Origin of the sequence: Algoriphagus confluentis, from assembly GCF_036245625.1 — a bacterium.
GTDB classification, from domain to species: domain Bacteria; phylum Bacteroidota; class Bacteroidia; order Cytophagales; family Cyclobacteriaceae; genus Algoriphagus; species Algoriphagus confluentis.
The window spans coordinates 1-230686 of record NZ_BTPD01000006.1; the positions used below are offsets into that span (position 1 = coordinate 1).

General features: G+C 44.6%; 191 protein-coding genes, 1 tRNA gene, 1 rRNA gene, 1 other RNA gene and 1 riboswitch (1 of these 195 cut by a window edge). Of the genes, 100 read left to right on the top strand and 94 right to left on the bottom strand.

Annotated features, from left to right (window positions below; all coding sequences use genetic code 11):
* The first annotated feature begins 185 nt into the window (after positions 1-185).
* The 11 genes from rrf (at position 186) to AAA943_RS09945 (ending at position 11566) form a co-directional block, all read left to right on the top strand.
* Positions 186-297: ribosomal RNA gene (gene rrf, locus AAA943_RS09895) — 5S ribosomal RNA — on the top strand.
* A 763-nt stretch (positions 298-1060) separates the two neighbouring features.
* Positions 1061-2179 carry a BF3164 family lipoprotein gene (locus AAA943_RS09900; protein ID WP_338224076.1) on the top strand — a complete coding sequence of 373 codons (1119 nt, stop codon included), beginning with the start codon at positions 1061-1063 and terminating at the stop codon, positions 2177-2179.
* Positions 2180-2391: 212 nt separating this feature from the next.
* Positions 2392-3021: a hypothetical protein gene (locus AAA943_RS09905; protein WP_338224077.1), complete on the top strand. Its 630-nt coding sequence runs from the start codon at positions 2392-2394 to the stop codon at positions 3019-3021.
* A gap of 72 nt (positions 3022-3093) precedes the next feature.
* Entirely contained in the window at positions 3094-5523 is a 2430-nt protein-coding gene (locus AAA943_RS09910) for a heavy metal translocating P-type ATPase (RefSeq protein WP_338224078.1), read from the top strand.
* A 1-nt stretch (position 5524) separates the two neighbouring features.
* The gene (gene ccoS / locus AAA943_RS09915; RefSeq protein WP_338224079.1) at positions 5525-5713 is read left to right on the top strand and encodes a cbb3-type cytochrome oxidase assembly protein CcoS; all 189 of its coding nucleotides are present in this window, start codon (positions 5525-5527) and stop codon (positions 5711-5713) included.
* The gene (gene ccoN / locus AAA943_RS09920; protein ID WP_338221629.1) at positions 5706-7838 is read left to right on the top strand and encodes a cytochrome-c oxidase, cbb3-type subunit I; all 2133 of its coding nucleotides are present in this window, start codon (positions 5706-5708) and stop codon (positions 7836-7838) included. The genes ccoS and ccoN overlap by 8 nt, the downstream gene beginning before the upstream one ends.
* An 11-nt stretch (positions 7839-7849) precedes the next feature.
* A complete protein-coding gene (locus AAA943_RS09925) occupies positions 7850-8032 on the top strand; it encodes a cbb3-type cytochrome c oxidase subunit 3 (RefSeq protein ID WP_338224080.1) in 183 nt (60 codons plus the stop codon).
* The gene (locus AAA943_RS09930) at positions 8029-8955 is read left to right on the top strand and encodes a cbb3-type cytochrome c oxidase N-terminal domain-containing protein (protein WP_338224081.1); all 927 of its coding nucleotides are present in this window, start codon (positions 8029-8031) and stop codon (positions 8953-8955) included. Before AAA943_RS09925 ends, AAA943_RS09930 begins: the two co-directional genes overlap by 4 nt.
* 48 nt (positions 8956-9003) lie before the next feature.
* Complete coding sequence (gene ccoG, locus AAA943_RS09935; RefSeq protein WP_338224082.1) at positions 9004-10434, top strand: cytochrome c oxidase accessory protein CcoG; 1431 nt, start codon at positions 9004-9006, stop codon at positions 10432-10434.
* 2 nt (positions 10435-10436) lie between these two features.
* The gene (locus AAA943_RS09940) at positions 10437-10862 is read left to right on the top strand and encodes a FixH family protein (RefSeq protein ID WP_338224083.1); all 426 of its coding nucleotides are present in this window, start codon (positions 10437-10439) and stop codon (positions 10860-10862) included.
* The gene (locus tag AAA943_RS09945) at positions 10862-11566 is read left to right on the top strand and encodes a sulfite exporter TauE/SafE family protein (RefSeq protein WP_338224084.1); all 705 of its coding nucleotides are present in this window, start codon (positions 10862-10864) and stop codon (positions 11564-11566) included. The genes AAA943_RS09940 and AAA943_RS09945 overlap by 1 nt, the downstream gene beginning before the upstream one ends.
* Position 11567: 1 nt before the next feature.
* Here the strand turns inward: AAA943_RS09945 and hemN are convergent, their stop codons facing one another.
* The 4 genes from hemN to AAA943_RS09965 all read right to left on the bottom strand — a co-directional run bounded on the left by hemN (position 11568) and on the right by AAA943_RS09965 (position 15803).
* Positions 11568-12926: an oxygen-independent coproporphyrinogen III oxidase gene (gene hemN, locus AAA943_RS09950; RefSeq protein WP_338224085.1), complete on the bottom strand. Its 1359-nt coding sequence runs from the start codon at positions 12924-12926 to the stop codon at positions 11568-11570.
* Between the two features lie 85 nt (positions 12927-13011).
* Complete coding sequence (locus AAA943_RS09955; protein ID WP_338224086.1) at positions 13012-14055, bottom strand: vWA domain-containing protein; 1044 nt, start codon at positions 14053-14055, stop codon at positions 13012-13014.
* Positions 14036-14932: a hypothetical protein gene (locus tag AAA943_RS09960; protein WP_338224088.1), complete on the bottom strand. Its 897-nt coding sequence runs from the start codon at positions 14930-14932 to the stop codon at positions 14036-14038. Before AAA943_RS09960 ends, AAA943_RS09955 begins: the two co-directional genes overlap by 20 nt.
* On the bottom strand, positions 14925-15803 hold the full coding sequence (locus AAA943_RS09965) for a DUF58 domain-containing protein (RefSeq protein ID WP_338224089.1): 879 nt from the start codon (positions 15801-15803) through the stop codon (positions 14925-14927). The genes AAA943_RS09960 and AAA943_RS09965 overlap by 8 nt, the downstream gene beginning before the upstream one ends.
* Before the next feature lie 106 nt (positions 15804-15909).
* On the opposite strand from AAA943_RS09965, the gene AAA943_RS09970 reads away from it, so the two are divergent.
* Both AAA943_RS09970 and AAA943_RS09975 read left to right on the top strand, forming a co-directional pair.
* Positions 15910-16263 carry a DUF4296 domain-containing protein gene (locus AAA943_RS09970; protein ID WP_338224090.1) on the top strand — a complete coding sequence of 118 codons (354 nt, stop codon included), beginning with the start codon at positions 15910-15912 and terminating at the stop codon, positions 16261-16263.
* On the top strand, positions 16263-18650 hold the full coding sequence (locus AAA943_RS09975; protein WP_338224092.1) for an endonuclease MutS2: 2388 nt from the start codon (positions 16263-16265) through the stop codon (positions 18648-18650). Before AAA943_RS09970 ends, AAA943_RS09975 begins: the two co-directional genes overlap by 1 nt.
* A gap of 46 nt (positions 18651-18696) precedes the next feature.
* Here the strand turns inward: AAA943_RS09975 and AAA943_RS09980 are convergent, their stop codons facing one another.
* From AAA943_RS09980 to AAA943_RS10005, 6 genes are read right to left on the bottom strand one after another with little or no spacing between them, the layout of a single operon-like run.
* Positions 18697-19182: a hypothetical protein gene (locus AAA943_RS09980; protein ID WP_338224093.1), complete on the bottom strand. Its 486-nt coding sequence runs from the start codon at positions 19180-19182 to the stop codon at positions 18697-18699.
* A gap of 59 nt (positions 19183-19241) precedes the next feature.
* Positions 19242-19862, bottom strand: a complete 621-nt coding sequence (locus AAA943_RS09985) for an ABC transporter ATP-binding protein (RefSeq protein ID WP_338224094.1) — start codon at positions 19860-19862, stop codon at positions 19242-19244.
* A 1-nt stretch (position 19863) separates the two neighbouring features.
* Positions 19864-20643, bottom strand: coding sequence for an acyl-ACP--UDP-N-acetylglucosamine O-acyltransferase (lpxA, locus tag AAA943_RS09990; RefSeq protein ID WP_338224095.1), 780 nt, complete (start codon positions 20641-20643; stop codon positions 19864-19866).
* Entirely contained in the window at positions 20640-22034 is a 1395-nt protein-coding gene (locus AAA943_RS09995; RefSeq protein ID WP_338224096.1) for a bifunctional UDP-3-O-[3-hydroxymyristoyl] N-acetylglucosamine deacetylase/3-hydroxyacyl-ACP dehydratase, read from the bottom strand. Before AAA943_RS09995 ends, lpxA begins: the two co-directional genes overlap by 4 nt.
* A gap of 34 nt (positions 22035-22068) precedes the next feature.
* The gene (gene lpxD, locus AAA943_RS10000) at positions 22069-23091 is read right to left on the bottom strand and encodes a UDP-3-O-(3-hydroxymyristoyl)glucosamine N-acyltransferase (RefSeq protein WP_338224097.1); all 1023 of its coding nucleotides are present in this window, start codon (positions 23089-23091) and stop codon (positions 22069-22071) included.
* 21 nt (positions 23092-23112) lie between these two features.
* A complete protein-coding gene (locus tag AAA943_RS10005; RefSeq protein ID WP_338224098.1) occupies positions 23113-24342 on the bottom strand; it encodes an HD domain-containing protein in 1230 nt (409 codons plus the stop codon).
* 60 nt (positions 24343-24402) lie between these two features.
* On the opposite strand from AAA943_RS10005, the gene porX reads away from it, so the two are divergent.
* Genes porX through AAA943_RS10020 form a run of 3 tightly spaced genes read left to right on the top strand, consistent with a single transcriptional unit; the run spans position 24403 to position 27601 of the window.
* Positions 24403-25965, top strand: a complete 1563-nt coding sequence (gene porX / locus AAA943_RS10010; protein ID WP_338224099.1) for a T9SS response regulator signal transducer PorX — start codon at positions 24403-24405, stop codon at positions 25963-25965.
* A 3-nt stretch (positions 25966-25968) separates the two neighbouring features.
* On the top strand, positions 25969-26400 hold the full coding sequence (gene tsaE / locus AAA943_RS10015) for a tRNA (adenosine(37)-N6)-threonylcarbamoyltransferase complex ATPase subunit type 1 TsaE (RefSeq protein ID WP_338224100.1): 432 nt from the start codon (positions 25969-25971) through the stop codon (positions 26398-26400).
* Positions 26401-26419: 19 nt separating this feature from the next.
* A complete protein-coding gene (locus tag AAA943_RS10020) occupies positions 26420-27601 on the top strand; it encodes an alanine dehydrogenase (protein ID WP_338224365.1) in 1182 nt (393 codons plus the stop codon).
* Position 27602: 1 nt separating this feature from the next.
* Here the strand turns inward: AAA943_RS10020 and AAA943_RS10025 are convergent, their stop codons facing one another.
* On the bottom strand, positions 27603-28076 hold the full coding sequence (locus AAA943_RS10025) for a response regulator (RefSeq protein WP_338224101.1): 474 nt from the start codon (positions 28074-28076) through the stop codon (positions 27603-27605).
* Between the two features lie 177 nt (positions 28077-28253).
* On the opposite strand from AAA943_RS10025, the gene AAA943_RS10030 reads away from it, so the two are divergent.
* The 5 genes from AAA943_RS10030 to AAA943_RS10050 all read left to right on the top strand — a co-directional run bounded on the left by AAA943_RS10030 (position 28254) and on the right by AAA943_RS10050 (position 35044).
* Entirely contained in the window at positions 28254-30530 is a 2277-nt protein-coding gene (locus tag AAA943_RS10030; protein ID WP_338224102.1) for an Rv1355c family protein, read from the top strand.
* Between the two features lie 2 nt (positions 30531-30532).
* Positions 30533-31243: a hypothetical protein gene (locus AAA943_RS10035; protein WP_338224103.1), complete on the top strand. Its 711-nt coding sequence runs from the start codon at positions 30533-30535 to the stop codon at positions 31241-31243.
* Positions 31236-33347 (top strand): sensor histidine kinase, encoded by a 2112-nt coding sequence (locus tag AAA943_RS10040; protein ID WP_338224104.1) that lies wholly within the window; start codon positions 31236-31238, stop codon positions 33345-33347. The genes AAA943_RS10035 and AAA943_RS10040 overlap by 8 nt, the downstream gene beginning before the upstream one ends.
* Positions 33340-34431 carry a hybrid sensor histidine kinase/response regulator gene (locus tag AAA943_RS10045; protein ID WP_338224105.1) on the top strand — a complete coding sequence of 364 codons (1092 nt, stop codon included), beginning with the start codon at positions 33340-33342 and terminating at the stop codon, positions 34429-34431. The genes AAA943_RS10040 and AAA943_RS10045 overlap by 8 nt, the downstream gene beginning before the upstream one ends.
* A 73-nt stretch (positions 34432-34504) precedes the next feature.
* Complete coding sequence (locus tag AAA943_RS10050; protein ID WP_338224106.1) at positions 34505-35044, top strand: inorganic diphosphatase; 540 nt, start codon at positions 34505-34507, stop codon at positions 35042-35044.
* Between the two features lie 16 nt (positions 35045-35060).
* On the opposite strand, the gene AAA943_RS10055 is transcribed toward AAA943_RS10050, so the two are convergent.
* On the bottom strand, positions 35061-35519 hold the full coding sequence (locus AAA943_RS10055) for a hypothetical protein (protein ID WP_338224107.1): 459 nt from the start codon (positions 35517-35519) through the stop codon (positions 35061-35063).
* Complete coding sequence (locus AAA943_RS10060; protein ID WP_338224108.1) at positions 35506-36111, bottom strand: acyl carrier protein phosphodiesterase; 606 nt, start codon at positions 36109-36111, stop codon at positions 35506-35508. Before AAA943_RS10060 ends, AAA943_RS10055 begins: the two co-directional genes overlap by 14 nt.
* Positions 36112-36174: 63 nt before the next feature.
* Here AAA943_RS10060 and AAA943_RS10065 point away from each other — a divergent pair, with 63 nt between their 5' ends.
* The 4 genes from AAA943_RS10065 (at position 36175) to AAA943_RS10080 (ending at position 42823) form a co-directional block, all read left to right on the top strand.
* Positions 36175-38100 (top strand): AAA domain-containing protein, encoded by a 1926-nt coding sequence (locus tag AAA943_RS10065; protein ID WP_338224109.1) that lies wholly within the window; start codon positions 36175-36177, stop codon positions 38098-38100.
* A 219-nt stretch (positions 38101-38319) separates the two neighbouring features.
* On the top strand, positions 38320-40854 hold the full coding sequence (locus AAA943_RS10070) for a DUF7133 domain-containing protein (protein WP_338224110.1): 2535 nt from the start codon (positions 38320-38322) through the stop codon (positions 40852-40854).
* Positions 40855-40863: 9 nt separating this feature from the next.
* The gene (locus AAA943_RS10075) at positions 40864-41955 is read left to right on the top strand and encodes a sugar phosphate isomerase/epimerase family protein (RefSeq protein WP_338224111.1); all 1092 of its coding nucleotides are present in this window, start codon (positions 40864-40866) and stop codon (positions 41953-41955) included.
* Positions 41956-42028: 73 nt separating this feature from the next.
* Complete coding sequence (locus tag AAA943_RS10080) at positions 42029-42823, top strand: SDR family NAD(P)-dependent oxidoreductase (RefSeq protein ID WP_338224112.1); 795 nt, start codon at positions 42029-42031, stop codon at positions 42821-42823.
* An 11-nt stretch (positions 42824-42834) separates the two neighbouring features.
* Here the strand turns inward: AAA943_RS10080 and AAA943_RS10085 are convergent, their stop codons facing one another.
* From AAA943_RS10085 to AAA943_RS10105, 5 genes are all read right to left on the bottom strand, one after another.
* Positions 42835-44166 (bottom strand): GntP family permease, encoded by a 1332-nt coding sequence (locus AAA943_RS10085; protein WP_338224113.1) that lies wholly within the window; start codon positions 44164-44166, stop codon positions 42835-42837.
* A 160-nt stretch (positions 44167-44326) separates the two neighbouring features.
* On the bottom strand, positions 44327-45493 hold the full coding sequence (locus tag AAA943_RS10090) for a trans-sulfuration enzyme family protein (RefSeq protein ID WP_338224115.1): 1167 nt from the start codon (positions 45491-45493) through the stop codon (positions 44327-44329).
* A 93-nt stretch (positions 45494-45586) separates the two neighbouring features.
* Positions 45587-45691, bottom strand: a riboswitch (SAM riboswitch).
* A gap of 61 nt (positions 45692-45752) precedes the next feature.
* On the bottom strand, positions 45753-46313 hold the full coding sequence (gene pth / locus AAA943_RS10095) for an aminoacyl-tRNA hydrolase (RefSeq protein WP_338224117.1): 561 nt from the start codon (positions 46311-46313) through the stop codon (positions 45753-45755).
* A gap of 81 nt (positions 46314-46394) precedes the next feature.
* Positions 46395-46967 carry a 50S ribosomal protein L25/general stress protein Ctc gene (locus AAA943_RS10100; RefSeq protein ID WP_338224119.1) on the bottom strand — a complete coding sequence of 191 codons (573 nt, stop codon included), beginning with the start codon at positions 46965-46967 and terminating at the stop codon, positions 46395-46397.
* Between the two features lie 26 nt (positions 46968-46993).
* Positions 46994-47920, bottom strand: a complete 927-nt coding sequence (locus tag AAA943_RS10105) for a ribose-phosphate pyrophosphokinase (protein WP_338224120.1) — start codon at positions 47918-47920, stop codon at positions 46994-46996.
* A gap of 345 nt (positions 47921-48265) precedes the next feature.
* Between AAA943_RS10105 and AAA943_RS10110 the strand changes: the two genes are divergently transcribed.
* The gene (locus tag AAA943_RS10110; RefSeq protein WP_338224121.1) at positions 48266-50983 is read left to right on the top strand and encodes a M14 family metallopeptidase; all 2718 of its coding nucleotides are present in this window, start codon (positions 48266-48268) and stop codon (positions 50981-50983) included.
* A gap of 51 nt (positions 50984-51034) precedes the next feature.
* Here AAA943_RS10110 and AAA943_RS10115 read toward each other — a convergent pair whose 3' ends face one another.
* The gene (locus AAA943_RS10115) at positions 51035-51901 is read right to left on the bottom strand and encodes a dienelactone hydrolase family protein (RefSeq protein WP_338224122.1); all 867 of its coding nucleotides are present in this window, start codon (positions 51899-51901) and stop codon (positions 51035-51037) included.
* Between the two features lie 75 nt (positions 51902-51976).
* Between AAA943_RS10115 and AAA943_RS10120 the strand changes: the two genes are divergently transcribed.
* A complete protein-coding gene (locus AAA943_RS10120) occupies positions 51977-52708 on the top strand; it encodes an EcsC family protein (protein ID WP_338224123.1) in 732 nt (243 codons plus the stop codon).
* 70 nt (positions 52709-52778) lie between these two features.
* Here the strand turns inward: AAA943_RS10120 and AAA943_RS10125 are convergent.
* Positions 52779-52851: transfer RNA gene (locus tag AAA943_RS10125), tRNA-Gln, on the bottom strand.
* A gap of 298 nt (positions 52852-53149) precedes the next feature.
* On the opposite strand from AAA943_RS10125, the gene AAA943_RS10130 reads away from it, so the two are divergent.
* Positions 53150-53392 carry a hypothetical protein gene (locus AAA943_RS10130; RefSeq protein WP_338224124.1) on the top strand — a complete coding sequence of 81 codons (243 nt, stop codon included), beginning with the start codon at positions 53150-53152 and terminating at the stop codon, positions 53390-53392.
* A 60-nt stretch (positions 53393-53452) separates the two neighbouring features.
* Here the strand turns inward: AAA943_RS10130 and rplI are convergent, their stop codons facing one another.
* From rplI to AAA943_RS10150, 4 genes are all read right to left on the bottom strand, one after another.
* Positions 53453-53896, bottom strand: coding sequence for a 50S ribosomal protein L9 (gene rplI, locus AAA943_RS10135; protein ID WP_338224125.1), 444 nt, complete (start codon positions 53894-53896; stop codon positions 53453-53455).
* 39 nt (positions 53897-53935) lie between these two features.
* Positions 53936-54187 (bottom strand): 30S ribosomal protein S18, encoded by a 252-nt coding sequence (gene rpsR / locus AAA943_RS10140; RefSeq protein ID WP_338221586.1) that lies wholly within the window; start codon positions 54185-54187, stop codon positions 53936-53938.
* Entirely contained in the window at positions 54187-54555 is a 369-nt protein-coding gene (gene rpsF / locus AAA943_RS10145; RefSeq protein WP_338224126.1) for a 30S ribosomal protein S6, read from the bottom strand. The genes rpsR and rpsF overlap by 1 nt, the downstream gene beginning before the upstream one ends.
* Before the next feature lie 151 nt (positions 54556-54706).
* Positions 54707-55636, bottom strand: coding sequence for a hypothetical protein (locus AAA943_RS10150; protein WP_338224127.1), 930 nt, complete (start codon positions 55634-55636; stop codon positions 54707-54709).
* A 27-nt stretch (positions 55637-55663) separates the two neighbouring features.
* Here AAA943_RS10150 and AAA943_RS10155 point away from each other — a divergent pair, with 27 nt between their 5' ends.
* Positions 55664-56254, top strand: coding sequence for a methyltransferase domain-containing protein (locus AAA943_RS10155; protein ID WP_338224128.1), 591 nt, complete (start codon positions 55664-55666; stop codon positions 56252-56254).
* Here the strand turns inward: AAA943_RS10155 and AAA943_RS10160 are convergent.
* Together AAA943_RS10160 and apaG are read right to left on the bottom strand one after the other, a co-directional pair.
* Positions 56243-57046 carry a class I SAM-dependent methyltransferase gene (locus AAA943_RS10160; protein WP_338224129.1) on the bottom strand — a complete coding sequence of 268 codons (804 nt, stop codon included), beginning with the start codon at positions 57044-57046 and terminating at the stop codon, positions 56243-56245. The two genes, AAA943_RS10155 and AAA943_RS10160, sit on opposite strands and share 12 nt — an antisense overlap.
* On the bottom strand, positions 57024-57410 hold the full coding sequence (apaG, locus tag AAA943_RS10165; RefSeq protein WP_338224130.1) for a Co2+/Mg2+ efflux protein ApaG: 387 nt from the start codon (positions 57408-57410) through the stop codon (positions 57024-57026). Before apaG ends, AAA943_RS10160 begins: the two co-directional genes overlap by 23 nt.
* Before the next feature lie 65 nt (positions 57411-57475).
* On the opposite strand from apaG, the gene ung reads away from it, so the two are divergent.
* Positions 57476-58138 carry a uracil-DNA glycosylase gene (gene ung, locus AAA943_RS10170; protein WP_338224131.1) on the top strand — a complete coding sequence of 221 codons (663 nt, stop codon included), beginning with the start codon at positions 57476-57478 and terminating at the stop codon, positions 58136-58138.
* 16 nt (positions 58139-58154) lie between these two features.
* Here ung and lepB read toward each other — a convergent pair whose 3' ends face one another.
* The 7 genes from lepB to AAA943_RS10205 form a co-directional block, all read right to left on the bottom strand.
* On the bottom strand, positions 58155-59231 hold the full coding sequence (gene lepB, locus AAA943_RS10175; protein WP_338224132.1) for a signal peptidase I: 1077 nt from the start codon (positions 59229-59231) through the stop codon (positions 58155-58157).
* Between the two features lie 12 nt (positions 59232-59243).
* Entirely contained in the window at positions 59244-59966 is a 723-nt protein-coding gene (gene dapB / locus AAA943_RS10180; protein WP_338224133.1) for a 4-hydroxy-tetrahydrodipicolinate reductase, read from the bottom strand.
* The gene (locus AAA943_RS10185; RefSeq protein WP_338224134.1) at positions 59966-60532 is read right to left on the bottom strand and encodes a DUF5683 domain-containing protein; all 567 of its coding nucleotides are present in this window, start codon (positions 60530-60532) and stop codon (positions 59966-59968) included. The genes dapB and AAA943_RS10185 overlap by 1 nt, the downstream gene beginning before the upstream one ends.
* A 56-nt stretch (positions 60533-60588) precedes the next feature.
* Complete coding sequence (locus tag AAA943_RS10190) at positions 60589-61500, bottom strand: ParB/RepB/Spo0J family partition protein (RefSeq protein WP_338224135.1); 912 nt, start codon at positions 61498-61500, stop codon at positions 60589-60591.
* A 2-nt stretch (positions 61501-61502) separates the two neighbouring features.
* Positions 61503-62285, bottom strand: a complete 783-nt coding sequence (locus AAA943_RS10195; protein WP_338224136.1) for a ParA family protein — start codon at positions 62283-62285, stop codon at positions 61503-61505.
* 202 nt (positions 62286-62487) lie between these two features.
* Complete coding sequence (gene yidC, locus AAA943_RS10200) at positions 62488-64281, bottom strand: membrane protein insertase YidC (RefSeq protein WP_338224137.1); 1794 nt, start codon at positions 64279-64281, stop codon at positions 62488-62490.
* Between the two features lie 38 nt (positions 64282-64319).
* Complete coding sequence (locus AAA943_RS10205; RefSeq protein ID WP_338224138.1) at positions 64320-65936, bottom strand: CTP synthase; 1617 nt, start codon at positions 65934-65936, stop codon at positions 64320-64322.
* Between the two features lie 473 nt (positions 65937-66409).
* Between AAA943_RS10205 and AAA943_RS10210 the strand changes: the two genes are divergently transcribed.
* From AAA943_RS10210 to AAA943_RS10230, 5 genes are all read left to right on the top strand, one after another.
* The gene (locus tag AAA943_RS10210) at positions 66410-66814 is read left to right on the top strand and encodes a hypothetical protein (protein WP_338224139.1); all 405 of its coding nucleotides are present in this window, start codon (positions 66410-66412) and stop codon (positions 66812-66814) included.
* A gap of 397 nt (positions 66815-67211) precedes the next feature.
* Entirely contained in the window at positions 67212-67748 is a 537-nt protein-coding gene (locus AAA943_RS10215; protein ID WP_338224140.1) for a hypothetical protein, read from the top strand.
* Positions 67745-69166, top strand: a complete 1422-nt coding sequence (locus AAA943_RS10220; RefSeq protein ID WP_338224141.1) for a CCA tRNA nucleotidyltransferase — start codon at positions 67745-67747, stop codon at positions 69164-69166. The genes AAA943_RS10215 and AAA943_RS10220 overlap by 4 nt, the downstream gene beginning before the upstream one ends.
* A gap of 28 nt (positions 69167-69194) precedes the next feature.
* On the top strand, positions 69195-69899 hold the full coding sequence (locus tag AAA943_RS10225) for a tetratricopeptide repeat protein (protein ID WP_338224142.1): 705 nt from the start codon (positions 69195-69197) through the stop codon (positions 69897-69899).
* Positions 69900-70079: 180 nt separating this feature from the next.
* Positions 70080-71480 (top strand): purple acid phosphatase family protein, encoded by a 1401-nt coding sequence (locus AAA943_RS10230; protein WP_338224143.1) that lies wholly within the window; start codon positions 70080-70082, stop codon positions 71478-71480.
* Here the strand turns inward: AAA943_RS10230 and AAA943_RS10235 are convergent.
* The 11 genes from AAA943_RS10235 to AAA943_RS10285 form a co-directional block, all read right to left on the bottom strand.
* The gene (locus tag AAA943_RS10235) at positions 71468-71692 is read right to left on the bottom strand and encodes a hypothetical protein (protein WP_338224144.1); all 225 of its coding nucleotides are present in this window, start codon (positions 71690-71692) and stop codon (positions 71468-71470) included. The two genes, AAA943_RS10230 and AAA943_RS10235, sit on opposite strands and share 13 nt — an antisense overlap.
* Before the next feature lie 113 nt (positions 71693-71805).
* A complete protein-coding gene (locus AAA943_RS10240; RefSeq protein WP_338224145.1) occupies positions 71806-73029 on the bottom strand; it encodes a S8 family serine peptidase in 1224 nt (407 codons plus the stop codon).
* Between the two features lie 135 nt (positions 73030-73164).
* The gene (locus tag AAA943_RS10245) at positions 73165-74607 is read right to left on the bottom strand and encodes a S41 family peptidase (RefSeq protein WP_338224146.1); all 1443 of its coding nucleotides are present in this window, start codon (positions 74605-74607) and stop codon (positions 73165-73167) included.
* A 74-nt stretch (positions 74608-74681) separates the two neighbouring features.
* The gene (locus AAA943_RS10250; protein ID WP_338224147.1) at positions 74682-75392 is read right to left on the bottom strand and encodes a cell division ATP-binding protein FtsE; all 711 of its coding nucleotides are present in this window, start codon (positions 75390-75392) and stop codon (positions 74682-74684) included.
* 1 nt (position 75393) lies between these two features.
* Entirely contained in the window at positions 75394-75597 is a 204-nt protein-coding gene (locus AAA943_RS10255; RefSeq protein WP_338224148.1) for a fructose-6-phosphate aldolase, read from the bottom strand.
* Between the two features lie 42 nt (positions 75598-75639).
* Complete coding sequence (gene fsa / locus AAA943_RS10260; RefSeq protein WP_338224149.1) at positions 75640-76299, bottom strand: fructose-6-phosphate aldolase; 660 nt, start codon at positions 76297-76299, stop codon at positions 75640-75642.
* A gap of 124 nt (positions 76300-76423) precedes the next feature.
* Positions 76424-76510, bottom strand: an RNA gene (gene ffs / locus AAA943_RS10265) — signal recognition particle sRNA small type.
* A 182-nt stretch (positions 76511-76692) separates the two neighbouring features.
* Positions 76693-79326, bottom strand: a complete 2634-nt coding sequence (locus AAA943_RS10270) for a valine--tRNA ligase (protein WP_338224150.1) — start codon at positions 79324-79326, stop codon at positions 76693-76695.
* Positions 79327-79529: 203 nt separating this feature from the next.
* Positions 79530-80909, bottom strand: a complete 1380-nt coding sequence (locus AAA943_RS10275) for a RagB/SusD family nutrient uptake outer membrane protein (RefSeq protein WP_338224151.1) — start codon at positions 80907-80909, stop codon at positions 79530-79532.
* A 12-nt stretch (positions 80910-80921) separates the two neighbouring features.
* Complete coding sequence (locus AAA943_RS10280; RefSeq protein WP_338224152.1) at positions 80922-83900, bottom strand: SusC/RagA family TonB-linked outer membrane protein; 2979 nt, start codon at positions 83898-83900, stop codon at positions 80922-80924.
* A gap of 442 nt (positions 83901-84342) precedes the next feature.
* Positions 84343-86229 carry a CocE/NonD family hydrolase gene (locus AAA943_RS10285; RefSeq protein WP_338224153.1) on the bottom strand — a complete coding sequence of 629 codons (1887 nt, stop codon included), beginning with the start codon at positions 86227-86229 and terminating at the stop codon, positions 84343-84345.
* Between the two features lie 170 nt (positions 86230-86399).
* Here AAA943_RS10285 and fahA point away from each other — a divergent pair, with 170 nt between their 5' ends.
* Positions 86400-87668: a fumarylacetoacetase gene (gene fahA / locus AAA943_RS10290; RefSeq protein WP_338224154.1), complete on the top strand. Its 1269-nt coding sequence runs from the start codon at positions 86400-86402 to the stop codon at positions 87666-87668.
* A gap of 245 nt (positions 87669-87913) precedes the next feature.
* The gene (locus tag AAA943_RS10295; protein ID WP_338224155.1) at positions 87914-89425 is read left to right on the top strand and encodes a hypothetical protein; all 1512 of its coding nucleotides are present in this window, start codon (positions 87914-87916) and stop codon (positions 89423-89425) included.
* A gap of 56 nt (positions 89426-89481) precedes the next feature.
* Here the strand turns inward: AAA943_RS10295 and AAA943_RS10300 are convergent, their stop codons facing one another.
* The 3 genes from AAA943_RS10300 to AAA943_RS10310 are packed head-to-tail and all read right to left on the bottom strand — an operon-like array spanning position 89482 to position 93143.
* The gene (locus AAA943_RS10300) at positions 89482-90006 is read right to left on the bottom strand and encodes an FKBP-type peptidyl-prolyl cis-trans isomerase (RefSeq protein ID WP_338224156.1); all 525 of its coding nucleotides are present in this window, start codon (positions 90004-90006) and stop codon (positions 89482-89484) included.
* Between the two features lie 7 nt (positions 90007-90013).
* Entirely contained in the window at positions 90014-90742 is a 729-nt protein-coding gene (locus AAA943_RS10305) for a class I SAM-dependent methyltransferase (protein WP_338224157.1), read from the bottom strand.
* Positions 90729-93143 (bottom strand): YfhO family protein, encoded by a 2415-nt coding sequence (locus tag AAA943_RS10310; protein ID WP_338224158.1) that lies wholly within the window; start codon positions 93141-93143, stop codon positions 90729-90731. Before AAA943_RS10310 ends, AAA943_RS10305 begins: the two co-directional genes overlap by 14 nt.
* A gap of 343 nt (positions 93144-93486) precedes the next feature.
* Between AAA943_RS10310 and ffh the strand changes: the two genes are divergently transcribed.
* Positions 93487-94824 (top strand): signal recognition particle protein, encoded by a 1338-nt coding sequence (gene ffh / locus AAA943_RS10315; protein WP_338224159.1) that lies wholly within the window; start codon positions 93487-93489, stop codon positions 94822-94824.
* A 154-nt stretch (positions 94825-94978) separates the two neighbouring features.
* Entirely contained in the window at positions 94979-96166 is a 1188-nt protein-coding gene (locus tag AAA943_RS10320; RefSeq protein ID WP_338224160.1) for an ATP-binding protein, read from the top strand.
* A 181-nt stretch (positions 96167-96347) separates the two neighbouring features.
* On the opposite strand, the gene AAA943_RS10325 is transcribed toward AAA943_RS10320, so the two are convergent.
* The 7 genes from AAA943_RS10325 to AAA943_RS10355 form a co-directional block, all read right to left on the bottom strand.
* Entirely contained in the window at positions 96348-96824 is a 477-nt protein-coding gene (locus AAA943_RS10325; RefSeq protein ID WP_338224161.1) for a nucleoside deaminase, read from the bottom strand.
* A gap of 86 nt (positions 96825-96910) precedes the next feature.
* The gene (locus AAA943_RS10330; protein WP_338224162.1) at positions 96911-97585 is read right to left on the bottom strand and encodes an ABC transporter ATP-binding protein; all 675 of its coding nucleotides are present in this window, start codon (positions 97583-97585) and stop codon (positions 96911-96913) included.
* A 10-nt stretch (positions 97586-97595) separates the two neighbouring features.
* Complete coding sequence (locus AAA943_RS10335) at positions 97596-98852, bottom strand: ABC transporter permease (protein ID WP_338224163.1); 1257 nt, start codon at positions 98850-98852, stop codon at positions 97596-97598.
* Positions 98849-99955, bottom strand: coding sequence for an efflux RND transporter periplasmic adaptor subunit (locus AAA943_RS10340; RefSeq protein WP_338224164.1), 1107 nt, complete (start codon positions 99953-99955; stop codon positions 98849-98851). Before AAA943_RS10340 ends, AAA943_RS10335 begins: the two co-directional genes overlap by 4 nt.
* Before the next feature lie 76 nt (positions 99956-100031).
* Positions 100032-101267 (bottom strand): serine hydrolase domain-containing protein, encoded by a 1236-nt coding sequence (locus tag AAA943_RS10345; RefSeq protein WP_338224165.1) that lies wholly within the window; start codon positions 101265-101267, stop codon positions 100032-100034.
* Positions 101268-101290: 23 nt separating this feature from the next.
* On the bottom strand, positions 101291-101527 hold the full coding sequence (locus tag AAA943_RS10350; RefSeq protein WP_338224166.1) for a DUF2442 domain-containing protein: 237 nt from the start codon (positions 101525-101527) through the stop codon (positions 101291-101293).
* Entirely contained in the window at positions 101505-101747 is a 243-nt protein-coding gene (locus tag AAA943_RS10355) for a DUF4160 domain-containing protein (protein ID WP_338224167.1), read from the bottom strand. The genes AAA943_RS10350 and AAA943_RS10355 overlap by 23 nt, the downstream gene beginning before the upstream one ends.
* Before the next feature lie 25 nt (positions 101748-101772).
* Between AAA943_RS10355 and AAA943_RS10360 the strand changes: the two genes are divergently transcribed.
* Complete coding sequence (locus AAA943_RS10360) at positions 101773-102609, top strand: alpha/beta hydrolase (RefSeq protein ID WP_338224168.1); 837 nt, start codon at positions 101773-101775, stop codon at positions 102607-102609.
* 46 nt (positions 102610-102655) lie between these two features.
* Here AAA943_RS10360 and AAA943_RS10365 read toward each other — a convergent pair whose 3' ends face one another.
* Together AAA943_RS10365 and AAA943_RS10370 are read right to left on the bottom strand one after the other, a co-directional pair.
* Positions 102656-103144: a VOC family protein gene (locus AAA943_RS10365; RefSeq protein WP_338224169.1), complete on the bottom strand. Its 489-nt coding sequence runs from the start codon at positions 103142-103144 to the stop codon at positions 102656-102658.
* Positions 103145-103155: 11 nt separating this feature from the next.
* Positions 103156-105315: an alpha-glucuronidase family glycosyl hydrolase gene (locus AAA943_RS10370; RefSeq protein ID WP_338224170.1), complete on the bottom strand. Its 2160-nt coding sequence runs from the start codon at positions 105313-105315 to the stop codon at positions 103156-103158.
* Positions 105316-105426: 111 nt separating this feature from the next.
* Here AAA943_RS10370 and AAA943_RS10375 point away from each other — a divergent pair, with 111 nt between their 5' ends.
* Positions 105427-108699, top strand: coding sequence for a UvrD-helicase domain-containing protein (locus AAA943_RS10375; protein WP_338224171.1), 3273 nt, complete (start codon positions 105427-105429; stop codon positions 108697-108699).
* A complete protein-coding gene (locus tag AAA943_RS10380; protein ID WP_338224172.1) occupies positions 108696-111533 on the top strand; it encodes a PD-(D/E)XK nuclease family protein in 2838 nt (945 codons plus the stop codon). Before AAA943_RS10375 ends, AAA943_RS10380 begins: the two co-directional genes overlap by 4 nt.
* 49 nt (positions 111534-111582) lie before the next feature.
* On the opposite strand, the gene AAA943_RS10385 is transcribed toward AAA943_RS10380, so the two are convergent.
* Together AAA943_RS10385 and AAA943_RS10390 are read right to left on the bottom strand one after the other, a co-directional pair.
* Positions 111583-112038, bottom strand: a complete 456-nt coding sequence (locus AAA943_RS10385; RefSeq protein WP_338224173.1) for a YciI family protein — start codon at positions 112036-112038, stop codon at positions 111583-111585.
* An 11-nt stretch (positions 112039-112049) separates the two neighbouring features.
* Positions 112050-113423 (bottom strand): TIGR00341 family protein, encoded by a 1374-nt coding sequence (locus AAA943_RS10390; protein ID WP_338224174.1) that lies wholly within the window; start codon positions 113421-113423, stop codon positions 112050-112052.
* Between the two features lie 386 nt (positions 113424-113809).
* On the opposite strand from AAA943_RS10390, the gene AAA943_RS10395 reads away from it, so the two are divergent.
* Genes AAA943_RS10395 through AAA943_RS10410 form a run of 4 tightly spaced genes read left to right on the top strand, consistent with a single transcriptional unit; the run spans position 113810 to position 116780 of the window.
* Complete coding sequence (locus AAA943_RS10395) at positions 113810-114178, top strand: response regulator (RefSeq protein ID WP_338224175.1); 369 nt, start codon at positions 113810-113812, stop codon at positions 114176-114178.
* Positions 114179-114236: 58 nt separating this feature from the next.
* The gene (locus tag AAA943_RS10400; RefSeq protein ID WP_338224176.1) at positions 114237-115034 is read left to right on the top strand and encodes an MlaE family ABC transporter permease; all 798 of its coding nucleotides are present in this window, start codon (positions 114237-114239) and stop codon (positions 115032-115034) included.
* A gap of 4 nt (positions 115035-115038) precedes the next feature.
* Positions 115039-115797: an ABC transporter ATP-binding protein gene (locus AAA943_RS10405; protein ID WP_338224177.1), complete on the top strand. Its 759-nt coding sequence runs from the start codon at positions 115039-115041 to the stop codon at positions 115795-115797.
* Positions 115794-116780: an MlaD family protein gene (locus AAA943_RS10410; protein ID WP_338224178.1), complete on the top strand. Its 987-nt coding sequence runs from the start codon at positions 115794-115796 to the stop codon at positions 116778-116780. Before AAA943_RS10405 ends, AAA943_RS10410 begins: the two co-directional genes overlap by 4 nt.
* Positions 116781-116799: 19 nt before the next feature.
* On the opposite strand, the gene AAA943_RS10415 is transcribed toward AAA943_RS10410, so the two are convergent.
* The 5 genes from AAA943_RS10415 to AAA943_RS10435 all read right to left on the bottom strand — a co-directional run bounded on the left by AAA943_RS10415 (position 116800) and on the right by AAA943_RS10435 (position 120038).
* Positions 116800-117849: an endonuclease/exonuclease/phosphatase family protein gene (locus AAA943_RS10415; RefSeq protein WP_338224179.1), complete on the bottom strand. Its 1050-nt coding sequence runs from the start codon at positions 117847-117849 to the stop codon at positions 116800-116802.
* Between the two features lie 37 nt (positions 117850-117886).
* Complete coding sequence (locus AAA943_RS10420) at positions 117887-118141, bottom strand: hypothetical protein (RefSeq protein WP_338224180.1); 255 nt, start codon at positions 118139-118141, stop codon at positions 117887-117889.
* 112 nt (positions 118142-118253) lie between these two features.
* Positions 118254-118553 carry a hypothetical protein gene (locus AAA943_RS10425; protein WP_338224181.1) on the bottom strand — a complete coding sequence of 100 codons (300 nt, stop codon included), beginning with the start codon at positions 118551-118553 and terminating at the stop codon, positions 118254-118256.
* Between the two features lie 112 nt (positions 118554-118665).
* Positions 118666-119148: a hypothetical protein gene (locus tag AAA943_RS10430; protein WP_338224182.1), complete on the bottom strand. Its 483-nt coding sequence runs from the start codon at positions 119146-119148 to the stop codon at positions 118666-118668.
* 113 nt (positions 119149-119261) lie between these two features.
* Positions 119262-120038: a hypothetical protein gene (locus AAA943_RS10435; RefSeq protein WP_338224183.1), complete on the bottom strand. Its 777-nt coding sequence runs from the start codon at positions 120036-120038 to the stop codon at positions 119262-119264.
* A gap of 136 nt (positions 120039-120174) precedes the next feature.
* Here AAA943_RS10435 and pgi point away from each other — a divergent pair, with 136 nt between their 5' ends.
* Positions 120175-121824, top strand: coding sequence for a glucose-6-phosphate isomerase (pgi, locus tag AAA943_RS10440; protein WP_338224184.1), 1650 nt, complete (start codon positions 120175-120177; stop codon positions 121822-121824).
* Here the strand turns inward: pgi and AAA943_RS10445 are convergent.
* Entirely contained in the window at positions 121821-123350 is a 1530-nt protein-coding gene (locus AAA943_RS10445; RefSeq protein ID WP_338224185.1) for a hypothetical protein, read from the bottom strand. The genes pgi and AAA943_RS10445 overlap by 4 nt on opposite strands.
* Before the next feature lie 131 nt (positions 123351-123481).
* On the opposite strand from AAA943_RS10445, the gene AAA943_RS10450 reads away from it, so the two are divergent.
* Entirely contained in the window at positions 123482-123895 is a 414-nt protein-coding gene (locus AAA943_RS10450; protein ID WP_338224186.1) for a LytR/AlgR family response regulator transcription factor, read from the top strand.
* Between the two features lie 58 nt (positions 123896-123953).
* Here the strand turns inward: AAA943_RS10450 and AAA943_RS10455 are convergent, their stop codons facing one another.
* Positions 123954-125165 (bottom strand): S-adenosylmethionine:tRNA ribosyltransferase-isomerase, encoded by a 1212-nt coding sequence (locus AAA943_RS10455; protein WP_338224187.1) that lies wholly within the window; start codon positions 125163-125165, stop codon positions 123954-123956.
* Positions 125166-125227: 62 nt separating this feature from the next.
* Here AAA943_RS10455 and menC point away from each other — a divergent pair, with 62 nt between their 5' ends.
* The gene (menC, locus tag AAA943_RS10460; RefSeq protein WP_338224188.1) at positions 125228-126307 is read left to right on the top strand and encodes an o-succinylbenzoate synthase; all 1080 of its coding nucleotides are present in this window, start codon (positions 125228-125230) and stop codon (positions 126305-126307) included.
* Here menC and AAA943_RS10465 read toward each other — a convergent pair.
* Positions 126304-127467 (bottom strand): lactonase family protein, encoded by a 1164-nt coding sequence (locus AAA943_RS10465; protein WP_338224189.1) that lies wholly within the window; start codon positions 127465-127467, stop codon positions 126304-126306. The genes menC and AAA943_RS10465 overlap by 4 nt on opposite strands.
* 171 nt (positions 127468-127638) lie before the next feature.
* On the opposite strand from AAA943_RS10465, the gene AAA943_RS10470 reads away from it, so the two are divergent.
* Positions 127639-130173 carry a phosphoenolpyruvate carboxylase gene (locus AAA943_RS10470; RefSeq protein WP_338224366.1) on the top strand — a complete coding sequence of 845 codons (2535 nt, stop codon included), beginning with the start codon at positions 127639-127641 and terminating at the stop codon, positions 130171-130173.
* A gap of 54 nt (positions 130174-130227) precedes the next feature.
* Here AAA943_RS10470 and AAA943_RS10475 read toward each other — a convergent pair whose 3' ends face one another.
* The 8 genes from AAA943_RS10475 to AAA943_RS10510 all read right to left on the bottom strand — a co-directional run bounded on the left by AAA943_RS10475 (position 130228) and on the right by AAA943_RS10510 (position 138580).
* A complete protein-coding gene (locus tag AAA943_RS10475) occupies positions 130228-130746 on the bottom strand; it encodes a hypothetical protein (protein ID WP_338224190.1) in 519 nt (172 codons plus the stop codon).
* A gap of 138 nt (positions 130747-130884) precedes the next feature.
* On the bottom strand, positions 130885-131358 hold the full coding sequence (locus tag AAA943_RS10480; RefSeq protein WP_338224191.1) for a hypothetical protein: 474 nt from the start codon (positions 131356-131358) through the stop codon (positions 130885-130887).
* 277 nt (positions 131359-131635) lie between these two features.
* Positions 131636-132862: a BamA/TamA family outer membrane protein gene (locus tag AAA943_RS10485; RefSeq protein WP_338224192.1), complete on the bottom strand. Its 1227-nt coding sequence runs from the start codon at positions 132860-132862 to the stop codon at positions 131636-131638.
* A gap of 141 nt (positions 132863-133003) precedes the next feature.
* Complete coding sequence (locus AAA943_RS10490; protein WP_338224193.1) at positions 133004-133657, bottom strand: outer membrane beta-barrel protein; 654 nt, start codon at positions 133655-133657, stop codon at positions 133004-133006.
* Positions 133658-133871: 214 nt separating this feature from the next.
* The gene (locus tag AAA943_RS10495) at positions 133872-135122 is read right to left on the bottom strand and encodes a helix-turn-helix domain-containing protein (RefSeq protein ID WP_338224194.1); all 1251 of its coding nucleotides are present in this window, start codon (positions 135120-135122) and stop codon (positions 133872-133874) included.
* 277 nt (positions 135123-135399) lie between these two features.
* Positions 135400-135942 (bottom strand): hypothetical protein, encoded by a 543-nt coding sequence (locus AAA943_RS10500; RefSeq protein WP_338224195.1) that lies wholly within the window; start codon positions 135940-135942, stop codon positions 135400-135402.
* A gap of 1 nt (position 135943) precedes the next feature.
* The gene (locus AAA943_RS10505; protein WP_338224197.1) at positions 135944-136951 is read right to left on the bottom strand and encodes an HAD family hydrolase; all 1008 of its coding nucleotides are present in this window, start codon (positions 136949-136951) and stop codon (positions 135944-135946) included.
* Positions 136952-137020: 69 nt separating this feature from the next.
* Positions 137021-138580, bottom strand: a complete 1560-nt coding sequence (locus AAA943_RS10510) for an arylsulfatase (RefSeq protein WP_338224198.1) — start codon at positions 138578-138580, stop codon at positions 137021-137023.
* 710 nt (positions 138581-139290) lie between these two features.
* Between AAA943_RS10510 and AAA943_RS10515 the strand changes: the two genes are divergently transcribed.
* The 3 genes from AAA943_RS10515 (at position 139291) to AAA943_RS10525 (ending at position 142724) form a co-directional block, all read left to right on the top strand.
* On the top strand, positions 139291-140691 hold the full coding sequence (locus AAA943_RS10515; RefSeq protein ID WP_338224199.1) for a sugar porter family MFS transporter: 1401 nt from the start codon (positions 139291-139293) through the stop codon (positions 140689-140691).
* A gap of 293 nt (positions 140692-140984) precedes the next feature.
* Positions 140985-141713, top strand: coding sequence for a DUF2092 domain-containing protein (locus AAA943_RS10520; protein ID WP_338224200.1), 729 nt, complete (start codon positions 140985-140987; stop codon positions 141711-141713).
* A 3-nt stretch (positions 141714-141716) separates the two neighbouring features.
* Positions 141717-142724 carry a DUF6515 family protein gene (locus AAA943_RS10525; protein WP_338224202.1) on the top strand — a complete coding sequence of 336 codons (1008 nt, stop codon included), beginning with the start codon at positions 141717-141719 and terminating at the stop codon, positions 142722-142724.
* Positions 142725-143408: 684 nt separating this feature from the next.
* On the opposite strand, the gene AAA943_RS10530 is transcribed toward AAA943_RS10525, so the two are convergent.
* From AAA943_RS10530 to tamL, 4 genes are read right to left on the bottom strand one after another with little or no spacing between them, the layout of a single operon-like run.
* Positions 143409-144590: a BamA/TamA family outer membrane protein gene (locus AAA943_RS10530; RefSeq protein WP_338224203.1), complete on the bottom strand. Its 1182-nt coding sequence runs from the start codon at positions 144588-144590 to the stop codon at positions 143409-143411.
* 4 nt (positions 144591-144594) lie between these two features.
* Positions 144595-145170 (bottom strand): phosphatase PAP2 family protein, encoded by a 576-nt coding sequence (locus tag AAA943_RS10535; RefSeq protein WP_338224204.1) that lies wholly within the window; start codon positions 145168-145170, stop codon positions 144595-144597.
* Positions 145167-146075, bottom strand: a complete 909-nt coding sequence (gene hemF, locus AAA943_RS10540; protein ID WP_338224205.1) for an oxygen-dependent coproporphyrinogen oxidase — start codon at positions 146073-146075, stop codon at positions 145167-145169. The genes AAA943_RS10535 and hemF overlap by 4 nt, the downstream gene beginning before the upstream one ends.
* Before the next feature lie 5 nt (positions 146076-146080).
* Complete coding sequence (gene tamL / locus AAA943_RS10545) at positions 146081-148498, bottom strand: translocation and assembly module lipoprotein TamL (protein WP_338224206.1); 2418 nt, start codon at positions 148496-148498, stop codon at positions 146081-146083.
* 20 nt (positions 148499-148518) lie between these two features.
* Between tamL and AAA943_RS10550 the strand changes: the two genes are divergently transcribed.
* Both AAA943_RS10550 and AAA943_RS10555 read left to right on the top strand, forming a co-directional pair.
* Entirely contained in the window at positions 148519-149268 is a 750-nt protein-coding gene (locus tag AAA943_RS10550; protein ID WP_338224207.1) for a TrmH family RNA methyltransferase, read from the top strand.
* Positions 149265-150257 (top strand): bile acid:sodium symporter family protein, encoded by a 993-nt coding sequence (locus AAA943_RS10555; protein WP_338224208.1) that lies wholly within the window; start codon positions 149265-149267, stop codon positions 150255-150257. Before AAA943_RS10550 ends, AAA943_RS10555 begins: the two co-directional genes overlap by 4 nt.
* A 120-nt stretch (positions 150258-150377) precedes the next feature.
* On the opposite strand, the gene AAA943_RS10560 is transcribed toward AAA943_RS10555, so the two are convergent.
* The 11 genes from AAA943_RS10560 to AAA943_RS10610 all read right to left on the bottom strand — a co-directional run bounded on the left by AAA943_RS10560 (position 150378) and on the right by AAA943_RS10610 (position 159404).
* Entirely contained in the window at positions 150378-150641 is a 264-nt protein-coding gene (locus tag AAA943_RS10560; RefSeq protein WP_338224209.1) for an acyl-CoA-binding protein, read from the bottom strand.
* Between the two features lie 101 nt (positions 150642-150742).
* Positions 150743-152029 (bottom strand): citrate synthase, encoded by a 1287-nt coding sequence (locus tag AAA943_RS10565; protein ID WP_338224210.1) that lies wholly within the window; start codon positions 152027-152029, stop codon positions 150743-150745.
* Positions 152030-152277: 248 nt separating this feature from the next.
* On the bottom strand, positions 152278-152700 hold the full coding sequence (locus tag AAA943_RS10570; RefSeq protein ID WP_338224211.1) for a BrxA/BrxB family bacilliredoxin: 423 nt from the start codon (positions 152698-152700) through the stop codon (positions 152278-152280).
* Positions 152701-152725: 25 nt separating this feature from the next.
* Positions 152726-153067 carry an iron-sulfur cluster assembly protein gene (locus AAA943_RS10575; protein WP_338224212.1) on the bottom strand — a complete coding sequence of 114 codons (342 nt, stop codon included), beginning with the start codon at positions 153065-153067 and terminating at the stop codon, positions 152726-152728.
* Between the two features lies 1 nt (position 153068).
* Positions 153069-153497 (bottom strand): SufE family protein, encoded by a 429-nt coding sequence (locus AAA943_RS10580; RefSeq protein ID WP_338224213.1) that lies wholly within the window; start codon positions 153495-153497, stop codon positions 153069-153071.
* Entirely contained in the window at positions 153494-154717 is a 1224-nt protein-coding gene (locus tag AAA943_RS10585) for a SufS family cysteine desulfurase (RefSeq protein WP_338224214.1), read from the bottom strand. Before AAA943_RS10585 ends, AAA943_RS10580 begins: the two co-directional genes overlap by 4 nt.
* A gap of 4 nt (positions 154718-154721) precedes the next feature.
* Positions 154722-155990 carry a Fe-S cluster assembly protein SufD gene (sufD, locus tag AAA943_RS10590; RefSeq protein WP_338224215.1) on the bottom strand — a complete coding sequence of 423 codons (1269 nt, stop codon included), beginning with the start codon at positions 155988-155990 and terminating at the stop codon, positions 154722-154724.
* Positions 155991-156007: 17 nt separating this feature from the next.
* A complete protein-coding gene (gene sufC / locus AAA943_RS10595; RefSeq protein WP_338224216.1) occupies positions 156008-156772 on the bottom strand; it encodes a Fe-S cluster assembly ATPase SufC in 765 nt (254 codons plus the stop codon).
* 227 nt (positions 156773-156999) lie between these two features.
* Positions 157000-157209, bottom strand: coding sequence for a four helix bundle protein (locus AAA943_RS10600; RefSeq protein ID WP_338224217.1), 210 nt, complete (start codon positions 157207-157209; stop codon positions 157000-157002).
* Between the two features lie 35 nt (positions 157210-157244).
* Positions 157245-158690, bottom strand: coding sequence for a Fe-S cluster assembly protein SufB (sufB, locus tag AAA943_RS10605; protein WP_338224218.1), 1446 nt, complete (start codon positions 158688-158690; stop codon positions 157245-157247).
* 240 nt (positions 158691-158930) lie between these two features.
* Entirely contained in the window at positions 158931-159404 is a 474-nt protein-coding gene (locus tag AAA943_RS10610) for an Lrp/AsnC ligand binding domain-containing protein (protein ID WP_338224219.1), read from the bottom strand.
* Between the two features lie 372 nt (positions 159405-159776).
* Here AAA943_RS10610 and AAA943_RS10615 point away from each other — a divergent pair, with 372 nt between their 5' ends.
* The 3 genes from AAA943_RS10615 to AAA943_RS10625 all read left to right on the top strand — a co-directional run bounded on the left by AAA943_RS10615 (position 159777) and on the right by AAA943_RS10625 (position 165195).
* Positions 159777-160304: a hypothetical protein gene (locus AAA943_RS10615; protein WP_338224220.1), complete on the top strand. Its 528-nt coding sequence runs from the start codon at positions 159777-159779 to the stop codon at positions 160302-160304.
* A gap of 148 nt (positions 160305-160452) precedes the next feature.
* Positions 160453-162375, top strand: coding sequence for a M14 family metallopeptidase (locus AAA943_RS10620; protein WP_338224221.1), 1923 nt, complete (start codon positions 160453-160455; stop codon positions 162373-162375).
* A 9-nt stretch (positions 162376-162384) separates the two neighbouring features.
* The gene (locus tag AAA943_RS10625; protein ID WP_338224222.1) at positions 162385-165195 is read left to right on the top strand and encodes a S9 family peptidase; all 2811 of its coding nucleotides are present in this window, start codon (positions 162385-162387) and stop codon (positions 165193-165195) included.
* Positions 165196-165232: 37 nt separating this feature from the next.
* Here the strand turns inward: AAA943_RS10625 and AAA943_RS10630 are convergent, their stop codons facing one another.
* Both AAA943_RS10630 and AAA943_RS10635 read right to left on the bottom strand, forming a co-directional pair.
* Positions 165233-165616 (bottom strand): nuclear transport factor 2 family protein, encoded by a 384-nt coding sequence (locus tag AAA943_RS10630; RefSeq protein WP_338224223.1) that lies wholly within the window; start codon positions 165614-165616, stop codon positions 165233-165235.
* Between the two features lie 88 nt (positions 165617-165704).
* Positions 165705-166499 (bottom strand): thymidylate synthase, encoded by a 795-nt coding sequence (locus tag AAA943_RS10635; protein WP_338224224.1) that lies wholly within the window; start codon positions 166497-166499, stop codon positions 165705-165707.
* A gap of 284 nt (positions 166500-166783) precedes the next feature.
* Between AAA943_RS10635 and AAA943_RS10640 the strand changes: the two genes are divergently transcribed.
* On the top strand, positions 166784-169072 hold the full coding sequence (locus tag AAA943_RS10640) for an efflux RND transporter permease subunit (protein ID WP_338224225.1): 2289 nt from the start codon (positions 166784-166786) through the stop codon (positions 169070-169072).
* Here the strand turns inward: AAA943_RS10640 and AAA943_RS10645 are convergent.
* Positions 169037-170080 carry an endonuclease/exonuclease/phosphatase family protein gene (locus AAA943_RS10645; RefSeq protein ID WP_338224226.1) on the bottom strand — a complete coding sequence of 348 codons (1044 nt, stop codon included), beginning with the start codon at positions 170078-170080 and terminating at the stop codon, positions 169037-169039. The two genes, AAA943_RS10640 and AAA943_RS10645, sit on opposite strands and share 36 nt — an antisense overlap.
* Positions 170081-170341: 261 nt before the next feature.
* Here AAA943_RS10645 and AAA943_RS10650 point away from each other — a divergent pair, with 261 nt between their 5' ends.
* The 37 genes from AAA943_RS10650 to AAA943_RS10830 all read left to right on the top strand — a co-directional run bounded on the left by AAA943_RS10650 (position 170342) and on the right by AAA943_RS10830 (position 224247).
* Complete coding sequence (locus tag AAA943_RS10650; protein WP_338224227.1) at positions 170342-170908, top strand: DUF2911 domain-containing protein; 567 nt, start codon at positions 170342-170344, stop codon at positions 170906-170908.
* Between the two features lie 281 nt (positions 170909-171189).
* A complete protein-coding gene (locus tag AAA943_RS10655; RefSeq protein ID WP_338224228.1) occupies positions 171190-173604 on the top strand; it encodes a penicillin acylase family protein in 2415 nt (804 codons plus the stop codon).
* A gap of 6 nt (positions 173605-173610) precedes the next feature.
* Positions 173611-173982 (top strand): hypothetical protein, encoded by a 372-nt coding sequence (locus AAA943_RS10660; RefSeq protein ID WP_338224229.1) that lies wholly within the window; start codon positions 173611-173613, stop codon positions 173980-173982.
* Between the two features lie 265 nt (positions 173983-174247).
* Complete coding sequence (locus tag AAA943_RS10665; protein ID WP_338224230.1) at positions 174248-174799, top strand: DeoR family transcriptional regulator; 552 nt, start codon at positions 174248-174250, stop codon at positions 174797-174799.
* A gap of 306 nt (positions 174800-175105) precedes the next feature.
* The gene (locus tag AAA943_RS10670) at positions 175106-177718 is read left to right on the top strand and encodes a polysaccharide biosynthesis/export family protein (RefSeq protein WP_338224231.1); all 2613 of its coding nucleotides are present in this window, start codon (positions 175106-175108) and stop codon (positions 177716-177718) included.
* A 3-nt stretch (positions 177719-177721) separates the two neighbouring features.
* Positions 177722-179041 (top strand): UDP-glucose dehydrogenase family protein, encoded by a 1320-nt coding sequence (locus tag AAA943_RS10675; protein ID WP_338224232.1) that lies wholly within the window; start codon positions 177722-177724, stop codon positions 179039-179041.
* A 30-nt stretch (positions 179042-179071) separates the two neighbouring features.
* Positions 179072-179689, top strand: coding sequence for a DapH/DapD/GlmU-related protein (locus tag AAA943_RS10680; RefSeq protein WP_338224233.1), 618 nt, complete (start codon positions 179072-179074; stop codon positions 179687-179689).
* Positions 179690-179732: 43 nt separating this feature from the next.
* On the top strand, positions 179733-180806 hold the full coding sequence (locus AAA943_RS10685) for a GNVR domain-containing protein (RefSeq protein WP_338224234.1): 1074 nt from the start codon (positions 179733-179735) through the stop codon (positions 180804-180806).
* Complete coding sequence (locus AAA943_RS10690; protein WP_338224235.1) at positions 180806-181930, top strand: DegT/DnrJ/EryC1/StrS family aminotransferase; 1125 nt, start codon at positions 180806-180808, stop codon at positions 181928-181930. The genes AAA943_RS10685 and AAA943_RS10690 overlap by 1 nt, the downstream gene beginning before the upstream one ends.
* 55 nt (positions 181931-181985) lie before the next feature.
* Entirely contained in the window at positions 181986-182561 is a 576-nt protein-coding gene (locus tag AAA943_RS10695; protein WP_338224236.1) for an acyltransferase, read from the top strand.
* Between the two features lie 163 nt (positions 182562-182724).
* Positions 182725-183687, top strand: coding sequence for a Gfo/Idh/MocA family oxidoreductase (locus tag AAA943_RS10700; protein ID WP_338224237.1), 963 nt, complete (start codon positions 182725-182727; stop codon positions 183685-183687).
* A gap of 2 nt (positions 183688-183689) precedes the next feature.
* A complete protein-coding gene (locus AAA943_RS10705) occupies positions 183690-184478 on the top strand; it encodes an acyltransferase (protein WP_338224238.1) in 789 nt (262 codons plus the stop codon).
* Positions 184478-185632 (top strand): dTDP-4-amino-4,6-dideoxygalactose transaminase, encoded by a 1155-nt coding sequence (rffA, locus tag AAA943_RS10710; protein ID WP_338224239.1) that lies wholly within the window; start codon positions 184478-184480, stop codon positions 185630-185632. The genes AAA943_RS10705 and rffA overlap by 1 nt, the downstream gene beginning before the upstream one ends.
* A complete protein-coding gene (locus AAA943_RS10715) occupies positions 185619-186764 on the top strand; it encodes a TDP-N-acetylfucosamine:lipid II N-acetylfucosaminyltransferase family protein (RefSeq protein WP_338224240.1) in 1146 nt (381 codons plus the stop codon). The genes rffA and AAA943_RS10715 overlap by 14 nt, the downstream gene beginning before the upstream one ends.
* Complete coding sequence (locus tag AAA943_RS10720) at positions 186764-188227, top strand: lipopolysaccharide biosynthesis protein (RefSeq protein ID WP_338224241.1); 1464 nt, start codon at positions 186764-186766, stop codon at positions 188225-188227. Before AAA943_RS10715 ends, AAA943_RS10720 begins: the two co-directional genes overlap by 1 nt.
* 37 nt (positions 188228-188264) lie before the next feature.
* The gene (locus AAA943_RS10725) at positions 188265-189332 is read left to right on the top strand and encodes a glycosyltransferase (RefSeq protein WP_338224242.1); all 1068 of its coding nucleotides are present in this window, start codon (positions 188265-188267) and stop codon (positions 189330-189332) included.
* Between the two features lie 9 nt (positions 189333-189341).
* A complete protein-coding gene (locus AAA943_RS10730; RefSeq protein ID WP_338224243.1) occupies positions 189342-190580 on the top strand; it encodes a glycosyltransferase in 1239 nt (412 codons plus the stop codon).
* A gap of 4 nt (positions 190581-190584) precedes the next feature.
* Positions 190585-191868, top strand: a complete 1284-nt coding sequence (locus AAA943_RS10735) for a glycosyltransferase (protein ID WP_338224244.1) — start codon at positions 190585-190587, stop codon at positions 191866-191868.
* Complete coding sequence (locus tag AAA943_RS10740) at positions 191861-193024, top strand: hypothetical protein (RefSeq protein ID WP_338224245.1); 1164 nt, start codon at positions 191861-191863, stop codon at positions 193022-193024. Before AAA943_RS10735 ends, AAA943_RS10740 begins: the two co-directional genes overlap by 8 nt.
* Entirely contained in the window at positions 192987-194060 is a 1074-nt protein-coding gene (locus tag AAA943_RS10745) for a glycosyltransferase family 4 protein (protein WP_338224246.1), read from the top strand. The genes AAA943_RS10740 and AAA943_RS10745 overlap by 38 nt, the downstream gene beginning before the upstream one ends.
* 182 nt (positions 194061-194242) lie before the next feature.
* The gene (locus AAA943_RS10750; protein ID WP_338224247.1) at positions 194243-195832 is read left to right on the top strand and encodes a DUF4091 domain-containing protein; all 1590 of its coding nucleotides are present in this window, start codon (positions 194243-194245) and stop codon (positions 195830-195832) included.
* Positions 195825-196916, top strand: a complete 1092-nt coding sequence (locus AAA943_RS10755) for a DUF1972 domain-containing protein (protein WP_338224248.1) — start codon at positions 195825-195827, stop codon at positions 196914-196916. The genes AAA943_RS10750 and AAA943_RS10755 overlap by 8 nt, the downstream gene beginning before the upstream one ends.
* A 54-nt stretch (positions 196917-196970) precedes the next feature.
* A complete protein-coding gene (locus AAA943_RS10760; RefSeq protein WP_338224249.1) occupies positions 196971-198758 on the top strand; it encodes a capsule assembly Wzi family protein in 1788 nt (595 codons plus the stop codon).
* Between the two features lie 458 nt (positions 198759-199216).
* Complete coding sequence (locus AAA943_RS10765) at positions 199217-207790, top strand: PKD domain-containing protein (RefSeq protein ID WP_338224250.1); 8574 nt, start codon at positions 199217-199219, stop codon at positions 207788-207790.
* Between the two features lie 34 nt (positions 207791-207824).
* Positions 207825-208661, top strand: a complete 837-nt coding sequence (locus tag AAA943_RS10770; protein ID WP_338224251.1) for a polysaccharide biosynthesis/export family protein — start codon at positions 207825-207827, stop codon at positions 208659-208661.
* A 4-nt stretch (positions 208662-208665) separates the two neighbouring features.
* The gene (locus tag AAA943_RS10775) at positions 208666-211101 is read left to right on the top strand and encodes a GumC family protein (protein ID WP_338224252.1); all 2436 of its coding nucleotides are present in this window, start codon (positions 208666-208668) and stop codon (positions 211099-211101) included.
* Positions 211102-211137: 36 nt separating this feature from the next.
* A complete protein-coding gene (locus AAA943_RS10780; RefSeq protein ID WP_338224253.1) occupies positions 211138-212370 on the top strand; it encodes a glycosyltransferase in 1233 nt (410 codons plus the stop codon).
* On the top strand, positions 212357-213508 hold the full coding sequence (locus AAA943_RS10785; RefSeq protein WP_338224254.1) for a glycosyltransferase family 4 protein: 1152 nt from the start codon (positions 212357-212359) through the stop codon (positions 213506-213508). The genes AAA943_RS10780 and AAA943_RS10785 overlap by 14 nt, the downstream gene beginning before the upstream one ends.
* Positions 213509-213817: 309 nt before the next feature.
* The gene (locus tag AAA943_RS10790; protein WP_338224255.1) at positions 213818-214939 is read left to right on the top strand and encodes an O-antigen ligase family protein; all 1122 of its coding nucleotides are present in this window, start codon (positions 213818-213820) and stop codon (positions 214937-214939) included.
* Positions 214940-214941: 2 nt separating this feature from the next.
* On the top strand, positions 214942-215877 hold the full coding sequence (locus tag AAA943_RS10795; protein ID WP_338224256.1) for a glycosyltransferase family 2 protein: 936 nt from the start codon (positions 214942-214944) through the stop codon (positions 215875-215877).
* Positions 215878-217014 carry a glycosyltransferase family 4 protein gene (locus AAA943_RS10800; protein WP_338224257.1) on the top strand — a complete coding sequence of 379 codons (1137 nt, stop codon included), beginning with the start codon at positions 215878-215880 and terminating at the stop codon, positions 217012-217014. It abuts the gene before it with no gap.
* Between the two features lie 18 nt (positions 217015-217032).
* Positions 217033-218229 carry a glycosyltransferase family 4 protein gene (locus tag AAA943_RS10805; protein ID WP_338224258.1) on the top strand — a complete coding sequence of 399 codons (1197 nt, stop codon included), beginning with the start codon at positions 217033-217035 and terminating at the stop codon, positions 218227-218229.
* A 216-nt stretch (positions 218230-218445) separates the two neighbouring features.
* Entirely contained in the window at positions 218446-219540 is a 1095-nt protein-coding gene (locus AAA943_RS10810) for a glycosyltransferase family 4 protein (RefSeq protein ID WP_338224259.1), read from the top strand.
* 19 nt (positions 219541-219559) lie between these two features.
* Entirely contained in the window at positions 219560-220282 is a 723-nt protein-coding gene (locus AAA943_RS10815) for a WecB/TagA/CpsF family glycosyltransferase (RefSeq protein WP_338224260.1), read from the top strand.
* A 215-nt stretch (positions 220283-220497) separates the two neighbouring features.
* Positions 220498-221859 carry an oligosaccharide flippase family protein gene (locus AAA943_RS10820; RefSeq protein ID WP_338224261.1) on the top strand — a complete coding sequence of 454 codons (1362 nt, stop codon included), beginning with the start codon at positions 220498-220500 and terminating at the stop codon, positions 221857-221859.
* Positions 221856-223040 (top strand): glycosyltransferase family 4 protein, encoded by a 1185-nt coding sequence (locus AAA943_RS10825; protein ID WP_338224262.1) that lies wholly within the window; start codon positions 221856-221858, stop codon positions 223038-223040. Before AAA943_RS10820 ends, AAA943_RS10825 begins: the two co-directional genes overlap by 4 nt.
* The gene (locus AAA943_RS10830; protein ID WP_338224263.1) at positions 223030-224247 is read left to right on the top strand and encodes a glycosyltransferase family protein; all 1218 of its coding nucleotides are present in this window, start codon (positions 223030-223032) and stop codon (positions 224245-224247) included. Before AAA943_RS10825 ends, AAA943_RS10830 begins: the two co-directional genes overlap by 11 nt.
* 73 nt (positions 224248-224320) lie before the next feature.
* Here AAA943_RS10830 and AAA943_RS10835 read toward each other — a convergent pair whose 3' ends face one another.
* A complete protein-coding gene (locus tag AAA943_RS10835) occupies positions 224321-225949 on the bottom strand; it encodes a glucosamine inositolphosphorylceramide transferase family protein (protein WP_338224264.1) in 1629 nt (542 codons plus the stop codon).
* Positions 225950-225988: 39 nt separating this feature from the next.
* A complete protein-coding gene (locus tag AAA943_RS10840; RefSeq protein WP_338224265.1) occupies positions 225989-227140 on the bottom strand; it encodes an MraY family glycosyltransferase in 1152 nt (383 codons plus the stop codon).
* 1004 nt (positions 227141-228144) lie between these two features.
* On the opposite strand from AAA943_RS10840, the gene AAA943_RS10845 reads away from it, so the two are divergent.
* The 4 genes in view from AAA943_RS10845 to AAA943_RS10860 are tightly spaced (at most 23 nt apart) and all read left to right on the top strand, a layout consistent with a single transcriptional unit that may run on beyond the window.
* On the top strand, positions 228145-228615 hold the full coding sequence (locus AAA943_RS10845) for a nucleoid-structuring protein H-NS (protein ID WP_338224266.1): 471 nt from the start codon (positions 228145-228147) through the stop codon (positions 228613-228615).
* Between the two features lie 23 nt (positions 228616-228638).
* Complete coding sequence (locus AAA943_RS10850; protein WP_338224267.1) at positions 228639-229214, top strand: hypothetical protein; 576 nt, start codon at positions 228639-228641, stop codon at positions 229212-229214.
* Positions 229211-230050, top strand: coding sequence for a hypothetical protein (locus tag AAA943_RS10855; protein WP_338224268.1), 840 nt, complete (start codon positions 229211-229213; stop codon positions 230048-230050). Before AAA943_RS10850 ends, AAA943_RS10855 begins: the two co-directional genes overlap by 4 nt.
* Positions 230037-230686: the start of a leucine-rich repeat domain-containing protein gene (locus AAA943_RS10860; RefSeq protein ID WP_338224269.1), read on the top strand. The gene runs 1798 nt beyond the window's last position; the window shows 650 of its 2448 coding nt (coding positions 1-650); it begins with the start codon at positions 230037-230039; the stop codon falls past the right edge of the window. Before AAA943_RS10855 ends, AAA943_RS10860 begins: the two co-directional genes overlap by 14 nt.

Genomic DNA, 230686 nt, shown 5'->3' on the forward strand with positions numbered 1-230686 from the left:
TGATAGGCTGCAGGTGTAAAGTCAGCAATGGCATAGCTGAGCAGTACTAATTGCCCGAAAGCTTACCTACGGTTTGTTACAGTTTCTACGAAATATGTTAAAAGAGTCGGAAGTCGGAAGACCGAAGACCGAAGAACACAAGATATTAGATGCAGACTGATCACCGATCACTGCATACTTACAGATTAGGCGGCCTAGCGCAGGGGTCCCACCTCTTCCCATCCCGAACAGAGAAGTTAAGCCCTGCAGCGCCGATGGTACTGGGGTTACACCCGGGAGAGTAGGTCGCCGCCACATTATTCGAACCTCAGTCTAAAGGCTGGGGTTTTTGTGTTTTTAGACCTTCAGTAGAAGCAGGAGATAAGAAGTAAGAGAGTGGGATAATGAGGTTAGGAATCTGTTTTTTCATCTGCGCCTTTCATAGATTTATTTGAAACAATGCGGGATCTCCACCGCTTCCTGTCCCAATCCGCTGAGGCGGATAAGCCCTGAAGTGCAGATGCCTACCTGCCGTCGCGGGGTACTAGGATTACAACCGGGCGAGTAGGTGGCCGCCACATTATTCAAACCTCAGTCCTGCGACTGGGTTTTTTGTATTTTTGATTTGAGTTTTTAATCTCAAAATTTTTTTCGAAATAAACCATTTGATAAATCATAAAACCTTTCAAAAAAAAAACCATTCCTATAGTTTATCTATTTTCTACTAAATCATGAATTTATATTTAGATATGTTTCACTTAAAAAATTTTTTTTCATGAAAAAACAAGTTAAAATTCTGGGTATTGCCTTTGGATTGTTCGCTTTTTCCTTGGGCTTTTTTGTTTCCACCACGGCTAAGGCTCAGGCATCCGTTGGAGGAGGAGATGAGGATTAGATTTGCTGTTACAGAACTTGGGGAATAGGATGCACCGACAAAAGTGGAGTCTTTTGGCCAGATGATGCTTATATACCTGGTAAACAAAATTCTTGTTCTTAAGTGGCAATGAGGTCGACTTTAAATCAAAGGTTGGCCTCTTATTTATAAAAATGTTTCATCCTTATAAAAGAAGTTTAATCAACTATGCTACTGACTCAAGACCGTTTTAAATTTCACTTCCTGTTTTTTGCCTTACTTTTGTCGACTCAGTTTTCTTGCCATTCTAAAAAAGAAAATGGTTTTCAGGATTTTCAAAGTACGCCATCCTATTCTTTGGCCAGCATCAAAAAAAATTATGAGGGAATTTTTAAGCCTTGGGATATCAGTTCCATAGATGATCATTTGGTGATCGCTGAAAACAGAAGGAATTCTCCTGAGTTTCCTTTAATTCATGTGCTTGAAAAGGGAACGCTCAACTACCTGTTCTCAAAGGGAAAATCGGGCTTTGGTCCCTTGGAAATCGTCTCTGCATCCAGTGTAGAACCAGGGTTTTTATCCAATACGTTTCAGGTCTACTGCCCAATGAATAAAAAATTTGTCACCTTTTCATTGTCAGATACTTCTAAATTGGGAATATCAGAATATAAGCAACCGGATGAGCTTTTTGGGATGTATATGATGTTTCATGCTTCTGATAGTACGATTTTGGGGATTATGGCTGATGATCCCCATCGATTGGTTGAATATTCTTCAGTAGATGGAAAGCGAATTGATGGTTATGGAACATGGGAAAGAATTCCTAATGCGGACCACTTGATTGATTATGAAGATCCGGATATCAATTACCACATGGGTGAGATCAATAAGGGAAGGCTGCGGGCAAACCGGGATTTGGGACTTTTTGTAAAAGCCATGGGATTTCGTGACCGAATTGAAATATTTCATTACCCATCCAAAACCTTTATAATTGTTGATGGGCCCAGAAGTGAGTTACATCCCTTTAAAATTGAAAGATCCCAAGGAAGAAGTGCAGTTATATTTGAATTAGAATATCCTTTTGGATATGCCGATGCTGAAATTAGCGAAAACTTTATTTTTGCTCTTTTCTCTAACCTAACTACATCCCAAATGATGAATTCAGATGATATTGCAAAGACCATTTATGTTTTTAGCCATAAAGGTGATTTGGTGGGTAAATTGGATTTGGACCGTTCTGTGAGAAGCATAGCAGTAGATGAAGGATTTAGGCAACTCTATGGCATAACCACTGACGGGGACCCAGGTATAGCGGTCTTCGATTTGCCTAAGGAGCTCTGGGATTGACTATTACAGATTTTTTTTTGGAGTTTTTGCCTTTAGCGCCTGGCTAGATTTTTGGGGATTTCCTTTGCTTTCTTAGATTGGAATGAGACTTAAGGCATTTAAAAAAGATATGGCCTAAATATGGAGAGAAACTGATTTTTATCATATCTCTTACCCCTTATCGTCAGGTTCCCTGTCCCTTAGTCCCATTAGCTTTGAACCAATAAATGGTTATGGAGCTAAGGTCACAAATATTCACTTCCAAATTCGAAATGCCCGAGGAGTTCATCCACGAGGTGTTTTGCCGTCAGCTTCCTGCTGCTTTTTCACCCTTGGCGACCGTACAGGCACCCTGTATCGAAGGGGAAAACCTGAGTTTATTGACCCTCAATCTTTACAAAACCCTCGATTGGCTTCATTCCCATCCTATTCCTAAGCCTTTGGAAAAAGAGGTATGTAGTATTCCTATCCTACTTTTTGTGCCCAAATTTTCCACCGAGCGCTTATTGTTTCATTACGATGGCACTCCCAATTCCGCAGAATTGATCCGGAAGTTTATTTTCCTGTTCAAGGATTTGATATCGGAAAGCAAAGCTACTATCATCTCTCCGAGCTTTATCCCCAAATCCAAAATCAAAGAGGAGCAGGAAATCATTCAGCTGGTGAGTAGCCATACCCAAGAAACCAGCTTCATCAAATTCAATTTTTCCCGGATCGGAGACTTCTGGTCCTATGCGGTGAAGCATAACTGCACGCTCTTGGTGACGACAAAAAATTATCAGGCAGATCTCGCCAAAGTTCTTTTCCACTTCTATAAGGGAAAGATCTGGAGCGACAAGCTTTCCTTTTACCTCTCGCTGTAAGTCATAGAATAAGGTGATGAATGTCATGTTTTTCTCGGTTTTCCCCTACTAATTTTATTTCAAACAGCTACCATGAGTAAGTCCAATCCATCCGCACTTTTGACCCAATGCTATCACTGTGGTGAGGACTGCCAAGAGGGTGTGGTTCCCTTCGAAGACAAAAACTTCTGCTGCAAGGGATGCAAGTTGGTTTATGAAGTACTTTCCCAAAATGACCTTTGTGAATATTACGCACTGGAATCGACTCCCGGAAAAACTCAAAAAAACCAATCCCGCTTAAAAAACCGATTTGATTATCTGGACGACCCCGAAGTGGTCAATCAGCTCATTGATTTCAGAAATGAGCAGGAAAGCCACATCACCTTTCACATTCCACTTATCCACTGTGCTTCTTGTATCTGGCTATTGGAAAATTTGTTTCAGATCAATTCTGCCATCGTTTCCAGTCGGGTAGACTTTTTGAAAAAGAAGGTTCAGGTCAAGTTTCTCCATCAGAAAATCAGCCTAAAGGAAGTGGTGACGCTGCTTTCTACTTTAGGCTACGAACCCAGAATTCACCTTTCAGACTTGGGTCAAAAGCCCAAAAATTCGGTTGATCGAAAGACCTTGACCAAGTTGGGAGTAGCAGGTTTTGCCTTCGGCAATATGATGCTATTCAGCATGCCTGAATACTTTTCGGAGGCAAAACTGTTGGGCGAAGGATTCAAGGGGTTGTTTGATTACCTCAATGTGCTTCTTTCCCTGCCTGTGGTATTTTATGCCGCAAGCGACTACTACGTTTCCGCCTGGAATGCCGTTAAGCAGCGTAAAATCAACATGGACGTTCCTATCGTTTTGGGGATTTTTGCCTTTTTTCTCTATTCTTTATGGGAAATTTTCCTTCAGGGAAATGCCGGATACATGGACAGTCTCGGGGGGCTGATTTTCTTTTTGCTTTTGGGAAAAGTCTATCAGCAAAAGACCTTCTCCAGCTTGGAGTTTGACCGGGATTACAAGGCTTATTTCCCTATTGCGGTGACCAGACAACGTCAGAATCGGGAAGAAGTGATTCCTCTGAGCAAGCTTGAAGTGGGTGATGTGATCCTTGTCCGGGATGAAGAACTGATTCCAGCGGATGCACTTTTGCTCAGCGGACAAGCCAGCATTGATTACAGCTTTGTGACCGGAGAGGAAATTCCCGTTCCGAAGCAGAAGGGAGAATTGATCTATGCTGGCGGTCGTCAAAAGGGGGATGCTATTCTTTTAACTGTGCAAAAATCACCTTCCCAAAGCTATCTGACCGATCTCTGGAACAATGAGACCTTCGAAAAGCCCAATAAGAAATTATTGGAACCCTTGGCCAACCGGATCAGCGGGGTATTTACTTGGACGGTTTTGACGATTGCCGTACTGGCGTTTTTTTATTGGTTTGGCAAAGACCTTTCCATCGCTGTCAAGGCATTTACCACAGTATTGATTGTCGCCTGTCCTTGCGCGCTCTCGATGTCTACCCCGTTTACCTTGGGCAATACACTTCGGATTTTTGGAAAGAGTAAGTTTTATCTCAAAAATGCTTCCGTCATTGAGCGATTGGCCTTGGTGGATACAGTGGTTTTTGATAAAACAGGGACGCTCACTGATCCGGCCCATGCGCAGATTACCTACGCAGGAGAGCCTCTTTCTGAGGAATCCAAATCTATTCTAAAGGCATTGGTCGAGCGGTCCACTCACCCGCTCAGCAACCGAATCAACCATTGGCTGGGTTCTATTTCATCCGCATCTCTCCAAAATATCAGAGAAATCAAAGGAAAAGGGCTAATAGGAGAATACCAATCCCAAGAATTCAAACTGGGATCTGGAGAGCTGGTGCAAATGGAAAATCAGGATACTCCCGAAGTGGGAAATCTGGTTTATTTTGCCGTAGAAGGGGTTTTGATTGGCTATTTCCACATCCAATCCGGACTTCGATCCAGTGCGCCGGAGGTGGTTAGGGATCTTTCTGGGAATTATGGACTTCATATTTTGTCCGGAGATCATTCTCATGAGCAAGCTTCTCTTCAGAAGCGTTTGGAGAAGGATGTGAATTTTAATTTCAATCAGAGTCCAAAGGATAAGCTGAACTACGTTCATCAGCTCAATACCGAAGGAAAAACCACCTTAATGGTAGGTGACGGACTCAATGATGCCGGCGCTCTTCAGGAAAGCCAGGTGGGAATCGCTGTGACAGATCAGGTCAGCCATTTTTCCCCGGCAAGCGATGCCATCTTGGACGCTTCCTCATTTTCTCGAATTCCAAACTTCCTATCCTTCGCCCAATCCAGCAGAACCATCATCAAACTGAGCTTTGGACTCAGTTTTCTCTACAATATCATCAGTCTCAGCTTGGCTGTGCAAGGGCTTCTCAGTCCTGTTTTGTGCGCCATTTTGATGCCGGCTAGCAGTATTTCAGTCGTCCTTTTCACCACCCTTGCCACTAATCTGATGGGAATGAAAAAGGGCCTTATCCATCTAAACAAGTCTTGATATGGAAGTAATCTTTGTCTTAATCGGAGTCAGCCTTGTACTAGCTGTAACCTTTTTGATTCTCTTTTTCAAAGCGATGAAAGACGGGCAGTTTGATGATGGATATACTCCTTCCGTGCGGATTTTATTCGAAAACCAACCCAAAAAATCAATAAAAAGTCAACCAAAAAAAACCAAGTCCTATGAATGATGCTACTTTGGAAAGGTTCCACTATGACAATAAAATTGTCAAGTACTTTGGAGCCGCTACGATTATCTGGGGTGTCGTAGGGATGCTGGTGGGGGTGATCGCCGCTACCCAGCTTTTCTGGCCCGAAGCCAATTTGGGCAATCCCTACACCACCTTTGGCCGGATTAGACCTTTGCATACCAACGCGGTGATTTTTGCCTTTGTGGGCAATGCCATCTTTGCAGGGATCTATTATTCGATGCCTCGTCTACTCAAGACCCCGATGTGGAATAAGGCTCTCGGCTGGTTCCATTTTTGGGGTTGGCAGCTGATTATTTTGTCAGCGGCAATTACTCTTCCCTTGGGTCTGACGACGTCCAAGGAATATGCAGAGCTGGAATGGCCGATCGATATTGCCATCGCTCTGGTTTGGGTGGCTTTCGGAGCCAATATGATCGGTACCCTGATCAAGCGGAGAGAGCGACACATGTATGTGGCGATTTGGTTCTATTTGGCATCATTCGTTACTGTAGCGGTGCTTCATATTTTCAATTCCTTGGAGCTGCCGGTTACGTTCTGGAAGAGTTATTCTGCTTACGCGGGAGTTCAGGATGCTTTGGTTCAGTGGTGGTACGGACATAATGCGGTAGCATTTTTCCTTACTACTCCTTTCTTGGGTTTGATGTATTATTTCCTTCCCAAAGCAGCCAATCGCCCGGTGTACTCCTACAAGCTTTCTATTGTCCACTTTTGGTCTTTGATTTTCATCTACATGTGGGCAGGTCCTCACCACCTGCTTTACACCGCCCTTCCTGAATGGGCGCAAGTACTGGGTACGATCTTCTCGGTCATGCTGATTGCTCCTTCTTGGGGCGGTATGGTCAACGGATTGTTGACTTTGAGAGGTGCATGGGATAAAGTAAGACAAGATCCTGTTTTGAAATTTATGGTGGTAGCGGTGACTGCTTACGGTATGTCCACTTTCGAAGGACCTATGCTTTCCCTCAAAAATGTCAATGCCATTGCCCACTATACTGACTGGATCGTAGCACACGTACACATCGGAGGTTTGGGATGGAACGGCTTTTTGACCTTCGGGGTCCTTTATTGGATGTGGCCTAGACTGTTCAAGACAAATATTTATTCCACCAAGCTTGCCAATACCCATTTCTGGATCGGGACTTTGGGGATCATTTTCTATGCGCTACCGATGTATGTAGCGGCCTTGACTCAATTCTTGATGTTGAAGGAATTCAATGACGCTGGACGTTTGGCTTATCCTAACTTCCTGGAGACTGTCATTCAGATTGTTCCTATGTACATGTTGAGAGCTTTGGGAGGTTTACTCTATCTAGCTGGAGCCATCATCATGATCTACAATATGTGGATGACTGCCAAGCAGGGAACCTTCCAGGAGACTGAAGAAGATCAGGCACCGGCTTTGGCAAAAGCTTATAATCCTGCTGGTGAATTCTGGCACAGAGCATGGGAAAGAAAGCCTGTTTTCTTCACCATTTTGGCCACCATTGCCATTGCCATCGGTGGGGTTGTAGAGATCATCCCGACTATTCTGGTCAAATCCAATGTGCCTACCATCAGTTCTGTCAAGCCTTACACTCCTTTGGAGTTGGAAGGAAGAGACTTGTACATAGCCAATGGTTGCGTGGGCTGTCACTCTCAGATGATTCGTCCTTTCCGTTCTGAAACCGAACGCTACGGTGAGTATTCCAAAGCCGGTGAATTCGTATACGACCGACCATTCCTTTGGGGGTCCAAGCGAACCGGACCGGATTTGCACCGGGTAGGGAAAAAGTATCCAGACAGCTGGCACTACCACCATATGGTAGATCCTAGATCCATGTCTCCTGGTTCTTTGATGCCTCCATATCCTTGGATGACCACCAACGAGCTCGACAATTCTGATTTGCCAGCCAAAATCAGAACGCTTCAGCAACTGGGAGTGCCCTATCCCGAGGGATTTGACGAGCAGGCCATAGCCGAGTATGATAAGCAGGCAGCGCAAATCGTAGCCAACCTGAAAGAAGCAGGTGTGGAAGTAGCATCCAATACCGAAATAGTGGCCTTGATTGCTTATCTGCAGCGATTGGGGACAGATATCAAGCAGCCTACTGCTTCCAACCCTTAATTCGTCGAGCCATGTATAAAGAAGTTTTAAGATCCATAGAGAACATTGAGATTTTCCCGATTATCTCCTTGCTCATATTCGTTCTGTTTTTCCTCGGAGTATTCGTATGGGTACTCCGAGTACCCAAAAGCTATGTAGACCACATGAGTTCTCTTCCTATGGACGAGGATGATGCTAAACCCCACCAATCATGAAAAAGCTAATTGCAATATTTTCATTTTTGAGCCTTTTCGCCTCGCCGGTATGGGCTCAGTCCGCTGAGGAATCCAATTGGTACACTCAGCTACAGGCCATGGATTCGAGTCAGATTACCATCCTGGCCATCTTGGGTGTAGTTCTGTTTGTAATTGTGCTATTGCTCATACTCATGATTTATCTAATGAATTTCATGAGTGCTATTCTGAAGAAAGAAAATCCTGAATTGGCCAACGAACCTTCATGGTGGGAGTCCTTCAAGGAGAGATTTGTCACAGGCAAAATGGATGACGTCGGAGGAAAGGCCGAAAAAGCCAAAATGATGCAGGATCACTCCTATGACGGAATCACCGAGCTGGACAACTTCATGCCTCCTTGGCTTCAGTGGGTGTTTGTAGGAACTATGGTTTTTGCTGTCATCTACTTTGTGAACTACACCGTACTGGGAAATGGTCCTACAGGTGTGGAAGAATACGAAGAGGAATTGAGATTGGAGGCTATAGCAGCCGAATACAGAAAGGCCAATATGCTTGCCAGTATTGATGAATCTTCCGTGGTTTTTGACCAATCAGCTGGAGCGCTCAATGCAGGAAAGACCATCTTTCAGAATAACTGCGCGGCATGTCACGCTGCTGATGGAGGCGGTGGAGTCGGTCCTAACCTGACTGATGAGTATTGGCTCCATGGAGGTTCTATTCAAGAGGTCTTTAAAGTCGTGAAATACGGTGTGGTAGAAAAGGGGATGATCCCTTGGCAGGATCAGTTGAGCCCTGAGGAGATGCAGCAGGTTTCTTCCTTCATTTTGACATTGGTAGGTACGACACCGGCTAATCCAAAAGAACCGCAGGGGGAACTTTTCAGTCCAGCAGCACCAGAACCCACTGTGACTGATAGCACCACGGTAGTTGCTTCGATAGAATAAATTTATTGCTGCCGGGAAATTTCCCCCCGGCAGCAAATTTTCCGAGTTATGGCAAAGAAGAATCAAAACCCACATTTGGATCCGGAGAAATTCCGGGATGCACTGGCTACCGTGCGGGAGGATGGAAAGAGAAACTGGGTCTATCCAAAAAAAGTCTCCGGACTTTTCTATAAATACAGAAGCTATCTTTCTTGGCTTCTTTTGGCTATTCTCTTTGCCGGACCATTTATCCAAGTGGATGGCAGACCCTATATGCTGTTCAATATTTTTGAAAGAAAGTTTATCATTTTTGGAGCGGCGTTTTGGCCTCAGGATACCCATTTGCTGATCTTTTTGTTGCTGATCTTCTTTTTATTTATCATTCTCTTCACTGTGGTTTTTGGGAGAGTGTGGTGCGGATGGGCCTGTCCTCAAACCCTCTTCATGGAGATGGTTTTCCGAAAAATCGAATATGCCATCGAAGGGGATGCCAATCAACAGAGAACTCTTAATCAAGGGCCCTGGAATTCGGAGAAAATCTGGAAGAAAGGGCTCAAGATTTCCATTTTTGCCCTTATCTCCCTTCTGATTGGTCATTTGGTGATGGCTTATTTGATTGGGATTGATCAGGTCAAAGAAATTGTAACTCAGCCTCCTTCAGCTCATTTGGCGGGGTTTATCGGGCTGATTGCTTTTTCTGGGATTTTCATGTTTATCTTTTCCTGGTTTAGAGAGCAGGCCTGTTTGGTTGTTTGCCCATATGGTCGATTGCAGGGCGTTCTTTTGGATGACAATTCCATCAATGTGATGTATGACTATGTCCGTGGAGAGCCTCGTTCACCCATTAGGAAAAATGAAGTCGAAGCTGCCCCAAAAGGCGACTGCATCGACTGCGGACTATGTGTACAAGTCTGTCCAACAGGGATAGATATCCGAAATGGCACTCAGATGGAATGTGTCAATTGCACCGCTTGTATTGATGCCTGTGATGAGGTCATGGTCAAGGTGGAACGGCCGAAAGGCCTAATCCGCTATGCTTCAGAAAACAGTATCAAGCAGGGTTTTCAGAAGTTGATCACCGGTCGAGTCAAAGGATATGTAGTGGTATTGGTGATTTTGATAGCAGCTTTTGTCGCTTTGATCGCTACTCGAGCAGATTTGGAGGGGACAATAACCCGTTTTCCGGGGATGACCTATCAGGCAAGAGAAGGCGGAATGGTGTCCAACCTTTACAATATCACTTTGATCAACAAGACTTTTGAACCCCAAAGCGTGACTATTGAGTCTTTGGCAGAAGGAATGAAAGTGGAAATCGTCGGAGATATGAATTGGGTCCTAGAGCCTCAGAGTAAGTTTGAAGGCCGGTTTTTCCTCGTCAGAGAGCAAGCTGAGGTGAAAGTCCCTCAGGAAAAAGTACTTCTGCGCTTAGCGGCAGAAGGAGAAGAGTTTGAAGAAATAGAAACGAATTTCATGGCTCCAGTCGGAGCACAAAACAATTAACTATGGATTGGGGAAAAGGAATTTTGCTGACCATTTTCGCTTTTGTGGCTTTCATCATGGTCTTGGTCGTCATCTCTGTCAAGCAGGACGACATTCACTTGGTCACTGAGAATTACTACGAAAAGGAAATCAAGTATCAGGAGCAAATCGAAAGAGAAAAATCTGCATCTACACTGGAGAGAGAAGTTTTGGTTTATGACGGAGCTTCGCAAAGCATGGTCTTGGACCTCCCGGTTGGTGCTAAAGGAAACTTACAGCTTTTCCGTCCATCTGATGCCCGTCTAGATCAAGAATTGATACTGGAAATCACTGAAGCCGGAAAAACCTTGGTTCCTCTGAAAAATCTCAAACCCGGATATTGGCGCGTGCAGCTGACCTGGTCTGAAGGGGGAGTGGATTATTATCAGGAAAAGAAAATCCACATCTGATGCTCTGGACAGCCTTTTTACTTGGGTTTTTGGGATCATTCCACTGTGTGGGAATGTGCGGCCCCATTGCCTTGGCAGTAGGAGGCAGGTCCGGAAATCGGTTTCTTTTCAACAAGGTCATTTACAATTTGGGCAGAAGTTTGACCTATGCCATGTTGGGGCTAGTGGTAGGAGGCTTGGGTTTTTCACTTTCTCTTGCCGGAATTCAGCAGGGAGTGTCTGTTGCCATGGGATTGATGGTGGCCTTACTGTCGATCAGTTATAAAAAAGCCGATCAGTTATTGGCAATTCCCGCACTTTCCGGAGCAGTATCTTGGATCAAATCCAAACTGAATCACTACCTCAAGTCCGGAAGCAAAATGGCTTTCTTTTCCACAGGTTTAGTCAATGGACTGCTCCCCTGCGGGATGGTATATATGGCCTTGGTGGTCGCCATGGGAATGCAAAGTCCATGGCTGGGAGCGTGCTACATGCTGTTTTTTGGTTTAGGGACGATTCCCATGCTTTTGGGACTGATGGTTTCAGGAAGTTTCTTGCCGGCGATTCGCCGACAGCAAATCCAAAAAGCCATTCCCTACCTCGGATTGATTATCGGTATTTTGATGGTTTTCAGAGGTTTGGGATTGGGAATTCCTGGGTTGAGTCCAGAATTGGCCGTTTTTGATTACGGAAATCAACAAGTGGAAATCACCGTATGTCACTGAGTTAAATGGCCCGGCTGAATACTTTTTTAGCCACTTTAGCCTCAATCATTCTCAGGTCGAAAAGAGAACAGATATTTCTCACTAGGGCCATTCCGTCTTCGGAAACTTGAAGGTGAAAGTCGTTCAGTTGGATCAATCCTTCTTTTTGAAATTCAAGAAGCCCCTCAAGGCTACTTTGAGGTAATTTTTCCCAAATCGAAAATGGAATTTCAGCTTCTCCATGGCAGATAATATCCAAAATCAGATGTCGGACTTCCCGGTCTTCCTGGGATAGCGCATGCCCTTTCACCGGTGAAAAAGTGGTTGAAAGTGTGTTTTCCTGATAGATCGCGTGGTTTTTTTCATTTTGCGCAAAGCCGATCCCGATATCACTGATGCTGCTGGCCCCCAATCCGATGAGCATCGGGGAAGTCAAAGTCGTGTAGCCCATGAAGTTTCGGTGCAATTTACCAAGGGCTTTGGCTTTGCATAATGGATCGTCCGGCAGTGCAAAATGATCCATACCCACTTCTTGGAAGCCCATTTCGAGCAGCTTTTCCTTTCCAAATTCATATAAAGCTCTTTTTTCTTCTTCTTGAGGAAGGTGGTTTTCGAAACTTTTTTGGGCTGGAAATACGGACGGTAAATGGGCATAGCTATAAAAAGCAATGCGGTCAGGCTTTAATTCCAGGACTTTTTCAAAAGTAGACTGAAGGGTGTCCAAAGTCTGATAAGGCAGCCCATAGATCAAGTCAAAATTGACCGATTGATAGCCCAATTCACGGGCCGTATCCGTAGCCTCCTTTACCTTGTCGAAGGGCTGCAATCGATGAATGGCCTTCTGTACTGCAGGGTCAAAATCCTGAATCCCATAGCTCACCCGGTCAAAGCCCAATTTTGCCAAAACGTCAAGATGTTCTCGGGTCGTATTGTTGGGATGTCCTTCGAAACTGAATTCATGATTTGGATTGACTTGTGCCGTATTGAGAATCTCTGAGATCAGGTATATCAGATTTTCAGGAGAAAAGAAGGTAGGAGTCCCCCCGCCCAGATGAATTGCAGAGATTTTCGGTGCCTCTCCGAAAAGGGCCAGATAGCTTTTCCACTCCCTCAGAACTGCTTCGATATAAGTGTCTTCTACCTGATGATTTTTAGTGATCCGCTTCGTGCAGCCGCAGTAGGTACAGAGGCTTTCGCAAAAAGGCAAATGGATGTAAAGACAAATTCCTTCCTCTTTTCCAAAAATTTCATAAGCTTCCACGACCAGATTTTCCCAGGATTTGGAGTCTAGGTTATTTTCCCAAAAGGGAACTGTGGGATAGGAGGTATATCTGGGTACCGGTCGGTTGTACTTTTGGATCAGTTCGGGTGAAAGGGCCATGGCAATTCGTTTGCCCAAAAATCCTTAGGATGCTCAAGGAATTCCGTGACAAGATTTATCCCAATCCATGACTTTTGTCATCCAATCAATCCAAAAGGAAATTGTTGAGAAAAGAGCTTTTCAGGCTCAGCCAAGCCAGGAAGGATACAATGGCCCAAAAGAGGTAGATTCTGTAATAGTCGGTGGTTTCCTTGTACCGGTTTTCCAAGATTTCAGCCTTTTCCAGGGTATCGATCCGCTCAAAAATCTGCTTGAGTGAATTGTCATCCGAGGCACGGTAAAACTCCCCACCTCCGATGCGGGCAATTTCCCGAAGGGTAGTCTCGTCCAGGTAGCTTTCCACCATTTGTGGTCGTCCAAAAAAGTCCGTGCCATAGGGGACCATTCCATCTTTGCCTACGGCTATGGTGTAGATTTTTATGTCGAAAGCAGTGGCCAGTTGGGCAGCAAATAGCGGGTCTACGTTTCCTGCATTGCTTTCCCCATCAGAAAGTAAGATCATCACTTTGGAAGGAATTTCGCTTTCCTTCAGTCGGTTGGTCCCTGCTGCTAAAGCAGATCCGATGGCGGTACCTTTGGCCTCAATCATATCAAAGCTGATCTCGCTGATCAGGTCCGTGAGCAACTCGTAATCATTGGTGAGCGGGGAAAGAGAGTAGGCTTCTCCGGCGAAAATCACCATGCCGATTCGGTCTCCAAACCGCCCATTGATGAAATCAATTGCGGTATTTTTAGCGGCTTCCAGGCGATTGGGAGAAAAGTCCTGCAAGTCCATGGATTCGGAAATATCCATGACCAAAAGGATATCAATCCCTTCGGTAAACTGCTCCACGCGCTCATTGCTCCGCTGCGGTCTTGCCAGCGCAATCACTATAAGGGAAATGGCCAGGAGAAAAAATATCGTTGGGATTAGCCTTAGGTAGGTCCAAGGATTGCTTTTGGCGATTCTCTTGGGCATAGAAAGCTCCAAAACAGGGTTTTTGAGCGCTTTGACGAATTTTCGGATCAAGATCAGCACAGGTATAATCCACAGGAGGTTCAGCAGAATGGGTTTTTCCCATTCGTAGCTTTGGAAGGTCTCCGGGAGAAACCAGGACCAGCTAAAAAACTCAAGCAGAAGCTCTCTCATGATTGATTCGGGTTAGCTTTTCCTGAAAGGTCTTACGGGCCAAATCCAACAGGTAGTCAGTGGCTAATTGAGAACCGGAAGTGTCGCCTGCATAGATGATTTTGTCCAACGCTCTGAGGACTTTGAGTATTTCCACATCCTGAAGGGCTTCAGCGATTTCTTTGGACGTCCATTCCTGATAGGGCTGTCCGGTGAGGTGTTCCATATACCCTTTCCAAAGACCGGTAAGTTCATCGGCAGTTTCGATGGTAGGTTTGGATTTGAGCAGTTCGGTTTGTTTTGACCATTTTTTCTGGAACCGTTTCCATCTTGCCTTCTCTGAGCGGACTTGGATAAAGTCCTTGATTCTTTTGAAAAACAGAAGGAAAAATGCTCCCAGAAGCAAAATCACTGCCCCGGCAACCAAGCCAATCATCAGCCAGTTAAAAGACTTCTCTAATGGTTGATAAACGTTATTTTCCTTAAACGCCAATTCTTCCGGAATGGAATCCAGCATGAGTTTAAGCTTCAGTTCCGCTTCGTTCGAATAGTAGGTCAAACTATCGTATCTATTGACTTCATATACAGGAAGGGATAGGTAGACGCTGGGGTCCAAAGAGAAATTGGAAACATAGTACACGGCACTATCCAAAGTCGTCCCCTCGTTGGTAGCAGAGAGATAGGTTTTCTTTTCCAGGAGCACCAAAGGGGAAAAATCATAGGTCGAATCCGGAAAGAAAACCTGACTACTTTCGGGATATTTGGCTTTCAGAACAAACCCTACCCGCTCTCCCAAACGGGCAGAATCCTGCGTGAAATATCCTTCCACCTCCACCTGTTGACTCCAGGCGAGGGGCAAAAACCCCAGAAAGCAAATAAAGGCTAAAATTCTACCCACGTTTCATCCGTTTGTTTCGGTACTTGAACAGATCGATCAGTGGAGCCACGATATCCTGTGTGGTGTCAATGGCGAGGTAGTTGATCTGATTTTTTTTGCAGAGATCTTTGAGATGATCCCTTTCTGTAATAAAGGTGTCGGCTATTTTCTTGGAAAAGCTTCCAAACACGGTGTTGACCCAAGTGGTTTTACCCGATTCCTTGTCGTAGATAGGGACTATTCCCAAAGAAGGCAAAGCCGATTCCCTCGGGTCAGTGAGCTGAATAGCGACCAAATCGTGCCTTTCTGCCAGAGATCGAAAGGACCGGTCGTAGTTTTCATCTATAAAATCAGAAATGACGATGATGATGCTTCTCTTTTTGATCAGATTAAGAGCAAAGGTAAATAACCCATTTAGATCCGTTTTTTGACTTTTATTGGCATGGTCAAAAATTCCCCGGATCACTTTTACTCCCTGTTTGCTTCCTTTATTGGGCAGGATGAGTTGTTCTTTCTGATCTGAGTAGGAAATCAATCCCACCTGACTTCCCTCGTACACTGCTGCCAGTGTCAAGACCCCGGCAATCAATTTGCCCTGATCAATTTTTTTATTGCCCAGCTGTCCGATATCCTGACTGCCGGAGATATCCAAAAGAAAGTAGACGGACTGCTCTTTGTCTTCCCGAAAGGTTTTGACAAATGTCCCGTGACCTTTGGCAGATACTTTCCATTCGATAGTCCGCACATCATCCCCGTATTGGTAGGGTCGAAGATCATCAAATTCCAGCCCGGAACCTTTAAATAGGGATTGATATTCTCCCTGAAGGTGATTGTTGGCCACCTTCCTGATCATGATTTCGTACTTTCTGAGTTTGCTGAAAAGCTGATTCATTCAGGGGAAATTGAGAGGCCTAAGTTAAAGCCTTGTGCCGAATTATAAAATCGGACTTCCGGCAATGGTCTCGGGATAATCCGTTAAAATACCCTAATTTTGAAGGGTGAATCGAATTCTTATCCTTTTACTCGCTTTGGTTCTGGTCTTTTCCTGTACAGGAAAGAAAAATCCTCCCGCCGGAATACTTTCTGAAGATCAAATGGTCATGGTGCTTACGGATATCCAATTGACCGAGGGAAAAGTCAGTGCGCTACCCGTCTCCTATGATTCCTCTCAGGTACTTTACTCTTTGTTGGAAAAAGAAATTTTTTTGAAACATTCGGTTTCGGATTCGCTTTTCACTCAAAGTATGTTGTATTATCTCGAAGATGCAAAGGCCATGGAGAAGATCTATGCCCGTGTCATTGATTCTCTGACTGTCCTGGAAACCATCCCGGGAAAAGAGCAAAACTTCTGATGCTATACCCTTCCAATCTCGAACAAAAAATCAATTTCGTAAAAATCAAGGAACAGCTGAAGGAGGAGTGTACCTCGCCTTTAGGTCAGGAGTATGTAGACAAAATCGCCTATTCTTCTGATTTTAAATTGGTCAATAAGCTTCTGGATCAGACAGAGGAGTTTCTTTCCATTTTGATCTCAGGGGAGGTTTTTCCTTCATCCAATTTTACCAATCTCACCCCATATCTGGAAAAGGCGAAGCTGGAGGGAGCATTTCTGGAGCAGGACGAATTTTACGAAGTCAAACTAGCCCTTCAGACCCTAAAGAGCTGTATTGTTTTTTTTCAAAAAAACGGAGAGCTATATCCGGCTCTGAGTCAGCTTTTGGGTTTGGTGCTGGAATTGGATTTGGGACTTTTGAGGGCGATTGATCAGATCATCGATGAAAAAGGCAAGGTCCGAAACAATGCCAGCAAAGAACTGCAGCTAATCCGAAATCAGTTGATCTATGAGGAATCCCGCCTTCGAAAAGTAATGGAGCGGATCTTCAAAGATGCCAGAGCCAAAGGCCTGACGCCAGAAGATGCGGCTATGACCATCCGGGGAGGCAGAATGGTGATTCCTGTGGCTGCTGAAAACAAAAGAAAGCTGAGGGGATTTATCCATGACGAGTCTGCCACCGGTCAAACGGTCTTCATGGAGCCAGAAGAAGCCTTGGATATCAACAATGAAATCCGGGATCTGGAGTATATGGAGAAGCGGGAGATTATCCGGATTTTGACTCAGCTGACCGACCGCCTTCGCCCTTCTATCCCTGCTCTTAGAAAGGCAACCAATTACCTGGGTTTGATTGATTTCATCCGGGCCAAGGCCCGTTTTGCCCAGAAATCGGAAAGTACAAAACCCGTTTTGGTCAAGGAGCGGGTTCTTGAATGGACTAAAGCGAGGCATCCCCTGTTGGAAAAGGCGCTAAAAAGCCAGGGGAAATCCATCGTTCCCCTCGATGTGCAGCTGTCTGGTCAGCATCGATTGCTGGTCATCTCCGGACCCAATGCGGGAGGAAAGTCTGTCACGTTGAAGACCGTTGCACTTTTGCAATACATGCTTCAGTGTGGCTTGTTGATTCCGGTTCATCCTGATTCCAAAAGTTCCCTGTTTGATCATCTATTTATTGATATCGGAGACGAGCAGAATCTGGAAAACGACCTGAGTACCTACTCCTCTCACCTGATGAGCATGAAGTACTTCACCCAATTTGCAAACAAGCGGACCATTCTTTTTATTGATGAATTCGGTACTGGGACTGAGCCACAATTTGGCGGGGCAATAGCCGAGTCGATTCTATTGGAATTGAATCGATTGGGGGCCTTTGGGGTGGTCACTACCCACTACGGAAATCTGAAGCGGCTGGCAGAAAAGAACCAAGGCTTGGTCAATGGAGCCATGCGGTATGACGTAGATCGCCTCGAACCCATGTACCAGCTGGAAATCGGCAAGCCCGGGTCTTCCTTTGCCTTGGAAATCGCCTCCAAGATCGGATTGTCTAAAGATATCCTAAACTACGCCAAGTCCCATATCGGGGAGGAGCGAGTCCGATACGATCGGCTCTTGACCCAGTTGGAAAATGAGAAAAATCAATACTCTTCCCTGGTGGAAGAGGTGAAGAAAAAGGATAAACTCCTTCAAACCCGACTCAAAGAGTACAATCAGCTCAAAGAGACGGTGGAGCTTACCAAGAAAAGACTCATTCAGGAAGCCAAAAAAGAAGCAAAATCGCTACTTGATCAGACCAATAAAAAAATTGAGGCTGTGATCCGGGAAATCAAAGAAGGCAAGGCTGAAAAGGAAATTACCAAACAGGTCAGAAAGGACTTGGAAGAGTTCAAGCAGGAAGTGCAGCCTGAAAAGACAATCTTACCGGAGCCGGAAGTGCAGGTGATCGGAGGCAAGATTGCTGTTGGAGACTGGGTGAGGGTCAAGGACAATGGTGCTATCGCAGAGGTGATTGGGATTAAAAACAAGGATGTGGAGCTGTCTATTGGAGATTTGAAGTCAAATGTGAAGTTGTCCCGACTGGAAAAAATCTCAAAAACAGAAGTAAAAAAGGAGTTTAAAGCAGCAGAGCGGAGGGGAAATTACAATACCAACGTAAAGATGATGGAGTTTTCCTCCAACTTGGACCTTCGGGGTAGAAGAGGGGAGGAGGTGCTATCCTTGATTCAAACTTTTATCGATGAAGGGTTTATGCTGGGAGTCAAAGATTTACGGATTGTTCATGGAAAAGGAGATGGGATTCTTCGGGATATCACGAGAAATCTGCTCCGAACCATGCCTCAGGTAGGCAAACTTGAGGATGAACATGCCGACCGGGGCGGAGCAGGCGTTACCTTGGTTACACTCAAATAAAAAAGAGGCTGGGATTTTCAAATTCCAGCCTCTTTTTTTCAAGGATTTACTTTTTCAGGAGTGTGAAAGAATAATTACCTGCGATAGCAAAAACACCATTTAGGCGGGCGCCGGGTGCAGGGATCGTCAGCTGAAGACGAAGTGTATTTCCTTCCTGGGTAAATGAAATCTCCCTTCCAGCGGCTGGTTTAGATCCAGTGAGGGTAAATTTATCAAAGTTTGTCCCCGCAAAAGCCCAGTTGCCAGTTTGATCAAACAGCTCGTTGCTGTTTCTTGAGGTGTAGGTTTTTGAAGAACCGGAATTGAGAATCAGTTCAAAACCGCTATAGAGATCCGTGACATCCCGACTGTCTCGAGTGACCGAGCCTCCACCGGAAACTACCCAAGACTGTGTTCCGGACCCGGTTAAGGCCTCAGTGGCTAATTCTTCGGCTGATTTAGGCGGCTCTGGAGTGGGATCGTCGCCACCACAGGAGGGTAAAGCTAGAATCAAAAGAGCAACAAGGAGGAAATAAGGTAGATTGACTTTCATAAAAACAAACTAAGGAATGTAAAATTAGAGATATCGGCTAAAGATCAAAATATCAACGACTACTTATAATCTTCTAGTGCAATTTTGTGGGTTGAAAACTCATACTCTCTGGGATCATTGGAGCAGACTAGGAGCGTTCTGTTCATTTGATACCGGGAAATCAAATCTTGATACCATTGGACTCCTTTTTGATCCAAATTTGAGGTGGGTTCGTCCAGCAACACCAGAGGAACATCCGAAAAAACAGCAAGCCCTAACTTCAGCCTTTGTTTCATTCCAGAAGAAAATTGAGCCACCTTTTTTTTGCGATGGGCTGTCAGAAACAAAATTTCCAGTAGGTCATTCTCAGAAATCCCTGCAAGGAGCTTTTTAAACTTAAAATGAAAACGGATCAATTCACTCAGGGTAAATTCCTCGGGCACTTCCAAGTAGGGTGCAGAAAGAGAAAGATAGTTGTATTTTTCCCCATCATCTATTTCTTTCCCGTCCAATATGAATTGAATCCTACCTGAAGTAATCGGGATGACACCAGCCATACATTTGAGCAAAGTGGATTTACCCGATCCGTTGCCACCCGTTATGGCCAAAGCAGAGCCGGGGTAAAGAATTAAGTTGAGGTTTTTGAAAATCCATTCGTATTGAAAGCGTTTCGAGACTTCCTGTAGCTGGATTTCAAGCATATCAATTGATGTATCCCTTCATTACTCCTCTTTCCGAAGATCGGATAAAATTGAGGATTTCGTCCCTTTCCTTGGTTGCAGGCAGATTGATTTCGATTTCTTCCAAAGCCCGGCTATTATTCATGCTGTTCAAAAACAGGTAGCGATAGACCTCCTGAATGTGAGCAATGGTTTCGCTGGAAAAACCTCTTCTTCTTAGGCCAAGAGAGTTTACACCTGCATAAGAAAGGGGTTCCCTTGCTGCCTTGGTAAAAGGAGGGACGTCTTTTCGCACCAGAGACCCACCGGAGATCATGGCATGCATGCCGATTTTCACAAATTGATGAACAGCACTGGACCCTCCTACAATTGCCCAGTCGTCAATGGAAACGTGACCTGCGATCTGGACGGAGTTGGCTATGATTACATTGCTTCCGATGACACAGTCATGTGCCACATGGACATAAGCCATCAGCAGGCAGTTGCTGCCCACCACCGTGGTCTGTTTGTCGACCGTTCCTCTGGAAATCGTCACACATTCCCGAATGGTAGTGTTGTCTCCGATCACTACGGTGGACTCTTCTCCTTGGAATTTCAGGTCTTGGGGAATGCCGGCAATCACTGCTCCGGGAAATATTTTACAGTTTTTGCCGATTCGGGCACCAGGAAAAATGGTCACATTGGATCCTATCCAGGAATTGTCTCCGATTACCACATCTTCATGAATCATAGTAAAGGGGTCCACATGAACGTTTTGGCCCAATTTTGCGCTGCCTGATACCGAAGAAAGGGGACTAATCATGATTCTTTGCGGGTTATACTAGCAGTCATCACGGCCTCACAAACCAGAGTATTGCCTACATAGGCCTCTCCTCTCATCTTTGCAATCCCTCTTCTGATCGGGGCTAGCAGTTCACATTTAAAAACTAAAGTATCTCCAGGAAGGACCATTTTTCGAAACTTACAGTTCTCGATTCCTAAAAAATAGGTCCAATAATTCTCGGGATCATCTACGGTACTAAGCACCAGAATCCCCCCTGTCTGGGCCATTGCCTCCACTTGAAGTACGCCTGGCATCACCGGGTTTCCCGGAAAATGTCCCATGAAGAAAGGTTCATTCATGGTGACGTTTTTCACACCGGCTACGACTGTCTCATCGAGATAGATGATTTTATCCAATAGCTGAAAAGGATAGCGATGGGGAAGAATATTGGATATCTGATTGATATCCATTACCGGAGGAAGCTTTGGATCATAATAGGGGATATGTGAAGCTCCGGCTTTTTCCATAGCCCGTTTGAGTTTTTTGGCAAAGGCCACATTGGCAGCATGACCCGGTCTGGCTGCCAAGATCTGAGCCTTCAAAGGTCGCCCGACCAAGGCCAAATCACCGACAACATCGAGAAGTTTATGCCTGGCAGGTTCATTTTTGTATCTGAGATCTACATTGTTCAAGATCCCTTCTTTTTTGACCTCGACAGTTTGCTTGTTAAACATCTTGGCCAGGTGGGCTAATTCGTCTTTTTCCACCACACGATCTACCACCACAATTGCATTGTTGAGATCTCCTCCTTTGATCAGGTTGGAGTTGTAAAGCATTTCCAGCTCGTGTAAAAAGCAAAAGGTCCGGCAGGAGGCAATTTCCGGTTTGAACTGACTGATGTCAGTGATGGAGGCATGTTGACTTCCCAAGACTGGAGAGTTGTAATCTACCATTACCGTAACCCGGTAGTTGTCTGTAGGCAAGGCCACCATTTCCACTTCCCGGGAGCTGTCCTTGTATTGGATACTCTCCTGTACTTCAAAAAATCTCCTAAGGGCATTTTGCTCCTCCAAGCCGGCGTCTTCCAACACTTCGATAAACTGGATAGAGGAACCGTCCATAATCGGAGGCTCAGGGCCATCCAGCTGAATCAAAACATTGTCGATTTCCAACCCCACCAGCGCAGCCAATACATGCTCAACGGTGTAGATTCTGGCTCCGTTTTGCTCAAGTGTGGTCCCTCGGGATACATCCACTACCAAATCGCAGTCTGCATCCACTGTTGGTCTTCCTTCCAGGTCAACCCGCTGAAATTTGATTCCGTGATTGGGGGGGGCAGGTAAAAATGCCATGTTGGATACTACACCGGTGTGTAGACCTACTCCGGAAAGTTCCACCTGTTTTTTTATGGTATGCTGTTTTACTTTCATTTTAATGCCCTTTGAGAAGGTTTGGGCTGCAAAATTAGCCCTTTTTTTCGAGTTCTTTAATTCGCTTCTCCAAGGCATCCAGATTTTTGAAGATAGAATAGGATTTGAGGAAGTTTTTTAGGTCAAATCCCATATAGCCAAAGAGGGTCTGTCCCGGTTCCCGGACTGATTTGCTAACCCCTGTATTTGCACCTACGGTGGTGTTGTCTGCGATTTTTATATGGCCTACGATGCCGGCTTTGCCTGCGATCACGCAGTTTTTGCCAATTTCGGTAGAGCCGGAGATCCCTGCCTGAGCGGCGATTACGGTATTTTCGCCGACGATAACATTATGGGCGATCTGAACCTGATTGTCTATTTTTGCTCCTTTTTTGATCAGTGTAGAACCCATCGTCGCCCGGTCCACGGTCGTATTGGCTCCAATGCTCACCTCGTCTTCCAAAATCACATTGCCTATCTGAGGAATTGCCTTGTACGTGCCATCTACCTGAGGAGCAAATCCAAAACCATCTGCACCGATGACGGCTCCCGGGTGAATTTCGCAATTGGCACCGATCACTGTATCTGAGCAGATTCTTACCCCGGGATGGATGACCGTGTTGTTTCCGATTTTGACCCGATCTCCGATATACACTTGGGAGTGTATTTTCACCTGAACTCCTATTTGACAGCTTCTTCCGATGTAAGAAAAAGCCCCACGAAATCCATTTTCGCCAAAAGACGAGCTTTCATGCATGAAGGAGGGTTCTTCCACACCGACCAAAGCCATTTTTGAAAATTGGGCATAAGCCTCCAAAAGTGTTGTAAAACCGGAATAAGCATCTTTTACACGAATTAGCGTGGTTGTGAAGGATTTGCTGGCTTTAAAGTCTTCGGAAACTATCACCGCCGTAGCCTTGGTGTCATAGAGATGGGGCTCGTATTTAGCATTGGAGAGAAAACTGATTCCACCCGGAGAGCCTTCCTGGATTTTGTCCAGTCGGTTCACTTTCTGATTTTCATCTCCTTCTACTTTTCCACCTAAAAGAGCGGCTAATTGGCCTAAAGTAAATTCCATATTCGGGTCAAGAACTTATTGTCAGGATAAAATTAAATTTTTCGCTTTACATATATAATATTTCTCCACGATCTTACTCATTACTTTGATATTTGGTAGATCGGCTGCAGTGGCTACATCGACCACTTTTCCTTTCTTAGTCAAGATATTTATTTTGTCCGAAGCCAAGTAGCCGTAGTTGCTTACCTTGCCATGGGAGAAGAAAAATTCCAAATCCTCAGTAGAAATCGACAGCTTTTGCCGTGTTTTTTCTTTCTGTTCGTTGATTTCTTCTGGGCTGAATGGGTCATTGACCAAATTGATCTTAAATAGATTTCTGGTCAGAAACATGCGGGATATATTTTTCAAGACGTAATCCGAATGGGATTTCCACAGTTTGACTGCACCCCAAATATCAAAATCATCCAACTGAAGAAACTTTTCCAAAATTTGCGGATTTGACTGGAAATCTCTCAGATGTAAAGGGTTTTTTAAGAAAAAATCAAATTCTTCTGTTACCTGAAAAAAATTTCCTTGGCGAGCAAGCATTTTCGCCCGGGTGATCAGATTGATCAGCATCTTTTCTGCACTGACGGTAGTTTTGTGCAGATAGACTTGCCAATACATCAGTCTGCGTGCACTCAGGAAGTTTTCTATAGAATATATCCCTTTTTCCTCAATCACCAATTGGTCCTTGTGCACAGCCATCATTTTGATGATTCGATCTGCTCCTATCGTACCCTCTGAGACCCCGGTAAAAAAACAATCCCGCTGCAAGTAGTCCAGTCTGTCAATATCCAGCTGACTGGATACCAATTGATTGAGGAATTTTCTGGGATATCTGTTTTTGAAAATGGAGATAGCCAAGTCCAACTGCCCGCCAAATTCCCGATTAAGGGCTTCGATGGTAAGAATGGAGAGCTCTTCGTGTGGTATTCCTTCCAGCAGACTAAACTCCAAAGCATGGGAAAAAGGTCCGTGCCCCACGTCGTGAAGCAAAATAGCAAGGAGTGCTGCTTCGTATTCTAAATCTGAAATTTCTGTCCCCTTCAGCCGAAGATTATCTAACGTGATGCTCATCAGGTGCATAGCTCCCAAAGCGTGATGAAAACGCGTGTGGAGGGCACCGGGGTAAACAAAGTCTGTCAAACCCAACTGCCTGATTCGGCGTAATCTCTGAAAGTAAGGATGGTCAATGATCGCAAAAATCAATTCACTGGGAATGGTGATAAATCCATAAACAGGATCATTGAGTATTTTCTGGCTTTTCAAACAGGGTTCATTTGTTTGGATCAAAAGTAATTATAATTTTAAAATTAAAGGGAAGACCCAATGGCTCAAAAGTTCCGGATTCTATGGGCAGATGATGAAATCGATCTGCTCAAACCTCATATTCTTTTTTTGGAGCAAAAAGGCTACGAGATAACTACAGTCAATTCAGGCGTGGATGCGATAGATGAAGTCGAATCAGAGAATTTCGATGTGATCTTTCTGGACGAAATGATGCCTGGTATGACTGGATTGGAAACGCTTCAACAAATCAAACAGATCAAACCCCAGATCCCTGTGGTGATGATCACCAAAAGTGAGGAAGAGCACATCATGGATGATGCGATCGGAGGAAAGATTGCCGACTATCTCATCAAACCGCTCAATCCAAGTCAAATCTGGCTTTCAGTTAAAAAAATTCTTCAAAACAAGCAGTTGATTGATACCAAGACCACCCAGAGTTATCAGCAGGATTTCATGCAGATCAGTATGGCTTTGGGAGATGCACGTGATCCTCAAGACTGGGAAGATATTTATAAAAAGCTCACTTTCTGGGAACTGGAGATCGACGAGACCCAAAATAAGAGCATGCTGGAAGTGCTGGAGACTCAAAAGTCTGAAGCCAATTCTTCTTTTGCCAGATTTGTAAAAGAGAATTACCTGGATTGGATGGAGGAGAAGAATCAGGAAAAACCTCTTCTTTCCAACCGCGTGATGAAAGAAAAGGTCTTCCCGAAGATCCAGCAGGGGAAACCCCTGTTTTTTATAGTGATTGACAATCTCCGATTGGATCAGTGGGAGGAGATCGAATCCTTGATCTCTCAATATTTTGTCTCAGAGGAGAAAGATACCTATTTCAGCATTCTACCTACCACCACAGCCTTTGCGCGAAACGCACTTTTCAGCGGGATGATGCCATTGGATATGGCAAGATTTTACCCGAATCTTTGGGAAGATGAAGATTCTGAAGAAGGGAAAAACAACTTTGAAGAGGATTGGCTAAAAATCAATCTGGAAAAAAACAGACTGAAAATCAAATTTAGTTATCACAAGATCTTGCAGACCCAGCAGGGAAAGGCTGTTTTGGATCAATTTCACACCTTGTTACAAAATGATCTGAATGTTTTGGTTTACAACTTTGTGGATATGGTATCCCATGCCCGTACCGACATGAAAATGATCCGTGAACTTGCCCCCGATGAATCCGCCTACCGGTCACTAACCCGAAGTTGGTTTGAGCATTCCTCTTTATTTGAACTATTCAAAAAAATCCATCAGGCTGGTTTGGAAGTGATGGTCACCACTGATCACGGAACAAAAAAAGTAAACAAACCCTACCGGATCATCGGAGACAAAAACGTAACGACCAATCTCCGGTACAAACAGGGGAAAAATCTCAACTATGAACCGGGCAAAGTCTTTGAAGTCAAGCGTCCCGAAGATGCCAAGCTACCCCGGCTGAACGTATCCACGTCTTATGTCTTTGCAGTGGAGGATTACTTCTTTGCTTATCCCAACAACTACAATTATTACGTCAATTACTACAAGGATACCTTCCAACATGGAGGGATTTCCCTGGAAGAAATGATCGTGCCTTTCGTACATTTGAAGGCAAAAGAAGGATAAAAATTGACCACCCTAGAATACAGCCTTTCGGAAATTGATCATGCTGCTCAGGAGCTAATCCGGTATGCCGGAGATAAAAGAATCTGGATATTTCAAGGACAGATGGGGGCCGGCAAAACGACCCTTATCCGCGCCCTGTCTAGGGCACTGCACGTGGAGGATGAAGTAAGCAGCCCGACTTTTGGAATTGTCAATGAATACCAATCATCCACTGCCGGGAAAATCTACCATTTTGATTTTTACCGCTTGGATGATCCCGATGAAGCATTGGATATTGGAATAGAAGAGTATTTTTATAGCGGAAATTATTGCTGGATAGAGTGGGCCGAAAAAATCACTCCCTACCTTCCAGAAGAATTCATGCTGATTAAAATAGAAATTTTAGCTGAGGACAGAAGAAAGATCCAAATTCAAAAAAACCAAGATGCCTACTGAACTTTCTCCTTTGACTTCCATGGGACTGATGACCAAAGAATCGCCACTTGCTACCAAAAAGGGAAGCCAACCGCTGGTAGTAGGCTTGCCCAAGGAAATTTCCAATCAGGAGAGAAGGATCGTGCTCACTCCGGAAGCAGTGGGGTTGCTGAGCAATAGCGGGATTCAGGTCGTGGTAGAATCCGGGTCCGGGCTTCAGGCCAAATTCAAAGACCAAGACTATTCGGATGCCGGAGCAAAAATAAGCTATTCCAGAAGCGAGGTCTTGGCTGCAGATGTCCTATTGAAAATAGCTCCCCCAACATTGGAAGAAATCAAGGAGATGTCTCCGGGAGCTTGCCTTATTTCTGCGCTGCAATTGGAAAACCAAACAGCAGAATTTATTCATGCCCTTAATGAAAAGAAAATCACCGCGGTGGCTTTTGAATACCTCGAAGATAAAGTAGGGGGGATGCCTGTGGTCCGGGCGATGTCCGAGATTGCAGGAAGCACAGTGATGTTGATTGCCTCGGAGTATCTTTCGAGTGTCAATGAAGGCAAAGGATTGATTTTGGGAGGAGTCACTGGGGTACCTCCTACTCAGGTGGTGATCATCGGGGCCGGCACTGTGGCAGAGTATGCTGCCCGAACCGCACTCGGTTTGGGGGCAAATATCAAGGTCTTTGATAATCACATTTACAAACTCCGAAGGATAAAGCAGGTCATAGGGCAGCAAATTTATACTTCTACCATTGATAATTTTACCTTAAGTCAGGCCTTGGCGGAAGCTGATGTGGTCATTGGGGCACTAAGAGCTGAAAAGGGGAAAAATAAAATTGTGGTCACCGAAGAAATGGTTGCCAATATGATGCATGGAAGTATCATTATCGATGTGGGGATTGATCAAGGGGGCTGTTTCGAAACTTCCAGAATGACCTCTCACGACGAACCGGTTTATCGGATTCATGACGTGATTCATTATTGTGTTCCCAATATTGCCTCCCGGGTGGCAAGGACTGCATCCTATTCACTGAGTAATATTTTCACGCCAATCGTCCTCCAAATGGCAGATTTAGGGGGGGCTGAAGAAATGATTTTTAATTATAAATGGTTTTTGAGAGGAGTCTACACCTATAGAGGTAGCTTGACCCATGCCGTATTGGCGAGAAAATTTGGACTCAATCACAAAGAACTGCAATTGCTCCTTGCTGCGAGGTATTGAATCAGGAAAGCAGATTTTGCCTCAACAGGAACTCCAACTGTTCATTTGCCTTCAAGAGCGCTGCAGTAAGCCGCTCGTTTTCTCTTCTTAGGGAGTACACTTCAAAGGCATTTTTGATGACTGTTCTTAGGTATTCTTCTTCCCAAGGCTTGGTGAGGTAATGATAAACCTGCCCCTTATTGATTGCGTCAATGACTGCCTGGATGTCGGTATATCCTGTCAAAAGTAGGCGGATAGGTTTTGGATGGACTGGAATAATACTTTCCAAAAACTCTACTCCGGTCTTTTCGGGCATTCTTTGGTCGGTGATGATGATGTCAATATCCTCCTCCTTGAGAATTTTTTCCCCTTCCTCTGCGGAAATCGCTAAAAAGACCTTGTAGTCTCTTCGAAAAGTGGCTTTAAACGCTTGAAGATTGTTCTCTTCATCATCCACATAAAGAACTTTGATCTTTTCTTCTGTCTGACTTTCCATCGAGTTTTCGGCTAAAATTGACTTGCCAATACCAAATAATTCCTTTTTCTTTTAAAAACAAAATCTCTTTTTGTTTGTCAACATGGAATTAGATGAATTCGAACCAAAATTTATGATTAAGTTATTTGTCTTTTTGATGATTAACTTATCTTTACTCAGCTTATCACCCCTAAGTAAATGATATCCATTGAAGAAATTGATCTCAAAGATCGGTTTGCTCCGGAAATTTTCTCACCTCTTGATCCTGAGGCTTGGGAAAAAATTGTGGAGTTGAAAACTAATCCGGCTGTCCTGGTCATAAATGAAATAGACGGTCAAATAGCGGACTTGATCAAAGCTGACCATCCGGAATTGACCTTTTCAAAAGCTGAGCTTATATCCCGAGTTGACAGTTATGTAGCTCCGGACGAGAAGGATTTTTTTGGCAACTGGGTTTATTATCCTTGGAAAAATACCTTGGTTCATATTTTATCGGCAAAGGATTTTATTCGAATTCGAACCATCAGAAACAATTTCAAAATCACCCCTCAGGAACAAAATGAATTGGCCCGTAAAAAAGTCGGAATTGTCGGCCTTTCTGTGGGGCAGAGCGTGGCTTTGGCCATTGCCCTTGAGCGAGGTTGTGGAGAGATGAGATTGGCGGACTTTGATACCCTGGAGTTGAGTAATCTCAACCGGCTCAAAGCAGGAGTAACCAGTTTGGGGCTGGAAAAAGTAATTATTGCGGCCAGAGAAATCAGCGAGATAGATCCCTATCTAAGGCTGAAAGTGTTTAGAGATGGGATCAATGAGGCCAATGTAGATGAATTCCTTACCGGAGACGGCAAATTGGATCTTTTGATCGATGAATGCGATAGTTTGGACATCAAAGTTTTGCTGAGGGAAAAAGCGAAGAACTTCAAAATGCCGGTGATCATGGAGACCTCTGACCGCGGCATGCTGGATATTGAGCGATTTGATCAGGATCCCCTTAGGCCTATTTTTCATGGGATGTTGGAAGGAATCCGAGGAGAGGACCTGAAAGGCCTTTCCAATAAAGAGCGGGTATCCATTGTTTTGAAAATTACCGGTTTGGATACCCTATCTCTGCGCATGAAAGCCTCCCTTTTGGAAATCGGTCAAACGATCACCAGTTGGCCCCAATTGGCCTCCGGAGTTTTTCTGGGTGGAGCTTCTGTAGCCCATGTTGGAAGGAGGCTTCTGCTAGGCGATGAGGTGAGGTCCGGGAGATTTTATGTGGATTTTGATCAGATATTACAGATTGACCCCGAGGAGGTAATTCCAGCAGAACCTGCCTACCGCCCGATATCTGAGTTTCAGCAAGAGATCATCCAAAAGATTCCCAATCAAATTCTTCAGTCTGCCTACTTGCCTACCCGGGAAGAATTGAACGAAATAATTGCTCAGGCCAATCAAGCGCCATCGGGAGGAAATGTGCAACCGTGGATATGGATATATGACAAAAAAGGGCTCCTTCATCTTTTCCACGATAAGGAGAGGAGTCATTCCATGTTGGATTACAAGGGTACGGGCTCTTTGATTGCCTTTGGGGCGGCACTTGAAAATGTCCGTTTAGTTTCTGCCAAGCTGGGAATAGAGGTTGAAATTCTTTCCCACGTAGCTGATTTTGAGGAAAATTGTATCGCAACAGTCCGGTTTCTTTCAAAGCTTAAGAATTCTTTGAAGGTTCCGTATTTTGACTTGGCAGAGGGGATTGGTTTGAGATGTACCAACAGGAAGAACAGTAAAAGGATACTTTTGGACCAAGAAGTCATTCAAGGCTTCCAGAATCTGGCAAAGGAAGGTGGTTTAGAACTGAAAATTGCCGAAACTGACCAGGATTTGGAAAAACTGGCTGGTATAGTAGGAGGCATGGATCGGATGCGACTGTTTCATGAAGAGGGATTGATGGATTTCATCAAGGAAGTAAGGTGGACGGAGGAAGATGCCAAGCGGACCCGGGATGGAATTGATCTTGCTACTTTAGAGCTTTCAGGGACAGAAAAGGCTGCTATGGGCCTGCTAAGAGACGCAAGAACGGTAAAGTTTTTCCGAAAGTTTTTGATGGGATACGGTCTCACCAAAATATCCAAAGACACCATGACATCGGCATCAGTGGTTATGGCTTTGCAGGGCAAGGATTTTTCTGCCCAAGCCTACTTGAATGCAGGGACAGTCTTGCAGAGGATTTGGATAAAAGCCAATATGCTGGGAATCAGTTTCCAACCGGTGACTGCAATGTTGTTTATTTTTCATCGCGTTTTACGGGATTCACAACACGGATTTTCAAAGAAGGAAGAGGCGGAGATAATCAAATTAAAAAGTGAATTTGATCAACTATTCAATAATGATTCAGATGTTTGTCCCTTGTTTATGTTTAGGTTAAATCAAGCAGGTGAGCCCAGTATTCGGGCGTATCGGCGATCGGTTGATGAAACCCTCATTCGGCTTTAAAAATGTTCAAATTCAAGGCTTTCAGAGCTATTGATGACCCTGAGCGGTGCCATAATTTTGTCAAAGGTCATGCCGATGTGCTTAGGCAATACGGGGTCACCAAGGTGACATCTTCCAATAATGATTGGATCAAAAATCCATTTGTCTATGTCATTACCGTAGAGCTTCAGGATACAGGAGAGATTGTCAGTGGGCTGAGGATTCACATCGCGCATCCAGACTACCCACTTCCCATGGAAATGGCCGTATCCCAAGTTGACCATAAAGTCTTCGGACTGGTAAGGGAATATGGAGTCCATGGCACGGGAGAGGTTTCCGGACTTTGGAATTCCAAATCCATTTCAGGCTATGGAGTCGGGGCAGTTTTGCTCATCAGAGCAGGAATTGCCATTGCCGAGCAGCTCAAGCTGGGATCTTTATTGGCTTTGGTGGCTGAGTATACCTTGATGCCTTCTCTGAAAAAAGGCTTTGAAATAGAGGAGGGAATCGGTAATTCAGGTACTTTTTTTTACCCTAAGTTGGATTTGGTCGCCACATCCATCGTAATGAAGGACCCCATCAATTTACCTTTGGCAGATCCTGAGGAAAGGGATTTCATCCATTTGCTTCGGAAAAACCTAAAGATTACGCGTACCGAGACGGGACCGAAGGGGGATTTCCTGGTAGAATATGATTTAGTAATTGAAAATACAGATTGGAGAAAAGATGTATAAGTTTTATATCCTTGTAATCGGACTTTTGTGGGCAGGAAGTCCCGCCCACTCTCAGGACACCTCCATTGTAAAACTGGACTGTTTCAAGTATCAATTGGCAGACAAAGAACAGACCGTGGAGGATGTTCTTTCCCAGTTGTCGTCTTTTGAAGCTAACAATTGCAATAAGTTTAATTTCGGAATCAACAGTAAAATCCTCTGGGTAGAACTTGGAACAGAATCTCTAAAAAAATACGATAATCCACTACTGGTATTCAACTCCTCTTCTGTAGACAACGTCAAGCTGTACGCAGTAAAAAACAATCAAGTAACAGGAGAACTGATCAACGGAAGGCTAGTTGCCGAAAAAGACCAATACGTCGACTCTCACAAACTCGCGTTTGAGTTGGGAGAAAATGAGAAAAATGCGGATTTTTATTTGATCCGCCTGGAAAATTCAGACAAGAAAATCTTTATTTCTTTCTTGATCGAAGACCAGGAATTTGATTCCTTACTCCTCTTTGAATACATCTTTTTTGCAGTCCTGACCGGAGTATTTGTGGGGTTGTTTTTTTACAATTTCTTCCTCTATCTATCGGTACGGGATGAGATCTACCTGGTCTATGTGGTCCACACGGTCTTGGTATGGTTTGCACAGGCATCCATTTTGGGTTTTACCCAATTTTTGATCTGGCCCGAGTGGGATTGGATGAACTCCCGATCCATAGTCATTTTTTCTTCCCTGGTCAGTATTGTCGGCATTTGGTTTTTGAGGTTGTTTTTATCCACCAAAACCTTTGTTCCCAAGCTTGACAAGGGGTTTGTGTACATCTTCTTGGTGTATGGGTTTATTTTGATCAATGCACTAATGCTTTCCATTATGCTGAGTTATCAGGTTTTACTGGTGACCCAGTCTATTGTGGTACTTTTTGTCTTATTTGTAGCCTATTCTGTATTGAAAAGAGGCTTTAGACCGGCACGTTATTACTTGTTGGCATGGAGCGTGTTTATGGTTGGTATTTTTCTTTTTGTGCTGAGCGAAATGGGCATTATTCCGACCAATAACCTGACGATTTATATCATGCCATTTGGGTCTGCCTTGGAAGTTGTATTGCTTTCATTTGCTTTGGCAGACAAAATCAATATTCTCAAAAAAGAAAAGGAACTCGAGCAAGCCGAACGACTTCGTGTATTAAGAGAAAATGAAAACCTGATCCGTGAGCAAAATTCCATGCTGGAAGAAAAGGTCAAAATAAGGACAGTGGAACTCGAGCAGGCCCTTCGAAACCTCCAAAATACCCAAAGTCAGCTGGTCAATCAGGAAAAAATGGCTTCTCTTGGTCAATTGACCGCAGGCATTGCCCATGAAATAAACAATCCGATCAATTTTGTAAGCTCCAACATCACACCCCTCAAAAGGGATATCAAAGATATCATGGAGGTGATTGAGTTTTACAGAACGTCTGGGGTGGAGGAGTTTAAGCCTGAGACACTGAAAAACGCCAAAAAGCTGGAAGAAGAACTCGAGTTGGATTACGTGCTGGATGAAGTGGATCAATTGCTCCGGGGTATGGAAGACGGGGCAAAACGAACGGTAGAAATCGTCAAAGGTCTCAGGCTATTTTCCCGGGTAGATGAGCAGGATGTCAAAAAAGTGGACCTGCATGATGGGATCAATAGCACCCTGATTCTCCTGAATTCCTCCATTCCCGGCAAAATCAGAATTATCCGGGAATTTGGAGAGTTGCCCATGGTCGAATGTTTGGCCGGAAAAATCAATCAGGTATTCATGAATATCATCAACAACGCGGTTCATGCCCTTTCTGACCATCTTTCGACAATTGCCGACCCCAAAATCACCATTAAAACCCTCGCAAGTCCCGATACAGTGACCGTGGAGATTACAGATAATGGACCCGGTATGCCGGATCATGTAAAGCAACGGATTTTTGAACCTTTTTTTACTACAAAAGCCGTTGGAAAAGGAACAGGTTTGGGTCTTTCCATAGTTTATTCTATTATTGAAAATCACAAAGGAACCCTGGAAGTGGATACTGAGGAGGGCCAAGGCACAACTTTTAAAATTACCCTTCCTATTTACCAAAATGCCCCAAAGTATGAGTGAAAAAATACACGTTCTCTACATTGATGACGAAGACAACAACCTGAAATCGTTTCGGGCTACACTTAGGAAGGATTTTAAGATTTTTACGGCCATCGATGGAGAAGAAGGGTTGAGAATAGCCCAAGAAGAAGAAATTCACGTAGTCATTGCCGATCAGCGAATGCCGGGAATGACCGGTACGGAATTTTTTGAGCGTATGGTCAAAATCAATCCGGATCCGGTAAGGATTCTCCTGACCGGCTACTCGGACATTGCCAGTGTCATAGATGCGATCAACAAAGGCGAGGTATATCGCTTTATTGACAAGCCTTGGAATATCGAGCAAATCAAAAACTCCATAAAAAATGCCGCTGATATCTACTTCATGAGAAGGGAACTCAGGGATAAAACGATCAAACTCCAAAAGCTCCACTCAGAAATGAATCAGTTTGTCTACAGCCTTTCCCATGAGCTGAGAGGACCGCTTATGAGCATTTCAGGAGTGTCCAAATTAGCCAAAATGGAAGTCAGTGATCCTAATACCCTGGAATACTTCAATATGATCGATACGGCCACAGGCAAATTGGATGATTTCATTTACAAAATGCTTGACTTCTATCGGTCCACCAAAATCGAACACAAAATCACCGAAATTCATTTTCGTGAGGTGGTCGATCAACAGATGGATGCTTACCGGGAAAAGTTTGATCTAAGTCACTTTCATATTGATGTGCAAGTCAATCAGGAGGCCTCCTTTTTCTCTGATGATTCCAAAATCCGTGTGATCCTGAATAATCTTTTCAGTAATGCGGTCCAATTCCAAAAGCATGGGCTCGGTGAGAAACGGATTTCCCTCACCGTAGACGTATCGGTAGGAAAAGCCGTAGTGGTATTGGAGGACAACGGTATAGGTATAGAGGAGCGATTCAAAAAAGAGGTCTTCAATCTATTCTCCCGTGCTACCCAGAAAAATGTGGGCACAGGATTAGGCTTATATATGGTCAAGGAAGCAGTAGAGCAGATGGGAGGAGATATCTATCTGGATACCGAATTAAATAGGGGGACGGCAGTTACTGTTACCCTCCCCAGCATGAATATGGGCTAAAAAGCTGGGGCATTGTCCGGCTTTGCTTTATCTTTGGACTTTCAAACCCATTTTTTTTACAAAACAAAAAGCTATGATCAATCCTTGGCACGACGTCAATATTGGAAAACAAGCTCCCGAATATGTCATGGGAGTCATCGAAATCCCTAAAGGAAGTAAAGGAAAATACGAATTGGACAAAAAAACAGGGATGCTCCTCTTGGATCGCGTTCTTTTCTCTGCGGTCCACTATCCTGCAAATTACGGATTTATTCCACAGACATTCTGTGAGGATCATGACCCTCTGGACATTCTCATCATCTCTCAGATTGATATCCCCTCTATGACTTTGGTAAAAGCCAAAGTCATCGGCGTGATGCGGATGGTCGATGGAGGTGAGGCCGATGACAAAATCATCGCAGTGGCAGCAGAAGACCAATCGGTCAACTACATCAATGACATCGACGAACTCCCCCCTCATCTGATGAAAGAGGTCCATCGGTTTTTTGAAGATTACAAAAAGCTGGAAAACAAGGAGGTGAAAGTGGAAGATTTTCTTGGAAAAGAAGATGCGATGCGAATCATCAACGAAAGCATTGCACTCTACGACAAAAATTTCCGAACTGCACGATAAATCAAAGCCTGAGCAATCAGGCTTTTTTGTTTTTGATCATCTGCTTCTGAGCCTTTTTTTTCAGGTAACTGACCAAATCTGTGTATGCCTCATGCTCGTGATTGGAGACCGAAATAGATTGATGGTCCTGAAAGGCGATCGTTACCTGCTTAAATTCCCGCTTGTTGGCGAGGATGGTTTCTTCCTCCCAAGCCAGAATTTCAGATACGGGATAGGCCTTGGTACTTCCCCGGAGTGGCAGCCGGATCACAATTTGATCTTTGCCTGCAGTGATAAATCTCCACCCGGCCATCATTTTTACCAAAAGCATTAAAATCACCAGGGTAATCAAGGAACAAGCCACCAAATAAAACCATAAAGGGAATGTGCCTTTGTAGGAAAAATCCCGCAAAATTAGGACTAATCCGGCGACAAGGACCAGTAAGACCATACTCAAGGAGATGTAAGTGGATATTTTGGGTTTAATGGAGACCATGATGATGTTCTATTTCCAATAGTTTTGCTCGGGCAAAAGTCTCCAAATCCTCGAAAAAAGCGAAGAAAATCAACTCAAATTCCTTTTCTTTTTCCACCAATACAGCAGGAGCTTCATTCATTTTGGATTCAAAGCGAGTTCTCCTCGACAATCCGCTTAAAGACTGCTGTATCCCCTCCAAGGTTCCGTAACTCACCAACCAATTTTGCTTTTTCATCCAAAAAAACATCTTTCCAAAACTTTCAGGCAGCATGTCCAAATGCTTTTCAATCGAAACGTAGGTCATCTCTGCAAACCGGGGAAGGGGAATGGGGCTGTATTTATCCCAATTTTTTGCTAAAAAATAATCAAAGAAAATATCAGTAATCACCGGAGAATAGTGACGGAATTTGCGTCTAAGATAGCTTTGACCAGCTTTGACCAAAGGGTGGGAGTCGGTGAAGCTGTCTATCTCCCGATGAAGCAATATCCCATGCAGGACCTCATTTTTATAGGTTTGAATCTCTTTTCCTTTGATAAAATCTGCAACAAAATTACCGAGTAAGATTCCTTCCCGGTCAAAAGATAAGTATGCGTGTGCAAGGAAATTCATGGTAGAAGTAAAAAAGGAAAACCCTGAGACTTTTGCTTAGTTTGTACCCTAAAATACCACTTGATGCCGAATTACCTCGAAGAATTAAAGCAAGGACTCAAACTTCTCAAAATGGAGTGGGAAGAGGACCTGGCCCAATACAAGAAAAAATTTCTAAATACTTCTGTCGCTGATAAGAAAAAGGAAGGAATCACCTGGCATCCCATCCAGATAAAAAAGTCCCAAATCGGAATGGGTGAGCGATTGATTATCGAAGTAGAACGTACGGATTCCAGCTATCCTTCTGCTTTTTCGTCCGGCAAATCGGTTTCATTTTTCAGTACTCAAGACGGATTTCACAGTTCTGAATTCCGGGTGTCCGGGGTAGTCAATCAGGCCAAAAAGGATTCCTTAATGGTGACTTTGCAGGCAGATGAAGTTCCTGACTGGATGGATGCGGGAAGGCTGGGGGTGGATTTGCTTTTTGATGAGGCCAGCTATCGGGAAATGGAATCGGCCCTCAAAAAACTGATGACATCAGACCAAGCCCGTCTAGTTGCCCTTCGGGATATTGCTTTTGGTCAAAGAAGCCCAAGGTTTAAGCCATTTTCGCCCCCAGCGATCTCCGGATTGAATTTTTCTCAGGCTTTGGCGTGCCAAAAAATCGAAGCGGCGGAGGATTTTGCAATAGTCCACGGCCCTCCTGGTACAGGAAAGACGACCACGCTCATTTCAGCTATTGAGTCTGCTGTACAAGATAAACAGCGAATTCTAGTCTGTGCACCAAGCAATGCTGCAGTGGATTTGCTGGTCGAAAAACTGGTAGATCGGGGGATATCCACTCTTCGACTTGGGCATCCAGCACGGGTGGAGGAAAAAATACTAAGCCAGACTTTGGATGCCAAAATTGCCTTCCATGACAGCTATCGGGATTTGAAGAAGCTGAGAAAAGAAGGAGAGTCCTATCTCAGATTAGCCAAGCAATATAAGCGGAACTTTGGACCGGAAGAACGAGCGCAACGAAAGCTCATGTACCAGGAAGTATCCCGAATCCGAGAAGCAGCGGGTCTCTTGGAAGACTATATCCGAACGGATATTTTTCAGCAGACTCAGGTTTTTGCGAGCACCTTGGTAGGTGCCGCCTCCCATCATCTGAAAGGGATGGTTTTCGATGTGGTAGTTATCGATGAAGCAGCCCAAGCTTTGGAAGCCGCCTCTTGGATTCCGATTTTGAAGGCAAAAAAGGTCGTTTTTGCCGGGGATCATTTTCAGCTTTCTCCAACTATCAAATCCTATGAAGCCTCCAGACAAGGGCTATCCGTGACTTTATTTGAAAAATTGATCCAAAGGCAGCCGGAAACAGCCGCGCTTTTGCAGGTTCAATATCGAATGCCGGAAGACATCATGGGATTTTCCAATCGGTGGTTTTATAATGGGAAACTTCAGGCTGCAGAAAATACCCAAAGTCATGCTTTTGGACCAGAAGAATCCACCTTAGAATGGATCGATACGGCAGGAGCAGGCTATTCCGATCAGACAGAGGCAGAGAGCCTAAGTACATTCAATCCTGAAGAGGCCCATTTGGCCTGTACTTATCTTAATGATACCATAAAAAGGATCGGAATAAATCACTTCCGCGAAAACAATTGGACAATCGGATTGATTGCGCCCTACTCAGCTCAAGTAAGGAGGTTGCGCCACCTTATTTTTGAGACTTATGAATTTCCGAACCTCCGGGCATTTTCAGATTTGATTACCATCGATACGGTCGACGGTTTTCAGGGACAGGAGAGGGATTTGATGCTGATATCACTCACCAGGTCCAACGACGCAGGAGAAATCGGTTTTTTGGCAGAAGAGAGGCGAATGAATGTAGCCATTACACGGGCTAAGAGAAAACTAATCCTGATTGGCGATAGCAGCACTTTGGCCCAGCATCCCTTCTTTGACGAGTTGCTGAGATATTTTGAAGAGAAAAATGCCTATCGAAGTGTTTGGGAATTGAGGTGAGGCCTGAAAGTATGCCCCATCAACAACAGGATTGTAGTTGGGATGGAGCTGGAATATTTTCTCCCATCCTTTTGCTCCATCCGCCGTTTTTCCCTGAAAAAGTACCCTTTCCCGGTTTAATCTTGTAATTTTTGGGAAATAAAACCAAATTGGAAATCGCCTGTTTAATCAGCAGTAAGGTGAGTTTTGTCCTGCAAATCCCAAAAAAACCTGTAGAATATGCATAGAATTGCGCTGTTGATATGTGCTGTTGGATTGAGTTTTTTCTTTTCCTGCCAAAATCAGGGACCCTCCCCTGAAACTCCCGATAGTCCTCCCAGATCACCCGAGGAAGAATTAAAAACCTTCCAAATTGAACCCGGCTTTGAGGTCCAGTTGGTCGCTTCCGAGCCTATGGTGGAGGCTCCAGTGCACATTCAGTTTGATCAGGATGGGCGGCTTTGGGTGTTGGAAATGCGCGGGTACATGAATGATATGGAAGGCTCCGAAGAGAAGCTGCCCGTGGGATCTGTTGCTGTTTTGGAGGATACCGATGGGGACGGATTCATGGACAAGCGGATGGTTTATTTGGATTCTTTGGTCATGCCCAGATCCTTGGGCTTGTATAAAAATGGGGCCTTGATTGCCGAAAACAATGCCTTATGGTGGACCGAGGATACCAGCGGAGACGGAAAAGCGGATGTCAAGACCTTAGTAGATTCCACCTACTCCGCCAATGGGCTCCCCGAACACACCGATAATGGATTTGTAAGAAATGTGGACAATTGGTATTACAGTGCCAAGTCCCGATTGAGATACAGAAATATATCCGGCAAGTGGGTAAGAGATTCCACTGAGTTTAGGGGACAATGGGGAATCGCTCAGGATGACAAAGGGCGTCTGATTTACAATTACAATTGGTCTCAGCTACACGGAGATTTGGTCCCTCCCAATTACCTTTCCAGAAACAAGAATCACAAGCCCACCTCGGGGATTGATCATGGATTGACGATAGATCGCAGGGTTTTTCCGATTCGGTCTAATTTGGCGGTAAACCGGGGTTATATTCCGGGTACTTTGGATTCTGCCAATCGATTGCAGGAATTTACCTCTGCTTGTTCTCCGACTGTTTATAGAAGCCATCTTTTTCCAGAATCTTTCTTTGGAAATGTATTCGTGATGGAGAATGCCGGCAATTTGGTCAAGCGCAACGTAGTCAAGGAAAATGGGATTTTGCTGGAAGCCCATGATCCCAATCCGGGTCGGGAATTTATGGCCTCAACAGATGAGCGATTTCGTCCGGTACATGGTACGATAGGACCTGATGGTGCGCTGTATATCGTGGATATGTATCAGGGCATAGTGCAGCATACTGCCTATATGACGGATTATCTGAGGGAAAAGACGGTCGAGAGAGGCCTGGAGTCTCCCGGGCATATGGGCAGGATCTGGAGAGTGGTACCTAAAGGATACAAAGCCAAGCCTTCAAGCCAATTATCAGAGGCCTCCACTTCCGAATTGGTTGAAATGCTGGCTCATTCGGATGGCTGGTATCGGGATATGGCCCAACGGCTTTTGATAGAGCGAGCAGACTCCCAGTCACTTACGTTGTTGGAGGATCTGGTCAAAAGCAATAAGTCAGCCCTGGGTAGTTTCCATGCACTTTGGACCTTGGAGGGCTTGGACTCTTTAAAGCCAGAATTGCTTTTTCAGGTTTTAAGAGAAAGCGAACCTTGGGTCAAAAATTCTGCCTTAAGACAACTGGAAGTAGTGGCCCAAAGCGATGAAGCTGTGATGGAGCAATTGGAAAAGGAGATGGTCCGACTTTCCCAAAATGCTTCCGAAGAACTGGCTTTGCAGCTTGCCCTCAGCGCCTATGTAATTTCCCCAGAAAGCCGTATGGAGGTAATTCAGTCTGTTTTGGAAGCTTATGGAAATTTGCCGCTGATACGCGATGCTTCCATGAGTAGTCTGGGAGGAATGGAATGGACTTTCTTGCAATCCTTTTTGAAAGGAGAAAAAGACAATGCGGATCGCGATATATTCATGGAGTTGCTGGCTTCGGCTATTCTTGAAAAAGGGGATTCCAAGGAAATAGAAATGCTTTTTGCCGAAATCAATCAGCCTCAAATCGATAAGAATGGAGAGATTATTCTAAATGGCTTGGCAATCAAAGCCAGTCAGATAGAGACCCTTGGACAAATCAAGCTTTCTGGAAAACCTGCTCTCTTATCCCGAGAAGATTTGCCTTTGGATGAAATGAGAAAATCAATGCTCAATGGGGTGTTTAGCTGGCCGGGATATAAACCTTCTGAAAGACTGGCTTCTCAAACTACTCTGGATGAGGCGGGCATGAAGCTGTTTGCCGAAGGCCGTCAAAAATACTTGGCAACTTGCTCGGGTTGTCATGGCAACAACGGGCGTGGAGCTTCCCGAATGGGACCGCCCTTGGCCGGTTCTGAGTGGGTTTTGGGGGATGAAGTACGACTTAGCTTAATTATGCTTCATGGTATCGAAGGTCCGATAGAAGTAGCTGGCAAAAAATACGATGCTCCGGAGATCTTGCCGGTGATGCCTTCACATTCTACCATGGATGATCGAAGCATAGCGGCAATTCTTACGTATATTCGAAATGAATGGGGAAATCAAGCCCCAGCAGTGACTGGCAGGACCGTAGGCACTACCCGAGTTTTGAATCAGGGGAGAGTTTATCCTTGGTCAGCATCTGAACTCAATGCCCATATGGAAAAGCTGACTTCTGCATCTAAACCTTAGCTATTTTCCATGAAGAAAACTCCCAACACCTTTCATTTAACCCCTAGCCGGAGAGAATTTCTACAGAAGTCTGCAATGGCAAGTGCTTTATTGGTTTGGCCATTTCCCGCTATGCCGGTAAGTCTGAAAGGTGTATCCATGGGTGTGGTGGTTCATTCCTATGGAATGAGGTATGGAGGAAAAATCCCCAGTGAACGATATCCGGGATTTAAGGATGCTTTGGATTTGATGAGGCATTGTCATTCTTTGGGTGCAGCCGGCATTCAAACTACGGTAGGGGGATGGGCGGAAGATTTTGCCAAGAAAGTAAGAGAAGAAAGAGAAAAGTTGGGGATGTATTTGGAAGGGAGCATCAGCCTGCCTAAAGATGAAGCAGACTTGATTCGATTTGAAAAGGAAGTAGTCTTAGCCAAAGAAGCCGGTGCTCAGGTATTGAGAACGGTCTGTCTAAGCGGTAGGAGGTACGAAAACTTCAAGTCAGAAGAAGAATGGGAGGCCTTCAAAGAAAGATCTGTCCAGTCGATTCAGTTGGCTGAACCGGTGGTGAAAAAGCACCAAGTCAAATTGGCCATAGAAAATCACAAAGACTGGCAGGCTGCCGAGTTGGCTCAGCTGATTCAACAGACAGCAAGTGAGTGGGTGGGAGTTACCCTTGATTTTGGAAACAACATTTCTTTGGTTGAAGATCCCATGGAGGTGATTCGAACATTGGCACCCTTTGCTTTTTCAACTCATGTCAAGGATATGGGAGTAAAAAGCTATGAAAAAGGTTTTCTGCTCTCGGAAGTGGAGTTGGGCAAAGGAATAATTGACCTTAAGGAAGGAGTTGATCTTTGTAAAAGATACAATCCTCAAGTCACTTTCAGCTTGGAAATGATCACTCGGGATCCTTTGGAAATTCCCTGTCTGGAAGAGGGGTTTTGGATCACTTTTCCGGATGAAAAAGCCAAACAACTTGCCAAAATTCTCAGCATGGTCAGAAATCGGTCCTTTAAGGGGACTTTGCCGGGAGTCAGTGGACTTTCTGGTGAAGAAAGACTTGCACTCGAAGAGAAGCATGTGGTTTCCTGCTTGAATTATGCCGGAAAAGAGCTTTCGTGATCTCCTTTTCTCTTCAAACAACGATTGAGCAATTAAAAAAACAGAAACTTATTCATTCTATAAATCCACCATCATGGCAACTCTAGATTTCTCCCAACTTCCTGGTCTTTCGCTTTTTTCTCTTCAAGGCAAGTCAGCCATTCTTACAGGAGGCACTAAGGGCCTTGGACTGGCCATGGCAGCTGGATTGGCCTCTGCCGGTGCTGATGTGCTTCTAGTCAGTAGAAAGGCCGAGGAAGGCAAAGAGGCAGCCGCAGAGATTGCTGAAAAGTATGGAGTAAAAGCCCTGACCTTTGCCGCGGATGTCACCGACCAAAAGGCAATGGAGGCTATGGCAGCTTTTGCCATGGAATCTTTTGGAAAAATCGATGTGCTCATCAATTCAGCAGGCATCAATATCCGGGGAGCCATAGACGAGCTGAGTCAGGAGGATTTTGATCAGGTAATGAAGGTCAATGTCACCGGGACTTGGTTGGCTTGCAAGGCGGTAATTCCCCAAATGAAAAAGCAGGGAAAAGGATCCATTATCAACCTAGCCAGTACCTTGGGCTTGGTTGGCTTGGCAAATAGAACCCCCTATACGGCGAGCAAAGGTGCGGTGGTTCAGATGACACGTGGCTTAGGCTTGGAACTGGCCCCGTGGAATATTACCGTCAATGCCATTTGTCCCGGGCCATTCCTCACGGAAATGAACCTGCCTATTGCCGATACCGAGGAAGGGAAAAAGTTTGTCGTAGGCGCTACGGCTTTAGGACGCTGGGGAAGGCTTCAGGAGATCCAAGGGGCAGCGATATTTTTGGCTTCCGATGCCGCCACCTACATGGTGGGGTCCATGGTGACTGTGGACGGTGGCTGGACTGCAAGGTAAGTGTTGTTTTTCTACTTGATAAATAGGGTGAGGATATAGACGATGGTGATTGCGGTACTACCTGCGATTAGGGTTCCTAAGCTATGGGAAAGGTTGCCTTGCTTAGTGGTCATGCCAGAAAGTTGAGTGACTACCCAAAATCCGCTGTCATTGGCATGGGAAATTCCCAAAGCTCCTGCACCGATCGCTACGCAGGTGAAAACCTTCATGATTTCACTATCCAGACCTAAAGGTCCCAGAATCGGGGCTATGATGGAGGCCGTTGTAATCATGGCAACAGTGGTGGAACCTTGGGCCGTTTTGAGTCCAAAGGCAATCAGAAAAGGAAGAAAAATCCCCCAGTTGGCATCACTCATCGTGGAGGTGACCAAATCACCCACTCCGGAGTTCTGAAGCATTTTCCCGAATACAGCCCCTGCACCGGTAATCAAGATCACTGGTGCTGAGAGTAAAATAGCCTCTCCTACCCATCCGGAGGCTGAGAGTAGCTTTCTGTCAAATTTTTTGGGTAGGGTAAAGGAAAGGATGGCTCCAATCAGCAGGGCTATTACTGGTGTTCCCAGAAACAGGATGGCTTTGATCAATGTCCCTTCACCAAGAGGTTTGGAAGGATAATTGGCGATAGAAGCAAGAATAATCAAGGTAAGAGGAATCAGTACCGGTAGAAGAGAGGAAAAGAAGCTGGGGCGGTCAGATTTGGCTATGGTCTTTTCATTGGCAGCGATGACCGGTCTCAGCGGGATTTTTGAAACCCATTTTTGGACAAAGAACAAGAGTGGAATCAAAGTGATTAGAGAAACCAAACCTCCATAGAAAATGACCTGTCCCAAATCCGCTCCCAAAATCCCTGCAGTGGCAATAGGACCTGGCGTGGGCGGAACCAATGAGTGACTGGCCATAGCACCAAGGGATACCGCTACAATTGTCGCTGCATAGGAAAGGGTGCTTTTTGCGGAAAGGGATTTAGCAATGGGATTCATCATGATGATGGTACTGTCTCCAAATACCGGAATGGAAAGAATCCAACTGCTGAGCATTAGGGAAAGGTTCACGGATTTTTCACCCACCCAGCGGAGTACTTTTTCTGCAATCACCATGGCTCCTCCGGTTTTTTCCAAAAAAGTACCCAAAATAACCCCTAGCAAAATCAGCAACCCTACGCTACCCAAAACTCCTCCAAATCCTTCAGAGATCGACTTGATGATCAACTCCGGCTCCATGCCCATCATCAATCCATAAATGATGGCTCCTACAAACAGTGCCAAAAAAGGGTGAATATCAAACTTGATGATGGCAACTAGAATCAGGGTCAATGCGACCAGAATAATCAGGAGTGTGAGCATCTTGGGTTCAAAGGTTGGAGTATGGGTTTTTCCAAAGGAGGAAAAAGTGAAAGCAAAAAATTAAAGAAAAATCAGGGAAAACCAGCCCCTCCAGTGGAAAAGTTGAAAATAGAAAGCCGACTGAAAAAATATCCAGTCGGCTGATGAACTGAGTCTACTCTTATTTTGACTTTTCCAGGGCTTGTTCTACATCCTGAATGATATCATCTGAATGCTCCAAGCCAACCGAAAGGCGGATCAATCCATCTGAAATTCCCACTTTGGCGCGTTCCTCTGCAGAAAGCTTGCTGTGGGTAGTAGAAGCGGGATGGGTGATGATGCTTCGGCTGTCCCCAAGGTTGGCTGTCACCGAGATCATTTTCAGCTGGTCAATAAATCGCTGTGCTCTGGCCACTCCTCCTTTGAGGGAGAGGGTGATGATTCCGCCTCCCGCTTTCATTTGTTTGATTGCCAGGTCGTGTTGAGGATGGGAGGGGAGGAAGGGGTATTTGACTGCTTCCAAGTGGCTATTTCCTTCAAAATATTCTGCGATTCGAAGGGCGTTGGCACAATGGCGGTCCATTCTTACTGCGAGTGTCTCCATGCTTTTAGCCAAAATCCAGGCATTGAAAGGGGATATGGATGGTCCGGTATGCCGGGTGAAAAACTGGACCTCTTTCATGAGGTCCTTTTTCCCCAGAATCAAACCTCCCAATACCCTTCCCTGTCCGTCGATGTATTTGGTCGCACTGTGGGTGACGATATGTGCTCCCCATTTGGCCGGCTGCTGAAGATATGGAGTAGCAAAGCAGTTGTCCACTACCAAAATCAACCCATGGGCCTGAGCAAATTTCCCCGCCCATTCTAAGTCGATGATTTCCAAGCCTGGATTGGACGGAGTTTCGATAAAGAGCATTTTGGTGTTGGGCTGGACCAGTTTTTCCCAATTTTGGCAATCTGAAATATCTCCATAGGTGGAGGTGATTCCCCATTTGGGGAAAACCCGGGTTAATAGCTGATGGGTGGATCCGAAAAGGGAGCGTGAAGCCAAAACATGGTCACCCTGCTGCAAAAGAGAAGCAATGCTCCCGAACATGGCCGCCATACCAGAGGCTGTGGCGATTCCATCATCCGTTCCTTCTGCCGCACAGACCTTTTGGATCAGATCTGCGGAGTTGGGATTGGCATAGCGCGAATAAATATTCCCCTGAATCTCGTCGGCAAACATGGCCCGAGCCTCCTCAGCTGAGTCAAAGGTGAAGCTGGAGGTAAGAAAGATGGGCGAGGAGTGTTCCTTTTCGTTGGTTCGGCTTTGGATTCGAATAGAATCTGTTTCAAAATGGCTCATGGCTTTAGGTATGGATAAGTATGGGCTTCAGGGGTGAAAAAAGAATTTCCCTAAGCAGAACCTGAACCAGAAAGAGGGGTAGATTAATCCGCCAATTTATAGTTCCCGCTGAGGGTAGGACTTGGCACCTTTCTCCTTGGCTGAAGATGGTTGCCAGAGGGTCATCGAGCCTAGTCTCTCGCCTCTTCTTTATAAATCAGTCACCTGAAGTGATGCAAAGAAAAAGGGAGAATTGGGTATTTCCAAATCTCCCTTGCAATCAGTCGTTGAATTGGGTCATAGTTTGGGCGATGCCGACGGTGCAAAACCCTTGAATCATGGATATCGCCCGATCCATCATCTCAGGTAGCTCCTCAAACTCTCGGGGCGTAAATCTTCCCAAAACATATTCTACTTGCCTTCCTTTTGGGAAGTCGTCGCCAATCCCCATCCGTAATCGGGGATAATCCTGTCCACCCAAAAGCGCTTCAATATTTTTTAGCCCATTGTGTCCTGCTGAGCTGCCTTTTCCCCTCATGCGAAGTTTTCCAAAGGGAATGGCTACATCATCCACTAAGACCAGGATGTTTTCCTTGGGCACATTGAGTTCTTTCATCCAATAGTTGACTGCTTTGCCACTTAGGTTCATGTATGTGGTAGGCTTGATGAGATGTAGGGTTCTTCCTTTGTGTTTGATCTCGGCTTTGAAGGCCAGTCGGTCACTTTTCCACGCGGCCCCTTCCTTATCCGCCAATCTATCCAAGGTCAAGAAGCCGATGTTATGTCGGGTGAGTTCGTATTCTGGGCCGATGTTTCCCAAGCCCACAATCAAATATTTCATATTCTATCCGGTTCAAGCTTGTGAAAATAAAAAATCCTGCCCGATAAAGGGCAGGATCTTAATAAACTGTTGGTAATTGAATTACTCAGCCTTTTTTCCTCTAAGTGCTCTCGGAATACCGATGGTCACGATGGATACATTAGGAGAGGTAAGGATTTCATATCCTTCAGGATTCAATTCACCTACTTTGAAAGATTTACCCAAGTCGAGGTTGGAAATATCAGCTTCGATAAAGTCAGGAAGGTTTTGAGCCAATCCTTTTACTTTCAATTTTCTGGTTTTGAATTCCAACTTACCCCCTTTTGCAATACCTGGAGAGCTTCCTGTGATTTTGACAGGAATCTCAAACTTAATCGGCTTGTCGTTGGTGAAAGCCATGAAGTCTGCATGAAGCAATACTTCGCTTACCGGATGGAATTGAGCTTCTTTCAAAACCGCCTTCACGATAGTTCCTTCGATGTTCAATTCCACCAAGTGAACGTCCGGAGTATAGATCAAGTCCCTGAACAGGATGGCAGGGGAATGGAAATGAATTTGTTCAGGAATACCTGGACCGTAAACCACGCAGGGTACACTGCCGGTATCTCTGATCTCATTCAAAGAGGCACTGTCGAGATTTGCTCTTTTAAACCCTATAATCTCTAGTGTTTTCATATGTATTTGTATTTAAAATTGGTTTCTCAGATAAATAGCGAGCTGATTGAAGTATGTCCAGTGACGGCATGAATGGCTTTTCCAAACAGCTCGGCTACAGTGAGGACGCGGATTTTCGGAGAGGGTTGCCTTAGGGCTATGGTGTCGGTGATGACTAATTCTTCCAAAACGGAGTTTTCGATGTTTTCGAAAGCATTTCCTGACAAGACACCGTGAGTCACAATTGCCCTTACAGAAGTCGCACCTTTTTCTTTAATGATTTGGGCAGCTTTGCAGAGAGTACCTGCAGTATCAACCAAATCATCGACTAGAATCACATCTTTACCCTCTACATCCCCGATTACCTGCATGGAGGCGATCTCGTTGGCTCTTTTTCTGTGCTTATCACAGACCACCATTTCTACTTCAAAGTGCTTGGCGTAGGATCTGGCCCTTGCAACACCTCCCACATCGGGAGCTGCAAAAATCATATCCTTGAGCCTAAGCGTGCTCAAATAGGGCGCAAATATAGCTGATCCATTCAAATGATCCAATGGGATATCAAAAAATCCCTGGATTTGTCCTGCATGAAGGTCGCAGGTCATGATTCGGTCTGCACCTGCCGAGGTAATCATGTTGGCGATCAATTTAGCAGCGATGGATACCCGTGGTCGGTCTTTTCTATCCTGCCTAGCATATCCAAAATAGGGGATCACCGCACAGACCTTGTATGCACTTGCCCTTTTTGCGGCATCGATCAGAAGGCAGAGCTCCAGGATGTTGTCACTGGGAGCATTGGTACTTTGGATGATGAAGACGGTGCAGCCACGGATGGATTCATCAAAACTTGGGGACATTTCTCCGTCACTGAACTTAGAGAGAGTAAGGTCACCAAGCTTTTTTCCGTAACTCTTGGCAATTTTTTCTGCTAATTTTTCACTGCTTGATCCGGCAAATATTTTTACCTCTGACATAGGGGAATTCGGGTTGGTGGAGGAGTTCTTTGGTAGACAAAAGTAATGATTTTTGAAGGAAGGGGTAAAAGGCTAAGGAGAAAATCAAAATTTGCCGGCTTTAATTGGGTGAAAGTCCTTTTTGGGGATTAACCCGGCACGACTTTTTGTTTAGGGAGGTTTTCAATACCTAATAAAGGTTGATTCACGGATTGGGAAAAGTACAATCTTGTCAAAAAATAAAGTCAAGGACACCGATCCTGTAATTTTTCAGGATTCCTGAATAGAAAACAGCGAAGAAAGGGTTGAATTGGATATTTTAGGAGTGGATAAGCCCTTTTTATTTCCAAATTAGCCATTGCCATTATGATGAAAAAACTACTTGTAATCCTCTTACTCATCTTGGGGAGTGTTCACTCCTTTGCTCAGAACATCCCTTCTCCCAAAGACCACTTGGGATTTGACATTGGTGAGCCCTACCAATTAGCTAATTTCAGTCAGACAGAGGCTTATTTTAAAAAAGTAGCCGAAGTGAGTGACCGGGTAACCTACACTAGCATCGGGAAAACCGAGTTTGGAAAAGATCAACCCATGCTGATCATTACCTCCCCTTCCAATTTGCCCAAGCTTCAAGAATATAAGGAGATTTCCCAAAAGTTGGGAAGAGCAGAAATTTCGCTGGAGGAAGCCAAGAAATTGTCCAAAGCTGGAAAACCTATAGTCTGGATTGATGGTGGACTTCATGCCAATGAAGTAGTTGGAGCCCAGCAATTGATCGAAACCTTGTATCAATTGGCATCAAGAAACGATGAGGAAACACTTCGGATTCTCGATGAAGTAATAATTCTTCTGGTCCATGCCAATCCGGATGGAATGGAAATCATGTCCAACTGGTACATGATGAATGAAGATCCTGCCAAACGAAATAAAAACATTCCGGTCCTGTATCAAAAATATGTCGGCCATGACAACAACAGGGATTTTTACATGAACAACATGAAGGAAGCTACCAACATTTCCCTTCAACAATACGTAGAGTGGCTCCCACAGATTGTATACAATCATCATCAATCCGGCCCTGCGGGTACAGTGGTCGCGGGTCCTCCGTATAGAGACCCGTTCAATCACGTATTTGATCCTTTGATCATTACCAGTTTGGATGCTGTTGGGGCTGCGATGATTAATCGACTCCATGTGGAAGATAAACCGGGCTATACCCGATTGGACGGCTCTGTTTTCTCTACTTGGTGGAATGGAGGGCTCAGAACCACTCCCTATTACCACAACATGATTGGTATACTCACGGAAATTGTCGGGGATCCTTCTCCCTATTCCATTCCTTTGGTTCCGGATAGATTGATTCCCAATAATGGCACTCCATACCCAGTGACTCCGGGACCATGGCCATTCCGAAGATCCATTGATTATTCCGTTTCTATGAATTACGCTATTCTCAATCATGCCGTGAGGCATGGGGATGAACTTTTGTTCAACTTTTATTTGATGGGAAAAAACTCCATCGATCGAGGGAATACCGACACTTGGACTCGCTATCCCAAATTCGCTCAAGCTATTCAGGAATCCTTTGAGTCTTCGAGAAAAAAGGCAGAGGCAGAGGATGAAGACGCAGCTTACTATGGGTTCAGATCGGGTTTACCCATCCAATTTTATGACTCAGTATATCAAGATCCTTCAAAAAGAGATCCCAGAGGATACATCATCCCCTCAGATCAGCCTGATTTCTATTCAGCTACTAAGTTTGTCAATGCGCTGATCAAATCCGGTGTATTGGTGCATCAAGCTCAATCGGATTTTACGGTTCAGGGGAAGTCCTATCCCAAAGGTTCACTGATTGTAAAGACTGCTCAGGCTTTTCGCCCGCATGTTTTGGATATGTTTGAGCCGCAGGATCATCCCAATGATTTCCTTTACCCGGGAGGACCTCCGATCCGGCCTTATGACGCGGCAGGATGGACTTTGGCCTTCCAGATGGGAATCGAGTACGACCGGATTATGGAAGGATTTGAAGGACCTTTTGAAAGAATTGCCTACGGTCAGCTAGTGAGTCCCGAGTCGAGTACATTGCCTTCGGGTTCCGGATTTCTTTTGGATGCCAGAGCTAACGATTCGTTTATCGCTGTAAATGAGCTTCTTAAAGCCAAAGTCAAAGTATATAGAACTTCCTCGGCTATCAACGGACTTCCTGAAGGTTCATTTTATGTTCCTTCGGCCGGTAGAAAAGTTCTTGAGGGTTTGGTTAAATCACAGGGAATAAAAGTCAAATCGGCCCCTTCTCAACCTTCGGGAGCAAAAGAAATCAAGCCTTCAAGAATAGCTCTTTATGACTACTATGGTGGGTCTATGCCTTCTGGCTGGACAAGATGGATTTTGGAGCAATTTAATTTTGATTATTCTTTGGTCTTTCCTCAGGAAATCGATGCAGGAAACCTCAATGAAAAATATGACGTGATCCTCTTCATCGGACCTGGTATTCCGGGTTCTGGAGGCCGCTACGGATCCGGGGGGCAGCCCAATCCTCAGGATATTCCTGAAGAATATCGTTCCATGATCGGAAGACTGTCCTTGGAAAAGTCTGTCCCACAATTGAAGGATTTTCTCGAAAAAGGAGGCCAAATCCTTACGGTAGGTGCTGCAACAACTTTGGCCTATCATCTTGATTTGCCGGTATCCAATGCCTTATTGGAAGTAGATGGAGGAAAAGAAAAGAGCCTGAGCGGGGAGAAGTATTACATCCCTGGAAGTATTCTGGAAATCCAGGTGGACAATTCTAAGGCAATCACCTCTGGAATGGGAACCACTGCGAATGTGCTTTTCAACAACAGTCCGGTATTTAAACTTGCTCCAGATGCAGCCTTAAAAGGAATCAAACCTCTAGCTTGGTTTGGTACGGAGCCTCCTTTGAAAAGTGGCTGGGCATGGGGTCAGGAATACCTGAAAAACGGAGTGGCTGCCTTTGAGGCAGACTTCGGGAAAGGGAAGTTTTACGCCTTCGGACCTGAGATTACTTTTCGAGGTCAGTCATATGGAACATTCAAGATGCTGTTTAATGGACTTTACCGATAAGGAATAAATTCAATAAAAACTCCGATGGCTTACCATCGGAGTTTTTTTGTTTTATACTCCAAACTTGCCTTTCAAATAGCCTAAAGCCAGAGCGTAAGCCTCTTTAGTTGCTTCTGGATCATACTTCGGGTTGCTTGGATTGGCAAAGCCATGTACTGCGGGGAATATTTTGTAGGTAAGTTTTTTTCCTGCCTTATCCATATTTGCGGCAAATTCTTCAATGATCTCTTGGGAGATGTATTGTTCAGTTGCAAAAAGGCCCAATACATCGGAATTAAGAGTTTTAAGTTTTTCTACATCTCTTACCGGCATGCCGTAATACATTACCGACCCAATATTCTGTTCTCCATTGAGCAAGGCAGATTTCAAAGACCATGCCCCTCCAAAGCACCAGCCTACATTGGCGATTTTTGCCTTGGTGCCGGCTAGATTTCTAGCTCCCTGAACGATCAATTCCAATCTTTCCTCCCTGGCAGATTGCATATACTGGCCTGCTTCCTGGGGATTGCTGGTTACTTTTCCGTCATACATATCCAATGCGATAACATTCACCTTTCCATCCAAGTCCTCATGAAACTTCTCTGCCTGCTGCTTGATTTGATCATTGAGTCCCCACCACTCCTGATAGACAAATAACCATTGATCTGAGTTTCCGTTGGCTTTGATTAGGTATCCTTGGGCAGTGTTGCCATCTGCAGTAGGAAAATTGATCATCTCTCCCTGTCCATCAAAGTCAATCTGAATAGGTGAAGGATGAAAAGAAGCAAACCCCGGCGCATTGACAAACTGGGCCATATCATCTGAATAGGAATGGCATACCGTGATGTGCTCAAAAGGGTTGTTGTTCTCTGGAGATGGCTTTGGCTGAAAAAGCCAAGCTCCCAGAAGAAGAATAAGAGATAAGAATGATTTATACATGATATAAGGTTGGTTAGATTTACTCAAACAACATATTCAGGAACATTAGGTTTATTTCGGCTAGCTTAAATCAATATGGATAATTATCAGCATTATTTGGAAGCGGAATTGGGTCTTTGGCTCTATGAAATGAAAAAGCCTCCTGCTCTTTTTAATCGCCTTACCCACTCAGTACAGGGGAAAATCAATGAAATTATTCCGGAAAAAGTACATCGGGCCATTACTCTAGCCATAGAGAATATGGTCAAGGCTGTGATTACGGGATCTGGATGGATAGTTCCCAAATATGACGCAGCCCTCAGTATTCAGAATCGGGAGGCAAAAATCAGGGAAAGGATCAAATGGTATCGCAACTCCGCTTCAGTAGAAGGGGCTGTAACAGGGGCAGGGGGAATACTGCTTGGCTTGGCTGACTTTCCTGCATTTTTGACGATCAAAATGAAAATGATGTTTGATATCGCCTCTATCTACGGAAAGTCCACTTCAGATCTTCAGGAACGGTTTTTCATTCTTTATTTATTCCAGTTGGCTTTTTCGAGCCAGCAGCGGAGAAATGATATCATCGGTCTGATCGAAAACTGGGATTCATTTCGGATGGATTTACCCAGTAATCTGGATGACTTTGACTGGAAGACCTTTCAGTTGGATTATAGGGATTATCTGGATTTGGCCAAGTTGGCTCAGCTGATTCCGTTGATCGGGGCACCGATTGGGGCTGTGGTCAACTATCGAATGACGGAACACTTGGGCAGGTTTGCCATGAATGGCTATAGGCTAAGATACCAAGGCGAAGGGCTTGACCGATGAAAAAGAAAAATTATTGATTTGGATTGGAAAATGGCTAAAAACAAAAAACCCTGAGAAATTCAGGGTTTTGTTGATCCACTAGGGCTCGAACCTAGACTCTTCTGAACCAAAATCAGACGTGTTGCCAGTTACACCATGGATCAATTTTGAGGGAAACTCGTGTGCTTCCTTTAAAGTGTCACAAAGGTAGAATTCTGCAATTTTTTTTCCAAGCCATTTTGCCAACATTTTTTTATTTTTTGGCTAATCCACTTGCTATCAAGAGCTAATCTTTTTGGAAGAAAAGTGGGCTAAAAAGATCTCTGAATGAAGAAATATTTCTTTCGAAATCGATTGAAAATTGCTTTTTTGTTAATTTTCAGTCAGTTATATTGATATAATGAAAATAATTCTATTGTTTTGTTTCATTATTTGAAAACTAAATAACAAAAAGATAGTGCTATGAACACTGAAAAAATGGAAAAGGTAATCCCTGCGGTTATCGAAAAGCTGGAAAAAATCAAGAACACTCAATTGGCCTCTGAATTGAGCTGGTGCTGGGTGAGCTTTCAAAATGATCAGAATCCGGTAGGGGTGATCGCAAAAGCCCAGGAAGCATTGTCAGCATTCGCTGTAGCTAGAGAGAAAAACACCAAGGCAGTAGCCAAGAAAGTAGTGGAGGATTTGCAAAAGGCGCTTGCTTAATCCACTAAAGACAAAAAAAGAGGCTCTTCTGATGGAAGAGCCTTTCTTTTTTATAGTGAATTATTCGGCTACGACGACGAATTTCACTTTGGTCTTTACTTCTCTGTGCAAATCAACATCTGCTGTGAAGTCACCTGCACCTTCCACTGGAACGGTGATGGCGATTTTCTTTCGGTCGATGTCGAATCCTTGCGTAGCCAAAGCATCTGAAATCTGCAACGTGGTCACTTTACCGAAGATTTTTCCGGAGTCACCGATTTTTGCTTTGATTTCCAAGGTTACGTTTTCCAACTTGGCTGCGATATTTTCAGCTTCAGTTTTGATTTTTTCAGCCTTGTGTGCAGCCTGCTTGATGTTCTCCGCAAGAATCTTCTTGTTGGAATCGGTTGCCAATACGGCAAAGCCCTGAGGAATCAAGTAGTTTCTTCCGTAGCCAGGCTTTACGCTGACCAGGTCATTTTTATAGCCAAGACCTTTGATGTCGGTTTTTAGAATAATATCCATTTGTAATGTTCTTTTTTGATTGAGCGATACAAGACTGAATTATTTCAAACCATCCGTAACGAATGGCAACAAAGCCAAGTGTCTTGCTTTTTTGATAGCCTGAGCTACTTTTCTCTGATACTTTGCAGAGTTTCCGGTCAATCTTCTAGGAAGAATTTTGCCCTGCTCGTTTACAAATTTCAAAAGGAAGTTAGGATCCTTGTAGTCGATATACTTGATACCGTGCTTCTTGAAGCGACAGTATTTTTTTCTGTTCTCGCCTCTGTTGATGGGTTCGTTTACTAGTGTCATTAGGCTTGCTCCTCCTTAGCTTCAACTTTTTTGTTAAATTCTCCTTTTCTTCTTCTGTCAGAATACACGATAGCGTGCTTGTCCAACACCGTAGTCAGGAATCTCATTACTTTTTCATCACGTCTGAACTCCAGTTCAAACTTGCGGATTACAGTTGGATCCGCCTTGAACTCAACTAGTACATAAAAACCGGTAGTCTTCTTTTCGATAGGGTAAGCCATCTTTTTCAGACCCCAATTCTCCACATTGATCACTTCTGCCCCCTCTTCTTTTAACAAGTTCACAAACTTGTCGACGGTATCCTTCATCTGAACATCAGACAAAACGGGAGTTAAAATGAATACCGTCTCGTAATTTCTTTGGAACATTTTTTTTAATGTGTTTAGGAATTTGAATAAACAGGACGCAAAAGTAGATCAAAAGCCCCTTTAATCCAAACATTTATCCAAAACATGACGGACTGAAACAAAAAAAGACCTCATGAGAGGTCTTTTCTTTAGCCCTTATTTCTTGAATTACCTATTTCACAGAGAAAGTCTTGGAGCCTGCCAGGTAGTTGTCCACAAAGACCCTTACCTGATGATCTCCACTTAGGTAATCTGAGCCTTTCTCGTAGTAGAATACCAGTTCCTGATTGGTGTTGTCAAAAATCATATCCTGATGGAGGGTGTAGAACAACTCCTTGCCGTTGATCATGAAAGTGCCAGACCCCTTGGCTACATCAAATATGGCCTGCTCGTTGGGGTCCAAGAGCTGGATATAGACATTTCTTGGTCCTTTTTCAGCGACTTTGTTGTCAGCAAGATTAAAGCTCACTTTGATTCGCTCGATTTGCCTGTTTCTGAAGTCCTTGGTCGTTTCTACGCGTTCTTTTCCTCTGGAATTGATGGCAGAGATGGCAATATTTTCCACTTTCAGCATAGAAGCTACATCTACTTTGGCCTGAAGGTCCTGCTTTTGAATATTGAGCTGGGCTACTTCTTCTTCGATTTCGGCTTGTGTGGTTTTGAGGTCCTGATTTTCTGCAAACAACTGTTGGTTGGCTGCCCGTAGCTCCAAAATCTCCTGGTCTTTTTGTGCGATAAGTCCGTTCAGGTTATTGATTCGGCCGTTTAGGGCTGCAATCTCTGAAGAGCTTCTTTGTCTTGAGCTGTTTCGTTCAGCTATCAATTGGTCCCGGACTGCTTCCAATGCTTTGACATCTCCTCCCAGCTTTTCGATTTCCTGAATTCTGAGATTGAGCTGATAAGTGACCGAATCCAACCTTTGGTTGAGTTCGTTGTTTTCAGTTGACAAAAGAAGGATTTCCTCTGTTTTCTTGGATCTGTCTACATAGTCCGTGTAGAGTTTGATCCCACTGATAATCACTAAGAGCACCAAAACAATGATGATTACATTTTTGCTTTGGTCTTTTTTTGATTTGGAATCCTTTTGAAAATTGGTGTCCATTTTAATTTAATTTTAAGGGCTTACGATATGTTGGATTTAGACGAAAATTTTTGGACGCATCGGTATCGACAGGGAGCTACCGGATGGGACGTAGGTTCCGTCTCACCTCCTATTAATCAATATCTTTGCCAAATTGAAAATAAAAACCTCCGTATACTCGTTGCAGGTGCCGGAAATGCCTATGAAGTGGCTACAGCATGGGATTTGGGGTTTAAGAATGTTTGCCTTTTGGATTTTTCTCCGGTCCCGATCCAGAATTTTTTGATGAAACATCCTGATTTTCCCCACGGGCAAGTTTTTCAGGAAGACTTTTTTCACCATCAAAAAAGCTATGACCTGATTTTGGAGCAGACCTTTTTCTGCGCCTTAAATCCTGAATTGAGGGAAGCTTATGCAGAAAAAATGCATGAACTTCTGGTGCCGGGAGGAAAGCTCGTCGGAGTCCTGTTCACTAGAAATTTTCCTTTTCCCGGTCCTCCTTTTGGAGGAGATGAGAAAGAGTATCGCAAGCTTTTTCAAAAGAAGTTTTTGATCAAAGCGTTTGAGCCCTGCACTAATTCTATTCCCCAAAGGACAGGCTCGGAACTGTGGATCAATCTCCAAAAATCAAATGGCTAAAACCCGGTTTGTTTTTTCTCCTGAATAATCGAAAAAGAGGACCCCACATTCAAAAAAATCCAAGCTGAGTTTGACCTGAGGATGGGCTATAATTTCATCCCAAGCCGCTTCCATTTCCGGGCTCCAATGAATATCTCCAATAATGCATATACTGCTCGGGAGGAATTTAGGCAGAAGCCAATTGAAGAAAGCTGTAGTCCCGGAATAGGTGTGATTGGCGTCAATCAAGGCGAAGTCAACTTGGTCCAATTGATCGAGGAGGAGGGGCAAATTTGCTTCGATCGGCCCCAAAATGGCTTCTACATGGTGGGAAAAAGGCAAAGATTGAGCCGCTTCCAAGATTTCAGGTGCTCCTTCAAAGGTGAACAGTCTTCCTCGGGTGGCATCGGACAGATACCGGGTACTCAATCCCATACAAGTCCCCAGTTCAATTACAGTTTGGGAAGGCGTCAATCCGCAGAAATACTGATAGGTGAGACAGAATTTGGGACTGCTGGTAGAGTACTTGGTTATTTTTCTGATTTCTCGGAAAGGAGAGGAGACTCTTTTGGAGCCGGCACCCAAATCCAATACTTGAATTGGATTGGAGTTGGTTAAGAAGGTGCTTCTTAGCTGCTCTATAGAAGGGGTTCCTAGAGGGTTTTTGCTCAGGTAGTCCACTAATCCCTGATAGATTTTAAAAAGAAAAGGGGATTGCTGACTGTATTGATCCTCTTTTCTTAACCAATACCTGAGGTAGGCCAGAAAAGAAAAGATGCCGGAATCCAATTCAATTGTGAAAAATATTGGCAATCAACTGAAATTCGGGAATGGAAACTTCTATTCTTTTTCCATCAAAAAGTTTCTCCATTACATATATCCCTTTCATTTTTCCCAATCCGGACTTTAGATTGCATCCAGATACGTAAGAGTGGGTCTCACCGGGTTCAAGAATGGGCTGCTGTCCCACGACTCCCATGCCTTCTACAGTCTTTGGATTTTCGGCTGCATCAAAAATTTCCCATTTTCTGGAGATAAGCTGATAGCTATGCTGGCTTTTATTGGAGATCTCTACCCTGTAGGTGAAAACATAATGGTGCTGTTTTGGATTAGAAAATTCGGCCTGGTAGGTGATTTCTACACTTACCTGAATACCTTCTGTGACAGCTGTGACCATGGAATTACCTTATTTTTGGACAATTTCAATACAAGATTCAGATATTTAATCCACAAAAACTACTCATGGAAATAAAAATTGAAGATAGTTGGAAAATCGCATTAAGTAAAGAGTTTCATCAGGATTACTTCTCCGATTTGGTTTCTTTTGTCAAAGACGAATACAGAATGGGGCAGGTTTTTCCACCGGGAAAAGAAATCTTCAATGCCTTTTGGCATTGTCCTTTGGAGTCGGTAAAAGTGGTGATTCTTGGTCAGGATCCTTACCACGGACCTGGGCAAGCCCATGGCCTTTCCTTTTCGGTAAAGCCTGGAGTGCCATTTCCCCCCAGTCTTTTGAATATTCTGAAGGAAATCAAGCAAGACTTGGGAAGGGATCTTCCGCCTAACGGTGATTTGACAAGATGGGCCGATCAGGGGGTGTTTTTACTCAATGCCACGCTCACAGTCAGAGCGCATCAAGCCGGGTCTCATCAAAATCGGGGATGGGAAACTTTCACAGACGGGGTAATCCGAGTGATTAATGAGCAGAGGCAAAATGTCGTGTTTATGCTTTGGGGAGCTTATGCGCAGAAGAAAAGCCTATTGATTGACTCTGGAAAACACCTGGTTTTGACTGCACCTCATCCAAGCCCTCTTTCTGCTCATCGCGGATTTTTGGGATGCGGGCATTTTTCCAAAGCGAATGCCTACCTGGAGTCAAAAAAAATCCCTGTCATCCAATGGTGACAGGGATTTTTCCCATTTAATTGATGCCTTTGAAAAACCTGCTCCAGCGAATTTTTCCAAACATGGATTCGTATTTGTCCAAGGATAGCCAAAGGAACCAAGCCTTGCCAACAATATGGTCTTCCGGCACAAAGCCCCAATACCTGGAATCCAGGGAGTCGTGTCGGTTGTCTCCCATCATGAAGTAATAATTTTGCTTGAAAGTATATTGATCTACCTTTTGCCCATCGATGAAAAGTTCCCCGTTTTTGACTTCGACGGATGCATGCCCCTCGTACTTTTCAATGGTCATGAAGTACTTGGCTACATTGTCCGGGTTCATTTCGAAAGTTTCGCCTTCCCCTGGCACTAGGAGCGGACCGAAATTGTCTCTGTTCCAAGCAAAGTCTGTATTGGCAGGGAAGATTCCTTCTTCTCTTTCACCGACAGGCATGATGCGTTTGGAGACGGATACGACGACAGGAGAAGATTTCAACCGCTCCACGGTTTGATCGGTACACCAAATCAAATATCCGGCTCCATTGGAGAAGGCCATGAAACTTTCCGGATTGATACCATAGTCTTTGAAAAAATCCACCGTCAAGGGTCGATTGGTAATCAGATCATACGAATACTGCATTTCTTCTGGCAGCATGGCTTCCGAGTCATTGACAAAAAGATTGCCCTGCCGGAGTTCCAATACGTCTCCGGGAACAGCAACAGCCCGCTTGATGTAGTTGGTCTTGAGATCATTGGGGAACTGAAACTCGACCGGGTAATTAAATACGACCACGTCGTTTCTTTCCACATCGGAGAATCCAGGAAGACGGAAGTAAGGCAATTGGATAGCATCAGAATAGGAGGGAATCTCGGTACCCCAAATTTTTTGATGAGTCAAAGGGACCTGAAGGGGAGTTTTTGGGATTCGGGTTCCATAGTGCATTTTGCTCACAAAGAGGAAATCTCCCACTAGCAGGGATTTTTCCATGGAAGCAGTGGGGATCGTAAATGGCTCCAAAAGAAGCCATCGGATCAAACTGGCGGCGACCACTGCAAAAACCAGTGCGTCCAACCACTCTCTTGCAGGGGATTTTTTATTTTTAGTCTTGCTCATTTTTTGTTTAAATCAAAAGGACAGGAAATCATCCATGGAAAATACTCCTTTTTTCTCTTTGATCCATTCTGCCACCAAAACTGCGCCAAGGGCAAATCCCTTGCGGCTGTGGGCAGTATGAATCAGCTCAATGGTATCAATATCAGACGAATACTTAATGATGTGAGTACCTGGGGCAGGATCAATCCGTTTGGAAGTGATCGGTATAGTCTGTTCGGAATCGGGCGACTGTCCGGAAAGATTCCAAGAATCCTTGCTGTCTAGGTTTTCAATGATCCCTTCGGCAAGGGTGATGGCAGTTCCGGATGGGGCGTCTTTCTTTTCCGTATGGTGAATCTCCTCAATGGCAATGTTGTACTCGGTAGTTTCATTCATGAGCTTTGCCAAAAAAGCATTGACCTTGAAAAGGATATTTACTCCGATGCTGAAGTTGGAGGCATAGAAAAAGGCTCCTTCAGATTCTATGGTCATTTTTTCGACTTCTGCTCTTTGGTCTAGCCAGCCTGTTGTGCCAGAGACCACGGGGATTCCTCTTTTCAGTCCCCAGAAAATGTTTTCAAAAGCTGATTCTGGCTGGCTGAACTCAATGATCGCGTCCACGTCCTCCGGATTGATTTGATCGAGGTCCTGTCTGTTTTCCAGGTTGATTTTGCCTGTGATCCGGTGACCTCTGGATTCGGCGATTTCACCGATAATTTTGCCCAATTTCCCGTAGCCGAGAAGTAAAATATTCATTATTTAAATTTAATTTTTAGTGAAAGTCCCATTTGAGTATTGGAAGCAGCGAAGGTTTCCACTTTGGGTTCGATTTTCAGAGCAAGATCGTCGCTGATGTCAAAGCCCGAGAGATGGGCATCGACATTGGCATCGATGATGTTGAGGGCATAAATTGCTACCAAAAGGAGGATGGTAAAGTCCCTGTTTTGTCTCCAATAATCCACATTTCTTACCAGACCATCCCTATTGAGGGAGGGAAACTGACTGTTGTCCCCTTCATCAAAGGCAAAAAGTGCTTCCCGAAAGGTCTGGTATCGTTTGTTGTTGTAGCCGATGAAATAGATGTCGGTCATAAACCCTGCATAAAGCAGCGGTACCTTCCATGCCTTATTGTTGTATACTTGACCAGCACCGGGCAAAACGGCCGATAGAATTGTAGCCTTTCTTGGATCTTTGGGTAGGGAGGCATAGTTCGGCTTTTTCTCTGATTTCACCGAATCAGCAGTCTCTGCAGTAGCAGAGCGATTCGCGTTTTGTCCAAAAACTGACCCATTCAGGAAAATGCCCAAAAGCAAAAGCCCCATGAGAATCCACGGGGTTTGGGTTGAAAAAACGCTATCGGTTTTTATTAAGGCCAAGCTTAGATGATTTCGAGAATTTCTAATATCCTATTGAGGTCAGTAGCAGAGTTGAAGGGGATTTTTATTTCCCCTTTGTTTTTCTCATTTGCTTTCAAAGCCACCTTAGTCCCAAAGTGGGAGGCCAATCTTTGCTGTATTTTGTTCATTTCATACTTGCGAACAGGGTCAAGAGCCGGAGATTTCTCGGATTTAGGATGTTCGCTGCTATTGATGGCCTTGACCAAAGCCTCCACTTTCCTTACGCTAAGTTCTTCCTCTACGGCTTTTTTGAAAATGGCAAGTTGCTTATCCACGCTTTCCACATTAATCAGGGCTCTGGCATGGCCCATGCTGAGTTGCTGATCTCGAATAGCGGCCTGAATGGTGGGAGGGAGCTTGAGAAGCCGCAGGTAGTTGTTCACTGTAGTTCGGTTTTTTCCTACCCGATCACCCAGTTCTTCCTGTTTCAGGTTACACTCGGCTAGAAGTCTTTGGTAAGAATGAGCGATTTCCATGGCGTTGAGGTTTTCTCTCTGAATGTTTTCAATCAGGGCCATTTCCAGCATCTGCTGGTCATTTGCCGTGCGGACGTAGGCTGGGATTTGAGTGAGACCGGCAATTTTGGAAGCCTGAAATCTTCTTTCACCGGAAATCAACTGAAATTCGTTGGGGGCCAATTTCCGGACAGTTATCGGTTGAATGATTCCTTGTACGCGAATGGATTCAGCCAATTCTTCCAAGGCATCCTTGTCAAAATGAGTTCGTGGCTGAAATGGATTGACTTGGATTTCAGAAAGAGGGATTTCAAAAATCCCTGTTTTCACCACTTCAGGGAGGATTTCCTCCGATTTGTTTTTGGCAGGACTATCTTCCAGAAGGGCTCCAAGACCTCTTCCGAGTGCGTTTTTTCGATTTGGTTTTTGATTGGACATAATTAGTTACTCACCTTCTGGAGTCCGTTTTTCTTGGCGATTTCCCCGGCAAGGTTGAGATAAGCGATGGCGCCTTTCCCATCTGCATCAAAAGCAATCGCCGGCATCCCAAAGCTCGGGGCTTCAGAAAGGCGAACGTTTCTGGGAATTATCGTCTCGAACACCATGTTTTTGAAATGGATCTTGACCTCGTCGACTACCTGATTGGACAGTCTGAGGCGCACATCGTACATAGTCAGGAGAATTCCCTCGATCTCCAATGCCGGATTGAGTCGGGTTTGAATTATTTTGATGGTATTCAGGAGCTTACCCAGTCCTTCAAGTGCAAAATATTCACACTGAACAGGGATGATTACTGAATTGGCAGCGGTGAGGGCATTGATGGTAATCAGACCCAAGGAAGGAGAACAATCAATCACGATGAAGTCATAGCCATCCTGTATAGGCTGAATTACTTCCTTCATTTTTTCTTCCCGGTTGTCCATGTTGATCATTTCCACTTCAGCACCGACCAAGTCGATGTGAGAAGGCACAAGATCCAGGTTTTCGATTTCCGTGGAAATGATAATGTCTTTGACTTCAATTCCATCCACCATGCATTCATAAATGCTATTGGTGATTTCTTTGGGGTTATGTCCCAGTCCGGAAGTAGTATTGGCCTGAGGATCTGCGTCGATCACCAGGGTTTTGTACTCCAATATCGCCAAGCTTGCAGCGAGGTTCATTGCAGTGGTAGTTTTTCCTACCCCGCCTTTTTGGTTGGCGATGGCAATAATTTTTCCCATGGTTTATGCGGAGGGTAATTGGATTTCAATATTAAACAAAATAAGGTCTTTTCTTTGGTATCTTCTTCCTTTTTTTGGGAAGGGGCAAACGTGAAACTTTCTTAAATCGGTCAGATTCAGTACCGAGCAGAGAGTAAGTTATTCCCTGTTTTTTTCTTAAGGACAGGCCAAAAAAAGGAGTCTTTCTTAGACTCCTTTTCAATTACTTTTTCTTGTTGGCATCGGCTGCCTTCATGGCATCTTCCAGCCTTTGCTGGAATTTGGACTTTTTCTTGTTGACGTTTTTTACTTTGTTCTGTTCCACTTTTTCACGGATTTTGGCATCGTCCACAAACAACTTGATCAAGGCCTGCTGCCCAAAGGTGAACACGTTGGATACGAAATAATAAAAGCTCAATCCGGCAGGGTAGGAGTTCAGGATAAACATAAACATGACGGGCATGATGTAACCCAGGTTTTTCATAGGACCGGTTGCCGTGGTCAGCTGATTGTTGAAATGGGTATAAATAATCTGGGATACCGTCATCAGAAAGGTGAATAAGCTGACGTGAGCTCCATAAAATGGAATCGTGAATGGCAGCTTGATAAACTCATCGTAAGTGGATAAATCCTTAGCCCAGAGGAAAGATTCCTGGCGGAGTTCGATCGCATTCGGGAAAAAGAAAAACATGGCAAACAAAAAGGGCATCTGAAGCAGCAGGGGAAGACATCCTGAGATGGGACTTACCCCAAGTTGAGAAAACAGCTTCATTTGTTCCTGCTGCATTTTTGTCGGATCATCACCGTATTTCTCCTTCAATTCATCGATTTCAGGTTTGATTACCCTCATTTTGGCCATCCCGATGTAGGATTTATAGGTAAGTGGCGACAGGGCGAGTTTGATGATTAATACGATCAGGATGATTATGATACCATAATTGCTGAAGTATTTCTCCATAAATTCAAACAAGTGCACCACAATATACTTGTTGACCCAGCTGACAAAAAAGTAGCCCATGTCCACGTTTTCTTCGAAGCCATCCGTGACTTGTTTTAGGGTTTTGTATTTATCTGGGCCGAAGTAAAAGGTATAGGATGATTTGCCTTCCACAAATGGAACAGCCAAAGCCGCACGCATGGTTCGGACGATTGAGCTATCTGCAGGAGTACTTTGGCTAAGATTTACTTCTCTAAACTCGGTGTCGGCAATGATCCCTGCGGTGAAAAAACGCTGACTGAATCCGATCCATTTAACGGGTTCTGCCACGGACTCTTCCTCCAAGTCATCACTCAGTCCCAAGTTTTCGTACGACCCTGAGCTCAGGTAGTAATTGACCTGAGATTTTCTACGGGATTCTGCAAGATCTTTTTCATGGGCTTTTACTTGATCCTCCCAGGAAAAACGGAGGGAATTCCCTGTGAAGACCCCTTGGAAGTTTTCCACTTCGAAGGATTGATGCACCAGATATTCCCCAGCTTTGAGGGTGAAAACTTGGCGAATTTTACCCGATTCAGAACGGGCAGTGAAGGTCAGTCTGTGAATCGTGCCTTCTTCGGTTTCCTCTGTTTCCAACTCGGGCTGAAAATAGAAGTCAGCCAAATTGATCTCACCTACTCTGCTGTCCAGGACCAAGCGCATTTGGGAGCTTTTTTCGTCTAAGAGCAGGAGTGGATTCATTTGCCAGTCCTTGTACTCTTTCAGCTCTACTTGGTTGATTTGGGCTCCTTGAGTGGAAAAGGTAATTTTCAATTCTTCTGTTTCCAATACGACATCTTGCTCCTCACCTTGAGTAAGTGTGGCCAAGACTCCAAATTTGGAAAACCGAAGTGAATCTACTTTTGCTGAAGAAGCCGAATCTCCAGGAATTTCCGGAGCTTCTGGCAGTGCCGATGCTTCTTGAGCCGCAGTCGCTTCCTGTTGGGCAGGTGGAACTTCCGGTCCGCTCGCGAAAAATATCGAATAAATAAGAATGACCGCTGCAAATAAGATCAAGCCGGTCGCTTGGTTTCTATCCATATGTCTGATTTTGCTCCTCTTTCAAGAGAGGCCTTATTTTATTTTAATTTTTGGTCGATGGCGGCCTGAATGAATTTGACAAACAAAGGCTGAGGGTTTAGGACAGTACTTTTGTACTCCGGATGGAATTGAACGCCTACAAACCAGGGATGGTTTTTGAGTTCGACGATTTCTACCAATCCGGTTTCCGGATTTTTCCCTGTGGCAAGCATTCCTTTCGACTCAATTTGCTCCAGGTAGGCGTTGTTAAACTCGTATCTGTGACGATGGCGTTCCTGAATTTTTGTTTTTCCGTAGGCGGCAAAGGATTTACTTGATTTTTTGAGCTCGCAAGCATACGAACCCAAACGCATTGTTCCGCCTAATTGATCGATTTTCTTTTGCTCCTCCATCAACGCAATCACCGGATGTGGGGTGTTTGGGTCCATTTCCGTGGAATTTGCCCGCTCAATGTTGAGCACATTTCTGGAAAACTCAATGACTGCTACCTGCATGCCCAGACAGATTCCGAAAAAAGGAAGCTGATTTTCCCGTGCATATTTCACTGTTTCGATTTTTCCTTCAAAACCCCGCTCTCCGAATCCGGGAGCGACCACGATTCCGTTTAATTCGGAAAGCTTGGACTTGATATTGTCCCTGTTCAATTCTTCAGAAGAAATCAGTTTAAGGTTGACCGCACATTCAGCTGCTGCTCCGGCATGAGTAAATGACTCGATGATGGACTTGTAAGAATCAGGTAGGGAGACATATTTTCCGATCAGGCCGATGGTGACCTCCTGGGTGGGGTTTTTGAGCCTCCCAAGAAAATCCTTCCAGCTTTCCAGGTCGGTTTCTGATTTGGTGGACAATTTCAATTTGCTCAATACGCGTTCATCCAGCTTCTCTTTTTTCATCAAGAGGGGAACATCGTAGATGGTTTCGGCATCCATGGCTTCAATCACGCTGTTGAGCTGCACATTGCAGAAAAGAGCAAGCTTCTTCTTCACTTCCATGGGTAGATGATGCTCAGTGCGGCATACCAGAATGTCCGGCTGTATACCAGCTTCCAGCAGCTGCTTGACCGAATGCTGCGTAGGCTTGGTTTTGAGTTCCTTGGCAGCTTTGAGGTAAGGGATCAAAGTCAGGTGAATGACCAGGAAGTTTCCTGGTCCGAGATCCCATCTCGCTTGCCTCACGGCCTCAATGAACGGAAGGGATTCAATATCCCCTACACAGCCGCCGATTTCAGTGATGACGACATCAAACTCTCCGTCTTGACCCAGCTTGTAGAAGTTTCTTTTGATTTCATCGGTGATATGGGGAATGACTTGGACGGTTTTTCCCAAAAATTCACCTTTCCTTTCCCGAGTGATGACGTTGTTGTAAATTCTTCCGGTGGTGATATTGTTGCTTTGGGAAGTAGAAACATTCAAAAAGCGCTCGTAATGTCCCAAATCCAAATCAGTCTCGGCTCCATCCTCAGTGACATAACATTCCCCGTGCTCGTAGGGGTTGAGGGTTCCAGGATCGATATTGAGGTAGGGATCAAATTTTTGGATGGTGACGCTATACCCTCTGGCTTGCAGAAGCTTACCGAGTGAAGCGGCAATTATTCCTTTTCCTAAAGAGGAGGTCACCCCTCCGGTGATAAAGATGTACTTGGTGGATGAGGCCATAAGAAGCTGGGCGGGATGTATTTTGATTGGTTTCTTATGGGGTTCAAAATTAGGGAAATTTCTTGGATCAATCAGGATGACTTTCTGTTTTTTGTGATATTCCATTTCCTATATTCAATAATTAATCTCCCTTTATTTGATGTGTATTTTCAGGGAATGGGAAAGAATAGTATGCTTAATTATTTAATTTTTGGTTCCAGGCAGTTCAATTTCAATATAAATCTTATTCACTTTCGGTGTACCTACTCAGGTCCTATGTCTACTTTTTTTCCCAAGATCCGTGTGATGGGATTGAGGCTGCTTTTCATTGTTTTATCCATATAGATGCGCAGTGCTATGTGAACGGGTTTTATAATATGCGTTAGCTGCCGGATCAAGGAATGATTAATTTAATTTATTTTAAAAAATGTCTTTTTCTTGTTAGGTTTATATTAGTATATTGCATCGGTTTATTAACTATAAATTTTATCCCAATGAGAGAATTAATAAAAGAGTCTATTATAGACTTAAAAAAGACGGACGGTTTCATCTATGTTACCGCAGATGGAAAGAAAATCGATTTACATGAAGCTGCTGCCCGTGGCATCGCAGTGACTCCTGTCAATCCCAAGGACGAAGTGATTAAAAAATTGGAAGCTGCAGGTCTTCACCTCACAGATTCCAAGTTTTTGAATGATTTGAATGATCTAATTGCTGAACTAAGCGGCAAAGCAGCTTCCAAATCAAGCGGGAAAAGAAGAAGTTTTTCTGATGCTGAAAAGTCAAAAATCATTGAAGAATGGAAAAAAGTAGAGGCAGCCGGAAAGAAAACCAAGGCCGCGTTTGCCAGAGAGATTGGTGTTGGATATCAGACATTTATCAATTGGCTTAGAGGCTAATGCTCCAAAAAATATTAAAAAAGGGCAATGAAATATTGCCTTTTTTTTTATGTAATGATAAAGCCTAAAGAAATACCTTGCCTGATCTGAATCTTAGTATATCCGATTAACTTAAAGATACTCCTTCAAGGCTATCAGGCTTTTTTCTACTTAAATCCATCCTGTTTTTTCCTACTTATACTATTTAGATGTATTGATTCGTTTTTGCACATCATTATGCTCAAGTAAATGCTGTTATTTTCTGGATGACAAAATTTGATAGCAAGCTAAGCTGATTTTTTTAAAATCTTGGTGTCTCCATTTTGTCTTCTTTCCGAGAACGTATATTTCTCTTGTTAGGTGTAGCTTTTTGTATCCATTGCATTTTTTTTTTCATCAATTTGGCCAAATCCATCGCGTGATTTCCGATTTTTGGAGTGGAGGGCTGGATATTCTGATTATTTTTGTGCCAAAATATCAGGTTTTGGATCATTCAGCTATTGTTAAGTCTTTCAGAGATTCAGGAAAAGTCACCATCAAAGAAGGCAATTCTCATCTTATTCAACTGGTCAAACCCGAACTGTGGGAAGCAGAAGGGGGGAATGATGGGGTCTTTTTGCTCTTTGACCTTTTTCAGATACGATCGGTTTGTGTCCCTTTTTCTGAAGTTTCTTTGGATATTGTTGATTTCAGTTCCAAACCCACCATTTTTCATAGTCCAGTCAACCCTAGCCTGTCTGCCGGTCCCATCGATCATGGGGAAGTGAAATTTTCCCTGATCCGAGAGCCTCATTGGAACAAATTGTTGTTTCAGCTTTCTCAACCTGTAGTAGCCCGGACAGTACCTCAAGGGCAAGCTGACCATCAGGTTACGGTTTTTTTTCCTCTTCTGATGAAAGGGGTGAAAGAGATGTTTTTAGGTCCTGAAGGAGAAGTAAAAATTCGCAAAGGATGAATTTCAAAAATTACCTGGATCAATTCGAAGTTTTTGGAAAAGTAGCTGCCGCTGCACAGAAGCTAAATCTTCCCACCTATGTGGTGGGTGGATACGTGAGAGACTTGATTTTGGGAAGGGAAAGTAAGGACATTGATTTCACCTGTGTAGGAAGTGGAATCCTTTTGGCCCAGGAGGTCTCAAAAAATTTTGAGCAGCATGTGCCTCTTTCTGTCTTCAAGAATTTTGGAACAGCCATGCTCAAACTTGAAGATTGGGAGTTGGAATTTGTGGGAGCCCGAAAGGAATCTTACCGCTTGGAATCCAGGAAGCCTATCGTTGAAGACGGTACCTTGATGGAGGATTTGGAAAGGAGAGATTTTACTATCAATTCCATGGCCATTTCGCTCAACGCTCAAGATTACGGGGATTTGGTGGATCCACTGGGAGGAAAAGAAGATATCAAAAAGAAAAATATCCGAACTCCCCTGGATCCAGTCATAACCTTTTCAGATGATCCCCTAAGAATGATGAGGGCTGTTCGATTTGCTGCTCAACTCAACTTTGACATCGATCCGGAGACCTTTCAGGCCATCGTGGATGCTGCTCACCGGCTGGAAATTATTTCAGCAGAGCGGGTTATTGATGAGCTCAACAAAATCATTAAAACCCCGAAACCATCCTACGGATTTAAATTACTTTTTGCTTCAGGACTTCTTTCCCGTTTTTTTCCTGAAATGGTAGAGCTGCAAGGAGTAGACTCAGTAGACGATAAGTCTCATAAAGATAACTTTTACCATACGCTTCAGGTATTGGACAATGTTTGCCAGGTTTCGGATGATCTCTGGCTTCGCTGGGCTGCCATCCTTCATGATATTGCCAAGCCAGCGACTAAGCGGTTCAATCCCAAAGTCGGTTGGACTTTTCATGGACATGAGGACAAGGGGGCGAGAATGACTCCGGCCATTTTCAGGAGATTAAAGCTCCCCATGGATGAGCGGATGAAGTATGTTCAAAAATTGGTGCGCCTTCACCTTCGGCCCATCGCCTTGGTCAAGGATGAGGTGACAGATTCCGCTCTGCGTAGGCTCCTTTTTGATGCAGGGGATGATATTGACGACCTGATGAAACTATGTCGGGCAGATATTACCTCCAAGAACAACAAAAAGGTCAAACGCTACCTGGACAACTTTGATAAGGTTGAGGTCAAGCTCAAAGAGGTGGAGGAAAAAGATCAGGTGAGGAATTTTCAGCCTCCTGTAAGTGGGGAGGAAATCATGCAAATCTTCGGAATTCCTCCTTCCAAAGTAATCGGCGAAATCAAAGAAGAAATTAAAGAGGCTATATTGGAAGGCAAAATCGGAAATCATCCCGAGGAGGCCAGAAAACTCATGTATGAAATTGCACGTGAAAAAGGCCTATATCCCAAAATCCAATAAAATTTAAATCCAAAAGTAAATCTTTCCTATGAAAAGAATCCTGTTTGCCTTGCTGATTGTCCTTTGCAGCGGCAGCCTATTTGCTCAGACCAATGATTCCATTCCAAGACTGGATTCCAAGACCAAAAACGCTTTGAATGCAGTGGACCAAATTGCCTATCAGATGGCCCTGAGGTACAACGATCGGGCCATGGCAAAAGCTAAGCTCTATGACCTCATGTCCAGAAACCCTGAGGATATTCGTTACATGGAAGCATTGACCAGCCTATACTTTGAAGCAGGTCAGACCGCTTCTGCGGCCTTGGTGGCATTGGATATTCTGGAATTGAATGATAAAAGTATAGGAGCGTTGGAAATTGCAGCCTATTCCTTGGAGCAGTTGGGCGCGTTGGACCGGGCTCTTCCCCAATACGAAAGCCTTTACCTTCTCACCGGTGATAACTTCAGCCTCTACAAATCGGCTTTTCTTCAATACAGTCTCAAGCGCTACGAAGAAGCAATCAATTCTGTCAATATGCTGGTAAAAAACGCTAAAGCTGATGAAAAAATCGGATTTCCAATCTCAGAAACAGAAACGCAGGAAGTGGCTATCAAAGCAGCAGCCTTAAACCTCAAAGGGTTGATTTATCAGGATCAAAACTCCTTGGCAGAAGCTAAATCAGCTTTTCAAGAGGCAATTTCTTTAGATCCCAACTTTCAACAGGCTCAGGAAAATCTGAAGAAGGTCAATTAATCGAAAAACCCAACAACAAATAGGGCCCAAGAGGAAGTGATCGGCTCTTGGGCCTTTTTGTTTTATGAGAAATCCTTCCGTTTTTCCTCCAGGTTGGCTTTTGATTAAGTTTGATGGGCAGGTTGCTCACTTTGGAATTATTGGTTAGTTTGCCTGACTCATTCTTTTTGCACGCGGCACATGAATTATTTGAATCATCCATCAAAGACCTTCTTTATTTTCATTCTCAGTTGCTTTCCTCTACTGGTCCTGGCACAGGAAGGATTGACCTATCGAGCTCCCCAATTCCATTTGGATTGGTCTAAGCCTTCGCCCTATCCTGACAGAATAGTGGTCAGTTTTGGAGAAAATCCCAGCAAGGAGGCAAGTGTAACCTGGAGAACGGATAGTACCGTAGCCCAAGGATACGTGGAGATTGCTTTGGCCACAGCGGCTCCCAAGTTTTGGAAAACAGGAAAAGCGATTGAGGCAAAATTGGAGGTATTGGATGCGCTTTCGATTCCCGAGGCCAACATTTACGCACATTATCATTCTGTCTCTTTGTCCGATCTTTTGCCGGATCAAATTTATGCTTACCGGGTAGGGGATGGTCAGCGCTGGAGTGAGTGGTTTCAATTCAGAACAGCTTCAGAACAGCCCAACGATAAGTTTTCTTTTCTGTATGTCGGAGATGCACAAAACTATGTCTTGGAGCTTTGGTCAAGGCTGATCAGGGAGGGGTTCAGAACAGCCCCTGAGGCTCGTTTTTTCATCCATGCAGGAGACCTGATCAACAGTGCTCATCGGGAACAGGAATGGCACGAATGGTTTACTGCTGGAGGCTTTATCCATAGTATGATTCCTTCCATGCCGACACCGGGAAATCATGAGTACCGGGCAAAAAACCAAGATGAAGCCAACAGAAAGGAAAGAAGTCTTTCTGTACAGTGGAGGCCGCAGTTTACTTTGCCGCTCAATGGGCCAGAAGGTCTGGAAGAAACGGTCTACTACATGGATTATCAAGATCTCAGGATGGTTTTTCTGGATTCCAACAGAGACCAAGTCGCTCAGGCTATGTGGCTTGAAAAACTTTTGAAGGATAATCCCAAAAAATGGACCATTCTGACCTATCACCACCCTCTCTTCTCTGCCTCAAATGGGAGAGACAATGAGGAATTGAGAAATCTTTGGAAGCCCATTTTTGATAAATATCGGGTAGATCTTGCCCTGCAAGGCCATGACCATGCTTACGCAAGAGGGAGGGTTTCGCCAGGAGAGAATGTAATGGACGGAATGAACCTAAGGGACCAGACCGGGACAGTATATGTTGTGAGTGTGAGTGGGGGTAAGATGTATGATATCGGGGATGACTGGACCGCCAAAGGAGGCCAGCGGGATCGCATTGCCGAAAATACACAACTGTTTCAAGTCATCACTGTGGAAGGGGATCGGCTGAAGTTCGAATCCTACACGGCCATTGGAGAGTTGTACGATGCTTTTGAACTGGTCAAGGGAGAAAATGGAGTCAATCAGTTCATTGAGCTTCGGGTAAATGCCGTACCGGAAAAGACCCACTCCAATACCCTACCTTACAAGGACTGATCTGGAAACAAATAAAAGGCGAGCAGGGTAGTGGCCAAGGAAAGAATTAGGCTGAATCCCATGATTTTGAGGTAATTAGTCTGCCAGTGCTTGCCGTTTCCTCTGGATTCACTTATCAGTTTTCTCATCGGGCGGATAGACATCTGAACCAAGGCAAGGCTACCTAAAAAGTAGACTAAGAATAGTAGCGAAATAGAGGCTATTTTTTCCATAAGACAAAGTAACCCTAAGCTAAGTGATTCTAAAATAGAGGATTGAAACTTAACAGAATATTAACAAAAAGGGGAGGACCAACTAAGTCCTCCCCTGTTGTGTATTTATTGCCTTATCTGACTGCGATGGGATCAGGAGTGCCATCCGGATCATTTTTGACCGTCCCGTCTGTATTGATGTTTCCAAGCAGGAGAATGCCTGCCACATGTGGAGTAGCCATGGAAGTACCGCTGATCGTATTATAACCTCCACTTTTCCAGGTTGACTGTATACTCACCCCTGGGGCACAATAGTCTACCGGAGGATTGCCAAAGTTGGAAAATGAGGCCCATGAATCTGAACTGTTCATTGCCGATACGGTGTACACATGGGTACCATTGGCACTTCCAGGAGAGACGTTGTTGGTATTTTGGGATTCATTGCCTGCTGCTAGTGCAAACTTGATTCCATTGGAAGCTGCTGCTACCACTGCATCATTGACAGCTTGAGAAAAGGGCCCTCCCAGACTCATGTTTGCCACATCTCCCGAATTGCCGGTAGCCCCAACATAGTTGATCCCTGCGATCACCCCGGAATAAGAACCTGAGCCTGTCGCTCCCAAAACTTTGATTGGGACTACCTGAGCTCCTGCAGCAACTCCTACCACCCCAATCGAATTGTTTATGGCAGCAATGGTACCAGCCACGTGAGTCCCATGCCCATTTCCGTCATCCAGGGATCTGCTGTCTTTTCCTGAAGTGAAAGCATTAAATCCTGCGTTGGCGTTGACATTTAAATCGGGGTGGTCCAAGTCAATTCCAGAATCCAAAATGTAGGCTTTATTGCTTCCGGTATAATTAACTGCTCCTCCGATTCTGGTAATTCCCCATGGGGTGGTTTGTCCTGTACTTCCACCTCCACCACCTGGCCTTCCTTTTTGGGCGATTCCCATGATTCGGTCAGGTTCAATGTAGCTTACCGCAGGATCATTAGCCAATGCTTCCGCTTGCTCTTCGGTTAGAGCAATGGAAAAGCCTTCGATGGTATTTCCATACACCTGATCCAAGGTGGATTCTGCTATCCGATACTTGGCCAACAAGGAAACGGTGGTTTTTCTCATCGAAGATTGGACCTCCTCATATCCCATGGATTTTCTTAGGGCAAGTCCACTGGGTTTTAACACCACAATGAATTTGCCGGGAATGATATCCCCGTTTGCAAACTTGACTACAGCCAATTCACTTAAGGCATCAAAAGGGAGATTTTCGTTGGAGGTTTGACAGGAAAAAATCAACACCCCCAAGACTGAAGCAACAGCCAATGGTTTGAATAGATTAGGTAAAATTAATTTTCTCATAAGGTTTCTTTTGTTTAGTGGTTGTTTTTTGATATAACTTTTGGAATCTAATGAGAAAAAAAATTACAACCAATAAAAAAAAGCTGTCCCCATGTCTGGTGGGAACAGCTTTTTTCAAAAGAATATCCTCATTGATCAATTTTCTGAAATTCGGGATTGAATCAAATCACGAATTGGTTTTTGAATTTTAGGATCATCCTCGATCAAATTTCCATAGCGGACTTTTCTTTCCAGCGTACTTCCTACATCCAATCGATCCAATTTCTGGACTCTTGCACTTGAGGCTGCGCCGGTTATTCTTTCGATTGCAGTCCTCAAAAGTAACTCGTTGACGTCGCCCAGAGGACGAAGACGTTCGGAGGATTCAAGTGCTTCTACATTGGCATTGAAGCCATTGATGTAATCGGATTGGTCCAAACTGTTGAAACTGCGGGATACTATCGGAAGCATGCCGTAGTTATTCTCGGGATTGTCTTCGTCTTCAAAGGGAATGGAGCCTACATTTTTTCCTGTCGTAGTCTCCCCGATCAGGAATACATCCATGTAGGGTCTCAATCCATTGATAATCAGCTCAGAAGCGGAGGCGGTTCGCCTGGAGGTCAGAATATAGACGCGGTTGTTTTCTAAAATGGGGCCCAGATTTTGGGCCTTGTTTCGGAAGGTGGTCTGCACATTCTTCAGCTCATCAAATTGCATCAGAAAACTGTTGTATTTGGTCTTAGAAAAAACATCCTTGTCTGTCACTCCAGGAGCAATCAAACTCGCCAAATTTACAGCTGAGGATACGAATCCTCCTCCATTGTATCTGAAATCCACAATCAGATGATTGATACCTTCTCCTTTAAACTTGGCGAATATCTCGTCCATCTGATTATCGTACTGTGTACTTCCGGTGCCCGGTCCGGGGGCAAAGAAGTGATATACCACATACCCGATTTTTTTATCATTTAGGGTATAGATGGTATCCAGGAAATTGGGATTTTCTGCGAGCTGAACGGGTACCAAAGAGACTTCTGCCTGAGGAACAAAGGCTCCTTCAGAATCGCTGAATCGGATAAAGTTTAAGCTATGAGGTTGATCGATGGTGCCCAAAACTACCCGGAAGTTGTCCAGGGTCATCTGAGTACCATTGATCCGGGTGATAATATCTCCCCGGCGAAGCCCCACATTTGCCGCAGGACTGTTTTTCTTGATGTAGGAGATTTCTGCGATTACATTATCGTTGCTTGAACTTTCCCTATACAGGGTAAACTCGTAGCCTGCTTCCAAAGAAACCCCTCCAAGAGAATTGATCAACTCCTGATAGTCCGGATAAATTGCCGAAAAACGGTCCGTTGGCCGGTTCAAAAGGGATTCAAAATAGTCTTCAGGAGTAGAAGTGTTGGCTACAGGAGTTCTCATTTCAGCCAACCACAGGTAGACTTCGTCCATCACTGCCTTTATCCATCCGTTGATGGCTATATTTGGGTTCTCAGGTTCTTCGATCACGGGTGCTGTTTCCTCTTCATTTTTGCATGAAGAAGTCCCAAGTGCAACTAGTGCTACAAATAGCAGTTTTAGGAGAAGTTTACTTTTCATCAGAATACTAATTAATAACTCGATAACGACTTGAGATAAGGGCTTGTTTCTTTTTTATCGAAAAAGCTTGGAGATCAGAAGGAAGAACCAAGAGAAACGTCATGGAGCTGACTGTCAAGCAGTTTTCCTTTTTCGCATTTCAGGACCCGGTAGGGGAATTTTCTCAGCAATTCATGGTTATGAGTAGCCATAAGGATTGCAGTGCCTTTTTTATTGATATCCTGAAAAAGCTTGAAGATCTCATCTGCCACATCCGGGTCAAGATTTCCAGTAGGTTCGTCTGCCAACAATATCGAAGGCTCATTGAGCAATGCCCGTGCAATTACTACTCTTTGCTGCTCACCTCCCGAGAGCTGATGGGGCATTTTCAATAGGGAATCAATGAGGCCGACTTGAATCAATACCTCACTGATTCGTTCTTTGATTTTTGCTATGTCCGTCCAGCCTGTCGCTCTGAGTACAAACGAAAGATTTTCACTCACACTTCTGTCGTAGAAAAGCTGAAAATCCTGAAAGATGATCCCTATTTTCCTTCGCAGGTAGGGAATCTCCGCATTTTTGATTTTTTGCAAGTGAAAGCCTACCACTTCTCCTAGTCCTGTCCTCAGAGGCAAATCGGCATAGAGAGTCTTCAACAGAGAGCTTTTTCCACTGCCTGTTCTTCCGATCAAGAATACAAATTCGTGCTTTTCGACAGCAAAATTAACCTCATTCAGCACAGGAGATTCACCTTGAAAAATGGTGGCTCCAGTCATCTGCAATACAGGCTGTGTACTAAAATCCATATTATAATTCCAGTTTTTGAAGTTTTCCGAAAGGCAATTCCCTGATCAGCTTCTCCAGTTCTTCTTCTTTATCTTCCAATCCGAATTTTTCCATGTTTTTCATGGGTCTATCGGCACGGAAATAGGCTACCAAGACGAAATTCTCGTCTCGAATCTGAATGTAATCAGGAATTTTGGCCTTGCCTTTTACTTTGATAATATACATGATTAGACTTCGGAAAATAGATAAACGGCCAATCTCCTGGATTTATTTGGAGGCAGCTTTGGCATGGTCAGCCAAAAACTGAGCCAGTCCGGAATCGGTGAGCGGGTGCTTGAGCAGACCGGTAATCACTTTCAGGGGGCAAGTCACCACGTCAGCACCGATTTCGGCACACTTGATCAAGTGCATCGTATGGCGGATAGAAGCAGCCAAAACCTCTGTTTCAAATCCGTAATTACCGTAGATGTGAACGATCTGACTGATCAATTCCAGCCCATCGTAGGAAATATCATCCAGTCGGCCGATAAATGGGGATAGGTAGGTAGCCCCTGCTTTTGCAGCCAAAATGGCTTGACCGGATGAAAAAACCAAGGTGCAGTTAGTTCGGATGCCTTCACTGTGGAAGTACTTGATCGCTTTAATCCCGTCTTTGATCATCGGGATTTTTACTACGATTTTATCATCAATTTTGGCTAATTCTTTTCCTTCTTTGATCATTCCGTCGAAGTCGGTGGAAATGACTTCTGCACTTACCTTGTCATCAACGATATCACAGATCGCCTTGTAGTGGGCTCTGACATTAGATTCGCCGCTGATTCCTTCCTTTGCCATTAGGGAAGGGTTGGTGGTCACTCCGTCCAAAATGCCCATGTCGTAGGCTTCCCGGATTTCTGCCAGATTGGCTGTGTCAATAAAGAATTTCATGAAAATAGGTTTTAATGAGTGGAAAATTCGGGTTGAAAGAGCTTTACCCGACCTTGACAAAGTTAGAAGATAATTTAGGAATCGAAATCTTCAGGTAAGGCTATTCAGAAAAAATAGGGCAAAAAAAGAAGCGGCATCGCACCGCTACAACCGCCTACCCTTGCTTCCTTCCGGACCTGGGGGATTCAGCAGGAGCTGGTCGTGCCGCTAGGTCACAAAGGTAAGGCAAAAATGACTCAGGACAATACCTGTTTCGAAAATCATGCTTATCTGTCTTGAATTCAGGGGGAAAAAGTAAATCCGGAGCCTCTCGACTCCGGATTCTATTTCAGATTTAAATAATTATTTACGATAACCAACATCCAAGATCGGTCATCTGACATCGGTCTTTATTTATCCCAATTTCAACAGACTTTCCTCTAAGGCTTTGATTTTTGCTTCGGCGTCGGCTTGCTTTTTCTTTTCCATCTCCACGACCTGAGCAGGAGCTCCTGCCACAAAGCGCTCGTTGCTGAGCTTTTTCATGACTGAGTTTAAGAAACCCCGAGTGTATTCCAGCTCTTTCTTAAGGTTCTCCTTTTCCTCTTCCACATCGATTGAATCTCCCATGGGGATGAAGCATTCGTCTGCTTTTACCACAAAACTCATGGCATTGTCCACATTCTCGGCAAATGACAAGGAAGAAAGGTTGGCCAACTTGATCAATACTGCCTGAAATCGGGAGTAAAGTCCTTCGTTCTGGGTATTGATGGTCAAGTCGAGGGATTCTTTTGGTGACATCCCTTTGGATGCTCTGAGATTTCTAACTTGCGAAACCACCTCAAAGACTTGAACCGCCTCTTCGATGATCTTGGTGTCGTATCCTTTTTCCGCTGGCCAAGATGCCAAGATCAAGGATTCTTCCACCGTTCTTTTCTTGATCTGATGCCAAATTTCCTCAGAAAGGAAAGGCATAAAGGGATGAAGAATCTTCAGAATATTCTCGAAAAATTCAATAGTCTTCCGATGGGTTGCAGGATCGATCGGTTGCTGGAAGCCCGGCTTGATCATTTCCAGATACCAGGAGCAGAAATCATCCCAAACCAGCTTATAGGTCGTCATCAATGCATCCGAAATTCTGAATTTTTCGAAATGCTCGTTGATCTCAGTCAAGGCTTGATGGAATCTGTTTTCAAACCATTCTAAGCTGGCTGCATTGGCAGATCCATCCAGCTTTTTATCGATTTCCCAACCCTGCACCAATCGGAAAGCATTCCAAATCTTGTTGGCGAAGTTTCGTCCTTGTTCGACTAGTTTTTCGTCAAAGGGAAGATCATTTCCGGCAGGAGAGGAGAAAAGCATGCCTGTTCTTACTCCATCAGCTCCGTATTGTGCGATCAGGTCCAATGGATCTGGTGAATTACCCAGGGATTTGGACATTTTTCGGCCCAATTTATCCCGGACTATCCCCGTGAGGTAAACATTCTTGAAGGGCTTTTCTCCGGTGTATTCATAACCGGCAATGATCATCCGTGCCACCCAAAAGAATAGAATCTCCGGGGCCGTCACCAGGTCATTGGTCGGGTAGTAATATTTCAATTCCTCGTTGGGCTGGCCTGTAGAAAATACTTCGGTATCAAAAACCGAAATAGGCCAAAGCCAGGAGCTAAACCAGGTGTCCAGCACATCCTCATCTTGGCTGATGTCCGCCAAAGTCCAGTTTGCCCCGAATTTAGCATTTGCCTCAGTCAAGGCTTCCTCGGCAGTTTTGGCTACCACAAACTCTCCGTTGGGAAGATAATAGGCCGGAATCCGATGTCCCCACCAAAGTTGGCGGGAGATACACCAGTCTCTCACGTTTTCCATCCACACCCGGTACATGTTTTTGAACTTAGGCGGATGCAATTGAATCACATCTTCCATCACCGAAGTGAATGCAGGCTTGGTGATTTCATCCATTTTCAGGAACCACTGCAGGGAAAGCTTCGGTTCGATGACTGCGTCTGTTCGTTCCGAATGGCCTACATTGGACTTGTAATCCTCGATTTTTTCCAGCTGTCCCGCTTCGTCCAAAAGCTTTCCGATTTTTTTTCTGGCGATAAATCGGTCTTCCCCCACGAGGATTTGGGCTTTTTCATTCAGGGTGCCGTTGTCCTTGAGAATGTCGATGACTTCCAGCTTGTGCTTGAGTCCCAATTCGTAGTCATTGATATCATGGGCCGGAGTCACTTTCAGACATCCCGTACCGAATTCCATGTCCACGTATTCGTCCTCAATGATCGGGATGGCTCGATGGATTAATGGGATAAGGGCCTTTTTCCCTTTCAGGTGGGTAAATCTTGGATCGTTTGGATTGATACAGATCGCCACGTCAGCCATGATGGTTTCTGGTCGGGTGGTCGCAATGGTCAAAAACTGGTCTTCAGTCCCCTCTATTTTATAATGGATATAGTAAAGCTTCGAAGCGATTTCCTTCATGATGACCTCGTCATCCGAAAGGGCAGTTTGTCCCTTTGGATCCCAGTTGACCATGCGGATCCCCCGATAGATTTTTCCTTTTTGATACAAATCCACAAAAACCGAGATCACCGCATCGCTCAATCCCGGGTCCATGGTGAAGGCTGTCCGGTCCCAGTCGCAGGATGCTCCGAGTTTTTTCAGCTGCTCCAGGATGATTCCTCCATATTTTTCTTTCCATTCCCAGGCATAGGTTAGGAATTCCTCTCTGGAAATATCCTTTTTATCGATGCCTTTTTCTTTTAAAAGTTGAACCACTTTGGTTTCAGTGGCGATGGAAGCATGGTCAGTTCCTGGAACCCAGCAGGCATTTTTTCCCTGCATTCTGGCTCTTCGGATCAGGACATCTTGAATGGTATTGTTCAGCATATGGCCCATATGGAGCACGCCGGTGACGTTAGGCGGAGGAATCACGATGGTGTACGGTTCCTTGCTGTGGTCAATTTTGGAGGAGAAAAGCTTGTGCTCCATCCAGTAGGCGTACCATTTGGCCTCGGCGGCTGCCGGTTCATATTTGCTGGCAATAGACATACTCAGGATTATTTTTTCGAAGGGGCAAAAATAGCAGAAAAAGGGGAAATGGCCTTGGTTGAAATGGGAGATTCAGTTGTAGAATGGGAGGGAGAGTCATTTGGAAATTATTCTATCCACTTTGGGTTAGAGGGAATGGATTTTTTGAAAAAGCAAAAAAAAACCGACAATGCTGCCGGTCTTTTGTATTAGAAACAAATGTGTTAATCTCCTGAATATTCATCCCAGTTCAACTCAGCCTGTGGATGAGGGAATTGGGTGAAGACAGTTCCCCCATCGTAGCTAGTGGGGATTTCGGAAAGCTTACCATATCTGCGCGCATCAATCCAACGATGGCCCCAAGGCTCTGCCCAAAGTGAATATCTTCTTTGATAAAGGATCTCGTCGATCAGCGCTTCGGTGGTAGTGGCACCGGTATACTCACCAATGCCGGCGGCGTTTCTGATGATATTGATAGCTTCTACAGCCAAGGCAGGTTGGTTAAGGTTGGCGTGGGCCTCAGCTTTCAGCAGAATCAATTCTTCGTTTCGGATGAATGGAATAGATACGGTGTTGGAGGCCCATCGTGCATCCTGATGGGTACCTACCAGAGCCCCCGCGTCTGTAGTCACGGTGACAGGGGTGGTTCTTTGGAAGAACTTGTTTTGTACACGCAAATCTCCTGGAGTGGCATCATCCAACATAGAGGGATGTACTACAATAATAGTGTTGATTGCGGCATCCGGAACATAAAACAGCGGGTTGAATATGTCCGGTGCAGCTCCATAGGGATGGGATGGACCTATTTGCAAAGGGCCGCCCAAATTCATGAAGGACAATTCCAGGGCAGAAAGTACGCCTTGCCAATCTTTGCGATAGGCGTTTAGCCTTGCGGCGATAGCCCTATTCACGCTTCTTAGCCCCTGAATGGTGTTGAACCCGGTGAATCCCCGAGTCAAAATGAAGGGGAAATTACCGGTTCCGGCTGCCGCTAAGTCTGCATCTCCTTCATCCAAGATGGCTTTGATGGCATCCAAGGCTTGGGCATAAGGGACAAACGGTCCCGGATTCAAAGGGTCTCTTACATCCACTCTGATGCCGTTTTCATAGACGAAATTGGCAGGGATCATGAATTGATAGCCTTGGATGGTTTTCGCAAAACCCCTAACTGCACTTTTGGATGTTTCAGGAATAAGACTGGTGTTTTGTGCTGCCAAAATTAGGACATCAGCCTGCTTGATCGCCTGATAAGGAGTGGCCCAAGAACCGCCTCCGGTGCTGCCAAATCCAAAATAAGACCGGTCAGGCACTCGACCGTTTTGTCCTAACCAGTCCGTCTGAAAGCGTGGGTCGGAGGCATTGAGGTACCAAACTTCCCTTCCGAAAGTATTCCAAGCTTGAGAAATATTGGTTACATAACCTCGATGACGTGACTCCAGGCCAGTCACCAAAAACTGGATCTGTTGTGGAGTGGCGTTGTTGGCTACCGAGCCCACTGAGGGGTTGTTAGGATCCTGTACCTCATCGAGTTGCAATGGATTACAGCTGGCTAGAACTGCGGCGGTAATCAGTGCTGAGGCAAAGTATTTTTTTACATTTTTCATGATTATGCCGGTTTAGAAGTCAATAGTTAGGTGAAAGAATACTCTACGAGGAGTAGGGTAGGGAGCAATGTCCACGTTGTTGGCGACGGCCTGAGCTCCAAAGGTAGAGGTTTCAGGATCGTATCCCTGGTACTTTGTAAACAGGAAAGCATTGTTGACCGAAGAGCCCACTTTCAGGTTTTGTACCGTGCCGCCAAACCAGTTGTTGAGGGTGGTTCTGGGAACAGTGTAGTACAATCCAATCTCCCGGATTTTGACAAATGAGGCATCTTGTACCCATCGTCCCGCGTTGTTGAAAGGCGCAGGCGGTCTTTGGCGTCCATTGGGAATTCCATCCCCGTCGTCATCATCAAACCAGCCATTAGTAGTACCTCCACCATCGGTCAGGAAGGAAGTCAGGTTGATATTGTCCCCTCCTTTTTTCCAGTCGATCAGGAAGGAAAGTTCAAGCCCTTTGAACAAACTCAGGGTATTGTAAAAGGACATGTTGAAATCAGGCTGTGCATCTCCCCAAAATGTAAACCCTCCGGGATTGTCAGCATTGGCTGGAGTACCAACGATCGTGGTTGGAGAGTATCCTTCAGCATACAGGAAAGTTCCCAAACCAGAACCAAAGGCTCCAGCGATATAGGTAGGAATACCCAATCGAGTCATCAAAAGATCATTCTTCCAGAACATCACACGGCTAAACCAACGGAAATTGGCTGATTCGATAGGAGTACCGGAAATCGAAAGTTCAATTCCCCGGTTTTCCAGCTCTGCCTCGTTACTAGGTGTAGTGTTCACCCCGGTAGAAGGGGAAAGGTTTAGGTTTTGAATGTTGTTTTGGGTGGTTTTGATGTAATAGGTGGCTTCCAGACTCAATCGGTTGTTGAAAAACCCTGCATCCAAACCAAATTCCAATTCTTTGGCTGTTTCAGGGAGAATCAGGGTGTTACCAATTTGCGTACTCACCACAGAACCGAGCAGCCCTCCGATGTTGGTTCCTCCTAGAGGAGTGAAGGTAGCTCCAAAATTGACCGGACCGGCAGTTTCTCCATAAGCCACTCGTGGCTTGAGTTGGTTCATAAAGCCCACATTCCAGAAATCAAAATTGGCGAGATTGAAGGCCACGGAAGCTCTAGGAAAAGAATAGAACTGATTTGGGTCTCCGTTGAGTGTGGATTTGTCCCATCGAATGCCCACGGTACCGATAATTTTATCTTCCCAGTTTACTTCCTGCTGGGCAAAAATCCCGGCATCTTGAATCCTGCTGTTGAATTCGGAATTGATCTCCTGGATGGCAGCTTGCTGCAAATTGGTTTGGCCGGGCACTAGACCACGTCCTCTATTGAAGATGGCATTGTCCTCAAAGTCCAGTCTTACCAAACCTGCTGAAGTATTCATGTTTACCGAACCCAAATTCCAATTGTAAACCAAAGCAGCCTGGAAGTTGGTATTGAAACTTTCCTGATTTCCTTTGAAGATATCACCCGGATTGGCTTGTCCTCTTTGGAATTGAAGGAATTCCGGTAGATAGATTAAAGTACTGTTTTGTAAGTAATCCAAACCTCCGGAAATCTGCGCTTTCAAAAAGCTGTTATTCGTTTTCAACAAGTCCACATCTAAGGTGAAGGATTGGATAAACCGGTTGACCAAGGAGTTGTTCGAGGCATTATCGGTTACTGCAACAGGGTTTTCGGAGAAGTAGGGATTGACAGGATAGGTGCCGTCGGGATTTCTTCTCAGGTCATAATAATTGGGTACGTAGGCAATGGAATAGCCGATGGAAGCCCCCGTATTGTTTTGATTTCCCGTGAAGCCTCGATCGGTATTGGATCGAATGTAGTTGGAAGATACGCCCAATCGAATGGAGTTGGTGATTTTGTGGTCAATGTTTGCCCGGATGGAATACCGTTCAAATCCTGTATTTCTGACCGTTCCGTCCTCATTGGTAATGTTTCCTGACACAAAAAACTTGGTCTTTTCGTTGCCTCCGGACACATTCAATCGGGTATTGAGTAGGGTCGCCTGATTGTTGTAGAAGTAGTCCTCATAGTCAATAAATGTTCCACTGGCTTGGGCAGCTCTGAAACGCTCCAATTCGATTGGCCTTCTAGCTTCAGGGAAGAAGAAATTGATTTTTTCCTCACTCCAATCATCCACGCCCAAGAGTCGAAGCGGCTGGGCAAATCCGACATCCTGAGAAAGAGATACGGTGGTTCTTCCTTCCTGTCCTCTTTTGGTGGTGATGATGATTACCCCTGCATTTGCTCGGGTACCGTAGATAGCGGCAGCAGAGGGTCCTTTTAGGATTTCAATGGTTTCGATATCGGCAGGGTTGATATCAGCGAGGCGGTTGGACCCATCATCTTGATTGCTCGCTCCGGCACCGGTCACAGTGGCTCGGCCTGTCCTCTGAGAGGCATTGCTTATATAGACGCCATCCACAATGATCAGAGGCTGTGAGGCTCCTGTCAAACTGGAAATCCCTCTAAGCTGAATAGAAATACCCCCTCCAGGTGCACCACCGTTGGACCGGATGGTTGCACCGGGGACTTTCCCATACAGGGCCCCGTCGGTAGTTTGGATTGTGGTGGTTCCCAGAAGTTCTTTGGAAGAGACCGAGGTCACCGCATTGGCAAGATTACTTCTCTTGACCGAGGTGGCCAGACCGGTTACTACTACTTCCTCCAGGTTGGTTGCATCTTGCTTGAGCTTAATGTTGAGGATGCTGACACCCGGAGCTACATTGACCGTCTGGGTCAAGAAACCAATGGAAGAAAAAATCAAGGAAGTTTCTTCATTGGAAGTAATGGTTATTGAAAAACTTCCATCCAGATCCGTGATGGTTCCAGTGGTAGTTCCTTTGACGAGTATACTGGCGCCAATCAGCGGCTCCCCTGTACGCTCGTCAGTGACTGTTCCTGTCAAGGTGAATTGAGCCCAAGCCCAGCCCACCGATCCCCACAGGAACGCCATTGTGAGTAAGGTTTTGTAAAATTTGAACATAGAATTAAGAATTTGTTGGTTGTATCCGAATTTCTCAAAAATTCTTTAATACGGATGCTTTTTAGAATAAATCCAGAAAAAAAAATGATAAACGGGAATTATGTATTCCAATAAGTATGATTTAAAGATTCTTTTTGATTTTTTTAAGGAAAGGAGAATTCAGGTCTTGAGGTAGAGAGTAGGTGGATTTGGAGGCAGATCGGATCAAAATGAAAAAAAGGATAGTCCGAAATCATGTCAATGGGCATCCTCCCTTCTTTTGAAGGGAAGAAGGCTTCGATATCGTTCCGAAAAAGTGACCGACTACCAAAGACTGAAGTGTCAAAAATCTAATGGATACCGGATTTTAGAAGTGGAATTTGGCCAATCGAAGATAAGGCGGATAGTCCTAAGAAATAAAAAAGACCGACATCGCTGCCGGCCTTTTTCCGGGTAGTTTGCCTTATTTTTTAATCAGAGGCAGTACAATCCTGCTTTGGAATTTGCCCCCGTGGTGAATGGAATTGGTGGCAATTTTGCCTTCGGTTTCATCGTAATTGTTTCCTCCGGTATTCATATTTCTGTCAAATCGGGGGAAGTTGGAGGAGGTGATTTCGATCCGGATCTGATGTCCCTTTTCAAAGTAATTGGAGGTGCTCATCGGTGTCATCTTGATTTCATAGACTTTCCCGTTTTCCATCATCACTTCTTTGTCATATCCTTCGCGGTACCGTACCCGTTGGATGGTTTCATCCAGGTTATAGGCCTTTCCGTCAGGATATACATCGATCAGCTTGATGGTCACATCGGTATCCAATACGTCAGAGGATAGGTACAGGTAGCTCTCTATGAAGCCGGATACTTCCACTCCTTCGGCCAAAGGCTCCGAAGTGTAGACCAAGATGTCGTCCCTCAGCTCCATTTCACTTTGGTCAAAAGAACCTCCCTGTACGGCATTTCCGGTACAGCAGACATTTCCTCCATAGGAATTGACCGGGTTCATCGGGTCGTATTTGAAGGTGTCTTTGGTTTCTGCTCTAGGAGCTTTGGAAACTAATTTTCCATCTCCATTTCGGGTATTGGCTTTTCCTTGGGAATCCAAAAAGAAAGGGGTCATCACTGCTTCTTTGGGCGGCCATACCTCGGAAGACTGCCATTTATTGATTCCCATGGTATAGTAGGTTACTTTGGGAAGTTGGGCGATGGTGCCGGATTGGTCTTTTCCTTTGAGCCAAAGGTCAAACCAAGCCGTAATCACTTCGTCATAATTCCATCGTGCATCGCCTACGCTTCTTTCTCCAACGACCGTATTTTCTGTCGCCCGGGTGTAAGCACAGTGTAATACCGGAGCAATTACCAAATATTGATTGTCCCGGGCCATCTGACTGATTGCGTTCTGACGGGCATGGTTGTATAGGGCAATATTGGGTGATGACGAAACATCATACCAAGAGACAAACCACATGCTTGGGGTATTGAAGGGCATATCGTCATGATAAAGTCCTCCCTGATACCAGCGAGCACTGTTTGGTGTTCTGGTGATCATTTCCTCGTAAATTCCCATGGGGCCTTTGGCATTCTTGATAATATCCTGTACCGGAAGGTGAGCCAATCCTTCTTTCCAATCCACTCGTGGATATTCCGGTGCCATGTCATAGAAGCGCTGCAATCTCAATAAATCTTCCTGTCCAATTCCCGGCTGCAATCTGGGGGCCATCGGGTCATGCTGGGTGCTGTAAAGCCATGCTGTGAAAAGCATCTGTCCCGCACCACCTCGGTACCAGTTGCCTTGCTCGAAGTAATCTCCAATTCGGCCTACACCGGCACCATAGCCCTGAGGAACCATCGCACCCAATGCAGGGTGCTGAAGTGAGGCAGCTGCCATTTGCCATTCGGCTGTAGAGGAACAGCCTAAAAGACCGATTTTTCCATTGCTCCATTGCTGTGTGGACATCCATTCAAACGCATCGTAGCTATCCGTCAGGGGAGTTCCGAGAATATCCCAGTTTCCTTCGGAAAAGAATCGCCCTCTTTCGTTTTGTACCACGTAGGCATAGCCTTTTTTCACCCAAGAAAGGGCAGTCTGAAGGGTTCTTTCATTCATTTCTCCGTTTCCGAAGGTGTTGAAATTATAGGGGGTTCTGGAGAAAACGACAGGTACTTTGGCATCCCCCTTGGGTCGATAGATGTCCGTCGCGAGCCGGGTTCCATCCCGCATAGGCATCATTACTTTCTGATCGATGATAGCGATCTCATCGAGTTGGACTAAAACAGGTTTTTCCTGAGCAATTACCAGTGGACTCAGTCCCAGAAAAAACCAAAAAGAAAACAGTATCAGTTTTGATCTCATAGTTTGTTGAGTTTAGAAAACTTAAGTTAAGCACCAAATTCCAAATCGTCGCTGATTTTTGATAAATGGCTTTTTTTAGCCTGAGTCTCACGGATTATCCTCACGGAGGTGTGGTTTGATTTTTCATTTACCCAGATAAGGCTAAATTTGCAGCTCAATAATTTTTACTTATGTCCGACAGTTCGAACCATACCCTGAGTACTTGGGTAGAAATGCCGAATCACTCCGATTTCACCATTTATAATCTTCCCTTTGGAGTTTTCAAAAACAAAAAGCTCAGCCCAAGAATCGGGATAGCGATAGGGGATAAAATCGTTGACCTCAGTGTATTGGATCAGGAGGGCTTTTTTTCCACCTTTTTCCTGCCTGAGGGAATATTTCTCAAGGATTCGCTCAATGAATTGATCGCTTTGGGGAAAACACAAACGCGCAAAATCAGAGAACGGGTACAGCAGCTTTTACTTGCAGACAACGAAGAGTTGAGAGATCATTCTGCCCGAGGAAAAGTGATGGTCAACCGCAAAGAGGCAGAAATGCTATTGCCTGTAAAAATAGGTGACTACACGGACTTTTACTCCAGCATAGAGCATGCAACTAATGTTGGTAAGATGTTCCGTGATCCGGAAAATGCCCTCTTGCCCAATTGGAAGCATTTACCAGTGGGCTATCACGGCCGAGCTTCATCCATCGTGGTCTCAGGTACACCCATGTATCGTCCCAAGGGGCAATTCAAAGATCCGGATATGGACAAGCCTGGCTTTGGTCCCAGCAGAAGACTTGACTTTGAGTTGGAGATGGCTTTCATAACAGGTCGCCCCACTAAACTGGGAGATTCAATCAGTACTGGGGATGCGGAAGAATATATTTTTGGAATGGTTCTGTTCAATGACTGGTCTGCCAGAGATATTCAAGCTTGGGAATATGTGCCCTTAGGTCCTTTTTTAGGAAAAAACTTCGGTTCTTCAATTTCACCTTGGGTAGTCACCATGGAGGCTTTGGAACCCTTTCGCGTGGCAGGACCAGTACAGGAGCCAGAGGTCCTGGATTACCTCAAATGCGAGCAAAATCACAGCTTTGATATCAACTTGGAGGTATACATTCAGCCGGAAGGCAAAAAAGCTTCCAAAGTATGTCAGTCCAACTTCAGCTACATGTATTGGAATATTGCCCAGCAACTTGCCCACCATACGGTGAATGGATGCAATATCAACGTAGGGGATATGATGGCCTCTGGCACTATATCCGGCGCGACAGAAGACTCCTACGGTTCTATGCTAGAACTCAGCTGGAAAGGGACCAAGCCTGTCAAACTTGAGGACGGAGAAGAGCGCAAATTTATCGAGGACGGCGATACGGTAATCCTGAAAGGCTTTGCAGAAAAGGATGGAATACGGGTTGGTTTTGGAGAAGTCAGTGGGAAAATCCTCCCGAGCAAATAATTTACTTGAATTTTCAGATTGAAAACAGTGAAGAAACCTGTCTGAAGAGGCAGGTTTTTTTGTTTTTTGACAAAAAAGGCTAGCTTTATATCTAATTGATTTTCAGATACTTGTTAATCTAGTTTAACAAGCGTATTAGGTTCCCGAAAATAATTTGTCAACGTTCCTTTTCGGGATATTTATCAAGCAATACCCGGTTTCCGGAGTGAATACCTAATTTATTTTTAACTAAAACTCTTCAACTTATGGCTAAGCTAAGAAGCCTTTCCATCACGTCTCCTATCGTTTTTGCACTTCCTTTCAAAAGCGAATGGGCACAAGTCCCTATTGATCTCGATGCTCCTGTCAATTCAGGTGCCTGGGATGATGCCGGTACCCTCAAGTTTTCGCGGGGGGTTGTTTTGGCAAAGAATGATGCCAGATTTCTCTATTTGGCTCTGGATGTAGTCGAGGACACCGGAAATGACACCGGAACCAACGATTATTTCTGGTTGACTTTTGATGTCAACCGGGACCGGGCGATCACTTCCAATTCGGACGTGAACTATGCTCTCTACCCCGGACAACCCAATAAACTGGGTAAACAAAAATACCTAGGACCGGGAAGATGGACTGGGTTGCTTCCGGATACCTCTCTGAGTGAGGTCAGACAGGAATTTGGGTCCAGTATGAATTCACCCAATTCTCACAGGATATGGAAGTTCAAGATTGACCTGAGTGAGATCAATGTGGCTATTTCCTGGCCGTTGAGTACGCCTTATACCTACTTTGGTTTTCGGGTCAAATCCAGCAGTCCCGGTTTTACTACAGATTTTCCCGGAAATTTCTATAAGGACTTCGCCAAACTCCGGCAGTTGGTTCTTTCCCGGAAGCCGACCATTCCCTCCAAAGATTTGGGGCCTGTGGTCGGGAGTGTTGGCTTGATTCCCACTACCAAAATCAATGATTCGGGCAGGGCGACAACGGACCCCGGATATTTCGTGCCGGCGGACAATGCAGCTTTTGGAGGGACGTTGAACCTGATCGGTAACCGAGTGAAAATGCAGAATCTTTGGACTTCGGGTCAGAAAAAATATCAGGTACACATCACTCCTCCGGGAGGGTCTGCCCAAAAGCTGATATCCAATTGGTCAAATTACCGTTGGAATGGGTCTACATACATTTTGGAAACTTTTGGACCGTCCAGCCTCGGCTTCTATGAATTGGCGGATCCGTCCAAGGATTATTCCATTGACGATTTATTGATTCAGTTCCCTACCACGGCACTCCTTCCAGGCCTCTATTCAATTAGTGTGGTGTTTTATAAACGAGTGGGATTTGTTGATTTGCCTGATCCTACGGCGAGTCAGACGATCGATCTGTATATCGATAATCATCTTCCGGAAGTAAATATAGAAAGTATAAAACACGGGAGAACCGAAGTGTCAGCCTGTGCGATTGAGACCATTGGCAATCCTCCCGATGGAATCAATTTCAGGATTACGGCCTTTGATCCTCAGGGTAATTTGCGCGGAGTCAGTTTTTACGCTACCTACGGGGCAGGTCAGTCCACCTCTATATACTCCGAGGGATATGATTCTTCGAAAGGAAATTGGCAAGGTTTTTCAAACCTCCTCATTCCTGCCGGCGGAAATTGGAGACCGCCACAAAGCTGTGCGTATAGCTTTATCGTATCAGCCACCGCCCGGACGACCAATGGGTATGGCTACATAGGCAAAGTATCCAATCACCGAAACTTGACCCTATTGCTGGGCTAAAAGCAAAAAGCCATCTGAAAGTGAATTCAGGTGGCTTTTTTGATTTTTCATTTCATTCAGTCATGGGCTCCATGGTCTCCATGTACATGACCATGTTGCATTTCCTCCTCTGTGGCGGGTCTTACCTCAATGATTTTCCCATCAAAGTGAAGGTCGAACCCTACCAAAGGATGATTGAAATCCAAAATCAGCTGGTCACCCAGATTTTTCAGGATTTTAGCCTGCATGCTGTAGCCGTTTTCATCCATTAGGGGTAGAAAATTCCCTTCATCGAGCATTTCGGGAGAAAAGCCCCGCTCGCCGGAAAACTGTGACGTGGGAAGGGTAATAATCAACTCATCATCTGCATCTCCATAAGCCTCTTGAGCGCTCAATACAAAGGAAAAATCTTCCCCTTCGTTTTTTCCGGCCAAAAGCTCTTCAAATTTTTCCGGTAGACCACTTTGACCAAACAGAAAATAAAATGGGTCTTCCTTATCCCGGATTTCCACACTGAATGGCGCAGACTCGATATCGTCTTCGTCTCTGCTGACTTTTAGCTCGTAGGTCAAGCCTACCACTTTTTTCTCCTCGATTTTCATGATTGATTTATTTATTGGGTAGTCCATATTTGAGACGAATTCGGATTCGCTCCTTCAGTACAGCCCATTTGTTTTTTGGGGTTGATTTGTGCAGGGGTTTTGCTGCGCGAAAGACAAAATACTGATAGTCTTTCTCTTCAAAGAAAAGGGAATAGGTTTCCATCTTATCGAGGAAAAAACCATTTGCAGTTATGTTTTTGATCAGGTCACCTGAGTCCAAAGGCTGGTCAATGACCTGAAGCTTTTCGGGCTCGTTTTCGATCATCCATTGGAGATAGCGCGGGGCAGGGATATGGATAAAGATTACCGAATCCGAATGAGAGTGTTTTTGGATATGCTGGAATAGTCGGAAATGCTGATCAACCGGAATATGCTCCAATACATCCGGGAAAACAAAGAAATCAAAAGTCTCGCCGGGCTTATTGAAATCAGACATATCCGAGACCTCAAAACTTAGGTTTTTCTGCCTTTTCCAAAGCAGCTTGGCTTTCTCGATACTCTCGGGAGAAATATCCACAGCAAGGACTTTCCCCTTGGGGACTTGGGTGGCTAAAAGATGAGAAACCGTACCAATCCCACAGCCAACTTCCAGGATTTTGTGGTCGGATTGAAGTCCGGCTAGCTTGACTTTGTCCAAAATACTCAAATGCCGAGAGTTGATCCCGGTTTTTTCCTGCTTCTCCGCAAATTGGTCATAGAAGCTGACGACTTGATCTTTATTTTCAGGATGGGACATGACTTTTTCGGAAAGTAGAATAAAGACCGCCAAGTAATGCGATCAGGATCAAATATTGGAAGATCACAGTTGGGGTTTTGGTACTGTAGTAGCTTGAAGGCTCAAAGGTAAACACAATCTCATGGTCCCCCTCTGGTATTTCCAAACCTCTCAGTAGGTAGTTCACCCGTAGAATCTCAGCTTCCTGACCATCTATCCTGGCTTTCCAACCTTTGGGATAGTGAATCTCCGAAAATACAGCCAAGCCGCCTTGAGTCATTTCTGCGGAATAGTTCAGCTGATTGGGTAGGTGTTCAGTCAAGGTGATCCGGCCAGTTCCGGCATTGATGGAGCCGTATTCTTCAGTATTTAAGGTAGCCTGAGCTTTCGTGTCGATTTCTCCCAAAAGGTCGATTTCCTCCTGATTCGAAGTCACAGGTACTACTTCCTGAGGAATCCATGCGGACCCGTTGGCTTCGGGGTTTTCGAAAACCGAATTGGCTTCCGAGCCTGCCATCAGGTATTTGGTATTGAGCATATTGATCACTCCGATTCCTGCCCAGTCAAAGTTGCCTTCTTGGGCTTTTTGCACAAAGTCCTGAATCTCAAACTGGAGCTGATTGTCTACCAGGTCCTGATATCTTCTTAATTTGGCCCCATGATATCCGCCAAGACTTTGGAATCGGTAGCTTGTTCTGGCTCCTTGGGTAAGCCCTTCTGTCAGAGAAAGTACCCGGAAATAGTCGGAGTCGTTGGCGATTTCTTTTTCTGCTGGAGTTTCGGCAAAATACTGTCGGGAAGGATTCCCCTGAAAGGATTCGGCATTCAGGTATCTTCTGTTGATCGTCCAGACATCGATGGTGATCAGGGCAATCAGTCCTGCACCGAGGATGTGTTCGGATATTTTCCCCTTCAGATAAAAATAGATCAAACCCATGGAAAGGGCCACAAAGGCAAAGCTTTTCCAGGCTGAGGCTGAAAGCATGGCTTTTCGGTCGGCCTTCAAAGCTGTCACCAGCCAATCTGGGAAATTGGCATCTGCGGCTCCTTCAAAACGGAAAAAGGCTCCTGCTCCCACAGCCAAAATCAAGGTCAATCCAGCGACTATTCCCCCGGAAATTAGCAGAGGCTTCAATTCCCTAGTTTGGGACAATCGCTCCAAGGCAATCATTCCCAACACCGGAATGGCAAAAAGTGTCATACCCAAGGCCATGGAAACCGCCCTAAACTTGTTATATCCCGGCAAAATGTCGAAAAGAGCGTAGTTGAACCATGCCAGATTTTTGCCCCAGCTGAGCATAAGCGAAAGGATAATAATGGTACCAAAGGTGATAAGGCTCTCTTTTGGCGCAGCCCAAATCCCCAAAATGGCCAAGAAAACTAAAATCACACTTCCGTAAATCGGTCCTCCAGTAAAAGGTTGATCCCCCCAATAAGTCGGTGCTCCTTTGATGAAGCCATTGATCTGTGCCGGGTCCAATCCTTGGGCTCTTAAAGCTTTTTCTGAAGCAGAATCCTTCGAAAGAGGCGTATTGCTTCCTCCTCCATAAAAGTCCGGAACTAGCAGAGTGAGGGATTCCATGATTCCATTGGACCAGCCAAAGGCATAATCCTTATCCAAACCTGAAGAAGAACTCTCCAATGTGGCATTTCCCCGGGTAGAGTAGGGGCTGTATTCCAGGGCAGTGGCCAGCCGGGTGAGATTTCCTCCCACAGCTAGTAAAGCCCCTATAACCAAGAAGCCCAAGGCTTTGGCCAAAGAGGCAAACCCTTCTTTTTTCCAGGAAAAAATCAGGCGAACTGCTACATAAATCACAGAAATGATCAGCGTGTAGTAGGTGATCTGCAGGTGATTGAATTTCAGTTGGAGGACCAGACCCAGAGCCAATAGCGCGGCTCCAAGAAGATGCTTTCGGTCAAATGCCAAATGGATACCCGCCAAGATCAGCGGAATGAGGCAAACTGCCCAAATTTTGGCATTGTGTCCTGCTTCCAAGGAGAGCAGATTGTAGGTGTTGAATGAGAAAGCAATGGCTCCAGCAATGGAAAAGATGGGTCTTATCCGGAAGCTGAGCAATAAAATATACATGCCTACCATTCCAAAAAAAAGTCCATTGATCGGGTGGGGGAGACCGAGGGTAAGGATGGAAATCAGCAGATTGGTAATATCCCCGGGAAGCTCCATGCTAATGAAATAAGCCGGCATACCTCCAAACATAGAATTGGTCCAGAGCAATTGTTCACCAGTTTCCGCCCGGTGATCCAAAATCTCTTTAGCAGAGCCTTCCCACTGAAGGATATCGCCTTGGAAAATGATCTTGCCGTCAAAGACCATTGGAGAAAAATAGAGGACGACAATAAGGTAAAAGAAAAGTACCCCGATCAGGTGGGGAAGAATGTCTTTCTGAAATTGAAGTTTCATGCAGGCCGTGTTGTGATACGTTCGGCTTGCAAATTAGGGATTTCGTGGGAAAGAGTGAGAGGAAATGATCTCAATAGGTTCCCACAGATTTTCACAGATTAAAAACCTCAGATGAGCACAGATTTTTTACTCCTACGGGGTTCGACTTAGATAGTCCCTTTTTTAAGGTGCTCAGGTTGACCCTCCTTTGGTCTTCGGTCTCCCGTCTTCCCGCTTTATCTCTTCATTCACGGGGCATCCTACCTACAACACCCCTCCTTCGGTCTTCCTTCTTATTTACCGCATATTTTCCTTCCCAAAAGCCCAAAATCATTACTTTTGTACCAAATAGCCGAAAAGCCACATGTTTGATAATTTAAGTTTGAAGCTGGACCGGGCCTTCAAAACCCTGAAAGGAACTGGAAAAATCACCGAAATCAACGTCGCAACCACCGTCAAGGAAATCAGAAGAGCCTTGATCGATGCCGACGTCAACTATAAAGTAGCCAAAGAAGTCACCGACAAAATCAAGGATGAGGCCATGGGCCGAGATGTCTTGATCTCTGTTTCTCCAGGCCAACTCTTGGTCAAAATCACTCAAGAGGAGCTGACCAAGCTCATGGGCGGTTCCAAAGTGGATATCAAGCTCAGTGGAGACCCGGCAGTGATCCTGATTTCCGGGTTGCAGGGTTCGGGTAAGACTACATTTACCGGAAAGTTGGGAGCATTCCTGAAGAAAAATGGCCGACAGGTTCTTTTGGTAGCTTGTGATATCTACCGACCTGCGGCGATTGATCAGTTGAAGGTTTTGGGAGAGCAGATCGGTGTGGAGGTTTATTCCGAGCCTGAAAACAAAAACGCCCTACAGATCGCCAACAATGCGATTGCTCATGCGAAAAAGACAGGAAAGAAGACGGTAATCGTCGATACCGCGGGCCGCTTGGCGGTGGATGAGCAGATGATGCAGGAGATTGAGCAGCTGAAAAAAGCGCTTAATCCTTCCGAGACGCTCTTCGTCGTGGACTCCATGACCGGTCAGGATGCGGTGAATACGGCAAAGACCTTCGATGAGCGCTTGGATTTTGACGGGGTAGTTTTGACCAAGTTGGACGGTGATACCCGAGGTGGTGCCGCGATTTCCATCCGTCACGTGGTGAATAAGCCGATCAAGTTTATCTCCACTGGAGAGAAAATGGAAAATCTGGACATTTTCCATCCGGATCGTATGGCTCAGCGGATCCTAGGTATGGGTGACGTGATTTCCTTGGTAGAGCGTGCACAGCAGGCTTTTGACGAGGACGAAGCCAAGCGGATCAATGCCAAAATCCGGCAAAACAACTTCAATTTCGATGATTTCCTTTCTCAGCTGGAGCAGGTGAAGAAGATGGGAAATATCAAGGACCTGATGGGAATGATTCCCGGAATGGGCAAAGCAATGAAAGGTTTGGATATCGATGACGATTCATTCAAGCCGATTGAAGCAATTATCCGAAGCATGACTCCCAAGGAGCGCCAGCAGCCGGATATCATCAACGGAAGCCGAAGAAAGCGGATCGCGGATGGCTCGGGAAGAAATATCACTGAAGTGAATAATCTGATGAAGCAGTTTGACGACATGCGCAAGCTGATGAAGCAGATGAACAAAATGGGCGGTGCCAAGCAGGCTTTGGGCCGAATGATGCCTCCAGGTGGAAGAAGATAAAAGGCAGAAGGATAAATTCTGAAATCTGAAAACCCGGTCTGAAAGGATCGGGTTTTTTTGTATGATATTCTGATATTGTTCTTTGTAAAAAACAAAGTTAAAAATTGTTTTTTGTAAAAAACAAAATGTATTTTTGTTGTTATTAAAAAACAATATGGAAAGACTTATCACCTACTCTAATCGGAATTTAAGGGATTTGAAAACCTCTTTCCAACGGTACCTTTTTCAAAGAATTGATTGGAATCAACGATTGATCTTGATATTGGGACATCGGGGATCAGGCAAAACTACGCTCATGCTCCAGAAAATGAGCATGGAAAACGTGAGTGAGTCAATTTATCTCAGTTTGGATGATTTTTACTTTGAAGGAAATCGGCTGGTAGAATTGGTCGAAGATCTATATCAAAAGGGGTATCGAAGGTTTTTTTTGGATGAGGTTCATCGATATGCGTATTGGTCTTCTGATTTGAAGACCCTGTTTGATCAATATTCGGATGCTTATTTTGTAGTTTCTGGCTCTTCAATTTTAGGGGTTTCCAAAGGCAATGCAGACCTGTCAAGAAGAGCCGCTCAATATCAGTTGGCGGGAATGTCTCTAAGGGAGTTTATCCATTTGGAAAAGGGTTTGGAATTTTCAAAAATCAGCTTGGATGAATTGCTGCAAAACTCCCAAGAAATTAGCACATTAATCTCTGACCAGATTGATATTCTCTCTGTTTTTCAGCAGTATGTTGTTTATGGCTACTATCCGTTTTATAGGCAGAGTAAGGAGTTATATGCCGGTAGGTTGATTGAGACTACTCATGTAGTCTTAGAAATGGATATTGCCCCATTTGAAGATTTGACACATAAGTCGGTCCAAACAATGAAGAAGCTCCTTTACATCATCAGTGAATCGGTGCCATTTATCCCTAATGTAAGCAAACTGGCTGAGCGCTTAGAAGTGTCAAGGAATACGGTGCTAAAGGTCTTGGACTTACTCCATCAGGCACAAATACTGAATTTGCTGAGATCGGCTACTCATGGAGTTTCTTTTTTGCAAAAGCCTGAAAAAATATACTTGCAAAATCCAAATTTGGCCTATGCTTTAAGCCCAATAGCAGTGAATCAAGGAAATATACGAGAGTCTTTCTTTTTCAATCAACTCCAAGTAATGCATCAGGTGAGTTATCCGAAGTTTGGAGATTTTATGGTGGATCAAGGATATTATTTTGAAATAGGCGGGCCCAATAAATCTGCTCATCAGATTCTGGGAGTTCCCAACTCCTATTTAGCCCTGGATGGGATCAAAACTGGAAATGCCAATCGAATTCCTCTTTGGACTTTTGGGTTTTTGTATTGAGGGTAATCCGAAATCTGAAAACCCGGTCATAAAGGATCGGGTTCTTGGCTTCCATTTCAAAATGTTTCGATTATACCAGCCCTATTTGGGCTGATTTTAGCTTTCTGAATTCAGCTTTATGACTTTCAATAATGTCTTCTTTTCTCCACTCCCAAACCTCCTTACTCCAAATCCCCTTGCCCTAATACAGCGTCTTATCTCCCTTTTCCTTCCAGATTTCAAAGGCTTCTAAACTTTCCTCCCTTAGCAAATTTTCCATAGGGATTTTTCTTTCGGAGGGCTTGATTTCTATTTCCTTGTAGATAAACTCATCATCAAAACCTGCTTCAGACGCATCTTCTTTGGTGCAGGCGTAGAAGACTTTGGCTGGTCTCGCCCAAAAAATCGCCCCCAAACACATGGGACAGGGTTCGCAAGAAGTATAGACCTCACAGCCTTCCAATTGAAAATGATTCAGGTTTCTACAAGCATCCCGGATCGCCACTACTTCGGCATGGGCCGTGGGATCGTTGGTTTTCAGAACCATATTGGAACCCTGCCCGATGATCTTTCCTTCCTTGACAATCACGCAGCCAAAAGGCCCCCCATTTCCGGCTTCCATTCCTTCCTTGGCCAGGGTAATGGCCTTTTTCATAAAGTCTATTTGTGCTTGTTCCATTTTGATTTTTGGTTCATGGATGAAAAATTGAGGTTGAAATGTCCTTCCAATTTCCCTACGTTTTTCAAAGACCAAGGGGTTTAAAATTAGTGCCGGATTACCTTCCCATCTTCCATCTCAATAATCCGATCAGTACCTTCGGCAAATTCCGGGTCGTGGGTCACGATCAGCATGGTCTGCTTAAACTCCTGAGCCAATTCCTTGAATTTGTTGTAGACAATGTCCGAGTTTTTCTTGTCCAGATTGCCGGTGGGTTCGTCTCCCATGATGAGCAGGGGATCATTGATCAAAGCCCGGGCAATGGCTACCCGCTGTTTTTGACCTCCGGAGAGCTGATTGGCCTTTTTAAGTGCATGCTCCTGCATGTCAAAGATCTTCAGCTTTTCCATAGCCCGATGCTCCAGTTCTTCACGGGAATACTTCTCCAACTTCAACCCCGGGATCATCACATTTTCCAAGACTGAGAACTCATTGAGCAGGTAGTGAAACTGGAACACGAAGCCGATTTTTTCATTTCTGAGGTGGGCTAGGTAGTTTTTGGGTTTGCCGGAGATCAACTCCCCATCCATGAAAAGCTCTCCCCGATAATCGGTATCCATCGTCGACAAGATATAGAGCAAAGTGGACTTGCCGCAGCCGGATTTGCCCACCACGGAGATAAATTCCCCTCTTTCCACCTGGAAACTCACTTTTTTAAGCACTTGAGTTTCGGTAGGGTTGTAGAAAAACTTGTCGATATTTTTGGCTTCCAATACCTTCATTTGAGTCAGGCTATTTTCCTCGGATGATTTCCACAGGATCCACTCCTGAGGCTTTTCTGGCAGGGAAAAAGCCTGCGAAGTAGGTGGTGATCAGGCTAAAAATCCCTCCAATTAGGTAGTATTTGGGATTGTAGTCCACAGGGAAGGTCTTCACTGTCGGTAAGGCTTCCGTTTCAAAGGGAACCTGATCGATTGCCAATCCCGCCAAATAGCCGAAAATCAATCCCAAAACCCCTCCAACTACCCCAATGGACAGCGCGATCACAATAAATATCCGGTTGACATCCTGACTGTTGAATCCGATCGCTTTCAGGATCGCAATGGTGTCCAGCTTTTCGTAGATCATCATATTCAGGATATTGTAGATCCCAAAACCCGAAACCACCAACAGCGTGATACCCACCGCATAGCTGATCAGGGTTCGGATTTGAGTCCCGGTCTCAAACTGGGCATTGACAGTCTGAATATCATCCGCATCGATCTGGAAAATGCCCCCCAACTCTTTGGCCATGGCAGGAGCTTGATTGAAATCGTGCAGCTTGACTTGAATGTCCGTGATGTAGGAGGTAGGCTCCCCGAGCATCTTTTGGACCGTGGAGATAGAGGCATAGCTGTTTGTATTGTCAAAATCACCCAAGCCACTTTGGTAGTAGCCGACTACTTTCAACTGAACTCGGTTGCCCTGAGCAGTGGTGACTTGAATGACATCGCCAATATCCGCCATCATGCGATCGGCGGCACCTTTTCCGAGGATGATGGTATTGATCTGGTTCAAATCCTGATAGTTTCCCACCGTCACATAATCTTTGAAGGCAAACAGTCGAGCTTCCTGATCCACATCGATTCCATTCACCACCCCAGTCAGGTCAATGGTTCCGATATTGAAGAAAACCTGCGCGGAGATTTTTGCACTGACCCCAAGCACGCGGGGATCATTTTGGAGGGTCTGGATGATGGATTCACTGTTGTGAATTGTCAGACGGCTGGTGCTGGGTTTGATCGAGCGGATGACATTGATCGAATTCTGAAAATCCGGATTTAGATCGATGGGCTGATTGGGATTCGGTTTGATTTCGTTGTAAAAGCGGATGTGCGGAGTCCGATTCAGCACCAAACCATCAAGCAAGGTGTTCAACCCATTCATGAAACCGAGCAAGGCTACAAACATGGTGATACTGAACATCACCCCGGTCGCAGCCACTAGCGTTTGCTTCATCCGTGCGAGCATCAGTGCCTTGGCAATATCCAAAATCAGTCCCCACTTCATTGATTTGGCAGGATTAGTTCGGTGGTGTTGGTGAGGCCTTCAAGGATTTGGGCATACTGAAAATTCTTTATGCCCACTTTTACAGTCAAGGTATCTCCATCTGTGGTGATGACCTGATTCTCGCCCAAAAGGTAATTTCTGGGGATCACCAGAGTTTTGAGTCTCACTTGTGTGACCACATTCGCTTCCAGGCTGAGATTGGGAAAAAGCTTGATAGGCGCTTTGGTGAAGACGGCTTCGAGTGTGAAAGTCTTGGATTTGGAATCCATGATGGGGTAGACTTTGGTTATCTCAGCTTCAAAAGTCTCTCCTTTGTAGCTATCCATGCTTACAATAACCGGCTGTCCTACCTCCACTTTGGCGATGTCGTACTCGTCCACTTGAAGCTCAAGAATGAATTCCCCCGGACTGCCAATGATCGCAAGTGGAGATTGAGGATTGGCCATTTCTCCGACTTCTTTCAGCAATGAAAAAACCACTCCGTCAATTTTGCTTCTGAGTGTATATTCATTTTCTACCACCTGACTGATGGCGAGATTTTTTCCGGCACTTTTTGAATTGTATTCGATTTCCCTTTTCAAATCCCGATACCGCAAAAGAGAAGACTCGTAGCTGGTTTTTGAGTTTCGGTAATTGAGTTCGCGTTGTTCGAGTTCTACCGCTGTGCCGATGCCTTTGTCCCAAAGATTTTTGGTGCGAATCCAAAGAAGAGAGTCATTGTAGAGTTTGTTTTTGGCAAAGCTGATAGCCAATTCCAGATCCCGAAGGCGGGTTTGGTTGGCTTGTTGGTCTGCAAATGACTGCGCAAGTTGGGCATTTTCTTTCCTTAGCTTTTCGGCCTCATTGTAGATAAGTAGGATGGGGTCTCCTGCTTTTACCGTATCTCCTTCTTTGACAAAAATCTCCTGAATAGGCCCAGAGGCCATGGTAAATGCTTCGTACTGGTTTCTGGCTCTGACTAAGCCCGATGCATAGACGGATTCAGTGATGGATTTGTATTCAGGAAAAACGGTTTGCTGCTTTTCCTTTCCGCAGGAGAAAAGGAGAAGGGAAAAAAGTAATCCAAACCAAATGAAGGATTTAATCAGCGAGGAACTTGACATATGCTGGATCGATTGACTTGACAAACATAAAGGTTACAGGCTGTGAAAAACCTGAGAAATGTCATTTTGCCCCCTTTTATTGAACAGTCTGATAAATCATCTGGCGGAATCGATTTTCATAAAAAGAGCTAAAAGGGCTTACTTGAGTCATAAAAATCGCGACCATATCCTCCTTGGGATCAATGAAGAAATAGGTGCAATAAGCTCCACTCCAATAAAATGTGCCTTCCGAACCCAAGGCCTTCGTATTGGCCAAATCATCGATTACTGCAAAGCCAAACCCGAATCCTTTTCCGGGATCCAAGAAAAGTCCATCATCATGTGGCAAAGTCATCAATTCCACCGTTTTCGAGCTGAGGTAGCGTCTGCCTTCCCATTCTCCGCCGTTGAGCATCATCCGGGCAAAAAGCGAATAGTCATGGGCAGTGGAAAACAGGGCATTGGCCCCGGCGAAGACGTTATTTCCGGAAGTGGGAGTTTGCCTTTCAGCTACAATCAGTTTTCCTTGCTTATCATACGTGTGAAGGGTTACCATTCTTTTGTGCTGTTCTTCAGTGAGATTGTATCCGGTGTCTTTCATTCCCAAAGGTCCAAAAAGCCTTTCCTGTAAGAATTCAGCGGGATTTTTTCCGGAAATCACTTCAATAAGTCTGGCGAGGATATCCGGGCTTGCAGAATAGTACCACTGCTCTCCAGGCTGACCAATCATGGGTAGTTTGGCATAGGCCGACACCCGGGTGGCAATGTCAGGATGGCCAGCGTAATAAAGGCCTTCGATTACCTCTTTGTCAACTTTAGAAGATCCCAAGCCATGAGAGAAGCCTGCGGTATGGCTCATTAGCTGGGCCAGTGTGATCGGTGATTTCAATGGTTCCAAGCCTCCCTCAGAACCTAATTCGGGATCTTTGGCCACTTGAGCATCCTTAAACTCCGGAAGATATAAGTGCAGAGGATCATTCAGGAAAAAATGTCCTTCTTCATAGAGCATCATAAAAGCTGTGGTAATGATTGGTTTGGTCATGGACTGGATGAAAAAGATTTGATCGGACTTCATCGGGGTTTTTGTGGAGATATCACTTACCCCCAATGCCGATTCATGGACTTTTTCTCCGTTTTTGTAGACCAGAGTGATCACGCCCGGCAATTTTCCTTGATCAATTTCCTTTTGAAAGTAGGCGTCGTAGCGGGCAAGTCTTTCTGGGGAAAGGTTAGTTTGTGCAAGTCCTAAATAGCTGATAAACAGGGCTAAAAGAAGGGTTGAAAGGGTCTTTTGGATCATGTTTTTGGATATAAAAAAGACTCGAATTTTCATTTCGAGCCTTGTGGTTATTTGCTTTAAGAAATTAATTCACTGACCAATAAATCTTCATCCAGGTCTTCCCAATGGATTCCTTCTCCATTTCCAATGAATCTCCAATTTTCCAGTTGTTCCTTGGTTGCTTCCCGTAATTTCGGAAACCATTCGATCGGAATTCCAATTTCCCTGCCATCCTCCATGAAAATGGTCATTTTTCCATTGGAAAATGAAAGATCGACTGCCTGATTCGATTTAAGATTTGTTAAAGTACTCATCCCAACTTGATACAATAAGATTCAGATTATCCTCGATCAAAATACGAATTTCTCGCAATTCGGAAGCAGAAAACTTTTTTGAAACGACCAATTGAATAGGGTTTAAGAAAAATTTGGCGGTTTTTCCTGATTTTTCAATGTGAACATGCTTAGGTAAATGATCATTGCTGTAAAAGAAAAATCTAAACCCATTTTGCTTGAATATGGTCGGCATAAGCATAAATTTAAAAAAATCAATTCAACTCATGCCCCACTTCGAAACTTCCTACACCGCCCATGACGGACAAAAACTTTACCTCCAGGCCTGGATGCCTGAAGCCCCAAAAGCCGGCCTGCTTCTGGTACATGGACTGGGTGAGCATAGTGGGAGATACGCCACTTTCGCCCAAAAACTGAATGAAATCGGGGTGGCAGTGTTCACCTTTGATGGTAGAGGGCATGGCAAATCGGCGGATGGGAAGCCGAGTGCCTATTTCGATTCTTATTTGGACTATCTTCAGGATATCGAGGCCTTGTTTGGGAAGGTTAAAACTTACCTTCCCGGTCTGAAAACCTTCATTTACGGGCACAGTATGGGTGGAGGCTTGGTAGCAGCCTATGTGCTTAAGTATGGACCGGAGGCGACAGGGGTGATTCTCAGCTCCCCTGCCATCAAGGAGGCCGAAGGGACTTCTCCGATTTTGATTGCTGTCTCCGGATTGATCAACCGATTACTTCCTAAGCTCAAGGTTTTGAAATTGGATATCGCGGGAGTTTCCCGAATTCCAGAAGAGGTGGAGAAATACAAGAATGATCCGCTGATCTATCAGGAAGGTATCCCTGCCCGGACCGGATACGAAATCTATCAGATGATGCAGTTTATTCAGGAAAAAGCGGAAGACTTCAAGCTTCCTTTGCTTTTGATTCATGGAGATGCAGATCGATTGACCAATCCCAAGGGTTCCGAATTGCTGGCGCAAAAGGCAAAATCCAAAGACAAAACCTTTCTTACTTTCCCGGGCGGCTATCATGAGCTGATCAATGACCTGGATCGGGAAAAGGCCATGCAAGTGATGGTGGATTGGGTGGAAGAAAGAATTTAATCAATGAGGATTGATCCTTTTTTCAGGGTAGCTATTCCATAATTGTTTAGCGAATTTCTTTCAACAAACCTTCAAAATCTAGCCTTCGGGTATACATGGTTAATTCTCCATTCTCATCCTTTGGCCAAAGGTCTTTAGGCCTATCCCAATACAGTTCCACTCCATTTTCATCGGGATCGTCCAGGTATAGCGCTTCAGACACTCCATGGTCAGCAGCTCCTGTAAGCGGATAGTTGGCATCAAGCAGGCGTTGGAAAATCCGGGCTAAATCCTGTCTGGTAGGGTAAAGAATGGCCGTATGAAAAAGCCCTGCAGCATTTTTGGGTGCAGGTTTTCCTCCTTTGCTTTGCCATGTATTCAGTCCAATGTGATGATGATATCCTCCGGCAGAGATAAATGCAGCTTCTTTTCCGAATCTCATCACCAATTCGAAACCAAGCAGTCCGCAGTAAAAGTCCAAAGACTTTTCTAAGTCGCTCACCTTGAGATGAACATGTCCGATTCGTGTAGCCGAAGGAATGGAATATGCTTTCATGTTTGAATGATTTACCAGCGTGGTCGAATACCAGGAGCAAAAGGAAAATCCAGATTTTTGTAATACTCCAAATCCCCTTGAGGTTGCTCGATTTCCTCAGGAAAAGGCCTTTGGGCAAAAGTTTGAAAATAAAGTAAACAGGCATTTCTCCACCATTCGGCTTCCTGTACTTGAACGGCCAATAACTGGCTGACATGAGAAAAACGCTCCGGATCAATCTGCCCTTGAAGTGAATCCCATTCCGATTTCATCGACCGGGCGGTTTTCACCCCCTGATCGTAGTGGAGGCCGATTTCCTCCCAAAGTGAACGGCCTGACTTCAGTTCAAAATCCCAGGGAAGATGATGAAACCATAGCAGGTATTTTTCCGGAATTTGAGTTGGGTCAGACCAAGAATTGGCTATTTCTGGAGCATATTGATTGAGAGCCCCACTGCCTGTAGCAGTTCTATCAAATCCAATTCCTTCGGAATCTGCCCGATGGTAATAAAGCGAAGTCCAATCGGCCCTACCGCCTTCCACCCAAGGGGCGGGTCCATAGTGATGACTTCTGCCCATGATATGATGCAGGCCGAGCGGATTCATGTAGTTGACGGCGGCTTCACGGGATTCCAGCATGATTTCCTTGGTTTTGGCTAGAATATCCTTGTTTTGACCAAAGGTCATCTTGATCCATTCCTCAGCAATCTCCTCAGAGCTCAAGTTGGGGTCCCAAGCTTGCCTACCAAAGGCAAACCAATTGGCCTGCCCAAACAAATGTCCGGTCCAATTCCGGTCTGTACCAATGTTGGAAACTCCGGCCATAAGGGTGAGCTTTTGCCCTGAGTCGCTTCCATCAATGATTCCTGCCACGGTAGAAGTGGGAGAGGGACGGTAGGTTTTGCTTCGCAATACTTCCTCCCACATAGGAGCCAAATAAACCAGTTGGGTTGCTTGTCCCAAGTACTCTTGTGTAATCTGAAACTCCATCCCTAGATTGGTGTTTTTCACTGCTCCAAAAAGCGGATGGAAAGGCTCTCGTGGCATAAAATCGATCGCGCCGTTTTTGACTTGGATGATTACATTGTCCCGAAATTTTCCATCCAAAGGTTCAAACTCAAAATTAGCCTGCTTATGGCGGTCTTCGTCGATTTCATGGGAATAGACAAATGCCCTCCAGATCACTATACCTCCATGAGGAGCCAGTACGTCAGCCAGCATATTGGCTCCTTCGGCATGATTTCTTCCGTATTCATGCGGACCGGGTTGGCCTTCGGAATTTGCCTTGACCAGAAATCCTCCAAAGTCCGGAATGAAAGAATACATCTCTTCCGTCTTCTTTTTCCAGAATGCAACCACTTCCGGATCTAGCGGGTCGGCAGTTTTCAATCCACCGATTTCTATCGGAGCCGAGAATCTGGCAGTAAGAAATACTTTGATCCCATAAGGCCGGAAAAGGTCAGCCAATACCTTGGCTTTTTTCATAAAATCTGGGGTCAATATGAAGGCATTGGCATTGACATTCGTAAGGGAAACGGCATTGATCCCTAGGCTTGCATTAGCCCGGGCATAGTCGATGTATCTGGGATCGATGAAGCCAGGCAGACGATGCCAATCCCAAATAGAAAAACCGGCATAGCCACGCTCCACGGTTCGATCCAAATTGTCCCAATGGTTGAGCATCCGAAGTTTAACTTTCGGGGCATCAGTTTTCTCTGATTTGGGATCGAAAGTATCAGTTTGGATACTTTTTAGCCAGTCGAACACCCCATAAAGCACCCCTATAGGTTGGTTACCGATAATGGCATAATAGGTCTTTCCCTGGAAATCAATCGATCCCCTCCAGAATCCTTCCGGGCCTAGATTGCGGATTTGCATTTGAGTTTCCAGACCTAGTACCTGTGCTAATTCTTCCCTTGTACCCAACCAAAGCTGGGTTTGATTCAATCTTTCTTGGGTAAAAACCGGATCTCTGCCCATCATTTTTTGACTTGCCAGACGAAGTTCTTGTTGGATCACTTGCTGTGTGGGACCTTGTCCGAAAAAATAGATTCCGGAAAAAAGAGAGGTGATTTCAGCCCGCTTGGAAGAAGATTCTATGCTGGAATAATCCAGCCACAATTCATACCCGTCCTTGGGGAAAGCATTTAAAGAAAAAAGGCAAATAAGAAGTACCAGGAATAGGTTTTTCATGGGCTTAAGGTTTTTTTAAGAGCTTCAAAATGTCTAAAATTCCGTGAAATTCCAACGGAGATACTTTGACAATTATCGTCGAAGGTCTTTTCAGATTAGAAATAATGCCGCTTGCTTACCTATCTTCAAGCCTTACTTTTTATCGAAATGGAAAACAAACCTTTTGTCATTTACAAATCCTCAGCGGGCTCGGGAAAGACCTATACGCTGACTCTGGAATACCTCAAATTGGCTCTAGCCCACCCGGGAGCTTTCCGGCAGATCCTCGCCGTGACTTTTACCAACAAGGCCACAGCAGAGATGAAGGAGCGAATTTTGGAGGTGTTGGAGCGCCTGAGTCATGAGGTCAGACAGGGAGAGTATTTGGATCAGCAGTTGATGAGCCATTTGAAACTGGACGCTGACCTACTTAAACTAAGAGCGCGCAATACGCTTTTGGGTATCCTCCACGGATATGGATATTTTGCTGTCAGCACGATCGATTCATTTTTTCAGAAAGTCATCCGATCCTTTGCCCGGGAAATGGATTTGCAGGCCAAATTTGATCTGGAAATGGATACCGATGCAGTATTGGAGCGATTGGTGGACCGATTGGTGGAAAAAGTAGCTCAGGATAAAAATCTACGTGCTTGGCTGACCGGGTATGCAGAAGAGCAGATTGAGGACGGAAAATCCTGGGATATCCGCACGGGCATCAAGGGACTGGGAAAGGAGATTTTTCAGGAGCGGTTCAAGGCATTCCGATCTCTTTTTCAAGAAAGTGTGGCGAAAGAAGGATTCTTGGGAGATTTTAGAAAACATATCGAAGCCGAACGCAGAAAGTTGATCGCTGAGGCCGAAGAACTGCGGGAAAAAGCAGAGGAGATTCGAGTGCAGTTTGGTTTGGAGTGGACGGATTTCAAGGGAAGTTCCAAAAGCTTTGCCCTCCGTTTTTCAAAATTGGGTGATCCAAAATTTCCATTTCCTGAACTCACAGAAGTCATGCTGAGGGATTTGCCGGATGCCAATAATTGGTTTTCCAAAGGGGCAGGAAAAGCATCCAATATTATTTCAGCCGTGGAGGCCGGATTAGGTACGATTCTTTTTTCTTGGCCAGAAAAAGTCACCCAGTGGAATACCATTTCGGCATTAAGACGAAATCTCAATGCGTTTGGGGTGTTCCGAGATTTGATTTTGGAGCTTCGTGACCTGAAAGACGAGGAAAGCATACTTTTGATTTCCGATGTGAATGACTTTCTCAAGCAAATCACAGAGGGCAATGAAGCGCCTTTTATTTATGAAAAAATCGGCAATCAATACCGCAACTTCCTGATTGATGAGTTTCAGGACACCTCGGATTTCCAATGGTCCAGCTTCCGGCCTTTGCTCGAAAACTCCCTGGCATCCGGTCATACCAACTTGCTCGTGGGAGACGTGAAACAGTCCATCTACCGCTGGCGAGGAGGGAAGCTGGACTTGCTTTTGAATGAAGTTCAAAGGCAAATTCGGGAGGAATTCATTGTCGTGAAGAATCTGGATGTAAACTACCGAAGTCTCCCGGGAATCATTGATTTCAACAACTTGGTTTTTGAAAAACTACCCAGCTTGATGGAATCCGGAATTCAGGATGCCTTCAAGGTGGATGCCCAAAACCTCCTAACAGATGCCTTTCTGGAGGTCAACCAAAAAGTACCGGAAAGGAAGAAAGGCCTGGAATTTCAGGGAAAAATTCATCTGGAATTTACCGAAAAGAGCAATTCGAGAAGTAGCTCTGAGGAAGAAGATACTGCGGATGAGGAGGTGGACGAAACGGTTTTGGACAAACTGCCCGGCTTGGTGATGGAGCTTCAAAATCAAGGTTATCGTCCAAGTGACATTGCTTTTTTGGTGAGGAAAAATTCCCAGGGAGCCGAGGTTGCCGACCGCCTGATGAAGCATCAAAGAGAAAATCCGGACTCCGGATTCAGTTTTGATGTGCTATCGGAAGAATCGCTTTTTATCGATAAGTCCATTGCCGTAAAGTGTCTCTTGGCTTTTTTTACCTACCTCAACAATCCCTCCGATAAGGTAGCCCTCAAGACACTCTGGCACTACTACGCCCTAATTCAAAAGGTAGATTTGAGCCACTCTCTTTTTTATAAAAAAAGCCTACCGGAAACCTTCAAAGAAAAGGAAGCCCAACTCTTGGCCGAGGAAAATAGCCTGCTTCAGCTTCCCTTGGTGGAACTGATGGAAGAAGGACTTTCCTTTTTGGGATTGACAGAAAAGCAGCAGGACTTGGCCTACATTTCCGGATTTAAAGAGGCAGTGTTTGATTTTGTAAAAAAGAACCGGGCAGATCTCTCAGGCTTCTTGGATTGGTGGGAATTGAACAAGGGTAAGCGAACGGTGAAAATACCCGAAGACCACGAGGCCATGCGGATTTTGACCATTCACAAGTCCAAGGGCTTGCAATACAAAGTGGTAGTGATGCCGTATTTGGATTGGAAAATCGTGGCATCAGGTCCAATGGCACCCGTGATATGGGCTCCTTATCCGGGAGATAAGCCCATCACTGTAGTTCCGCTCACTCATCAAAGCGCACTGGGGAATTCAGATTTCAGTAGCTACTACGAGGACGAAATTCGGTTGGCCTATCTGGATTCCCTCAATATGCTCTATGTGGCCTTTACGCGTGCAGAAGAGGTAATCTGGGGCTTTTCGGACTTTACCAGATCCAAGGACGGGGTCAAACTCAATCAGACAGGAAATGTCCTTTTTTCCCTTTTCTCTTCAGAATTTCAGCTTCCTGATCCTGTTGGTCAAGGTTGGGATTCAGAAAAACTGACTTTTGATTGGGGAACTTGGGGAAGGAAGATTCCTCAGAAAGAGGAAATCAGCAAAGCCCCGCTTGGCTTGCGATGGGAAATTTCGGACTGGAAAGAGAAACTCAAGACCCGAAACTACGCCTGGGATTTTTCCGAGGATGGCCTTAATGCCCGCAATCAACGGAAATTGGGCGTTATCATCCACGAGTTGCTGGCAGAATCCCAAAGTTTGGAAGATGCACTATTGCTGCTACGGGAGTTTACTTTCGAAGGCCGTTGGGATGAGGATACCGCTGCCGAAGTAAAGGTCCAGTTGGAGACGCTTTTTTCCTTTAATCAAATTCAAGAGTGGTTTAGTCCAGCTTTCCAATCCCTTTCCGAACAGGGTATTTTGCTACCGGGAGGAGCCCAAAGACGCCCGGATCGGATATTGATCGGTAAGGAAAGGGCCTTGGTTGTCGATTTTAAAACCGGAGAAAAGCGGGAGTCCCATTTTGAGCAAGTCAAAGAATACATGGACTTGGTGTCCAAATTGAGCCAACTCCCGGTGAAAGGCTACCTCTGCTATCTCGAACCCACAGAAATTTTGGAAGTATGAATCCATTTTTGAAAGAAACCGCCCAAAAAATCCTCAATTCGGGCCGAGACCTGAAGGAAATCACCGTTGTACTTCCCAACAGACGGGCAGGATTATTTTTCACCCGATATATGGGGGAATTGATCGAAGAGCCGGTCTGGATGCCTGAAGTGATTACGATCGAGCAGCTTTTTTACCGATTGGCAGGAAATACGCCTGCAGATGAGCTGACCTTGATTTTTGAGCTTTATGAGCTTTACCGTCAGATCCAGACTGATCCTGAGGATTTTGATCGGTTTTATTTCTGGGGAGAATTGATCCTGAAGGACTTCAATGACCTGGATCAATTTCTGGCACCGGCGAAGACCGTTTACAGCAATTTAGCCGAAATCAAGGTGTTTGAATCCGATTTAAGTTACCTCACCGAGGATCAAAAACAGCTTATTGCTCAGTTTTGGAAGGCATTTGAGCGGCAAAACCAATCCGAACAAGAGCGCTTTCTCCGTTTTTGGCAGATTCTGGCACAGCTGTATGAGGGATTTCAAGCGAGGCTTCGCACCGCTGGCCTAGCCTATTCGGGACAGTTGTATCGGCAAGTGGCCGAAAACACGGAGCAGATCGCCCAGCCTGAAACGCACCATGTTTTTGTGGGCTTCAATGCCTTTACGCTCACTGAAGAAAAGTTGATCAAGCATTTTGTAAAGGAATTTGGAGCGGAGATTTTTTGGGATGTGGATTCCTATTACCTGGAGGACAGATTGCAGGAAGCGGGATTGTTTTTCAGGGATTACCAAAAGGATCCGGTGCTAGGCAAAACATTTCCTGAAGAAATCCCCGCTGAAATAAGCCGAAAAGCCGCGGTAATCCATACCCATGCCATTCCACTCAAGACCAATCAAGCCAATTTGGTCGGAAAGCTCTTGGAAAAAGTAGGGACAGAAGAAGCTTTGGAAGAGACCGTCATCATTCTTCCTGATGAGCAATTGCTCTTCCCGGTCCTTCATACGCTTCCTGAGCCGATCTCCAAGCTCAATGTGACCATGGGCTATCCGATCCGCAATGCACCGATTTATGCCTTTTTGGATGCTGTTTTGGACCTGCAGCGATTCGCCAAGTGGAAAAGCGGGAAGGTCTTCTTTTACCACAAGGCGGTAATTGACCTGCTGTCCTTTTCCTACCTGAAGTCTTCCGATGAAATTTTTGCTTCGCAAATCTCCGAAAAGATCAAGGTAGAAAATCTCCTGGACGTTCCTTTGGAGGCTTTGGTGAAGGAAGGGACACTTTTTCAGCTGGTTTTCCAAAAGGTCGAGCCCCAGGATCTATTTGACTATCTCGGTACCCTTATCCAAAACCTCGCTCAGGGACTGAAGGAGGATCTTATCCAAAGGAGCTACCTGTATCAAGCTTTCAAGCAGCTGAATCGATTGAAAGAAGTCTTCCGAACTAATCTCGACAAGGCAAACAAGATAGACTTTGTGCTGAAGCTGTTTCGGCAGATTTTCCGGGAATTGAAATTGCCTTTCGAAGGTGAACCCCTGCAGGGATTGCAGCTCATGGGGGTGCTGGAGTCTAGGAACCTGGACTTCCGCCGGGTAATCATCTGCGATGTAAATGAGGGTAGCTTTCCTCCCGGAGGAGGGATCAATTCCATGATTCCTTTTAACCTCCGCCGGGCATTTGGATTACCGGTACAAGAGCAAAACGATGCGATTTATGCCTACACCTTTTACCGGCTATTGCATCGGGCAGAGGAAGTTCACCTGATCTATACTACAGCTGCAGATCAGGGAAAAGCCCATGAAGTGAGCCGATTTGTGCAGCAGATGCAGGCTGAGCTGCACATTTCCAAACCGGAGCCGGTGATGATTCCTGTGGAGCTCACTCCGAGCCAAGAGATCCGACTGCAAAAGACTTCGGAGATTATGGATCGATTGGCGCTTTATCTGAAAAAAGAGGAGGAGGACCCCTTTGCCAAAAGCTTTTCCGCTTCGGCACTTTCCATGTATTTGGATTGTCGCTTGAGATTTTATTTCCGCTATGTGGCAGAGCTTAAAGAGAAGGAGGAGGTGGTCTCGGAGATTGATCCGATGACTTTTGGGACCCTTTTGCATAGTGCGATTGAGCTGCTGTACGCTATCGAGGAGGGAAAATCTCACCGGGACATAGATTCCCATACGATTGATCGGTTGAAGGACCAGGTTCCTGCAGCTGTGGATGGGGCGATCAGGATTTTTTACAAGAAAGAAGAAGGAGAGGAGTTTGAGCTCAGTGGGCAATTACTCATCGCCAGGGAGGTTTTTATCAAGTACGTTAAGGAAATCCTGTCCTACGATCAAAAAAACGGACCATTTCGAGTGATCGGACTGGAGAAAAAATACCTTGCCGGAATTCCTGTGGAAACAGCTCTGGGGAGAGTAGAAGTGGCGCTTCAAGGAGTGATTGACCGAATGGATATCAAAGATGGCGTGGTGCGCTTGCTCGATTACAAAACCGGCAAAGACAACAAAACAGTTGGATCGATTGCCTCACTTTTTGATCGGGAAGACAAAAAACGCAACAAAGCCGCGATGCAGACCCTGCTTTATGCCTATTTCTACCAACACAGCCATCCGGAAAACACGCTCCCTATGAAGCCGGGAATTTTCAACATCAAGGAAATCTATGACTCTAAATTCAATCCATTCCTGGTCATGAATAAGGAAGAAATCCGGGATTACAGGGATTTTGCGGAGGAGTTTGAACAAGGGTTAAGCGGATTGTTGGGGGAGATTTTCAATCCTGAGGTTCCTTTTGATCAGACGGAAGATGAGAAAAAGTGCGAATACTGTGCGTACAGGGAGATTTGTGGGAGGTGAGATCAGTAGGCAGTTTTCAGTTATTTTGCCTACTGCCTACTGCGACTGATCACTGGATACTGCTTTTCGTCACTTTAGGATAAAGTTCCGGAAGCATCATCAGGGCTGCAGAACCATACCATTCTTTCAGATCCATTTTGAGGACTCCGGCTTGGATCGCAGGGTCTGTCTCGGTAAGGGCTTTGGCTTCTTCCAAAGTCTGCACGTCAAAGATGTAAATGCCCCGCAGGTCTTCATTTCCGAAGAAAGGGCCTGCCACAATCAACTTTCCCATTTCGGCCATTCGTCCAATGTTTGCCATGTGCCCTGACTGGATTTCCGAGCGCTGTTCGGGAGTATATTCGGAAACTCGATCTCCTCGAAGAAGGAAGGCCATGACGTATTTGCGCATGCCGTAATCATCGGCTCCAAGCTTTTTGGCGAGGGCTTCATCGTAGACTTCTTGGGCATAGCTTACTCCCAAGCAAGCGACAAAAAAGCTAAGGGTAAGGATTATTGTTTTCATGGGCTGGGGGGTTAATCTAAAATCAGGGCTACTGTATCGGCTTTTGTTCGGATTTTCAGCCACTGCTTCAGCTTTTGGATTTCAGCTGAAGAAGGTCTGTTTTTGAAAGAGGCATAGGCAGCAATCAGAGTGTCGGACTTTTTGGCATCCAAATCACTGAAAATGGATCTTCCGATACTGAATTTTCTCAGTCCCGGGTGATTGATTTTTGCCTCCTCAGCCATCTCGGTACTCAGGATTCGGATTTGGGCATCCTGTGCCAGTTCCTTTTCAAGTAGGGCTATTTTTTCATCCTTGGTTTGGATCAGCATTTCATTTCGCTCGTAGAGATCCTTCAAAATATCATTTCTTAAGACCCGCATATCGGTACTACTGCCGCTTTGATTGATGACCAGTTCGGTTTCTGTGAGTCCAAAATCGAATATTTTGGTCCGTAAGATTTCGATTTCCTCATCGGAAAGTGCTTCTCCAATCAGACTTACCTCAATTTTCCTTTCTTCGCTGGAATATGCATAATCCGCATTCAGAATTTGAGTTTTGGGAAACTTCATTTCTGTCTGAATAAACTTTCTGGCTTGTTGATTCCAGAGAGATTGCTTGACGATACCATAAGCCAGGTAGATACTGGGAATAATGGTCATCAAGGTAAACAGTGTGATGTAAGTCTGAACCCGCTTTTCCCGTTTGGGGTCCAAAAAATGCTTTTTGGGATATCCCATAAATCGGACGATCAGGTAAGTGGATAAACTGATAAAAACCGAATTGATAAAGAAGAGATAAAATGCCCCGAAGAAGTACAGCAAATTGCCCGTAGCGATTCCATAGCCAGCCGTGCAGAGAGGAGGCATGAGTGCTGTGGCTATAGCTACTCCCGGGATAGCATTACTTTTCTCTTTTCTCGATCCAGCTACTATGCCTGCAAGTCCCCCAAAAAGGGCAATCAATACATCCCAGACCGTCGGCTCCGTTCTCGCCAACAGTTCGGATTGTGCGTCACTGATAGGAGTGACTAAAAAATAAAGAGTTGAAGTCAAAATGGCGATGGAAACAGCCACGGCAAGATTGCGAAAGGACCGCTTCAGCAAATCGAAGTCATTGATCCCTGCAGCCAACCCGATTCCCATGATGGGACCCATCAGGGGTGAAATCAACATGGCTCCGATAATAACCGCTGTTGAGTTGACATTCAATCCCACCGAAGCCACCAAAATGGCGAAGATGAGAATCCAGAGATTTGCACCTTTAAACTCCACGTTCTTGGAGATGTATTCGATGGTCTCCAGTTCATCCTCCTTACCTTCTTCCAGATCGAAGCGATGCGCCAGATAAAGCAATACCCGGATGACTTTGCTTCGGTGTTTTTTGGGTTTTTGGGTCTCCTCCATAACTGATAATGCCTTGGTGAAAATAGGTCTTTTTTCATTTGGGGTAGATGAAAGGAAAAAATATTTGTTAGGGATACCCATCCTGTGAATGGAGTAGGGGAGGAGAAAAAACAAGACGAAAGAGTGTATTTTTATTTAACAAATTACTTTATTAAAGGAAGGTTAAAATATTGATTTGTAGTTTTTTAAACCTAATTTCGCTATCCCTGAATTTGGAAAGACTAAAAAAATTAGATTAATCTAAATATCTATATTTTCCAAAAATGAAATTCTGAGAGATAAAGGAATTCGACTTTTTTCTAAGATCGATTTCGTTATTTTTGGGTGGTTTTATGAATCAGATCCATCCCCATTATTTTGCCAAGTCTTAATTTTTTTCCACAAAAATGAACCCGTCTGACTGCCCATTAGTCGTACTCGATGACGATAAAATCATGCACCTTTTGTTGAGAAAGAGGATCCATCTTATGGGGTTTGATTCTGAATTGAGGTTTTTTGATCAACCCTCCGAGGCCTTGAGTTTTCTGGCCACTACTCCCCAAGCTTGGGTAGTCTCAGACTTGAATTTGGGAGAAATGGATGCTTGGGAATTTCTGGATGCCTTGTCCGGTCAGGGATTCCGGGGAAAATTTTTTTTGATGACCTCTTCGATTATCAACACCGACCGGATTCGGGCCAGTGCTGATTCCAGAGTTTTCGGTTTTTTTGAAAAGCCGCTCTCCGAGGCCGATCTGATTCAAATCCTGCAGGCTTAAAGAAAATTAAACACTTCATTGTGGAAATTTCCTTATTTTCGGCAATCCGAAATTAATTATGGCCGAAGAAGCAGAAGATCGGAAGCCCTTGCTTTCGAAAAAAATAGATAAGTTTTTTACGGGATTGGCGGATGCCTGGAACTTTGTCCGACGGTTTTTCAGGGAAGTTTTTCTGCCTCCTTATGAATTCAAGGAAGTAATACATCAATGCTACCGAATCGGTGTTGAATCACTTCCGCTTATTTCCCTGACAGGGTTTATTGTCGGGATAGTATTCACCAATCAGTCCAGACCTTCCCTTTCTGAGTTTGGTGCCACTTCTTGGCTTCCTGCACTGATTTCGATAGCAGTAGTGCGGGCGATGGGGCCATTGGTTACGGCTTTGATTGCTGCCGGCAAAGTAGGCTCGAGTATCGGGGCCGAAATTGGCTCCATGAAGGTTACCGAGCAGATCGACGCGATGGAGGTGTCAGCCACCAATCCTTTCAAATTCCTGGTCGTAACCCGAGTTTTAGCTACTACTTTTATGATCCCCTTGCTGGTGATGTACACCGATTTCGTGGCTTTGATGGGGTCATTTATCAATGTCAATAAGAACGAATTGGTCAGCTTATCGACCTTTTTTGTGCAGGTTTTTGATTCTATCACCTTCTTAGACGTATTTTCCTCCGTAATCAAATCGATCGTATTTGGGTTTACTATTGGGATTGTGGGATGTTACAAGGGATACAATTCGTCCAAAGGGACGGAGGGGGTAGGTAGGGCTGCCAATTCAGCAGTGGTGATATCCATGTTTTTGATTTTTATTGAGGAGCTTTTGGCCCTTCAGATTGTCAATGCTATCCGGGGAATGTAAGGCTATGGAAAATCGGGAAATCGTCGTCAAAATAAGAAATCTGTTCAAGTCTTTCGGGGATTTGGACGTACTCAAAGGGGTGGATTTGGACTTATACAGAGAAGAAAACCTGGTGGTTCTGGGAAGGTCAGGTACGGGAAAATCCGTGTTGATCAAAATCATGGTGGGATTACTCAAGCAAGACAAAGGCAGCATGGAAGTGCTGGGCAAAGAAGTCTCCAAGTTGAGTACCAAGGACCTCAATGCTTTACGATTGAAAATCGGGTTTTCCTTCCAAAACTCTGCCCTGTATGATTCGATGACTGTCAGGGAAAACATGGAGTTTCCTTTGGTGAGAAACATCAAAAACCTGAGTAAAAAGGATATTGCCTACCGAATAGAGGAGCTGTTGGATGCGGTGGGACTGCCACAGACGATCAATCAGATGCCTTCGGAACTTTCCGGAGGTCAGAAGAAACGGATTGGGGTGGCTAGGACGCTCATCCTTAATCCTGAAATCATGCTTTACGATGAGCCCACTGCGGGACTGGATCCGATCACCTGCGTGGATATCAATAATCTGATCATGGAAGTGAGAGAGCGCTATAAGACCACCTCCATTGTCATCACGCACGACTTGGCCTGTGCCAAAATGACCGGAGACCGGATGGCTGTCCTTCTGGACGGCCAATTTAACGCAATGGGCACCTTCGAAGAAGTATTTCCTCATGCTGAGGACGAGCGAGTCAAATCATTCTACGATTATAATTTCATATACTCATGAGAGGAGAAAACAAACGATCAGTCATAGTGGGAATTTTTGTTTTCCTGGGCATTGCTATTTTGGTGGCAGGTATCTTGACCCTCGGAGGACAGCAGAAAAAGTTCGTGAAGGCCATTCATCTCAAAGCGGTCTTTGATGATGTGGGAGGTCTGCAGACAGGAAACAACATTTGGTTTTCAGGGGTGAAAATCGGAACGGTCCGAAAAATCAATTTCTATGGAGATTCCCAAGTGGAGGTAGAGATGAATGTGGAGCAGAGTGTATCTGAATTTATCCGGAAAAACTCCAAAGCTACCATCAGTTCAGACGGACTGATCGGAAACAAAATCATTGTCATCTATGGAGGAAGTACCGATTTCCCCGCAGTGGAAGAAGGGGACCGACTGGAAGCAGTGATGCCACTCGATACCGATCAAATGATGGAAACCCTACAGGTAAACAATGAAAACCTGGTAGAAATCACCGCAGACCTTAAGCTTCTGACCGGAAAACTAGCTGCGGGCGAAGGAATCGTAGGAGCGGTCCTTACCGACTCTTCCCTTGCAGTACGGTTTAAGGAGATTGTGGCCAATTTGGACAAAGCCTCCGCCAACAGCAGTAGGATGCTGGCAGAATTGAACACCTTTGCGGGGAAACTCAACAAGGAGGGCAATCTATTCAATGATTTGGCGACGGATACGGAGATCGCGGATGAATTAAGAGCTACCATCGCCAGCTTCAAAGCCAGTGCGGAGAATACCCAAGAGCTCACCAAAAAGCTGGAGGAGATTTCGGCAAAACTGGACGACCCCAACAATGCACTAGGAACAATGCTCAACGATCCTGAATTTGCCGAATCCCTCAAAAGCACTTTGGTCAATACCGATTCTGCCACCTACAATCTAAACAAAGGATTGGAAGCCTTGGAATACACTTGGCCATTCCGAAAGGGATTCAAGCGAAAAGCCAAGGAAGAAGCGAAAGCTTCAGCCAATGAAGAGTAAAGCCGGTTAAAACCAGGCTTTACTCTTTGTGCCCATTGATGATTTTGGCCCGTGCTTCTTTTTTTTCATCTCCATTGGCCCGGATGGTTTCTGTGGTTTTTTCGGGAGATAGGGTGGCTTTAATTTCTATAGGAAAGTGGTCAGACCCCATTCCCGGAAGTACTTGGAGGCTTGAAAGACCAAAATGCCTGCTCAAAAAAACATGATCCAAAGGCCATCGGAAAAAGGGAACCTTGGCATGAAATGTACTGTAAAATCCCCTTCCTCGTCTTGGATCGGCCATTTGGGATATCTTTAAAAACAGGGAAGTGGTATAGCTCCATGCTACATCATTGAGGTCTCCGATGACAAGGGAAGGGTTGGGATTGGCTTGGGATTTTTTTCCGATCATCAGGATTTCCGCATCTCTTTCTGTACTTTTTGAATTTTCTCCGGGGACCGGGGGAGTCGGATGGATGCCGTAGAGAGTGATTCTTTGACCGGAGTTCAGCTTTAGATCTACTTCCAAAGAAGGGATCTCCGGGTCCAAAAGATAGTTGATTTCTTCTCTGAGGATAGGAAGTTTGGAATAGAAGGCAAGGCCGTACGTGTTTTCTTTTGGCAACAGGATGCGGTAAGGGAAATCCTCCTCGATTCGCTTCAATCCATCCACCCATCGCTGATTCGTTTCAACCAAAAAAACCGCATCCGGATTCCTTTTTTTGATCAGTTGAATGGTTTTGGAGTAATCAGTATTGAACTGATACACGTTGCCTACTATGAGGTGAAGCCCATTATCTTTGGAAAATGGGACACGCTGAATCATTTTTTTCCCCAAAATGGTGTAGGGCCAAACCTGAACAGAAAGGTAAATTAGGGCTAGCCCAACCGATCCCAACCCAATCAACTTCATAGGGTCATCCCCATCCAAAATAATCCAGAATACCCCTAAGGCAACAAGTATGACTAACTTTTGAAGACGGGGATAGTCAAAAATACGAATCCACCAATAGTCCAGTTTCACCAAGGGAACAAAGGTGGCGAGGATAAAAAAAGCGGTAATTCCTGTTAAAATCAAAGTTCCTTCCATTCAAGCCACCAAAATTAGATTCATTCGGGGGAGTATCCTAGAGGAATTTCAGGGAATCAACCCAAACTAAACCTGACCGGGATAGACATCCATACCTCCACAGGATCGCCATGAAGATCAAAGCTTGGAAAAATGAACCTTTTTGAAATCGGCTTACTTTTGAAGCCTCCTTCACCAGTTCCTGATAGAGGCCAAATCCATTAGCCACCTCGATCTCTTTTAGTTCTCCTGTTTCAGAGATCAAAAGAGCCATTTGTACCGCATCGCTTTGCCTGCTTCTCAGGTATTCCAAGTGTGGATTGCAAAGCTCATGGAGTCTTTGGGCGTCCTAACCTGGCTTGAAATCAGCTCGCGTCTGCTGTTGTTCGAATTCCGGGCTATGACGCCAAATGGAATACGGTTGTTCACCCAAATAGATAACTTGTTCTTTTTTCACCTTCATCAAAAATGCTTTCCACATACCCGGCATCATTCAGATTTTTTGTCGTTTGGCTTTTTTGGGAATTGTCTTCGTTAAAAAATCCCCTTGTCTCTCGCTTAAAAAGCCTTTGGGGATAGATTTCCACTTTACCCTGTACCCCCAATCGATCATTCCCATCAAAAATCCAGAAAACTTGATCTCCATTTTCCAGCTTGTTGATGCCGCGTCGAAAAGCTCGATTGTCGAGGTCTTTTTGGCTGATTTCATAAAAATGCCTTGTCAAGAATGTTTCTCTTTGTTTTGGTTTTTTGGCTCCAAGCCTGCGAATAGGCGGACATACAGGAAAAAAGGAAAGGAATTAGGTATCTCATCAAGGAGGGGAAAAGTGGTTTGGATTAATAATGGAACTCCAGCACTTGCCAGAGATCGTTGAATTCTTCCGAATTGTTCCGGGTGAGCTGTTTAAGCTCGGTGATTCTTCCGCAACATTCGGTATGGTATTGGGTATAGCCTAAGAGCAGGGTATCGATTTTGCCATTAGGGTAGCTTAAGAATACAGGTCCCAGAGGAGGAAAAACCTCCGCATAGAAGGTAGTATCTCCCTCAAAATAGGGAGAATGGAGGGGGTGAAGGACGTATTCCACCCGCTCATTACCCTGACTCGAATAGAGTCGGAATTCCCTGGCCTCAAATTTGGCATTGGGGCCAAAAACCAAATCCTGTCCTGACTCTGCATCCAGGATTCTGAATTCAAAATCGTATTTGGAAACCAGGCAATCCAGATTTCTGCAGGGGCCACAAGAATTCAAAGCAACCGAGATCAATAAGCTTGCGATGAGGTTGAGAAAACGGTTCATAGAGCGGGGAAAAAGGGACATGAAAAACAGACTGATTTTCCTTTGGGTTGACGTTGGAAAGAATATTTCTGCTACTGAATGGACAAGGCTGAAGCTGGATTGAAAAGAGGGAGTTCAAGTGTGATTAGACTAGGTTATTTTCGAAAACTGACTTCGATAGGGCCGTGAGCAAACTTTCCTCCGGCATGGAAATAGAAATATCTCCATTTTTGCAATGGATTTTCCTGGGCATCTTTAGCCGGAATGTAGCCTTTCTTCCAGGAGCTCACCGCTTTGACAAAAATTTTGGCTATCTCCGGATCAGCACCCAGGGGATTCGCCCACTCCACGGACTTCACCTCTCCGCTTTCATCCACCAAGACTCCAACCACAATCAATTGCCTTTCCTCAGGCCATTTGCTTTTTTCGATTCGGGTCTTTTGGGACAAAAGAAAAGGGAAGCGGGCTTTTTCATCTTTTGGATACGGTTCAAAATCATTTTCCAAGCGCTCTCGGGGCTTGTCGTATCCCTTTCTGTAAATGGAGTATTTATGTTCTCCACGGTAGATTAACTGCGCTACCTGTTCTCCCTTGTCATAGTAGGTCGAAATGAATTTGGAGTTGAAGAGATTGACTATTTTTCTATGGGTAAGCTGGCCCTGAAGATCATATTCCTCTAGCGTTAATTCCTGGAATTCGGCTGTTTTTTTCCCTTTTCGAACGGTGCGGACCAGTTGATTTTGAAGGGTAAAAATCCTTTCGATTTGGGTAGAGTCTGAACCATAGGACAGAAATTGGTAATACTTCTGCTGCATGGAATCAGCAGGGAAAATCTCAAAAAAGTGTTTATTGAGAGGAATGGGAGCAGGGTTTTGGGAAAAACCGGCAAACGCAATACAGCTACAAATCAAAAGGGATACTACGAAGCGCACGAAGAAAAGAAATAGACTTAGGATCTGAAAAATAGCGGATCACTTCCAGAACCCCAAGGCTTAAACTAAGAAAACTTAAGAGATAATCTGAAGATATCTCTTAATTTTACCCAGACCTATTAATTCATTTTCATTCATGAATTCGATCAATCCCACTACTACCCCTGCTTGGGGAAGGCTTCTTGAGCTTAAAGAAAAGCACAAAAACCACTCGATCTATTCCCATTTTGACTATCACGGACGGTTTGACCAGTTCAGTCTGAGGTTCGAGGATCTGTTGGTTGATTTTTCAAAGAACAGGATTTCTGACGGTATACTTCTGGCCTTGATGGATTTGGCCCGGGAGTGCGGTGTCCACGAAGCGATCGAGGAGATGTTTTCGGGAGCTTCGATCAATCAGACCGAAAACCGTGCCGTACTTCATACTGCCCTTCGTAACCGTAGCAATCACCCAGTGTATGTTCATGGCAAAGATGTGATGCCGGATATCAAGGCGGTTTTGGCCCAAATGAAGAAATTTGCCGATCAGGTTTTTGAGGAAAAATGGCTGGGCTACACCGGCAAGCCGATTACCCACTTGGTCAATATAGGCATTGGTGGTTCGGATTTGGGCCCGGTGATGGTTACCGAAGCATTAAAACCCTATCAAAATCCAAGTCTATCCATCCACTTTGTATCCAATGTAGACGGAACACACCTGAGTGAGATCTTGAAGAAAGTCGATCCGGAGACCACTCTTTTCTTTATAGCATCCAAGACATTTACCACTCAGGAGACCATGACCAATGCACATTCGGCAAGAGATTGGTTTTTGGGTTATGCCAAGGATGAAGCAGCAGTAGCCAGGCATTTTGTGGCTTTGTCTACCAATGCCAAGGCAGTCGAAGCCTTTGGAATTGACCTGGCCAATATGTTTGAGTTTTGGGATTGGGTAGGAGGCAGATATTCCCTTTGGTCAGCCATTGGACTTCCCATCGCCTGCGCCATCGGGTTTGATAATTTTGAAAAACTCCTTTCGGGAGCTCATTCCATGGATGAGCACTTCCGTCATTCTGCTTTTGAGCGAAATATTCCTATGGTTTTGGCCATGATCGGTATTTGGAATACCAATTTTCAAGGAGCCAGTTCAGAAGCGATTTTACCCTACGATCAATACTTGCACCGCTTTGCGGCTTATTTCCAGCAAGGCAACATGGAGAGCAATGGGAAATATGTCAGTAGGGACGGGCAAAAGGTAAATTACACCACCGGGCCGATCATCTGGGGCGAACCGGGGACTAACGGACAGCATGCCTTTTATCAGCTGATTCATCAGGGGACGCATATGATTCCTTGTGATTTCATTGCTCCGGCTATTTCACACAATCCCCTCGGAGACCATCACCAAAAGCTACTTTCCAACTTTTTTGCACAGACTGAAGCCCTCATGAAAGGCAAATCCCTCGAGGAGGTCCAAGCTGAAATGAAAAAAGCAGGTAAATCTGAGGAAGAAATTGAGCGAATCGCCCCTCATCGGGTATTTGAAGGCAACCGGCCTACCAACTCCATTTTGGTCAAGCAAATTACTCCCTATACCTTAGGACAACTGATCGCGATGTACGAGCATAAAATTTTTGTGCAAGGTGTCGTTTGGAACATTTTCAGTTTTGATCAGTGGGGAGTAGAATTGGGCAAAGTCTTGGCCAACGGGATTTTGCCGGAATTGGATGGGGAAGAAGAAGTGACTTCTCACGACTGCTCCACCAATGGGCTGATCAATGCCTATAAACAAATGAGAAAAAGTTAATCCTCAAGCAAACCGGTCAAGTCAACTTCAAACAGTCTCGCGGGAAGGGATGCTCCACCAAGGGAGATGCTTTCCCCCGAGATTTTTAATTTTTTATTATGAAGAAAGGCAATGCCTTCCGTCTGACTGGTAGCAGCTACGCTTCCCAAATAGAAGGTGTACCGTTGACCCGAGTTTAGGATTTGGTCTGTATTCCAGCCGGAAAAGACTTCCATAAAGGATCGGGAGGAGATTCCTGCAAGTTCATAGCCGAGGAGGATGAGGTTTTTTCCGTCTGAAGTGACATCGGCACCGGTGATTTTCCCTGCGGTGGAGAAAGATTCTACTTTCATCGCGACTTGATTGGACAGCATGGGGTCGAGGGTGTAATGGGTGGTTTCATTTGTATTCACGGGTTTGGTAAACAGATGAAGCTTTCCATCCCAAAAGACCATAGCCTCGCAATCAAAAGCATGGTTAGGATCATCAAAATCGGCCTGATCGGGATAGGAAAATTCAAGGACTTCTGCATTTACTCCGTTGTTGGAGAGCAAATCCCCAATAGATATCTTCAAAATCCTGAGGTCTTTTCGGTTGCCCAGGTTATTTCCGAAATCTCCGATGAAAAAATGAGTGTCATTGGAAGCCAAATCCTCCCAATCCACATTTGATACATTTTTTACAGGAATGATTCTAAGCAAAGAACCTGATTCGGGAGAAATTTCGAATACTTCAGGAAGATTTCCCCCATCATTGATCGTGAATAGCCGATTGCCGATCGCTTCCAGGCCTGAAGTTTCACCTAAAGGGAATCCCAATTCCTGCCGGTGAAAAGGAGGAAAAACTTGGGGATAGCTGTCCTCCACCAAGGGAAACGTTCGCCGAGACAACTCAAAAATTGGGTCAACAAGGTCTGTGGGTACCTCTGGTCTGCTGGACTTGGGATAGAAAAAGGATTGATGCTGAAATGGCTGGGGGTCTACCCCAAGTCGGAAGCGCTGACCTTGAGTCAGTTGGATTTCTGCTAGAATGGTTTTCCAGGAATAGATGTAGAAAAAATCCCCTTGAGAGGCCATCACTCCATCCTGAGGAGAGATGAGCCTTGGAGGGGATTCCAAATTGGTTTTTTGAATACTCAGCAAGTGGTAATTGGTGCTTCCTTCCAGGGGAGTAACTAATTCAGGGCTCGAAGCACTTAGGTTACCGGTGAGGTCTACGGGGAGAGTGGTGGAAATTTCGGTAGTGGAAGGGTTGGATTCATAGCTGTAGGTACCAATAGGAAGTTCAAATGAAAACCCCACAGGATTGTCAGGCAGCTGAATGAGGTAAGTTTGACCGGTTTCCACAGAGGTAAAAGTTACCCTCTGATTGTACGAAAATTCATGCGTCCAGCTTTGATTGGTGTTGACTCTCCCGTTTGCTGGGGGATTTTGAAGGTGAATCTCTGATATCGTAATTTTTGCAAAACCGGGTTGGGGCTTTTCCTTTTCGCAGGAATAAAGCAGGATGACCAAGACAGGAAACAGGTATTTTTTAAAAAGTTGCATGGTGTTTTTCGATCATCTTGATTTCAAATAATTTAAAACAGACCAAGTTTGTATTTTTTGTGAAGATATAAATAACAAAATCAAAACAATATTCATCCACAGGATGTTGCACCAACAAAACAATCTGAGGTATGAAAGAGCTATTAGAGGGTATCAGAGTCAACAAAAACGGAAACGGAAAAAAGCATCATGTATCAGAAGAACCTAAACTGCTGATCAAGGATGCGATTTTTGTGCGCCATGAAGGAAGTTTGGTCAAGGTAAGGTTTGATGACATTCTCTGGCTGAAAGGTGACGGCAATTACACCACTTTGGTTACCAAAGGTGCGGTGATTTCGGTACGAAATATCCTTAAAGAATTTGAATCTGTATTGCCTTCAGATAATTTCCTTAGGATTCATAAGAGCTACATGGTCCAAATCGGAGAGATCTCTGCCATCAATAACAAGGAGGTTCAGGTGGGTAAGGATTGGATACCAGTAGGAAGAACATTCTATCAGGAATTGCTTAAAGGCATTCAGCGAATAGGAGGGCAGGGGGACTAATCGAGGGAAATTTTAATTGGAATAAACTGGTCTCGTATGTATGACGGGACTTTTTTTGCTAGTAGAGCCATAGCAAATTGCTGTCCCCATAACTGAGAAAGCGATAGTCTCTGTCCAGGGCCTCCTGATATACTTTTTTCCAGTCCTTTCCCAGGATTGTAGAGATCAAAAGAATCAAGGTGGATCCAGGTTGATGAAAATTGGTAATCAATCCGTCAATCATCTGGTAGTGATATCCGGGAAAAATGAATATCTCGGTCTGTCCCCATATCGTTTCGGAGCCATTCTTTTCCATGAGGTCCAAAATCGCCTGAAGAGCTTCTTTCTTTTTGGGCAACGCAGTCCTTTGTTGGTATGGGAATAGCTTTCCGATCTCTAGAATTTCTCCTCTCCCCTCCAGCAGTTGTACCCCATACCAAAAGAGACTTTCCAAAGTTCGGACCGAAGTAGTCCCTACAGCAATGGTTTTTCCGGTGTTTTCAAGCAGTTTTCTTATCGTTTCCCGCGCTACCTGAATCTGTTCCGAATGCATGGGATGTGCTGTCACCTCTTTCACCTTGATAGGTTGGAAGGTCCCCGCACTCACGTGCAGAGTCACTTGGGCTTCCTGGATTCCTTTTTTCCTGAGTTTTTCAAATACTTCTTCTGTAAAGTGAAGCCCTGCGGTTGGGGCGGCGACAGCTCCTTCTTTTTTGGAATAAACGGTCTGATATCGGTCTTTGTCCTCTTTTTGGGGCTTTCGATTTAAATATGGGGGAAGTGGCACTTCTCCGCTGGCTTCCACCAAATCCACAAAAGCTACCTCTGGATCATCCCAAGAGAACTCCACAGACATGGCTTCCCGATCATGCAGACGGGCATGTAGAATCACTTCCTTTTCACCTATTCGGATTCTTCCTTTCAGGACTTCCTCATTTTTCCATTTTTTGGCGTTGCCGATGAGTGTTTGCCAAGTGACTGGAAGCTTGGCCAGCATAATCTCAGCGATGACCGTGGTCGGAGCTAGGGGAGCGAGAAGAAAGATCTCGATTTTGGCTCCGGTTTCTCTTTGGAAGATCAACCGTGCTGGAATCACCTTGGTGTCGTTATAGACCAAAAGCGCATTTGCGGGCAATAATTCGGGCAATTCATAGAAATGATGATGACTGATTTGCCCTAGCTCGTACTGCAGAAGTCGGGATTGGTCTCGTTTTTCGAGGGGAAACTTGGCAATCCGATCCTCCGGGAGTGTATATTCGAAGTCTTGGAGATCAAGGGTAGGAATTTCCATTTGAAAGGATGATTTGCCTGCAAATATAGCCATCCATTTGGTCCAAAATCGGTTTTATCCCTATGGCAGATTCATTTCGGTTTCAGTTTTCCCTGATAAAAAGGGTTCTTCAGTTCAGATTTGATGCGGGTACATCCCGTGGTGTACTCAAGACCCGGGAGGTTTTTTGGATAAAAGTGACTCATCCGGACGATCAGGATAGGGTAGGCTGGGGAGAGGCGGCCCCTTTAGTCGGTTTGAGTCCGGATTATCGGGAGGATTTTGAAGAGGTTATTTCAGTTCATCTCCAAAAGTTGGCTATGGAAACTTGGGAGACGGATGCCGATTCGGTTTTGAATCAGGTTGATGCTCGAGTACCTCTTGAGTTGCCCTCCCTGCGATTTGGGCTTGAAATGGCCTTGTTGGATTGGATTCAAGGTGGGAAGAAGCGATTTTTCTCCAACCCATTTTTTGATGAGAAAAAACCAATTCCCATCAATGGACTGATTTGGATGGGAGATCGGGAGTTTATGCTGGAGCAGATTGATCAAAAGCTAAACGAGGGATTTGACTGCATCAAAATGAAAATCGGGGCCATTGATTTTGAGCAGGAATTGGCTCTTTTGAGCTATATCCGAAAGCAGTTTTCCAAGGATCAGGTTATTCTCCGGGTAGATGCCAATGGGGCATTTTCACCTATGGAGGCGATGAACAAACTCCGTCAACTCGCCGAATGGGATATTCACAGCATAGAGCAGCCTATTCGTGCCGGACAACGGGCAGAAATGAGGAAGCTTTGTCGGGAAACCCCACTTCCCATTGCCCTGGACGAAGAGCTGATCGGGACCAATGAAAAAGAATTGCTTTTGGATACCCTGCTGCCCCAGCATATCATTCTCAAACCGACACTTCTGGGCGGGTTTTTGGAAACTCAGCAATGGATCAGGTTGGCAGAAGAGCGGGGAATCGGCTGGTGGATGACCTCAGCCTTGGAAAGTAATATCGGGCTGAATGCCATTTCCCAATTAGCTTCCTCCCACGACCCCAAAATTCCCCAAGGTCTGGGTACCGGGAAGCTCTACCATAATAACCTTGCCTCGCCTTTGGAGATTGAAAAGGGGCAAATCCGCTATGGAGATAGGCTTTGGGAGAATCCTGCCTAGTTGGGTAGAGGATGTAAATAAACCGGCTTATGCACTTGTGCTTTCCAAAGGGTTTGGGTTAAAATTCCCGTATCCAAGTCCCGCTCAAAGATCACAATATCATTACTGGCTTGATGGGCAGCGAGAAGGTATTTGCCATCAGGGGTCAAATTGAAATTGCGGGGCATCATTCCTCCTGAGGAAATGTTTTGGATTCGTTCGTATTGACCGGAGGTGCTTTTGGCAAAAACCGAAAGGGTGTTGGCCTCTCCCCGGTTGGAAACATAAACATTTTTCCCATCGGGAGAAACTCGGATTTCTGCCGCTCCCACTGCCCCTGAGAAACCCTCATCCACCAAGGAAAGTCTTTGGATGGGAGTCAAAATTCCATTGACATAAGAAAAAACATCCAGGACCGCAGTCATTTCTTCAACAACCAAAACCTCCTTTCCATCAGCCGAAAAGGCCAAATGTCGGGGTCCATCTCCCGGAGTGACAGGAAATTCTCCCGATAAGCTCAATGGCTTAGCCTGCTGGGGATCAAAATTATAGATATAAATCTTGTCAGTACCCAAGTCTGCTACCAGCACCCTTTTTCCTTCGGGATCAAAAGTGGTAGAATGGACATGGGGCTTCTCTTGCCGGGCGGGATTAATGCTTTTGCCGGTATGCTGGATCAGCTGGACAAAATCCAGCTTTTTGTCCTCATTTACTTTGAAGACAGAAAGGCTGCCACCGGTATAATTACCCAAAATCACAAAATCCTCATTTGGAGACAAAGAAATATGGCAGGGGTGATCTCCTTGGGAGGCGTCTTGGTCCAGAAGCGTCAGCGAGTTATCCTCCGGATTTCTGGCAAAGGTGAGCACATTTCCTCCTTGGACGCCTGCCTCTTCTTCAAGGGAATAGACTGTCTTTCCGTCTTGAGTAGCCATGACAAAAGAGGGGTTGGCGATTCCGGCAGCAATGGTCTGAACAGTCATCAGATTTTCCCCCGGAGAAAAAATAAGGTGATTGATGCCCTGATGAATGGAATCCGTGTAGGTTCCCACCAAGAATTGGTAACTTAGGTTTAGCACGGGTTGATTTTGGGTTTCAGGTGTAGAAGGATTACAGGCCAAAGCTAGGATGGTCAAAGGGAACAGGTGCGGAGCCAACCACCGGAGAGGAATTGATTTCATGAACGGAAAGTAGTGAATTTTGCCAATTTTGTGATTTTGCGAAGAATTAAAAATGAGACATGTTGTGTGAAATAAATCAATTTTTCCCCCTTGTTTTTTATTGAAAAGTTAAAAATAATTCGATTAAGGTTGAAAAATGTTAATTTAGCCTAGTCGATTAATTGGAAAATGATGCAGCAAATTTATGATACCCAAGTAGCCAAGCGGTTTACGATTTACAACAGTTTGTTTTTAGATCTGCCCTTTGATGATATCTATGTCACAGGCACCCTTTTGCCTTTTTTGGGCAAAGCATGTGAAAAAGGGTATAGAGAAGGGAAAACTCCCGTGGAGATCATTGAGGGATTTTTTGACGAAATGATGCCAGGTGAATCAGAGAAAAGAAGGAGCGATTTTCTTTTTCAGATGATACAGTATGTGGAGCGGCAAGTGGTCCTATTTGATTCCATAGAGGATGCTGCCTACGATAAAATCAACGACATTCATGGAAAAGGCTCCATAAAGGCTTTGATTTCCAGAGTAGAGACCGATAAGAAAAAGAAAGAATTGATCGAAAAGCTCAAGACATTTTCTGTCAGGCTGACGCTTACCGCCCACCCCACTCAATTTTATCCGGGCAACGTATTGGGGATCATTACCGATTTGGAAAATGCGATTCGGACCGATGATTTGGAGAGCATCAACCTTCTTTTGCAGCAGCTGGGCAAGACCGGCTTTATCAACCGGGAAAAACCTACTCCATTTGACGAGGCGATCAGTCTGATTTGGTACTTGGAGAATGTATTTTATCAAAGTATTCCGGACATTGTCATCCGATTGCTGAAAGGATTGGGTGAACCCATCCATACTTGGGAAAATCCGGGGATTTTAAAAGTAGGGTTTTGGCCAGGGGGCGACCGGGATGGCAATCCATTCGTGACCCATGAGACTACCCTTCAGGTAGCGGATCGCCTCAAAAAGTGGCTGATGAGATGCTACTACAGAGATCTCAGAAAATTAAAAAAGCGGCTTACCTTCAAAAAGGTGGAGGAGTTGATCGCCAAGGCAGAACGGGGAATTTTCTACACCCTTTTTGAAAACAAGCAGGTCTACAACTCCAAGGAGGATCTTTTGGAAATTCTTTTAGAAGCTAGGGAGGCATTGATCACACACCACGATGGGTTGTTTCTGAATCTATTGGATGAATTTATCCTAAAAGTGAGAATTTTCGGTTTCCACTTTGCCCACATGGATTTGCGGCAGGATAGTCGAAAGCATGATGGGCTTTGGGAGGAGATTTTTTCTATTCAGGGAAAAGAATTTACCGGAACCGAGGAGGAATTGATTTCCAAAGTAATGAAGACCAGAGGGCTGCCTTCTCTCGAGGATTTTCAGGAACCCTTTCATAAGGAAATGCTTCAATCCTTAGGCACAGTTAAGGAAATCCAAGCGCTCAATGGAGAAGAAGGACTTCATCGCTACATTATTTCCAATTGTCAATCTGTGCTTCATGTTTTGGAAGTTTTTCAGCTGGCAAGATTGACTTTGGGAGCCAAATCCAGTCCCCTTCCTCTAGACATTGTCCCCTTGTTTGAGACCATAGATGATTTGGCAATGGCACCCCAGATTATGTCCAAGCTATATGAAACTCCGGAGTATGCCGAGCACCTCAAATCCCGTGGGATGAAGCAGAATATCATGCTTGGGTTCTCTGATGGGACCAAAGACGGGGGCTATTTAAAGGCGAATTGGTCCATTTTGGTGGCCAAAGAGGAACTGTCCGAAGTATCGAGAAAGTATGGGATCAAAGTGGTCTTTTTTGATGGGCGAGGCGGTCCCGTAGCCAGAGGAGGAGGGAACCTTCATAATTTCTATGCTTCCTTGGGAGAAAAAGTGGACAACTCCGAAATCCAGGTGACCATTCAAGGTCAGACCATTTCATCCAATTACGGTAAGCAGGTATCCTGTACCTACAATCTGGAGCAGCTACTCAGCGCCGGGCTGGAAAACCACCTCTATCCTGATGGAGAGAAAAATCTCAATTCAAAACAGAGAGAATTGATTCAAAGTTTGGCAGACTTGGGGTATGAATCCTACAAAAAGCTGAAAAATCATCCCAAGTTTGTTCCTTACCTGGAGCACGTGGCCCCTTTAAAGTATTTTGGCATGACCAATATCGGGAGTCGGCCTCTGAAAAGAGGAAAAGGTTCGGGATTGAGATTTGAAGATCTTCGGGCGATTCCATTTGTGGGATCCTGGGCTCAAATGAAGCAAAATATCCCCGGATTTTTTGGGGTAGGAGCAGCGATAGCACAGGCAGAAGAGGAGGGTAAACTGGAAGAAATCAAAAAGCTGTATCAGAAGAGTCTGTTCTTCAGAACGCTGTTGAGCAATTCTATGCAGTCTCTGAATAAATGTTTTTATCCGGCTACCGCCTATTTGTCCAAAAATGAGGAATACGGGGAATTTTGGAAGCTTCTTTTTGATGAATACCAAAGATCAGTGGCCAAGATCAAGGATATCTCAGGAATGAACGAACTGCTGGAAGATAATCCTGTAACCAAAAAATCCATCGAAATCCGGGAAAGAATCGTACTTCCTTTGATTACAATCCAACAGTACGCTATTCAAAGAATTTTGGAGGAGGGGAAATCCACCCATATTCTGGACAAACTCATCTTGCGTGCCATGTTTGGGATTATCAATGCGATGAGAAATGCGGCCTAATCAAAAACGGCCCTTGAATTCGAATTTCAAGGGCCGTTTTTTTGCCAGTCAAGGTTACTTTTTGACGATTACTCCATCTTTGATCATCTGGTCCGATATGACCATAGCAAATGTCCGGGCAAAAGCCTCAAGATTTGCAGGATTGGTAGTTTCGGATTGAGCTGACCATACCAGTTGCTCTGTTTCTACATCGTAAAGATTGGCTTCCAGGAAATAGTTCTTATCGGTGGTGTAGTATCCCGGATCATACATCATCGGACTGTAGTAGTTGTAATACCCCCAATACGATCTATAATATCCACCATACATCATCGGAGAATAAGCTGTGGTCCCCGGTACATATCTGGACTCTTGTGTTTGGTCCAAAAGTGCCACCGTTAGTACCGCATCATGTCCTTGAGATTGGAGGACTTGGGCAAATTTCTCTTTTTCTTCAGGGCTTGGTTTGGTTCCCGGAGGAATAATCACGGAAGAGTTTGAAGCTTTAATGCCATCTTGGGTCAGGACACTTTGGATTTGATCTTCAAAAGTCTGCCTGCTGATTACGCTTTCAGAGATACCGATGATGACCACATCTTCATAGCCACCTGATTTTTTTTCCGGACTGGACTAAGATCCGAGAATTTTGGTGCTGGGCGAGCAGGACACGAGCACGGCAAAAGCCAAAGTGGCGAGTAGTGAATTTTTTTTCATAAGAGTAAAGAATAGGGATTATTTAAATTCGTCGATAAAGGGAAGCTCCTGCTGCACCGCATTTCGGATGGTGTTATGGATGTAGGTATCCAGTTGCAAAAACTTGGTAGCATCCAAAGCCGACACTCCCTTTTTAAATTTTTTGTAGTATTTCAAGTGAAGCTTGGCGAGTTCTTGATCGTTTTTCAAGGTCCGAACGGCTAGGTTATCCGCTTCGGCTTCCCCAATATTGGAGTATTGATTCATGTAGTCATTGATGATTTTGATTCGCTCTCTGGACAAGCCTCTACGCTCGGTTTCATAGGCCTCATAAATCGGCCAAAATGCGGCGGCTTTCGCCTCGGAAAGCTGAAGCACTTCCTGGACAATCATTTTTTTGTCCATGCCAAAGGCTTCCTGGATCAGTGAAATCTCTTCGTCGACATTTTGAGCGAAGGTGCTGCCAATTCCTAAGGAGAAAAAGAGCAGCATGGAAAATAGGATTTTTTTCATGGGTATGAGTTGCTGGATTAGAAGGTAAGTTAAGTAAATATGCTCATCCTTGTGTAGTCCAATTGCCTGGTTTTTTGCCTTTCTGACCGGATACCTTGACTTCGTTGAAGTTGGGAGACGAAAAGCCGTATACGGGGTGTTTCATGTTCAATTTTTCCAAGCTGATTCTAAGTTGAGCTTTTTTCTTTTTGAGAGAAAATTACCTGAAAGGATCAGTTAATCAGGTAGGTGTGCTTTTTTTTATTTCTGAAGGCATCGTCTCAAATCAAGTTTCCTTTCAGAAGGTCTCATTGATATTCAGATAAAAACCCGAGTTGCCTTTTTGACCAAATGCATAATCGGCTGTGATTGTGGTACGTTTCTGTTTGTTGATCATCAACCGCAGTCCCAATCCATACCCGGGATTGATTTTCTCAAACAACCTTTCCTGTTCCAAGGTCGGCCCAGCGGCAGATTCCGGCTTGGCCCCGCTGAAACTCGCTGCATTGACAAAAACTGTAGCCCCGAAGGTATCCTTTTGTTTTTGCAAAGGGAATCTCCACTCCGCTTCGCCATAGACCATGTTTTCTCCTCGAAACCTACCCTGGGCATAGCCGCGTCCGCTTCTTCCAAACATATCCCAACCTATAGCGGGTAAGTTCATGTAGGGTAAGTTGCCGGATACCAGAAAATTACCCATACCCCAAACTGCAAGCAGATGTCTTTTTCGTAAGGGATTGAGGGTAAAATAATGCCTATAGTCTAAAAGTAGGGTGCTCGAGGATTGGGAAGAGCCTAGAAACTCCGGGTTGATTTTGTATTGAATCCAAGCGAAGTTTCGCTCGTAAGGAGATACAGCCATGTCCCGCTTTTCCATGACGGCGTTGAGTGAAATTCCGGAAAGGGTATAGCGGTCAAGGTCGAACCCTTTGGATAAATTATAGGCGTCGTGTGAATATAATTGAGGAAGGCCAGTAAGTTCCTGAAAGTTTTCAATTCTGGAGTGAATGTCCAAATGATAGCCTACGCCAAGATAAAATGGGGAATCATTTATTTTTTTCAGCAAAGACTCATAAAATCTAAATAAGCGAAAATCCATTTGCTGTTCTCCCCAAAACACACCCGGTTGATTGGGATTGCTTTGGAGCTCATTTGGAGTAGAACTTCCCAATCCGAAGGTGGGTTGGGAAGTAATGAAATATCTCCAATCTCCCACTAGAATAGTCTTATTGCCTGAAAGAAAAATAGTGTGCCTGGAGCTCAAAATCCACTGTTTTTTGGTTGTATACAAGAGATTTCCTACCAAGTTGGAAAGCTTCGTGTCCTTAGGGTTTCCCATGTACCACGAGGCTGAGGGCGCCAGTCCAAACATCCATCCATTGGCTGGGTTGGAAGCAATAGCAGGGAGCGGAACAAAGCTGAATTGATGGACTTTGTTGGGCGAGTAGGTAAGGGAATCAGTCTGGGCCGAAAGCCCAAAACCGGAAGTAAATAGGAGGCCCCAAAGCAAGACTGACTTCATCATTTGGAAAGGGTGGCTAGGTGGAAGATGATTTTTCTTCAATCTAAGTGTAAGGATGCACTCAAATCTGGAAAAAATCCTAAACCCAAAACTAAAACTGGCAAAAAAAAAGGAGGAAGGTGAGTACTTCCTCCATATTTGATCTTATTGAGGAAATCTAAAGACCAATCCTCCTTCAAATCCAAACTGATAAATGGTAGAGTAGGTGGATACACCGGTACCCACTCCTCCGGTACCAAAATAAAATCCTCCGCCTGCTCCTTGGACTGCAGACATTAGGGAGGCTTGTATTTTGATTCCCACTTTTTCAGCCAGCCAGAAATTTGATCCACCTCTCAATGCCCAGGCAAACTTGGTGAAGTTTTGGCTGTTTCTGTTGTCAGGGTTTTCAACATTAGAAATAACAACACCTATTCCCGCTCCGAAATAAGGTTCTACTTTGTCGTTTACCACAAAGTAATTATTCCCATTGACCATGATCCAATTGGCAGCCAGATCAAAAGTGGTTCGTTGAAGCTGTCCGCCAAGAATTCCTCCGTCTTGATAAATCATTGGGGCTTGCGTGTCCTGACGTAGGTACTGTAGTTCGATTCCCTTGCCGTTCGGCAACCTGTATTCCAATCCTGCACCCCATTGGAAGCCTCCATTGATGGTGCCTTCGTAATAGCTGCTGGAGGAAAAATAGCTGTCAACACCGTCGTCAAAAACGTAACCTGCATAGGTGTTGAGCCGGATTTCTTGAGCCATGGCTGCCATACTCAATACGGCAAAGAGTAGAGATAGAGTAAGTTTTTTCATAGTTGAGATTTGCTGGAATGAAGTTTAAAATTGGGTAGCAAGAGTATACAGAATTCTTGAAGTGAATATCGGGAAGGAAGAACCTGGAAATAGATCAGGCTAGTACTGTAAATTGACCGGGAATTTCTGAGAAGTTGAGTTTGAATAGCGCGTGCTGATTATCAGTTTGATTTATTGAAAATAAGCATTAAGAATTAATGTAGGGTGATTTTCCTCAATGATGGAAGGCATTATTTTTCTCAACCCTGTTTTTCTCCTTATTTTTTTTGTTGTGTATTTGATGAACTTCCACTGGCCCTGATTTTTCTTTTTGCAGCTCTTTCAAATACTCGGAAGGAGTCTTGTTTTTGAATTTTTTGAAGGATGTGATAAAAGAGTTTCGGTTATTGAACCCGCATTCATGAGCTAAACCTTCCAAGGTCATTAGTTTGTGTTCGCCCACTTCAATTTTCCTGCAGCATTCCTCAATTCTATGCTGATTGATAAGATCAGAAAAGCTAAGCCCCAGATTTCGGTTGATGTATTGAGTGAGCAGATAGGCCGGAACATCCATGTCTTTTGCCATGGAATTGATCGTGTAGCCGGGTTCTAGATATCTTTTGGAAATCCCCATTAATCCATCGAGTTTCTCCTGAATTTCTCTGGATTTTTCTTCACCGAGAGGAAAGGAGCTCGGAGTCTCCTTCAGCTTTTCTGAGGGTGGAGGAGAAGAGATTCCGTAAAGAATTTTTGGAAAAAAGAGAATAATCAAGGCATTTCCAAGGATAAATATGGCCCCTGTAAAATGAACCAAATCATAGGATAGCTGGGAATCTGCAAAATAAAATAAAGCAAAAAAAGGAAGGAAGAGCAAGGAGGCCCCATAGACGTATGTCCTCGCCCATAGGATCCATTCTTTACTTACCAATGACTTGTCTTCCCGGATTTTTGCCTGCTCTTTGCTCAATAAGTTGAGAGATCCTATCCAATAAATCATTATGAGTAGTGTCCTGCCTACCGTGTAGAAATTGGGTGGGAAAAACCGGCTTTGGTTGAAATACACAAAAACACTGGGGTTGTCAATTTCGGATTTGATCAGCTGAGTCTTTTCCTCTACTGAGGCAGTAAAGAGAACAGGAAAAAAATCGAGTATATAAATGGCCATGGGCAAAAAGTGGATCAAATCTCTTTTTTTAAAGCCCTCCCTTTTACTTTCTTTATAGATATATAGATAAAACAAAGGCATAAAGAGCAGAGCGGCAATGTTACCGGTGCGATACAGGGAGGGGACCAATAAGTAATAACCAGAACTAATCAAAAAGGCGAATAGAATGGCATAGGATAAAGTGGCAAAGGAAAACCCAATAAGTATGTTGGATTTTTTCTCCCCTCGGAACGAATATAAAATGAGTAATAGGCTGGTAATAAATCCAAGAAAAATAGCGCTCAGGTAGATAAGATCTTTTACGCTAAGAATAAACTTCATACAAAATCATTGCTAATCTTCACTAGGAAGGTAATAAGGAATTCTCTACTTCAATAAAAAAAGAAAAGATTTATCTTTTTTTTTCAGAAAATCCCTTACCCAAATCCTAGGAAAGAAAACAATGAACGAACAAAATATGTCGTTTTTTTACCTCATTTGAGAAATGAAAGTGAATTTATTCGGGATGAGTTTTTTTTTTTTTTATCAGTGATGGAAATCCCGTTTTCAAGAAGGTTGAACTTCTTCGTAATTGAACCGATCCAGACTGAATGAACTTTTACTCCTTTTCTTTCTTCCAGATTCGCTTGTTGAATGCGATCCCAAACGTCCAAGAGTCGTAGACTTCTTCTTTTCTTTCATAAGCCAGATTAAGAGCGATTTCAAAAGTTTCGCTCATTTCAAAGCTATATTCTGAGCCTATTTTCCAGAAATACAGATTTTCATTTTTTTCAAATTCCCATCCGGGTCCCACAAAAACAGACCAATGCCTTTTGAAATGGTAATGAATCACCGGAGCCAAGGAAAAAGGGTAGCTCCTTTCCAAAAGTGCTCCCTCTCTTTCCACTTCAAAGCTTTGGAGCTTGAGATCTGCCTGTAAGGCTACAGACCAACGGGGATGAAAAAAATAATCGACATCAAATCCCCAAGCAGGGATTACGGCTACTTTTCTTTCTCCCTCAAAGGCCTGGGGCACATGTGAATTTGCTGTTATTAAGGCTACTCGAATCTGAGGGGAGAATTCTTCCTTTTCTTGCCCCTCTTGTGCAAACGCCCAAGTCGAAATCCCAAAAAACAAAATCAATATCCAGATTTTTTTCATTTCAATTGGGATAAATGGCAGACCAGTCTTTTGCCATATCAATAATAATCCATCCTCTGGAAGGTCCTTCGATCAGTCCCCTCTTGAGATTGCCGATGGGAGAGAGGCTGTCGTAGGCATATTCTCTGACAGAATCTGTATGGTGGAGAATGATCCCCAATCTAGCGCCTTCCTGTTTTGTGGTATATTCTAGCATTTGAAAGTCCCCGTCTGAATTGCCAACTGCAAGGATTGGTTTTTTTCCGATGTGTTGATGGATTCCTACGGGTTTTCCGGCTTTGTCATCAATGAAATTAAGCTCCGGGATTTTCATCAGCTGGGGCTCCCCGTCCACTACCTCATAGCTGGCTTTGATGGAGGAGCCGACCACTTGATAAGGGGGGATTCCATAAGCCTTCTCCGCCCAAACCCTCATAAAATCAATTCCGCCGCCTGAGACAATAAAAGTCTTGTAATCATGCGCTCTCAGGTAATCCAGGAGCTCGAGCATGGGTTGATAAATCATTTCATTGTAGGCCTTGCCTGTCTGAGGATGTTTGGCTGTGGCAATCCATGAACTGACAGCATCCTCGAATTGATCCTCGGTCATGCCTGCATGGGATTTCATGACGATTTCAATAAGGCCTTTTTCACCGGCACCCAATACACCCTGAATATCCCCTTCAATGGCGGCTTTCAGCACGGGATCTTTGGCCCAATCGGGATGATTGGGAGCTTCTTTTTTCACATAATCCAAGGCATAGGCCACTTGAAAATAGAACGGCTGCTCTGCCCAAAGTGTGCCGTCGTTGTCAAAAACTGCTATTCTGTCCTCCACAGGTACAAAATCGGCACTTCCATCTGTGGTGGTTTTTTTTACAAAATCCAAAATGGAAGACCGGGTGGCTCCTTCATTCCAGGAGGGAAGTTGTAGTTCCTCCTTTACTTGTTCTTTGTTTGCTACGTTGCTCTTTTCTGAGCATGCTCCTAGGAGTAAAAAGAACACAAAAACTTGAAATCTATAAATCATAGTTCTTATTTAAACTGAAAGAGCCGAAGGATTTGACTTTTCCTTCGGCTTTTTGATTAAAGAATAAAATTAATTGCTACCTGCAGCACTCCTCAGCATCTCTTCCACTTTGGAAAGATTAAATGACCCAGCCGTTTGTGAAGGAGGGTATTCTTGCATAGTCAGGAGAAACTTTGTCGCCAAGCCCTGAATCGGAACCAAAACGAAGGCTCTATCCAAAAACCAGTCATTATAGGTGTTGGAATTATGCTGAGCTTTTTCAAATGGATCTCTTCTCAAATGGAAAAGAAGCGGAACTCTAAGCTCTGTGTAGGGTTCCCTCCACACTCCAAAGGCTTGCCCTCTGTTTTCCAGAAATACCACTTTCCAATCCAGGTAACGAGCAGCAACAACTTGTCCATCGTCACTCACATACCAAAACTCTTTTCTTGGAGATTCTTTGGTTTTTCCAGAAAGGTAATCCAGCTGATTGTACCCGTCGATGTAATTCTTGTAAGTCCTTCCATTTAAAGTGGTGCCTTTCAGCAATCTTTCTTTAACGTCCGTATCACCTGCAATTGCTGCGAAAGTAGGCAGCCAGTCCTCATGAGAAACGATTCCGTTGAGAGTGACTCCGGCAGGAAACTTACCAGGCCATCTTACAAAGGTGGGTACACGGTAGGCACCTTCCCAGTTGGAGTTTTTCTCAGATCGGAATGGAGTAGTCCCGGCATCCGGCCAGGTATTGTAGTGAGGACCATTGTCTGTAGAGTACATGACCAAGGTATTGTCGGCGATTCCAAGCTCATCCAATAGGTCCAAAAGCTCGCCGACATGCATGTCGTGCTCCACCATTCCGTCACTGTATTCATCTTGCCCTGAAATACCGATATGTTCTTCCTTCACGTGCGTTCTGAAGTGCATTCGGGTACCATTCCACCAGGTGAAAAATGGCTTTCCTTCCTTCACTTGACGACGGATAAATTCCTTGGCAGCGGCTAAGGTTTCTTCATCGATCGTTTCCATGCGCTTTTTGGTCAATGGTCCCAGGTTTTCGATGGTCTGTCCACCTTTTCCGTCCGCTTTGGTTTTCAAAATACCACGTGGCTTATAGGTCTCATAAAATGTTTTGCCATTAGCTAAAACCATATCTGAGGGATAGTCTCTGTTTTCCGGTTCCTCTTCCGCATTGAGATGGTAAAGGCTTCCCAAAAACTCGTCAAAACCATGCATGGTTGGTAAGTGCTCATCCCGGTCTCCCTGATGATTTTTTCCAAATTGGCCCGTGGCATAGCCTTGAGATTTGAGAACAGTCGCCATGGTTACATCGGTTTTTTGCCAACCTTCCTTGGCGCCAGGCAGCCCCACCTTGGTCATCCCTGAGCGAACAGGCACAGAACCACTGATAAAGGCCGCTCTTCCTGCGGTGCAGGATTGTTGGGCATAGTAGTCGGTAAAAGCGACGCCTTCTTTAGCGATACGATCGATATTCGGAGTCATGTAGCCCATCATACCACGATTGTTGTGACTGATGTTCCAAGTGCCTATGTCATCTCCCCAGATGACCAGAATGTTGGGTTTTTTCTCTTGGCCCTGAATGGATAAGACCACCAGAGAAAATAGGGTTAGTAGAAAAATCGGTTTTTTCATAGAATAATAGTTACTGAGTAATTGAATTAAATAAAATAGAAAGTTTGGTTACTAATCGCTCTTTTCGGAAATACCATTCAAGAAAGTAAAATGTGAGGAGTCTAGCTTGGAGACTAGGCTAAAGCCTGTCATGATTTCATTGATTTTGTCAAAAATTAAAGAAAATATTGTTCTTTTCCTCCATCAATGAAAAATTATTCTGCTTTTTCAAGAAATCCAATCCTATTTTGGCTTACTTATTTAGTAGGGGAAATCCGCTTGGGTTTCATTCCTTATCGGATTAAAGTTTACCTGCCTAATGGGTTCGATTCTATAGCTTGTGATGATTTATTTTATCTACATCTGGATCTGAACAGACTTTTTGTTTCTATAGACTGTGGAGGGCTGCAAGATTTGTTAGAGTTGCTTTTTCCGGATTTTTTTATTCCGTTGCTCTTTTTCATTTCTGGTGATAATTAGGGATAGCCACAGTAGTTTCCAAAGGCAAATCGGAGGGTTTGGATTGAAATAGTATCGATTTACCTGACATAACTTTCGCTTCGGTTCAATGGACTTTCCTGTCGTTGAGCAAGGCATTTTTGCCTTAAGGCATAATAATAACAGTCAGTCACTGAGGACCATTTCCTTCTGAAACCTCAAAATCAGGAGAACAGGATAGGGGATCTCCAAAAAAACTCTATTTTTTCTGAAAATCCGTCCATTTCCTGCCTATGAAATCAAGCAATCCTTATCACCCGACCTACCTTTGGTTGATCACTTTGACTGCTGCCCTTGGAGGATTTTTGTTTGGATACGATTGGGTGGTAATCGGAGGAGCCAAACCCTTTTACGAGCCCTATTTCTCCGTAACCAGCGTAGAAGATCAAGGATGGGGAACAAGCTCCGCCCTTGTGGGCTGTATGATCGGGGCAGCAGGCTGTATTTTTCTCAGTGACAGATTGGGTAGAAAGAGATTATTGATTGCAGCTGGTTTTCTTTTTTCCCTGTCTGCCGTCGGTACGGCACTGGCTGAAAGTTTCTTTGGGTTTAACCTGTATCGGATTTTGGGTGGAGTGGCTATGGGAATAGCACTCAATCTTTCTCCGCTCTATATCTCGGAAATGTCTCCTGCGGAGAAGCGTGGCCGAATGGTGACCATCAATCAGCTGTTGATCATGTTTGGGGTGCTCCTGGCGCAAGTGGTCAATTGGCAGATTTCCCTTTTGGATACTGAGTTGGTAGAGGGAGCTTCTTTCGATCAGCTAGCGGCGAGCTGGAGCGGGCGGGTTGGCTGGCGATGGATGTTTGGAGCGGAAGTGGTTCCTGCGATTTTGTTTTTCTCCTTAATGTTTTTTGTGCCGGAAAGTACAAGATGGCTGATCAAAAATGGACAGGTAGAACGAGCTAGGCAGGTTTTGACTAAACTGGGCGGGCCAGCCTATGCCGAAGTCTCCATCCGGGAAACCTTGGATATCCTTTCTGAAGGAGATGAATCTCAAATCAACTGGGGAGCTCTTTTCCGTCCGAAACTGTTGAAGCTGTTGGCTTTAGGGGTATTTCTTGCTTTTCTTCAGCAGTGGAGTGGGATCAATGTGGTCATCTACTACGCGGCAGATATTTTTCAAGCCGCAGGATTTACCTTAAAACAGATGATGCTCAATATTGTAGTCATCGGAGGAGTCATGGTGGCTTCTGTTTTTGTGACCTTGGCAACAGTGGATAGATACGGGCGGAAAAGCATATTATTGACTTGCCTTGGTGCGATGACCCTTTTATATGCTGGAATAGGATATTCCTTTTTTGCGGATTTGGGAGGAGGAATAGTCGTGGTCTTGGTCCTTGCCAATGTGATGTTTTATTCCATTTCCTTAGCTCCTTTACTGTGGGTCTTACTTTCGGAAATTTTTCCGACGAGAGTGAGAGGGGCTGCCATTTCCATTGGTGCTTTGGCCCATTGGATCGGTAATTTCACCCTGACCTACTACTTTCCCGCAATCAAGGAAAATCTCGGATGGGCGAATAACTTTTGGCTATACGGAGCAATTTGCGCTTTGGGTTTTCTGGTGCTTTGGAGGGTTTTACCAGAGACCAAAGGGAAGTCCCTGGAGGAATTGGACAGGGAGTTGTCCTAAAACAAGAATTAAAGTGAAAGGATATTCAGATTTGGATCTTGGTTTTTGTCAACATTTGGTAAATTAATACCTGCTATTTCAGATTTCTTTTCTGATAAGAAAATGATGTCCGATTTTTAACTGATAGGAATATCCGCTTTCTTTCCAGTCAAAGAATAAGATATAGGTCTAACCTGGATAGGAGGAACCTTGGGCTGTGGTCTGTCGTCCGTGGACGATTATTCGCGACATGTACACTAAGCACTCCTCTATAGGTAGGATTGCGGATATTCACGTTATTTAAATAAAAACCTATGAAGAAAACCGTTCTTTTGACCTTTGGAATTCTTTGTTCCTTAACCTTACGGGGGCAAGAAATCCAACATGACTCCACTGCTTTGCATCTACTGGACAAAGTGGCAGAGTATTTTGGGGAGATTAACTCCATTAAATTTTCCACCCGAACAGCGGAGGATGTTGGATTGGCCGACAATTTCCTTATTAAGGAATTCAAGACTTCAGAGTTTATCATGCAAGGACCAAATAAACTTGCCGGAAAAGTCCATCGACATGGTTCGGATCATTTTTACCGATACAATGGTTCTCAACTGGTCTACTATTCCATGGAAGGCAACTTTTACACGGCTGCCGATGCGCCCTCAACTACCTTGGAAATGTTGGATTGGCTGGATGAAGATTTTGGGGTGAAGCTAGTACTTGCTGATTTCTTTTACCCTGATTTTACCCAGAATCTGATGGAGTCCATGGATTACATCGCCTTTTTGGGCAATACCACCCTTGACGGAAAACAGGTTTTTCATATTGGCACGGCCAATGAATCGATGACTGTCCAGCTTTGGATCAATCAGGATCTGGAGTTGCGACCAGTCAAGGTCATATTGACCTATCTTGGAGATCCCTATGCCCGGCAGATGGAGGTAGACTTTGAATCTTGGGAGGTCAATCAAACCTATCCCGATTCGGTTTTTGAATTTTTACCACCTCCTAATTCCAAACAAATTACCTGGACCAAAAAAGACTAAGCCATGAAAATATATTCTAAAATTTTGACCTATACGCTCTTTTTAGCTGCACTGATCTTCTTCGGCAGTGCTGAAGATACCTTGGCCCAACGGTTTGCGGGTCGAGGAGGAGGAGGAGCCCGACCTGCCATGTCCCGTCCAGCATCTAAGCCTGCTGCCCGCCCTGCTTCCAGACCAGCGACCACATCGAGACCGACGACAGCCAACCGGGCTACCCCTTCCAGAGGGAATAACAAGGGTGGCGCCATCAATGGTGGGTCCAATCGGGTGACCATCTCACCAAAAGTGGATAGCAAGGTAGGATCCATCAAAAACAGCGGGAATACCGGCAGTGGAAACCGAGTCAACAATATAAACACAGGGGACCGTGGCTCCAACAATCGTGTAAACGTGGACAAAAGTCGGGGAGACGTAAATATAAACATTGATAACAGCCGAAATACCGTCATCCGAAACAACCGGAATGTGGCCTACAGACCCCCTTATCGGCCCTACGTACGGCCGCCTTATATTTGGGGTGGTTTTGGCTTTTCTTGGTATCGACCTTATTATTATCATCCGTTTACTCCGTTCTATTGGGGGCCGGTTTGGCATCCTTGGGGCTTTTTTGTAGCTACGCTCGCCGTCACTGCCATAGTGGTATCAGTGGATAATCAGGATTATCACTACGACGAGGGGGTATTTTATGTGCAGGCAGATGACGGATATGTAGTGGTGGAAGCACCCCAAGGTGCCACAGTAAAAGTGATTCCCAAAGATTCCGAAGTAGTCGAAGTGAGCCCTACTGTGAACAATTATTACTACGGTGGTACTTTTTATGAACAAAAAGATGGTACCTACACCGTAGTTCCACCTCCCGCCGGATCGGTTGTTTCAGCTCTTCCCGAAGGAGCTGAGGAAGTTAAAGTAGGAGATCAGACTTTTGTGAAGTATGGCGATACCTATTATATGCCTGTGGAAGTGGATGGAAAGAATATGTATGAGATTGTCCAGGTAGAAGAAGAAAAGTAATCGATAATCAGCAATCCTGCAGCTAAGACCTTGGACTGACTCAGTATCCTCGATAGAGGACGTTCAAAAGTCCTAATCCAGTGAACCTGATCCCCATATCTGCATTGGTTTGGTTGCAAGTAAATATCAGCTCACCGGAAACAAATTCGGGAATTCCTGTCTCCCATTTGGAAGACCTAAAGAGAGTAGCTGTTCAATTCTTGTAATCCCTCCTTTTTATTGAATGAGCTGGTTTTTGTAGAAGAGTGGGTAGTAGAGTTTTGGATCTCCAGAGACCATTCCTTGGGGGATTTCAAAACAGAAGGTGTCCAGTTTGTTGATGCCTAAGCCTTTTCTAGGTTTTGTCCGAACTTTAGGGCTGGATCGTGGAGAATTCACTTCTAGGAAGGTGATTTCCTCTCCTCCAATAACAGTGAATGAATATCTCCATTTATTCAGATAGAAAAGGTAATCGGTCAAATTACTGCGAAACTGGCCGAGGAATCATCCATCTTTCAAAGGATTTGCAGCCAGTTTAGCAATGGAAATCAGGCTATCTGCATCTTCCCGAATAATCATTAAGCTATGAAAAAGGGCTCCATTCGATTCCTGGGAGAGCAAAACAGAGAACCCGTTTGAGAGAGAAAAAGCAAAATTTGCCTTGTCAGAGCTATGGAAGAGAGACCTGTACCCCAATTCTATGGGCTATCTCCAAGCGCTTCCAAAGACGATGTAATACCCGAAACTTTCCTGAGACCAAGCCAAGTCTACTCCCATTCTCAATTTGAATAGCCGTGCAGCTAGATATCTAAATCCCACTCCGTAATTGTTGACCCAGTCAGCGTTCCCGAAGGTTTTATCTTCCGGAATCGCCTTGGCAGCTCCGACAAAACCCAACACACTCCAGCGCAGGCTCAAATCAAGACGCTGCTCTGTTTCTAATAGATAGGTAGCCGTGCCCTGATATCTTCCCAAGGGGACTCCCCGCATGTTTAGGCCAGGTTCTAAGAAAAATGGGGCGTTGCCGAATTGCTGTTGGGTTTCCAATCGGAATCCACCCACCCAATTTTCCTTGAATTGAAAATATTTAAAGAGAAAAATCCGGAGGGTTTGATAGGTAAAGTCCGATCCTGTCCAATCTGCACTAACTTTGAAATCAGCATGGAAAAACGCTCCAGAGTTAGGAGTGAAAATATTATCTCTTTTGTCAATTTCCACCAAAACGCCAGGCAGACTTTGTAGTGTGTTCAGGGATTTTTCTTGGATGAAATTTGGCAGCTCATCTCCTGTCATCAGGAATTCCGGACTCACCTCAGTATCCAATAGGGTGTATTGGACACCTACGAAAACATTGGATTTCTGAATTTCCTTCAGTAAGGTTCCGGATACTAGACCAGTTTTGAAATTGAAAGGAAACTGGGATTCTCCTACAATCGGAAGCTCCCGGTAAAGATCCAGATTAATGGATCCATAGCCTGCAAATACTCGATATTTCATCTGGTGCTTGGTTATCGCGCCTGAACGAAAACCTCCGACAAACCAGGATTTATTGGCCGTATACATACCTGCTACAGCGGTAATGTTGGGCTGGGTATAGCCCTGAGGATTGGGATATTTATTGGGTTGGATGAAAACCGGGGCCAATGCTAGCCCAATTCCTCCCAGTGCAGGCTCTGTGATCAATTGAGGAAGTGGGATAAAGCCGTTGGCATTGATTAAAAAATTGCTGAAATCAAATTGATTGTCGAGGGTATCCCTCATGGAGATTTTTTCCAGCTTTTGCTGAGAAAAAACCAGGCTGCAAGTCAAGCAGGCCAAAATTAGAAGGGTGAAAAGTCGTTTCATGGTGCCTTTGGCAAAAATCAGAATCCAAGTCAATTTACTCAAAGTCTTATTTCAGAACACGCTTTACCAATTCTCTTTTTACAAAAACAATAAAGAACCAGACTAGGAAGGCTACAATCACACCAATTCCTGCTCCTAAAATGATGTCAAAAGGGTAGTGGACACCCAAATAGATCCGGGTGTAGCTCACCAAGACAGCATAAAGAAAGAGCCACTTGAGGTACTTCATCCTGCTTCCAAGCTTGAGATTAAGAAAAGTAGCTACGGCAAACGTATTGGCAGCATGGGAGGATACGAACCCATACAAGCCTCCACAACGGCCATAATTGTGCATTTGCCCTTCCCATCTGGGATCGTGGCAAGGTCGTAACCTTTCCATGAGGGGCTTTAAAAAACCAGAAGTGAACTGGTCGGCGATCAATACACAAAGCATGATTCCGCCAAATATCCACCAACTGTTTTTGGGGTCCAATCTGTAAATTATATAAATCAAAAAAGCAAATAAGGGAACCCAGGTGAAGGTTTGGGTGAGCTGAAACATAATGGGGTCCAGCCAGTCAAAATGGTAGGAATTTAGCTGGAGAAAGAGCTTCTCATCCCATGCTTTGATTCTTTCTATCATATAGGGAAGCTTAGCCAGTCCATCCCTTTTTTTAGGTGCAATTGGGTAAACTCCTCAGCACTTCCGGCTGGAGTCTGATGCATATATTCCCAGCAGGCATGGGGTGGCATACTCATCAGAATACTTTCAGTGCGTCCATTGGTATCCAGACCGAACTTGGTACCGGAATCCCAAACCAGATTAAATTCCACATAACGTCCTCTTCGGAGGTTCTGCCAGGCTTTCTCTGGATCACCAAAGGACCGAGGGTGATTTTTTTTCATAAAAAAGCCATACACTTCAGGGAAAAGCTTTCCGATGGCCAGAGAAAAATCCAGGAGATGCTGAAATTCCCCATCTGATCGGGCACTCATCCGATCATAGAAGATTCCGCCTATTCCACGGGTTTCGTTTCGATGTTTGAGGAAGAAATAATCATCTGCCCAGGATTTGAACTTGGGGTAATAGCCCGAGTCGAAAGTATCACAAACCTTTTTTACTTCGGAATGGAAATGTTTTGCATCCTCAGGGACGATATAGTGAGGAGTAAGGTCTATGCCTCCTCCAAACCAGTGCACACCATTGTCCATTTCAAAAAAACGAATATTCATATGGATAATCGGCACGTGAGGATTGAAGGGGTGGAGGACGATGGATACCCCAGTGGCAAAAAACTCCGCCTTTTCCAATCCCAACTTTTGAAGGATTTTCTCGGGAGTAGGACCGTGAACGGCAGAAAAAGCCACTCCTCCTTTTTCGATGATTTTCCCACCTTCGAAGATTCGAGTACGGCCGCCTCCGCCTTCAGGTCTTTCCCATGCATCTTCCCGAAATTGTCCCTGACCGTCTGCAAGCGTTAATTCCTTGCAGATGTGGTCTTGCATCCTTCGGTAAATGTCCGCTACTTCCTCTTTTGATTTTCTCATACTGATTAGAAAGGATATCCTATCCCAAAGTTAAGTACTGTTTGTCCTCTTCTTCCAAAAGGACTTCTGAAGGAAACATTGTCAAAGACCCACCGTTCTCCCTCGGGTTTGGAGGGATCCACGGCTTTGGTGGCCAAATCCAGTCGAATGACCAAGAAATCAAAATCCATCCTAAGTCCTATTCCGGCTCCTACGGCAATTTCTTTATAAAACCTGTCCCAACGAAAATCCGCTCCAGGCCTGGCCGAATCCACACCAATCATCCAGCTATTTCCTGCGTCTATGAACAGTGCCATATCGAAATATCCGAAGAGATTCCTGCGGTATTCCAGCATAGACTCCAGGATCATTTCTGCGGGCTGTTCGTTGGTATAGTCGTATTCCCCACCTTCACCTGTCTGAGGAATAGAACTTCCCGGTCCCAATCTCCGGGCTTGCCAAGCTCGAATACTGGTCCCGCCTCCGGCAAAGAAGTATTTCTCATAGGGTAAAATTCCTGCACTGACGCCATAAGGCATTGCCCACCCGAAGTTAAACCGATAAGCAAAGGTCTGTTTTTTATTGACTGGGTAGTACCTTCTGAAGTCTACTTGAGTTTTTAGCCATTGAAAATTCGCAAACTCGATCCCGGGCTCGTCGTTGCTGGATACGTCGAAAAAATTGAGGGAAGTCCCCCCGCTTTCTACAAACAGCTTGAGGAGTGAGGCCTTTTTTGTATTAAAGTCCCCGTATTTGTTGAAATTGATAATGGTCTGTCCGGAAATACTACTGACAAAAGAGGGTAGGAAAGACCAGATTAGGTTGTTGCCTTCCTGTTGCAGCTGAAGCAGGATTTCACCAAATTCATCCTGAATTCTTGGGGTCCTGACATAGGAGATGTCTGCTAGGTTGAAGATGAAAATCTGTCGGCTATCCCGGGTTTGCCAGTTGTAGGATAGCTTACCATTGACCGAATTTCGGGTGTATTCAGGTCTGTTGGTATAGTTGTATCCAAATTGGGTCCGGGTATTGGGGTTGTATTTTCCGAATTTTTCAAGGGTAAATGGAGCGAAAGGAATTAAAAATCTCGGGAAAATCACCGCAAAACCTGCATTTACCTCGCTGCTTTGATAGACCCCTTGGCCTGTAGCGGAAGCTACCCCCTCCAATCCAGCTCTGAAATTAAATTCAAGGATTTCCCCGGCCCGAAAGAAGTTTCTGTTTCGAAGTGCGGTACTGAAGAAGGGGCCGGGCAGCTGTTCGGTGATGGTCAAACCGGCCTGATTGGTCAACTGGTATTTTTGGTTGGGTTGGGTGATGATATCTGCCCGCAGTTTAGTCCCTAAGGTGTCGAAAGTGATATTGACAAATCGAAACAGGTCCAGATTACTGAGCAGTCTTTGGGTTTCGATGGCATTGGTTCGGCTGTAGGTAGTGCCCTCACGCAGAAGGATTCGCGACGAAAGGACTTTTTCGGAATATCGATCCCGATAAAAAGAAAAATCAATTCCATCGTAATTTCTCTGAACTCGCTGATCTGTGAATTGATTGCTTGGGGCATTGATTCGGAAGGTAATGGAATCTATGGTGTAGGCCTGATGATTCTCAGCAAAGGTGGGATCGAGGATGATTCGTTCTACGTTTACTATTTTTTTTGCAGTATCCTTGTAGACGACATAGTTGATGTAGGATTTCGAAAACATAAAGTAGCCGTTGTTTTTCAGCACTTCTTCGATTCTATTTCTTTCTTTGATGATGTCATCCTGTACATAAATATTCCCTTTGTTCAGAAAAGTTTTTCCCCGATTGGCTTGGAGCAGGGCTTCTACCTCATCACTCGAAGGGCGATACTGAAGGGAGTCGATGCGGTAGGGTTCTTTCTCATTGATTTGGTAGATTACGGTAGCCTTTTGATTTTTAACCTTGACCTCATAATCGACTTTGGCTTCGAAAAAGCCGTGATTGACCAAATAGGCTTCCAAATTGGTGGAGGATTTCTGGGTAAGGCTGCTGTCCAAAAGGGTGACCGGATTTCCAGTACGCATGAGCGCATTCCCGTATTGAAGTTTCTTTTCCAAGCCTTCAATTTTGGAATTAACCTTTTCCTCCCGCTTTTCCAGCTTGTTGTTTTTGGGGTCCGACTCAAGTCCTGCCTCCAATTCCTGCTTTTCTTTTTTGTACTCGCTGAGCTTTTCGGCAATTTCCAAACTGTCGTAAAACTTGTTTCCCAGTCTGTAAATACTGACTCCCAGAGAAGTACCTAAAAATCGGGTGTTTGGCTCTTGGTCCAGCAGATTGTACAGGGCTTCTTCATCTGCTTTTTCCACCCCTTCCAGTTTATTTTCATATAGCACATACTGGTTTTCTTCTAAGTTTCGGGTCAGCGAACAGCCAAAACTGATTCCAAGCAGAGCAATAAAAAGTATATATTTGGAGGATTTCAAATTCGGAATAATCGGAAAGGATGCTGAGCAAAAATACGGTTAAGTTTATAAAATCCTTACATCAAAAAAAATACCGTACCGAGTCAGGGATGTTCTTTGTAGAAGGAGAAAAGAGTGTTTTAGAGGTCCTGGATTCGGATTTTTTGATAGAAATGCTATTGATCACGGAGGCTTTTGAGCAGAAACATGGGACTCCACTCCAATTCTTCACCGGGAAGATAGAACGGATAACCCAAAATCAATTGGAGCAGTTGGGGCAGTATCAATCCAATGATTCTGCCCTTGCCGTGGTCAAAATGAAGGAAAATCGTGCTTTTTCTCCTGCTGCAGGAGAGTGGACCTTGGCTTTGGATGAGGTGAGAGACCCCGGAAATCTGGGGACAATCATTCGGATCGCAGACTGGTATGGTATCAAGCGCCTGGTCTTTTCTCCCCAAACGGCAGAATTTTATAATCCAAAAGTCATTCAGGCCACCATGGGTTCCTTTACCCGGGTGGAGTTTTTTTATGAAAATTTGGGAGAGGTATTTGCTCGGTGGAGGCAACCGGTCTATGGCGCGTTTTTGGATGGAAAAAACATCCATACTCTTCAAAATGCCTTGCCGGGAGTGATTCTAATGGGCAATGAGTCCAAGGGAATTTCTCAGGAATCAGGACATTGGGTCACCGAAAAAGTAACCATTCCGGGGTTTGGTCGAGCAGAATCATTGAATGTGGCAATTGCAACAGCAATCCTCTGTGATAATTTCATACGCATTTCACTCCAATGAAAATCAAGCTGCTCCAAATCCTGTCCAAAGTCGGAATCAACGGGTTTTTGTTGGGCATCTTTGCTGCCATAGGACTGGCTTATCTGATTCCCGAATGGGGATCTGAAGAAGCTGGTGTGCCTTGGAAACCGCTGATCAACGGGGGCATAGCCTTGGTTTTTTTCTTCTATGGAGTCAAGCTTAATCCGGACCAAATCAAATCAGGCTTGTCCAATTGGAAACTCCACCTATTGATCCAGGTGGCTACCTTTCTGTTCTTTCCAATTTTAGTCCTGACCCTACTATTGATTGCCCCCTGGGTGAAAGAGGATTTTATTTTGGGTATAAGTTATCTTTCAGCTTTGCCGTCGACGGTGAGTGCTTCGGTAGTGATGGTATCCATTGCGGGAGGAAATATCCCCGGGGCCATATTCAATGCCAGTATTTCCAGCTTGCTGGGTGTGGTGATTACTCCGGCATGGATGGGAGTTTTGGCGGAGACTACAGGGACCCAAGTAGATTTCCTTCCTACTTTTCTGGAGCTTTGCTTCAAAGTGATCTTACCGGTGGTCTTTGGGGTTTTGCTTCATGGAGTTCTTTTTCCGAAGTTGAAAAATCACCTGAGCAGATTGAAGTATGTGGATCAGATCGTGATAATGATTATAGTATTTACTTCCTTCTCGGAGTCCTTTGCCCAAGGCATATTTTCTCCCTATTCTGCCTCTACCTTGGTACTTTTGGCCTTGACGATGCTTGGGATTTTTGTGTTCTCCATAGCGGTGATATGGGTAGCCTCTGGAATTCTCGGATTTGGTGTTCAGGATAGAATTACGGCTTTGTTTTGCGGTTCAAAAAAATCCTTGGTACACGGCGTGGTGATTGGAAAAGTTATCTTTCCAGATGCGGCTTTATTGGGCTTAGTGCTTCTGCCTGTCATGCTTTATCACATTCAGCAGTTGATTTTGGGAAGTATGTTGGCTGGATACTTTTCTCGCCGGACCACTAAGTAAGCACCATTTCTTTCGCCTCCCTTTCGGTCAGCAAGCGGAATTCTCAGCCCATGCCAAGCTTTTTACCAAAAAAGTCCTTTGGGTTTACTCCAAAGGACTCTTGATACCTGATAAGCTGAATCAAGCTAGGTATTTGCTGGCCAGCTGCTCGACCAGGTCCAGGTAGGCGGCAGTCGCATCTTCCTTGCTCATCCCCTTGAAATTTAGCCAAGCCATGTATTTGGCAGCCGCTTTAAAGTCAAAACCTCCGGGCCTTTCTCCTTCATTGTCTCCTTCTGTAGCCTGCTTGTATAGGCCATAAAGCTTGAGTAATTCCTCGTTGGTAGGTCTGGAAGTGAATTTTTTGGTAAGGCTCATGGCCTCGTCCAGTGTAGTTGGTTTCATGAAAACTGAGAAATGTAATTTGAGTTTCCAAATTTGCTACCAATCCTGATACCAGAAAAGGAGGAAGACAAAAAAACCGGCACTATACCGGTTTTTCTTTTTTATCGTTTGTTCAGACTTACGTAGTCCCTTTCGGTAGCTCCGGTGTAGACTTGTCTTGGACGTCCGATTGGTTCACCGTTTTCTCTCATTTCCTTCCACTGAGCAATCCAGCCCGGGAGACGTCCCAAGGCAAACATCACCGTGAACATATCAGTAGGGATGCCCAAAGCGCGATAGATGATTCCGGAGTAGAAATCTACGTTTGGATAAAGTTTTCGCTCTACAAAGTAAGGATCACTTAAGGCAGCCAGTTCCAGTTCTTTGGCAATGTCAAGGACCGGATCACTCACGCCTAATTTTTCCAATACATCATCAGCAGCTTTCTTAATGATTTTGGCTCGAGGGTCAAAGTTTTTGTAAACTCGGTGACCAAATCCCATCAGTCGGAAAGGATCGTTTTTATCTTTTGCTTTGTCCAGGTATTTTTTGGCGTCGCCACCGTCAGCTTTGATGGCTTCGAGCATTTCAATGACTGACTGGTTGGCACCTCCGTGAAGAGGGCCCCAAAGGGCATTGATACCGGCAGAAATGGATGCATAGATGGAAGCCTGGGAAGAACCAACAATCCTCACGGTAGAGGTGGAGCAGTTTTGCTCATGGTCGGCATGAAGAATCAATAGGGAATCCAAGGCTTTGGCGACTACAGGGTCTACTTCATACTTTTCAGCAGGAAGGGCAAACATCATTTTCAGGAAATTGGAACAGTAGTCCAAAGAATTGTCCGGGTAATTGACCGGATGTCCCATTTTGTTTTTGTAAGCCCAAGCTGCGAAAGTCGGCATTTTGGCGATCAGGCGAATGATGCTGAGGTTGGTTTCTTCCTGACTTCTATTGGGGTTGAGAGAATCAGGATAGAACGCAGAAAGAGAGCATATCAGGGAGGAAAGGACCCCCATGGGGTGTGCATTGGAAGGAAAACCGTCCAGAATCTTCTTGATATCTTCGTGTACCAGGGTATGGTAGGTGATTTCTTTAGTGAAGCCTTCAAATTGCTTTTGAGTAGGGAGTTCACCATAGATCAACAGGTAAGCCACTTCAATGAAGCTGGATTTTTCTGCCAGGTCTTCAATTCTGTATCCTCTATATCGGAGGATTCCCTGCTCTCCGTCCAAAAAAGTAATGGCACTTGTGGTGGCTCCAGTATTTTTATATCCCGGGTCCAGAGTGATTAGACCTGTGGCACTGCGAAGTTTGGCAATATCAATAGCAGGTTCGTTCTCAGTGCCGATAGTTACCGGAAACTCAAAATCTTGTCCGTTGTAGGACAACTTGGCGGATTCAGACATATCTCGTTTGTTTGGATTTTTATTAAGCGTAAAACTTTAAAATCGGGCTTAAGTTAATAAAACCGATGATTTTTTATGGATTTTATTCCTTGAGTAGAAGGATAATTATGCAAAGGATTACGAGGAAATCAGGGATAGGGTTAAGCATTTGGGAATGAACGGATTGAAAGTGTGCAATCCCATAGACTCACCTTATTGATTCCATAAAACCACTTTTGGATCAAAAAAAAAGCCCCTAAGGGCTAGTTTTACTCGCAGAAGTGTTCGAACACCTCCACCAAATGATCTCCGATCATTTTGGCATTTCTGCCTTCGATATGGTGTCTTTCAATGAAATGAACCAATTCCCCGTCTTTGAAAAGGGCCATTGCTGGAGAGGATGGCGGGTAAGGCAACACTAATTCCCTTACCTTGGCTACTGCTTCTCTGTCATTTCCTGCAAAAACTGTGGCCAGGTTGCTGGGCTTTTTGGCAGCGTTTTCCAGGGCATAACGAACCCCCGGTCTTGCTGCACCTGCTGCGCAGCCGCATACTGAATTGACCACAACGAGAGTGGTGCCTTTGTGATTGGGACCCAAGTGCTCAGCTACTTGCTCAGCAGTTCTGAATTCCTTGAATCCTACAGTGGATAATTCTGCCCGCATGGGAGCGATGAGTTCTTCAGGGTACATATGTATTTGCAGTTTATTTTTAGGGTTAAAGAAATCCTAATTCAAGTTTTGCTGCTTCGGACATCATGTCTTGGGAGTAGGGGGGATCAAAAGTCACCTCTACTTCCACGTTGTTGATCCCTTGGATTTGTTGGATTTTGTCCTTCACCTCACTGGGAATATATTCCGCGGAAGGGCAATTCGGCGAAGTCAGGGTCATCTGCACATAGACATTGTTCACCGGGTACAAGGTGATTTCGTAGATCAGCCCAAGCTCGTACACGTCTACTGGGATTTCAGGATCATAGACCTGCTTGATCGCCTGGACTACTTTGTCCCGAAGATTTTCTACTTGGGTAGTGCTTTCAGCTGGATTAGTTGATTCCATATCAGGCATTTTGCTTGGTTTGAAAGGCCAAAGCGTAGAGTTTCATTTGTTTGATCATTGCAGCTAAACCGTTGGATCGTTGGCTTCCGATGATATTTCCCATCCCAATCCGATCGATAAAGTCCAGATTGGCTGATAAAATCGCCTCGGGCTTTTGCCTGTCCAAGACTCGGATCAATAGCGAAATCAGCCCTTTGGTAATATCGGTGTTGGAGTCTGCCTGGTAGTGTACTTTTCCGTCTTCTTCATCGGCGATCAGCCAAACTTTGGACTGACAGCCTTTGATGATGTTTTGTTCCTTTCGTTCGGATTCCGGAAAAGCTTCAAGTGATCCACCCAATTCCATGATGTAGAAGATGGTGGATTCCCGATCATCTCCCAATACTTTAAATTCAGATACGATTTCGTCTTGAATTTCTTGAATGCTCATTTGTTTTTCAGTCTCGCGATTCGTTCTACTCCTTCGGCCAGGGATTCAATTTCCGATTTGGTATTGTAAACGGCAAAAGAAGCCCGAACAGTTCCCTCCAATCCCAATCGTTTCATCAAAGGTTGGGTACAATGGTGTCCGGTGCGGACAGCAATACCTCTGGCATCGAGCATTTGACCTACATCAAAAGGATGCATCCCCTGAATATTGAAAGACAATACCGAAACTTTTTCCTCTGCGGTCCCAACGGGTATGAATCCCTTGATTGGCAGCATCAATTCATTGGCATAGGCCAAGAGTTCATCCTCATGGGCTTTGATGCGCGATTTTTTTAGACTTTGGATAAAATCCAAGGAGGTCTTGAATGCAATGACATCCGCGATGTTTGGGGTTCCAGCTTCGAATTTGAATGGAATATCGTTGTAGGTCGTTTTTTCAAACGTAACCTCTTTGATCATTTCTCCACCTCCCAAAAAAGGAGGCATTTCTTCCAAAACTTCTCTTTTCCCGTACAAAATACCCAGTCCAGTAGGCCCGTATAGTTTGTGGGCCGAAAATGCCAAGAAATCGCAGTCCAAGTCTTGGACATTTACTTCCAAGTGAGAGGTGGATTGTGCTCCGTCCAAAAGGACTTTTGCACCCACTTCATGAGCTGCATCAATGATTTTTTTTACCGGATTGATCGTTCCCAAGGCATTGGAGGCATGAACTATACTCACCATCTTGGTTTTTGGAGAAAGCAGCTTTTCAAATTCTTCCCAAATCACCTCACCGGAATCAGTGATCGGTATGACTTTTAAAATGGCCTCTTTTTCTTCACAGAGCATTTGCCAGGGCACAATATTGGAATGATGCTCAAGGGTGGAAATAAGGATTTCGTCCCCTTTTCCTATGAATTTTCTTCCAAAAGTCTGCGCCACAAGATTGATGCTTTCTGTGGTCCCCTTCGTAAAAATGATTTCTGCAGACTCCTTGGCTTGGATGAATTTTTGGACGGTTTCCCGCGTATTTTCATAGTATCGGGTAGCCCGGTCTGCCAAAGCATGCGCACCTCGATGAATATTGGAATTGTCGTGCTCGTAGTAATTGGTCAGCGAATCCAATACAGACTGCGGCTTTTGAGTAGTGGCTGCATTGTCAAAATAAATCAAAGGTCTTCCATGCACTTCTTGATGAAGTACAGGAAACAACCCCCTGATGGATGCAATGTTTAAGCTCATGAAATTAGAATTTGCTTCCCAGCCTATCCTGAATTAAGGAAATGGCATAGGAACGGAAGCTTTCCTCTTCAATTTTCTCCAAAACCTCACCGGCGAAAGCATATAAAAGCAAACCGGTGGCGGTAGTTTTGTCTATTCCTCTGGCTTTCAGATAAAATAGAGCTTCTTCGTCCAATTGCCCCACAGTACATCCATGAGAACACTTGACATCATCAGCCCAAATCTCCAATTGAGGCTTGGTATTGACAATGGCGTCTTCGGAAAGCAAAATATTGTTGTTTTGCTGGAAAGCATTGGTTTTTTGAGCGTCCTGTCTGACAAAAATTTTACCATTGAATACCCCTCGGCTTTGGTCTGCGAGAATCCCTTTGTAAAGCTCATTGGACTCAGCATGGGGAAGGGTGTGGTCCACGTTGGTGTGGTTGTCCACATGGGTTTTCCCATTTAGAAGATAGACGCCATACATATTTCCTTCCGAGTTGCTTCCCAAAAGATTCAAAGTCAGGTTGTTCCTGACCATGTCACCGGAAAGGGAGAGGTTGACAGAAGTAAATCTGGAATCTTGGAATATATCCGTCTGAATATTGCTGACTTCGATTGCGTTGGTGCTTTCGTTCTGCAATCGGTAATAATTCACGTGGGAATTTTGCCCTCCTTTGATTTCTACCACTTTGTTGACAAAATAGGAGTCTTCGGTCAGGCTGATGCTCTGATCAATGAATGTTACCTCAGAGAAATCCCCCACTTCTATCCATACACGGGGCTGAATTACCTGGCCGGAATGGGCTTGATTGAAGGAAAGTAGGAGTACGGGCTTCGCTACTTGCTGTTTTTTTGGAACTCCGATGAAAATCCCATCTGCAAAGCTGGAAAGATTCAGAGCAGAAAATGTGTCTTTTTCCGGCTTAGCAATACTTCCCAGAGGAGTGGATTCCATCTCAGACAGAGCAGTAATCCTAAGCCCTTCAGGCTGGGATGAAAGCTCGGGTAGGAATTTCCCATTGGAAAACACCAAAATATCCCCTTCAAATCCTTCAAAAACAGCTGATTGGATTACATCCTTTGAAATAGCTATTGGTGCTGCAGGGCTAAAATCCTTGATTTTGCCGTCCAGTTTTTTGGTGATTGGAGTAAACTTGTACTCCTCCTCCTTCAAAGCAGGCAGACCGAGTCCCAAGTAGACTTCTTTAGCCTGACTTCTGATTGGAGCAAAAGAACTGGGTGCGGATTCCAGCAATAGTTGAAATGGATCTTGTTTGGTCAAGGTACTCATGATGGTAGTTTATGGGTTTAGACCGCTGTGGCGGAATCTACTTCTTCTTTGATCCAGTCATACCCTTTCTCTTCCAGCTCTAGGGCAAGGTCTTTGGTTCCTGATTTGACAATTCTTCCCTTGTACAACACATGAACATAGTCAGGAACAATGTATTCCAGCAAACGCTGATAGTGGGTAACCACAATAGTGGCAGTTTTGTCTGATTTCAGCTTATTGACACCATTGGAAACAATTCTCAAAGCATCAATATCAAGCCCTGAATCTGTCTCATCCAGAATGGAAAGGACAGGCTCCAGCATAGCCATTTGGAAAATTTCGTTTCGTTTCTTTTCTCCTCCCGAAAAGCCTTCATTGAGTGAGCGACTGAGTAATTTCTGGTCTATTTCCACCAGTTTCATCTTCTCCTTCATCAAAGTCAGGAATTTCACTGCGTCCAGAGGTTCCTGACCCCGATATTCTCTGACCTGATTGAGTGCAGTTCTGAGAAAATTGGTAGAGGAGACACCCGGGATTTCCACGGGATATTGGAAAGCCAAAAACACACCTTCTCTCGCCCGTACTTCAGGAGCCATTTCCAAAAGGTCTTTCCCTTGGAAAATCACTTCCCCTTCTGTGACCTCGTATTCTTCTCTTCCTGCCAAAACGGAGGCTAAAGTGGATTTTCCAGAACCATTGGGACCCATGATGGCATGCACCTCGCCGGCTTTTATTTCCAAGTTGATCCCACGGAGGATTGGAGTGCCTTCTACAGCGGCATGTAGATTTTTTATACTTAGCATAATTAGATAGTTGACATTTGAAATTTGAGATCAGGAAGCACCATTTTACTATTTAAACTTGTTTCCTTTGATTTCACTTTCTTTAAGATATTTGATGAATCCAGACAGAGATTTAGAAATCTCCAAACTTTTTGAAATCATTTCCTCAAGCTTTGGTTCTTGAATATTCCCTTCTGTCAAAAGCTCTGAAAAGTTGAGATCTTGTCTCTCCTGCAGATCCTTTGGCACTACTTAGAAATTGATAAACTCTTTGTTCCCAGCTCTTTCGAATCCTCGGCTATATTGTCTGCGATAGACCCGGAGGAAGCATTTATTTGATTTTTGAGACAGAAATCTTTTTCAAAATTTCCTATCCAGGCTAATTCGAAAATTTCTTTTGAGAACAAGCTTGACTTTTCCCAGATTTCTAAATCTTGGAATCGGCTAATGGTTCCCATTTTTTCAAATTTCTAATCTCAAATCTCAACTAATTTTATCCCACTGAGCCTTCAAGAGTCAACGCCAAAAGCTTCTGAGCTTCTACAGCAAACTCCATAGGGAGTTGATTCAATACTTCTTTAGCGTATCCGTTGACGATCAGGGCCACTGCATCTTCGGTAGCAATGCCACGCTGATTGCAATAGAAAATCTGATCCTCCCCGATTTTGGAAGTGGTAGCTTCGTGCTCTACCTGGGCGGTGGAATTGTTGATATCAATGTAAGGGAAAGTGTGAGCCCCGCATTGGTCTCCCATAAGTAGGGAGTCGCATTGAGAGAAATTTCTGGCATTGTCAGCCCGTTTCATCACCTGGACTTGGCCCCGATAAGAATTTTGAGATTTGCCAGCCGAAATACCCTTGGATACGATTCTTGATTTGGTGTTTTTACCGATGTGAATCATTTTGGTTCCGGTATCTGCCTGCTGGTAATTGTTGGTGACTGCTACAGAATAAAACTCTCCGATGGAATAATCTCCTTTAAGAATGCAGGAAGGGTATTTCCACGTCACCGCTGATCCTGTTTCTACCTGAGTCCAGGATATCTTGGCATGATCTCCAGCACAGATTCCCCGCTTGGTGACAAAGTTGTAAATCCCGCCTTTCCCATTCTTGTCTCCTGGAAACCAGTTTTGGACGGTGGAGTATTTCACTTCGGCATGCGCTCCGGCGTAAATCTCTACCACGGCGGCATGAAGCTGATTTTCGTCTCGCTGAGGGGCAGTACATCCTTCCAGGTAAGAAACGTAGGATTCATCTTCTGCCACAATCAACGTACGTTCAAATTGACCGGTATTGGCCGCATTGATTCGGAAATAAGTAGAAAGCTCCATTGGGCATCTTACTCCCTTTGGAATGTAACAGAAAGAGCCATCGGAAAATACAGCTGAATTCAAGGCGGCGTAGTAGTTGTCTGTCATAGGCACTACCGAACCCAAGTATTTTTTGACCAGTTCAGGATGTTCCTTTACCGCTTCGCTAAATGAACAGAAAACGATCCCCAGCTTGGCAAGCGTTCCTTTGAAGGTAGTGGCCACGGATACCGAGTCCAAAACCGCATCAACTGCAATTCCCTGAAGTCTCTTCTGTTCGTTGAGGGATATTCCCAGTCGCTCATAAATCGCCAACAGTTCCGGATCTATTTCTTCCAAAGATTTGGGCGTTTTACTTTGCTTTGGTGCGGAATAATATTTCAGTGCCTGAAAGTCAACTTTGGGATAGCGAACATTCGCCCATTCAGGCTCTTGCATGCTCTGCCAGGTTTTAAACGCCTTTAATCTCCATTCCAAAAGCCATTCGGGTTCTTCCTTTTTTGCGGAGATCCAGCGAATGATGGTTTCGTTGAGTCCGGCCGGAGCTTCATCGGCTTCAAAATTGACCGACCAACCATGTTCATATTCTTTGGAGGTGAGTTCTTCTAAAATCTGATTGTCTTTGCTCATCTGCCGAGTTATTTAGACTAATTACATTTTGCTTGCGAAGGTACAACATCTCAGTAAAAAATATTGTTCATTGCCATCATAAAAATCTATCGCATATAGAACCTTTGTTTCAAAAAGCGATTCAATCCTCTTGAATTGAGGTTTTTTCATTGACAAATACCAAAAAAAACAGGAAGGGTATTGCTCCCATTCCCGGTGTAGGCATTCAATGTATTTTATCTGGATTTAATCTAAATAGGATTACTTTTCCTTGCCAAAGAATTGAATTGGACGGTTAATACTCTCTTCCAGTACGATGAGCGTCTCTGTTCGGTCGATTCCGTCGACCTTCTGAATGCTATCCAATACCAATCGGAGGTGATTGGTATCCCTGCAGATGATTTTGGCAAAAATGGAATAATTACCGGTGGTATAATAGGCCCTAACTACTTCAGGAATTTCCTGGAGATTCTCAATCACATTATCATAAAGAGAACTTCTCTGTAAGTAAATTCCCAAAAAGGCGGAAATATCATAGCCCAATTTTGAAAAATCTATGTTCAGCGTAGCACTTTTCACCACGCCCATATCCTCCAGTTTCTTCATCCGCACATGGACAGTCCCTGAGGAAACAAAGACTTTCTTCGCGATTTCGGTGTAAGGAGTCTTTGCATCTTCATTGAGAAGAGAAATAATCTTTAGGTCGATGTTGTCGATATCTAAAATTTTATCCATTTTCTAAGGGAGGATTTAGATGATTTTTAATGAATCTCGCTGTAAATTAGAGATTGTTCAAAATATTGCAAAATTTATTTTTCAATTTGTAATTATATCGAAAATCCCTTTACTTTGGGATTGAGGGTTGCCTTCAGTGGAAAATTTGGTTTTTTTCAATATTAATTTCATAATAATTTGAAAAATATCAAACTTCCGAAGAAACCATCTTTCGTTAGAAAACTTTTATCTCTAAAGTTATATTTGGGTTTATATTCTGAAAAGGGTCTTGCTGCTGGCAAGACTTTTTTATTGCCCGGGTTTTTTTTGAAATACATTTTTTTGCATTTAAAAATTTATTTTCTGTATTTTTGAATTCTATCTGGTTTAAGTATGAAATCACCCTTTCCTTCCATTTTCTTCTCGGTTTTCCTAGTCCTTTTTGTCCTTCCCTATGAAAATCAAGCGGCCATTGCTCAGCAAAATCCCGAATATCTTGCAGTCAGTCCTATTTCAGTGAAATACAATCATTTGGAAATCAGTCGACTGGAAGTCAATTCATCCAATGAGCCCCCCTCATCTAAGGAAAATGTGAGCTACACGGACCTCACGGCAGTAGAAGAGCGAATGGCCAAAAATCTTAATTCCCACTGGGCTTGGCCGGAGTACACCTTGGATATGATCGACAGTTATTCACCTTTCCTTTTCAGAACCAAAAAATCCCAAAGCCTAGAGGAGGTAAGGGTTGTTCTGCAAGTGGATGCCAGGGGTAGAATCTCCGGCTTTGAAGTTTTGAGCGAGGTAGACAAAGGTCTGAAAGAAAGACTGGATTACATGATCCGAAAAATGCCGGATTGCAAACCGGTACCCGGCTATCAGGAATATGGTCCAGCGGCCTTTGAATTAATCATCAACAAATGAGTGAACTGATTTCAGCGGGGACGGTCTGACTGCACGGACAACCTGCGAACTCACTAGCCATATCCATTTTCTGAGGGGCACTTTTTTTTGAGCGGTTGTCTTCCCTTCACCGAAGCCGCTTATTTTTAGCTGAACATCCAGCTTCAGCATGAGACATATTTTACCAATCACCGCATCGTTTTTATTCCTCAGCGGAATGACCATGGGTCAGGTCAGGACTTTCCAAAATGAAAAGCCTTTTCCTGAGAAAAACGAGAAATCTAAGTTCTACACGGTTTCGGGAGAGCGTCATGGCCCTTCATTCTTCAAAAAACAAGTATTTCCTGAGGTGGAATATACACCCGGAGAGAGGCTGACTTTTGATAAATACCATACCGTCGATGTGATGTATCACTGGTACGAAAAGTGGGCTGCGTCCTATCCGGATATTGTGGATTTGTACATCATCGAGCACTCCTATGAAGGACGACCGATTTATCAGATGACTCTTACGAATAAAAAAACGGGCAAAGACACCGACAAACCGGCCGCCTATTTTGAGGGAGGACGTCACTCAGGTGAGATTACTTCCAGTGAGTCCATCCTATGGCTGACCCAACATCTGATCGAAAACTATGGAAAGGATCCTGAAATCACAGCCCTGATTGATACCAAAGCCATTTACCTTAGGCCTCAAAACAATCCGGATGGGTCCAACATGTACCTTTTTACAGAGCAGAGAAACCGAAGTACTGTAAAACCGGACGATACCGACAGGGATGGGCTACTCGATGAGGATCCTGAAGAGGACTTGGATGGGGATGGGATTATCTATCAGATGCGGAAAAAGGCCGTAACTCCCGAAGAAAAAGAAAAAGCCAACTTCATCATTGACCCCAAAGACCCCAAAGGTAGATTGATGAAAAGGACATTTCCCGGAAAAGGGGATTATCTGGTGTACACCGAAGGAATAGACAACGATGGAGACGGCAACTACAATGAGGACGGAATCGGAGGCTTGGACCTTCACAGAAACTATCCGGAAAACTGGCGTCCCAATACCGGTGGAGACCTCACAGGCAGAGGATTCACCCAGTTTGGAGCCGGTGAGTATCCCTTAAGCGAGATAGAAACACGCTCTACTGCCCTTTGGGTGCTTAGCCATCCCAATATATCCGTAGTGAACTCCATGGATACCCGGGTACCCATGCACCTGCGTCCACCCTCTACCTCCAAAAGCGAAGAGCGGATGTATCCCGAAGATTTGGCCATATACAAAGAAATGGATGAGCTGGGGCTTTCTTTTACTGCTTATCCCTGGGCAGGCGATGTATACGAAACCTATGCTACCCGTTATAAGGTCAATTCCATGACCGGAGACCCACTTAAGCCTCAGCCTTTGTTTGGTCATGGACCTGATTTTGGCTATTTCTACTACGGAAGCATCTGGTATGGGGATGAGCTTTGGAACAACGGAGCCATGAAGGACTACGATGGGGATGGAATTTATGATGATTACGATGGTTTGATGTGGGATGACGAGGCGAATGGTAGCAGAGGCTTTAAAGTCTGGACCCCTTTCACTCATCCCCAATTGGGAGAAGTGGAAATCGGCGGTTTTCACCCTAAGTTTTTTGGCCAAAATGGCCCCCCTTGGCAGTTGGAGGACTGGGCCAAAAAGCAAGCCTTGTTTAATCTGGCCATGGCCAAGCGACTGCCTCAGCTGAACATCACCGACCTGAAAGTTCAAAAAGTAGCAGCTAGTGAATTTGAAATTACCTTGGATTGGACCAATTCAGGAAAACTACCTGTAGCCTTGGAACAAGCCAAATTGGTCAAAATCGTACAGGAAGATCGGGTTTCTTTGAGTTTCGATAAGGAACTCACCAAAGGTTACGAAGATGCGAAAGTTCAGATTGTAAGTCCTGAATTGTATGACAAGACCATTTATTCCGGCTACACGGGAGTAGGGGAGCAGAAGTCGGCCAGCTTTCGGGTAAAAGTCCAAGGAAAAGAAGCCGTGAAAGGAAAAATCCAGCTTTCATCCACTAGAGGCGGTTATTTGGAAAAAGAGTTTACTCTCAATCAATAAACGATTCCCATGTTTACAAAACAAAATTTGAGTATCTTTTTGATTTTCTTTTTGCTTTGGCAAAATGGATTTGCCCAGCAAAAAAGATCCCTCAACCATTCGGATTACGATGGATGGGAGAGTCTTTCTTCAGAAAAAATCACTAAAAACGGAAAGTTTGCCGGTTACCAGATTTCTCCTCAAGACGGAGATGGCAGGCTGGAGATTTTCTCAACTTCTTCCCCCGGTAAAAAGACGGTAGTATATCGGTCTTCCGGTTTTAGTTTTACCCCGGATGATGCCTTCGCAGTGGGGAAAATCCTACCTCAAAAGGATAGTGTCAAGCTGCTGAAATTGCAGAAAAAGAAAGGGGACGATTTGCCCAAGGATAGCCTTTTCCTGATGAATCTTGCCTCCGGACAGATCGAAAAATTGGCTAGAGTCAAATCCTTTGCGATTCCATCTGAAAAAGGTAGTTGGATAGCCATTCAGTTTGAAAAAGAAGAGGATAAGAAAAAAGAGGAGGCTGATTCTACGGCCAAGGAAGAAAAACCCAAAAAGACAGACGGTACCAAACTTTTGGTCAGAACGCTCGATGGCAGGGAATCCTGGGAGTTTGATAGAGTCAAGGCGTTTGGCTTTGCTCCCAATGGGGATTTTCTTCAGTACACTCTTGCAGAGGAGGAAAAAGAAGACAATGCAGCGGTTTATTTGCTGGACTTGGCCACCGGACAGAGTAGATTAATCCACGAAAAGATGACCACATACAGCAATCTGGTCTTTTCTCCTCAGTCCAGCTATCTTTCATTTATCGCTACGGATGATTCACTGAAAGCAAAAAAACCACTTCATACCTTGTATGTGTACGACGTGAAGAAAAAGGACTTGGGCATTCAGTTGGAAAAGTCTGGGGTAAAGTTTCCCAACGGAAGAATCAGCCCTGATGGAAGTGTTCGGTTTTCAGAAGATGAATCGAGACTCTTTTTTGGGGTAGCAGATGAGTACAAAGCGTACGCCTACGAGAGTGATACCACCATTCTGGATGAAGAGCGAGTAAGTCTGGATATCTGGGGCTGGCAAGACGAGGAGATTCAGCCCATGCAGCTGAAGAATAAGGCAAATGAACAGAAAAAAACATACATGGCGGTATTGGATCTAAACCGTCTCGAGGTCACTCAATTAGCCACTCACGAGGTAGATAATGTCATTTTGGAGAATAAAATCAACAAAGATTTTGCCTTGGCATGGACTGATTCTCCCTACCGAAGGAGTTACAGCTGGGATATCCAAATCGGCAGGGATTTGTATTGGGTGGATTTCAAAACAGGAAATCAAACTCTGATCGAAAAAAATGCTTCCGGTTTTCCTAGGGTGTCTCCCGCTGGGAAATACGTGTATTGGTATGATGGTAGGGATAGTGCCTGGGTGGCATTTGATATGGCTTCCAAGGCCAAGATTAACCTGACCACTGCAATTCCTGTTCCTTTTTACGAGGAACTTCACGATTCTCCCTCTTTGCCGGGAAGCTATGGCTCGGAAGGCTGGATCGAAGGAGACGCAGCCATCCTGATCAATGACCGCTACGATATCTGGAAAATAGACCCCATAAACCCAAGCGCTGCTGTTAATCTGACTCAGGGACAGGGAAGGAGTAGCCTAATTACCTTCAGAAGAGAAGCCCTCAAATCTGACGAGCAATTTATAGACCCCAAAGAGACGCTGATCCTTTCCGCTTTTCATGAAAAGACGAAAGAAAATGGGTTTTTTTCCACAACCTATGAAGGAAAATCCGCTCCGAAACCTTTGCTCATGTCCTCTCATCGATACTATGGATTGACCAAAGCCAAAGAATCCACTCAAGTATTGGTTCGTCGTTCTTCCTATCAGGATAATCCGGATGTCTACCTGACTGACCTTTCCTTCAAAAACCTGAATAAGGTATCCAATCTCAATCCTCAGCAGGCTGGAGTGAAGTGGGGTTCTGTGGAGTTAGTAGACTATTTGGCTAACGATGGCACGCCTCTTCAGGGGCTCCTGTTCAAGCCTGAGGGATTTGACCGCTCCAAAAAATATCCCATGATGGTCTATTTCTACGAGCGAAACAGCGACGGACTGCACAATTACCGTGCACCTGCACCAAGCCGCTCTACAATCAATATCCCCTTTTTTGTAAGCAATGACTACCTGGTCTTTGTGCCGGATATCAAGTACGAATTGGGACTACCGGGACCAAGTGCCTTTAATTGCATTATTCCCGGCGTGCAGACCGTGATCGCCAAAGGTGGCGTGGATACAGACAACATGGCAATTCAGGGACAAAGCTGGGGAGGCTATCAAGTGGCCTACCTGATCACTCAGACCAACATGTTCAAAGCCGCTGGTGCCGGTGCCCCAGTAGTCAACATGACCTCTGCCTATGGAGGAATTCGTTGGGGTACTGGAATGAGCCGCATGTTCCAATACGAGCAAACCCAATCCCGAATCGGTGGTACCCTTTGGGAAAAACCGATGTATTACCTGGAAAACTCCCCGCTTTTTATGATGGACCGAGTCCAAACCCCTGTTTTGATCATGCACAATGACGAAGACGGTGCTGTACCTTGGTATCAGGGAATAGAAATGTTCATGGCCATGAAGCGATTGAACAAGCCAGCCTGGCTACTTCAATACAACGGTGAGGATCATAACCTGACTCAGCGAAAAAATGCTAAAGACCTTTCTATCCGCCTCAGCCAATTCTTTGATCATTACCTCAAGGGAGCTCCGGCACCATTATGGATGACTGAAGGACTTCCTGCCGTAGAAAAGGGCAGAACGCTAAAATACGAACTGGCCGATTGATCAAAAAAGCGCCTCGGATGTGGATATCCGGGGCGTTTTAGCTTATGTCCATAATTTTTGTGATGCCTTTTTGTCCAAACTCAAAAATCGATTTTCCTTCCATACGGATTTCCTGCCCTTTTTTGATTCCATTGGGAAAATCCACTGCAGCAATGGCCCAATAGGCAATCTCTATTTCTGTTTTTTCTTCCAGATGGATAATGGATTGAATCGTCTGCTTTCTGCTTGAGAAGTAGGATAGGGCTTCCAAAGCTTGACCTTGGAATGCCTTTTTTCCATGGAGAGCATGAGTTTTTTCCCCGGAAGAGAAATTTTCAAACAGCACCTCCTCTTCCAATACTTCCATCATTCCTTCCACATCCAGGTTGTTGTAGGCTTGGAGATAGGCTTGAATCAGTCTTTCCTTTTCCTGAGGGTTCATCAATTGTGTGATAAGTAAGAGTTAAACAGAGAGGGCTGAAAATCTCCTTTCAGCCCAATTTAAATTTTCAATTTCAAACGCTCAATGCTTAAACTGCGACTGGAGCCTTGATATGTGGGTGAGGATGATAGTCCAGTATTTCAAAATCCTCAAACTTAAAACCAAAGATATCCTTCACTTCCGGGTTGATTTTCATCGTAGGAAGAGGACGGATGTCCCTGCTCAGTTGCAATTCGGCCTGCTCGAGGTGGTTCAGGTACAAATGGGCATCTCCAAATGTATGGATAAATTCACCCGGTTTGAGATCACATACCTGAGCAATCATCATGGTAAACAGCGCATACGAGGCGATGTTGAAAGGGACTCCCAAAAACACATCCGCGCTGCGCTGGTAAAGCTGACAGGATAGTGTGCCCTCAGCTACATAAAACTGGAACATGGTATGGCAGGGAGGTAAGGCCATGTGGTCCACATCGGCCACATTCCAGGCGCTTACCAGATGTCTGCGGCTATCCGGTTTGGTTTTGATTTGGTGAATCAGGTTTTTGATCTGATCGATTTCCCCACCTTTTCCATCCGGCCAATGTCTCCATTGATAGCCATAGACCGGACCCAAATCCCCATTTTCGTCGGCCCACTCATCCCAGATGGATACCCCGTTTTCTTTTAGCCAGCTGATGTTGCTGTCTCCTTTGAGAAACCAAAGCAGCTCAATAATGATGGATCGAAGGTGCAGCTTTTTGGTAGTCACCACTGGGAAACCTTCGGATAAATCAAAACGCATCTGATGGCCAAAAATACTCAAAGTGCCTGTGCCTGTTCGGTCAGTCTTTTTTACTCCTTCCCGGAGAATTTTTTTCATCAAATCGTGATACTGCTGCATAATCGGTCTTGGAAATTCTTGAGGTGGCAAGATAGTAATTCGATAAAATTAAAACATTCCTATCCGGATTGGTTTTCTAAAAGAAGGATTATTTCCTTTGATGAATATCCGCTTCCTTACCTGTGAAAAAATAAGTTGGAGGGAGTACCTCCACTGGAGTTGCAGGGGACGGTGGGCTGTCGTCCGTGGACGATTATCCGCCCACTGTACACTTTGAACTTCCCCTGCTGGTAGGATGGAGGATAGTTACATTTCCACTTTCACCCGGTGCCAAAAAAGACTTCATGTTTAAAAAGAAAGGAGCATTTGTTTCATTAACCTTCGGCTTGCTGATCACCTTATTGCTGCTCATTTTCAGAGCAGAGCCTAAGTTTGATTACGACTTTGAGCAGTTTTTTCCCCAAGATGATCCAGATTTGGAGTTTTACCGGACCCATAAGTCGGTCTTTGGAGGAGACAACGATTACCTTCTGATCGCCTTGACAAACGGAAACCAGCCTTGGCAGGATTCCACTTTTCTTACCAAAGCCTTCACTGCCCAATCTCAGATTCAGGATTTGGAAAAAGTGGATACCTTGATTTCGATTTTGGACTTAGGTATTCCTGTGATCAGCCCCTTTGGCCTTCGTACCAAAAAAGTGCTGGACTGGGAATCTTCCGATGGAGTACAATTCTCTCCTGAGCTTTTGGATCAGTTCCGTTCTACCTTGATTTCCAAAGATGGAAAAAGTCTGCTCTTTTTGGTCCAAAACCAAGAAGGAATTGCCAAAGAGGAGGGAGATACTCTTTATTCTGATATTCAGGCAGTTCTGGAGAAGCACGCCTTGGACCCCGTGGCTGTAGCCGGCAAAATCCAAACCCAAAGTGATTTTGTCACGCTGATGCAGCGGGAATTCGGCTTGTTTCTTGGGGCTTCCGTTGTGTTGATCATTCTCTTGCTGATTCTAGTTTTTCGGTCATGGTGGGGAGTGGTGATTCCTGTTTTGGTTTTATGCCTGGGAATTTTGTGGACTTTTTCCCTGATTCTGAAATCCGGTAAAGCTTTGGATGTCATGTCAGTGATGCAGCCTACCCTGTTTCTCATTGTAGGGATGAGTGCCTTGGTCCATTATTTTTCCCTTTTGAAGAAAAAGCTAAAATCAGAATCTAAGGACCAAGCCATAGAACAGACTTTTGAAGAACTAACTCCTGCGGTAGCGTTGACCGTGTTGACGACCTCCTTGGGGTTTTTGTCTCTTTATTTTACGTCTATCCCAGCATTACAGGATTTCGGGCTATGGACCGGTCTGGGAATCCTGCTTCTTTTTTTCGTCATTTTGGTTTTCACCCCGGGCTTGATCTACTTGTTTCCGGTCAACAACAGGCCCAATGAACAAAACCAGTCCGGTTTTGGGTGGTTTCCAAGGCTTTTTTTGGGAGTCCTTAAATCCAAAAAGACCATTTTTTGGAGTTTTCTGTTACTTACTTCCTTGGCGCTTTGGGCAGGGACACAGCTTCGAGTCAATGGTTTCTTGTTGGACAATCTTCCCTTAGACCACCCCATACAGGAAGACTTTTCTTTTTTTGACCGGCAATATGGAGGCTCAAATCCATTGGAATTGTCCCTTGAAGCCGGGGAAAAGGCTAATTCCATTTTGGATTTCGAAGTTCTTGAGGAGCTGAATACCCTCGAGGAAAAGTTGGGAGAGCTTTTTCCGGGCAGTCAGTTTGTTTCTCCGGTGAGTTTGGTCAAGACACTCAATCAAGCGCAGAATCAGGGTTCCGTTGCTGCATTTCGTTTTCCCTCCAGAGGGCAGTATCAGCGGATGTCGCGCTACTTCGGTCAGCTGGATTCCTGGGGAGGAAATCAGGTGCTTTCAGATGATGGCAAATTGGGGAGAATCAGCTCCAGAACAGCAGATTTGGGAAGTTGGGAAATGGGGAAAAAGCGGGCTGAACTTTTGAGTTTTGTGCAGGAGGAAATGGATACCGACTTGCTGAGGGTCCGATGGACAGGAACAGGCTATTTGATTGATCGGGGCCACGCCTCGGTGACCTGGCAGATGGCCAAAGGACTGGGGGTAGCTTTTCTCATTGTGGGAATTATTGGCGGTTTCCTTTTTCGTTCCTGGCGGATTTCTTTGATTCTTCTCATCCCCAATACCATTCCTCTGATTTGGATGCTTGGCATGATGTACCTTTTGGGTATTGATTTCAAGTTGACTACTGCCATTTTATTTACTGTAGCCTTTGGAATAGCCGTGGATGATACGATCCACTTTATGACCAAACTGAAGCTGGAGCTGGAAAAGGGAAAAAGTATGCTTTATGGGATAAAGAGAACCTTCATGGAGGCGGGAAGGGCAATTTTTCTGACCACCTTGATTTTAGTTTCAGGGTTTGCTTTGTTGATATTCAGCAAGTTTGGGGTCACTCATTTCACCGGACTTTTGATCAGCTTCTCCCTGATTTTTGCCTGGTTGGGAGACATGTTTTTACTTCCCGTACTTCTATTTCCGCTCAAAAAGGTATGGGAATCCAAACAGGCAAAAAAGCAATCAAAGCTCCAGTCCATCCCAAGAGAAGGTAGCTGATACGGGATAATGGTCTGAATAATCAACCTCTCTATGAGTTTTGAAAAAAACCGGTTTCAACTTTTCTGAGGCAAAAATGTGATCAATCCTCAAGAAAAACAGGACTCTGTTGTAGGTAAATCCAAACCCTCTTCCCGCTGATTCGAAGGCGTTTTTCAGGAGTTGGCTTAGTCGAAAATAAGCAAACGAGTAGGGGATTTCGTTGAGATCTCCCAGGAGAATCACGGGATGCGGACTATTGGACAGGTGTTCGTAGAGCAGATCCAACTGCTCGGCCCGGGCAAGACTTCCCCTGTGGAGTTTGCCCAAGGTCTGACGGTATACCTGTTTGGCTTGTTCGTAGTTGTCCAGGGATTCGGCCTGAATCGCCATCGACTCAAGGTGGGTATTGTAAATCCTGATCGTGTCTCTTCCCACCTGAATATCCGCAAAAATGGCTCCATTGGTGTGCCGTGTATCAAAGACTACGCCTTCATGGAGTATGGGATATTTGGAAAAAATAGCCATACCCATGGATCTCCTGTTTTTATTCCCGTCTACAGGATGATAGCTTTGATAAAATTCCCCATCTCTGCTGATTATTTTTAGGGCATCTCGGCTTGGTGTGGTATTGTCTTGATAAAACTCCTGGAAAACCTTGACATCTGCAGGGTGTTCGGCAAGCCAGGTGTATACATTTGGGTCAAATTCCCCCGTTAATCTTCTTTTGTAATCAAACAGGTGGACATTGTAAGAGAGTACGCGGAGTCCGGGTGTACTCTCCTCTCCGGGATTTAACTGAACCGTGATGAGAAAAAAACGGTAGCCTATCCCCAAAGCCAAGATGGGGATCAAGGCGATTTTTTTTCCTGAAAGGATAAGAATGATGGCAAAAAAAAGATTGATCACCAACAAAAACGGAATGAGAAAGGGGAGCAGTCCCGCATAAGGAAAATAGGCCGGAGAGATGTAAACGCTGGAGTAAAGCAGCATGGAAAGGATAAAAATGGCCCAAAGAATAAACTTCATGAAAGGATCTGAGAGAGTGAATAAAAACAGCAAACAATTTTAGGCCCAAAAAAAGTAATATTCAATGAGATTTATTTTTCTTTAACCAAATTTGGGACAGAATGAGGAAGTTTGGAAGGAAATGGTCTTGAATCTATTTGGCAAACTTTTCGTAGTATGACATCATCATTCAAGATCGAAATTATACCAGACTGTGGAGAAATTTTTAATGCTGAAGTCAAGGTCTGGTATCGCGTACTTAAACAACTTATTTACAACCCTATGAAAAAATTGATTTTAGCAGTATCTGCCCTTCTTGCAGTGAACTTGGTCAGTTGTCAGCCTCCAAAGACAGAAACCCTTGACGAGTCAGTAGAAACTGCAGAAGCTGAAACCGCATCGGAGGATGAGCGTCCAAGTCCCACCGAAGTCAAAGAGGGAGCGATTGGCGGCAAGGCAATTCGAGTCACCTATGGTTCTCCTGCTGTAAAAGGAAGAACCATCTGGGGAGATTTGGTGCCCTACAACGTGGTCTGGAGAACAGGGGCAAATGAGGCTACTTACTTGGATTTGGCCCAGCCGATGACCGTAGAAGGAAAATCCGTTCCCGCTGGTAAATATTCCTTGTTTACCATCCCCAAGGAATCGGGAAAATGGACCGTCATCCTGAATTCGGATTGGGATTTGGAACATGGCCATTTTCAGTACGATGAAAAAAATGATGTAATGCGGGTAGAGGTAAGCCCGGTGTGGGAAGAAACTTCAGTCGAAAGACTTTCCATCGAAATAGAATCCCCGGGTTTGGTCCTGCGCTGGGAAAAGGTTAAACTACCCATCACCATCCAGTAGCAGACTATAAATGACTACCCGCTTATTTGCCCATGGATGAGTAATCTGGCACTGGAATTTCATTTGGAGATCGAGCGGACTCTTGAAGCTCGTACCTAGACTAGAATTCAGGTTTACTCTTTGAATTTTCTTTTCCGATACGACCGAAAAGGTTCTGATAAAAAAATCCCCGGCGAACTCCGGGGATTTTTGTTTGAATTTGTTGAAATTTCTTAGTTTCGGTTCCCTGATCACCCAGATTTGAATTTTCGACGGGTTTATCACCTCTAGTTCAAAGGCATATGAAATATTTCTCCTTCTTCTTTGTGTTGGCTATTGCCGTAGCTTTAGCTTTTGCAGCATCCGTTCCCTTAGGCCCAATCCCACCTCTTGCTCCCTTGCTGGATCCCAATCACGGGTTTTGGCAAAATACCCTAAGCGAGGATGCACTTGCCGAAGAAGAACTGGTCTTGGGGAATTTGTCTTCTCCGGTAAGGGTGGTCTACGATGAAAACCTAATTCCTCACATTTTTGCAGAAAATGAACCGGATCTGTATCGAGCACAAGGATACGTCACGGCCCAACACAGGCTATGGCAGATGGAATTTCAAACCCGGGCGGCGGCAGGTAGAATTTCCGAAATTGTAGGCCCGGTAGCCTTGGAGTTGGACCGAATGACCCGTCGGAAAGGATTGGCTTTCGGGGCGGATCTGGGGCTGAAATACCTTCAGGAAAATGATCCGGAAATGTACAAACTATTAGAAGCTTACTGTGATGGAGTCAATCAATACATCGAAAGCCTTACCCCTGCCCAGCTTCCGGTGGAATATAAGATTTTGGACTATAGACCCGAGCCTTGGACTCCCTACAAGTCCATTTTGTTGCTGAAATACATGTCGGATATGCTGGTGGGAGATCGGGATCTGGAATATACCAACCTAAGAGCTATCCTGGGAGAAGCAGGTCTTTCTAAGCTCTTTCCTGAATTTCCAAAAGAAAACGATCCGGTAATTGAATCCGAGCGGAAATGGGAATTCACGCCTTTGCCGGTGATCAAGCCTGATTCAGTCGATTATCCTGATCAATCGTTGATCATGACTCCACTGCCTCAGCCAATCGAAGGGACAGGCTCCAATAACTGGGCAGTAGCCGGGAAGAAGACCAAAAACGGAAATCCTATTCTGGCCAATGATCCCCATCTCAGCCTCAATCTTCCCTCGCTATGGTACAGCATGCAGCTGACTACCCCGGAGCATTCGGTCAAAGGCGCTACTCTTCCGGGGGCCTTAGGGGTAATTTCCGGATTTAATCAGCACATCGCTTGGGGCGTGACTAATGCGACCAAGGATGCTAGAGACTGGTATAAAATCACCTTCCAAGACGAGTCAAGAAAAGCCTATAAATACGGTCAAGAGTGGAGACAGACTGATTTCAGAATCGAGGAGATCAAGATAAAAGGGGAAAGTGCCTTTTTGGATACGGTCGTCTATACCCATTATGGTCCGGTGGTGTACGATCGTAGTTTTCGGTCCGATAGGCAGGATGTCAACTTCGCCCTGAAATGGACCGTGCACGAAGGTTCAAATGAGCAAAGAACTTTCCTCATGATGAATAAGGCAAAGGACCATGCGGGATACAATGCCGCTTTGGACCATTACACGGCCCCGGCACAGAACTTTGTCTTTGCCTCCCGAAGTGGAGACATTGCCATGAGGATACAGGGCAAATTTCCTTTGAAGTGGAAGGAGCAAGGCAAATTCTTCATGGATGGAGCAGATCCTTCCATGGAATGGCAAGGCTACATCCCTTTTGCCCAAAATCCCAATACGCTGAACCCTGAGCGGGGATTTGTTTCCTCTGCCAATCAGCATCCCGTTGATCCATCCTATCCTTATTATGTATTTGACAACTCCTACGAGCATTACCGCAACCGGAGGCTGAACCGAAGACTTCGGGAAATGGAGGGGATTACCCTGGAGGATATGAAAGCCTTGCAGTTTGACGATTACCATCTTCAGGCAGCAGAAGCCCTCCCGGTGATGCTCCGGCTCTTGGGAGATTATCAAGCCGATTCTCAAGAAGCTCAAAAATACCTTACCGAACTTAAATCCTGGGATTTTTATGCCGATCCCAACCAAAAAGCTCCTTCACTTTATGCGATTTGGTCCTCGGAAACTATGGAAAGCATCTGGAGAGAATTGGTCAGTCAACCCGCCCCGGTCGTACGCCCAAATTCCTACCAAACCATCGAGCTGATGACCCTCAGTCCCACGGATTCAGTTTTTGATATATCCTCGACCCCACAGACCGAAACAGCTGCTGATCATGTCAAGTTGGGTTTTGACTCCCTTTTGGTGGCGATGAAAAAGTGGGAAATGGAAGAGGGAGATTATTCCTGGGCGAATTATAAGCGTACCACTATTCAGCATTTGGTTCCGAATTTCAAGTCCTTTTCTGTCTCCAATGTGTACACCGGCGGAGGAAGTGGAATCCTCAACGCTACCGGTAGCCGACATGGAGCCAGTTGGAGAATGGTGGTAGAGATGGGAGAGGAGATTTCCGCTTTCGGAATTTATCCGGGTGGTCAATCCGGCAATCCGGGAAGTAAGTATTACTCTAACTTTATCTCCAAATGGGCAAATGGGGAGTATCTGAACTTTAATCTTCGCACGCCCGAGCAAGCTGAAGGTGTGCTATTTGAAACCATTCTTAAGTAAAGAGAGATGAAATTTATACTGCTGACCTTAGTGAGCATCTTGCTCGTCGTTTTTCTTGGCCCTTTTGTCCCTTTTTGGGGGCTGATGATTGGGATTGGATTGCTTAGTTTTTTGATAGCGCCCAATGGAATCGGGGCTTTTCTCGGTGCTGCCTTGGGGATGGGACTGGGCTGGATTGGAATCTGTACGTATTTGGGGCTTACTTCCGCGAGTCCACTTCCGGATCAAATGGGAGAGCTCATGGGCTTGGGTTCAGGAATGACTCTGGTAGGCCTAGTGGGGGTTTTAGGCTTTTTACTGGGTGGATTTAGCGGACTGACCGGAGTATTGTTTCGGCATATGCTTCGGCCAAATGATAAAAACATCTATCGGGGATAGGCTGTATTGAGGTTTAATTCTGTTTGATGATCGTCTGCAAGGATGGTTGAAGCCTAGTTTCCTTTGCAAGTCGAGCTGATTGTCCGATTTTCGATGCACGAAGAGGAAATAAATCGATCCTTTTCTTTGAATCCATGCTGGTTCATTTCTCTATTTGAAGCAATGGGGAAATACATTTCTGCTTTTTCACGGATTCTCAATGGAATTCGTCGGATTCTCAATTAGTAAGGTAATTTAACTCCTAATGTTTTTACGAAAGTCAAGAATGAGTACCTTTGTTGCTCATTTGGATTTTTTTATGCTCGAAACACTCATCACATCCAAAACCAGGCTCAAACTGCTGATCAAATTTTTTGTGAATTCACAAAATCACAGCCATCTGCGTGGGTTAGCCGATGAATTTGGAGAATCTACCAATGCAATCCGGAAGGAACTCAATAACCTCACCCAGGCGGGGATTTTGATTAGACACTCGGATAAGAACAAAATAGAATACCAAGCCAATATCAGACACCCCTTTTATACCAATATCAGGGACATTATCCGTAAGTATTTAGGATTGGATATGCTCTTGGAAAATATTCTCGAACGGATGGGTGCGGTGGAACAAGTCGTGTTGACAGGAGATATCGCAAGGGGAAATGACACCGGCACCATCGATGTATTGGTCACCGGAGAAAATCTAAATGATGAATACATCAATCATCTCACCAAACGAATTGAAGAGCTCATCGATCGAAAAGTAATCTTTACCCTTTCGATGGGGCGCACTACGGCAGGTGGGCTGGTGCTTTTTGATAGGCAAGCGGGAATCTGATTTTCGGATTTTCGATTGGCTGCTAAGTCCCGTTTGGGACTGAAAGGGCGAAGCTGTATCCTCTTGGTAGTTTTTTGAGGGATTTTGTGCAACTTAGCCCGGTTTAAATGACACTATGAACATCCGCTTTCTTATCGGTGAAAAAACAGACTAGAGAACAAACCTCAACCGGAGGTGCTGTAGACGGTTGTCTGTGGTCCGGGGGCGATCATCCGCAGCTTGTGGATGGAGTATTCCCTCCACTGCCAGGATTGCGGAGAAGCATAAATTATACTTATTAAGATTTACTTTCAACATCCGAAGAGTTTGAAAAAAATTATTGGATTCCTTTTGCTGTTTTTAGGCTTTACCTGGGCGGGATATGCTCAAAGCCTGAGCAACCTCAGCACGCTTAGAGTGGATAACCTTTCCGATGCTCAGATCGAACAGCTGATCAAAAGGGCAGAATCAAGCGGACTTACCCCCAACCAGCTGGAAGCTATGGCAAGGGAGCAGGGACTCTCGCCAATCGAAGCTGCTAAACTGAGAGAGCGAATCAATGGCCTACAAGATCGGGCCTTCTCTCCAAATCAAGGCTCAGGCTCCATGGCTAGTAGAAATATGCTCGGAAACGGGATGTCCAATGACCCCTTTGATTCTATCAGGAGAGCAGATCCATACTTTGATTTGACCCCATTCCAAAAAAAGATTTTTGGTTACAAACTTTTTCATAACCGGAATTTGGATTTTAATCCTAGTCTAAACTTACCGACTCCTCAAGGCTACGTGATCGGGTCAGGAGATCAATTGCTCCTGGATGTGTATGGGGCCTCCCAGCAGTCCTTTGATCTGACAGTCTCTCCGGAAGGAAGGGTGCTGATCCCCAATATTGGTCCGGTACAGGTAGGCGGCAGTACTATCGAAGCAGCCGCTTCCAGATTAAAAAGTGCTTTGAGCAGGATTTACTCCGGATTGGCTGGAAGCAATCCAAACACCTTTTTGGAGGTCAGACTTGGTAATATCCGTTCGATTAAAGTGTCCATGGTCGGTGAACTGACCAAACCGGGGACTTACACGCTTCCTTCCTTTGCCACCGTTTTTAATGGGCTTTTTGCCGCAGGCGGGCCCAATGAAAACGGAGCTTTCAGAAATGTTCAGGTCTACAGAGACAGCCGGCTGGTAGCTACAGTGGATATTTATGAGTTTTTGGCCAAAGGTGAGCAGTCTTCCAATATTACCTTGCAGGACAACGACGTGGTGATTGTGCCCCCGGTCCAAGCCCGAGTCGAAATCATGGGGCCTGTTCGTCGGGAAGGGTTCTTTGAAGTGAAGCCCAATGAATCCCTGGAGGATTTGTATAGCTACACCGGCGGGTTTTTGCCTACCGCCTACAAGGAAAGAGTCACCGTGAGAAGATTTGAAAATAACCTCAGGAAGGTTTTGGATGTAGTTCAGGCGAATTTTGGGACCTTTAGCCCCAAAGACGGGGACGAGATTCTCGTCAGTGAGTCCATGAATAGATTTGTAAACCGTGTTCAAATATCCGGAGCTGTTTTCCAGCCCGGAGAATATTCGCTGGATGAAGGTAGTTTGACCCTTTCTGAGTTGGTCAAAAGGGCAGAAGGTCTTAAGCCGGAGGCTTTTGTAACCCGGGCTACCTTATACAGAACCAATTCTGATCTTACCCTAGGAGCTGAAAGCATCGATTTAATAGGCATTTTGGAGGGGACAAGCCCGGATATCGAGTTGAGAAATGAAGATCTCCTTTTCATCCCCAGTCGATATGAGATTCAGGAAGAGTTTTATGTCAAAATCTCCGGGGAAGTCAATTTGCCGGGCACCTATCCCTATGCCTCCGACATGACCGTCGGGGATTTGGTATTAAGATCAGGAGGACTTTTGCAATCGGCCACCAACTCTTCCATTGAAATAGCAAGAAGGGTAAGGGATGCCAGTTCGGGGAAGATTGCTGAAATTTTAACCCTTTCCATCAATTCAGACTTGACCCTCTCGCAGGAAGAAAAAAATCTTGCTCTTCAGCCATTTGATCATGTATTCATCAGAAGGAGTCCCGGTTTTGAGCGCGAGCAATTGGTGAGAGTGACCGGTGAGGTGCTTTATCCCGGTGATTTTGCGATCTCAGGTGCAAATGAGCGGATTTCTGACGTAATCAAACGGGCCGGAGGCCTCAATCAGTTTGCTTATCCCCGAGGGGCAAATTTGATCAGGAGGACCGTTTATTACAAAGGAATGAGTGAGGAAGAAATCAAGGAAATGCTGATGAAAGAGATTCGGGCCAAACTGGACCCTGAAAAAAACAGAGAGCTAAACGAAGCAGAAAATATCCTGTTCGAAAGATTGTCGGCCAAGCTGGGAGAGCTGGAAGAAGTACAATTGGAGCAGGCCAAAAAGATAGCAGAACGAAGAATGGACCAGTTCTTTGTGATGGACAGCCTTCGCTTGGATTCAGCCTTGAATGCCGTTCGCCTCAAAGAACAAGATCTTGTGGGGCTGGATCTGGAGGCCATTTTGGCCAATCCCGGAGGACCGGAAGATTTCATTCTGCAGGAAGGAGATATAATCCAGATTCCAAAGCAGCTTCAGACCGTGAGAATGGTAGGAGAAGTCCTGCTGCCTACCACTACCCGTTTTGAAAAAAAACAGGGGCTGAGGGGGTATATCTCCAAGGCTGGGGGCTTTTCTGAAAATGCAAGGAGAAGCAAGACCTACGTGATCTATGCAAACGGGGATGCACGACGAACACATTCCTTTCTTGGATTGAAGTTTTACCCAATGATTGAGCCCGGTACCGAAATAGTCGTACCGGAGAAGCCGGTCAGAGAGCGGATAAGTACTGCAGGGTGGATTGGAATTGCCTCGAGTCTAGCTACAGTGGCAATATTGGTTCAGACTATTGTTAACAATTCAAACAATCCATAATTCATGAAAATTGCAGTAGTGGGCACTGGCTATGTTGGCTTGGTATCTGGTGCCTGTTTAGCAGATGTAGGGATCGAGGTGACCTGTGTAGACATCGATCAAAAGAAAATTGACCAGCTCAAAAGCGGGATAATGCCGATTTACGAGCCTGGATTGGAAGAAATTGTTGTCAGAAATCATAAAAGTGGTCGACTTCGTTTCAGCACAGACTTAGGAGAGGCCATTCAGGGGGCGGAGGTAGCCTTCATCGCCGTAGGGACTCCTCCAGGGGACGACGGTTCAGCCGATTTAAAATTTGTTTTGGCGGTAGCCGATGAGATTGGCCGGAAAATGACCGACTACCTTGTGGTGGCTACTAAAAGCACAGTGCCGGTAACTACCGGTGAAAAAGTCCGCGCCACGATCAAGGCAGCTTTGGAAAAAAGAGGGGTCAACCTTCCTTTTGCAGTCGCCTCCAATCCGGAGTTTTTGAAAGAAGGTGCCGCAGTTGAGGATTTCCTCAGACCTGACCGGATTGTGATCGGGGTGGATGATGAGCGGGCCGAAAAGATCATGCAGCGCTTATATAAGCCTTTTCAACTCAGTGGAGAACGAATCATCTATATGGACATTCCTTCCGCTGAAATGACCAAGTATGCAGCAAATGCCATGCTTGCCACCAAAATCTCATTCATGAATGACATTGCCAACCTATGCGAGCGTGTCGGTGCAGATGTCAATATGGTAAGAAGGGGAATTGGTGCTGATCCCAGAATCGGAAAAAAATTCATCTACCCGGGGGTGGGCTATGGAGGTTCGTGTTTTCCAAAAGACGTAAAGGCAATTATCAAGACCGCAAAGGAATACGGATATGATCTTCGGGTTCTCAAATCGGTGGAGGAGGTAAACAATGACCAAAAGCAGATCTTGGCGGCGAAAGTGAAGGCCCATTTCGGAGATAAGCTAAGCGGAATGACCTTTGCGATTTGGGGATTGAGTTTTAAGCCCAACACCGATGATATGAGAGAATCTCCTGCTGCAGTGATTATTGATGAATTGCGGGCAGCTGGAGCAAAAATTAGGGCTTATGATCCCAAAGCCATGGAGGAAGCCCGGGCACATTACATTTTTGACAAGGTTACCTATTGCCAAGATGCCTATGATGCCTGTGTGGATGCCGATGCCTTACTGCTGGTGACCGAGTGGTCTGAGTTTAGAATACCCAGCTGGGAAGCCATTGGAAAGCTCTTGAAAAACAAGGTCGTGTTTGACGGAAGAAATATCTACGATAAGAAATACTTGTCCTCCCTAGGCTTTATCCATTATGGAATCGGATCCAAGTGAAACCAACAATTTAAAACCTGGCTTTTTCCGATGCTGATAGCAGGTGCCGGCGGACATGCCCTCGAGGTCAAAGAGGAGCTAGAGAGGATAAACTCCTCTTTTCGTTTTGTCTTTTTTGATGAGACGGGACCCCAATCCAACTTTCCTTTGGCCGATTATCCGGTGATTTCTCAAGTGGAGGATTTAATTCTTCATTTAAATACCTCCCCTGAGTTTGTTTTGGGATTGGGTAAACCCGAAATTCGCGAGCGGTTTATGGGTTTGTTTGAAGGGATGGGAGGAAGCTATTTTCCCCTGCATGCAAGGACCTCACAGATTAGCCCAACAGCCGCAGGAGATTTTGATGCCTTATCTTTTTCCTTTGTTGGGCCAAGTACTCATATCGGCAGAGGAACCTTGATCAATTCCCGGGCACATGTTCATCATCAGGTGCAGGTAGGTGATTTTTGCGAAATAGGCCCGGGAGCTTTGCTTCTGGGAGCGGTGAAAATCGGGAAAAAGTGCAGGATAGGGGCCGGAGCCATTCTTCTCCCGGGAGTAATTCTGGGCGATGAGGTGGTAGTAGGTGCTGGAGCTGTAGTGGCAAAGAATATAGGTTCAAAAATTACCGTGGCAGGGGTTCCTGCAAGGCCTTTGAAGAATTCATAATACTATGACAGATAAGGAAAAAGAAAGTAATTCCTCGCAAAACATGAACTATCTAGCCTTGATCAAAGAGATTTTTGACAAAAAAAGAAATCTCAAGATTGCCGTGGGGATAGCTTTATTCCTTGGACTGATTATTGCCTTTACCACGCCCAAGGAATATCAATCCACTTCTTTTTTTCTCGTGGAGTCTGAGGGGAATACCAATCCTATAGGTCAGTTTGGTGCCTTGGCAGGATTGGCCGGAATCAATACCTCTCAATTTCAGGCAGGGCAAATGGCTCTGACCTCAGAAATTTTCCCGGATGTCATCCAGAGTAGGGACTTTCTCAATTCTATCGGAAAAGAAGAGTTTGTCTTTGAATCCAAAGGGGGGATATCCCAAAGCCTCAACGATTACTATTACGAAGAAAAGCCTGGAAATCTAGTAAGCAAGTCTTTCAATTTTTTGCTGGGAATTCCAAATGTAGTGCTCGCTTGGTTTACTCCGGCACCTCCTGTACCCACGGAGTCAACCGCTGTCCAGGCAGTAGAGGAGGAGAATTACCTTCGTTTTTCCAGCAAGGAATTGTACGCGATCAATCAGCTGAAAAAACGAATCTTGGTCGATGAGAAAGGAAAAACAATCCGCCTCACCGTAACCATGCCCGAACCATTGATCTCAGCTCGGGTCAATGCCCTGGTTATGGAAAAATTGATTGCTTATGTAACCGAATATAAGCTGAAAAGGCAGCGGATCAACATGGAGTTTATCCAACAACGGGTGGCGGAGACCCAAGAGAAATTTAATCAGGCCCAATTGGATTTGGCTTCTTTCCGGGATGCCAATCAAGGGTTAATTTCACAGAGGGCAAGGACAAGGGAGGAGAAATTGCAATTCGAATTCAACATTGCATTTAATGTGTACAATTCCCTCAAGCAGGAGGCAGAACAAACTCAGATTCAACTGAAAAAGGAAACTCCTGTATTTACTGTTCTGGAAAAAGCGGCCATTCCCTTGGGACCTTCGAAACCCAATAGACCCTTGATCCTGATTTTTTCTGTTTTCCTGGGCTTTTTTGTAGGGGCGGTTTTTAACCTCTACCTGATTTTAATCCAACATTTAAAGAATACAAATTGATGAAATCCATCCAAATGGTTGATCTCCGTTCACAATATGAGCGGATCAAACCTGAAATTGATTTGGCAATCCAAGGGGTAATTGAAAACTCTGCATTCATTAACGGACCTGAAGTCAAAGCTTTCGCCAAAGAATTGGCTGAGTACACCGGAGCCGAATTTGTCATCCCCTGCGGCAACGGAACCGACGCCTTACAGATTGCCATGATGGCCTTGGATTTCAAACCGGGACAGGAAGTAATCGTCCCGGCCTTCACCTATGTAGCAGCGGTAGAAATGATCTCCTTATTAGGATTGAAGCCTAAATTCGTAGACGTGACGCCGGATACTTTTGAAATGAACCCTTCCGAATTGGAAAAGGCCATAGGTCCCAATGTGGTCGGTATTATCCCGGTTCATTTGTATGGGCAATGCTCCAATATGGAGTTTATACTGGATGTAGCTAATCGAAATAATCTAAAGGTGATAGAAGATACCGCCCAGGCTATTGGTGCGGTTTATTCTTTTTCCAATGGCAAAAAAGCCCAAGCCGGCACCATGGGCCATGTGGGGACTACTTCCTTTTTCCCTTCCAAAAACTTGGGATGCTATGGGGATGGTGGAGCAATGTTTACCAATGATCCGGATTTGGCGGAACGCCTGAATAGGATCGCCAACCATGGACAGAAGAAAAAATATCATCATGAGTCCATAGGAGTAAACTCTCGACTGGACACGCTTCAGGCAGCTATTTTACGCGTGAAATTGAAAGAGTTGGATAGATATTGCGCAGCCAGAAATCAAGTGGCCGATCGGTATGATCAAGCTTTTAAAAATCATACTTCTATAAAAATTCCAAAGCGGGCGAGTAATTCCACTCATGTGTTTCATCAATATACAGTACAGATTGAAGGTGCCGATAGGGATGCGCTCAAAAGTTATCTTCAGGAAAAAGGGATACCAACTATGATCTATTATCCAATTCCTGTACCTAAGCAACAGGCTTACCTCAGGTACGGATATCAAACTGGAGATTTTCCTGTTTCAGAATCTCTTTGCGAAAAGGTTCTTTCCTTTCCTATTCATACAGAAATGGACCCCGCTCAGCAGGACTTCATCATTGATTCTATTCTGAGTTATTTTTGATGAAGGTCTCAAGGATCTGTTTCTGAAATCATTATCCCTACATAATCAATAATTAATGAAAGCTTACTACGCACACGAAACTGCAATTATCGACGATGGGTGTACAATCGGAGAGGGAACCAAAATATGGCATTTTTCCCATATCATGCCTAACTGTACAATCGGAGAAAACTGCAACATTGGACAAAATGTGGTGATTTCTCCGGAGGTGGTTTTAGGAAAAAATGTAAAAGTTCAAAACAACGTCTCTATTTACACCGGAGTAACCTGTGAAGATGATGTGTTTTTAGGACCCTCCATGGTGTTTACCAACGTGATCAATCCAAGAAGTGCAGTCAATCGTCGCGGACACTATGCCAAAACACACGTAGGCAAGGGGGCCTCTATAGGCGCAAATGCTACTATCGTATGTGGGCACGATATTGGTGAGTTTGCTTTCATCGGGGCAGGTGCAGTAGTGACCAAAACTGTTCCACCCTATGCCTTGGTCGTGGGAAATCCTTCTAGGCAGGTAGGTTGGATGAGCGAATTTGGGCACAAATTAATCTTTGATGAAAACGGAATGGCGACTTGTCCAGAATCAGGTGAGCAATATCAGCTTGTAGAGGGTAAGGTTTCCAAAATTTCATAGACAGGAATTTGGTGCAAAATAGCGCTACCTTCCTTCATAAAGAGCTTGGAAAATAGACTTTTGTTGCTCAAAATTTGCCTTGTATAACCACAAGGCTTCAATACGGACCATTTTAAAATTTAGCTCTTAGCAAGTGGAGAGCAGATATTTCAACTTATAGAAAATGAAGAATTTTGCGTTGATTGGGGCAGCAGGTTACATAGCACCCCGGCATTTAAAAGCCATTAAAGACACAGGAAATAGGCTTTTGGCTGCCTATGATAAGTTTGACAGTGTGGGAGTAATGGATAGCTACTTTCCGGATGCAGACTTTTTCACGGAGTTTGAGCGTTTTGACCGTCATGTTGAAAAGCTAAAACGTGCCGAAAACAAAATCGATTACGTAAGTATATGCTCTCCCAACTATTTGCATGATTCCCATATCCGGTTTGGACTTCGAGTAGGGGCAAATGTCATCTGCGAAAAGCCTTTGGTGCTAAACCCATGGAATATAGAAGCCCTGAAGGAAGTGGAAAATGAGCATGGAGGCAGGGTGTACAATATTCTCCAACTCAGACTTCACCCCTCCATCATTGCACTAAAAGAAAGAATTGAAAAAGGACCAAAGGACAAGATTTACGATATTGATCTGGCCTACATCACCTCCCGTGGGCATTGGTATTATACATCCTGGAAAGGGGACGTAAGCAAGTCAGGAGGGATCGCTACTAACATTGGGGTTCACTTTTTTGATATGTTGACCTGGGTATTCGGTCCTGTCAAAACAAATCAGGTACACCTCCATACCCACGATCGGGCTGGCGGATATCTTGAGTTGGAGAAAGCCCGGGTGAGGTGGTTCTTGAGTATCAATGCAGACACGCTGCCTGAAGTGGTAAAAGCAAGAGGAGGAAGAACCTTTCGGTCCCTTTCCATGGAAGGGGAGGAAATCGAGTTTTCGGATGGATTTACCGAGCTTCATACCCATAGCTACCAGCATATTTTGCAGGGTAAGGGGTTTGGATTGGATGAAGCAATGAACAGCATTCAGCTGGTTCATGATATTCGGCATTTGACTCCTCTGGGTTTGATTGGGGATTTTCACCCCTTGTGTAAATTCCCCTTGTCCAATCACCCCTTCCATTAAGTATGCAGATTGAATCAGATTTTATTTCTGTAGGGGTAAATACGTTTATTGATCCCACTGCCAAAATCCGGGGTGTCCATGGCAAGGCAAAAAGAATTCTCATCGGAGACAATTGCTTCATCGGAGCGAATGTCCAGATCATTTGTGATGATTTTGAATTGGGGGACTATTCCAAGCTCCAAAACAATACCACGGTTCATGGGTATAAACCCTGCAAAATCGGTCACAATGCCTGGATTGGGCAGTTTACGGTGATTGACTCCATCGGGGGGATGACTATTGGGGATAATTGTGGAATCGGTGCACACAGTCAGCTGTGGAGCCATATCAAATACGGAGATATGCTTGAAGGATGTCGATTTTTATCCGAATCGCCGATGAAGATTGGGAATGACGTATGGTTTGTCGGGCACTGTATTGTATCCCCTATTGAAGCAAAAGATAAGTCCATGGCTTTGGTCGGGTCGGTGATCACCAAGGATATGGAGGAGAATTGCATCTATGCCGGATCACCGGCCAAGAATATTTCCGAAAAAATTGGCAATCAGTTTGTACCTATTTCCGTTGAGAAAAAAGTAGAAATGATGAGGACTTATCTGGAGACTTGGGGCGAGGATGTAGATTCCATACAAATCATCCGCGATTGGAGGGAGGCTGAACTTGGAAATTTTTCAGTTTCCTATTTCAATGTTTCTGACCGAAAATATACCAAGCGACTCACGGATTCTGAAATCAGTTTTATGAAATTCTTACTTCCGGAGAAAGCTAAATTTACCCCTTATACTTTCTGATGATCCCCTTTAATAAGCCTTATATCACCGGTAAAGAATTGGACTATATTGCTGATGCAGTAGGAACAGGGAAGATTTCTGGCAATGGAAAATATACTAGACTTGCTCAGCAATTTTTTGAGGAAAAATTCGGAATCCGAAAAGCTCTTTTAACTACTTCCTGTACCGATGCTTTGGAAATGTGTGCTTTGTTGCTCAATATTTCTCCCGGAGATGAGGTGATAATCCCAAGCTATACCTTCGTTTCTACGGCCAATGCATTTATGCTGAGAGGGGCAAAGGTAGTTTTCGCAGATAGCAGAGCAGACCATCCCGGTATGGACGAGGATTCCATAGAAGAATTGATTACCCCTAAAACCAAAGCCATTGTAATTGTGCATTATGCAGGAGTAGCCTGTGACATGACAAAAATTATGGATTTGGCTTCGAAATACAATTTGGCAGTGGTCGAAGATGCCGCCCATGCGATTGATTCCTATTTTCTAACTCCTGCCGGAGAGAAAAAACCATTAGGCTCTATTGGCCATTTGGCTACCTTTTCCTTTCATGAGACCAAAAATATTTCTTCAGGTGAAGGTGGCCTTCTCGCGATCAATGATGAAAAATACGTGCATCGGGCAGAGATCATTTGGGAAAAAGGAACCAACAGGGCCTCTTTTTTTAGAGGAGAAATCAACAAATACGGTTGGGTAGATTTGGGGTCCTCTTTTTTACCTTCCGAGGTGACAGCAGCTTTTCTTTGGGCCCAACTTGAAAATATGTCTCAAATCCAGCAAAGAAGGATTGAAATCTGGGAAAGATACGATCAAAACCTACGTGGTCATGTGGAAAATTATGGGATAAGACTTCCTGAAATTCCTGACTTTGCGACCAATAACGGGCACATGTATTACTTGATTGCAGAGGATGGCTTTCAAAGAGATTTTTTGCTCAAGGAAATGAAAAGTGAAGGTGCTTTGGCAGTTTTCCATTATTTGAGTTTACATAGCAGCGAATATTTCGCATCGAAGCATGACGGAAGAGAATTGAAAAATTCCGACCTTTATTCAGATCGCCTAATTCGACTTCCTTTTTTTTATGAATTGGCCATTGATGAAGTGGATAGAATAGCATCAAAACTGACAGAAATTCTGGAGAGATATGCATTCGCATGAAAACCTTGTTTTCCTTCCTGATTCCCCTTATTCTGAATGGATAATCAAGCGATGCGAAGAATTATTCCCTCATCTGAATCAGTATGTTTTATTGGTAGATGAGCTAGGACAGCCTACCCGTCTTCGTTATCCTGATTTGTTGATTTTAAAAAACAATCAACTGGAGTCTTTGGAGAAACTTCATCTCCAGAAGCCCTTTAAAAGAATCATCGTTAACTACCATACTCCGTTTATCGGTCATTTTCTAGAATGTAACAAAGATAAATTTGGCCAAACCAAGGTCATTTGGATCATTTGGAGCGGGGATTTGTACAAGCACGGGAAGTTTTTGAAACGTGCCTATACTCCCTTGACTTTAACTATCCTTCCTCCCAAGGGAAGATTTAAAAATATTCGCCAGGGAATTCATCACCGGATGCTCCAAATACTCGGTAAACCCAACCAATACACCTTCGAAAAATCCTTTTCACGCTTTGACATGGTCGGCTCTTTTTTTGAAAAGGACACCATCGAAGCCAAGGAGGTATTGGGCGTCAATGCAAAATGGATTCGTTTTGCTTTCCTTTCTCTTGAGGAGCTTTTTGCAGAAAAAGATCTTCTCAAAAATCCAATTCTTGGGAATAAAATAATGGTAGGGCATTCCGGTTCTCCTGAAAACAATCATCTCGACGTTTTTGAAAGACTTCGAGAATTAATTCCTCAAAATGACCGAGTTGTGCTCTCTCCACTTTCCTATGGCAATCCCAAATACTTGGGTTTTGTCAAAGCAAAAGGAAAGGAATGGTTTGGGAAAAATTTCGAATCTCTGGAAAAATTCATTCCACGAGAAACCTACTACAATAAGCTGTCTGAGGTGTCAGTTGCGATATTTAACCATAAAATCCAACAGGCCTTTGGCAATATCCTTGGACTGATTTTTATGGGAACCAAGGTGTTTTTGAATCCTGAAAATCCTGTTTACATCGAATTAGTCCAAGCGGGAATTCAGGTTTTTGACTATTCCCAAATGACGAAAGAGGATCTTGATTCTCCTCTTTCTAAAGAGACTATTTCACGGAATAGGGAATTGATGCAGCAAATTTTCAACGAAGAGAAAATCCGGAGCTTCTATAAAGATATTTTTCTGTCTTGATGACGGTTCTTCAAAACATCAAAAACCTTGCATCAGACAGTCTCATTTACGGAGTAGCAGGAATAGCCACCCGTTTGATGGGGGTATTATTGACTCCGCTTTATACTCGGGTTTATACGCCGGAAGACTACGGGGTTTTTGGTGTAGTAAATAATGCCTATTCACTTATTGCCTTATTGATGATTTTGTCTTTGGATAATTCTACAGCCAGGTGGTTTTATGATTCTGAAGAGTATGAAAAGCGAAAAAGAATAATCAGTACTTGGTTTTGGTTTTATTTGATTCTGTCTGCCCTGGTAGGGGCATTTTTCTTTTTTAGCTCAAATTATTGGTCGCAGTTTGTTTCCTATCAGCCCGAACTGGCGGGGCAGTACATCCAAATCTTGGCAGTCTCACTTCCTGTATCAGTGGCTACTGTGGTGGCTACTAAAGTGCTTCGCTTTGAAAAAAGGCCAAAAAGCACAGTTGTCCTGACTTTTCTTCAGGCCCTGAGTCTGATCTTGTTTAATGTACTTTTCGTATTGGTTTTGGATTGGGGACTGACCGGAGCATTTTATGCCAAGTTGGTGGCTGGGATGATTATGGTTCCTCTTTCGATTTCCTATATCAAACGATGGATAGGAAGGTTCAATCTTTTGGATTGGACTTTATTGGCCAAAATGATCCGTTACAGCCTACCCTTTATTCCGGCTAGTATTTCCATCTGGATGATCAACCTCTCCGCCATTTTTTTTCTAAATGGAAAAGTTTCCGACAATGACTTGGGTTTGTTTCAGGTTGCATTTACCCTTGCCTCTTTTGGGGGTTTGATTGTCAATTCATTTCAACAGGCATGGTCGCCATTTGCTTTTTCAATAATCCACCAGGAAAATGCAAAAGAGACCTATGGGAAAATCCTTTTGGTCTACCTTATGGTTGTCGGATCTCTGACCTTATTGATTTCGCTATTTTCTTTGGAAGCTTTGATGATCATCGCTACTCCCTCTTACTACGGCGCAGCCAAGATCGCGAGTATTCTGGTTTTTAGCGGGATGTTTGCCGGGCTGACCAATATTGCTGACCTAGGGTCTGCTATCAGTAAAAAAACAGCTCCTTTGGGAATGGTTTATTCCTTCTCGGCCTTCCTTTTGATAGGATTGAATATCCTTTTAATTCCAGAATTTGGGGTAATTGGAGCAGCCTTTGCTGTTTGCTTCTCTCAGCTGGTTTCTCCGGTTTTTGCCTTTTATTTTTCTCAAAAAGTATATCCCATTCCTTATGACTTTATCCGTGCAGGAGTATTCGTGGTACTGATTTTCCTCATGGGGTATTTAGGATTTTATTTTTCAGAGCCTCTTTCAGTATTCCTTTCAATAGGTGTGAAAGCTCTGGCCTTTATAGTCTTTGCTGCATTGGCCATATGCCTATTTAACAGAGAGTTTCTTTTGGCTAGAAATCTGATACTAAAGCGTTTTAAAGGTTAATTTCAAGCCAGAGACAAATGATGTTTTCTGTATCTGAATGAGGAAACTGATTTACATTTCTTCCTTCTATCCTGAAAAAAGCCCTGGAGTAGTTAACAAAATCCAAGGCACCTTGGAAGCTGCAAGTCGGATAGGCTATTCGACTTCTTGGATCAATATAGTTCCCGAGCCAGGATTTCTTAGCAAGTTAAGTCAAGCTTTAGACCAAGCTCAGGCAGAAGTAATTCTTTTTCGGAGTATTTGTCAATACAATTTTTACCTGATTCCAGCATTTATTCGGGCTAAAAAGAGAGGCATAAAATTGGTAATGGACGTACCTACCCCAAATGGCACCGCCATCAAGGAACTTGCCAAATCATCTAACTCCCTTATCAGAAAGATTAAAGATTTGGCTTATCTCATTGTTTCAGGCCCAATTCCTTACTGGTTTGTCACTCGGATTTTGCAATATGCTAATGAGAGTTCCTGGTTTCTCTTAGGGAATAAGTCGAGAACCCAGCTTTTGGGGAATGGAATAGAGGTCAACTCGATACCAATCCGCAATTCAGTTCCTAAATGGACGGGAGACCGACTGGACTTGGTCTGTGTAGCTTCTCTTAATTATTGGCATGGAATTGATCGATTAATAGATGCCATGGCCCAGGTTAATTCCAAAGAATCCAAGCTCAAGATCTTTCTGAAGGTAATCGGTGAAGGCGCTGTCTTTTGCCAGTTGAAGGAAAGGGTAAAAAAATTGGGTTTGGATAGCTATGTGAACTTTCTTGGTTTTTTAAAAGGGGAGGAACTCTATACTCATTATGAAAGGGCACATCTTGCTGTTGGGTCACTTGCCTTGTATCGGAAAAACCTTTCTACAGCTTCCGAATTGAAATCCAGAGAGTACTGTGCTGCGGGATTGCCCTTTATTGTCGTTGGGAATGATCCCGATTTTGGAAAAGAGGCAAAATTTAGAATTCAGCTGGCTAATCACGAGCCGATTGATGATTTGGTAAAGTTTTTTCAAAACTTCAACCCAGACCTCATTGATTTCAGCCCTGTTGAGATTAGAAAGTATGCCGAAAAGCATCTTGATTTTTCTGTAAAAGTCCGACAGATCTTGGACTGAAGCTAAAAGATGAAAAACGTACAAACTCTTTGCCTATTGACCCAAAAATTCCCCTTTGAATCAGGGGAAGAGTTTTTGGTGCCGGAGCTCAAACAGTTAGCAATTGAGTTTGAAAAAATTATCCTAATTCCCACTTCGGTCAGGGATTATTCTTTTCAGAGAAAAGTTCCCGAAAATGTTCTAATCCAACCCATCAGAAATCCGGAGTCTCCTTTTCAGGTCGCCTCCGCTTTAGTCCAAAACTTCCCCCAATTTCTAACTTTATTGAAGGAGCAGATTTCATGGGATGGTTTGAATTTCTATCAGCTAAAATATTGGGTCTATCATATCCCATTTGCGCTCAAGATTAGAAATGAGCTGGAGAAATTATTGAATCGAGAAGAAAACCCTCTCTTCTATTCCTATTGGGTAGATACAAATGCCTTCGCGATTTCCTTGTTAAAGAGGAAGTATCCCAAAGTCAAATTTGTAGTAAGAACACATGGAGGGGACCTGTATAATGAAAGAAGTCCTTCAGGAAGGATTGCATTCCGTAACACGATCTACCAAGAAACAACAGCTATTTGGCCGATTTCTTCCCATGGGATGAATTACATTCTGAATAATTTTTCAGAGCATAAGGAAAAGGTAAAATTATCGCGTTTGGGAGTGGAGGATTTCGGTATGGGGCCTATTTCCCCTTCTGAGGACCGATACCATATCGTTACCTGCTCTTCCCTTATTCCACTCAAGCGGGTAGAATTGATTGCCCAAGTGCTATTCAATTCGGTCTTACCAATCCGCTGGACTCACTTTGGAGGGGAAAATAAGGAGTTTGACCGAATCCTTGGCAAATTGGGAGAAAGACCGCAAAACTTGGAAATTTCCTTCAAAGGGAAAGTTAGTAACGAAGCCCTTATGCACTTCTATGCTACTCAATTTGTGGACTCTCTGGTCAACTTGAGTGAGTCCGAAGGAATTCCCGTTTCGATGATGGAGGCGATTTCTTTTGGGATTCCCGTTTTTGCCAATCGGGTAGGAGGCATTGGGGAATTAGTAGTGGATTCCACAGGTTGCCTTGTCGAGGAAGGGCAAAATGTAGATGACTTGGTAAGACAATTCGAAGATTGGATCAAGTCAGGGAAAACCCGAGACCCTGAATTTCGGAAAGGAGTCAGAAGGTTTTGGGAATTGAATTTTAGAGCGGAAACCAACCTTTCAGGCTTCATGCAAAGAATTACCGCTGCTCAGGAGGAAGCTTTATCCTAAGCTTTTGCAAAAGATCTTATTACTTTCTCATTATTTCCAACCCTGTACCCTCACTCCTGCACAACGGATAAGTTATTGGGCAGAAAACTTCCATCGTCTCGGTTATTACCCGGTAGTGGTCACCCGAGCATGGAATCCGGACATCCGAACCCATCAGGATACCAAATTGCCTTTGGGACGGGAGGTTCGAATGGAAAAGTTTCCTACCCATGAAGTTCACTATTTGCCGTTTAGGCCCGGAATGCTCGATTGGACCTACCTCCATCTCGGGGAGACTTGGCTCAGACCGCTTTTTCTGCTAGCCAAGTTAGTGGATGTTGGTTTGGTTCGCTTTTCCCTTCGGTTTACTTCCTATGCCAACTACTTGCCTTATCTGAAGAACCTGATCAGTCAGGATCATTTTCACACCTTGATTATTTCCGGAGAACCTTTCTACCTCTTTCGGATAGGATACTCCCTTCAGAAACACCTGAACCAAAGATGGATTGCAGACTACAGGGACGATTGGAGTACCAATGAACTGCAGATGGAGAAAAGCGGGAGTTTGATCCGAAAGTGGGTGGCTAAGTTGGAATCGAGGTATGAGAAAAAATGGGTGCAAACGGCTGATTCAATCATTTCAGTTTCCGAGCCCTACACGGAGCGAATCTGCAAATTCCTGAACAAAAAAGGAATTACCATTCAAAACGGATTTGAGGAAAGGCTGTTGGAATTGCCGGAATCGGAGCTTGACGGGCAGTTTACCCTTATCTACAGCGGCGTGCTGTATCCATCTCAGGATATCAGTCTGATTTTGGAGGTTCTCAGCCAATGCCATGCGATGAATCGGCCTTTTCGCTTGATTTTTATGGGTGCAGGATTTGATTTGAAGGAAAAAAAGCGGATCGAATCCTTGGTTCCAGATCAGCTTAAGCCTTGGGTCCAAGTCACAGAACGATTTCCTCGGTCCAAAGCACTGGAAATGCTACAAAAAGCCCATGTATTCTTGGGTATAGCTTATGGGAAAATGAAAGGAATCCCGTCTTCCAAGCTCTATGAATACCTTGCTTTGGGTAAGCCGGTTTTTCTTTGTCCTACTGATGGAGACCTGATGGAGCAAATCCTGACCGATTCGGGTTTGGGATATTTTGCACAAAACACCAAAAATGGAGTAGGAATCCTTCTCCAACTTCAGGAATTATACTTGGACAAAAACAAATTGGCCGAAAAGAAAGCAGCATCCCGTGAGCCTATCTTTAAGTATTCCAGATTTTCTCAATTAAAAAAATTAGCAGAACACCTTGGATAATAGCTCCACTTTGGCAGTTGGCCTAATGAATCAAATGGTCCGTATCGGGTGGATTTTGGTTTTATTCCTCACCTCCTGTACCCAGCTTGTCAGCTTCCAGTTGGATAAGGCCCTGATGACTCTGGTGGTGGGCGCTTTGCTTTTTCATTCCATACTGTCTGGAAAAAAAGTGCCGGCCAATTCCTATTTAATTTTGGTTTCCAGTCTTGCCTTGGTCCTGCTATCCTATTTTGTCAATCTTCCGGAATCTTCCCTGATTATCTTCTTTCCGATCATTGGCTTGGCCTTTGTCACCTTGATAGGGGAGGAAGAAGATTTCCTTAGTCTGATTCAATGGGCTGTATTTCTCCATATTTCAGCAGGTATTTTCTTCGTGATCGCCAGCTATATTTTTGGACTCAATTCCTATGTGCACCCCATGTACGACAAGGGCTTACCCTTTCTCCATGCAGCAAAAGGCCTGACTACGACCGTACAGGCTTTTGGGACCTTGATTATCAGTTGGTTTTTGATCTATTATTGGAAAAAAGATCAGGGAAAAGTCAGCTTAATAGACCAATTTGCCTACGGGGTGGTGCTTTTAGGGTTGATTTTAACCTTCAACAGAAACAGCCTCCTGATTTATTACATCATTCTGTTTTTTAAGCATAAAAGAATCTTTGGGTTCAGCGTGATTCTGGGGATAGCTTTCGTGATATACTTCTTTGACTTTATCAACAAACTGATATTCAACCTCACGACACTGAGCTCCAGATCGGATCTTTTGGAGGCATTTCGAATTGCTTTTTTTGAGCATACGAGCTGGATCCAATACCTCATTGGTCATGGGAACAATATGGTAGATGACAGTATTGCCAGGGGTACTTTTTACCGCACGGGTTATATCGAAAACGGCACTTCGGTGCTGTTATTTACCTATGGATTTATCGGTTATTTTTTCTACCTGGTATCGGTATTTGTGTTTTCTTTTCTTTTTTGGGCCAAAGGAAAAATTTTCTACGCGGCCATGCTCTTTTACATATTTATTGTAGCCCAGCAGTTTACGCATGAATTTTATTCCACCACCATTTACCTCCTGCTTTCTGTCTTTCTCCTGATTTTACAGAGTTATCCAAAAATTGAAAAAAAAGATCGTCTTTTTTCACCTGCTGAATAACTTCACAGGAAGTCCCCAAATCCTTCGGAACGTAATCGAGACGGCCATCAAAGAAGGGTATCCGGTTGAGCTGTACACGAGTTCGACTCAGGGGTTTCTTTCGGGTATACCCGGGGTGAATTATCGCCCCAACTTGTATCGGAGATACCCCAATCGCTGGATAACGCTCTTTACTTTTTTTACCAGTCAGCTGATCCTGGCTATAGTCCTGTTGAGGCATTTGGGTGAGAAAAGTATTTTTTATACCAATACTATTTTGCCTTTTTCGGCCATTTTTGCAGGTATAATGATGGGCAAAAAGGTGATCACGCATGTTCATGAAAATGAAGTCAGTCCCAGGATTTTGGATAGGTTTTTATTTTGGTGGGTAAGAAATTTAAGCACTACAAAAATCGTGGTTTCGGAATTTCTTCGATCCAATCCCAAATTAGGACAAAAAGACATCATTCTTTTGCCCAATGCGGTGAATTCCAGGATTACGAAACATGCAGTCCCTGTGACTTGGTCCTCAGCATCTTTTACGGTCTTGATGTTGGCCTCCTTAAGGCCTTACAAGGGAATTGACGATTTTGTACAATTGAGTCATCGACTGCCCGGGATCAGATTTATTTTGGTACTGAGTGACACGGATACAGAGGTGGGAAAATGGAAGAAAAACCTAGTATTGGGTTCCAATATTGAGATTTTCCCGGTTCAGGAGGAAGTGATTCCTTTTTTCAAAAAATCCCATCTTCTGCTCAATCTCGCCCATCCTGACCTATGGCTGGAGACTTTTGGAATGACCGTCTTGGAAGGTTTTTGTTTTGGACTCCCGGCTATTGTTCCCACCCTGGGTGGAGTAGCCGAATTGGTCGATGATGAAGTCAACGGGTATAAAATCGATTATACCCAGGCGGATTTGATTGAAAGTAAAATCCAAGATCTGGCAAAAAACCCGGACCTTTGGGAAAGATTGAGTAAGGGGGCTTTGCTTACCTCCCAAAACTATACTTTGCAGGAATTCGAACGAAAAGTCTCAGGAATTTTGAACTCATGATGTCGAGTAGGAGGAAAACCTCTACTTGCAGGCATAATTTTAAAAGCAAAGGGAATCTCCTCGGGGCAGTGTAAAGACAAAGGATAAACTCCTGAAACCGGGTATAACCTACGGGCCACACAAAGGAACAATTATCACCCCCGCGAGATTCTACCCGACCATTGATAAACGATAACAAACATATGAAGTGGTTAATTTTTTCATTTTTGATGATATCCTCCTCAGTCTGGGGACAAAAGGCTGAATTCATCAAGCTGGAAAAGCTGTATGAGCCGGCTCCTTCTTCAGGCACGTATTCGGCATGGCGTCAGGAAAGTCTGCTCATTCCCTTCCGATATGAGTCCACCAATACCGCCCCTGTCTCCATACAGGTTGCCTCTCCGGGACTGGAATTCTTCCAGGAATGGTTTGAAATTCATTCGGTTTGGGCTGATTTTTCGGCAGGAAATTGCGGGCAGGCCAAAGCGAACGGTTCATTCAGAGAAGCCTTAATTCCCGACCGAGTAAGACCACTGAATTTACCAAAACTGGAGGCAGATTCTACAGTGAAATGGGGCCTCCTAAAATTACAAATCCCAAGGTGGGCCAAACCCGGACTCTATGATTTGAGCCTCAGCTTTTCCCAAAATGGAAAGAATTCCCAGCTCAAAGGAAAACTCACCGTGTTGGAACAGGTGGCTCCCTTGGTAGAAGAAGTCTCCTTCGGTGCTGATTTTTGGCAGTTCCCTATCAGCGTAGCAGACTATCATGGAATCAAGCCTTGGTCTGCCGAGCACTGGAAAAAGGTCGGGGAGATGCTTCATACGCTAAGAGCCATCAACCAGGAATCCCTGACCGTCTCCATCTTTTGGGATCTCTACAATACCAAACTCAGGCCCTTGGATGAAATGATGATTCAGGTGACCCGAAATGAGGACAATACCTACAGCTACGATTTTTCAAATTTGGAAGCTTACATCCAAATGGCGCAGGATTTGGGAGTGGACAAACAGATTTCCATCCATAATCTATTCCCTTGGAACCAGAATTTTTACTTTTTCGATGCAAGGAGCAGGCAGGTAAAAGCCGTCAATGCAGCTCCCAACTCCGGCCCTTATCAGGACTTTTTCAAGCCCCTCATTCAGGCGACTTCCGACTTTTTGGAAAAGAAAAAATGGAAGCAAAAGACCTATTGGGTGATCGATGAGCGGGACCCTACTCAGACCATTCTGTTGAAAAATTGGATCAATGAAATTGCTCCTGGATTCAAGTTTTCCTTCGCTGGGAGGCTGAGTCCGGCTTTGGCCAAGCAGATGGAAGAATATGCCTTACCAGTCAATGTGAGCCTAACCGAGGAACAGTTCACTTCCCGGGTGAAGATCAATGGAAGGACCATGATGTACACTTCTTGCTTTGAGCAGGCCAATCAGCCCAATTCGCTATTGACCTCAGACTTGAGAGATATCTATTTTTTAGCCCATCTTGCCGACATCCGAGGGTATCAGGGTATTCTGCATTGGGCGTATAATCTGTGGTCACGGCAGATAAAGACTTCAGCTGTTTATTCGGATGTACCTTCAGGAGATGCACATTTTGTATATCCCGATGGAGAACTTTCGGTTCGATATTTGGTGTTTCAGGATGCGATTGAGGAAATAGGAAAATTCCGATTGATTTCTAAAGTAAAAAACCCCGGCACAATCAGGCAGTCTTGGGGACGTTACTTTTTGATCAATGTAGAAAAAGAGAGATTTCTTGCATTGGAGGCCATGAAAGCGTATTTGAATGATTAAGAAAAAACTTGCTATTCTTGGAATCGTAGGTGTTCCTGCGAATTACGGAGGGTTTGAGACCTTAGTGGACAACCTTCTTGATCTTTTGCCCAAATTCTTGGATGTAACTGTTTATTGCGAAAGTGACGCCTATCCCGAAAAATTGGACACCTACAAGGGGGCCAATCTGATCTACGTCAATAAAAAAGCCAATGGAGCCCAGAGTATAATCTATGACGCGCTGTGCCTTTTCAAATCCTACAAAAGCCACGATTATATTCTCTTGCTAGGGGTTTCAGGAGCCATTGTTCTTCCCTTCATCAGACCATTTACGGCTGCCAAAATCGTAACCCATATCGATGGCCTGGAGTGGAAAAGAGACAAGTGGGGTTGGTTTGCCAAGAAGTTCCTCAAGTTTTCAGAACGCCTGGCGGTCACTTTCTCACATGGGGTCATTTCTGACAATAAGCATATTCAGGATTACGTGCAGGAGGAATATGGCAAACCCTCTTTTTTGATCGCTTATGGAGCAAATCATGTCAATTTTGTCAATTCAGAGCCTTACCTGAAAAAGTTTTCCTTTTTGGGTTCTCCCTACATCTTCACCGTCTGCAGGATTGAGCCCGAAAATAACGTGGAAATGCAATTGAGAGCGTTCAAAGAGTGTGACATCGGAATGCCCTATGTAGTCGTAGGCAACTGGAACGCCAACGAGTACGGCCTGAAACTGTACCACGATTACTCCACCGTGGAAAACATTATTTTGTACAACCCGATTTATGAGACAGACGAATTAAATGTCCTTCGATCCAATTGTTTCTTTTATCTCCATGGCCATAGTGCGGGAGGGACCAACCCTTCCCTTGTCGAGGCCATGTATTTAGGACTTCCGGTGATTGCTTATGGAGTAAATTACAACCGTGAGACGACCTTCGGTAGAGCACACTATTTTGCAGATTTTGAAGAGCTCAAGGAATTACTTTTGAACATCAGGGAATTGGATAGAGAATCCATGATGGATGATCTCTACAAACTGGCAAAGAAAAACTACTCTTGGAGGGCGATTACCAAGAAGTACATCAAGATGTTTAATTCAATTGGTTAACAGAAAAGGCAGGGAAAAAATCGGCTTGCAGATTTGGATGAGAAGAGGTTTGGTTTGAAGATACTAAAAGGAATACAGGTGACCTTGGAGGAATGGGCTGCCCGGATTGCTGCTATGCCAGTGCCTGGTTCAGGAAGGATTGGAAGGAAGGCGGAGAGATGGGGCTTAGTGATTTGCCTGAGTTTAGCCCTATTTCCCCTTTTGCTAGTGGGTCAGACTATTCCAGCAGGCTTTCCTGTTTTGGAGGAACAAGCCCGTAGAAGTCAGCTTTTGGGAAAAAATTACCTGAATTACTCCTTTTCTTCCAGACCGATACGATGGGAACCGGGCTTTTCGGACTCCTTGATTCACAATTCTGAAGTTGGGGAAAGGCCAAAGAAGAAGGAAAATCCCAAAACTGTTTTCAAAGCCCTTCCTATTTTAAACACCACTGTATTCAATTCGGTAAGACCTTATGGATGGGGTAACTATGGACTTCAAAATGGGAGAGGAATACAAAATCTGTTTTCCCCAGGAGTTTTCCTCAAGTTTCACCTACTTGAAATCCAGTTAAGGCCCGAAATTGCCTTCTCTCAGAATCAGGCTTTTGATGGGTACCCGGATATCTTCTCTGACAACGTTAATTTTGCCAGATTCAGGTATTGGAATTTTGGGGATCATCCGGAGCGTTTTCAAGGGGAATTCAATCGGTTTGTTGCTTTGGGGCAGTCCTACTTTTCTTTGTCCTTGGGAAAGGCTGAAGTAGGTTTTGGAAGTCAGAATATTTGGTGGGGACCGGGACAGTTTTCCTCCTTGCTTTTCAGCAATAATTCCAGAGGGCTGAATCACTTTTTCCTAAAAACCAAGTCGCCTGCCAACATCGGGATTGGTCTCCTTGAAGCACAGATGATTTTTGGAAGAGCAGAAGACTCCGGCTTGAATCCATCCCAAAACGTTCGGCTGAACGAACAATACTTCAGAGCATTTAATGGGGATTGGAGATACATCAATGGGATTTCAATTGCTTTTCAGCCCAAGTTTTTAAAGGGCTTGACCATGGGGTTCAACCGGGTGTTTCAGCAATACAACGAGGATGTGGAAAACAGCTTTAGGGGAAGGGTTCCCGTTTTTGAAGTATTCCAGAAAGAGAAGCTGTTTGAAAATGGAAATTCGGTGATTTATGACCAGCAGGCCCAGGACCAATTGGTATCTGTCTTTTTCAGGTTTCACAATGCCAAAGGAAGATTTGAGGTTTACACCGAATTCGGCAAGCACGACCATAATTTCAATTGGAGGGAGTTCATTCTCAATCCGGAACACACCAGAGCCTTTCTTTTGGGATTTCAGAAGCTGATTCCTTTGGCATCATCCGATAGAATGCTCCAAATCAAGGGAGAGATTATTCATCAGCAAGAGTCCGTCAACAGGCACATTCGGTATCCTGTTTTGGGGGTGATCAATACCAGCTGGCAAACCCACTACCAAGTTAGAGGTTTTACCAATTACGGTCAGTCTCTCGGGGCTGGGATAGGCGTGGGGTCCAATGCTCAGATTTTGGAAGTCGCCTCGGTAAAAGAGGTCTCCAAATGGGGAGTGATAGTGAAAAGAATAGAAAATCATCAGGATTTCTATTACGGAGCTTTGGCCAATTCCTTCGCGAAAAAGCCTTGGATTGATTACAGTTTGGGGCTGCTTTGGGATCATCAATGGAAGCAATTGATCCTCAGTGGAAAGGCGGAATTGGTCCAAGCCAGAAATTACCAATGGCAGGACGAGGGAATCTCTACCCGAGACTTCCATTCCGGATACAATCCTGTCTCCTTTTTCGGGCAGATCAATCTCATCTATCTGTTTAAAAACTGATAGGCAAAGAATGGATCGCCACATCAACTCCTCCCGAGGTAAAAATGGATGATTTTCTGGTTCCTGAATACAAATCAAGACCCAGGTCCCTTTGGAATGAAAAAAAATGAATAGGAAAATAATCTGGGGAATGGAGAGAAAAATGAAATTATTCTTTATAAGAAATTAGCAGTTATTAAGCTTTGGCAAATGTTTTGAAGGATATTATTTTGCTTAAAACACTTTCAGGGTGTTTTTCTCAAAGTTCGAACCTAAACCTGAGGATAATTTGGCTGATTTCTATAGAAAGCAAAAGATTTGACCGAGTAAAATGATTCAATAAGTTGCTGATGACAGGTTATCTTTATCTTTGAAAAACCACCCGGTGTGTTGCATTTAAAATGACGCAATCCAACTACAAGGCAAATTTTAAACGACTTTATTCTTTCCTAGGGATATTTTTCGTCATTTTTTTGCTCTTGCCAAATCGGGGAGATGCTCAGGTTTCAATTTCCAGAGAGGGGTATCCCTATTGTGAACCTTTTATCGGGGGCATAGATGCTATAAGAAGGCCCGATGTGACGCTGTTCGGGGATGGAAATGGGCCCGGCAATCTCGCTTCAGCACTGACTGGACAGTCTATCCGTTTGACTGAAAATGAGCAATACAAAGATGGCTATGTTTATTTGGATTTGCCCTTTTCTCCCGAATACGGCATCCAGGTGTCTTTTGAATACCTAAGTTACGGGGGAGATGGCGCAGACGGAATTGTATTTTTTATGTTTGATGGGGCTTATGGAGACTTGCCTCCTGCACTTCCTTTTAATATTGGTGGGTTTGGCGGATCCTTGGGCTATGCACCGAGAATAGAAGGTGCCATTACGCAACCCGGATTGTCCGGAGCTTATATCGGTGTGGCCCTAGATGAATGGGGTAATTTTATCAGCTTGGAATCTACTCCTCCCAATAAGCCCAATGGATTGGGTCCCAATCCTAAACTACCGGGTTTTATGAGGTATCCTCACACGGTTGGGATCAGAGGTCCTGCTTCAAATAATTATCAGGTTTTTGATTACGAAGAAGTAAATATTTTTCCAAGACCTCCTGCTGATCAGTTTACTATCGACACAGGACCTTTCCCAGGCTTGACCTGTGCTTCACCCGAATACAGAAAAGTATATGTGAATCTTTCTCCCCGGCCTGATGTAGGGTATGACCTTACGGTGGATGTACGGGTTGGTGCCAATGTTTACCGGGTAATTGGCCCGACTCACTATAATTTTGCTGCTCCTGAAAACATCAAATTGGGTTTTTCAGCCGCCACTGGCGAGAATAAAAATTTTCATGAAATCCGAAATTTGGCGGTAGACGTCTCTAAAGTAGAGGAAGCTCAACGCCCAGAAGCCTCCGATGAGTTCTATAGAACCTGCGTGGATGAGGAATTGGAGATTTTTATTGATGTGGATCTTCGCAGTTCGGATAAGGCCTTTATCCAGTGTATTCAGCTTTACGAAGACGGACTGGATATCAATGACCCAACCGCACCTTGGAATACCTTTTCCTCAGACATTGATCATACCCAATGTGGTTTGACGCCCATCTGTCTCGCCTGTACCAGTGATTTATCTGAAAAACCTACCCCTCTCGGTACATTTACAGCTACTATAGAGGATCTTGATGATTCTAATTTTGATGATCTGAGAGATCGGGTACAGATTGTGTTTACCCCGAATCCAGGCGCTACCGGAAGATCAAAAATCTACTATACCATCACGGATAACTTCGGTTTGACTTCCAAGCCTAAAGAGTTGGTGGTCATCATCAATCCGATTCCTGAGTTTTTATCCGAACCGGTGATCCAACTCCCCACCTGTGACGGTCAAAATGATGGGAAAATCACTGCTGAAGTAGGAAATCTAATCCCAGGATTTGAACATTTCTGGTTGTATACCAATACAGCGGGGGTGGAAACCAACTTGGGAGAAGGGACCGTCATCGGTTCAGTTACCAACGACGGCGATGCAGCTACTTTTGAATTGGATGGAGTAAATGTGGGTCAATATGTGCTGGTCATCCGAAACCCTCTGGACGACGGGGCAGGCGGCTATTGTGAGGACAGACTGATCGTTCCTATCATTGAAGATGAGCTGGGTACACCGGTTACTGTAGACCAAGATACCTTTGAGATATGTGAAGGGGAGACCGTCACCATCGTACCTGAAGTCGATCCAATCTATCTGAATGGGCGGACTCCACAATTCCTTTGGTATAAAGATGCGGCCAAGACCCAACCTATCACTTCCAATCCATCTGCTCCTGCGGCTGATGGATTTACCTACGAAATCAATGCTCAGGGTCAGTTGATTGTAAATGGACTGCTTTCCCAAGGGGGAAATCCCTTTGTTTATACTTATTACGTCGAATTGAGAGAAGACAGAGGGGGCGCTCAGAATCTCTGTTCCATATTGGGCGACTTGGAAATTGCTGCCACGGTCACTGTTTTTCCCGCGGTAAGTTTTGATCCGCCTGTGATAGAAAACGATTGGTGCTTGGGAAGTTCGGGAAGTATTGATATTGTTTTCCGTAGAGGAAATGAAGTCTTGACTCAATATATCCTCTTTGATGCAGCAGGAAATGAAGTAAGGCCTGTTCAATCTACCGGTCTTTTCCAGGGTTTGAATAAAGGAAACTATACCGTAACTGCCTATTCCAACAACCCTGATTGTGAGCTGTCTTACGATTTTGAAATTCTAGGTCCCGATGACACCCTGGCACTGGATGTGATCAGCTTTGTCAATCCTAGTTGTGAGCTGAACAACGGTGCTGTCAGATGGCAGGCTTCGGGAGGCAATGGGACCTACAGTTTTGTCTCGATTACCGGATATCCACTCCCCACACCACCGACAGTAAATCAAATTGGAGCTGACGTATTTGAAGTGACCGGACTGGTTTCGGCTCCTCCCTACACGTTAACCTTGACCGTTCAGGACGCGCAAGGTTGTTTGAGCAGTAGCGACCAATTGATTACTCCTCAGATCCTTCCTGTCTACGAGGTCAATGAGGTGACCGTCTGCATAGGAGAAGCGGCTTCCATCAATGTATCTACTTTGAATACCGGCTTCCCGGATCCCAATGCTCAGTTTAGATGGTTTTCAGACGCCTCAGCAACTCAGCAAATAGGAGGGGGCAACCCAAATCCATGGGGAATTGATTTCACAGTAGATGCTGCCTCAGGGACCTTGACCGCTTCAAATTTTCCTGCTTCGACTTCTGTTCAGACATTCGAAGTATTCATGAAGCCTTCCATTGATCCCTATGATCCCAGCAATCCTGTAATCTGTGATCTTCCGGTTTTATCGGCTACTATCACGGTCAATCCTTTGCCGGCAATAGCAATAGTGAGGGCGCAGTCTGCCTCTTGTTTCGGAGGAAATGACGGTGTTATTGAAGTGAATGTGACCAATGGGGCCATCGCCGATTTTGAATTTATGCTGGATGGGCTTACCGGCTATCAAGCCAGTCCTGTATTCAACTCCGGCATCACTGCCGGAAACTACACGGTAAGGGTTAGAAATAGAGCCACCTTCTGTGAGGATATCCTTCCCGTGTCCATCCAGGATCCTTCCCAGTTGATCTTGACGGTCACCCAAGAAGTAGATCCTTCCTGTGAATTAGACAACGGATCCTTGATTTTTGAAGTAGTGGGCGGGACTCCTTCTGCTTCCGGTACTTACACCATTCAGATCAATGGGAATGCCCTAAGCACTTACAGCTTCACCGAGCTTTCTCCGAATGTTTTCCAAGTCATTAATTTGCCCGGAGGTAATTATGAAATCCTCGTCCAAGATCAGAATGCCTGTCCGGCAACTGCAATCCTTGATTTGGTGCCCCAGGTCTTACCGGAGTACACCTTGCAGGATTTGGAAGTCTGCGAAAACGAATTTGCCAGCATTTTGCCCACTGTGGTCAATCCGGGTGTGCCTGATGCCAATCCGGTCTTCAGATGGTACCGGGATGGCGCAGCCACAGATGAGATTCTGTCAGGTGTAGATGCAACCTTGGGAGTGACTTTCAATGTGGATCAAAGCAATGGACGCTTGGATATCAGCAATTTTGCCGGGGCTGGAACATTTACCTTCTACCTGAAACCGGATATCCTAAACGGCTGTCCGTTGGATCCTATTCCGGTGACCTTGACTGTAAATCCGCTTCCGACGGCAGACTTTACCCCTGTTTCGCCCCTTTGTTTTGGAGAGGCCAACGGCAGGTTGGTCTTGAGTGCAGGAGCTTCTCCGGACTATTCCTATGCCTTGGTGGGTAATCCTGCGCCATTTGACAGTGGAACCGGTGCTTTTGAGGGCCTTCCTGCAGGAAATTATCAGATTGAAGTCACCAATACCGTCACCGGATGCGTTCAGCTGATCGATGTGACGATTGATCCTACTCCTGAGCTTTTGGTCAATTTGGTTTCACAACAAGATCCTACCTGTAAGTTGGACAATGGCCAATTTATCTTTGAAATACTCGGAGGAACTCCCCTCAGTGCCGGGGAATATACCGTAGCAATCAACGGAACCCCACTAGGAAGTTTTAATCCAACCGAAACTTCTGCCAATGTCTTTCTGGTAGAAAATCTTCCCGGAGGGGCGTATGAGATCAGGGTGACGGATCAAAACGACTGTAGTGTACAACTCTCCTTGGATTTGGTACCTCAGATCTTACCGGAGTATACCTTGCAGGATTTGGAAGTCTGCGAAAACGAATTTGCCAGCATTTTGCCCACTGTGGTCAATCCGGGTGTGCCTGATGCCAATCCGGTCTTCAGATGGTACCGGGATGGCGCAGCCACAGATGAGATTCTGTCAGGTGTAGATGCAACCTTGGGAGTGACTTTCAATGTGGATCAAAGCAATGGACGCTTGGATATCAGCAATTTTGCCGGGGCTGGAACATTTACCTTCTACCTGAAACCGGATATCCTAAACGGCTGTCCGTTGGATCCTATTCCGGTGACCTTGACTGTAAATCCGCTTCCGACGGCAGACTTTACCCCTGTTTCGCCCCTTTGTTTTGGAGAGGCCAACGGCAGGTTGGTCTTGAGTGCAGGAGCTTCTCCGGACTATTCCTATGCCTTGGTGGGTAATCCTGCGCCATTTGACAGCGGAACCGGTGCTTTTGAGGGCCTTCCTGCAGGAAATTATCAGATTGAAGTCACCAATACTGTCACCGGATGCGTTCAGCTGATCGATGTGACGATTGACCCTACTCCTGAACTGATCATTACCCTGATTAATCAGGAAAATCCTACATGCGGAGCAGCAAATGGCACGTTTTCATTTGAAGTCAACGGAGGTGTACCCGCCTATTCCCTCACCATAAACGGTCAGCCAATAGCTGATTTTGATTTTAACCAAACGGGAAATTCCTATGAAGTAAGGTCTTTGGCACCAGGATCCTACGAAGTTGAGGTCATGGATTCCAATGCTTGTGTCAAGACACTGCCTGCCGTCACCTTGGTCAATGACGATGGCTTGACCGTAGATGTCACGCCTCAGGATCTAGTGCTTTGTGAAGGTGCCGTTGCTCAGATTCTCCCCGATATTCAAGCTCCGGCAGGTGCTGTATTTGTAATCCGTTGGTTTAAAGATGCTGCCTACACTCAAGCCATCTCTTCCGGAGATACGGATGGAGATGTTTCGTATGAAGTGTTGGCCAACAATTCACTCCTAGTGAGTGGCTTGAAAGCCGGTACCTACACCTACTACGGAAGACTGCAAGGGGCAGGAATCTGTACCATCCAATTCCCTTCTTCTGTGGAAATACTGCCTCCACTTGAAGCATCGCTGACAGCAACTCCAATCACCTGCTTCGGTGATTCTAATGGATCTGTTTTGGTGGAAAATGCAAGTGGAGGAAGTGGTTCGTATGAATTTAGCATTGATGGGGCAACCTGGCAGACCAATCCTCTTTTCGACAACCTTCCTGCAGGTACCTATCAGCTGGAAATGAGAGATCAAAACGGAGAGGCGACCTGTTATTTTTCGGAACCTTTCGAAATTCTGGGCCCTGCAGGTCCTATTGTCTTGGATGATTTTAATCAGTTTGTGGCAAGTTGCGGTCTTGACAATGGAGAAATTTTCAACATTGAAATCTCTGGTGGCTGGGGCAACTATGCTCATCAATGGACGGTAGGCTCTCCGACTGGTGCCCCCATTGCCGGAAGTCTGGACAAAATAGAAAATCTGGCTCCGGGCACGTATTATCTGACGGTGACAGATTCCGGCGGATGCCCAGAGGTCTTTGAATTCCAAATCGGAACAGCTCCTGATCCTCAATACACCGTGGTACCGCCTGGAGATAAGTGCTTTGGAGAACAAGTTGCCTTGGAAGCAGTCCATACGCCTGCTGACCCCAATAGCCCGGTAGCAAGAACTGAAATTGCTTGGTACAAAAATCCAAATCAATCCGGACTGATAGCAAATGGACCGGATCCAGGCAATCCGAATATTGTCTATTCGATCGTAGTTGATCCTAATAATTTTGTCAATTCCACGCTTTTGATCGATGGTTTGGCACCGGGAACCTACACCTACTACCTCTTTGTGGTCTGTACAGGAGTGGAAATTCCCGTGACATTCGAAGTCTTTGAATTCCCTGATTTGACCATCAACGCTGAGGACGAGAGCTGCTATCAAGCCAACGATGGCAAAATTGTCGTAACCGGTAATCTGGAACCTGGAATGACTTTTCAAGTAGGATCCGTTACCTATACGGCAGCCGAACTGGCCAATACCTCCTTTGCTCCGGGGAATTACACCATCAATGTTCAGGGAGCAGTTTGTTCGCGCATTTTCCAGACTAGTATTCAGGCTGCTACTGAAATTAAGGCGGTACTCATAGATTCAAAAGACGCAGCTTGTGGGGTAAAAGATGGGTTCCTAACCTTCGAATGGGAGGGAGGTAAAGCACCGTATTCGCTCACTTTGACTTCGACGAGCGGAGAATCTTTCACCCATCAGACCAGTGACCTTACGTATTCCTTTGCGGGATTAGGGCAGGGAGATTATATCCTACAAATCGTGGATGACAACGGATGTGATTTCAATCTTGCCAACCCGGTTTCCATCAACAATGGTCCTTCTGAAATCATCGTCGACCGGGTTTATTCTACCTGTGACGGAATCCCTGTTTCCATCGTCCCATCCGTCAATCCATCCAATCCTAATCCGGTTTTCACCTGGTATTTGGGTTCTATCTCGGCTGCCAATGTATTGAGAAATGGATTCCAACAAAATGGATTGACATTCAATCTTAACGCAAGGGGCAACTTGACCATTAGTGGGATTACCACAGCCAATGCGCCTTTCGACCTTTGGGTAACCGTAGATGGTCCAAATATCTGTGTGGGAGACCAAAAGCAGGTAACCATAGAAGTTTTTGGTAATCCTGAAGTGCAAGTCACTCCGGTTCCGGAGCAGTGTTTTGGGGATGGTGGAAGTCTGTTGCTCAATATCCCTACTAATCAATCTATTGAATTCAGCCTGAATGGTGGACCTTATCAGGCCTATCCAACTTCCGAAATAAATGGCTTGGCCCAAGGTACCTACTCCTTGTCGGCACGAAATCCAAGCGGTTGCGTGATTCAAATCGGAAGTTACACCATTACGGGTCCGGCTGGACCTCTGGAAATTCAGAATCTGACCGCAATCGGTGCTACCTGCTTGAGTCCAAATGGGCAGATTTTCGGAACTGTAGCCGGTGGAACAGCTCCATATTCACTGGTGGTCGACAGTGATTCTGGTCCAATTGATGCTTCATCTATCCAATGGACAGGAAACAATTTTGTCGTAGACAACCTCCCGCTTGGAGCCTACTCCATGACCTTGACTGACGCAAATCTCTGCGTGGTCAACGAAACCGGGCTCACCATTTCCAATGAGCCGCTTAAAGTCGCTACCGATGACGTGACCATTTGCGAAGGTGAAGTGGCAGTTCTGACCCCAAGAGTGACGGGCGGACAAGGGGCCGGACTTACCTATTCCTGGTTTAAAGATGCCCAGGGGTTGGATGAAATTCCTGTAGGTACAAGTACGGACGGATCGATCACTTACAACCTCACAGACAGGGGAATATTGTCCATCACGGGTCTGAAGAGTTCAGACTCTCCTTTGCCTTTCTATGTGGAGTTGGATATCAATGCCGCTTGCGGAAGAGAATTGGAAGAAGCCTTGGTGACTATCAACCCCATTCCCAATCTCCGAACCAGCAACCCTTCCATAGTTTGTGATCCAACCCAAACGGTAGATTTGTCCTTGTATATTGACGGATTTGATCCCAATAGATACGACTACGAGGTTCTTGATGGTTATGGCAACGCCCTGAGAATGGATGAAATCAGGACGATCTCGGAAACAGGCATCTACCGCGTGAGAATGAAGAACAAAGGTTCTAACTGTTATACTCCTACAGAAAGAATCCTGGTAAGAATCGCTGAGGTGCAGTTGGTGGCTAACTTTGACTATCAGGTAGAAATTGTTCCCGGGCAACCTTCTCCAAATGCAGAGGTAGGTATCGGGGATCAGGTAGTGTTCAATGATCTTTCATTAGGAAATCCTATCCGCTGGGAATGGGATTTTGGAGATGGAACGACTTCTACGCTTCCCTCTCCCAACCATACCTACAATGAAATAGGGACATTCTTGGTTATTCTAAAGACTTGGGATGATCTTGGATGTGAGAGCGTTGCGATCATCGAATTGGTAGTGTCTGATAACTTTGACATTATTTTCCCCAACGCATTTACACCAGACCGCTCAGACGGGAAAAATAACCTGTTCTTCCCTAAGTACCGTGGACTTGCTTCCTTGGAGTTCTATGTATTCACCACTTGGGGAGAACTCATCTATGAATCAAGCAGTTTGGAGGCTCAGGGATGGGATGGGACATTCAGAGGTAGACCTGCAATCAATGGTAATTACGTGTACAGAGCAAAATATAGAAGTAGAGGAGGTTTCGTTGGAGAAACTGCTGGTGTTTTTGTTCTAATTAGATAATTTTACGCTCCAATTTGATTTACTTTAAAAAAATATGAATAATTCGACCCCTTTCATCAACCGAAAAACCACCCAATTTTTATTTTTCCTTCTTCTTTTTACCGTCCTTTTTGCTTCTTGTATTCCCAACCGTAAAGTTATTTACCTTCAGAATGAATCCAATAATCCCAGCTTAGAACCTGGAAACAGGATTCCTTATCAAATGGTAAAGTATGCCTTGCAGTTTAACGACATCGTAGATGTGCAGGTGATCACCAACGATGAAATCATCAGAAATGGATTCAACATCACGAAAACGGACGTATCTCCGAATCTCGGGATGCAGCAAGGACAGGGTGGGGGAGACGTATATTATATGACAGGCTACACCGTCGATGAGGACGGGATGATAGAGCTACCGCTTTTGGGAAAAGTCAAAGTCGGTAATTTGACCCTGGATGAGGCAAAAGAGGAAATAAGAAACAGGCTCACCAATTACATCAAATCCGATTTTTACGTAAGAGTCAAGCTGGGAGGTATCCGATACAGTGCAATAGGGGAATTTAGAAACCCCGGTAAGTATGTCGTTCTGCAAGACAGAATGACCATTTTTGAGGCCATTGCCAATGCCGGAGACCTGACCACGATTGCCAGAAGAGACAAGCTCCTATTGATCAGACAATACCCTGACGGAAGCCAGGTGTATGAGGTGGATCTAAATGACCGGTCTCTGCTCAACAGTGAGTTTTATTTTATTAGACCCAATGATCAGCTCTACGTGGAGCCTTTGAAAGTAAGGGAACTGGGTGCAGGAGAAAATGCCGCACAGACGATTACCTTATTGATCTCTCTCTTTACTTTTGCAGCCTTGATGCTAAATCTTACTCAGTAATCTAATGTCAACCAATCAGAATAATATTCCATTCAATTATCCGGTTTTTTCTGTTTCCAAATCCAAGGAAGAGTTTGATCTCAGGGCGATAATTCTTACTTACCTGAAATATTGGAAGTGGTTTGTCATCAGCGTAGGTGCATGCTTGGCTTTCGCTTTTCTTTTTAATAAATACACGGTTCCGGTCTATGTAGTGAATGGAACGGTGGTTCTCAACGAAGAAAAACCTGACATCACCGCTGATCTGTTCAGCTCCGCTGGACTGGTCAACAATAAGGTCAATATCCAAAATGAAATTTGGATCCTCAAGTCTTATTTTTTGGCAGAAGAAGCGTTGAAAAACCTCAACTTCAATGTCACCTATTACCGGGTGGGGACTTTTCAAAAGAGTCAGATTTATGGCAATACCCCCGTCTTGATCGAAGTGGACTGGAATCATGCCCAGATTGTAGGGGGCATGTTCAAAATAAAAGTGCTGGAAAATAACAAGTTCCTACTCGAACTGGAGGAAGAGGGCATTTCTGTATATAATCCTTCTGACCCATTCTACAATACGAGCATTGCCGATCAAACGGTATTTGACGGAGAATATGCTTTCGACTCTCTGATTGTCAATGACTTCAGCAAAATCACAATCAAGAATGCCGGTGCACTTCCCGGTGAGGAGATTTTTTTCTCGGTATCTGATACTCCTTCCCTTGCTCTTCAGCTTGCCAATGACCTCTCCGTTCAGCTCGTGGACGAAAAATCATCCATCCTTTCGCTTTCCTTGCAGACAACCATCAGAAAAAAGGGAGAAAACTATCTGAACAACCTGATGGATGCGTATCTCGAAAGGGAGCTTGCTGAAAAAAACAGAGCCTCTGATGCCACCATTTTGTTTATCCAAAACCAACTCAGCGGAATTACCGACTCACTTACCTTCTTTGAAAACAGGTTGCAGCAATACCGAACTGACAACAAAATATTTAACCTCAGTGAAGAAGGGTCTAGAGTCTATGACAACCTGCTCGTTCTGGAAAACGACCGAGCCAAAGCTGAAATATCTCTCAGGTATTACAACCAGTTGAGAGATTACCTTGATAGAGAGGACTTTGATGCCTTGATGGCTCCTGCCATCGCAGATTTGGATAACAACCTCCTGACTACGCTTGTTGGAAACCTCATTGAACTTCAGGCAGATAAGACGAGGCTTACTGCCAATTTTAAAGATGAAAACCCTGCTGTTCAGGAAATAAACAGGAGAATCGAAAATACCAGAAAAGTCCTCTCCGAAAATGTGAACTCCGCCATCGCCAACATCAGAGCGAATATTGCCCAGTTGACAGAGCGGATCAATACCATCGATAAGGAAATCAATCAATTGCCTGAAACAGAGAGAAGGTTGTTGGGAATCCAGCGCCAGTTTCAGATCAATGAATCCATTTACGTTTATCTTCAGGAGAAGCTGTACGAGGCCCAAATTACCAAAGCCTCCAATTTCCCTAAAAATTCCATCCTAAATGGTGCTAGATCCAGCTTGAGTCCCGTATTCCCCAAAAAGTCCCTCAATCTGATCATTGGCTTATTTATAGGTTTGGCCGTCCCTTTCCTAATCATCACGACCAAAAATTACTTCAACAATAAAGTAGACGATCCGAGGTTCCTGGAGAAGCATCAGGACATTCCCTTCCTGGGAATAATCGGAAAGGCAAGCCTGGACCATGCCAGAGTGGTACTTGAAAACCCCAAGTCAGGGGTGACCGAGTCATTCAGATCCCTCCGATCCGATATGTCTTACTTGGTTCCGGAGAAAAACAAAGTGGTGATTCTCTTCACTTCATCCATCTCCGGGGAAGGTAAAACCTTCTGCGCCATCAACATGGCTTCCGTGTATGCGCTTTCCGGGAAAAAAGTAATTCTTCTCGGTCTTGATTTGAGAAAACCTAAGATTGCCCAAGACTTCGGGCTGGAAAACAACGTGGGTATCAGTACCATCTTGAGTAAGGAATTGGACTGGAGAGAGGCTGTCAAAAGCAGTGGGTATGAGAATTTGGATATCCTGCTCTCAGGTGCTATTCCTCCAAACCCAGCCGAATTGATCCTTCAGGACTCCTTCACCCAAATGATGGCCGAAATCAAGGAGAGCTACGACATCGTAATCATGGACTGCCCTCCGGTGGGATTGGTTTCCGAAACCAAGGAGCTCTTTAAATATTCAGACATCAATATCTTCGTATTCAGGCATAAGTATTCCGACAAGTCCAACATCAAGGTGGTGGAAAGCTTAAGGGAAAAAGAAGAAATCAAAAAGATCTATACCATTCTGAATGATTTCCAGGTGGATCATCGCTACGGCTATGGCTACGGTTACGGCTATGGCTATGGCTACGGCAAAGACTATGGATATTATCAGGAGGATAAAGCAGGGCCAATCAGCAGACTTTTAAAGAAAAAATAAACTATCTTAAAAGCTATCTGAAGTTTAAGAAAAGTTTTGGCTAAAGTATTAATTATTTCTCCCTCCTTCGCCCCTCAAGCATTCGTAGGTGGTGTTCGTACCACCATGTTTGCGAAATACCTGACGCACTTGGGTTGGGAAGTTTGGGTTTTGACTCGGATTATTCCTGCAGCGGATGAAGTAACCAATTCCGGGCTTCAGGTGACGCTTCCTGATTTCTTGGAGAAGAAAATTATCCGGATTCAGAGTCCCAATGAACAGGAGTATTTGGCAAAAAGAAGCTTCAAAACCAAAATACGGGACTTCTTTTCCCCTGAATATTCCTCACCTCCTGGTTTTTTGGATCAAGCCCTGCCCATAGGAATGGACCTGATTCAAAGGGAAAAATTCGATGTAATTCTGTCCTCTGCTCCCGATCAATGGGGCATTACCTTAGGGCATATCCTGGCCAAATCTTTGAAATGTCGATTTGTGGTCGATTTCAGAGATATCTTTGAGCAGGAAATTTTCGAAAAAAGGTCGCTGCAGGAAAATATTCACCGAAGGAGAATGCTGAGAAAGCGAAATAGAACCGCCAACCAAGCAGACTTGATTACTACCGTGTCCCTGTTTCATCAAAAAGTCCTCCAGCAAAAATTCGGGATCAAGACTGCTGTCATCTACAACGGATACGATCACGAGCTTTTCTTTCCCTTCAATTTGAAGCCAAATGACTCCTGCTTTAGGATTTCATACCTGGGAAGAATCCTGAGCGAGTGGTATCATAATCCAAAATTGCTTTTCCAAGCTTTGGATGAAATAGGAAGTGAATCCCAGCTCAGTCCGGAAGACCTTCAGGTCAATTTCTATGGGGTGGAAAAAAGTAAATTGGAAAAACACCTCACGGAGAAAAACAAAAAATTCATTGCTTTCCATCCTCGGGTGGCCACCTTGGAAGTACCCCGAATAATGAATGAAAGCCAGGCTCTTTTGCTGATAACCAACAAAGAGCGCCATGGAGTCATGACCACCAAATTCTTTGAATATACCGGAGTCAAAAAACCTGTTCTCTGCATTCCCGGAGATGGTTCCGAACTTCAGGATTTGATTGATTCCCAAGGGTTTGGTACAACGGTGGATTCCGTGGAAGAACTGAAAAAGTATATCTACACCAGTGTGGAGGCCTTCCGATCCGGAACATGGCCCAATCATCTTTCCACCGATCCGGAATTTTTTACACGAAAAAATCAGACCCAGATTCTCTCATTCCATTTAAATGAACTTGTCTAGGAGCCGAAAAAAAGTGGGCATTGGCATCCCTTGCCTCTTGATTGGAGGTACGGAAATCCAGACGGTCCACCTGGTAAATGCCCTCATTCAAGAGGGCTACGGGCTTACCGTGGTTTGTTATTTCGAATATGATCCTTGGATTGTAAACAAGTTGGAGGACTTGGGGGCTGAAGTGGTCCTCTTAAAGTGGACTAGAGGGATTCCTCCTTTCCGGTTTATCAATTCTCTTTCCAAAGAACTCAAAAAATACGCTTTCGATATTTTTCATGTGCAGTATGTGGCTCCGGGAGCCTTACCCATCTTAGCTGCCCGATTGGCCAAAATCAAAAAGGTATTGGCCACAGTGCATCAGCCCAAAACCAAGTCTCATGGACGATTTGCGGGACTTATCCTGAAAACGGCCGCCAGGTTTTGTGATTCTTTCCTGGCTGTGTCCAAGAGCACAGAGAAGTCCTGGTTTGGCTCTGTCCAATTGATGGATTCCAACTTTCATGCAGAAAAAATCCCGGCTCATTGCACAGTTTACAATACCCTCGACACGGATTGGATGGATCAGCAGCTGTCCAGTCGACCGGATCAACCCATTTCGACGGTTAGGCCATTTAGAATCGGAACAGTATCCAGACTCAACTATGTAAAAGGTATAGACATCCTCATTCGGGCATTTCAGCTGATGGATGAAAAGAAAAAGCTTCAGGCAGAGTTGGTGATTTATGGGGAAGGCGAGGAGGAAGCCCGATTGAAAAAAATGGTAGCTGATTTTGGGCTGAAAAACCAAGTGCATTTCAAAGGAAAATTGAATCCCTCAGAGGTAATTTACCAAACCGCTCAGCTGGACTTGGTGGTGGTTCCTTCCAGATTCGAAGCATTCGGATTGTTTGCTGCTGAAGCCATGTACCTGGGTAAACCGGTCATCGCTTCCGAATCCTTCGGGCTGCTGGAAGTGATTCAGCAGGGAGAAACAGGTATGTTATTCCCTGTGGAGCAGGTAGAGAAATTAGCCCAAGCGATGGAATGCCTTTTGGAAAATCCTGATTTGAGAATTTCATTGGGCCAAAAAGGGAAAATTTCCGTCAAAGAAAAGTTTGGCTTCCACTCTTTTCAACAAAATATTGCCAAGCTCTACCGCTTACTCTGAGGGAATCATCAAATTCTAGTACCTTGCGAAAAAATTCCGGATTGGCTTTCTTTGCTGGTCCAGGATCAAAAATGGATGGATGCTACAAGCACTGACTCCAAGGAAGAAAGCAGAAGATTTGGATTGGCATAGATCGGTGCCCAAGTGAATTTGTCGAAAGGAAAAAATAACGATCAGGCAAGCTGGATCTTTAGTTTTTAATCAGTAATGGAACAGATTATTACATTCTTTAGTATACGAACCGAAATTCCCGACAAGAATTTCAAGGTTTTTTTCAATACGCTTTTCTTTTGTTCCTTCCTGCCCTACATGAACTCCATCATTCCGGTGCTACCGGGTTTGTTTTTTGGATTCAACTGGACCGGAATTGCTTGGATTATCTGCCTCATGATGATGATCTACCTGATTTTCAACATGACTGACCGGCCTTTATTCCCCTTGGTCAATTGGATTTTCTGGGTGATTTATTTGATTTTGGCGCTCTCGGTAGACTTCTCTGTCATTGGATTGCAGCTGACCATTCAGTACGTATTACCAATCCTGGTTGGGATAGTGGCTTCTTCCTTTACTTACTCCTGGCCTAAGCTCTTTTGGGCATTCCAGCAGTTTGCCAGATTGATTATTGTAGTATTCTTGGTTTTTGCTGTCTACAAGGCCCTGACAGGGTATTCTCCTCATATGGCGTCCACCCCTATGCTGTTGTATGTGATGGCAACCTTGTCTTTGGGGGCATACTATGTGCTTCAGCAAAAGAAATACTTGATTATTTTTCTGATTCTCTTTTTAATGCCCTTCCTGTCGGTGACCCGAATGGCAATTTTGGTATTTGTGACCTCTTTCGTCGTTCATTTTTCCAATCGAAGTATATCCTCCAAAATTCCCTATGCCTTTTTGGGGGCGGTACTTTTTGCTATTGTATTTACTTCTGAGTCCTTCCAGAAAAAGACATTTTACGATGGTAAAGGAGAAATCAGCGACCTCTCCCTGAACTATTATGAAAGCAATAGTGGACTCAATACCAATGGAAGAACAGCCTGGCAGGTAGGTTTGGAACCGGGTCTGGAAAAAAATCCAATCTTCGGCAACGGCCCCAGGTCTGATAATGCGGTCTTGAGCGAATTAGCCGGAGAAGATAATGCCGAAGCGCACAACGATTACCTTTCCGTTAGGTACAATTACGGATGGTTGGGTCTATTGTGCCTGTTAGGGGGATTCGCTTCCACTTTTTTTCAATTGTTGAAAGTCTACCTTCAGGACAACATTCCCCTCTTTTCCATCATGATTGGCTCTACGCTGACCTTGTTTGTGGGATTCTTGTTCTTCATGTATTCAGATAATATTCTCAAATACACCATTTTCTTCCCCAATTATTTTTTCGCAATGATTGGAATCACTTATTCAGTTAGCCGAAGGGGATTAGCCTATTTATAAAGATGAAGATTTCTTTGATCATTCCACTTTTTAACAAGGAGAGTACCATCATTCATACCTTGGAATCGGTGTTCAATCAGCTGGAACGTCCCGATGAAATCATTGTCGTGGATGACGGCAGCAGCGACTCCTCCAAGGAGATGGTTCTAAGTCTAAACCATCCCTTGGTCAAATTGATTTCCCAACCCAATCAAGGGGTCTCTGCAGCCCGAAACAGAGGTGTGGAGGAGGCTTCCTACGAATGGGTCACCTTTCTGGATGCTGATGACCAATGGGATGAGGAGTTTTTGAAGGAGATCAGACTTCTCAATAGACTGTTTCCAAATGAAAAAGTATTGGCCACATCCTATACCTTTTATTATCCCTCCGGCAGGACAGAATTGGCCATTCTAAACCATATCCGGTTCAAAGAAAGCCAAGGCGTGGTAGAAAACTACTTTGAAGTAGCAGCCGCATCCCATCCCCCGATCAACTCCTCCGCCATTGCCATGCAAAAACAGGCCCTCAGGGAAGTGGGTGGATTTCCGGTGGGAATCAAATCGGGCGAGGATTTAATCACTTGGACTCGCTTGATGCTTCGCCATCAATTGGCCTATTCCACAAGGCCTTTAGGGAAGTATATTTTCCATGTGGCCAATCAGGGCGTCACCTCCATCCGGGAGACAGACCATGACCCGGTGGGCAAAGAAATGTTGGAGCTCTTGCCCATGGCACAGCGGGTAGGAAAAGTAGGCTACAGCCGATACTTGGGAAGATGGCTGAAAAGTAAAGGAATTCTGTTACTGGAAGTGGGGAAAAACGCCAACGCAAGGAAGAAGTTTCTCCAGGCTTACCCTTACTCAGGGGAAAGATTCAAATTGATTGTTCTTTTAGGGATATCCATTCTGCCTGTCGCTTTTTCAAAAAAAATTATTTCTAAAATCTATCAACCCGCTTAAATGAAAGTTCTTTGGGTCAATCCTTCTTTTTTAGATTACCGAGTTCCACTTTATCAGGAGTTAAATTCCAAATTGGAAGGAGATTTTCATGTTTTGTTTTCCAAGAATAGAATCCCGGAGCGGGTCATTTCCAAAGTGGAAAAGGCATTAGGACCCAATGCACATGGCCTACAGGGAGAAAAATACCTCAAACTGGGAAAGCAGGGGGAGTTTTCCAATGAAGGTCTTCAGATTCCCTACCAAAAAGGCCTCTTTAGGGCCATGAAAAAAATCAAACCGGATATCATTATCGCAGAAGGGTTTTTTCAGTGGACACCTACAGCCACCCTTTATGCCAAGCTTTTCAGCATCCCCTTTTGGATCGCCTACGAGCGGACCCACCACACGGAGAGAAACTGTCCCTTTTGGAGAAAAAAATACAGAATCCTGGTCAATAATTTTGTCACCGGCTACTTGGCCAATGGAAGCCTGACCTCGGCTTACCTCGAGGCTGAAATCAATTCGGGAAGCAGGCCCATCATCAAAGGATGCATGTCTGCAGACAGTGCTACGCTTTCAGAAAGAGTCCATCAGATTGCCAAGGCAGACAAAAAAGAGCCTGGCCAAGGATTGAATTTTCTTTTTGTCGGTCAGTTTATCCATAGAAAAGGCCTATTGGAATTGTGTGAAGCATGGGTGCTGCATACCCAGACCTTCCCTGAAGATATCCTGACCCTGATTGGGGATGGAGAATTGATGGATGTGGTCAGAAGCCATTACTCCAATATTTCTTCCATTCATATCCAAGGTCTTGTGGATTACGACCAAATTCACCTTTATTACGCTTCGGCAGATGTTTTTGTAATGCCTACCTTAGAAGATAATTGGAGCTTGGTGGTGCCGGAAGCGATGGCTTGCGGCTTACCTGTGGCGACCACGCTTTACAATGGCTGCTATCCCGAACTGGTACAGGATGGGGTAAACGGAAAAGTCTTTGATTCTTTGGACAAAAGTTCCATTACCGAAATGCTTGCCTATTTTCATGAACAGAATTTGGATAGGATGGGGGCGGCTTCCAAAGCCATCGAGGCGGAATATTCCCCCCAAAAAGTAGCCAACAGAATTGCAAGTGGAATTCTCGCTCTCTCCAAGAGCTAAATTGACTGAATCTAAGGCATGCATATAGTATTTGTTTCCAGGGAATATCATGACTCAAAAAGGGGAGGAGGTATCGCTACCTACCTCTACGATTTGATTACCCTGATCCTGGAAGAAGGACATCAAGTCACCTTAATTACAGCTTCTGACGATACCCGGGAGGAGTCCGTGGAAAAGAAGGACAACTTCACCAAGATCAATCTCTCCGGGGGGGATTTTGTGATTCCCCAAGTGGAATCCGGCTTCCTTACTTTCAAGAAATTCCGCATCTTTTTCAGATTTTTTTCCTATCGGCTCAAAGTCCTGAAGGAAGTACTTAAACTGAAAAATGTGGATATAGTGGAGGTTTCTGAATTCGGCGCAGAATCTGCCTTTTTTAGAAAATTCGATTTCCCGGTCGTGTATCGTCTCCATACCTCCAGTTTGCTGGACCGGAGTACAGGTGGGGTTTTCCAGTTCAAGCCCGGCTTGATTCCCAATTTTTTCACCGGATATTTTGAGAAGAAAGTCCTGGCTCATGCCGAATACATCACCTCCTGCTCCTTGAGCTTGAAAGAGTGGACTTCCAAATACTTTTTGATTCCCAAGCAGAAAATCAAGGTTCTCTACAATCCCATCCATCTCAACAACTGGCATTTTGATCGGAAGGAGCAATCCCTTTCCACCATGAAAATTCTCTTCGTAGGCACAGTCTCTTACGAAAAAGGTGTGGGGGATCTGATAGAGGCCTGTAGAATCTTATTGAACAAAGGGATGAACCTCTCCCTGACCATTGCCGGCAAATTGGGCAATTATGGCTTGAGGATTCAGAAAGAGCTGGAGGAGGAAACTTGGTGTACTTTCTTGGGGCATATTGGAAAAAAAGAGTTAGCCAATGTGTATGAGTCGCATAGCGTGGCTGTTTTCCCTTCCCACTGGGAAGCCATGGGTTTGGTGGCCTTGGAAGCGATGTATTCGGGCGCCTTGGTGATCGGAAGTAGGGAAGGGGGAATGAGTGAAATCATTGAAGAGGGAAAATCCGGCTTTTTGGTTAATCCCAAAAACCCATCAGCTCTCGCAGAAAAAATAGAGGAAGTGGTAAATCTGCCTTTGGAAACAAAATTGCAAATTTCCAAGAACGCCATAGATCAGGTAGTCCATAGTTTCTCCGACAAAAAAATCGTTCCCAAATTTCTTTCCTACTACGAGGAAGTGATTAGGGATTTCAAGAAATGAGGGGCATGCCACACGCGCTCACATCCCTGACCCTGTCCCTTCAAAAAAGGACCTGCCGGGTAAAATGGGTATATATTCCCGTCAATTTTCATAGGAACAGCCCTAAGTATGCAGGTTGGGCGCATAGGGATTGATCTTGGACTTGGATTAATCATTTGCCGGAATTAGGTGAAGCGGTTTTATTGATCTACCTTTGCCACCCGGAACGGAAAATCAATGCAAAAAGCACTTTTTTTACTATCTATCCCGCCTCCTGTCCATGGTGCCTCGATGATGGGGCAGTACATCAAAGAAAGTCGATTGATCAATGAATCTTTCCAAATCACCTACATCAATCTGAATACCTCTACCACGGTAGATGAGATTGGCAAAAATGGACTGAAGAAGGTAGTAAAGATGGCAGCCTTGCTTGGTAAGGTAGTAAAAGTATTGTTGACCACCCGCCCTGATTTCACTTACATGACTCCTACTGCCGCCGGAGTCGGATTTTACAAGGACTGGCCTTTGGCCATGGCTTGCAAGCTTTTTTCCCGACAATTGATCGTCCATTATCACAACAAAGGCATCTCCGATTACCAAAACAAAACCCTGGATAATTGGCTGTACAAAATCTTTTTTAAGAAGACAAAAGTGATACTTTTGGCTAAAGAACTCTTCTCGGATGTACAGAAGTATGTAAAAAAAGAAGAGGTTTATTATTGCCCAAACGGAATTCCAAATCCGGGGTATTCCCGGTCTGAGAAAACAGAAAAAGAACCTTTGCAGGTACTTTTTCTTTCAAACTTGCTGAAGGAAAAAGGAGTTTATGATTTACTGGACGCGGTAAATCTGCTGAAAGAAAAGGGAGCGGTGTTTACTTGTATCCTTGTCGGAGGAGAAGGTGATATTTCCGAGGCGGCACTGTATCAGAAAATAAAAGACCTTCGTCTATCAGAAAATGTGCATTATCTAGGGAAAAAATACGGAATGGAGAAACTAAGTATCATCCAATCTTCAGATATTTTCGTATTTCCTACCTACTATAAGAAAGAATGTCTCCCCTTAGTGATTTTGGAGGCCATGTCCTTTGGCTTGCCGATTATTACCACCACGGAAGGAGGAATTCCTTCCCTAATCGAAAATGAAAGAAATGGGCTATTGGTTGAGGCAAAAAACCCTTATAAATTGTCTCTTGCAATACAAAAATTGCTTAATGACCAAGAATTGAGATCTTTGCTCGGGAATTCCGCAAAAATGGATTTTACGACTAAATTTACTCTTGAAAAGTTTGAAGGAGAGTTTCTGAACATGATGAAAAAAATTACCTCCTAACCTGCAGTAAACCCACGTAATGGAAATCAAGTTCAAAGATTACATTATTCATACCCAGTTACCCTCCTCTATCGAAGTAGGGAAAAAGTATATTATCAATACGATCAATCCTCATTCTTATTGTATCGCTGAGGAAGATGATGAATTTAAAAGTGCGCTGACTTCTTCGGATATCCTGATTCCCGACGGAGTGGGTATTGTGTGGGCTACCCGCTTTATGTATGGGGCAAAAATCCGGAAAATTTCAGGCTATGACCTGCACATGCATTTTTTGAATCTTCTGGATAAGGAGAAAGGAAAAGTATTCTACCTGGGATCTACAGGCAGCACCTTGACGAAAATTCAAAACCGACTGCAAAGAGAGTTTCCAAACATTGATTTTTATAGTTTTAGCCCTCCATTCAAGCCTGTTCTTGACAAAGAGGACAATCAACTCATCCATAAAATAATCAATGACATCAAGCCCAACATTCTCTTCGTGGGCATGACTGCTCCCAAGCAGGAAAAATGGGTTCACCAAAATAAAAGTTTCCTGGATGTGGATGTAATTTGCTCCATAGGTGCCGTATTCGACTTTTATTCAGGAAACATCAAAAGACCGGGCAAATTCTGGATCGACCTAGGCTTGGAATGGTTTCCCCGGCTGATTCAAGAACCCCGAAGGCTTTGGAAAAGAACATTTGTCTCCAGTCCAAAGTTTTTGATGCATTTGCTGATTTCCAAATTCTCAGCCTCTTCCTGAACGGATGGGCATAGCGGCTGAAACATAAATTTTCCTATTTTTTTGGTACTTCTCTTAAAATGCACCATCATGCTGTACGTAGTGCAAATTACCCTGGCTTCTTCTCCTTCTCCCTTTCCCAATCCAAGCTATAGCTTGCCAAAAAAAGGCATGATCCATTATGTTTAGATTTCCCCTTTCACCGAGTACTCACCCCTTTTGTAGTTCAGTAAATGATGGATAAGTGGATCAATAAGTTTCAGCGCTATCCCAAGATTTATGCGTTATTGACCAAAGCGTCTTCTTCCGAGATTTTTAGACGAATCCTTCGGGGATCTTTTTGGAATGCCATACTCAATTTTTTCAGCAAAGGAATTTCATTTGTCGGTACAGTCATCATCATCCGACTGATCGGAAAAGAGGCCTATGGGGAATTCGGTATGCTCAACAGCACCATCGCCATGTTTGGGATGTTTACCACCTTCAGCATTTCCCAAACGGCAACCAAGCACATCGCCGAATACCGGTCCAATAACAAACCCAGGGCTGGAAGAATTATCGGTTTGTCCTTCCTGTTTTCGGCAGCCCTGGGATTTTTGATTTTTCTGGTGCTTCAGGCTTCTGCGGGCTACCTGGCAACCACTTCCCTGGAAGCGCCCCACTTGGAAGGCAGTCTCCGTTTGATGGCCACAGGAATGCTCTTTGGCTCCTTGAATGGAGCTCAATATGGGGTCATCAATGGCCTGGAAGCTTTTAAGGAAAATTCATTTCTGGGAATAGTCCTGGGGATTTCCCTGACCTTGGTCAAAATCGGATTGACTTATGGGTATGGATTCAATGGGGCAGTTTTGGGAATGACGGTGGAGCCCCTGATTACCTATCTGGCCACGTTCTATCTGGTGCGAAAGCTGCTCTACCGCTCCAGCCTGCAGGTCCTATTCAAAGGTGCCCTCCAGGAGTCCAAAATCCTCTTCAACTACAGCCTTCCTTCCCTGCTCTCGGGCTTATTGATATTTCCGACCAATTGGTACACCATGTCCCTTTTGGCAACCAACAAGCAGGGAGGATACGATGATTTGGCTGATTTTAACGTAGCCAATCAGTGGTTTAATGTACTCATATTTATCACCTACATTCTGGTAAGTAGCTTTTTACCGATTTTTTCGGACCTCTGGGCCAGAGGAGAAATCAGAAAGGTGAACCAAATCGTAAAAAATGCCTCCTGGACCATTCTGGGAATTTTTATTCCCATCAGTATCATCTTCCTCATTTTTGGGGAGGATATCGCCAAAATATACGGGGCAGAATATGCCGGGGTCGGTCTCCTGATTTTTGTGTCGGTATTTACCCTGATTCCTCAGTCCTTAGCCATTGTCCTGAACAATGTGCTGGTCGCCACAGGTAGGCTGTGGACCAGTCTCCTGGTGTTTCTGGTCTGGAGCATCACCTTTATCGGATTCACCTTTGCCTTGTTGTCCTATTCTTCCATGGGATTGATTATGGCCCGTTTAATTGCATTTTTGTGCTATTTGGGGCTGCTCTTTTTCATTTACAAGACCTATTACCGAAAATCAGTCTTAAACCTGCAAAGAAGTTGAAAGTAGCTATCCTTACCTATGCCCTGAAAATAGGGGGTGTAGAGCGCGTGATCCTAAACCTGTACAAAGGACTGGAAAGCCAGGGTTACGAGCCTGTGGTCTATGAAATCATGGCCAAGGGGGAATGGAGTGACAAGTTCAAATCCATGGGCCTGCGCGTACACCGGATTTTGCCAAGACCCTGGGAAAGCAAAAAGAAGCACGCCCTTAGGATGCTGTCCCAAATCAAAGCTTATCCGCTGATCTTTTTGAATGATGTGCAATATGCCCATAGCATCCTGGGATTCCTTCCAAAAAGCTCCCGGGTATTTCCTATCATCCATGGCAACCTGGAGTCCATGCTGCGCAATGCCTCTTTCAATGGCAGCCAGATTCAAAAGATTATCTGCGTCAACCCGATTTTGGCCCAAAGATTAAACAAAGAATACGGGGTCAAACCCGAAAAACTTCACGTAATTCCCAATTGCTTGGATACCTCAGCCGATCAGGTGGTTTTTAGCCAAAAAAAGGATCGATTCATTTATTTGGGTCGTTTGAACGACTTTGAAAAAGGAGTGATGGATCTGCCGGAAATCATCCGCCTGATCCTACCCAGACTTCCCCTAGTCCAGCTGGATGTGTTTGGCTCGGGTACACACGAGGAACCCCTCAGGCAAAAAATCAAGGAGTATGGTTTGGAGAAAACCATCTCCCTGAAGGGAGAACTGCCACTCGAACAGGTCAATCCTACCTTGGCTCAATACAAATACTTGCTTTTTCCTTCCAAATTCGAAAGCGGCGCTTTGGTATTGAAAGAGGCCATGCTCAATGGTCTGATAGCTTTTGCCTACAGACTGGAAGGGCAGACTGATGACATCATCGCCCATGGGAAAAATGGATTTATGGCCGAGCCGGCACGGGTCACCGAGCTGGCAGCTCAAATTATCGAAGTACTGGAGCAGCCTGAAAGCCACTCATCCCTGAGCGAAAATGCCAGGCAAACCATCCTGGAAAGGTTTTCCCTGCAGGCCATGATGAATGAGTACCTTGCTGTCATTCGGGAAGGCTTGGAAGCTTCCGATCCGCAAAGGTCCCATCGCTTGGAGCCTGAAATCCTGGAAGAATTCCCGTCTCTTCCTTTATTCCTGATCAGACCATTGAGAAAGTCCCTGAGAGTATTGGGCTTATACCATGAAAAATAAGAGAATCCTGCTGTTAACCACTGCCTTTCCTCCTTTCGAATTTTCAGAAGGAATCGTCAACGCCAAGTTGGTATTGGCCTTGAAGTCCAGAGGACACGATGTGCAGGTGATTTCCAGGTCGGCTACCATTGCCTATGCTCATTCCTGGTCAGAATCATGGCTCCCAATCCAAAGTCAAACCCATTACCCGGCCCAAAATGAAGTCAATAAGCTGGCACTTCTCCTTCAAACCCTACAAGGCCTCCTGCGGTATGGCTATCCCGTCGAGGGAATTCGATGGGGACTACAAGCTGAAAAACTAGCCGCAAAACTACATCAGGAGAAGCCATTTGATCTGATCCTGTCCCGAATGCCCTCCCTTTTTCCCCATTTGCTGGGTGAGAAGTTGGCGTCTGCTTGGAAAATCCCTCTTATTTCAAATTGGAATGACCCAACCGATGATATCCGACCACTAGGTCATCAGGTTTCTAGGTTTCAGGCTTGGTTGATGAAGCGTATTTCCCGAAAAGTATTCCAATCTGCCAATGTCAACACCTTTCCATCTCAGGAGTTGATGGAGCATTTTCTCCTCACCAATCTCAAAGGTCTTCAGAGTAGGGTCGAAATTATTCCTCATATAGGTTTTAAACCCCAATTTACCCTCGACTATTCAAAGGGAAAGGTGGTAAAAATTGCCCATGCCGGTAACATGCTATCCAATATCAACTTGGATTTGTTACTTGCTGCTTTTCACAACATTGCCCAAAGAGGACTCGATTTCGAGTTTCATGTTTTCGGCATCGTCCAAGATCAACTTAGAGAAAAGCTTGACCAACTGGGGTTGAAGGAGAAAATAATTATCCAAACTCCCTTAGGTTATTCCGAAATGGTCAAAAAGTTGGTTGATTATGACTACCTCCTACTTTTGGAAGCCCAATACCCAAAGGGAATTCTCATGCTGAGCAAATTATCGGACTATGCTTCCTTGAGAAAGCCAATCATTGCCGTAGCACCGAAAATTGGAGTTACCGCATCTTATCTCGAGGGTGAACCCGGTTTTTATTTGATGGATAATACCAATCAAGAGGAAATTGAAAGAGGGCTCGAGACCCTTATCCGAAAATTTCCTGAGATTGATTCCCCTAGTCCAAGCAATAGACTTTGGGAAGCTGTCAATCCGGAAGCTATTGCAGACCGCTACGAAAGCTTATTTGAGAGTCTCGAATAGCTAAATATGATCTGGCTTGATTCTGAAAAATTAAATTCCTGATTTTTCCAATTTGAAGAGGGTTTATCCCTCTTTATTTTTTTCTGGTGGCTGCATCGATCACATAGAAGTCCCCGTGATTGTCCACGTGATGAAATCCTGTCAGTTTTGGAAAAAAAGTCGGGGTGGCAGTGACTATGCGTTCCTCCCGGTAGTTTTCCAGATTGAGCTCAAGGATTTTGTTGATATTGACCCCAAAGCCATACTTTCCATACACATTCCTTTGGCTGGGTCTGAAATACTCCCCGTTTCTCTGATAGATTTTTCCTCCATTTCTCGCACTTCGTGCATCGATGATCACGGGATTTTGGAGATGTGGGATCAATCGATTCATTTTCAGCGAGTCAATTTGGTAGAGGTAGAGGTCAGAGTTGAGATCAAACCAAAACCCCTTGCTGAAGAAAATCCAGGCTATTCCATCCTGATCCCTTAAGAAGTTGACATCCGCTACTTCCTCTCCCTCGAATGCGGTGGAGTAAAGCTCCCATTGGTAAGGGAAGTCAGTCGCCTTATACACCTCCAATCGGGTATTGGCACAGGATTCCGGAATCATATATATCTCCCCTTCATCCTCAAACACATTCGGATAGGACCGATGAGCCCCGTCATCAATAATGTCGGTTATCCCGGTCACTTTTCCTTTGTCCAATATTCCCACACTGATACAGGCCTTCTTTTTGTCGTAGAAAAAACGCTCAAAGAACAAATACCTCACCCCATCTTTTTCAAATACAAAAGGATCTGCCCAGAATTCACCCTCAGGTTGCGGGATTTCTTTGGCTCTGAACAGCGGGGCTTGGATAAAATCCCCCTTGCCTAGATAGACCTTCCAAAGGTTTTCTCCCTTGGATTCAAACATCCGGTAAAAAAGAATCGAAGAAAACTCCCTGTAAAATTTCAGCAGGTAGAGGAGGGTAGGCTTTAGTCCGGGAGAACGGTAGAGCGGATAGCTGTAAGTCAGGGAGTCCTGCAGGGCAAATTTGCCGTGGATTACTTTCCTCAGGTTTTTTAGAACCAGTTGTATGGATGAAAACTGGACAAACTGTTGATTTTTGGTGAAAGACCAGTGGATATTGTAGTAAGCTTTTTCGATGATTTTGCCTCCATCCAATTCCGGGGTTAACTTTTGCAGGGTAACTCCGATCACTTCATGATTTTCTACAATTTCCCAAAATCCCGCAGGTCCGCCTCGATTCACATCATTGTCTCCATGATGGAGACTCCAGATGCCATACTTGGGTACCTGAAGAAGGGCACCTTTGATGATATTGAACTCATGCCTAAGGATCAAATCCAAGCCAAAAGGCTCCAGCTGTGCACATTCCTTTTCTTCGAAATAATCCACAAAGCCCTTCCTGATCGGATGCATGGAGATCTTTGGAGTCTTTTCAAACAGAGCTTTTACTCGACTGGGGTCAGGGTCGAAAGCTTTAAACAGCTTTTTCTCCAAAGATTTTTGCCATTTCCATAAGAAATTGCCCGGCCAAAGTCTTCCCAACCCGGACTTGGGTGCAGCATCTTCCGCAGGTACCCGACCATCCACAATCAAAAGGGCAACTTCAAGAAAATCCAGATCTAAGAGTTGATCGAAAAGCGAAAGTTCCCATGGATCCAAGTCCGGAAGGGATTTGGTAAGAATCCCTATTTTTAGCTTTTTTTCCAAGGTAATGGGGTTAAATAGGAGAGGGGGCGTACGCTGAGATTAATTCATGTTGATCGGCCACTTCTCAAAATCTTTGGAATTTACGGCCTTTTGTTTTTCCGCAGGCTCTTTGGCCTCCATAAATCTTGGAAGGGCCTTCATGATTTTTAATTTCAAAAAGTGCGGGGTGACCAATTCCAAGATGATGGCAAATACCAATACCACCAGGAATACGATTGGCAGGACCAGATTATCTGAAAAATCCCGAAGAATCAAGACCGATAGGATAATGGTAATCTGTGCCAGCACCAGAATGGAAACCACCTTGGGCTGCTTCATCCCAAAGCGCATCAACAGGTGATGAAGATGGTTCTTGTCTGCCTTCATCGGATGCTTGCCTCTGGAGATTCTTTTGGCAAATACCCGGGCCATATCAAAGGCCGGAATCAAAACCATAGCCAATGAAAAGCTGAAGTTGGGGGTGAACTTGAATTCATCGCTGGCAGGGAGGTCAGCATTGATATTCATAAAGGCCACCACCACGATCGCCATGGAAAAGCCGATCGGCAGAGACCCGGTATCCCCCATGAATATCTTGGCCGGATGCCAGTTGAAAGTCAAAAAGGCTACAATGGCCCCTAGCATGGCAAAGCAAAACACGGAATAACCCAAGTGACCCACAGAAGCAAACCAAAATCCCAAGATGGAAAAGGGAAGAAATGCGATGGTACCGGCTAGCCCATCTATGCCATCAATCAGATTGTAAGCATTGGTGATGGCAAAGAGAACAAAGAAGGTAGCCAAAATACTGGCCAATTCATGGAGCTCATAGACCCCGAGAAAACCGTAAAAATTGGTAATTCGCACGTCTGCGAAGAAGTAAATCAGAAATAGAGCCCCCAATTGCATGACTATTTTTTGCATGGGGCTCAGTGGAGACAGGTCATCCCGCAACCCTATGAAAAACATCACCGAAATCGCCAGAATCACAAATCGCATCGTACCCGGAGCCAAATACCAGCCCCAGATACCAAAAGAAACAATACTTGCGAAAATGATGGCAACTCCACCCATGGAAGGGGTTACCTTGAGATGAATCTTTCTTCCTCCGGGAATATCCCCGATATTGGCCTTATTCAGTATAATTATAAGGATTGGCAAAATTAACACCCCTAGCCCCAGCGAGGAGATGAAAGCTAAAAATTGGTTCATTTAAATAGTGGTAAAGTTGTTTCAATAACTAAAATTTAAGACTTTTTCCAAACGTCAAAATAAATTTAAAACCAAGAGAAATGCAAAACCTCATTTTCTCATTTTTTGCAGATTTCAAATTTTTTTTTGGATAAAGTCCATAATTAAATCGATTGTAAGGAATCCGGATTCCATTTCATGGATTTTTTTACTGCTGCCACGGACTAAGGAAAAGGGTAAAAAAGCTTGCATTTGGCTTTCAAACCCCCAAAACTACCAAGCTACGCTTTTGCAATAGCACTCCAGTCGCCTTGACCGTCTGGATTGGATGTACGAATTTCCTTGCTGCTTTGGATGGTTGACCTCCATATATAATCGACGAAATTGTTTTTGGATTCGAATTCTCCTGCCCTGATAAAAATTTTCTCCAAAAGGAAGATACCTTTTTTTCCTGACAAGTCTGTCCCTTACTTTAATCTAAATTCGTTTTTTTTAAATAGCCACCTACGTACAGCGCAAAGCACAACCTAGGGATGAAAGCGCAATGGGCAAACAACCTGGGGTAGACCCTCCGCTGTGTTTTGTTGTAAAGTACCTGCTATAGGTACATCCTGATGCTTCTCTTCAGATAGAATTGCGGATAATCCGTTTCCCTCTCCTGCGATAGGCTAGAAAAAAACCCTTTGGAGATCCAAAGGGCTTTTGCACTGGCTATTGCCTGAATTAAAACTTAACACATTCAAAATTGAAACAAAATTATGGGCTTGGAAATACCCTATATAGGGTATTTTTGGCCCATTTTATGATATTAGTGTATTGAAAATATTCGTTCCTTTGGTTTGCAGGGGCTTTTTGCATTTTTTAACTTAACAAACAAAATCTTTTCTGCGTACTCAAGTCTCAAATGAGGGATTAGGCCCGACCTTTGCACGAAATTTCTTCAAAATCGCTTACTTTGTGCCCTGTAAAGGCCACCCAAAACCAGGCATAAACAATCTACTATCCAAACAATCCAATTTATCCAAATGAAACAATCTGTATCCACCCTGTCCGTAAAAAGAATTCTTTTTATGGGTCTTGTCCTCACTTTGGCCATGGGAGCTTGTAAGAGTAAGAAGAAGGCTGTCCAGCCGACTCCTCCTCCTGCACCTGTAGAGCAAGTGGTAGAACAAGCGCCTCCGCCTCCCCCAGCAAGATCCGCTGAGGAAATCGCCGCTGAAAAGCTGGAAAACAGTTTCAATGCGGTTGCCAATGCAGGTAGCCTCAATGCGGCCGACCAGTCCATTCAGCAGACCTTGGCCATGTTTTCCAATCAGGAAACCCCTGTTCTGATCGTCATTCATGAAGAAAATGGCATCAAAGACTACGATGAACCGACCACGATCAAAAGATACCTGGAGTACCTGAAGGACACCAAGAAAAACCTCAACTACATTTCAGACATCCGTCTGGATGCAAATGGAAAGGTGTCCGAACTTGAATTGAGAAGAAAATAATCACTGCTAGAACTCTATCCAAAATGAAAAATAAATTTATCCTTTCCCTAGGCTTGCTCCTTTCTATCTCTCTAGCAGCATTTGCTCAGGACAATATCAGCCCTGCCAGAAAGCAGGCCATCGACTCCTTGGCTTTGGAAAAAGTAAAGGACCTTTCCAAATACATCGCCATCATCGGAAGCAAGGAAACCCAGTTTTCTGAAGCGAACCGCGTAATGGACCGCGCCGAAGAACTCTTCGCTCCCGGTGCGGAAATGGGCGTCTCTTCCATCAATACCAATGAAATCGCTTACTATAAGGTAAGAAACTATTTCGAGCGACTGATGGCCTTGAACTACGACCGGGTGAATATCACTTGGTACGATATCCAGTACATCTCCGATTTGGAAAGACAGCCTGACGGACGATACGTGGGCGTAATTACCATCTATCAGCGATTTGAAGGTACTTCTATCGAAACAGGGATGAACTACAGAGATACCACCAAGAAGGACATCACCATCTACGTTGAGAAAAAACAAACTCAAATTGCAGGTCGCACGATCGAATTTTGGGATGTAATGCTCGGAGATGTTCGAGTGACTGAAACCTCAGCATGAGAAAAACCTTTCTGATTTTTGCGTTTTTTATCGCAATCATCTCTTCTGTCCCGGGACAGGGCCTCGGCGGTCCCGGGACAATCAAGGATGACGGCAGATTTGCAGCTTCTACCAAACAGCTCAATCAATTTTTCAGAAGATTCAACGGAGAGGAATCCGTAGATGGCAATATCCGGTTCTACCCGGGGGACTCGCTGTACCAGAATCCCGCGCTCAGAAAGGGATTCTTGACCATCCTCTTCGACAATCAGACTTCAGGTGTTTCCCCCGAGGTCAAACAGAAGTTTACCCAGTTTGTCCTTTCTGATATCTATCCTCAATACCTGAATTTTCACCGGGAAGGATGGTATGCCGAAGTGGACACGGAGTTTATTTTCAAAGGCAAAAGAGAAAAAGTCACCCTGATCATGAAAATCCAAGCCGAAAGATTGGGTTTTGAATGGGTGATCGATCAGGTGATTTTCCAACCCTTTAAAAACCTCTTCAATAAGCCGGTGGGAGAAGCCAAGGACTTTCTTCATCCACTGAGTCATGAACTGGGATTCATGAACCTTCGCAGGGCATTTCAGGATTCGAAATTGCCGGAATCCTTCACGCCCAACTCCTACAAACCGGACTATCTATCGATATTTTTGTACGAAATGAAGCAAAATAACCTCCGATTTGATACCGTCACAGGAGTTAAATTTCACTTCTTCCAGATAAATGGCTGGTATTTTGAAGTAAATCAATTCAACAGACCGGGCTTTAATACCGGTTGGCTGATTTCCAACTTGGTCCAATTGGGACCCGGAGATAAAGAAACTATTCTCAAATACATCTATGACCAGGATTAGATTCTTCCTGATTCTTTCTGCACTGATTGCCTTTCCTTTCGCAGCCCACACTCAGACCCTGAAGGGCTACACCAAAGAACAGCAAAAGGAGTTGACTTCCAAGGTGGAAGATCAAATCCGGTTTTTGGAGTTTCTGCTCAATACTTTGGGCAAATCCGAAACCAGCGCCAGAGACAAAGATGTAATCATCCGGGAAAGCTACCTTAAGATTTTCCGGGATGAAAAAGTACAGGTAGAGGACGACCTCCTGGCAGACAGAAAAGTCGTCACCAACAAGGACGTCACCGCCTACCTGAAGGATATCGAGTTTTTTTTCAAAACCGTTGAGTTCAAATTCAAAATCCGGGAAGTCAAACCCGGACAAAAGGACAACGGAGAAGTGTACTTCCTGGCCTCTCTGGACCGAACCATCACGGCTCAAGGAAAAGCAGGAGAGAAAATTACCAATACCACCCCAAGGTTTATCGAGGTCAACCTCAATGAAAAATCCCAGGAACTCAAAATCGTAAGTATCTATACCACCAAGGTAAGCCGGGATGAGGAATTGACCGCTTGGTGGAAATCCCTCGACCTCCCTTGGAAAAACTACTTTGCCTCCAGATTTAATTTTTCCCTTCAAGATTCCATGGAGCTCGA

What these genes read in the sequence shown, in the direction of transcription:
- AAA943_RS10065 (WP_338224109.1), top strand. Translation starts at nt 36,175, where the DNA reads ATGCCGAATTACCTCGAAGAATTAAAGCAAGGACTCAAACTTCTCAAA.
- AAA943_RS10550 (WP_338224207.1), top strand. Translation starts at nt 148,519, where the DNA reads ATGCTGAGCAAAAATACGGTTAAGTTTATAAAATCCTTACATCAAAAA.
- AAA943_RS10130 (WP_338224124.1), top strand. Translation starts at nt 53,150, where the DNA reads ATGAACACTGAAAAAATGGAAAAGGTAATCCCTGCGGTTATCGAAAAG.
- AAA943_RS09965 (WP_338224089.1), bottom strand. Translation starts at nt 15,803, where the DNA reads ATGAATCAGCTTTTCAGCAAACTCAGAAAGTACGAAATCATGATCAGG.
- AAA943_RS10295 (WP_338224155.1), top strand. Translation starts at nt 87,914, where the DNA reads ATGGCTAAGCTAAGAAGCCTTTCCATCACGTCTCCTATCGTTTTTGCA.
- ung (WP_338224131.1), top strand. Translation starts at nt 57,476, where the DNA reads ATGGAAATAAAAATTGAAGATAGTTGGAAAATCGCATTAAGTAAAGAG.
- ccoN (WP_338221629.1), top strand. Translation starts at nt 5,706, where the DNA reads ATGAATGATGCTACTTTGGAAAGGTTCCACTATGACAATAAAATTGTC.
- AAA943_RS10615 (WP_338224220.1), top strand. Translation starts at nt 159,777, where the DNA reads ATGAAATCACCCTTTCCTTCCATTTTCTTCTCGGTTTTCCTAGTCCTT.
- AAA943_RS10090 (WP_338224115.1), bottom strand. Translation starts at nt 45,493, where the DNA reads ATGAGCCATTTTGAAACAGATTCTATTCGAATCCAAAGCCGAACCAAC.
- AAA943_RS10430 (WP_338224182.1), bottom strand. Translation starts at nt 119,148, where the DNA reads ATGTCCCTTTTTCCCCGCTCTATGAACCGTTTTCTCAACCTCATCGCA.
- AAA943_RS10105 (WP_338224120.1), bottom strand. Translation starts at nt 47,920, where the DNA reads ATGTCAGAGGTAAAAATATTTGCCGGATCAAGCAGTGAAAAATTAGCA.
- AAA943_RS10235 (WP_338224144.1), bottom strand. Translation starts at nt 71,692, where the DNA reads ATGGAAAAAATAGCCTCTATTTCGCTACTATTCTTAGTCTACTTTTTA.
- AAA943_RS09975 (WP_338224092.1), top strand. Translation starts at nt 16,263, where the DNA reads ATGCTATACCCTTCCAATCTCGAACAAAAAATCAATTTCGTAAAAATC.
- AAA943_RS09900 (WP_338224076.1), top strand. Translation starts at nt 1,061, where the DNA reads ATGCTACTGACTCAAGACCGTTTTAAATTTCACTTCCTGTTTTTTGCC.
- AAA943_RS10610 (WP_338224219.1), bottom strand. Translation starts at nt 159,404, where the DNA reads ATGGATAAAATTTTAGATATCGACAACATCGACCTAAAGATTATTTCT.
- AAA943_RS10580 (WP_338224213.1), bottom strand. Translation starts at nt 153,497, where the DNA reads ATGAGCATTCAAGAAATTCAAGACGAAATCGTATCTGAATTTAAAGTA.
- rpsF (WP_338224126.1), bottom strand. Translation starts at nt 54,555, where the DNA reads ATGTTCCAAAGAAATTACGAGACGGTATTCATTTTAACTCCCGTTTTG.
- AAA943_RS10560 (WP_338224209.1), bottom strand. Translation starts at nt 150,641, where the DNA reads ATGAAACCAACTACACTGGACGAGGCCATGAGCCTTACCAAAAAATTC.
- AAA943_RS10455 (WP_338224187.1), bottom strand. Translation starts at nt 125,165, where the DNA reads ATGGAAATTCCTACCCTTGATCTCCAAGACTTCGAATATACACTCCCG.
- AAA943_RS10340 (WP_338224164.1), bottom strand. Translation starts at nt 99,955, where the DNA reads ATGTCAAGTTCCTCGCTGATTAAATCCTTCATTTGGTTTGGATTACTT.
- yidC (WP_338224137.1), bottom strand. Translation starts at nt 64,281, where the DNA reads ATGGATAGAAACCAAGCGACCGGCTTGATCTTATTTGCAGCGGTCATT.
- rpsR (WP_338221586.1), bottom strand. Translation starts at nt 54,187, where the DNA reads ATGACACTAGTAAACGAACCCATCAACAGAGGCGAGAACAGAAAAAAA.
- apaG (WP_338224130.1), bottom strand. Translation starts at nt 57,410, where the DNA reads ATGGTCACAGCTGTCACAGAAGGTATTCAGGTAAGTGTAGAAATCACC.
- AAA943_RS10030 (WP_338224102.1), top strand. Translation starts at nt 28,254, where the DNA reads ATGATATCCATTGAAGAAATTGATCTCAAAGATCGGTTTGCTCCGGAA.
- AAA943_RS09910 (WP_338224078.1), top strand. Translation starts at nt 3,094, where the DNA reads ATGAGTAAGTCCAATCCATCCGCACTTTTGACCCAATGCTATCACTGT.
- AAA943_RS10490 (WP_338224193.1), bottom strand. Translation starts at nt 133,657, where the DNA reads ATGAAAAAACTTACTCTATCTCTACTCTTTGCCGTATTGAGTATGGCA.
- AAA943_RS09930 (WP_338224081.1), top strand. Translation starts at nt 8,029, where the DNA reads ATGAAAAAGCTAATTGCAATATTTTCATTTTTGAGCCTTTTCGCCTCG.
- AAA943_RS10020 (WP_338224365.1), top strand. Translation starts at nt 26,420, where the DNA reads ATGGGACTGATGACCAAAGAATCGCCACTTGCTACCAAAAAGGGAAGC.
- AAA943_RS10040 (WP_338224104.1), top strand. Translation starts at nt 31,236, where the DNA reads ATGTATAAGTTTTATATCCTTGTAATCGGACTTTTGTGGGCAGGAAGT.
- AAA943_RS09905 (WP_338224077.1), top strand. Translation starts at nt 2,392, where the DNA reads ATGGAGCTAAGGTCACAAATATTCACTTCCAAATTCGAAATGCCCGAG.
- AAA943_RS10775 (WP_338224252.1), top strand. Translation starts at nt 208,666, where the DNA reads ATGTCAACCAATCAGAATAATATTCCATTCAATTATCCGGTTTTTTCT.
- AAA943_RS10405 (WP_338224177.1), top strand. Translation starts at nt 115,039, where the DNA reads ATGGAAAATCGGGAAATCGTCGTCAAAATAAGAAATCTGTTCAAGTCT.
- AAA943_RS10120 (WP_338224123.1), top strand. Translation starts at nt 51,977, where the DNA reads ATGGATAATTATCAGCATTATTTGGAAGCGGAATTGGGTCTTTGGCTC.
- AAA943_RS10645 (WP_338224226.1), bottom strand. Translation starts at nt 170,080, where the DNA reads ATGAAGTTTATTCTTTGGGCCATTTTTATCCTTTCCATGCTGCTTTAC.
- AAA943_RS10840 (WP_338224265.1), bottom strand. Translation starts at nt 227,140, where the DNA reads ATGAACCAATTTTTAGCTTTCATCTCCTCGCTGGGGCTAGGGGTGTTA.
- AAA943_RS10695 (WP_338224236.1), top strand. Translation starts at nt 181,986, where the DNA reads ATGAAAGCTTACTACGCACACGAAACTGCAATTATCGACGATGGGTGT.
- AAA943_RS10335 (WP_338224163.1), bottom strand. Translation starts at nt 98,852, where the DNA reads ATGAAGTGGGGACTGATTTTGGATATTGCCAAGGCACTGATGCTCGCA.
- hemN (WP_338224085.1), bottom strand. Translation starts at nt 12,926, where the DNA reads ATGGCCCTTTCACCCGAACTGATCCAAAAGTACAACCGACCGGTACCC.
- fahA (WP_338224154.1), top strand. Translation starts at nt 86,400, where the DNA reads ATGTCCGACAGTTCGAACCATACCCTGAGTACTTGGGTAGAAATGCCG.
- AAA943_RS10855 (WP_338224268.1), top strand. Translation starts at nt 229,211, where the DNA reads ATGAGAAAAACCTTTCTGATTTTTGCGTTTTTTATCGCAATCATCTCT.
- AAA943_RS10800 (WP_338224257.1), top strand. Translation starts at nt 215,878, where the DNA reads ATGAAAGTTCTTTGGGTCAATCCTTCTTTTTTAGATTACCGAGTTCCA.
- AAA943_RS10320 (WP_338224160.1), top strand. Translation starts at nt 94,979, where the DNA reads ATGGAAAGACTTATCACCTACTCTAATCGGAATTTAAGGGATTTGAAA.
- AAA943_RS10830 (WP_338224263.1), top strand. Translation starts at nt 223,030, where the DNA reads ATGAAAAATAAGAGAATCCTGCTGTTAACCACTGCCTTTCCTCCTTTC.
- AAA943_RS10080 (WP_338224112.1), top strand. Translation starts at nt 42,029, where the DNA reads ATGGCAACTCTAGATTTCTCCCAACTTCCTGGTCTTTCGCTTTTTTCT.
- AAA943_RS10355 (WP_338224167.1), bottom strand. Translation starts at nt 101,747, where the DNA reads ATGCTTATGCCGACCATATTCAAGCAAAATGGGTTTAGATTTTTCTTT.
- AAA943_RS10755 (WP_338224248.1), top strand. Translation starts at nt 195,825, where the DNA reads ATGATTAAGAAAAAACTTGCTATTCTTGGAATCGTAGGTGTTCCTGCG.
- AAA943_RS10505 (WP_338224197.1), bottom strand. Translation starts at nt 136,951, where the DNA reads ATGATTTATAGATTTCAAGTTTTTGTGTTCTTTTTACTCCTAGGAGCA.
- AAA943_RS10445 (WP_338224185.1), bottom strand. Translation starts at nt 123,350, where the DNA reads ATGCAACTTTTTAAAAAATACCTGTTTCCTGTCTTGGTCATCCTGCTT.
- AAA943_RS10060 (WP_338224108.1), bottom strand. Translation starts at nt 36,111, where the DNA reads ATGAATTTCCTTGCACACGCATACTTATCTTTTGACCGGGAAGGAATC.
- ccoS (WP_338224079.1), top strand. Translation starts at nt 5,525, where the DNA reads ATGGAAGTAATCTTTGTCTTAATCGGAGTCAGCCTTGTACTAGCTGTA.
- AAA943_RS10070 (WP_338224110.1), top strand. Translation starts at nt 38,320, where the DNA reads ATGCATAGAATTGCGCTGTTGATATGTGCTGTTGGATTGAGTTTTTTC.
- AAA943_RS10640 (WP_338224225.1), top strand. Translation starts at nt 166,784, where the DNA reads ATGTTTAAAAAGAAAGGAGCATTTGTTTCATTAACCTTCGGCTTGCTG.
- ffh (WP_338224159.1), top strand. Translation starts at nt 93,487, where the DNA reads ATGTTTGATAATTTAAGTTTGAAGCTGGACCGGGCCTTCAAAACCCTG.
- AAA943_RS10305 (WP_338224157.1), bottom strand. Translation starts at nt 90,742, where the DNA reads ATGTCCCATCCTGAAAATAAAGATCAAGTCGTCAGCTTCTATGACCAA.
- AAA943_RS10230 (WP_338224143.1), top strand. Translation starts at nt 70,080, where the DNA reads ATGAATTATTTGAATCATCCATCAAAGACCTTCTTTATTTTCATTCTC.
- AAA943_RS10495 (WP_338224194.1), bottom strand. Translation starts at nt 135,122, where the DNA reads ATGAAGTTTATTCTTAGCGTAAAAGATCTTATCTACCTGAGCGCTATT.
- AAA943_RS10485 (WP_338224192.1), bottom strand. Translation starts at nt 132,862, where the DNA reads ATGATGAAGTCAGTCTTGCTTTGGGGCCTCCTATTTACTTCCGGTTTT.
- lpxA (WP_338224095.1), bottom strand. Translation starts at nt 20,643, where the DNA reads ATGATTAGTCCCCTTTCTTCGGTATCAGGCAGCGCAAAATTGGGCCAA.
- AAA943_RS10515 (WP_338224199.1), top strand. Translation starts at nt 139,291, where the DNA reads ATGAAATCAAGCAATCCTTATCACCCGACCTACCTTTGGTTGATCACT.
- AAA943_RS10795 (WP_338224256.1), top strand. Translation starts at nt 214,942, where the DNA reads ATGAAGATTTCTTTGATCATTCCACTTTTTAACAAGGAGAGTACCATC.
- AAA943_RS10655 (WP_338224228.1), top strand. Translation starts at nt 171,190, where the DNA reads ATGAAATATTTCTCCTTCTTCTTTGTGTTGGCTATTGCCGTAGCTTTA.
- AAA943_RS10245 (WP_338224146.1), bottom strand. Translation starts at nt 74,607, where the DNA reads ATGAAAAGTAAACTTCTCCTAAAACTGCTATTTGTAGCACTAGTTGCA.
- AAA943_RS10285 (WP_338224153.1), bottom strand. Translation starts at nt 86,229, where the DNA reads ATGAGATCAAAACTGATACTGTTTTCTTTTTGGTTTTTTCTGGGACTG.
- AAA943_RS09995 (WP_338224096.1), bottom strand. Translation starts at nt 22,034, where the DNA reads ATGAAAGTAAAACAGCATACCATAAAAAAACAGGTGGAACTTTCCGGA.
- fsa (WP_338224149.1), bottom strand. Translation starts at nt 76,299, where the DNA reads ATGAAATTCTTTATTGACACAGCCAATCTGGCAGAAATCCGGGAAGCC.
- AAA943_RS10565 (WP_338224210.1), bottom strand. Translation starts at nt 152,029, where the DNA reads ATGTCTGAATCCGCCAAGTTGTCCTACAACGGACAAGATTTTGAGTTT.
- AAA943_RS10055 (WP_338224107.1), bottom strand. Translation starts at nt 35,519, where the DNA reads ATGGTCTCCATTAAACCCAAAATATCCACTTACATCTCCTTGAGTATG.
- AAA943_RS10730 (WP_338224243.1), top strand. Translation starts at nt 189,342, where the DNA reads ATGAAAAACGTACAAACTCTTTGCCTATTGACCCAAAAATTCCCCTTT.
- AAA943_RS10720 (WP_338224241.1), top strand. Translation starts at nt 186,764, where the DNA reads ATGACGGTTCTTCAAAACATCAAAAACCTTGCATCAGACAGTCTCATT.
- AAA943_RS10520 (WP_338224200.1), top strand. Translation starts at nt 140,985, where the DNA reads ATGAAGAAAACCGTTCTTTTGACCTTTGGAATTCTTTGTTCCTTAACC.
- AAA943_RS10810 (WP_338224259.1), top strand. Translation starts at nt 218,446, where the DNA reads ATGCAAAAAGCACTTTTTTTACTATCTATCCCGCCTCCTGTCCATGGT.
- AAA943_RS10385 (WP_338224173.1), bottom strand. Translation starts at nt 112,038, where the DNA reads ATGAAAACAATAATCCTTACCCTTAGCTTTTTTGTCGCTTGCTTGGGA.
- AAA943_RS10675 (WP_338224232.1), top strand. Translation starts at nt 177,722, where the DNA reads ATGAAAATTGCAGTAGTGGGCACTGGCTATGTTGGCTTGGTATCTGGT.
- AAA943_RS10115 (WP_338224122.1), bottom strand. Translation starts at nt 51,901, where the DNA reads ATGTATAAATCATTCTTATCTCTTATTCTTCTTCTGGGAGCTTGGCTT.
- AAA943_RS10450 (WP_338224186.1), top strand. Translation starts at nt 123,482, where the DNA reads ATGAAAGAGCTATTAGAGGGTATCAGAGTCAACAAAAACGGAAACGGA.
- AAA943_RS10365 (WP_338224169.1), bottom strand. Translation starts at nt 103,144, where the DNA reads ATGAAAGCATATTCCATTCCTTCGGCTACACGAATCGGACATGTTCAT.
- lpxD (WP_338224097.1), bottom strand. Translation starts at nt 23,091, where the DNA reads ATGGAATTTACTTTAGGCCAATTAGCCGCTCTTTTAGGTGGAAAAGTA.
- AAA943_RS10510 (WP_338224198.1), bottom strand. Translation starts at nt 138,580, where the DNA reads ATGAAAAAACCGATTTTTCTACTAACCCTATTTTCTCTGGTGGTCTTA.
- AAA943_RS10585 (WP_338224214.1), bottom strand. Translation starts at nt 154,717, where the DNA reads ATGAGCTTAAACATTGCATCCATCAGGGGGTTGTTTCCTGTACTTCAT.
- AAA943_RS10625 (WP_338224222.1), top strand. Translation starts at nt 162,385, where the DNA reads ATGTTTACAAAACAAAATTTGAGTATCTTTTTGATTTTCTTTTTGCTT.
- AAA943_RS10620 (WP_338224221.1), top strand. Translation starts at nt 160,453, where the DNA reads ATGAGACATATTTTACCAATCACCGCATCGTTTTTATTCCTCAGCGGA.
- AAA943_RS10050 (WP_338224106.1), top strand. Translation starts at nt 34,505, where the DNA reads ATGATCAATCCTTGGCACGACGTCAATATTGGAAAACAAGCTCCCGAA.
- AAA943_RS10270 (WP_338224150.1), bottom strand. Translation starts at nt 79,326, where the DNA reads ATGTCTATTGCCAGCAAATATGAACCGGCAGCCGCCGAGGCCAAATGG.
- AAA943_RS10240 (WP_338224145.1), bottom strand. Translation starts at nt 73,029, where the DNA reads ATGAGAAAATTAATTTTACCTAATCTATTCAAACCATTGGCTGTTGCT.
- AAA943_RS10715 (WP_338224240.1), top strand. Translation starts at nt 185,619, where the DNA reads ATGCATTCGCATGAAAACCTTGTTTTCCTTCCTGATTCCCCTTATTCT.
- hemF (WP_338224205.1), bottom strand. Translation starts at nt 146,075, where the DNA reads ATGAGAAAATCAAAAGAGGAAGTAGCGGACATTTACCGAAGGATGCAA.
- AAA943_RS09925 (WP_338224080.1), top strand. Translation starts at nt 7,850, where the DNA reads ATGTATAAAGAAGTTTTAAGATCCATAGAGAACATTGAGATTTTCCCG.
- AAA943_RS10790 (WP_338224255.1), top strand. Translation starts at nt 213,818, where the DNA reads ATGAACTCCATCATTCCGGTGCTACCGGGTTTGTTTTTTGGATTCAAC.
- AAA943_RS10360 (WP_338224168.1), top strand. Translation starts at nt 101,773, where the DNA reads ATGCCCCACTTCGAAACTTCCTACACCGCCCATGACGGACAAAAACTT.
- AAA943_RS10330 (WP_338224162.1), bottom strand. Translation starts at nt 97,585, where the DNA reads ATGAAGGTATTGGAAGCCAAAAATATCGACAAGTTTTTCTACAACCCT.
- AAA943_RS10220 (WP_338224141.1), top strand. Translation starts at nt 67,745, where the DNA reads ATGAATTTCAAAAATTACCTGGATCAATTCGAAGTTTTTGGAAAAGTA.
- AAA943_RS10275 (WP_338224151.1), bottom strand. Translation starts at nt 80,909, where the DNA reads ATGAAAAATGTAAAAAAATACTTTGCCTCAGCACTGATTACCGCCGCA.
- AAA943_RS10380 (WP_338224172.1), top strand. Translation starts at nt 108,696, where the DNA reads ATGAATCCATTTTTGAAAGAAACCGCCCAAAAAATCCTCAATTCGGGC.
- AAA943_RS10205 (WP_338224138.1), bottom strand. Translation starts at nt 65,936, where the DNA reads ATGGCCTCATCCACCAAGTACATCTTTATCACCGGAGGGGTGACCTCC.
- AAA943_RS10400 (WP_338224176.1), top strand. Translation starts at nt 114,237, where the DNA reads ATGGCCGAAGAAGCAGAAGATCGGAAGCCCTTGCTTTCGAAAAAAATA.
- lepB (WP_338224132.1), bottom strand. Translation starts at nt 59,231, where the DNA reads ATGAGCAAGACTAAAAATAAAAAATCCCCTGCAAGAGAGTGGTTGGAC.
- AAA943_RS10570 (WP_338224211.1), bottom strand. Translation starts at nt 152,700, where the DNA reads ATGTACCCTGAAGAACTCATCGCTCCCATGCGGGCAGAATTATCCACT.
- AAA943_RS10820 (WP_338224261.1), top strand. Translation starts at nt 220,498, where the DNA reads ATGGATAAGTGGATCAATAAGTTTCAGCGCTATCCCAAGATTTATGCG.
- AAA943_RS10650 (WP_338224227.1), top strand. Translation starts at nt 170,342, where the DNA reads ATGAAAAAATTGATTTTAGCAGTATCTGCCCTTCTTGCAGTGAACTTG.
- AAA943_RS10390 (WP_338224174.1), bottom strand. Translation starts at nt 113,423, where the DNA reads ATGGAGGAGACCCAAAAACCCAAAAAACACCGAAGCAAAGTCATCCGG.
- AAA943_RS10725 (WP_338224242.1), top strand. Translation starts at nt 188,265, where the DNA reads ATGAGGAAACTGATTTACATTTCTTCCTTCTATCCTGAAAAAAGCCCT.
- AAA943_RS10600 (WP_338224217.1), bottom strand. Translation starts at nt 157,209, where the DNA reads ATGGGAACCATTAGCCGATTCCAAGATTTAGAAATCTGGGAAAAGTCA.
- AAA943_RS10085 (WP_338224113.1), bottom strand. Translation starts at nt 44,166, where the DNA reads ATGCTCACACTCCTGATTATTCTGGTCGCATTGACCCTGATTCTAGTT.
- AAA943_RS10280 (WP_338224152.1), bottom strand. Translation starts at nt 83,900, where the DNA reads ATGTTCAAATTTTACAAAACCTTACTCACAATGGCGTTCCTGTGGGGA.
- menC (WP_338224188.1), top strand. Translation starts at nt 125,228, where the DNA reads ATGGCAGATTCATTTCGGTTTCAGTTTTCCCTGATAAAAAGGGTTCTT.
- AAA943_RS10350 (WP_338224166.1), bottom strand. Translation starts at nt 101,527, where the DNA reads ATGAGTACTTTAACAAATCTTAAATCGAATCAGGCAGTCGATCTTTCA.
- AAA943_RS09945 (WP_338224084.1), top strand. Translation starts at nt 10,862, where the DNA reads ATGCTCTGGACAGCCTTTTTACTTGGGTTTTTGGGATCATTCCACTGT.
- AAA943_RS10785 (WP_338224254.1), top strand. Translation starts at nt 212,357, where the DNA reads ATGAACTTGTCTAGGAGCCGAAAAAAAGTGGGCATTGGCATCCCTTGC.
- AAA943_RS10660 (WP_338224229.1), top strand. Translation starts at nt 173,611, where the DNA reads ATGAAATTTATACTGCTGACCTTAGTGAGCATCTTGCTCGTCGTTTTT.
- dapB (WP_338224133.1), bottom strand. Translation starts at nt 59,966, where the DNA reads ATGAATATTTTACTTCTCGGCTACGGGAAATTGGGCAAAATTATCGGT.
- AAA943_RS10250 (WP_338224147.1), bottom strand. Translation starts at nt 75,392, where the DNA reads ATGGATTTTAGTACACAGCCTGTATTGCAGATGACTGGAGCCACCATT.
- sufC (WP_338224216.1), bottom strand. Translation starts at nt 156,772, where the DNA reads ATGCTAAGTATAAAAAATCTACATGCCGCTGTAGAAGGCACTCCAATC.
- AAA943_RS09955 (WP_338224086.1), bottom strand. Translation starts at nt 14,055, where the DNA reads ATGAGAGAGCTTCTGCTTGAGTTTTTTAGCTGGTCCTGGTTTCTCCCG.
- AAA943_RS10630 (WP_338224223.1), bottom strand. Translation starts at nt 165,616, where the DNA reads ATGAACCCTCAGGAAAAGGAAAGACTGATTCAAGCCTATCTCCAAGCC.
- AAA943_RS10310 (WP_338224158.1), bottom strand. Translation starts at nt 93,143, where the DNA reads ATGAAACTTCAATTTCAGAAAGACATTCTTCCCCACCTGATCGGGGTA.
- AAA943_RS10045 (WP_338224105.1), top strand. Translation starts at nt 33,340, where the DNA reads ATGAGTGAAAAAATACACGTTCTCTACATTGATGACGAAGACAACAAC.
- AAA943_RS10190 (WP_338224135.1), bottom strand. Translation starts at nt 61,500, where the DNA reads ATGTCCAATCAAAAACCAAATCGAAAAAACGCACTCGGAAGAGGTCTT.
- AAA943_RS10300 (WP_338224156.1), bottom strand. Translation starts at nt 90,006, where the DNA reads ATGAAAATCGAGGAGAAAAAAGTGGTAGGCTTGACCTACGAGCTAAAA.
- sufD (WP_338224215.1), bottom strand. Translation starts at nt 155,990, where the DNA reads ATGAGTACCTTGACCAAACAAGATCCATTTCAACTATTGCTGGAATCC.
- ccoG (WP_338224082.1), top strand. Translation starts at nt 9,004, where the DNA reads ATGGCAAAGAAGAATCAAAACCCACATTTGGATCCGGAGAAATTCCGG.
- AAA943_RS10770 (WP_338224251.1), top strand. Translation starts at nt 207,825, where the DNA reads ATGAATAATTCGACCCCTTTCATCAACCGAAAAACCACCCAATTTTTA.
- AAA943_RS10025 (WP_338224101.1), bottom strand. Translation starts at nt 28,076, where the DNA reads ATGGAAAGTCAGACAGAAGAAAAGATCAAAGTTCTTTATGTGGATGAT.
- AAA943_RS10415 (WP_338224179.1), bottom strand. Translation starts at nt 117,849, where the DNA reads ATGGAAGGAACTTTGATTTTAACAGGAATTACCGCTTTTTTTATCCTC.
- AAA943_RS10705 (WP_338224238.1), top strand. Translation starts at nt 183,690, where the DNA reads ATGCAGATTGAATCAGATTTTATTTCTGTAGGGGTAAATACGTTTATT.
- AAA943_RS10575 (WP_338224212.1), bottom strand. Translation starts at nt 153,067, where the DNA reads ATGGAATCAACTAATCCAGCTGAAAGCACTACCCAAGTAGAAAATCTT.
- sufB (WP_338224218.1), bottom strand. Translation starts at nt 158,690, where the DNA reads ATGAGCAAAGACAATCAGATTTTAGAAGAACTCACCTCCAAAGAATAT.
- AAA943_RS10555 (WP_338224208.1), top strand. Translation starts at nt 149,265, where the DNA reads ATGAAAATCAAGCTGCTCCAAATCCTGTCCAAAGTCGGAATCAACGGG.
- AAA943_RS10480 (WP_338224191.1), bottom strand. Translation starts at nt 131,358, where the DNA reads ATGAAAAAAATCCTATTTTCCATGCTGCTCTTTTTCTCCTTAGGAATT.
- AAA943_RS10535 (WP_338224204.1), bottom strand. Translation starts at nt 145,170, where the DNA reads ATGATAGAAAGAATCAAAGCATGGGATGAGAAGCTCTTTCTCCAGCTA.
- AAA943_RS10075 (WP_338224111.1), top strand. Translation starts at nt 40,864, where the DNA reads ATGAAGAAAACTCCCAACACCTTTCATTTAACCCCTAGCCGGAGAGAA.
- AAA943_RS10850 (WP_338224267.1), top strand. Translation starts at nt 228,639, where the DNA reads ATGAAAAATAAATTTATCCTTTCCCTAGGCTTGCTCCTTTCTATCTCT.
- AAA943_RS10370 (WP_338224170.1), bottom strand. Translation starts at nt 105,315, where the DNA reads ATGAAAAACCTATTCCTGGTACTTCTTATTTGCCTTTTTTCTTTAAAT.
- AAA943_RS10700 (WP_338224237.1), top strand. Translation starts at nt 182,725, where the DNA reads ATGAAGAATTTTGCGTTGATTGGGGCAGCAGGTTACATAGCACCCCGG.
- AAA943_RS10155 (WP_338224128.1), top strand. Translation starts at nt 55,664, where the DNA reads ATGTTGGATTTAGACGAAAATTTTTGGACGCATCGGTATCGACAGGGA.
- AAA943_RS10195 (WP_338224136.1), bottom strand. Translation starts at nt 62,285, where the DNA reads ATGGGAAAAATTATTGCCATCGCCAACCAAAAAGGCGGGGTAGGAAAA.
- AAA943_RS10255 (WP_338224148.1), bottom strand. Translation starts at nt 75,597, where the DNA reads ATGTATATTATCAAAGTAAAAGGCAAGGCCAAAATTCCTGATTACATT.
- AAA943_RS10110 (WP_338224121.1), top strand. Translation starts at nt 48,266, where the DNA reads ATGATGAAAAAACTACTTGTAATCCTCTTACTCATCTTGGGGAGTGTT.
- AAA943_RS09985 (WP_338224094.1), bottom strand. Translation starts at nt 19,862, where the DNA reads ATGCTTGAAATCCAGCTACAGGAAGTCTCGAAACGCTTTCAATACGAA.
- AAA943_RS10815 (WP_338224260.1), top strand. Translation starts at nt 219,560, where the DNA reads ATGGAAATCAAGTTCAAAGATTACATTATTCATACCCAGTTACCCTCC.
- AAA943_RS10525 (WP_338224202.1), top strand. Translation starts at nt 141,717, where the DNA reads ATGAAAATATATTCTAAAATTTTGACCTATACGCTCTTTTTAGCTGCA.
- AAA943_RS10500 (WP_338224195.1), bottom strand. Translation starts at nt 135,942, where the DNA reads ATGAAAAAAATCTGGATATTGATTTTGTTTTTTGGGATTTCGACTTGG.
- rplI (WP_338224125.1), bottom strand. Translation starts at nt 53,896, where the DNA reads ATGGATATTATTCTAAAAACCGACATCAAAGGTCTTGGCTATAAAAAT.
- AAA943_RS10395 (WP_338224175.1), top strand. Translation starts at nt 113,810, where the DNA reads ATGAACCCGTCTGACTGCCCATTAGTCGTACTCGATGACGATAAAATC.
- AAA943_RS10345 (WP_338224165.1), bottom strand. Translation starts at nt 101,267, where the DNA reads ATGAAAATTCGAGTCTTTTTTATATCCAAAAACATGATCCAAAAGACC.
- AAA943_RS10225 (WP_338224142.1), top strand. Translation starts at nt 69,195, where the DNA reads ATGAAAAGAATCCTGTTTGCCTTGCTGATTGTCCTTTGCAGCGGCAGC.
- AAA943_RS09980 (WP_338224093.1), bottom strand. Translation starts at nt 19,182, where the DNA reads ATGAAAGTCAATCTACCTTATTTCCTCCTTGTTGCTCTTTTGATTCTA.
- AAA943_RS09940 (WP_338224083.1), top strand. Translation starts at nt 10,437, where the DNA reads ATGGATTGGGGAAAAGGAATTTTGCTGACCATTTTCGCTTTTGTGGCT.
- AAA943_RS10685 (WP_338224234.1), top strand. Translation starts at nt 179,733, where the DNA reads ATGAACTATCTAGCCTTGATCAAAGAGATTTTTGACAAAAAAAGAAAT.
- porX (WP_338224099.1), top strand. Translation starts at nt 24,403, where the DNA reads ATGGCTCAAAAGTTCCGGATTCTATGGGCAGATGATGAAATCGATCTG.
- AAA943_RS10185 (WP_338224134.1), bottom strand. Translation starts at nt 60,532, where the DNA reads ATGGGGCTTTTGCTTTTGGGCATTTTCCTGAATGGGTCAGTTTTTGGA.
- AAA943_RS10665 (WP_338224230.1), top strand. Translation starts at nt 174,248, where the DNA reads ATGAGTACCTTTGTTGCTCATTTGGATTTTTTTATGCTCGAAACACTC.
- AAA943_RS10690 (WP_338224235.1), top strand. Translation starts at nt 180,806, where the DNA reads ATGAAATCCATCCAAATGGTTGATCTCCGTTCACAATATGAGCGGATC.
- AAA943_RS10845 (WP_338224266.1), top strand. Translation starts at nt 228,145, where the DNA reads ATGAAACAATCTGTATCCACCCTGTCCGTAAAAAGAATTCTTTTTATG.
- AAA943_RS10035 (WP_338224103.1), top strand. Translation starts at nt 30,533, where the DNA reads ATGTTCAAATTCAAGGCTTTCAGAGCTATTGATGACCCTGAGCGGTGC.
- AAA943_RS10150 (WP_338224127.1), bottom strand. Translation starts at nt 55,636, where the DNA reads ATGGACACCAATTTTCAAAAGGATTCCAAATCAAAAAAAGACCAAAGC.
- AAA943_RS10470 (WP_338224366.1), top strand. Translation starts at nt 127,639, where the DNA reads ATGCAGCAAATTTATGATACCCAAGTAGCCAAGCGGTTTACGATTTAC.
- AAA943_RS10805 (WP_338224258.1), top strand. Translation starts at nt 217,033, where the DNA reads ATGCATATAGTATTTGTTTCCAGGGAATATCATGACTCAAAAAGGGGA.
- rffA (WP_338224239.1), top strand. Translation starts at nt 184,478, where the DNA reads ATGATCCCCTTTAATAAGCCTTATATCACCGGTAAAGAATTGGACTAT.
- AAA943_RS10680 (WP_338224233.1), top strand. Translation starts at nt 179,072, where the DNA reads ATGCTGATAGCAGGTGCCGGCGGACATGCCCTCGAGGTCAAAGAGGAG.
- AAA943_RS10210 (WP_338224139.1), top strand. Translation starts at nt 66,410, where the DNA reads ATGAGAGAATTAATAAAAGAGTCTATTATAGACTTAAAAAAGACGGAC.
- AAA943_RS10100 (WP_338224119.1), bottom strand. Translation starts at nt 46,967, where the DNA reads ATGAAAACACTAGAGATTATAGGGTTTAAAAGAGCAAATCTCGACAGT.
- AAA943_RS10410 (WP_338224178.1), top strand. Translation starts at nt 115,794, where the DNA reads ATGAGAGGAGAAAACAAACGATCAGTCATAGTGGGAATTTTTGTTTTC.
- pth (WP_338224117.1), bottom strand. Translation starts at nt 46,313, where the DNA reads ATGAAATATTTGATTGTGGGCTTGGGAAACATCGGCCCAGAATACGAA.
- pgi (WP_338224184.1), top strand. Translation starts at nt 120,175, where the DNA reads ATGAATTCGATCAATCCCACTACTACCCCTGCTTGGGGAAGGCTTCTT.
- AAA943_RS10750 (WP_338224247.1), top strand. Translation starts at nt 194,243, where the DNA reads ATGAAGTGGTTAATTTTTTCATTTTTGATGATATCCTCCTCAGTCTGG.
- AAA943_RS10325 (WP_338224161.1), bottom strand. Translation starts at nt 96,824, where the DNA reads ATGGAACAAGCACAAATAGACTTTATGAAAAAGGCCATTACCCTGGCC.
- AAA943_RS10635 (WP_338224224.1), bottom strand. Translation starts at nt 166,499, where the DNA reads ATGCAGCAGTATCACGATTTGATGAAAAAAATTCTCCGGGAAGGAGTA.
- AAA943_RS10465 (WP_338224189.1), bottom strand. Translation starts at nt 127,467, where the DNA reads ATGAAATCAATTCCTCTCCGGTGGTTGGCTCCGCACCTGTTCCCTTTG.